General features: G+C 48.7%; 203 protein-coding genes and 1 tRNA gene (1 of these 204 cut by a window edge). 88 read left to right on the top strand and 116 right to left on the bottom strand.

Features of this window, described 5'->3' with window-relative positions:
• Positions 1–90, bottom strand: the 5' end (the start) of a protein-coding gene (locus I0P70_RS13045; protein ID WP_196118552.1) for a PIG-L family deacetylase. It extends 2,442 nt beyond the left edge of the window; only the first 90 of its 2,532 coding nucleotides appear in the window; the start codon lies at positions 88–90; its stop codon lies off the left edge, out of view.
• A gap of 506 nt (positions 91–596) precedes the next feature.
• Between I0P70_RS13045 and I0P70_RS13040 the strand changes: the two genes are divergently transcribed.
• The 4 genes from I0P70_RS13040 (at position 597) to I0P70_RS13025 (ending at position 2,623) form a co-directional block, all read left to right on the top strand.
• On the top strand, positions 597–1,184 hold the full coding sequence (locus tag I0P70_RS13040; protein WP_196118548.1) for a hypothetical protein: 588 nt from the start codon (positions 597–599) through the stop codon (positions 1,182–1,184).
• Between the two features lie 109 nt (positions 1,185–1,293).
• Positions 1,294–1,665, top strand: a complete 372-nt coding sequence (locus I0P70_RS13035) for a DUF3221 domain-containing protein (protein WP_196118545.1) — start codon at positions 1,294–1,296, stop codon at positions 1,663–1,665.
• Positions 1,666–1,673: 8 nt separating this feature from the next.
• Positions 1,674–2,036, top strand: a complete 363-nt coding sequence (locus tag I0P70_RS13030; protein ID WP_076422185.1) for a Rieske 2Fe-2S domain-containing protein — start codon at positions 1,674–1,676, stop codon at positions 2,034–2,036.
• Between the two features lie 113 nt (positions 2,037–2,149).
• Positions 2,150–2,623 (top strand): hypothetical protein, encoded by a 474-nt coding sequence (locus tag I0P70_RS13025; protein ID WP_230392173.1) that lies wholly within the window; start codon positions 2,150–2,152, stop codon positions 2,621–2,623.
• Here I0P70_RS13025 and I0P70_RS13020 read toward each other — a convergent pair.
• Positions 2,620–2,820 (bottom strand): hypothetical protein, encoded by a 201-nt coding sequence (locus I0P70_RS13020; RefSeq protein WP_196118542.1) that lies wholly within the window; start codon positions 2,818–2,820, stop codon positions 2,620–2,622. The two genes, I0P70_RS13025 and I0P70_RS13020, sit on opposite strands and share 4 nt — an antisense overlap.
• Positions 2,821–3,160: 340 nt before the next feature.
• Between I0P70_RS13020 and I0P70_RS13015 the strand changes: the two genes are divergently transcribed.
• The 6 genes from I0P70_RS13015 to I0P70_RS12990 all read left to right on the top strand — a co-directional run bounded on the left by I0P70_RS13015 (position 3,161) and on the right by I0P70_RS12990 (position 8,259).
• Entirely contained in the window at positions 3,161–4,648 is a 1,488-nt protein-coding gene (locus tag I0P70_RS13015; RefSeq protein ID WP_196118538.1) for an APC family permease, read from the top strand.
• 147 nt (positions 4,649–4,795) lie between these two features.
• Positions 4,796–5,743, top strand: a complete 948-nt coding sequence (locus I0P70_RS13010) for an alpha/beta fold hydrolase (RefSeq protein ID WP_196118535.1) — start codon at positions 4,796–4,798, stop codon at positions 5,741–5,743.
• 57 nt (positions 5,744–5,800) lie between these two features.
• Entirely contained in the window at positions 5,801–6,451 is a 651-nt protein-coding gene (locus I0P70_RS13005) for an alpha/beta hydrolase (protein ID WP_196118532.1), read from the top strand.
• Complete coding sequence (locus I0P70_RS13000) at positions 6,448–6,705, top strand: hypothetical protein (protein ID WP_007658959.1); 258 nt, start codon at positions 6,448–6,450, stop codon at positions 6,703–6,705. The genes I0P70_RS13005 and I0P70_RS13000 overlap by 4 nt, the downstream gene beginning before the upstream one ends.
• A 2-nt stretch (positions 6,706–6,707) precedes the next feature.
• A complete protein-coding gene (locus tag I0P70_RS12995; protein WP_196118528.1) occupies positions 6,708–7,847 on the top strand; it encodes an FAD-binding oxidoreductase in 1,140 nt (379 codons plus the stop codon).
• 19 nt (positions 7,848–7,866) lie between these two features.
• Positions 7,867–8,259, top strand: coding sequence for a hypothetical protein (locus I0P70_RS12990; RefSeq protein WP_230392172.1), 393 nt, complete (start codon positions 7,867–7,869; stop codon positions 8,257–8,259).
• A gap of 86 nt (positions 8,260–8,345) precedes the next feature.
• On the opposite strand, the gene I0P70_RS12985 is transcribed toward I0P70_RS12990, so the two are convergent.
• The 3 genes from I0P70_RS12985 to I0P70_RS12975 form a co-directional block, all read right to left on the bottom strand.
• On the bottom strand, positions 8,346–8,567 hold the full coding sequence (locus I0P70_RS12985) for a hypothetical protein (RefSeq protein ID WP_196118522.1): 222 nt from the start codon (positions 8,565–8,567) through the stop codon (positions 8,346–8,348).
• A 241-nt stretch (positions 8,568–8,808) separates the two neighbouring features.
• Positions 8,809–9,264 (bottom strand): hypothetical protein, encoded by a 456-nt coding sequence (locus I0P70_RS12980; protein WP_196118519.1) that lies wholly within the window; start codon positions 9,262–9,264, stop codon positions 8,809–8,811.
• Between the two features lie 5 nt (positions 9,265–9,269).
• Positions 9,270–10,937, bottom strand: coding sequence for a Zn-dependent hydrolase (locus I0P70_RS12975; RefSeq protein ID WP_196118516.1), 1,668 nt, complete (start codon positions 10,935–10,937; stop codon positions 9,270–9,272).
• A gap of 419 nt (positions 10,938–11,356) precedes the next feature.
• Between I0P70_RS12975 and I0P70_RS12970 the strand changes: the two genes are divergently transcribed.
• A complete protein-coding gene (locus I0P70_RS12970) occupies positions 11,357–11,578 on the top strand; it encodes a hypothetical protein (protein ID WP_196118514.1) in 222 nt (73 codons plus the stop codon).
• Positions 11,579–11,667: 89 nt separating this feature from the next.
• Here the strand turns inward: I0P70_RS12970 and I0P70_RS12965 are convergent, their stop codons facing one another.
• Both I0P70_RS12965 and I0P70_RS12960 read right to left on the bottom strand, forming a co-directional pair.
• A complete protein-coding gene (locus I0P70_RS12965) occupies positions 11,668–12,282 on the bottom strand; it encodes a deoxynucleoside kinase (RefSeq protein ID WP_007658965.1) in 615 nt (204 codons plus the stop codon).
• A gap of 239 nt (positions 12,283–12,521) precedes the next feature.
• Positions 12,522–13,202: an RNA polymerase sigma factor gene (locus tag I0P70_RS12960; protein ID WP_196118511.1), complete on the bottom strand. Its 681-nt coding sequence runs from the start codon at positions 13,200–13,202 to the stop codon at positions 12,522–12,524.
• 136 nt (positions 13,203–13,338) lie between these two features.
• On the opposite strand from I0P70_RS12960, the gene I0P70_RS12955 reads away from it, so the two are divergent.
• Both I0P70_RS12955 and I0P70_RS12950 read left to right on the top strand, forming a co-directional pair.
• Positions 13,339–13,764, top strand: coding sequence for a tRNA (5-methylaminomethyl-2-thiouridylate)-methyltransferase (locus I0P70_RS12955; RefSeq protein ID WP_196118508.1), 426 nt, complete (start codon positions 13,339–13,341; stop codon positions 13,762–13,764).
• A gap of 146 nt (positions 13,765–13,910) precedes the next feature.
• The gene (locus I0P70_RS12950; RefSeq protein ID WP_196118505.1) at positions 13,911–14,090 is read left to right on the top strand and encodes a hypothetical protein; all 180 of its coding nucleotides are present in this window, start codon (positions 13,911–13,913) and stop codon (positions 14,088–14,090) included.
• 91 nt (positions 14,091–14,181) lie between these two features.
• On the opposite strand, the gene I0P70_RS12945 is transcribed toward I0P70_RS12950, so the two are convergent.
• The gene (locus I0P70_RS12945; RefSeq protein WP_196118502.1) at positions 14,182–14,814 is read right to left on the bottom strand and encodes a hypothetical protein; all 633 of its coding nucleotides are present in this window, start codon (positions 14,812–14,814) and stop codon (positions 14,182–14,184) included.
• Between the two features lie 238 nt (positions 14,815–15,052).
• Between I0P70_RS12945 and I0P70_RS12940 the strand changes: the two genes are divergently transcribed.
• The 4 genes from I0P70_RS12940 (at position 15,053) to I0P70_RS12925 (ending at position 19,344) form a co-directional block, all read left to right on the top strand.
• Complete coding sequence (locus I0P70_RS12940) at positions 15,053–17,491, top strand: GAF domain-containing protein (RefSeq protein ID WP_196118499.1); 2,439 nt, start codon at positions 15,053–15,055, stop codon at positions 17,489–17,491.
• A gap of 234 nt (positions 17,492–17,725) precedes the next feature.
• The gene (locus I0P70_RS12935) at positions 17,726–18,529 is read left to right on the top strand and encodes a hypothetical protein (RefSeq protein ID WP_196118496.1); all 804 of its coding nucleotides are present in this window, start codon (positions 17,726–17,728) and stop codon (positions 18,527–18,529) included.
• 136 nt (positions 18,530–18,665) lie between these two features.
• A complete protein-coding gene (locus I0P70_RS12930; RefSeq protein WP_007653429.1) occupies positions 18,666–18,890 on the top strand; it encodes a CDGSH iron-sulfur domain-containing protein in 225 nt (74 codons plus the stop codon).
• Positions 18,891–18,921: 31 nt separating this feature from the next.
• The gene (locus tag I0P70_RS12925) at positions 18,922–19,344 is read left to right on the top strand and encodes a DUF2007 domain-containing protein (RefSeq protein WP_007653427.1); all 423 of its coding nucleotides are present in this window, start codon (positions 18,922–18,924) and stop codon (positions 19,342–19,344) included.
• A gap of 49 nt (positions 19,345–19,393) precedes the next feature.
• Here the strand turns inward: I0P70_RS12925 and I0P70_RS12920 are convergent, their stop codons facing one another.
• Positions 19,394–19,645, bottom strand: a complete 252-nt coding sequence (locus tag I0P70_RS12920) for an acyl-CoA-binding protein (protein ID WP_196118493.1) — start codon at positions 19,643–19,645, stop codon at positions 19,394–19,396.
• 127 nt (positions 19,646–19,772) lie between these two features.
• On the opposite strand from I0P70_RS12920, the gene I0P70_RS12915 reads away from it, so the two are divergent.
• Positions 19,773–21,971 (top strand): S9 family peptidase, encoded by a 2,199-nt coding sequence (locus I0P70_RS12915; RefSeq protein WP_196118490.1) that lies wholly within the window; start codon positions 19,773–19,775, stop codon positions 21,969–21,971.
• Between the two features lie 538 nt (positions 21,972–22,509).
• On the opposite strand, the gene I0P70_RS12910 is transcribed toward I0P70_RS12915, so the two are convergent.
• Positions 22,510–23,508 (bottom strand): zinc-binding dehydrogenase, encoded by a 999-nt coding sequence (locus I0P70_RS12910; RefSeq protein ID WP_196118487.1) that lies wholly within the window; start codon positions 23,506–23,508, stop codon positions 22,510–22,512.
• Between the two features lie 128 nt (positions 23,509–23,636).
• Between I0P70_RS12910 and I0P70_RS12905 the strand changes: the two genes are divergently transcribed.
• Positions 23,637–24,140 carry a GNAT family N-acetyltransferase gene (locus tag I0P70_RS12905; RefSeq protein WP_196118484.1) on the top strand — a complete coding sequence of 168 codons (504 nt, stop codon included), beginning with the start codon at positions 23,637–23,639 and terminating at the stop codon, positions 24,138–24,140.
• Positions 24,141–24,196: 56 nt separating this feature from the next.
• Here I0P70_RS12905 and I0P70_RS12900 read toward each other — a convergent pair whose 3' ends face one another.
• Entirely contained in the window at positions 24,197–25,429 is a 1,233-nt protein-coding gene (locus tag I0P70_RS12900; protein WP_196118481.1) for a S8 family serine peptidase, read from the bottom strand.
• Between the two features lie 418 nt (positions 25,430–25,847).
• Here I0P70_RS12900 and I0P70_RS12895 point away from each other — a divergent pair, with 418 nt between their 5' ends.
• Complete coding sequence (locus I0P70_RS12895; protein ID WP_196118478.1) at positions 25,848–26,615, top strand: peptidylprolyl isomerase; 768 nt, start codon at positions 25,848–25,850, stop codon at positions 26,613–26,615.
• An 84-nt stretch (positions 26,616–26,699) separates the two neighbouring features.
• On the opposite strand, the gene I0P70_RS12890 is transcribed toward I0P70_RS12895, so the two are convergent.
• Positions 26,700–29,171 carry a prolyl oligopeptidase family serine peptidase gene (locus I0P70_RS12890; RefSeq protein ID WP_196118475.1) on the bottom strand — a complete coding sequence of 824 codons (2,472 nt, stop codon included), beginning with the start codon at positions 29,169–29,171 and terminating at the stop codon, positions 26,700–26,702.
• 274 nt (positions 29,172–29,445) lie between these two features.
• Between I0P70_RS12890 and I0P70_RS12885 the strand changes: the two genes are divergently transcribed.
• Together I0P70_RS12885 and I0P70_RS12880 are read left to right on the top strand one after the other, a co-directional pair.
• Entirely contained in the window at positions 29,446–29,862 is a 417-nt protein-coding gene (locus I0P70_RS12885) for an STAS/SEC14 domain-containing protein (protein ID WP_196118472.1), read from the top strand.
• Between the two features lie 79 nt (positions 29,863–29,941).
• Positions 29,942–30,226, top strand: coding sequence for a ferredoxin (locus tag I0P70_RS12880; RefSeq protein ID WP_196118469.1), 285 nt, complete (start codon positions 29,942–29,944; stop codon positions 30,224–30,226).
• Positions 30,227–30,383: 157 nt separating this feature from the next.
• Here I0P70_RS12880 and I0P70_RS12875 read toward each other — a convergent pair whose 3' ends face one another.
• Together I0P70_RS12875 and I0P70_RS12870 are read right to left on the bottom strand one after the other, a co-directional pair.
• Complete coding sequence (locus tag I0P70_RS12875) at positions 30,384–30,920, bottom strand: ferritin (protein WP_196118466.1); 537 nt, start codon at positions 30,918–30,920, stop codon at positions 30,384–30,386.
• Between the two features lie 184 nt (positions 30,921–31,104).
• Entirely contained in the window at positions 31,105–31,488 is a 384-nt protein-coding gene (locus I0P70_RS12870) for a hypothetical protein (protein ID WP_007653405.1), read from the bottom strand.
• 111 nt (positions 31,489–31,599) lie between these two features.
• Between I0P70_RS12870 and I0P70_RS12865 the strand changes: the two genes are divergently transcribed.
• The gene (locus tag I0P70_RS12865; RefSeq protein WP_196118463.1) at positions 31,600–31,974 is read left to right on the top strand and encodes a cupin domain-containing protein; all 375 of its coding nucleotides are present in this window, start codon (positions 31,600–31,602) and stop codon (positions 31,972–31,974) included.
• A 15-nt stretch (positions 31,975–31,989) separates the two neighbouring features.
• On the opposite strand, the gene I0P70_RS12860 is transcribed toward I0P70_RS12865, so the two are convergent.
• The 3 genes from I0P70_RS12860 to I0P70_RS12850 form a co-directional block, all read right to left on the bottom strand.
• Positions 31,990–33,024, bottom strand: a complete 1,035-nt coding sequence (locus I0P70_RS12860; RefSeq protein ID WP_196118460.1) for a hypothetical protein — start codon at positions 33,022–33,024, stop codon at positions 31,990–31,992.
• Between the two features lie 177 nt (positions 33,025–33,201).
• Positions 33,202–33,939 (bottom strand): LytTR family DNA-binding domain-containing protein, encoded by a 738-nt coding sequence (locus I0P70_RS12855; protein ID WP_196118457.1) that lies wholly within the window; start codon positions 33,937–33,939, stop codon positions 33,202–33,204.
• 109 nt (positions 33,940–34,048) lie between these two features.
• Positions 34,049–35,158 carry a sensor histidine kinase gene (locus tag I0P70_RS12850; protein ID WP_196118454.1) on the bottom strand — a complete coding sequence of 370 codons (1,110 nt, stop codon included), beginning with the start codon at positions 35,156–35,158 and terminating at the stop codon, positions 34,049–34,051.
• Between the two features lie 574 nt (positions 35,159–35,732).
• Between I0P70_RS12850 and I0P70_RS12845 the strand changes: the two genes are divergently transcribed.
• The 4 genes from I0P70_RS12845 to I0P70_RS12830 all read left to right on the top strand — a co-directional run bounded on the left by I0P70_RS12845 (position 35,733) and on the right by I0P70_RS12830 (position 38,408).
• Entirely contained in the window at positions 35,733–36,206 is a 474-nt protein-coding gene (locus I0P70_RS12845) for a DUF2306 domain-containing protein (RefSeq protein WP_230392182.1), read from the top strand.
• Between the two features lie 104 nt (positions 36,207–36,310).
• Positions 36,311–37,378: a DUF5700 domain-containing putative Zn-dependent protease gene (locus I0P70_RS12840; RefSeq protein WP_196118446.1), complete on the top strand. Its 1,068-nt coding sequence runs from the start codon at positions 36,311–36,313 to the stop codon at positions 37,376–37,378.
• 8 nt (positions 37,379–37,386) lie between these two features.
• Positions 37,387–37,818, top strand: a complete 432-nt coding sequence (locus I0P70_RS12835) for a hypothetical protein (RefSeq protein WP_196118443.1) — start codon at positions 37,387–37,389, stop codon at positions 37,816–37,818.
• 17 nt (positions 37,819–37,835) lie between these two features.
• Positions 37,836–38,408, top strand: a complete 573-nt coding sequence (locus I0P70_RS12830; protein ID WP_196118441.1) for a hypothetical protein — start codon at positions 37,836–37,838, stop codon at positions 38,406–38,408.
• 25 nt (positions 38,409–38,433) lie between these two features.
• Here the strand turns inward: I0P70_RS12830 and I0P70_RS12825 are convergent, their stop codons facing one another.
• A complete protein-coding gene (locus I0P70_RS12825) occupies positions 38,434–38,769 on the bottom strand; it encodes an MGMT family protein (RefSeq protein ID WP_196118439.1) in 336 nt (111 codons plus the stop codon).
• 214 nt (positions 38,770–38,983) lie between these two features.
• Here I0P70_RS12825 and I0P70_RS12820 point away from each other — a divergent pair, with 214 nt between their 5' ends.
• The 4 genes from I0P70_RS12820 (at position 38,984) to I0P70_RS12805 (ending at position 46,031) form a co-directional block, all read left to right on the top strand.
• A complete protein-coding gene (locus tag I0P70_RS12820) occupies positions 38,984–40,072 on the top strand; it encodes an efflux RND transporter periplasmic adaptor subunit (protein ID WP_196118436.1) in 1,089 nt (362 codons plus the stop codon).
• A gap of 79 nt (positions 40,073–40,151) precedes the next feature.
• Positions 40,152–43,268 (top strand): efflux RND transporter permease subunit, encoded by a 3,117-nt coding sequence (locus I0P70_RS12815; protein ID WP_196118434.1) that lies wholly within the window; start codon positions 40,152–40,154, stop codon positions 43,266–43,268.
• Positions 43,269–43,321: 53 nt separating this feature from the next.
• On the top strand, positions 43,322–44,656 hold the full coding sequence (locus I0P70_RS12810) for a TolC family protein (RefSeq protein ID WP_196118432.1): 1,335 nt from the start codon (positions 43,322–43,324) through the stop codon (positions 44,654–44,656).
• 115 nt (positions 44,657–44,771) lie between these two features.
• The gene (locus I0P70_RS12805) at positions 44,772–46,031 is read left to right on the top strand and encodes an MgtC/SapB family protein (RefSeq protein WP_196118430.1); all 1,260 of its coding nucleotides are present in this window, start codon (positions 44,772–44,774) and stop codon (positions 46,029–46,031) included.
• On the opposite strand, the gene I0P70_RS12800 is transcribed toward I0P70_RS12805, so the two are convergent.
• Both I0P70_RS12800 and I0P70_RS12795 read right to left on the bottom strand, forming a co-directional pair.
• Positions 45,943–47,172, bottom strand: a complete 1,230-nt coding sequence (locus tag I0P70_RS12800; RefSeq protein WP_370583217.1) for a chorismate mutase — start codon at positions 47,170–47,172, stop codon at positions 45,943–45,945. The genes I0P70_RS12805 and I0P70_RS12800 overlap by 89 nt on opposite strands.
• 10 nt (positions 47,173–47,182) lie before the next feature.
• Positions 47,183–48,001: a prephenate dehydratase gene (locus I0P70_RS12795; protein ID WP_196118428.1), complete on the bottom strand. Its 819-nt coding sequence runs from the start codon at positions 47,999–48,001 to the stop codon at positions 47,183–47,185.
• Between the two features lie 589 nt (positions 48,002–48,590).
• On the opposite strand from I0P70_RS12795, the gene I0P70_RS12790 reads away from it, so the two are divergent.
• From I0P70_RS12790 to I0P70_RS12770, 5 genes are all read left to right on the top strand, one after another.
• Positions 48,591–48,782 (top strand): cold-shock protein, encoded by a 192-nt coding sequence (locus tag I0P70_RS12790; protein WP_076671102.1) that lies wholly within the window; start codon positions 48,591–48,593, stop codon positions 48,780–48,782.
• A 136-nt stretch (positions 48,783–48,918) separates the two neighbouring features.
• Entirely contained in the window at positions 48,919–49,146 is a 228-nt protein-coding gene (locus I0P70_RS12785; RefSeq protein WP_007653367.1) for a hypothetical protein, read from the top strand.
• Positions 49,147–49,198: 52 nt separating this feature from the next.
• Positions 49,199–49,654 carry a cold-shock protein gene (locus I0P70_RS12780; RefSeq protein ID WP_196118426.1) on the top strand — a complete coding sequence of 152 codons (456 nt, stop codon included), beginning with the start codon at positions 49,199–49,201 and terminating at the stop codon, positions 49,652–49,654.
• Positions 49,655–49,849: 195 nt separating this feature from the next.
• Complete coding sequence (locus I0P70_RS12775) at positions 49,850–50,461, top strand: TetR/AcrR family transcriptional regulator (RefSeq protein ID WP_196118424.1); 612 nt, start codon at positions 49,850–49,852, stop codon at positions 50,459–50,461.
• Positions 50,462–50,702: 241 nt separating this feature from the next.
• Positions 50,703–51,515, top strand: coding sequence for a hypothetical protein (locus I0P70_RS12770; protein ID WP_196118422.1), 813 nt, complete (start codon positions 50,703–50,705; stop codon positions 51,513–51,515).
• Positions 51,516–51,884: 369 nt separating this feature from the next.
• On the opposite strand, the gene I0P70_RS12765 is transcribed toward I0P70_RS12770, so the two are convergent.
• The 8 genes from I0P70_RS12765 to I0P70_RS21390 all read right to left on the bottom strand — a co-directional run bounded on the left by I0P70_RS12765 (position 51,885) and on the right by I0P70_RS21390 (position 68,436).
• A complete protein-coding gene (locus tag I0P70_RS12765) occupies positions 51,885–52,481 on the bottom strand; it encodes a mobile mystery protein B (protein WP_196118420.1) in 597 nt (198 codons plus the stop codon).
• On the bottom strand, positions 52,472–52,933 hold the full coding sequence (locus tag I0P70_RS12760) for a mobile mystery protein A (protein WP_196118417.1): 462 nt from the start codon (positions 52,931–52,933) through the stop codon (positions 52,472–52,474). Before I0P70_RS12760 ends, I0P70_RS12765 begins: the two co-directional genes overlap by 10 nt.
• 1,582 nt (positions 52,934–54,515) lie before the next feature.
• Positions 54,516–55,739: a hypothetical protein gene (locus I0P70_RS12750; protein WP_196118414.1), complete on the bottom strand. Its 1,224-nt coding sequence runs from the start codon at positions 55,737–55,739 to the stop codon at positions 54,516–54,518.
• A gap of 12 nt (positions 55,740–55,751) precedes the next feature.
• Positions 55,752–56,747, bottom strand: coding sequence for a PorP/SprF family type IX secretion system membrane protein (locus tag I0P70_RS12745; RefSeq protein ID WP_196118413.1), 996 nt, complete (start codon positions 56,745–56,747; stop codon positions 55,752–55,754).
• A gap of 27 nt (positions 56,748–56,774) precedes the next feature.
• Entirely contained in the window at positions 56,775–64,679 is a 7,905-nt protein-coding gene (locus I0P70_RS12740; protein ID WP_196118410.1) for an HYR domain-containing protein, read from the bottom strand.
• Between the two features lie 98 nt (positions 64,680–64,777).
• Positions 64,778–66,340, bottom strand: a complete 1,563-nt coding sequence (gene lnt / locus I0P70_RS12735) for an apolipoprotein N-acyltransferase (protein WP_196118408.1) — start codon at positions 66,338–66,340, stop codon at positions 64,778–64,780.
• An 855-nt stretch (positions 66,341–67,195) separates the two neighbouring features.
• On the bottom strand, positions 67,196–68,173 hold the full coding sequence (locus tag I0P70_RS12730; RefSeq protein WP_196118406.1) for a helix-turn-helix domain-containing protein: 978 nt from the start codon (positions 68,171–68,173) through the stop codon (positions 67,196–67,198).
• A gap of 119 nt (positions 68,174–68,292) precedes the next feature.
• Positions 68,293–68,436 carry a hypothetical protein gene (locus tag I0P70_RS21390; protein WP_230392171.1) on the bottom strand — a complete coding sequence of 48 codons (144 nt, stop codon included), beginning with the start codon at positions 68,434–68,436 and terminating at the stop codon, positions 68,293–68,295.
• An 80-nt stretch (positions 68,437–68,516) separates the two neighbouring features.
• Here I0P70_RS21390 and I0P70_RS21385 point away from each other — a divergent pair, with 80 nt between their 5' ends.
• From I0P70_RS21385 to I0P70_RS12715, 3 genes are all read left to right on the top strand, one after another.
• Positions 68,517–68,990 carry an ROK family protein gene (locus I0P70_RS21385; RefSeq protein WP_230392170.1) on the top strand — a complete coding sequence of 158 codons (474 nt, stop codon included), beginning with the start codon at positions 68,517–68,519 and terminating at the stop codon, positions 68,988–68,990.
• 420 nt (positions 68,991–69,410) lie between these two features.
• Positions 69,411–71,819: a T9SS type A sorting domain-containing protein gene (locus tag I0P70_RS12720; RefSeq protein WP_196118404.1), complete on the top strand. Its 2,409-nt coding sequence runs from the start codon at positions 69,411–69,413 to the stop codon at positions 71,817–71,819.
• Positions 71,791–73,401 (top strand): hypothetical protein, encoded by a 1,611-nt coding sequence (locus I0P70_RS12715; RefSeq protein ID WP_196118402.1) that lies wholly within the window; start codon positions 71,791–71,793, stop codon positions 73,399–73,401. Before I0P70_RS12720 ends, I0P70_RS12715 begins: the two co-directional genes overlap by 29 nt.
• A 550-nt stretch (positions 73,402–73,951) precedes the next feature.
• Here I0P70_RS12715 and I0P70_RS12710 read toward each other — a convergent pair.
• The 9 genes from I0P70_RS12710 to I0P70_RS12670 form a co-directional block, all read right to left on the bottom strand.
• Complete coding sequence (locus tag I0P70_RS12710) at positions 73,952–74,644, bottom strand: GDSL-type esterase/lipase family protein (RefSeq protein WP_196118400.1); 693 nt, start codon at positions 74,642–74,644, stop codon at positions 73,952–73,954.
• 60 nt (positions 74,645–74,704) lie between these two features.
• The gene (locus I0P70_RS12705) at positions 74,705–75,967 is read right to left on the bottom strand and encodes a sugar MFS transporter (RefSeq protein WP_196118398.1); all 1,263 of its coding nucleotides are present in this window, start codon (positions 75,965–75,967) and stop codon (positions 74,705–74,707) included.
• Between the two features lie 3 nt (positions 75,968–75,970).
• Complete coding sequence (locus I0P70_RS12700; RefSeq protein WP_196118396.1) at positions 75,971–77,158, bottom strand: AGE family epimerase/isomerase; 1,188 nt, start codon at positions 77,156–77,158, stop codon at positions 75,971–75,973.
• A 1-nt stretch (position 77,159) separates the two neighbouring features.
• Positions 77,160–78,788, bottom strand: a complete 1,629-nt coding sequence (pafA, locus tag I0P70_RS12695) for an alkaline phosphatase PafA (RefSeq protein WP_196118394.1) — start codon at positions 78,786–78,788, stop codon at positions 77,160–77,162.
• A gap of 12 nt (positions 78,789–78,800) precedes the next feature.
• The gene (locus I0P70_RS12690) at positions 78,801–79,619 is read right to left on the bottom strand and encodes an endonuclease/exonuclease/phosphatase family protein (RefSeq protein WP_196118392.1); all 819 of its coding nucleotides are present in this window, start codon (positions 79,617–79,619) and stop codon (positions 78,801–78,803) included.
• Between the two features lie 140 nt (positions 79,620–79,759).
• Positions 79,760–81,406, bottom strand: a complete 1,647-nt coding sequence (locus tag I0P70_RS12685) for a RagB/SusD family nutrient uptake outer membrane protein (RefSeq protein WP_370583216.1) — start codon at positions 81,404–81,406, stop codon at positions 79,760–79,762.
• A 127-nt stretch (positions 81,407–81,533) separates the two neighbouring features.
• Positions 81,534–84,776, bottom strand: a complete 3,243-nt coding sequence (locus I0P70_RS12680) for a TonB-dependent receptor (protein WP_196118381.1) — start codon at positions 84,774–84,776, stop codon at positions 81,534–81,536.
• A gap of 49 nt (positions 84,777–84,825) precedes the next feature.
• The gene (locus I0P70_RS12675) at positions 84,826–86,055 is read right to left on the bottom strand and encodes a DUF5689 domain-containing protein (RefSeq protein ID WP_196118379.1); all 1,230 of its coding nucleotides are present in this window, start codon (positions 86,053–86,055) and stop codon (positions 84,826–84,828) included.
• A 60-nt stretch (positions 86,056–86,115) separates the two neighbouring features.
• A complete protein-coding gene (locus I0P70_RS12670) occupies positions 86,116–88,203 on the bottom strand; it encodes a hypothetical protein (RefSeq protein WP_230392169.1) in 2,088 nt (695 codons plus the stop codon).
• 320 nt (positions 88,204–88,523) lie between these two features.
• Between I0P70_RS12670 and I0P70_RS12665 the strand changes: the two genes are divergently transcribed.
• The gene (locus tag I0P70_RS12665) at positions 88,524–89,768 is read left to right on the top strand and encodes an ROK family transcriptional regulator (RefSeq protein WP_196118375.1); all 1,245 of its coding nucleotides are present in this window, start codon (positions 88,524–88,526) and stop codon (positions 89,766–89,768) included.
• 125 nt (positions 89,769–89,893) lie between these two features.
• On the opposite strand, the gene I0P70_RS12660 is transcribed toward I0P70_RS12665, so the two are convergent.
• Positions 89,894–90,037 carry a hypothetical protein gene (locus I0P70_RS12660; protein ID WP_196118373.1) on the bottom strand — a complete coding sequence of 48 codons (144 nt, stop codon included), beginning with the start codon at positions 90,035–90,037 and terminating at the stop codon, positions 89,894–89,896.
• A 431-nt stretch (positions 90,038–90,468) separates the two neighbouring features.
• Positions 90,469–91,053 carry a hypothetical protein gene (locus I0P70_RS12655; RefSeq protein WP_196118371.1) on the bottom strand — a complete coding sequence of 195 codons (585 nt, stop codon included), beginning with the start codon at positions 91,051–91,053 and terminating at the stop codon, positions 90,469–90,471.
• A gap of 217 nt (positions 91,054–91,270) precedes the next feature.
• Here I0P70_RS12655 and I0P70_RS12650 point away from each other — a divergent pair, with 217 nt between their 5' ends.
• Positions 91,271–91,459: a hypothetical protein gene (locus I0P70_RS12650; RefSeq protein ID WP_196118369.1), complete on the top strand. Its 189-nt coding sequence runs from the start codon at positions 91,271–91,273 to the stop codon at positions 91,457–91,459.
• Positions 91,460–91,554: 95 nt separating this feature from the next.
• On the top strand, positions 91,555–92,571 hold the full coding sequence (locus I0P70_RS12645; RefSeq protein ID WP_196118367.1) for an LLM class flavin-dependent oxidoreductase: 1,017 nt from the start codon (positions 91,555–91,557) through the stop codon (positions 92,569–92,571).
• A 107-nt stretch (positions 92,572–92,678) separates the two neighbouring features.
• Here I0P70_RS12645 and I0P70_RS12640 read toward each other — a convergent pair whose 3' ends face one another.
• Together I0P70_RS12640 and I0P70_RS21380 are read right to left on the bottom strand one after the other, a co-directional pair.
• Positions 92,679–92,903, bottom strand: a complete 225-nt coding sequence (locus I0P70_RS12640) for a hypothetical protein (protein WP_196118365.1) — start codon at positions 92,901–92,903, stop codon at positions 92,679–92,681.
• A gap of 905 nt (positions 92,904–93,808) precedes the next feature.
• Positions 93,809–93,952, bottom strand: a complete 144-nt coding sequence (locus I0P70_RS21380) for a hypothetical protein (protein WP_230392168.1) — start codon at positions 93,950–93,952, stop codon at positions 93,809–93,811.
• 519 nt (positions 93,953–94,471) lie between these two features.
• On the opposite strand from I0P70_RS21380, the gene I0P70_RS12625 reads away from it, so the two are divergent.
• From I0P70_RS12625 to I0P70_RS12615, 3 genes are all read left to right on the top strand, one after another.
• Positions 94,472–94,942: a RadC family protein gene (locus I0P70_RS12625; protein WP_196118360.1), complete on the top strand. Its 471-nt coding sequence runs from the start codon at positions 94,472–94,474 to the stop codon at positions 94,940–94,942.
• 78 nt (positions 94,943–95,020) lie between these two features.
• Positions 95,021–95,965, top strand: coding sequence for an ArdC family protein (locus tag I0P70_RS12620; protein ID WP_196118358.1), 945 nt, complete (start codon positions 95,021–95,023; stop codon positions 95,963–95,965).
• Between the two features lie 727 nt (positions 95,966–96,692).
• Positions 96,693–96,908 carry a hypothetical protein gene (locus I0P70_RS12615; RefSeq protein WP_196118356.1) on the top strand — a complete coding sequence of 72 codons (216 nt, stop codon included), beginning with the start codon at positions 96,693–96,695 and terminating at the stop codon, positions 96,906–96,908.
• Here I0P70_RS12615 and I0P70_RS12610 read toward each other — a convergent pair.
• The 8 genes from I0P70_RS12610 to I0P70_RS12575 all read right to left on the bottom strand — a co-directional run bounded on the left by I0P70_RS12610 (position 96,905) and on the right by I0P70_RS12575 (position 101,705).
• On the bottom strand, positions 96,905–97,069 hold the full coding sequence (locus I0P70_RS12610) for a hypothetical protein (RefSeq protein ID WP_196118354.1): 165 nt from the start codon (positions 97,067–97,069) through the stop codon (positions 96,905–96,907). The two genes, I0P70_RS12615 and I0P70_RS12610, sit on opposite strands and share 4 nt — an antisense overlap.
• Positions 97,070–97,294: 225 nt before the next feature.
• Positions 97,295–97,642: a cupin domain-containing protein gene (locus I0P70_RS12605; RefSeq protein ID WP_196118352.1), complete on the bottom strand. Its 348-nt coding sequence runs from the start codon at positions 97,640–97,642 to the stop codon at positions 97,295–97,297.
• 93 nt (positions 97,643–97,735) lie between these two features.
• Positions 97,736–98,335: a DinB family protein gene (locus I0P70_RS12600; protein ID WP_230392167.1), complete on the bottom strand. Its 600-nt coding sequence runs from the start codon at positions 98,333–98,335 to the stop codon at positions 97,736–97,738.
• The gene (locus tag I0P70_RS12595) at positions 98,271–98,696 is read right to left on the bottom strand and encodes a nuclear transport factor 2 family protein (protein ID WP_196118350.1); all 426 of its coding nucleotides are present in this window, start codon (positions 98,694–98,696) and stop codon (positions 98,271–98,273) included. The genes I0P70_RS12600 and I0P70_RS12595 overlap by 65 nt, the downstream gene beginning before the upstream one ends.
• Positions 98,697–98,746: 50 nt before the next feature.
• Positions 98,747–99,301: a DUF1572 domain-containing protein gene (locus I0P70_RS12590; RefSeq protein ID WP_196118348.1), complete on the bottom strand. Its 555-nt coding sequence runs from the start codon at positions 99,299–99,301 to the stop codon at positions 98,747–98,749.
• A 63-nt stretch (positions 99,302–99,364) separates the two neighbouring features.
• Positions 99,365–99,754: a hypothetical protein gene (locus I0P70_RS12585; protein ID WP_196118346.1), complete on the bottom strand. Its 390-nt coding sequence runs from the start codon at positions 99,752–99,754 to the stop codon at positions 99,365–99,367.
• 221 nt (positions 99,755–99,975) lie between these two features.
• Complete coding sequence (locus I0P70_RS12580; protein ID WP_196118344.1) at positions 99,976–100,719, bottom strand: SDR family oxidoreductase; 744 nt, start codon at positions 100,717–100,719, stop codon at positions 99,976–99,978.
• Positions 100,720–100,781: 62 nt separating this feature from the next.
• Complete coding sequence (locus I0P70_RS12575; protein WP_196118342.1) at positions 100,782–101,705, bottom strand: ketopantoate reductase family protein; 924 nt, start codon at positions 101,703–101,705, stop codon at positions 100,782–100,784.
• A gap of 187 nt (positions 101,706–101,892) precedes the next feature.
• Here I0P70_RS12575 and I0P70_RS12570 point away from each other — a divergent pair, with 187 nt between their 5' ends.
• Positions 101,893–103,317 (top strand): PLP-dependent aminotransferase family protein, encoded by a 1,425-nt coding sequence (locus tag I0P70_RS12570; protein ID WP_196118340.1) that lies wholly within the window; start codon positions 101,893–101,895, stop codon positions 103,315–103,317.
• Between the two features lie 1,266 nt (positions 103,318–104,583).
• The gene (locus I0P70_RS12565; protein WP_196118338.1) at positions 104,584–105,786 is read left to right on the top strand and encodes a C45 family peptidase; all 1,203 of its coding nucleotides are present in this window, start codon (positions 104,584–104,586) and stop codon (positions 105,784–105,786) included.
• A 1,166-nt stretch (positions 105,787–106,952) separates the two neighbouring features.
• Here I0P70_RS12565 and I0P70_RS12560 read toward each other — a convergent pair.
• A complete protein-coding gene (locus I0P70_RS12560; protein WP_196118336.1) occupies positions 106,953–107,372 on the bottom strand; it encodes a response regulator in 420 nt (139 codons plus the stop codon).
• A 746-nt stretch (positions 107,373–108,118) separates the two neighbouring features.
• On the opposite strand from I0P70_RS12560, the gene I0P70_RS12555 reads away from it, so the two are divergent.
• Positions 108,119–108,658, top strand: coding sequence for a histidine phosphatase family protein (locus tag I0P70_RS12555; RefSeq protein WP_196118334.1), 540 nt, complete (start codon positions 108,119–108,121; stop codon positions 108,656–108,658).
• Between the two features lie 188 nt (positions 108,659–108,846).
• Complete coding sequence (locus I0P70_RS12550; RefSeq protein WP_196118332.1) at positions 108,847–110,850, top strand: amidohydrolase family protein; 2,004 nt, start codon at positions 108,847–108,849, stop codon at positions 110,848–110,850.
• 681 nt (positions 110,851–111,531) lie between these two features.
• On the opposite strand, the gene I0P70_RS12545 is transcribed toward I0P70_RS12550, so the two are convergent.
• From I0P70_RS12545 to I0P70_RS12525, 5 genes are all read right to left on the bottom strand, one after another.
• Positions 111,532–113,961 carry an outer membrane beta-barrel family protein gene (locus I0P70_RS12545; protein ID WP_230392166.1) on the bottom strand — a complete coding sequence of 810 codons (2,430 nt, stop codon included), beginning with the start codon at positions 113,959–113,961 and terminating at the stop codon, positions 111,532–111,534.
• Between the two features lie 313 nt (positions 113,962–114,274).
• A complete protein-coding gene (locus tag I0P70_RS12540) occupies positions 114,275–115,153 on the bottom strand; it encodes a hypothetical protein (protein WP_196118321.1) in 879 nt (292 codons plus the stop codon).
• A 337-nt stretch (positions 115,154–115,490) separates the two neighbouring features.
• On the bottom strand, positions 115,491–116,303 hold the full coding sequence (locus I0P70_RS12535) for an AraC family transcriptional regulator (RefSeq protein WP_196118319.1): 813 nt from the start codon (positions 116,301–116,303) through the stop codon (positions 115,491–115,493).
• A gap of 631 nt (positions 116,304–116,934) precedes the next feature.
• Entirely contained in the window at positions 116,935–118,350 is a 1,416-nt protein-coding gene (locus I0P70_RS12530; protein ID WP_196118317.1) for a RagB/SusD family nutrient uptake outer membrane protein, read from the bottom strand.
• Between the two features lie 14 nt (positions 118,351–118,364).
• A complete protein-coding gene (locus I0P70_RS12525) occupies positions 118,365–121,478 on the bottom strand; it encodes a TonB-dependent receptor (RefSeq protein WP_196118315.1) in 3,114 nt (1,037 codons plus the stop codon).
• An 837-nt stretch (positions 121,479–122,315) separates the two neighbouring features.
• On the opposite strand from I0P70_RS12525, the gene I0P70_RS12520 reads away from it, so the two are divergent.
• From I0P70_RS12520 to I0P70_RS12490, 7 genes are all read left to right on the top strand, one after another.
• Entirely contained in the window at positions 122,316–123,257 is a 942-nt protein-coding gene (locus tag I0P70_RS12520; protein ID WP_196118313.1) for an AraC family transcriptional regulator, read from the top strand.
• A 187-nt stretch (positions 123,258–123,444) separates the two neighbouring features.
• Positions 123,445–123,621 carry a hypothetical protein gene (locus tag I0P70_RS12515; RefSeq protein WP_196118311.1) on the top strand — a complete coding sequence of 59 codons (177 nt, stop codon included), beginning with the start codon at positions 123,445–123,447 and terminating at the stop codon, positions 123,619–123,621.
• Positions 123,622–123,682: 61 nt separating this feature from the next.
• Positions 123,683–124,846, top strand: a complete 1,164-nt coding sequence (locus I0P70_RS12510) for a serine hydrolase (protein WP_196118309.1) — start codon at positions 123,683–123,685, stop codon at positions 124,844–124,846.
• Positions 124,847–124,973: 127 nt separating this feature from the next.
• The gene (locus I0P70_RS12505) at positions 124,974–126,290 is read left to right on the top strand and encodes a hypothetical protein (protein WP_230392165.1); all 1,317 of its coding nucleotides are present in this window, start codon (positions 124,974–124,976) and stop codon (positions 126,288–126,290) included.
• A 94-nt stretch (positions 126,291–126,384) separates the two neighbouring features.
• The gene (locus I0P70_RS12500; protein ID WP_196118307.1) at positions 126,385–127,761 is read left to right on the top strand and encodes a PDZ domain-containing protein; all 1,377 of its coding nucleotides are present in this window, start codon (positions 126,385–126,387) and stop codon (positions 127,759–127,761) included.
• A 167-nt stretch (positions 127,762–127,928) separates the two neighbouring features.
• Positions 127,929–128,384 (top strand): DUF4440 domain-containing protein, encoded by a 456-nt coding sequence (locus I0P70_RS12495; RefSeq protein ID WP_196118304.1) that lies wholly within the window; start codon positions 127,929–127,931, stop codon positions 128,382–128,384.
• Between the two features lie 219 nt (positions 128,385–128,603).
• Positions 128,604–130,403 (top strand): peptidase, encoded by a 1,800-nt coding sequence (locus I0P70_RS12490; protein WP_196118302.1) that lies wholly within the window; start codon positions 128,604–128,606, stop codon positions 130,401–130,403.
• 363 nt (positions 130,404–130,766) lie between these two features.
• Here the strand turns inward: I0P70_RS12490 and I0P70_RS12485 are convergent, their stop codons facing one another.
• Positions 130,767–131,189: a beta-hydroxyacyl-ACP dehydratase gene (locus I0P70_RS12485; protein ID WP_196118299.1), complete on the bottom strand. Its 423-nt coding sequence runs from the start codon at positions 131,187–131,189 to the stop codon at positions 130,767–130,769.
• 240 nt (positions 131,190–131,429) lie between these two features.
• On the opposite strand from I0P70_RS12485, the gene I0P70_RS12480 reads away from it, so the two are divergent.
• From I0P70_RS12480 to I0P70_RS12470, 3 genes are all read left to right on the top strand, one after another.
• On the top strand, positions 131,430–131,873 hold the full coding sequence (locus I0P70_RS12480; RefSeq protein WP_196118766.1) for a zincin-like metallopeptidase domain-containing protein: 444 nt from the start codon (positions 131,430–131,432) through the stop codon (positions 131,871–131,873).
• A 246-nt stretch (positions 131,874–132,119) separates the two neighbouring features.
• On the top strand, positions 132,120–133,076 hold the full coding sequence (locus I0P70_RS12475) for a toprim domain-containing protein (protein ID WP_196118297.1): 957 nt from the start codon (positions 132,120–132,122) through the stop codon (positions 133,074–133,076).
• A gap of 345 nt (positions 133,077–133,421) precedes the next feature.
• Positions 133,422–134,015, top strand: a complete 594-nt coding sequence (locus I0P70_RS12470) for a sce7726 family protein (protein WP_196118295.1) — start codon at positions 133,422–133,424, stop codon at positions 134,013–134,015.
• Here the strand turns inward: I0P70_RS12470 and I0P70_RS12465 are convergent.
• From I0P70_RS12465 to I0P70_RS12430, 8 genes are all read right to left on the bottom strand, one after another.
• The gene (locus I0P70_RS12465; RefSeq protein WP_196118293.1) at positions 133,966–135,027 is read right to left on the bottom strand and encodes a beta family protein; all 1,062 of its coding nucleotides are present in this window, start codon (positions 135,025–135,027) and stop codon (positions 133,966–133,968) included. The two genes, I0P70_RS12470 and I0P70_RS12465, sit on opposite strands and share 50 nt — an antisense overlap.
• 32 nt (positions 135,028–135,059) lie before the next feature.
• The gene (locus tag I0P70_RS12460) at positions 135,060–136,160 is read right to left on the bottom strand and encodes a HigA family addiction module antitoxin (RefSeq protein WP_196118291.1); all 1,101 of its coding nucleotides are present in this window, start codon (positions 136,158–136,160) and stop codon (positions 135,060–135,062) included.
• Positions 136,161–136,172: 12 nt separating this feature from the next.
• The gene (locus tag I0P70_RS12455; protein WP_196118289.1) at positions 136,173–136,493 is read right to left on the bottom strand and encodes a type II toxin-antitoxin system RelE/ParE family toxin; all 321 of its coding nucleotides are present in this window, start codon (positions 136,491–136,493) and stop codon (positions 136,173–136,175) included.
• 103 nt (positions 136,494–136,596) lie between these two features.
• On the bottom strand, positions 136,597–139,824 hold the full coding sequence (locus I0P70_RS12450) for a type I restriction endonuclease subunit R (RefSeq protein WP_196118275.1): 3,228 nt from the start codon (positions 139,822–139,824) through the stop codon (positions 136,597–136,599).
• 44 nt (positions 139,825–139,868) lie between these two features.
• Positions 139,869–141,116, bottom strand: coding sequence for a restriction endonuclease subunit S (locus tag I0P70_RS12445; RefSeq protein WP_196118273.1), 1,248 nt, complete (start codon positions 141,114–141,116; stop codon positions 139,869–139,871).
• Positions 141,109–142,653, bottom strand: coding sequence for a class I SAM-dependent DNA methyltransferase (locus I0P70_RS12440; RefSeq protein WP_196118271.1), 1,545 nt, complete (start codon positions 142,651–142,653; stop codon positions 141,109–141,111). Before I0P70_RS12440 ends, I0P70_RS12445 begins: the two co-directional genes overlap by 8 nt.
• Positions 142,654–142,729: 76 nt before the next feature.
• On the bottom strand, positions 142,730–143,395 hold the full coding sequence (locus tag I0P70_RS12435) for a hypothetical protein (protein ID WP_196118268.1): 666 nt from the start codon (positions 143,393–143,395) through the stop codon (positions 142,730–142,732).
• Positions 143,392–144,285, bottom strand: a complete 894-nt coding sequence (locus tag I0P70_RS12430) for a nucleotidyltransferase (protein ID WP_196118266.1) — start codon at positions 144,283–144,285, stop codon at positions 143,392–143,394. The genes I0P70_RS12435 and I0P70_RS12430 overlap by 4 nt, the downstream gene beginning before the upstream one ends.
• 186 nt (positions 144,286–144,471) lie before the next feature.
• Here I0P70_RS12430 and I0P70_RS12425 point away from each other — a divergent pair, with 186 nt between their 5' ends.
• The gene (locus tag I0P70_RS12425; RefSeq protein WP_196118264.1) at positions 144,472–144,930 is read left to right on the top strand and encodes a hypothetical protein; all 459 of its coding nucleotides are present in this window, start codon (positions 144,472–144,474) and stop codon (positions 144,928–144,930) included.
• Positions 144,931–145,044: 114 nt separating this feature from the next.
• Here I0P70_RS12425 and I0P70_RS12420 read toward each other — a convergent pair whose 3' ends face one another.
• The 5 genes from I0P70_RS12420 to I0P70_RS12400 all read right to left on the bottom strand — a co-directional run bounded on the left by I0P70_RS12420 (position 145,045) and on the right by I0P70_RS12400 (position 149,949).
• Positions 145,045–147,192, bottom strand: coding sequence for a CHAT domain-containing protein (locus tag I0P70_RS12420; protein WP_196118262.1), 2,148 nt, complete (start codon positions 147,190–147,192; stop codon positions 145,045–145,047).
• 365 nt (positions 147,193–147,557) lie between these two features.
• Positions 147,558–147,983, bottom strand: coding sequence for a helix-turn-helix domain-containing protein (locus I0P70_RS12415; protein WP_196118260.1), 426 nt, complete (start codon positions 147,981–147,983; stop codon positions 147,558–147,560).
• A 302-nt stretch (positions 147,984–148,285) separates the two neighbouring features.
• Complete coding sequence (locus I0P70_RS12410; protein WP_196118258.1) at positions 148,286–148,633, bottom strand: hypothetical protein; 348 nt, start codon at positions 148,631–148,633, stop codon at positions 148,286–148,288.
• Entirely contained in the window at positions 148,624–148,902 is a 279-nt protein-coding gene (locus I0P70_RS12405; protein ID WP_196118256.1) for a helix-turn-helix domain-containing protein, read from the bottom strand. The genes I0P70_RS12410 and I0P70_RS12405 overlap by 10 nt, the downstream gene beginning before the upstream one ends.
• A 495-nt stretch (positions 148,903–149,397) precedes the next feature.
• Complete coding sequence (locus I0P70_RS12400) at positions 149,398–149,949, bottom strand: DDE-type integrase/transposase/recombinase (protein WP_196118254.1); 552 nt, start codon at positions 149,947–149,949, stop codon at positions 149,398–149,400.
• Between the two features lie 142 nt (positions 149,950–150,091).
• Between I0P70_RS12400 and I0P70_RS12395 the strand changes: the two genes are divergently transcribed.
• From I0P70_RS12395 to I0P70_RS12385, 3 genes are read left to right on the top strand one after another with little or no spacing between them, the layout of a single operon-like run.
• Positions 150,092–150,604: a hypothetical protein gene (locus I0P70_RS12395; RefSeq protein WP_196118252.1), complete on the top strand. Its 513-nt coding sequence runs from the start codon at positions 150,092–150,094 to the stop codon at positions 150,602–150,604.
• 1 nt (position 150,605) lies between these two features.
• Positions 150,606–151,355, top strand: a complete 750-nt coding sequence (locus I0P70_RS12390) for an LVIVD repeat-containing protein (protein ID WP_196118250.1) — start codon at positions 150,606–150,608, stop codon at positions 151,353–151,355.
• A gap of 16 nt (positions 151,356–151,371) precedes the next feature.
• Positions 151,372–152,061 (top strand): hypothetical protein, encoded by a 690-nt coding sequence (locus I0P70_RS12385; RefSeq protein WP_196118248.1) that lies wholly within the window; start codon positions 151,372–151,374, stop codon positions 152,059–152,061.
• Here the strand turns inward: I0P70_RS12385 and I0P70_RS21605 are convergent.
• From I0P70_RS21605 to mltG, 7 genes are all read right to left on the bottom strand, one after another.
• Positions 152,058–152,180 (bottom strand): Fic/DOC family N-terminal domain-containing protein, encoded by a 123-nt coding sequence (locus I0P70_RS21605; RefSeq protein WP_370583223.1) that lies wholly within the window; start codon positions 152,178–152,180, stop codon positions 152,058–152,060. The two genes, I0P70_RS12385 and I0P70_RS21605, sit on opposite strands and share 4 nt — an antisense overlap.
• Positions 152,181–152,309 carry a hypothetical protein gene (locus I0P70_RS21485; protein ID WP_255531018.1) on the bottom strand — a complete coding sequence of 43 codons (129 nt, stop codon included), beginning with the start codon at positions 152,307–152,309 and terminating at the stop codon, positions 152,181–152,183. It lies immediately after the preceding gene.
• Between the two features lie 248 nt (positions 152,310–152,557).
• Positions 152,558–153,814 carry a site-specific integrase gene (locus tag I0P70_RS12375; protein ID WP_230392164.1) on the bottom strand — a complete coding sequence of 419 codons (1,257 nt, stop codon included), beginning with the start codon at positions 153,812–153,814 and terminating at the stop codon, positions 152,558–152,560.
• Between the two features lie 215 nt (positions 153,815–154,029).
• Positions 154,030–154,114, bottom strand: a tRNA-Ser gene (locus I0P70_RS12370).
• 175 nt (positions 154,115–154,289) lie between these two features.
• Positions 154,290–155,264 carry a YihY/virulence factor BrkB family protein gene (locus tag I0P70_RS12365; protein WP_076422731.1) on the bottom strand — a complete coding sequence of 325 codons (975 nt, stop codon included), beginning with the start codon at positions 155,262–155,264 and terminating at the stop codon, positions 154,290–154,292.
• A complete protein-coding gene (locus I0P70_RS12360) occupies positions 155,261–155,674 on the bottom strand; it encodes a thioesterase family protein (protein ID WP_007653357.1) in 414 nt (137 codons plus the stop codon). Before I0P70_RS12360 ends, I0P70_RS12365 begins: the two co-directional genes overlap by 4 nt.
• Before the next feature lie 101 nt (positions 155,675–155,775).
• Positions 155,776–156,846 carry an endolytic transglycosylase MltG gene (mltG, locus tag I0P70_RS12355; protein WP_230392163.1) on the bottom strand — a complete coding sequence of 357 codons (1,071 nt, stop codon included), beginning with the start codon at positions 156,844–156,846 and terminating at the stop codon, positions 155,776–155,778.
• 209 nt (positions 156,847–157,055) lie between these two features.
• Here mltG and I0P70_RS12350 point away from each other — a divergent pair, with 209 nt between their 5' ends.
• Complete coding sequence (locus tag I0P70_RS12350; protein ID WP_196118245.1) at positions 157,056–157,682, top strand: L-threonylcarbamoyladenylate synthase; 627 nt, start codon at positions 157,056–157,058, stop codon at positions 157,680–157,682.
• Between the two features lie 150 nt (positions 157,683–157,832).
• On the opposite strand, the gene I0P70_RS12345 is transcribed toward I0P70_RS12350, so the two are convergent.
• The gene (locus I0P70_RS12345; RefSeq protein ID WP_370583213.1) at positions 157,833–158,723 is read right to left on the bottom strand and encodes a lysophospholipid acyltransferase family protein; all 891 of its coding nucleotides are present in this window, start codon (positions 158,721–158,723) and stop codon (positions 157,833–157,835) included.
• A 162-nt stretch (positions 158,724–158,885) separates the two neighbouring features.
• On the opposite strand from I0P70_RS12345, the gene I0P70_RS12340 reads away from it, so the two are divergent.
• From I0P70_RS12340 to I0P70_RS12320, 5 genes are all read left to right on the top strand, one after another.
• Positions 158,886–159,470 carry a WbqC family protein gene (locus I0P70_RS12340; protein WP_196118235.1) on the top strand — a complete coding sequence of 195 codons (585 nt, stop codon included), beginning with the start codon at positions 158,886–158,888 and terminating at the stop codon, positions 159,468–159,470.
• A 115-nt stretch (positions 159,471–159,585) separates the two neighbouring features.
• Complete coding sequence (locus I0P70_RS12335; protein WP_196118233.1) at positions 159,586–162,189, top strand: ATP-dependent Clp protease ATP-binding subunit; 2,604 nt, start codon at positions 159,586–159,588, stop codon at positions 162,187–162,189.
• Positions 162,190–162,373: 184 nt separating this feature from the next.
• Complete coding sequence (locus tag I0P70_RS12330; protein ID WP_196118231.1) at positions 162,374–163,933, top strand: acyl-CoA carboxylase subunit beta; 1,560 nt, start codon at positions 162,374–162,376, stop codon at positions 163,931–163,933.
• A 99-nt stretch (positions 163,934–164,032) separates the two neighbouring features.
• A complete protein-coding gene (locus I0P70_RS12325; RefSeq protein ID WP_076422737.1) occupies positions 164,033–165,103 on the top strand; it encodes a M42 family metallopeptidase in 1,071 nt (356 codons plus the stop codon).
• A gap of 93 nt (positions 165,104–165,196) precedes the next feature.
• Entirely contained in the window at positions 165,197–165,991 is a 795-nt protein-coding gene (locus I0P70_RS12320; RefSeq protein WP_230392161.1) for an ABC transporter substrate-binding protein, read from the top strand.
• Between the two features lie 177 nt (positions 165,992–166,168).
• On the opposite strand, the gene I0P70_RS12315 is transcribed toward I0P70_RS12320, so the two are convergent.
• From I0P70_RS12315 to I0P70_RS12300, 4 genes are all read right to left on the bottom strand, one after another.
• Complete coding sequence (locus tag I0P70_RS12315) at positions 166,169–166,690, bottom strand: hypothetical protein (protein WP_196118230.1); 522 nt, start codon at positions 166,688–166,690, stop codon at positions 166,169–166,171.
• Between the two features lie 20 nt (positions 166,691–166,710).
• The gene (locus I0P70_RS12310) at positions 166,711–167,940 is read right to left on the bottom strand and encodes a 3-phosphoshikimate 1-carboxyvinyltransferase (RefSeq protein ID WP_196118228.1); all 1,230 of its coding nucleotides are present in this window, start codon (positions 167,938–167,940) and stop codon (positions 166,711–166,713) included.
• Positions 167,937–168,974, bottom strand: coding sequence for a 3-dehydroquinate synthase (aroB, locus tag I0P70_RS12305; RefSeq protein WP_196118226.1), 1,038 nt, complete (start codon positions 168,972–168,974; stop codon positions 167,937–167,939). Before aroB ends, I0P70_RS12310 begins: the two co-directional genes overlap by 4 nt.
• A gap of 63 nt (positions 168,975–169,037) precedes the next feature.
• Positions 169,038–170,168, bottom strand: a complete 1,131-nt coding sequence (locus I0P70_RS12300; protein ID WP_196118224.1) for a bifunctional 3-deoxy-7-phosphoheptulonate synthase/chorismate mutase type II — start codon at positions 170,166–170,168, stop codon at positions 169,038–169,040.
• 173 nt (positions 170,169–170,341) lie between these two features.
• Here I0P70_RS12300 and I0P70_RS12295 point away from each other — a divergent pair, with 173 nt between their 5' ends.
• On the top strand, positions 170,342–171,532 hold the full coding sequence (locus tag I0P70_RS12295) for a proline dehydrogenase family protein (RefSeq protein ID WP_196118755.1): 1,191 nt from the start codon (positions 170,342–170,344) through the stop codon (positions 171,530–171,532).
• Between the two features lie 168 nt (positions 171,533–171,700).
• On the opposite strand, the gene I0P70_RS12290 is transcribed toward I0P70_RS12295, so the two are convergent.
• Positions 171,701–171,940 (bottom strand): hypothetical protein, encoded by a 240-nt coding sequence (locus tag I0P70_RS12290; RefSeq protein WP_051017693.1) that lies wholly within the window; start codon positions 171,938–171,940, stop codon positions 171,701–171,703.
• A gap of 99 nt (positions 171,941–172,039) precedes the next feature.
• Here I0P70_RS12290 and I0P70_RS12285 point away from each other — a divergent pair, with 99 nt between their 5' ends.
• From I0P70_RS12285 to I0P70_RS12265, 5 genes are all read left to right on the top strand, one after another.
• Positions 172,040–172,612, top strand: a complete 573-nt coding sequence (locus tag I0P70_RS12285) for an RNA polymerase sigma factor (RefSeq protein ID WP_040573537.1) — start codon at positions 172,040–172,042, stop codon at positions 172,610–172,612.
• Positions 172,613–172,664: 52 nt separating this feature from the next.
• Positions 172,665–173,762, top strand: coding sequence for a serine protease (locus I0P70_RS12280; protein ID WP_196118222.1), 1,098 nt, complete (start codon positions 172,665–172,667; stop codon positions 173,760–173,762).
• A gap of 174 nt (positions 173,763–173,936) precedes the next feature.
• Positions 173,937–174,608 carry a fasciclin domain-containing protein gene (locus I0P70_RS12275; protein WP_230392160.1) on the top strand — a complete coding sequence of 224 codons (672 nt, stop codon included), beginning with the start codon at positions 173,937–173,939 and terminating at the stop codon, positions 174,606–174,608.
• A 206-nt stretch (positions 174,609–174,814) separates the two neighbouring features.
• Complete coding sequence (locus tag I0P70_RS12270) at positions 174,815–175,351, top strand: hypothetical protein (RefSeq protein WP_007653261.1); 537 nt, start codon at positions 174,815–174,817, stop codon at positions 175,349–175,351.
• Between the two features lie 196 nt (positions 175,352–175,547).
• A complete protein-coding gene (locus I0P70_RS12265) occupies positions 175,548–176,132 on the top strand; it encodes a DUF4142 domain-containing protein (protein ID WP_196118221.1) in 585 nt (194 codons plus the stop codon).
• Between the two features lie 44 nt (positions 176,133–176,176).
• Here I0P70_RS12265 and I0P70_RS12260 read toward each other — a convergent pair whose 3' ends face one another.
• A complete protein-coding gene (locus I0P70_RS12260) occupies positions 176,177–176,740 on the bottom strand; it encodes an arylesterase (RefSeq protein WP_196118219.1) in 564 nt (187 codons plus the stop codon).
• A 329-nt stretch (positions 176,741–177,069) separates the two neighbouring features.
• Between I0P70_RS12260 and I0P70_RS12255 the strand changes: the two genes are divergently transcribed.
• Positions 177,070–179,181, top strand: coding sequence for a carboxy terminal-processing peptidase (locus tag I0P70_RS12255; protein ID WP_196118217.1), 2,112 nt, complete (start codon positions 177,070–177,072; stop codon positions 179,179–179,181).
• 91 nt (positions 179,182–179,272) lie between these two features.
• Positions 179,273–181,012 carry a gamma-glutamyltransferase gene (gene ggt / locus I0P70_RS12250; RefSeq protein ID WP_370583211.1) on the top strand — a complete coding sequence of 580 codons (1,740 nt, stop codon included), beginning with the start codon at positions 179,273–179,275 and terminating at the stop codon, positions 181,010–181,012.
• Positions 181,013–181,143: 131 nt separating this feature from the next.
• Here the strand turns inward: ggt and I0P70_RS12245 are convergent, their stop codons facing one another.
• The 3 genes from I0P70_RS12245 to I0P70_RS12235 all read right to left on the bottom strand — a co-directional run bounded on the left by I0P70_RS12245 (position 181,144) and on the right by I0P70_RS12235 (position 186,825).
• The gene (locus I0P70_RS12245) at positions 181,144–181,530 is read right to left on the bottom strand and encodes a hypothetical protein (RefSeq protein WP_196118215.1); all 387 of its coding nucleotides are present in this window, start codon (positions 181,528–181,530) and stop codon (positions 181,144–181,146) included.
• Between the two features lie 155 nt (positions 181,531–181,685).
• Positions 181,686–185,006, bottom strand: coding sequence for a T9SS-dependent choice-of-anchor J family protein (locus I0P70_RS12240; protein ID WP_196118213.1), 3,321 nt, complete (start codon positions 185,004–185,006; stop codon positions 181,686–181,688).
• A gap of 658 nt (positions 185,007–185,664) precedes the next feature.
• Entirely contained in the window at positions 185,665–186,825 is a 1,161-nt protein-coding gene (locus I0P70_RS12235; protein WP_196118210.1) for an aminotransferase class I/II-fold pyridoxal phosphate-dependent enzyme, read from the bottom strand.
• Positions 186,826–187,091: 266 nt separating this feature from the next.
• Between I0P70_RS12235 and I0P70_RS12230 the strand changes: the two genes are divergently transcribed.
• Both I0P70_RS12230 and lysS read left to right on the top strand, forming a co-directional pair.
• Complete coding sequence (locus I0P70_RS12230; RefSeq protein WP_196118208.1) at positions 187,092–188,120, top strand: hypothetical protein; 1,029 nt, start codon at positions 187,092–187,094, stop codon at positions 188,118–188,120.
• A gap of 213 nt (positions 188,121–188,333) precedes the next feature.
• A complete protein-coding gene (gene lysS, locus I0P70_RS12225) occupies positions 188,334–189,860 on the top strand; it encodes a lysine--tRNA ligase (protein WP_196118206.1) in 1,527 nt (508 codons plus the stop codon).
• Between the two features lie 75 nt (positions 189,861–189,935).
• Here the strand turns inward: lysS and I0P70_RS12220 are convergent, their stop codons facing one another.
• From I0P70_RS12220 to I0P70_RS12210, 3 genes are all read right to left on the bottom strand, one after another.
• A complete protein-coding gene (locus tag I0P70_RS12220) occupies positions 189,936–190,415 on the bottom strand; it encodes a YtxH domain-containing protein (protein ID WP_196118204.1) in 480 nt (159 codons plus the stop codon).
• Positions 190,416–190,653: 238 nt separating this feature from the next.
• Positions 190,654–191,001, bottom strand: a complete 348-nt coding sequence (locus tag I0P70_RS12215) for a YtxH domain-containing protein (RefSeq protein WP_196118202.1) — start codon at positions 190,999–191,001, stop codon at positions 190,654–190,656.
• Between the two features lie 180 nt (positions 191,002–191,181).
• Positions 191,182–191,571, bottom strand: coding sequence for a CsbD family protein (locus I0P70_RS12210; protein WP_230392159.1), 390 nt, complete (start codon positions 191,569–191,571; stop codon positions 191,182–191,184).
• 213 nt (positions 191,572–191,784) lie between these two features.
• Between I0P70_RS12210 and I0P70_RS12205 the strand changes: the two genes are divergently transcribed.
• Both I0P70_RS12205 and I0P70_RS12200 read left to right on the top strand, forming a co-directional pair.
• The gene (locus I0P70_RS12205; RefSeq protein WP_196118200.1) at positions 191,785–192,015 is read left to right on the top strand and encodes a Kazal-type serine protease inhibitor; all 231 of its coding nucleotides are present in this window, start codon (positions 191,785–191,787) and stop codon (positions 192,013–192,015) included.
• A gap of 17 nt (positions 192,016–192,032) precedes the next feature.
• Complete coding sequence (locus tag I0P70_RS12200; protein WP_196118197.1) at positions 192,033–192,404, top strand: cupin domain-containing protein; 372 nt, start codon at positions 192,033–192,035, stop codon at positions 192,402–192,404.
• A 200-nt stretch (positions 192,405–192,604) separates the two neighbouring features.
• Here the strand turns inward: I0P70_RS12200 and I0P70_RS12195 are convergent, their stop codons facing one another.
• From I0P70_RS12195 to I0P70_RS12160, 9 genes are all read right to left on the bottom strand, one after another.
• Positions 192,605–193,423 (bottom strand): enoyl-ACP reductase, encoded by an 819-nt coding sequence (locus tag I0P70_RS12195; RefSeq protein ID WP_196118195.1) that lies wholly within the window; start codon positions 193,421–193,423, stop codon positions 192,605–192,607.
• 200 nt (positions 193,424–193,623) lie between these two features.
• On the bottom strand, positions 193,624–195,303 hold the full coding sequence (gene recN, locus I0P70_RS12190; protein ID WP_196118193.1) for a DNA repair protein RecN: 1,680 nt from the start codon (positions 195,301–195,303) through the stop codon (positions 193,624–193,626).
• A gap of 75 nt (positions 195,304–195,378) precedes the next feature.
• On the bottom strand, positions 195,379–195,609 hold the full coding sequence (locus I0P70_RS12185) for a hypothetical protein (RefSeq protein ID WP_007653225.1): 231 nt from the start codon (positions 195,607–195,609) through the stop codon (positions 195,379–195,381).
• Between the two features lie 68 nt (positions 195,610–195,677).
• Entirely contained in the window at positions 195,678–196,583 is a 906-nt protein-coding gene (locus tag I0P70_RS12180) for a DUF4835 family protein (RefSeq protein ID WP_196118192.1), read from the bottom strand.
• On the bottom strand, positions 196,576–197,235 hold the full coding sequence (coaBC, locus tag I0P70_RS21370; protein WP_230392158.1) for a bifunctional phosphopantothenoylcysteine decarboxylase/phosphopantothenate--cysteine ligase CoaBC: 660 nt from the start codon (positions 197,233–197,235) through the stop codon (positions 196,576–196,578). Before coaBC ends, I0P70_RS12180 begins: the two co-directional genes overlap by 8 nt.
• Complete coding sequence (locus I0P70_RS21365) at positions 197,219–197,716, bottom strand: flavoprotein (RefSeq protein ID WP_230392157.1); 498 nt, start codon at positions 197,714–197,716, stop codon at positions 197,219–197,221. The genes coaBC and I0P70_RS21365 overlap by 17 nt, the downstream gene beginning before the upstream one ends.
• Before the next feature lie 68 nt (positions 197,717–197,784).
• On the bottom strand, positions 197,785–198,111 hold the full coding sequence (locus I0P70_RS12170; RefSeq protein ID WP_007653213.1) for a DNA-directed RNA polymerase subunit omega: 327 nt from the start codon (positions 198,109–198,111) through the stop codon (positions 197,785–197,787).
• Positions 198,112–198,122: 11 nt separating this feature from the next.
• On the bottom strand, positions 198,123–198,947 hold the full coding sequence (locus I0P70_RS12165; protein WP_230392156.1) for an outer membrane protein assembly factor BamD: 825 nt from the start codon (positions 198,945–198,947) through the stop codon (positions 198,123–198,125).
• Positions 198,948–199,002: 55 nt separating this feature from the next.
• Positions 199,003–200,850, bottom strand: a complete 1,848-nt coding sequence (locus I0P70_RS12160) for an OstA-like protein (protein WP_196118190.1) — start codon at positions 200,848–200,850, stop codon at positions 199,003–199,005.
• 121 nt (positions 200,851–200,971) lie between these two features.
• Here I0P70_RS12160 and tilS point away from each other — a divergent pair, with 121 nt between their 5' ends.
• A complete protein-coding gene (tilS, locus tag I0P70_RS12155) occupies positions 200,972–202,303 on the top strand; it encodes a tRNA lysidine(34) synthetase TilS (protein ID WP_196118188.1) in 1,332 nt (443 codons plus the stop codon).
• A 227-nt stretch (positions 202,304–202,530) separates the two neighbouring features.
• Entirely contained in the window at positions 202,531–203,472 is a 942-nt protein-coding gene (gene mdh / locus I0P70_RS12150) for a malate dehydrogenase (protein WP_196118179.1), read from the top strand.
• 80 nt (positions 203,473–203,552) lie between these two features.
• On the opposite strand, the gene I0P70_RS12145 is transcribed toward mdh, so the two are convergent.
• From I0P70_RS12145 to mutL, 3 genes are all read right to left on the bottom strand, one after another.
• A complete protein-coding gene (locus I0P70_RS12145) occupies positions 203,553–204,470 on the bottom strand; it encodes a rhomboid family intramembrane serine protease (RefSeq protein ID WP_196118177.1) in 918 nt (305 codons plus the stop codon).
• 69 nt (positions 204,471–204,539) lie between these two features.
• Positions 204,540–205,301 (bottom strand): rhomboid family intramembrane serine protease, encoded by a 762-nt coding sequence (locus I0P70_RS12140; RefSeq protein ID WP_230392155.1) that lies wholly within the window; start codon positions 205,299–205,301, stop codon positions 204,540–204,542.
• Positions 205,302–205,431: 130 nt separating this feature from the next.
• A complete protein-coding gene (mutL, locus tag I0P70_RS12135; protein WP_196118173.1) occupies positions 205,432–207,255 on the bottom strand; it encodes a DNA mismatch repair endonuclease MutL in 1,824 nt (607 codons plus the stop codon).
• 422 nt (positions 207,256–207,677) lie between these two features.
• Between mutL and I0P70_RS12130 the strand changes: the two genes are divergently transcribed.
• The 3 genes from I0P70_RS12130 (at position 207,678) to serA (ending at position 214,149) form a co-directional block, all read left to right on the top strand.
• Complete coding sequence (locus tag I0P70_RS12130; RefSeq protein WP_230392154.1) at positions 207,678–210,569, top strand: glycoside hydrolase family 3 N-terminal domain-containing protein; 2,892 nt, start codon at positions 207,678–207,680, stop codon at positions 210,567–210,569.
• Positions 210,570–210,639: 70 nt separating this feature from the next.
• Positions 210,640–211,788, top strand: a complete 1,149-nt coding sequence (bshA, locus tag I0P70_RS12125; protein ID WP_196118169.1) for an N-acetyl-alpha-D-glucosaminyl L-malate synthase BshA — start codon at positions 210,640–210,642, stop codon at positions 211,786–211,788.
• Between the two features lie 468 nt (positions 211,789–212,256).
• Complete coding sequence (gene serA, locus I0P70_RS12120) at positions 212,257–214,149, top strand: phosphoglycerate dehydrogenase (protein ID WP_196118167.1); 1,893 nt, start codon at positions 212,257–212,259, stop codon at positions 214,147–214,149.
• Here the strand turns inward: serA and I0P70_RS12115 are convergent.
• Positions 214,146–214,679, bottom strand: a complete 534-nt coding sequence (locus I0P70_RS12115) for a hypothetical protein (protein ID WP_196118166.1) — start codon at positions 214,677–214,679, stop codon at positions 214,146–214,148. The genes serA and I0P70_RS12115 overlap by 4 nt on opposite strands.
• Before the next feature lie 156 nt (positions 214,680–214,835).
• Between I0P70_RS12115 and I0P70_RS12110 the strand changes: the two genes are divergently transcribed.
• On the top strand, positions 214,836–215,183 hold the full coding sequence (locus tag I0P70_RS12110) for an iron-sulfur cluster assembly accessory protein (RefSeq protein ID WP_076422951.1): 348 nt from the start codon (positions 214,836–214,838) through the stop codon (positions 215,181–215,183).
• Positions 215,184–215,251: 68 nt separating this feature from the next.
• Here the strand turns inward: I0P70_RS12110 and I0P70_RS12105 are convergent, their stop codons facing one another.
• The 12 genes from I0P70_RS12105 to I0P70_RS12050 all read right to left on the bottom strand — a co-directional run bounded on the left by I0P70_RS12105 (position 215,252) and on the right by I0P70_RS12050 (position 227,893).
• Positions 215,252–215,731, bottom strand: a complete 480-nt coding sequence (locus tag I0P70_RS12105; protein ID WP_196118164.1) for a hypothetical protein — start codon at positions 215,729–215,731, stop codon at positions 215,252–215,254.
• Between the two features lie 10 nt (positions 215,732–215,741).
• Positions 215,742–216,635, bottom strand: coding sequence for a ChaN family lipoprotein (locus tag I0P70_RS12100; protein WP_196118162.1), 894 nt, complete (start codon positions 216,633–216,635; stop codon positions 215,742–215,744).
• 90 nt (positions 216,636–216,725) lie between these two features.
• On the bottom strand, positions 216,726–218,063 hold the full coding sequence (locus I0P70_RS12095) for an ABC transporter permease (RefSeq protein ID WP_196118159.1): 1,338 nt from the start codon (positions 218,061–218,063) through the stop codon (positions 216,726–216,728).
• Positions 218,056–218,967, bottom strand: coding sequence for an ABC transporter ATP-binding protein (locus tag I0P70_RS12090; protein ID WP_196118157.1), 912 nt, complete (start codon positions 218,965–218,967; stop codon positions 218,056–218,058). The genes I0P70_RS12095 and I0P70_RS12090 overlap by 8 nt, the downstream gene beginning before the upstream one ends.
• A gap of 196 nt (positions 218,968–219,163) precedes the next feature.
• Positions 219,164–220,312, bottom strand: a complete 1,149-nt coding sequence (gene dnaJ, locus I0P70_RS12085) for a molecular chaperone DnaJ (protein ID WP_196118145.1) — start codon at positions 220,310–220,312, stop codon at positions 219,164–219,166.
• A 3-nt stretch (positions 220,313–220,315) separates the two neighbouring features.
• Complete coding sequence (locus I0P70_RS12080) at positions 220,316–220,882, bottom strand: nucleotide exchange factor GrpE (protein ID WP_196118143.1); 567 nt, start codon at positions 220,880–220,882, stop codon at positions 220,316–220,318.
• Positions 220,883–221,048: 166 nt separating this feature from the next.
• Complete coding sequence (gene obgE, locus I0P70_RS12075; RefSeq protein WP_196118132.1) at positions 221,049–222,041, bottom strand: GTPase ObgE; 993 nt, start codon at positions 222,039–222,041, stop codon at positions 221,049–221,051.
• 113 nt (positions 222,042–222,154) lie between these two features.
• Positions 222,155–222,745, bottom strand: a complete 591-nt coding sequence (locus I0P70_RS12070) for an adenylate kinase (RefSeq protein WP_196118123.1) — start codon at positions 222,743–222,745, stop codon at positions 222,155–222,157.
• Positions 222,746–222,860: 115 nt separating this feature from the next.
• A complete protein-coding gene (hpt, locus tag I0P70_RS12065) occupies positions 222,861–223,403 on the bottom strand; it encodes a hypoxanthine phosphoribosyltransferase (RefSeq protein ID WP_196118121.1) in 543 nt (180 codons plus the stop codon).
• A gap of 98 nt (positions 223,404–223,501) precedes the next feature.
• Positions 223,502–225,748: a sodium-translocating pyrophosphatase gene (locus I0P70_RS12060; protein ID WP_196118120.1), complete on the bottom strand. Its 2,247-nt coding sequence runs from the start codon at positions 225,746–225,748 to the stop codon at positions 223,502–223,504.
• A 275-nt stretch (positions 225,749–226,023) separates the two neighbouring features.
• Entirely contained in the window at positions 226,024–226,947 is a 924-nt protein-coding gene (locus I0P70_RS12055; RefSeq protein ID WP_196118118.1) for a hypothetical protein, read from the bottom strand.
• A 31-nt stretch (positions 226,948–226,978) separates the two neighbouring features.
• Positions 226,979–227,893, bottom strand: a complete 915-nt coding sequence (locus tag I0P70_RS12050) for a M20/M25/M40 family metallo-hydrolase (protein ID WP_196118116.1) — start codon at positions 227,891–227,893, stop codon at positions 226,979–226,981.
• Positions 227,894–228,004: 111 nt separating this feature from the next.
• Between I0P70_RS12050 and I0P70_RS12045 the strand changes: the two genes are divergently transcribed.
• Complete coding sequence (locus I0P70_RS12045) at positions 228,005–229,249, top strand: lipopolysaccharide assembly protein LapB (protein WP_196118114.1); 1,245 nt, start codon at positions 228,005–228,007, stop codon at positions 229,247–229,249.
• A 79-nt stretch (positions 229,250–229,328) separates the two neighbouring features.
• On the opposite strand, the gene I0P70_RS12040 is transcribed toward I0P70_RS12045, so the two are convergent.
• Together I0P70_RS12040 and I0P70_RS12035 are read right to left on the bottom strand one after the other, a co-directional pair.
• Positions 229,329–230,294 (bottom strand): UDP-glucuronic acid decarboxylase family protein, encoded by a 966-nt coding sequence (locus I0P70_RS12040; protein ID WP_196118112.1) that lies wholly within the window; start codon positions 230,292–230,294, stop codon positions 229,329–229,331.
• A gap of 2 nt (positions 230,295–230,296) precedes the next feature.
• A partial coding sequence (locus I0P70_RS12035; protein ID WP_255531017.1) for a UDP-glucose/GDP-mannose dehydrogenase family protein occupies positions 230,297–230,686 on the bottom strand: 390 nt, incomplete at its 5' end.

The raw sequence follows: 230,686 nt of genomic DNA, 5'->3' as shown, positions 1-230,686 counted from the left end.
TGCGTGAGGTTTGGCAGGTGACTGCGCCTTAAGTGCCCCTGCAGATAGCAGCGAGAACAAGACAAAAAAGAGCGAAAAACTTTTTTTCATGGTTTTAGTTAAAGAAGCAGTGAAAGTGAACCTTCATCACCATGCTGTAAATCTAAAAAAATTGTGTCAGCCTAACCAGTTTTGTCTGTTTATACAAGACAGAAAGTCGTTCCAACCCGACATATAACAATTGGTACATTTTTTTTGCACTTAAAACAGCCTGTTACTTGATGGTTCTAATTCAGGCGATATAGTCTTGTAATATGACTAGTCAGGACTTAGCCAAGAACACTATAGGTTAAAGCAAATTTTACAAAAAAATAATCAAATTATTAGCTTTATATTTTACGCTTCCTATATTTGTAAAAAAGTGGAAGACACTTACCGCATCCTGCCTAAGGCTCGTCAGTATTACTGGGTAGCCCCAACTATGAAACAATATATCTGAAGGCTACAAACATCTGACGCATATGGCAGAAAACAGAATTGGAGACCAAGCTATTGAATTTCTTGGTTCCTACTATGCCAAACATGAAAAAAAATCTGGCTTACTTATAAACAGACTGGTGCCCACATACAAGGGCACTTTCGCCGATGCGCTGTTTGCCTATCAGAAACACGACAACTGCTTTTTTGCCGTATCACTTAATATTTCCGCCTCTAATAAACTGGCGCGCCTGCTGAGCACTTACAAGAAAAGAGGACTGGGCAGAAGTCGTTATTTGACTGCCGCTTCTATTTTTGGCGCAGCAGCCTACCTCTGCTACCTGACTGGCAATTGGCTGATGATGGCCCTCATACCTGCCATACTTGCAGTGACTGGTTTTATACTGCATTCCAATCTGCGCAGGCGCTACATGCAGCAGCAACTGAAAGCGGCAGTGGACCAGCTCAAGCAGCAGCCTGCCGACCACCAGTGGTTAGGACTACAGGTGAGCAGCCTGTGCTGGCGCGGCAATGCCATGGCAGACTACCTATCCAAACTATGTGAGCGAAAAGGTATAGGCCTGCTGACAATAGGCAAGCGTTCACGCCTCACCCTGCGCCAGGAACCACGCCTGGCCACCTGCCGCCGCACTGACTTCCTCTCTTACTATACACAGGGCGATAACCTGCGCAGAGAATTGTCAGACCAGTTTATGCGGGTAGCATAGGCCTTAAATAAATTGTGCCTGAGACATTACTAATCATCTCCCTCCTGCGTACAAATGTCCAAAGTATGCCCTGCCTGCAAGGTATAGGCATGAGACGACGCTTGAACCCATGAGAAGATACCTGAATATACTACCCTTGGCTGCTCTCCTACTGGCCGGATGCCAGACCCAGGACGGCTTTCAGATTCCCAACACGCAGCCCGACATACGGGGCAACATCACCAACATCAAAAAAACAAATTCCAAAAAGAAAGAAGGCGTGGCCGTCATACTGGTCGAGTCAGTGGAAGGTATGCAGACGAACCACACCAAGGCGACACTGCGCATAGATGCCAATACCCACATCGAGAATGTAGAAGGAGCCACACTACGCCTGGAGCATCTGCGTGAAGGACATTTAGTAGAGGCTTGGTTTGACGAGCAGGTCATGGAATCATTTCCGGTGCAGGCCCATGCCACTGCCATACGGGTAAGCCACTAACAGAACAGATGGAACAAAGCGAAGCAAGCTATACCTGGCACAAAGTATTTGATAGCGTGACTGAAGCCCGCGAGCAGGTGCCCCTCCGCAAACTCAAACAACTCGTGCTGGATGGACGGACTATTTGCTTTGCACATACTGCCTCCGGTTTTTTTGCGCTAGACGATGCCTGTCCGCACCTGGGATATGCGCTCAGTAAAGGTACTACGAACTATCTGGATGAAGTGGTATGCCCCTGGCACAGCTACAGGTATAATATGCAGAATGGGCGAGAGTGCGAGTTCCGCACCCGCAAAGCAGTTCTCCACCGGGTGGAGCTAAGGGAAGAAGGTGTGTTTGTGGGAATAGAGCAGACAGCCTCTACTGCCTGAAAAGATGCTTTTTACCCCTCTATAGGAGCACTCCACTCAAATTAAGCGCATTTTTGCCGGCGAGGCGGCCAATTTGTTTACATTGCGAGGTGCAACCACCTGATGTTACCTCTATGGCACCCAGAATAATTCGACCCGAGATCTCACCAACTGCACCGATAGAGTTGCGTCATGCGATGGGTGATGTGTATGTCACTATCCAACATAAGGAAGAGTACATCGAGGCTAAATGGCAAGGGCACATAACTGCTGATAATGTTGTAAGCGCTTCACTTGCCTTTTTGGAACTCCTGAAAAGCAAGCGCTGCTCCAAGCTACTCAACGACAAGTCAGCTGTAACCGGCGACTGGCAGGAAGCAAATGACTGGCTTCAGTTTGAATGGCTGCCCCGCGCTATGGAAGCCGGCCTGCGGTTTATGGCGCATGTATACTCCTTTAATATGTTCAGTCAACTCGCGGCCCGTGAACTCCAGGAGCGCATTACACCTGAAGTCAGCATGAAAAGCTTTTACGAACGCCCCCTTGCGGAGGAATGGCTGCGAGAGCAGGATGATACTGCTGCCGACCGGCGGGCTGCAACGGCTTAGCGCACGTTAGCAGCTACCGCACTTGGCGCAACAGGTGTGATCAATACTGTGTCAAGCAGCACAGTCATTACAGGCTCTTCTATTTCCATATCGACAGTGCTGGCAACAGCATCTACTGGTTGAGTGTTTTGAGTATTTGGTTGCAGTGCAAGACCGAAGCATGATACAGTGGCGGCGATTAAGAATAATACTTTCATGGCTTTAATATTTAGTGGTTATCAATTAATTACTGTGACAAAGTTATTCTATAGTACTTTGTTATGCAAGGTACTGTTGCTACAATTACTACTATTTTATACCAAGGGCCTTGAAATATCCGTGAAGGACCCAAAAAATCAGACGAACGGCCACAGTTTATAAAGGCCAAAAAGAGCAATAATTACAGGGTATCGTTATATATTATTTACTTGCTATTGGCTTTCCTGCAGATAATCACCTGTATTTATCCTTTCCCAAAAAATTAGCTTTAATTTTGCCTTCCGGCCTTTGCCACTTTGTTGGGCAGTCGGCTTTACAGGCAAGTATCAGACAGCTACAATGCAGGATTTAGAAGAAGTAGAGCAAATACAAAAAGAAGAAAAGGAAAGCGGATTCAAACGGGAGATCACCCTTTTCGACGCCATCATGATCGTAACCGGCGGTATGATCGGTTCCGGTATATTCATCGTGACAGCCGATATATCCAGGGCGGTCGTAAGTCCTGGCAACATGCTGCTGGTTTGGTTGCTTTCGGGCTTCCTGACCATGGTGGGTGCCATCAGCTATGGCGAACTGTCGTCTATGTTCCCCAAGGTAGGCGGGCAGTATGTATACCTGAAAGAGGCCTATAACAAGATGGTAGCCTTCCTCTATGGCTGGACGCTGTTTCTGGTAATTCAAACCGGTGTGATCGCAGCGGTGGCCGTGGCTTTCGCCCGTTTTACCGGGGTGCTCATCCCCTGGTTCAGCGAAGACAATGTCCTCTTCTCCCTGGCAGGATTTAACTTCACTTCCGTGCAGTTGCTGGCGATTGTGAGCATCCTATACCTGACGTATATCAACTCACGCGGCGTGAAGAGTGGCAAACTGATCCAGAACATCTTTGGCAGTACAAAACTGATCGCTTTGTTTGGTCTGATTCTGTTTGGTCTGCTGTTCGGCATCAACGACACGGCGGTGCAGGCCAACTTCTCTGATTTCTGGGGATCTGCTGCAGCGGCCACGGGGGCCAGCGAAGCGCCTCCGGTAGGTATGGCGCTGATCACGGCTATTGGCATTGCCATGGTAGGAGCCTTGTTCTCGGCTGACTCCTGGAATAACATCGGCTTTTCGGGCGATGAGATCGTGAACCCGAAGCGCACCATCGTGCTCAGCATGGTGATCGGCAGTGCCATTGTGATGGGCCTATACCTGATCATCAACCTGGTATACCTGCTCGTGCTCCCCCTCAACGGCGACCCTAACGCAACCGACGTGATAGGCCAGGGCATCAAGTACGCCTCCAACGACCGCGTAGCAACAGCAGTAGCCGAAGTGATCGGCGGGTACCCAGCTACGGTAGGCATCGCCATTCTGATCATGATCTCGACTTTTGGCTGTAACAACGGAGCCATCCTGTCAGGAGCGCGGGTATATTACGCCATTGCCAAAGACGGCCTGTTCTTTAAGAAGATGGGACATCTGAACAAAAACGGCGTACCGGCTGCGGCTCTGTGGCTACAGTGCATCTGGGCCTGCATGCTCTGCCTCTCCGGCACCTATAATGACCTGCTCGATTATGTGATCTTTGCAGTGATGCTCTTTTATATCATCACAGTGACTGGCGTGTTTGTGCTCCGCGTGCGCCGACCAGACCTGAAGCGTCCATACAAAGCATTCGGCTACCCAATTCTGCCAGCGCTTTATGTGCTGATTGCCTCGGGCATCTGTATCATCCTGCTTATTTACAAGCCGGTCTATACCTGGCCGGGCCTGATCATCGTGGCGCTAGGTATACCTGTTTATTATTTCTTCGGTAGTAAGTTTAAGAAGGAATCAGGTTTGTAGGGATAGCCATAAAGTAAAATCGAAAAGCAGTCTGTCAGGTATGGCAGGCTGCTTTTTTGTATTGCTCAAAAATTAATTCCGCATTTAAGAATTCGAAAGCAACAATTTCATACTTTAGTACAAGCAATCACGCTTTATATCCTACCTATGCGTTTTAAGCTAAAAAATATAGCGATAGCAGCTGCTTTGGTAATCCTGGTCGCTTTTGCGCTGATGATTAGAGCCGATATACCTGCGGAAGAGCTGAAAGCCAGGTATACGACTGCTTCTTCCCGCTTTGTGCATATAGACGGGGCCGACCTGCACTTCCGCGACGAGGGAAAGGGCACACCGATCATACTGTTGCACGGGACGGCGGCCTCGCTTCAGACCTGGGATGGCTGGTCAGCAGAACTTAGCAAGCAGTACCGTGTGCTGCGGCTCGACCTGCCAGGCTTCGGCTTAACAGGCCCCAATGCCACTGGCTCCTATTCTATCGACTATTACAGCAACCTTCTCCTGCACTTTATGGACAGCCTGGGTATAGACCAGGCGCACATCGGGGGCAGCTCTTTAGGCGGACAGATTGCCTATGATTTTGCCGCCACGCATCCGGAGCGGGTGCAAAAGCTGATTCTGGTCTCTCCCACCGGCGTCACCAATGCGAATGACAAAAGCATCACGTTGCCTTTCCGGATGGCCCAGACACCGCTGCTTAAGCACTCACTGAAACTTATGACGCCACGCTTTATTGTAGAGCAGAGCCTCAAGGAAGTTTACGGTGATGACAGCAAGCTAAAACCGGAAACGATCAGCCTGAGCCACGACCTGTTGCTGCGGGAGGGCAACCGGAGCGCTTTCGTGGACCGCCTTAATACGGTGGACAGTGACAACCTGCACAAACTGGCAAAAGTGCAGGCACCTACACTGATCTTGTGGGGTGAGGCCGATGCCTGGGTGCCGGTTGCCGATGCCAGTCGGTTTCAGCAAGGTATAAGCGGTGCTCAACTAAAGCTGTATGCGGGTGCGGGCCACATCCCCATGGAGGAGCAACCGCAGGAAACCGTACAGGACGTGCTGTCATTCCTTCGTCAGGAAGTCGCACTGCGCGATTAGTGGAAAAGCCGTAGCTTTGCTGCTGTAACAGGCCAACGGCCGAAGAAATACAGCTGTATGAGCACCGTTTATTTTATCAGCGGCCTTGGAGCGGACGAGCGCATGTTTCAGTTTCTGCACCTTAAATGCAGCAAGGTATACGTGCGCTGGATCCAGCCTTACGAAGACGAGCCACTACATGACTATGCCGTGCGGCTGGCAGAGCAGATCACCGAGCCCAACCCGGTGTTGGTGGGCATGTCCTTTGGCGGTGTGGTGGCTATTGAGCTTTCCAAATTTCTAAACCCGCGCAAAACCATCCTGATTTCCAGTATAGCCAGTAGCAAAATCCTGCCCTGGTACTACCGCCTGATGGGTTTCATGCGGCTGCACCGCATCATACCTGTCCCCTTGCTAAAACGCTTCCATTTTGTGGGACCGCTGCTGTTCGGAGCCAGCACCAAAGCCGAAAAAGCGCTGCTTAAACAGGTGATTCTCGAAACCGATCCGCACTTCCTGCGCTGGGCCGTTGGGCAACTGCTCAACTGGCACCAACCAGACCACTACGAAAACGCCGTGATGATCCACGGTACCGCCGACCGCATCCTGCCCATGGGCACTTACCCGGGTATTATCAAGGTAAAAAGAGCCGGTCACCTGATGGTTTTGAGCCACGCTTCGGAGATAAGTGCTATCTTGGATAAGATTTTAGAAGATTGCGAAACATGACAACAGATAAAAAGAAATTCATCATCAGAACACCGGACGGTCAAACGGCTGACCTCACCAATGCGACTACTCTCCGAAGCAATAACCTCTACCCTTTCGGACGTCACAACTACTCCATCTATGAAAGTCCGGAAGGCGTATTTGTGCGCGGCTATAACAGCGGCGAGCGCGAGATCATGCTGACCGGCTTTGAGATAATAGACGAGGCCACGGCTCGCAATTACAAACATACCTACACCCGCGAAGACGAGTAGCCATGGAGTTAAGCTTTTGGGAAAAGGAATCGTATTTCAGCCACGTGGATGTGCTGATAGTGGGCAGCGGCATCGTGGGCCTGAACGCGGCGCTCTACCTGAAAACACAGCAACCTGCCCAGAAAGTAATGGTGGTGGAGCGCGGATTGTTGCCGACCGGAGCCAGCACCCGCAACGCCGGCTTCGCCTGTTTCGGCAGTCCCTCCGAGCTGCTCGACGACCTGAGCCACCACAGCGAAGAAGAGGTGTTTGCGCTGGTGGAGCGCCGCTGGCGTGGACTGCAGCGCCTGCGCCAGAATCTTGGCGACCAGGCCATTGACTTCCACCGCTGGGGTGGCTACGAACTGTTCGAGGAAAGCCAAAAGCCGCTCTACGAGGCCTGTTCTGAACAACTACCTTACCTGAACAAGCAGCTGCAGCAGGTGATTGGTGAGCAGAATGTATACCGTCTGGCAGATCACAAGATCTGTGAGTTCGGATTTAAGCAAGTAGCACACCTCATCGAAAGCACGGCCGAAGGGCAGATTGACACGGGCAAAATGATATTGGCGCTCACCCAGAAAGTACAGTCCCTGGGTGTGATCGTGCTGAACGGACTGGAGATTGAAAGTCTGCAGGAAGAGAGCACAGGTATAACCGCCTTGACAAAACAAGGCATTGCTATACCTGCCCGTGCAGCACTGGTCGCGACAAACGGCTTTGCCCGCCAGTTGCTGCCTCAATTGCAGGTTGCACCAGCCCGTGCACAGGTGCTTATTACGAAGCCTATCCCTGAGCTGCGCTTCAGAGGCACTTTCCATTATGATCGTGGTTACTACTATTTCCGCAACATCGGCAATCGGGTGCTGTTTGGCGGTGGCCGCAACCTCGACTTCAAAACCGAAGAAACCACCGAGATGGGTCTGACAGAACTGGTGCAGAACAAACTTGACGAATTGTTGCGGGAAGTCATTCTGCCTAGCACGTCCTATGAAGTAGAGCAGCGCTGGAGCGGCATCATGGGAGTAGGATCTAGCAAAACCACTATTGTGCAGCCAGTATCGGAGCATGTGTGCTGCGCTGTGCGTATGGGCGGCATGGGTGTGGCGATTGGTTCGCTGGTGGGCGAAGAGGGGGCTAGGTTAGTACTGGAAAGGCTTTAAAAGATCAGCTCAAACCTGCATGAATATGTCCGTTATCACCAATACTACTTATAAGATAATCTTGTTAGTCTGGGTAACAATAAACTCACTAGCTGGGCTCATCATGCTGGCAATTGATTTTGACCTGATTACCTTAGCAAGCTTTCTTGTCAATGCCTACATTCTTTTCTGTTACTTTACCAAAAGCGTGCATCTGAAGCAAGCTGTAAAAGTAGGAACCATTGTGCTTCTAGCCGCTTCTCTCCTTGCGCTTTTCCCTGCTATTATGCTAGGGTTGCTTTATGGCATGGGAATGATCTGGGCGTTTATTCCGCTTTTGATTGTAATGCCTTTAGCTGGTTTCTACTTGTATAGAGGTTGCACTAAGTATATTCAGTTAGTAGAAATTGATGAAAAAACGCTCGAGGTATAGCAAGTAGTATTTTTCTGAAGAAAGCACAAACAAAAAAGGTAAACCATCACCGGTTTACCTTTTTCAATTATTATAGTCAGTACGAGTTACATTCGTATCCATTGATTCGAGGGGTTAGGGTTGGGAATCATCAGGTGTTTGTTGGCTTCTTTTTCTGCCTTAAAAAACTCCTGGTATTCTTCTTCGCTCATTTCTTCGCGAAGGGCAATATGAAACTTGGCCAGTTCAGGGTATAGCTGATTGCGTTCCTGGCGCTCCTGCGGACTGTCTCTGTTAAAATCGTAAAAGGATCTTACAAAATTTTTCATGATTAAATATTTGATTTAAAGTGAGTTGGAAAACAGTTTTACTCCCATGCTACTTCTAAAGTTGTCTATATTCAGAAGCAATTTTCCACAATTAGCCCTCAGTGTCAGCAAACCCATAAAAGCCTGCTACAGGAGCTAACAATAGAAAAGGCCCCACCAATCAGCAGGGCCTTTTATTCAGAATATCAAATACTTATATACTCAGATCTGATAATAATGTGCATCAGAAAGAGGGACTGCGCTACTGCCCCAGGTGCTTAAAGTAAAGCCCGGTTGCTACTAGCAACAGTTTGGTTAGCTCCGGAATGTCACGGGCAACGGAAATCTGACCTTTTGTTATGCTCAAGCTACCTTGCTCGAAATGCATCAGGATGTTGCCAGCTTCGTCCAATAGGTCTCTGCTGTTGTCTAATGACTTACCCTGAAAGGTAAACTGCTCCCCTGTGACCAAGGTAGTTGTCGTTTTGCCAAAGCCAGAGGTTTTGCTCATACCGATCACTTCATCTTTGAAATGAATCGTGACGTCATGCTCAAGCCAGCCTTGCCTTTGGAAGTAAAGGTTGATACGCTCCGAACTGAAGTCGGCGTCGTTGCTGGTCCAGCCTCTGAAGGCAAGCTCCCCAACTGGCCCGTCTTCTCCGCTCACGCTATACCTCCGTGAAGCTAAGTTCTCCTGTTTCCAATGCAGCAACTCCATACCTGTTATTTTAAGCCAAGCACATCCACGCCCTGCTCAAACACCACATCCACCGGAATGTTGTTGCGGCTGAGGCGGTCGAGGTCGGCCTGCAGTTCGGCACTTATCTGCCCCTGCTCGTTCAGTAGCTTGCCCACGCCTGCGTAGTCGCCGTTGCCTTGCAGCGTCAGGATCAGCTCGGACAATTTATCCATCGCCTCTCCCATCTTCACATAGTTCACTCGGTACTTACCTGTCTGGGCATCGCGCTCAAAGGCTCCGTTCTCTTTAAAGAAGTTGAAGCGCACCATGTTGGCTTTGCCGTGTGCACTGGCCGCTCCGAAGCGCACCGAACGGAAAATGCCAGCCATAAAGGTGGTATAGTAATCTTCCAGACTGCCACTCACTTCACCTTTTTTATGCAGCTGCGTGATCATGTAAAGGCCCAAGATGTCAGCTTTGCCTTCCTCCAACGCCGAGCCATGCTCCTTCAGGGCCTCACGTACGGTGCCTTTGCCGTTGATGGTGTTTTTGATACCCAGTCCGTGCGCCACCTCGTGGAACATCGTGTTGGCAAAGAAGGCATCGAAGGTGATATGCTGCTTCTGGTCATCGGCGATCAGCTCGTCGGCGATCGGGAGCATGATCTTGTCGAACTTGGCCTGCATCGCATTTTTGAGCTGCAGACGGCGCGTGCCTTTTTTCAACTGCACCTCCTCGTCGTTCGGCAGGTTGATGGCGATGGTCTTGCTGCCCGCGTTGCAGTCGCCGGCGTAGTACACTACATCATAGGCGTTCAGGTCAGAGTCGGTGCCGGGTGTTTCTTTCTTATAGTTGGCAGGCACTGGTAAACCGCGCTGCAGTTCTGGCAGGAAGGCCGCATACTTCTCGAGGCGCTTGCTCCAGTCCATGTCCTTGATGAGCACATAAGCCTCGTGCGCTGCTTTGTAACCGAACAACTTGTCTTCGTACGTCTCAATCGGACCGATCACCACGTCGATGCGGTTGTTTTTCATGTCCATCCAGGCCAGGTCGCTTGGCTGGTAGTTGTCGTTGAGCAGGGCGTCCGCACGCAGGGTCAGGTATTTTTTCAGGCCCGGCTCCTCGGCCAGACCAGCTGCTTGGCGCAGCAGGTCAGAAGCACGCTTCACCTGTTCTTTGAACTGCACATGGTAAGGCACCGTGATCAGATTACCATTGGCATCGCGACGGAGGAAGGTATACTGGCTGGATTTGTCTTTCAGGTTCGCTTTTTCAAACTCCTCCTTCGTCATATCCTGCGGGTAGAAATTCGCCGCATCCGGCTTCGGTCCCACGCCAGGTATAAAAGGCTCGTTATTGTTCAGGCGGTCCCAGGGGCCATAATTAATCATCACAAATTGGCGTGCGGCATCGTCTGTCAGCGCATTCATCAGAGAGTCCCTCTTACCATAAGCTTCGTACCAGAACAACTCGTCCATGATGTTACCGGCCTCGATCAGCAGGGGTATCATCTGGCGCTCATTTTCGCTCAGGCCAGTCAGGTCTGCTGTCAGGCGCACAGTGGTGTACATGCCCAGCTTCTGCTGCAGGTCAGTGGCTGCTGCATCGGTCTGAACCGTTTCGGCCGTCTGAGCCTCGTTAGTGGTACTGCCAGAACAGGCAGCCGTTATGGCGGCAACGGCTGAGGCTAGTAAGAGATGGCGTGATTTCATGTTTTATAAGGTTAGTTTTTTCAAGTTGAATAGTAAATATAGGAAAGCAGCTTATCAAAAATAAGCGGATCAATAACTTGCAGCAAAAAAGAATCAATGATATTGGTTTGCCGAGCACAAAACCTCTTCCTGTATTAAGTATAAAAATCAATCCGATAGCTCACAAAAAATTAAGGCTTAGGCCGAGGTTTATACTGCCATCCAGGACGCCACTCCAACTATACCTATCTCCATTTTGCAAAATGAATTTTAGATGTTTTCCGCTCTAAATTCAATTGATGCAACTACTTAAGTCCATCATAAATAATAATAAAAATAGCCTAAATTCAACAGTAAACACATTTATTGTTATTATTCCACATAAAAACATAACTTAATCACTTGTATATTAGTAGTCCATTATAAACTAATACTTGGATATGCTAACACTTACAAAACCCAAGAGTCCCCGAATCAAGTATAGGAAGAAAGCTAAAATCGCTGTCACGAAACAGCAAGATACTTCCCATTTTGAGCAGGAAGAGTTAACGTTCAGAAGGCACATTTCCTGGGGCGCAATTGGCATATCCGCCGCTCTTTGCCTGCTGATGCTGTATATGTTTGATGCGACAGGCTGGTTCTCGGGTTTGATTGAAAAATAATAGTTTATTCCGACTTCAAAAGGGTTTAAAAAAAAGCCGCTACCCTTATCAGAGCAGCGGCTATACCTATCTAATTTGTTTCTATTGGCCTAGAACAGACCGAACAGCTCGCTATTGATACGTTCAATGATGCTTCCCAAATCCTCGGGATTGGCTACAAAGTCCATGTTGTTCACATCGATCACCAGCAGTTTGCCCTGATCATAAGTGCTCATCCAGTTGTTGTAGTGCTCGTTGAGGTTGCGCAGGTAATTGATGCTGATGTTGTTCTCGTAGTCACGGTTACGCTTCTCAATCTGTCCGATTAGTTTAGGCAGATCAGCCTTCAGGTAAATCATCAGGTCAGGCGCCTTTACCATGCTGATCATCGACTGAAACAGGGCGAAGTAGTTATCGTAGTCACGCGTGCTCATCAAGCCTGACTGGTGCAGGTTCTTGGCAAAGATGTAAGCATCCTCATAAATGGTGCGATCCTGGATCACATGTCCGTCTTTGGACTGGATCTGCTGCACCTGACCAAAGCGGCTGTTCAAAAAGAACACCTGCAGGTGAAAGGACCAACGCTCCATGTCTTCATAAAAGTCCTTCAGGTAAGGATTGTTCTCTACTGCCTCCAGGTATAGCTCCCACTTAAAATGCTGGGAAAGTTTAGTGGCCAGGGTGGTTTTGCCGGCGCCAATATTGCCGACGATCGCAATGTGCATGGTAATGGTGTAATAGTTGAAAAAACCGACTGCAAATTACGGCTTTTTCGGTCATGCCCCAGCCTAATTCCTCCCCCCAGCTCCTGTTTTTTTTAATGCTTGTGCTTACCAACAATTCACTTCCACCTTATCTAATTAACCCATAACTACTTAGCTTCCGCACACTATAAATTTCGCCTACGATACGTCTACTGCTAACTAAACTATTACACGCCATCTCTATCACTGCTTAATAAACTTTATACTTCCCTGTCAGGAGGCAATACACGGAGCACACGCATCACTACTGCATCGCAGCGCTTGCTGCCGAACTCAAATACATCCCCAACGATCGACAGTTTGAAAAGACTTTCCTTGAGCATCGACTTTGCCCGGTGCAAACGCACCTTTACGTTGCTCTCAGAAAGATCAAGACATTGAGCGATGTCATGAATGGACATATCTTCCATTTCTCGGAGTGTGTACACGATCTTATACTTTTCAGGTATGCTATCAATGGCCCTTTCCACCAGTTGTTTAACTTCCTGCCGGATAGCGGCCTGCTCAGGGTTTGCAGCGTTCATCTGGCTTAAGAGGGAAGACAAACTTTCCGGCTGGTCAAGTAGGTACGTGGCAGAAGACAGCTTTTTCTTTTCCCGCAGCCTTGCCAGTGCCTTGTTAATCCCGATCCGGATGAGCCAGGTAGAGAACATGGCATCGCTGCGGAACTGTGCCAACTTTTCGAAAGCTTTCATGTAGGTCTCCTGCATTACGTCTTCCACCTCTTGTTCCTGCTTCAGGTAACTTCTGATCACCCGGTAGAGCTTCTGGTTGTGGCGGCGCATGAGGAGCTCATACAGTGATACATCCCCGTCGAGCACTCTCTCCACCACTGCTACATCACTGAGTGCCGCTTTTTCGGTTGCTGTTATCTGTTTCATGATCTTATAGGTATGATACATACAGTAGATGCATTCCAGACCAATTAGTTACATTCTTTTGTAACGATTTCAACTTATAATCATCTAACTATCAGAAACAAACAAAATAAAAAAAACTAAAACGGAGGAAATCATCATGGAAACATTTGCATCAACAACAACCGGTGCGCAGAGAGCTGAGCGCCCGGCGTATGACCGCATCGCTACGGTCACCGCTTTAACAAAGTACACTTATGCACTGGTACCTATCCTGGCTGGTCTAGACAAATTCCTGCACCTGCTCACTGACTGGAATAAATACCTTGCTCCGGTTGTCGCCGATATCCTGCCCTTCAGCACGGGCACTTTCATGAGTGTAGTGGGTATCATTGAGATTATAGCGGGCGTGCTTGTGCTCGTAAAACCAAAGATAGGAGCCTTGGTGGTCGGCCTGTGGCTGGTAGGCATCGCCATCAACTTATTGTTAACGGGCGAATACTACGATATTGCTGTCCGTGACCTGGTTATGGCTGTAGGTGCTTTCTCGCTATACTTGCTTATTCCTGAAGAGGGGAAAGCCTAGCCTGGCTTAAGTCCCGTTATACCTGGTCTGTCTAACCCTGGCGCTCTTATGGTCGTTTATTGATTAACGTGCGTGTATCAGTTGAAAAACAGCGTGGAGGTGTCACGCACACGTTTAATAAATTACCAACATCTTATTTAAAAGCTATGACAAAAGGACACAATCAAGACAGCAACAAGTCCGAGAACAAACCGGAAGCCAAGCACAAAGGCGGACAGGAAGGACACCGCAGCCTGAGCGATCAGCAAAAAGACAAAAGTCCTAACCAGGGCCGCAACGACAAAAAAGACCAGTCTGGCGGCACCAAAGGCCAGAATGCCATTTAGCAGCATGTATTAAATTAAAATAGCCGGGGCGTATAGTGATTACTGCACGCCCCGGCTATTTTTATGCTAGCCATTTTACTGGAGGCTATACCTACCGCTGCTCCCGCATCTGATTGTACCTGTCCTTGGCGTCACGGCTCTTGCGCAGGGTGTTGAATTCTAATTGCAAAGCAGCCACCTTCATTTTATCGCTGTTATTCATCTGACTGAGCACCTGCTGCTTGCGTTCGCTGAGTAGCAGGTATACGTGCTCGGCGTAGTCCCAGTCGCGGAGGCTCCAGTCGGTGCGCTGTGCCCGCACGTTTTCCATGAACCTGACAAAAGTGCCGCGCAGCTGGCTGGCTTTAAGCTGACCGATCTTGTTGGTGCCGGCCAGGCGGCGCTCCCAGGCAGCGGCTGTCTCACGGTTCAGGGGGTCGCCGTAGCGTTCTTCCTTCTCGGCCTCCCACTCGTTGTAACGGGTTTTGAGCTCCCCGTACTCCTGCTTCGAAGCTTCACTCATTTGGCCGCTATTCCGGTCCAGGCTTTGGGTGCGGGTTCTGAATTCCTGCTTGATCGTTGGCCATTCAGCCCTTGTTATACTGTCACCCTGGCTGACTCTCTTGTTCATCCAGGTACGGAAATCTTCCAGGTCCTGCTCCAGCTTTGACTTAGTTTGCGCCTGGGCACCCAGCGTGCTCAGCACTGTCATCAGCATCAGGGCTGCAACAAATAACTTCTTCATAGGTTGGTTTTACTTAATCAATCATTCTTCTAACACTTCTCTCCCAATAAATATTATGCCAGAATATTCTAAAGGGGCTATATTTTTAATCCATGCCGTATACCTGCACCAGGTATAACAGGCCGCCCACTATCTTTTTGCGGCCGCTTACGTTTAAAGCAATGACAGGTATTTCGCCTGCACTGCACCTGGGATTGTGCCACACACGTTCTTCCCCCTATTCATACAAAAAACTTATATGCGCAAAACAAGGGACAACTTCCACGAAACCGTTGTTTCTATACCTAACCGGGACGAGATCATTCTGAGCGCCGAGCAGTTTCCGTTCAAGACCACGCTCAGCCTGTCACCGCTTGTGACCTACTGGGAAAACAAGATCGAGACTGACCCGAACTGCAATGTGGCCCGTGTAAACGAGCTGGCCGGTCTGCTGCGCAAAAACCCCGAGCTGCTGGAGCCGATCGAGGACGTGTCTATTATTGATAAATACATTGATACCGTTGACATTCTGATGGAGGATATTTTCCCGAGCGCTCTCTGGGAGAATGACCTGCGAGCCACGGTATTGCCTTTTCACTTCGACAGTTTTTATGCCACTCCCCGCCTGGAGGAGCTTGACCTGCTGGGAGGCGGCAACTATACCCAAAAACTAAATGTCGATCTCAAGACCCTGCTTTTCCGCCAGACGCTATCGGCTTACACCCTGATTCTGGAGAAGTTCTACAATGCCAACTTCATGGTGGATGAGCCTTTTATCTTCAGCATCAAGGACAAGTTCACCAAACTGGACCGGCACTACAAGCTGATCATCGACCTGAAGTTTATGAAAGTGAAGGCCAAAGGTCCGATCAAAAAGCTAAGCACACAGGAAATCAACTTTCTGATAAACCGCTACAATGACCTGGACCTCTGGATGCAGAAGCTACCGCCTGAGAACTATGAGTTCAGCGGCTTTGCCATCTGTGACTTTACGGACGTAACCAATGAGGAAACTATTTCCTCGCTGCGCTACGACCTGCTCGATCAGGACTCTGTGACCACACAGGAGGGTTTTGAGAGCCTGCAGCAGAAGCTTCGCGTTCTTTTCGGACTGCCGGGCCTACGGCTGGGGCTGGCCTCCTTCCCTGCCCTGCAGGAGTTTGACACTAACTACGCCCGTAAAACCTGGAACGGCCTGGTGCTTACCAAGAGCTCTCCTATTAAGCTGGAAGACCTTATCGACTCGATTTATGCACCGGTACTGGCCAAAGGCAACACCATTGTAGTAGATGACCTGGAGCAGCTCGACGAGCCGGGTAGACTAGAGCAGGAGCTTATCAAAACCGGTATACGCAACCTGATCATTGCACCGCTGCATTACGAAGGCAAAACGATCGGGATGCTGGAACTGGCCTCTCCTATACCTGGCGAACTGAATGCGCTCTCTACGATCAAACTCAAAGAGATTCTGCCGCTTTTTGCACTGGCCCTGAACCGGATGCTGGAAGAACTGCGCAGCAGCATCCAGAATATTATTAAAGAGAAGTATACCGCTATCCACCCGATTGTGGAGTGGCGCTTTACGCAGGCAGCCATTAATCTGCTCGACAAGATGGAGCGCAACGTACCGGCTGAGATCGAGCCGATCGTGTTTCGGGAGATCTACCCGCTCTATGGCGCATCGGATATCCGCAGCTCGGCAACTGAGCGCAACAAAGCCATACAGGGCGATTTGCTTGACCAACTGGTGCTGGCCAAAGAAGTAATCCTGGCAGCCAAAGACAACCTGCCACTTTCTATCCTGGACGAGCTGGTATATAAGATAGACAAATACTCCCAGCACCTGGTACATGAACTGGGCTCCGGCGATGAGGCGACGGTACTGGAATTTTTGCGCACCGAGATTGAGCCACTTTTCAATCACTTTGGTCACAAATACCCCTCTACCCAAAAGGCCATCGAGGCCTACCGCAAGGCGACCAACAATCCCAACGGCGTCGTGTATAACAAGCGACGTGCGTATGAGGAGAGCCTGTACCTGATCAACGACACGATATCCAGCTTCCTGGACCGCGAGGAGGAAAAGGCGCAGCAGATCTTTCCGCACTACTTCGAGAAGTATAAGACGGATGGACTGGAGTATAACATCTACATTGGGGCATCGCTGTTGAACAGCGGCCACTTTGAGGAGCTATACCTGAAGAACATGCGCCTCTGGCAGCTGATGCTTACCTGCGAGATTGCCCGTCGCATACACAAGCTGCGCGCTAACCTGAAACTGCCGCTTGAGATCACACAGCTGATTCTGGTGCACAGCAGCCCGATCTGCATCCGCTTCCGGCTGGACGAGAAAAAGTTTGACGTGGAGGGCGCCGATAACATCCGTTACGAGATCATCAAGAAGCGGATTGACAAGGCCACCTTGCGCGGCACAGACGAGCGCCTTACCCAACCCGGCAAGGTCGCCATCGTGTATACACAACCCCGCGAAGCGCAGGAGTACCGCCGCTACATCGATTTCCTGCAGGCCGAGGGCTACATTGAGCCTGTGGTGGAAGACCTGGAAATTGAGGACCTACAGGGGGTGCAGGGACTGAAAGCGCTCCGCATTTCGATTAATTTCCAGGAGCAGCTGCGCCACGATATCGATGCCGGGGACGAGCTTTTGCAGATCGCCCAGACGGCTGCTCTCAACTAAAATTGCACTTTTATACAAAACGCAACTTTTTTACGAATTTTACAAGCCACACAAACAGCTAAATATCAGTGATTTAAACTTAAATCAGATTTGTAAAATTCTACCAATTACAGGCTCCTCTGTAATTTTCTCTACATCGGTGCAATTATTTTAAAGGAAAGGGCGTTTTACCTGAGACTGCCGGGGAAGCGCCCTGTGCTGTTTATTTATTTTCACTTTTCAACTTTTAGCCAAATGAAATTGAAAAACAGTTTTTTACCTGCCATGCTTGTATTTGGCGTGGTAGCACTATCATCTTGCGAAAAAAATGATCACGAAGAGTCTGCACAGCCTACTTTTGACCAGGGTGCACTATCTCATGTGATGCTGGACTCTGCTGAAGTTACTTCTTTTAAGGTAGCAGGTAAGCAGCTAAGTCAGGTAAACCACTACAACCAGGAAACCGGTGAAGTAGAGAGCTTCGACAAGTATGAGCGTGACAACAAGGGCCGCCTGATCAAGAGCACAACCTACGGTGGCAAAAGCCAGACTGTGCTGACAGAGCAGCATTTCACTTACAGTGACAAAGGCGAGTTGAGCAAATCGGTAGCGACTTACTTTGTGGGTGGCAAGCCGGAGTATCAGAACTACACCACGTATTCTTATGATGCTGCCAATAAGCTGAGCAAGAAGTCAATTTACGAAGGCACTGAGGAGAAAGGCAAACTGAAGTCTTTCACGACTTATCAGGCAATGCCAAACGGCAACTATGCGCAGGAGAAGCAGTTTGTAATTGACGGTACTGGAGAAGCTAAGCTATACGCTACTACTACCAACTCTTACGATTCTAATCCTAATCCACTGCACGCGTTTGCAGAGCCAGGTGCTGCCAGCAGCCCGAACAACCTGATGCGCTCTTCTATGGAGGTGCACAACAGCAAGAAGACTTTTACGCGTTCTTACTCTTACAAGTATGATGACAGCGGCATGCCGATCAGCCAGACGGTGACGCTGCCAAACGGTAAGTCTCAAACATTCAACTACGTGTACAGCAACTAATGCTGAAACGTAATTAGAGTCACAGCCCCCGGCCATCAATGTCCGGGGGCTGTGGTGTTTATAGCCCTGCTCCAACAGGACTGTGGTGAATGTGCCGCAAAAAAGCTATATTTGTTATTGTACTAAACACAAGACAATGGCGAAGACAAAAATAACGGTGAACAACAATGGCTCACTCAGAGTAGAGGGTGAGTTTGAGATCGTGGACAAGCACGGCAATGTATACGGACTCGGTGGCCGGGAACTCGTTTCGATCTGCCGTTGCGGCATGTCTAAGAACAAACCATTCTGCGACGGCTCCCACAAAGGACACTTTGAGCACGAAGCGGAAGCCTTTGACCTTCCACCTAAGAAGCAGTAAAGACAGCCTGACCTAACACCACCTGTATACCATGGCAGAGCGCCTGATTACCGTTGCCACCTTCAGCCAACCCACTGAAGCCCACATTCTGAAAGGCCGCCTTGAGGCGGAGGGTATCCTCTGTTTTTTGGGGGATGAGCAAATTATAGCAGCACAGCCTTTCTACTCACTGGCAGTGGGTGGCGTGAAACTGCAGGTGACGGAAGGTGACGTGGAAGAGGCGCTCGAACTGTTGGGCCGGATAGAACGCGGCACCAGCGAGTACATCATCGACGACAACATTGAACTGGCACCTCCTGCTCAGGTATACCTGGACACTGAATCCTGCCCGATATGTGAGTCAAAAAACATCTCTGCAAGGGGATTTTTCGGTGCGGTGCTAGGCATTACCCTGCCCTTCGTCAGTAAGCGCTATGGATGCCACGACTGCGGCTATACCTGGAAAGAAAAGTAAAAAGCGCCCCATAGGGCGCTTTTTTTATACCTGCCGGGCAAGCAATGTCTTACTTCAGGCTGTTTACTAACTGCACGTACTGTGCACGGGCATCCTCCTGGCTGGTACCTTCCAGGTTTTTCCAGGCATCCCATTTCGCTATGTTTTTGAAATCAAACCCTCCCGGACGCTCGGTATTCACATCGCCTTCAGTAGCCTGCTTGTACAGGCTGTAGAGTTGCAGCAGAACATTATTGGACGGACGCTCCGTGAGTTCCTTCGACTGGGCCACTGCCTGCTCAAATTCTTCTTGTGTTGCCATAGTATGTCAGATGATTGTTTTAAGTACTGACAAGGTATAAAAAAATACGCTGCATGCATAACTTTTATTTAAATTTATAGTGTCGTATTTTTTCTTATTTTTATACCCTGTACAACAGATACTCCCTATGAAAAAAGCACAACACAACACAGCAGCTCCGGCCCTTCTGCTTTCGGCCTGTCTGCTGGCAGGCACAGCCTGCAGCACGACGCAACAGAGCACCGCGACAGAGACAGCTACGACCGAGCAAACAGCTGAGAGCACGGTAACCGCCAATCAGCCGCAACCGCCTGTCGCAGCCCAAAAGCCAAAAGAGCTCACAGCACATGGCCACACCCGCATCGACAATTACTACTGGCTAAACGAGCGTGAAAACCCGGAAGTAATCGCCTACCTGAACGCAGAGAACGACTACACAAAGCAGGTGATGGCCGACACGGAAGCACTGCAGGAGAAACTCTTTAACGAGATTGTGGGGCGCATCAAGCAAACGGATGAGTCAGTGCCTTACAAAAAGAACGGCTACTTCTACTATACCCGATTCGAGGCTGGCAAAGAGTATCCGATTTACGCCCGCAAGAAGGGCAACCTCGACGCCAAAGAGGAGATCATGATCAATGCCAATGAGCGTGCCGAGGGCAAGAGCTACTACTCAGCTGCCGGTATGAATGTAAGCCCTGATAATAATCTGCTGGCTTTTGGCGAGGACACCGTGAGTCGTCGCCAGTACACTATCCGCTTCAAAAATCTGCAAACAGGTGAAATATTGCCCGACCGTATACCTAACACCACCGGTGGCGCTGTATGGTCCAACGATAACAAGACCGTGTTCTATACCATGAAAGATCCGGCACTCCGTTCTTTCAAAATCTTCCGCCATACCCTGGGCACACCTACCTCGCAGGACAAAGAGGTATACCACGAAGCCGACGAGACCTTCAGCACTTTTGTGTATAAAACCAAATCCGAGAAATACATCATCATCGGCTCGGGTAGCACCCTGTCGCAGGAGTACCGCTTTGTAGACGCCGCCAACCCAACTGCCAGTTTCAAGATCATTCAGCCACGGGAGCGCGGACTGGAGTACAGCGTAGACCACTTCGGCGACAGCTTCTACATCCGCACCAACAAGGATGGCGCAACCAACTTTAAACTGATGAAGACACCGGTTGGTAAAACGACCAAGCAGAACTGGACAGAGGTGATCCCGCATCGTGCTGACACGTACCTGGAAGGCACCGAGATCTTCAAGGACTACCTGGTACTGCAGGAACGTAAGAATGGCCTGACCCAACTGCGCATCAAAAAATGGAATGACCCCAAAACAGACTACTATGTGGACTTCGGGGAAGAAGCCTACACTGCTGGTATCAGCATCAACCCTGATTTCGACAGCAAGGTACTGCGCTACGGCTATAGCTCCCTCACCACGCCAAGCTCCACCTTCGATTACAACATGGAGACAAAGCAGAAGACACTGCTGAAAGAACAAGAAGTGGTGGGTGATTTTGATAAGAACAACTACGAAGCCAAGCGCATCTACGCCACTGCCAAAGACGGCACCAAAATTCCGGTGTCGCTGGTTTACCGCAAAGGTCTGCAGCTCGATGGCAACAACCCAACTCTGCAGTACGCTTACGGCTCCTATGGCATCAGCATGAATCCCGGCTTTAGTTCCGTGCGCCTCAGCCTGCTCGATCGTGGCTTTGTGTATGCCATTGCGCACATCCGGGGTGGTCAGGAAATGGGTCGCCAATGGTATGAAGACGGCAAGCTGATGAAAAAGAAAAACACTTTCACAGACTTTATTGATGTGTCAGAATACCTGATCGAGCAAGGTTATACCAACCCAGATAAGCTGTTTGCGCAGGGTGGTAGTGCCGGTGGTCTGCTGATGGGCGCTGTCGTGAACATGCGTCCGGATCTCTACAAAGGTGTGCACGCGGCCGTACCTTTTGTGGATGTAGTTACCACCATGCTCGACACCAGCATCCCGCTTACCACCGGCGAGTTTGACGAATGGGGAAATCCAGCCAATAAAGATGCCTATGACTACATGCTCTCTTACTCACCTTATGACAATGTGGAGGCTAAGGAGTATCCGAACATGCTCGTCACAACTGGTCTGCACGACTCGCAGGTACAGTATTTTGAGCCGGCCAAGTGGGTTGCCAAGCTCCGTGAAATGAAGACAGATAACAACCTGCTCCTCCTCCAAACAAACATGGAGGCTGGTCACGGCGGCGCATCCGGTCGCTTCCAGCCATACCGCGAAACAGCCCTGCAATACGCTTTCTTTTTGAAGCTGGCGGGGGTTAATGAGTAATGAATAGTGAGGAATAAGTAAAGAATTCAGATTTAAATAGAAAAGCCCGCTGCATTTAGTCTTGCAGCGGGCTTCTTGTTTTATGGCTGTCATTTCGACCTAGAGGTAGGGGCCACTACTGTTCGCAACCTGTGAAAGAAATGTTTTCTGGCTATCAAGGCCGAATACAGGAAGCAAAACTGTCCCCTTGAGGGGACCAAAGGGTGTAAAAGGCTGCTGTTTTGCTATTTGGTTTCTGCTCTGAATGGTCTTCGGCCTATAAAACACCCTCTTTTTACCTACGGTCGCAATCTTCGAACCCGCCTTCTCGTTTGCCCTCAAGGGGGCAGTTTTAATTGGCAGAATCTGGCTTTAAAGCTTTGCAGCCCCTTTTTAGCATGTTTCGGACAGTAGTGGGTAGAGGCCCTCTATTCGGGTGAAATCTGGAATAATACTCCTATCTGAAAAGATCCAGATCTCTCCTGTCGTCGAGATGACAGAAAAGTCGAGAGGATAGGTATAACTCAGCTGAAAGTGCGGTTGGTGATTGTGAAAAAAACTAACCCACCTTCACAACGATCTTGCCGAACTGCTTGCCAGCTTCCATGTAGCGCATGGCCTGTTCGGTTTCTTCCAGCGGGAACACGATATCCACGACAGGTTTCACTTTCTTCTCTTCCACAAAAGCGATCATTTCAGCGAAGTCCTGGTTGGTGCCCATCGTGCTGCCGTGTATGGAGAGTTGTTTCCAGAATATTTCAGCAGGGTTGATCTGCCCGATCATACCGGTTGTGCCACCGTAAATACCGATGCGGCCGCCTGGCTTGGCCAGCTTTACAAGTTGTACAAAGCCTTCGCCTGCAGCTCCGTCAATGCTCACGTCGAATCCACCCACTTCAGCTTTCAGCTCCTTGCCCCAATTCTCTTTTTTATAATTGATGCCGCCAGTCGCACCCAGCTCTTTGGCTTTTTCGATTTTCTCGTCGGATCCGGATGTCACCCATACCTCTGCTCCTGCCGCTACGGCAAACTGTACTGCAAACAGCGCCACACCGCCACCTGCACCCGTGATCAGTACCCGCTCACCGGCTTTGAGTCTGCACTTGGTAAACATAGCACGATAGGCCGTCACACCTGCCAGCGGCAGCGCTGCCGCTTCCTCAAAACTCAAATGTGCTGGCTTGCGGTGCAGGTTTGAAGCTTTCACTTTCACGTAATCGGCAAAAGCGCCATCCTGTGGCATACCCAGCACTTTGTACTCCTTGCTGTGGGCATGCGGGTTGTCGCCCCAGTCTGTTGAAGGATCGATCACAACCTCCTGCCCTATCCAGCTTTGGTCCACACCCTCCCCTACTTCCGTCACGATACCGGCACCGTCCGATCCTAAGATGGCTGGGTATTCTTTGGTGAAATAACGGCCGTACTGTATCCAGACGTCGCGGTGGTTCAGGGCGGCGGCTTTCACCTGCACGATGGCTTCACCGGGACCGGCAGTGGGTGTTTCTTTCTCTATCAGCACAAATGGACTGTTGATAGCTTCGAGGTAGATGGCTCTCATAGTATTTGGTTTAAGGTATATGTACAAAGTTAAAACTTCTGCTTTAAGCTGAAAACCTGCCGGGGCAGGCATTGGCTTTTTATACGGGAGCGCCTATCTTCGTTGTCCATACAGCAAAATCACAGCGCATGAAAAGCAAGTTTAGTATACAGGAAGCAGCCACTGCCGACATACCCACCATTCACCGTCTAGCCGAAGCCATCTGGGAGCCTACCTACCGGTCTATACTTTCGCGGGAGCAGATTGACTATATGTTTGGAGTGATCTATACCCATGAAGCTCTCGAGCGACAAATGAAGGAGAACCAGACCTTTATTATACTGTACGACGGTGCTGAACCTATAGGCTTTGCGGCATATTCCCTTAAGGAGTCCGATGGACCGGTTTACAAGCTCAACAAGATATACCTACTCCTATCCCGGCAGGGTGAGGGACTGGGCAAGCAGCTGCTTGATGCAGTAGAAGAGCGTGTCGGGAAAGCCGGCGCCCGCTACCTGGACCTGAATGTGAACAAATACAACAAAGCAAAAACTTTTTATGAGCGTTGCGGCTACCAGGTACACCTCGAAGAAGACATTCCGATCGGCCCTTACTGGATGAATGATTATGTGATGCGTAAACAATTGACATAAAAAAACGGGCAGCCTCGCAGCTGCCCGTTTCAATTCACCTTAATTAACGATTCGGATTATTTGATCGCGATTGGATCTGGATTTCCGTCTGGGTCGTTATTCACAGTGCCACTGGTTTTAAGTGGGCCGTGCAATAGCAGACCTGCTACGTGCGGAGATGCCATAGAAGTACCGCTGATCGTATTATAGCCACCATCTTTCCAGGTAGAGTTGATGCTCACACCAGGTGCGCATACGTCCACTGGTGGATTGCCATAGTTAGAGAAGCTCGCCCATGAGTCAGAAGAGTTCATGGCAGACACCGTATAGATGTTGGCATGGTTAGCACGGGCTGGAGATGAGTTGTTAGCGTGCGTAGACTCGTTACCGGCAGCAAGCGCAAACTTGATACCTGTGCTAGCCGCAGCTACTACTGCATCATCAAGCGCCTGAGAAACCGGGCCACCCAAGCTCATGTTGGCTACGTCGCCAGATTTACCAGCAGATGCTACATAGTCAACACCGCCAATTACGCCAGAGTAAGAACCGCTACCACGTGAGTCAAGTACTTTCACGGCAACAACAGTGGCGCCATGCGCTACACCGATCACACCAATTGAGTTGTCAAGAGCAGCAATAGTACCGGCTACGTGCGTACCGTGGCCGTTACCATCATCAGCAGAGCTGGCATCTTTACCTGAAGTAAAGAAAGTTCTGCTGCGGTTAACATCTACATTCAAGTCCGGGTGGTCTAAGTCGATACCAGAGTCAATCACCCAGGCAGTTTTACCAGTAGCATCACCATAGCCTACACGTGCAATACCGTATGGTACAGTCTGGCCAGTAGAGCCACCGCCACCACCTGGACCTTTACCTGAAGGAGGTGCCAGCATGACAATTCTGTCTGGCTCGATATAAGCTACACGGCTATCGCGGCGAAGCGCATCCACCTGGTCATCGGTTAGTCTTGCAGCCATACCCAGTATCGCCTGGCCGTAAGCCTGCTCAATAGTTGCGTTGGCAATACCATTAGACGCAAGCAGCTCCTGCCCCATTTCGCGCACCGCGCCTACACGCTCAGCATAGGTAGCAGTACCATCCAGACGCAGGTTGGCATCTTTCTTAAATACAACAATGTATTGCCCCTTGATAATAGCTCCATTCTGGGTAGAGGTCTGTAAATTCTCTGCTACTTCGGTGGCTTCAGGAGCCTCAGAGTCGCAAGAAGTGAATGAAACTGCGGCAGTAGAGAGAGCTGCCCCAAATAGTACAGAACGCAGTACGTTCTTAACGCGTAAGGTGTTTTTCATACGTGTAAAATAGTTAGGTTAGTTAAAGTTTTAAGGTTTATTATAAGGATAGTGAAAGCCAAACTATTAAATAGGATTTTTATATCCAAATAAAAGTATAATTTATTTTAGTGTTTTTTTCTAAAATGTACTTGACACTATCTCCAGGCCGCACGTTGTTGCAACATCTAAATTGCACTGAAATCAGGGGATAATTTCTTGTATACACAGCAATTTGAGCGCTTTCCAACAGATATAAGCGATTCGCTATTTTTGGAGGCGGCTTTATACGCAACTCTAAATTTAAGGTTTACATTCACAAAGCACTATCTTTAAAAAGTTTAATTTTAATAGATTTTTAACAACAATACAGTACAATTTTATTTGCACTTTATAACAGCGTTTCGCTATATTAACAGTAGCACTAACCCGATCCCTTATGAAATACTCAAAAAAAGCATTCATCTCCTCACCTCTCCTGTGGGTGATCGCACTTTTTATGGGAATGGCAGCTTGCCAACCCAAAACAGAAGAGCAGGCTACTGCTGAAGAACGTGAAACCACCACAGAGACAAAGCTCGAACCGCTCACATCAGAAAATGTGGTGGAGGTACTGACAGCTTATGAAAAAGAGCACCCTGACAGCCTGATTCTCATCAGCACCCGCCACGGTGATATTAAGCTGCGCCTATACCCTGAGACGCCACTGCACCGCGCCAACTTTGTGCGTCTCACCAAAGCGGGCTTCTATGACCAGGGAGAGTTCTACCGTGTCGTAAAAGGCTTTGCCGTGCAGGGCGGCGACTCCGACAACCGCACCATGAAACAGGGCGCCTACAAGATTCCACAGGAGTTCAACCCGAACTACATCCACAAGCGTGGCGCCTTAGCCATGGCACGTTACGGCGACGAACGCAACCCGGATAAGGAATCTTCCTCACACAACTTTTATATCACATTGGGAGAGCCCAGAACGCTACAGGAACTACGGGCCTATGAGGCGCAGCATAATATGAAGTATACGCCGGAGCAGGTGAAGCTCTACACTACCATCGGCGGTGAGCCGGCGCTGGACCAGGAGTATACAGTGTTCGGGGAAGTGGTAGAAGGGATGGATGTGATTGACAAAATAGCCGAAGAGCCGGTAGACGGACAAAAATGGCCACTCACCATTGTTCCGCACAAGATCAAGACAATAAACCAATAGGCTATACCTGCCCCAGGCATAAAGAAAATGCCCCGACCTGTATGGCCGGGGCATTTTCTTTTATAATACAGGTATGGCTATACCTTACTGTATCTGACGGTTCTTTACGTAAGTGTTCAGCCAGGTATCCATTTCCCACAGCATGTGCAGAATCGATTCACGGGCTGCGTAACCATGGCTTTCGTGCGGCAGGAACACCAGACGAGTGGTGGCGCCGTGGCCTTTGAGGGCATTGTAGAATCGCTCACTCTGGATCGGGAAGGTACCGGAGTTGTTGTCGGCCTCACCGTGGATCAACAGGATCGGGGTTTTTACTTTGTGCGCTGCAGAGAATGGCGACATACGGTTGTATACCTCCGGGGCCTGCCAGTAAGTACGTTCTTCCTGCTGGAAACCAAACGGCGTCAGGGTACGGTTGTAAGCGCCGCTTCTGGCTATACCTGCGGCAAACAGATCAGAGTGCGCTAGCAAATTACCGGTCATGAAGGCACCGTAGGAGTGACCACCTACGGCAATGCGCTTCGGATCAGCCACACCCATGCCCACCGTTTTATCAATAGCGGCTTTGGCGCTGGCTACCAGTTGCTCTACATAGGTGTCGTTTGGCTGGGCATCTCCTTCGCCCACAATCGGGAAGTCCGTGCGATCCAGTACGGCATAGCCTTGCGTTACCCAGAACAGCGGCGAACCAGAACTGATGCGGGTAAACTCGTAAGGAGAGCTCTTCACCTGACCGGCAGCCGCTGCGTTCTTAAACTCACGTGGGTAAGCCCACATCAGCATCGGCAGTGGGCCATCGCCCTTCTTGTAATCCTTCGGCAGGTATAGCACAGCTGTCAGCTTCACGCCGTCGTTGCGCTCGTACTGCAGCAATTCCTTCTGCACACCTTCCAGCTGAGGGTATGGGTGCGGAAATTTCGTCACTTGTGTCAGCTGCTTCTTGTTCAGGTCACGCACAAAGTAATTCGGCACCTCTTGCTCTGACTCGCGGCGGGTGATGATGCGCTTGCTGTTCAGGTCAATGATATCAACCGGACGCTCATAATAAGGAGCCTCTGAGCGGAACAGGATCTTCGCTTTTTTAGATTTCAGGTTGAACTCACTCAGGAACGGACGGTTGCCTTCCGGAGACCCACCTTCACTGATCATGTAAATGTTGTCACCTTTCTTGTCGGTCAGCAGCACACTGCGACCATACTGGTTCTTGGTATAAACCGGGCTGCCCGGATCACTGTAACCGTCCTCATAAGAACGCTCAATCAGCACCGTGCCAGTCTGCGAAGGCTTAGCTGGGTTCACACGCACGACACGCTCGGTACGGGTCTTCCAGAGGCGTTCGTTTACCAGGGCCAGGTCATTGTTGCCCCACTGCACGCCACGGTAGCGGTATTTGGTACCGGCTAGTTTAGCAGGCTTCCCGGAGAACGGTGCATCCAGCATGAATACAATGTCACGCTCTGCCACTTCTTTGGTAGCATCGCCACCGTCCTGCGCTTCTACCCAGTATAAGGTAGCAGCCTTGTCAGGTCGCCAGTTGTAGCTGCGCGGGCCTTTGGCTACATTATCAAAGCCGATTGGAATGTCTTCAGCCAGCGGCAGTTGGGACAGTTGCTTCACCACTTTCCCATCACGGCCCCATACCTCCACGTTGTAAGGGAAATAATAGTGCGGCACCAGGTATGAGTAGGGCTTCTGGATCGTTTCCACGAGCAGGTACTGTCCGTCTGGCGACACATCGGCGCTCTTGATGATACCGGCTTGTCCCACATTCTGCTGCTTGCCGTCCAGACTCACCAGTTTTAGTTGGGTCTGCATGTAGTAGTCGAACAGCTGCTCGTCATACTTGTTCTTTAGCAAGTCCTGGTACGTGCGCGAAGGGTTCGCCTTACCGATGTTCTCCTGGATGTTCGGCCCGCTTGGCACCAGGTTAGCTTTTGGCATTTCGCCACGCTTCTCGTCCACAAACTTCACAAGCAAGGACTTGCTATCCGGCATCCACGAAAACGGACGGCCGCTATACGCGTCGTTGAGCTGTGCTTCGGTTATTTTGCGTGCCTGCCGGTCGGCTATACCTGCCACCCACAGCTCGATGCCGTTGGCCTTGGTGATAGTGAAGGCAATCTGTTTTTCATCCGGCGACCAGGTCACATAGGAGATCTGAGCGTTTTGCGGAATCCCGCTTACCTCGAACTCCTGCCCGCCATCCACCTGCTTCAGCTTGATGTTGTTGATGAACGAGGCGCGGCTCTGCCCGTTTGTAGCGGGGTTGATGCGGAGGCCGGCCAGACGGCTTTCGGGCTGTGCCAGTTCTTCAATGCTAGGGTAGCCGGCCCGCTCGAGCAGCAGCATCCAGTCGCCTTTTGAGTTGATACTCACACCCGGCGTGGATGGTGCGTCGATGATGGAGGCGATGGCCTCAGGTGGTCGCTGATAGCCGGTGGTGGCTTGGTTGCCGCCCTGCGCCAAAGCGACAGGAGCCGGGGAGCCTGCCAATAGCAACAGGCTCAGCAACGAAGCAGCCAATCGCTTCGAGGTTCTCAGAGTCTTGATGTGCATGTTTCTTTTAAGGTTAAGATAGGTTAGATGTGCGATTAGACAATAAGTGTATCCGAAGGTTTAACTTACTACTGTTATCAGAGAAAAACTATTGTTTAATTATTTTTTGCTCAGGCGCATACTTTCCCTTCATCCATATCATAGCCTGAAGTACACCCGTATGAAAATAGCAGCCGTTCTGTATACTTTCTCGATTTCGGACTTCAGGAAAACTACTCCTTGAGTTGTTTTGGTTATATTGCATCTGGCTATACCTGGACAAAGCTATCTACCCATGAAATTACAGGAGCTTAAATCTTCTACAGGCAAGACTTATCTGACCATCCACTACGATGAGCAAAACAAGTGGGTCTACAATGATTGGATCGGCTACGTAACCCCTGAAAACGTGAAACAGGGTAGCCTTGCCGTGCTGGAAGCTATAAAGCAGCACAGCGCCGCCTGCGGACTGAATGATAACCGTCACCTGGTGGGGCGCTGGGATGATTCTGTAGAATGGATTGAGGACGTATGGATACCTGCCGCCGCAGAAGCTGGCCTGCAGTACTATGCGCACGTAGCAAATGAAGATGCTTTTGCAGCCGCCTCTTCGTCGAATATGCTAAGCCGGGTACAAGGCCGGTTTGAGATGCGTATATTTGGGGGTATCAAAGAGGCACGCGATTGGCTTACAGCCTGTCAACAAAAATGAACGGAAGGTATACAGCTTCACGTACATGAACTATTTCACAGCTATTCCTCTTTAAGAGGAAGACAATTCACACGTATACATGAGCAAAGGATTCAACGTACCAGACAAGGTGATTTACGTCTGCACGGGTAGTAAATGCAAGAAAAAGGGTGGCAAAGATATTGGCAAGACGCTGCGCAACATGATCAAGGAGATGGGACTCAAAGGACAGGTAGAAGTGGTGAAGACCGAATGCACTGACCGCTGCGACTTTGCCCCTGTTATGAGCTTCCAGCCTGACAACGTATGGCTGCACCACACCACGGAAGAGCAGGCTATTCAAACGTTCAAGGAGCATATTCTGAAGTCAGACAAACAGGTATAGGGAATTTTAAAACCTACAGAATACTCGACAAAAGATATTCGCAACAGGTATAGCTGCCGGTAATTGCGACTCTTGTTGACTTCTCAGGTATAGGGCATACCAACAAAAAAGCCTTTGGAGCGAATCCAAAGGCTTTTGCTTTTTATAGCGAAGTTAATTAATCCTCGTAAGTGTCTTCGTACGTGATCTTCGGCACACGCTTGTCGATTTCGTACTGCCCTGTTCCCTCCTCGCCTATCACATCGAAAAGCTCGAGCGCACGACGGGCCACATATTCTTCCTCGATCTGCTCTTTCAGGAACCACTGCAGGAACGTGAAGGTCACAAAGTCCTTTGACTTCATGCACTTGTCAGCCATGCGGTTGAATGACTGCGTTACAGCGATCTCCTGCTGCAGGGCTTGCTCAAACACGCTTCTGAAAGAGTCGAATTCGATCTGTATACCGGAGATGTCCGGAGATACGGCACGGCCGCCCATGTCAGACACGTACTTGAAGAGGCGCAGCATGTGCTCACGCTCTTCGTCAGACTGCTTCTTAAAGTAGCCTGCACTGAAGTCGAAGCCATTGCGGTCGCACCAGGCCGACATGGCCAGGTACATAGACGAAGCCTCAGCTTCCATTTTGATCTGTTCGTTGAGTACTCTCTCTATTTCTTCGGTCAGCGAAGTTCTTAGCCTTAGTAAATCCTTCATAGGTATAGGGGTGTTTTCGTTCTAAATCCAGGGCAAACTCATGTAGAGCTTGCGTCCTTTATTTCTACCATTAAGGTAAGTATAATGTTCTGAAAATGGATGTACGGAATGAAATATGGAAGAAGTCTAAATAAAAAAAGCACAGCTTGGGGCTGTGCTTACAGGTATAGCTCGTGTTGTGGTGCTAGGCTTCGAGCGGCGTGAGGCACTCGTGCAGCATGCGGTTCAGTTCCAGGCTAAACTTGGCACCTTCCAACAAGTCGCGCAGGGCGTACAGTTCGGTCAGCGACAGGATAAAGCAGCGCTCACAGCCGCACACCGCCACGATCTCGTAATCAGAGGAGCGAGAGGGGTTGGCGGCCATCTGCTCCAGGTCAATGCTGGCAACAGCTTGCTTCAAACGCAGAAAAGTGTCTACCTTGAGCACGTTTAGCGCACCGGCGAAGTACAGCATCAGGCGGTTTCTGCGATCGCACTGGAATACGGCTCCGGCTTCGTTTGCATAGATTTCGACCATTTCAGTGGCTGCTGTCATCATCTCCCCGGGCTTTGCTGTAGCTGCTATCATGGTAGTGGCGCTTGTTGTCTTATTTTGAATGACACAAAGGTAAGCCCTATTTAGAATCAGTCCAAATAAATTTAAATGATATTCGTCAACTCTATCTAAAACAGGTATAGCATGAACCAGAAAATAGAAAAAGTAAACCTGGCAGAGAAGTTCGCCCTGATACCCGACCATTGGAATCCGCGCATTGCCGGAGAGCTAAACGGACAGCAGGTGAAGCTGGCCAAGTTCAAGGGCGCTTTTGACTGGCACCACCACGAGCACGAAGACGAGCTGTTTCTGGTCATGAAAGGCAGTTTCGATATGGAGTTCCGGGACAGGACGGTTACAGTGCAGCCCGGCGAGTTTCTGATCGTGCCCCGTGGCGTAGAGCATCGGCCAGTAGCGCATGACGAAGCAGAAGTGCTGCTCTTTGAGCCCGCCTCCACAGTCAACACCGGCAACCTGACCGATAGCGAGCGCACCCGCACTGACCTGGAGCGACTATAGTGCCGGGTATAGCCCTTACCTGATCTTCGCCTTTTTCATGATGGTTTTGAGGTTGAGCCGCACCAGGTCGCCCATGCCCTCGCATTTAAGAAATTCGTCTGAGTTATGATGCTGGGCCAGTTCCTGCTTCAGCTGCACTATCTTTTCAGGTGTGGAAATAGTATCGCCGCGCATACAGTCGATCAGGTCTTTGAGGCGGTAGCGGGCCGTGCGCAGACGCCGGAAAATAAGCGTGCGCTCCTCGTTCTGGTACTGCTTGATCACATCCGGTTTCAGTAGCGTGAGTACCAGGTCCACGATCACATTATTGTCTTTAAAGAATTGGGGCAGGTACATCGACTTGCGCCCTTCGTAGGATTGCTGGTCAAAGTCGATGGGGCGCACGCGGTACTGCTCATCCTCAAAATCAGGCGTGATATCCACCACATAATTATAAGAGCGCATATCGCCGAGCAGGCGCACGAAGCAGCGCTCGTTAAACTTCACAAACTCCTTGGCAATCCGCACCTTGTTCGTGCCCTTCCTGTTCAAGTACTCCTTTATAAAGAGGTCGCCCGGTATACCTGCAATGTGCTCTTCAATCAGTGTATCGCCATCCACAAGGTAGTTGATGCGGTTTGGCGACAGAATATACTCCAGCTCCAGGCCATAAATGCGGGAGGCATCGGCACGCTTCACATAAAAGTAGTCGTAGTTGTCGTTGAGCTGGTTCATGATCTGCACCCGGAATGGATTGGAATTGCCAAAGGTGCAGTAATCGACCCGCGACACGTACAGGTGCTCCATCACCGACATATCGCCATCGGTTTTGAGCAGGGCGTAGATCTGCGTGAGTCCCTTGCTTAACTCCGCCTGCTCCTGCTGGTCAAACATGATCGTTTCCCAGAGCGTGTCGTGCCCCTTCTTGTCATAGTAAGGGAAAGAGTCGGTATAGTGGATCAGGTCTTCGTAACGCACCGGCAGTTTCGTTTCCCGGTCGTATTCGTGCAGGTAGTTGCGCAGGCAAGTAGCAATCGGATAAAACTGCTTCTTTTTGGAGATGGAGTTCAAGATGAATGAGTAATGAATGGTGAGTAATGAATAATTGGGGAAGAAGGCAGTTATACCTTGGAGACTTATACCTTAAACCTGCTATTCAAGTTTATGATGCAAAGCAGGAATAAATTTTCTTCTTCATCACCCCTTCTAATTATTCATTATTCATTCCTGATTATTCATCATCAGAATCTAGGATTCCAGCAGGTTGTTTTGTCCGAGCACCTGCAGCACTTCATTTTTGTAGAGGCGGCCGATCGGGATTTCGGCTTTACCTACATCGACGGTAGTGGCGGAGAAGGCCTGCACCTTGTCGAGGGAGATGATAAAAGAACGGTGGATGCGCAGGAACTTGTCAGTCGGCAGTTTCTCCTCCAGAAACGAGATCTTCTGGTACGAGATGATTTCTTTTGTGTCGGTCTTTACCCGGATGTAGTCTTTCAGGCTCTCGATGTAGAGTATGTCCGCCAGCATCACCTTCACCATTTTTTTGTCAGCCTTCAAATAGATAAAAGCGTCCCTGAAATCTGGCTCTGCGTGGCTTGCCGCTGCGGGTGGGCCTGCTATACCTTTGGGCTCAGCGGGCGTCACCTTGGCCACGGCTTTCAGGAAGCGGTCGAAGGCGATGGGCTTGAGCAGATAGTCCACGGCGTTGAGCTCATAGCTGTCGAGGGCGTAGTCGCGGTAGGCGGTCGTGAAGATCACCTTAGGCGGGTTAGGTATGGACTTCAGGAAATCTATACCTGTGAGCTTAGGCATTTGGATATCGAGGAATATTAGGTCGATGTGCTCGGTTTGAAGGCAATTGTAGGCTTCCACGGCATTGCTGCAGCGGCATACCAGCTCCAGGTTGTCGAGGCGTTCCACAAAAGTCTCCAGCACATCCAGCGCCAGGGGCTCGTCGTCTACTATCAGGCAGCGTAGTTTCATGTTCTATTCAGGTATGGCTATTCATTTTGTGTGTTAGACCGAGCTGATGCGTTGGTTTATACGTTAGACAGTCACTCCCACATGGGCAGGGCTGTTAAGTTCTAACTATTTACCCCTGTCTCAAGTCCAGCTCCAGGCGCACGGCATAGCTTTCTGGCTCGTCCTCTACTTCCAGGCTATACCTGTTTTCGTAAAGCAGTTCCAGTCTGCGTCGCACGTTTTTCAGACCTATACCTGATGCAAAATCCCGGTTACTCTCACTCGCTTTTTCACCGCATTTGCAGTTCTCAACCAGCACAGCCAGTGTATTCCCCTGCACTTTCACGTCTATCCGTATCCAGGCATTCTCTGTCTCGGTACTTACGCCGTGCTTAAATGCATTCTCCACAAAAGGCAGCAGCATCATAGGGGCAATCTGCTTGCCAGCTATACCTCCCGACTCGGAATAGGTGATATCTACACGGTCACCGTAGCGAATGCGCTCCAGGGCGATGTAGTTTTGGATGTAGTTCAGCTCCTTCTCCAGCGGCACCTTGGCAGCTGCGGCGTCATAAAGCATGTAATCCATCAGGCCCGACAGCTTCAGCACCACCTCCGGCGCATTTTCGGACTTACGGAGCGTGAGAGAGTACAGGCTGTTGAGGGTATTGAACAAGAAGTGCGGGTGGATCTGTCCTTTCAGGAACTTGAGTTCAGCCTCGAGCTTGTCCTGTGCCAGCGACTGCGTGGCCTGCTGATCGCGGTACCAATTTTTGAGCAGGTAAATCGTCGCCGAGATCGATACGAGGTAACCCAGGTTCACGGTATTGCGCACAAAACGGTAGAGCGTCAGGTTATCGTTGGTGCAGGTGGTAGGGCAGATGAGCGGGTGAATGAGCAGTGGCATCAGCACAAACTGCATCAGGATGCCGATGGCCCCCATCATCAGGAGCAGGTAAACAAAAAACTCCAGGTAGCGCTTCTGCAGCAGGTACTGCGGCATCAGGAAGTACATGTTGAAGTAAACCAGCAGCATCTTGAACGGCAGCTCAATGAGCTCGATCATGAAGGCATTGTAGTAGTCGTCGATATAGCTGCCATAGAGCAGGCCGAAAAAACAGACGTATACCGCCCAGAAAAGCAGGTGCAGCAGCAGCCTGTTTTGGGTAATGTTACGCACATCCGGCAGACTCCACTCCTTCACCTCCAGTTCACGCGCCGCGTTCATTTTTACTTCCATGCTGCAAAGTTACGTTTTCTGCGCATCAAGTCCCTAACCGACAGGCGCTTTTAGACGAGCGGCTATACCTGCCACCCGAAGTGCAGCCATCATACCGTGTACAGCCTGCGGGGTGCTATACCTGCTGTAAAGGCATCCGAAACGGTCGCTTGTCTAAAAGTCAGAATTGTGAGTGAAGCAGTGCCTATACTTGCATCACTATCGGGGAATACAGAAGCCCCTTAGTGCTGCATAGAGATTTCTGTAGGCTGTAATAAGGCCGTTGTCAGCAGTGTAGCCTTCGGGCTCTTGCCGACAGTGATTTGTTAGAGTAGTAAAAGGCGCTGCCGGTATGGTGGCGCCTTTTTCTTTTCCGAGGTATATAACACACCAGAATTATCCATATATTAGTGAAGTGGTATACAGTTTGAATCTGTGACGCTGTAAATATCACTGAAATACACGCTACATAGTGCAGATAGTAGGAGTAGGTATAGCTGCTAGCAGATAGTTGGCAGCAATGCTAATTAATAGTAACACAGAATTTTATTTTCCAGCCAAGCTTAAAATAGGTAATAACTAAAACTAATTGAAAATGTATGGCTTTGTAAATTCCAATTTAGGCTGGTTCCATTTGGCCACTGCCTTAGTGGCTATGATAGCTGGTGCTTTTGTCTTAGCTGCGAATAAAGGTACAGTACAGCATAAAAGAGTAGGCTATGTTTATGTTTTTGCCATGGTTTTGGTTTGTGGGTCTGCACTGGGTATCTACAATTTGACTGGAAGATTTGGGGTGTTTCATATAATGGCTATTGTTAGTTCACTTACTTTGGCATTGGGAATGGCACCCTTGTTTTTAAGGGGGCTACCAAGAAAGTATAAAGCTGTCCATATTTGGTTTATGTACTATTCAGTTCTAGGACTCTATGCGGCATTTGCATCAGAGTTAAGTGTGCGAATCCCAGATAAGCCTTTCTTTACCATGGTTGGAATTGCAACTGCCACAATCTTCGGAGTGGGAACTGCTTTTATCCTGAAAAAAAGAAAAGATCTGGACCAAATACTTTGAGCAGAAGCTCTACTGCCAACAAAGTGCATAATACAGACTTCGGCTAGGCCTTACCCACATTATAGCACGAGACGTTACCCAACATAATCACCTAATCCTTTCACATGAAAACACTCTTTACTCTACTACTCCTACTCACCTGCAGCTGTATCGCCAAGGCCCAAAAGATAGACGCTGAGGCGGCAACACGCTACTTCGAACTGACCGACAGCCTCCGTCAAGGCAGAGCTGTGAGCGACGAGCTTTGGAAAAACTTCCTGAGCTTAGAGGGAAACAATCAGTATATCCGGAACCAGGGCTATAACGAGAAATACCTCAACCGCTTCCGCAAGGACATGGAAGTGGTGTACATGCCACAGCACGACAGCCTGTTGCAGGAGCGGCTGAAAGATCCGCAGCAACACTACAACACGTACCTGATTCACTTTAACAAAGCCAACGAGCCGCAGTTGCAGGAGTACCTGCAAAAGATACTCCATGACCAGGATGCTTACCTTGCCTCGCTATATGCGAAGACCTACTCGATGCTGCCAAAGCGCATGCACCACACAAGACCGGAGCTTACGCTATACTTTAACGCATTGGGCAACGACGCAGTGGCCAATCATGGCAATGTAGTCCTGACCCTGTGGGGAACCTATGTGTATGATCGGGAGAATTACGGTATCCTGGGCGGCCATGAACTCCACCATGCAGTCAGAAGCCAGAAGAAATATGCCGTGGCAGAGAAAGACGAAAGCCTCCTCCTGATGCTACAATTGCTGCTGAACGAAGGTGCCCCCGACCTGATCGACAAACACTTTACCATGTCTGAAAACATGCCGGAAGACATGAGGTGGGGCAACTATCTGTTGCAGCTCGGCCAGACTCAACTGCCAAAGGTAGACGAAGCGATTCGTGAGATGGCGGCAGGCACCAAAGTCTATACCAGTCAGCAAATAAAACAGCAGGTGATCGGTATGAGCGGCCATATACCTGGCTTCTACATGGCCGATGTGATCGCACGCAATGGGTTGAAGAAGAAGCTTATCGCCAACATCGACAATCCCTTTCAGTTTATTTACCTGTACAACAGGGCTGCAAAAAAGGATAAGGCAAAGCCGGTGCAGTTCTCAAAGGAGTCGATTGCGTACCTGAAAGAAGTAGAATCAAGCGCAAAACAGCTTAACTAACGCTAACTATGAAACAGTTTAACTTATTTCTCCTCCTGCTCCTCCCCTTTCTGTTCGCCTGTAAAGATGAATGCGAAGGAATAGACTGCCTCTCAGATGAAGCTTTTGCCTTTACGATCAAGTCTGCTGAAAGTGGGGAGGATTTGCTGTTTGGCAGCAATGCGCAGCTTGGCTTGGATGATGTGGAGGTATACTATATGCAAAACGGCACCAGACAGCCTGTCCAGTTTAGAGCTGAGGCCAATTATGTGGTAGTGGCTTTGGCCCCGGAAGTGACAGAATACTACATCACCGCGCTAGACCAGACAGACACGATCAGACTCGCCATATCCAGCATTGGCCCGTCGGAGTGCTGCCCACGCACGCAAAAGGTAGAAGACCTCACTGTCAATAACCAGACCCCGAATCAGGACAGCTGGGTGATCACATTACAGCGGTAAGCTCTCCTTTTACGCCCATGCTTAAGTACCTGAGCACTTTCTTTATTTCTCTGTTTGCGGTCAGCACGATCGTGGTAGTCGCCTATCTGCTGGGCGTCACTTCCTTTTCATTTGCCTGGGTTTTGAATTTTATGCTCATGATGGCAGTCTCTTCTATCATGCAGACCTTAAAGCCCAAGCTCACGGCAAAGTATTTTGAGTGCAAGCAGTGGGAAGCAGATGGGAAGGTATACAGGTGGCTTGGCGTACACATTTTCCGGAAACTCTTGGTATGGATTGGCTGGGAGAAGCTTCATAAAGCAGCCAACCCAGTTAAAAAGGATCTTGGCGCACTAAAGCAGCTGGAATACAACACCCGGCAATCTGACTTCGGGCACCTTGTCATTTTCTTCATTGTGCTCGCCGTCACCTTTTTCGTCGCTTATCAATATGGGCTACAGCAGTCGTTGTGGCTTGTTTTTCTGAATGTGGTCCTGAACATTTACCCCATTATGGTGCAACGCTACAACCGGCCTCGTTTACAAAGAGCCATTCAGATATACAGCAATCTACCATTTGTTCCCTTCAGAGCCGAGCTCAACCACCAGTAGCAGAACCAACAAAACTTTCTTAAACTCACATCAGCTCCCTGGCCGGGTCCCAAAACAACTTTTCAAACTCCACCACCTGGTCATTCTCCACCTTCACCCCCTCCTGCTCCAGGCGCTCCTGCATGGCATTGGAAGCTTCGAAGTGCTGCTTGCCTGTGAGCATGCCTACCCTGTTGACTACCCGGTGCGCAGGTATGGCGGTGAAAGGCTGTGAGGCGATTAGCGCCCAGCCCACCATGCGGGCAGACCCTTTAGAGCCCAGGTAGCTGGCAATGGCCCCATAGGAGGTTACCCGCCCCTCAGGGATCAGCTTAACTACCTCATAGACATCCTCAAAAAAGTTTTTCTTGCTGTCACTCATACCTTTGTACAATTTCTTTTTTTCGTTTTTAAACCTCTGAAGCTGCCGTTTGTCTTACAATAGTGTCTGTTGGTAGAGTTCGTCTACCGCATGCTTTATTATACCATGATAAGCATGTAAATTTAGTCGTTTTTCGATATTGTCTATACGTTAAATACAAACCTTAATTTTATACCTTTGAGGTAAGATCACCTTAATCGAAGTTTAAACTTAAATGAACAAAACTGTCAAAACAATCCTACTCCTGGTAGTTGCCGCTGTTGTTGGTTACCTGCTGTACAATAAAGTATTTTCTGGTAGCGAACAAGCAAAGGCAAGTGGTCCTGGTGGAGGCCCTATGGCCCAGAAAGTAGCCGTGGATGTGTTTGTAGTCTCTCCTACAGCCTTCCAGAACAAAATCACCTCTACCGGCTCCGTTATACCTAACGAGGACGTGGAGCTGCGCAGCGAAATATCTGGCCGTGTTACCAATATTAATTTTAAAGAAGGTAGCCAGGTAAAGAAAGGACAGTTGCTCATGACAGTGAACGACGCAGACCTGCGCGCACAGCTGGCCAAGCTGCAATCTAACCAGAAGCTGTACCAGGATATGGAAGAGCGCCAGCGCACCCTGCTCGAAAAAGAGTACATCAGCCGCCAGGAGTATGACCAGGTAAGCAACCAGCTGGCGACTGCTACAGCCGATATTCAGGCACTGAAGGCAACACTGGACAAAGCCTATGTACGCGCTCCCTTTGACGGCGTGATTGGCCTGCGTCAGGTGAGTGAGGGCAGCTATGTGACCCCTACCTCTCCTGTTGCCCGCATCGTGGATATCAGCCCTGTTAAAATTGACTTTTCTATACCTGGCCGTTACAGCCAGTCCGTAAAGGTAGGTGACAAGATCACGTTCACCTCCGAAGGCAGCGCAGAACAGTACGAGGCCCGCGTTTATGCCATACAGCCTAATATCGACCCGGCTACACGCACCCTGCAGCTGCGTGCCCTCTACGAAAACAAGAACCAGGAAATCAAGCCTGGTGCTTTCGTAAAGGTGAGCCTTAGCCTGGAAGATATGGACGAGGCCATTCTTATCCCAACAGAGTCCATCATACCAGAAGCAACGGGCCACAAGATATTCCTGGCTAAGAACGGGAAGGCCCAGCCTAAAATGGTAAAGATTGGCCAACGCTCCGAAACGCTGATTCAGATCATTGAAGGAGTAGAGCCCGGCGACACCATCATCAGCTCGGGTATTTTGCAGACACGCCCCGGTTCTGATTTGAATATCAGAAGAGTAGTAACATCTGGAGATGCACAATAACGCCTTTCGCAGCGTTAGCATGAGTGAGGAGCGCATGAACATTTGTTCTGTCTCCCGGTCTGTTTAGTAAAAGAAATTTATGGCAAGTTTATCAAATATAAGTATTAAGCGCCCGGTACTCGCCATCGTGATGAGCATCACGATCATCGTATTCGGTATCATCGGTATCACCTACCTGGGCGTGCGCGAGTATCCAAGCGTGGACCCGCCGATCGTGAACGTATCGACCAGTTATGCCGGTGCCAATGCCGAAACCATTGAGTCGGAGATCACGGAGCCGCTTGAGGAATCCATCAACGGTATTGCCGGTATACGCACGCTTACATCTTCGAGTAGCGAGGGAAACAGTAACATCACCGTAGAGTTTGACCTGGGCATAGACCTGGAGGCAGCCGCAAACGACGTGCGCGACCGCGTATCGAGAGCGCAGCGCCGCCTGCCAGAGGATGCTGAGCCACCTACTGTATCCAAAGCGGATGCGGATGCCAACCCAATCATTTTCCTGGGTATACGCAGCGAGACACGCTCTTTGCTGGACCTTTCTGATATTGGTCAGAACGTGTTCAAAGAGCAGTTGCAGACAATACCGGGTGTGAGTGCCATCAACATCTGGGGTGACAAGCGCTACTCCATGCGCCTCTGGATGGACCCTGACAAGCTTTCTGCCCTGCAGGTTACCCCGCTGGAAGTACGCGATGCACTGGCCCGTCAGAATGTGGAGCTGCCATCAGGTAGTATCGAAGGCGCTACAACAGAGCTTTCGGTGAGAACCATGGGCCGTATCTCTACGCCTGAAGAATTCAACAACTTAGTAGTGCGTGAAGACGCCAACCGTCTGATCCGCTTCCGCGACATCGGCTACGCACAGCTGTCCCCTGAAAATGAGAAAACTGTACTGCGCTACAACGGCGTACCGATGATCGGTGTCGTGATCATTCCGCAGCCGGGTACAAACCAGGTAGAAATCGCTGACGAGTTCTACCGCCGACTGGAATTCATCAAAAAAGATATTCCGGAAGACCTGGAGCTGACCATTGGCTTTGACAACTCAAAATATGTAAGAGCTTCTATTGCGGAGGTGAAGGAAACCATTTTCATCGCCTTCGGTCTGGTAGTGGTGATCATCTTCCTCTTCCTGCGTGACTGGCGCTCTACCATCATTCCGGTAGTGGCTATACCTGTTTCGCTGATTGGTGCCTTCTTTATCATGTACCTGATGAACTTCTCCATCAACGTGCTCACTTTGCTGGGTATCGTACTGGCCATTGGTCTGGTAGTGGATGACGCCATCGTGATGCTCGAGAACATCTACTCCCGTATTGAGGACGGGCAGGAACCGATGAAGGCGGCCAAGAAAGGGGCTGGGGAGATATACTTTGCCATTATCTCAACAACCATTGCGCTGGCGGCGGTATTCATGCCGGTTGCATTCCTCGAAGACACGACCGGTCGTCTCTTCCGCGAGTTTGGTATCGTGGTGGCAGGTTCTGTTATCATTTCCTCCTTCGTCTCGCTCACGCTAACGCCGATGATGTCATCGCGCATGCTGAAGCGCCGCGATAGGCCAAACTGGTTCTACCGCAAAACGGAGCCTTTCTTTGCAGGATTGACGAATGCCTACAGAAGCAGTCTGAATAGCTTCCTGACCTACCGCTGGGTGGCCTTTGTGCTGGTCATCTTATCGGCTGGCATTATCTGGTGGCAGTTCTCCACCATGCGCTCAGAGTTGACGCCAGATGAAGACAGAAGTGGTCTTCGTATTCAAACCACTGGTCCTGAAGGAGCTTCCTTCGAGTTTATGGACAGGTATATGAACGAGCTTTCGGCCCTTGTAAACGACTCGGTACAGGGCATTAGCAGTATGACCACCATGACGCGTAACTCCAACTCAGGTTTCATACGCCTGCGCCTGGTAGACCCACAAGACCGTGATAAATCGCAGCAGCAGATTGTAGAGGAGCTTCCCGCCCTGCTCAACCAGATACCAGGTGCCCGTGCTTTCGCTGCTGGTGACAAAGGCCTTGGTGGTGGACGTGGTGCTGGACAGCCGGTATCGTATGTGGTGCAGGCCCAGAGTATGGCCAAGCTGCGTGAGATCATCCCTCCATTCCTGGAGGCAGCCCGCCAGAGTCCGGAGTTTAACTTTGTGGATGTAAACCTGAAGTTCAACAAGCCTGAACTGCGTGTAGAGATTGACCGCGAGAAAGCCCTGTCGATGGGTGTAAGCGTACGCGACGTGGCCCAAACCATGCAGCTTGGCCTGAGCGGTCAGCGCTTCGGCTATTTTGTGCGCGGCGGCAAGCAGTACCAGATCCTGGGACAGGTAGCCCGTGAGAACCGCAGTGAGCCGCTTGACCTGCGTAGCCTCTACGTGAAGAACAATGCAGGTGAACTAATCCAGCTAGACAACCTGATCGAGCTAAAAGAAGAAAGCTCTTCGCCTCAGATCTACCGCTTCAACCGTTTTGCCGCAGCCACCTTCAGTGCCACCCTTAATAAGGGCTATACCATTGGTGATGGTATAGAGGCCATGGACGTTATCGCCAAAGATGTGCTGGACGAGACATTCCAGACTTCCCTTACCGGGCAGTCCAGAGACTTCCAGGAAAGTTCGGGCAGCTTGATGTTCGCCTTCCTGCTCGCCCTCGGTCTGATATACCTGGCCCTGGCAGCACAGTTCGAAAGCTTCCGCGACCCGATCATTATCATGTTCACGGTGCCTCTGGCCCTGGCGGGTGCTATGCTGAGCTTGTGGTACTTCGACCAGACACTCAACATCTTCAGCCAGATTGGTATGATCATGCTGGTAGGTCTCGTAACCAAGAACGGTATCCTGCTGGTGGAATTTGCCAACCAGAAAAAGGAACAGGGACTGACCAAGCTGGAAGCAGCCCGTGAAGCCGCTGTATCCCGTTTCCGCCCTATCCTGATGACGAGTTTGTCCACGATCCTGGGTACTTTGCCAATCGCATTGGCCTTGGGTGCTGGTTCTGAGAGCCGTGTTTCGATGGGTATAGCCGTGGTGGGTGGTTTGATCTTCGCCACCGGTCTGACACTGTACATCATTCCAGCTATCTACTCGTTCTTCTCATCTGCTGAAGCAAACCTTGCCCTGATGTCAGACAAAGACGAGGAGGAAGAGCTGGAACGCAGAAAAGAGCGCAAGCAGGAAAGAGAGCCTGTTCTAAGCAAATAATATCTGAAATCTAATCTTTGACGCTAAGATTTAAACTTTTGCATTCTAATATAATGTCCCCACTTAGAGTTGCAGCACTGTTCCTACTCGGAGTAGTGCTGCTCTTCCCTAACAAACTTGCCGCGCAGGAGCAGCTTTCGCTGCAAGATGCCGTTCGCATTGGGCTTCAAAACAACTACGACATCCAGATTGCCACCCGACAGGAGGCCATTGCCGAAAACAACGTGACCCGTGGCAATGCTGGCTTTCTTCCGAATGTGGACGCTCGTGGAGGCCGTACCTTTAGTGAGAACAACTCCCGCCAGTCCTTTCAGACAGGCCCGGACCGTACACGTAACGGTGCCAGCTCCAACAACATCAACGGAAGCATCAACCTGAACTGGACCATCTTCGACGGTATGGGTATGTTTATCAACTATGAACGTCTGAAAGCACTCGAGAAGTCCGGCATCTTGTTTACCCGCGAGACAGTGCAAAACACACTTGCCGCTATTTCTGACAACTATTTTGAGGTGGTGCGCCAGTCAGAAAAGATGCAGGCCATTGAAGACGCTATTGCCATCTCGCAGGCGCGGGTGGACATAGCCCAGGCACAGTACGAAGTGGGCGTGAGCGCCAAGGTGGAGATCTTGCGCGCGCAGGTAGATTTTAACACAGACCGCTCAGAGCTACTGGTGCAGCAGGAAGCGCTGCAGAATGCAAAGATCAACCTGAACCAACTGCTCAGCCGTGACCCGGATATCGATTTTGTTGTGATAGACTCGATCGTAGTAGACCCGAACCTGAGCTATAAGAATACGGATGCAGGTATGCTGGCTAACAACCCACTTCTGGAGCGTCTGAAAATTAACCGGGAGATTGCCAACTTGGATATCAAAGCCGTTCGCGCCAGCCGCTTCCCTGTGATCGGTGTGGTAGGCGCCTATAACTTCAACCGCTCAGAGAACGAGCCCCTGAATGAATTCTCGCCCCTGTTTAACCAGAACCGTGGTTATAACTATGGCCTGAGTGTTAGCCTGCCTATCTTCAACGGGCTTAACATTAACCGGATGGCACAGAATGCCCGCATAAACCTGGAATCGGCCAACCTGGAGTACCAGCGTCAGCAGAACCTGCTGGATGCCGCATTGGCAAGGGCGTATAGCCAGTACAGCAACCGCCTGCAGCTGCTGCAACTAGAGGAAACAAACCTGAAATTGGCACAGGAGAATGCCGCCATTGCCCTGGAGCGCTATCGTCTGGGTCTTTTGACGGCTATTGAGCTACGGGAAGCGCAGCGTAACCAACTTGTAGCAGAAAACCGCCTGATCGATATCCAGTTCCAGGCAAAGGCTGCTGAAACAGAACTGAAACGCATCAGCAGCACACTGCTGCAGGACAGTAATTAACCACCATACCATTAGGTATATATTGTAACCATCAGATAAAAGTATAGCCCAGGCTATACTTTTATCATTTAGGGCAGTATCTTAGCACTACACCCACTGTCACCACACCGCCTGCATGGAACAGGAACTCTTCCAAGTACTTGCTATTTCACTGGGATTAGGCCTGTTGGTAGGCCTTCAGCGCCAGCATGATAATGCACAGATTGCCGGTATACGTACCTTCCCCCTCATTACACTTTTTGGTAGCCTTACAGCCTTAATGGCTCAGCAACTTGGTGGCTGGATCGTGGGGGCCGGACTATTGGCTACTGCGGCCATTGTGGTAGCGGCTAATCTGCTGAAAAAGAGGGAGCCTATACCTGATATAGGTCAGACAACAGAGGCTGCTCTCCTGCTGATGTATGTAATCGGCGCATACCTGGTGTTCGGCAGCAAAACAGTAGCCGTAGCCCTGGGTGCCACCGTAGCGGTATTGCTACACCTGAAAGCTACCCTGCACGGAATCGTGGCCCGCATCGGCCAGCAGGACCTGACAGCCATCATGCAGTTTGTCGTGATCTCCCTTGTCATCCTGCCGATACTCCCGAATACAGAATATGGACCTTACCAGGTACTGAACCCGCACAACATCTGGCTGATGGTAGTACTGATTGTTGGCATCGGTCTGCTGGGCTATTTTGTCTATAAAATATTCGGTAACAGAGCAGGCACCTTTCTGGGTGGTGTGCTCGGTGGACTTATTTCCAGCACAGCTACCACCGTAAGCTACGCCCGCCGAACCAAAAATGCGAAGGGCAGTGGGCAAATGGCTGCGATTGTTATTTTCATCGCCTCCACAGTTTCCTTCATCCGCATTCTGACGGAGGTTGTCATTGTAGCGCCAACTACCCTGCCTGCGGTAGCTCCTCCCCTACTAGCGGTTATTGCGCTCATGGTCGTGACAGGCCTGGTAGCTTACTTCGCTAACAAGGAGGAAAGCGACCAGATGCCTGAGCAGGAAAACCCGGCGCAGCTTAAGGCAGCCCTTGTCTTCGGCGCTGTCTACGGACTCGTAATCCTGGCGACTGCTGCCGCTGCAGACTACCTGGGGGACAGCGGTCTTTACATTGTCGCCATCATTTCGGGCCTGACCGATGTAGATGCCATTACTCTCTCTACTTCCAGACTGATGAACCTGGGCAACCTGTCCCCTGAAAGTGGGTGGCGCGTGATCCTGGTGGCCGGACTTTCCAACATTGCCTTCAAAGGTGCCCTGGTTGGCTTTTTAGGAAACAAAGGATTGCTCGCTAAAATATCGCTCTTGTTTGGCATTGTGCTGCTGGGCGGACTTCTGGTGCTGTGGTGGTGGCCTGAAGGCTATACCCTGCAGGTATAAGCGGCAGCACCCCATGCTGCCTCCTCACCGACTCCTGATGGATGCGGTCGAACAGCTGCGTGATAAACTCCTCATTGAGATTCTTGCTCGAGGCAAGGCTGGCGTGCTTTTCCAGGAGCTCTGCCCATCTTTCTTCCTGGAGCACAGCCATGCCATGCTGCATTTTATACAGGCCTATTTCAGCGGCAACCTGCATGCGGTAGCTCAGCAGGTCAATTAGTTGCTCATCAATGTAATCAATGGAGTGGCGCATGTCGCTCAGATCAGCAGCCGATCTGGTATTAGCGTCCAGTGGACGACCGCGCAGCTTCGCCAGTAGTTCTGTGAGCGCCTGTGGGCTTATCTGCTGAGCAGCATCACTCCAGGCAGCTTCCGGCTTTATGTGCGTTTCTATCATCAGGCCGTCCATGTGCAGCGCCAGTGCTGTTTCGGCTATACCTGCCAGCAATTGACGGTTACCGGCAATGTGGCTGGGGTCGTTGATCAGCATCAGGTCAGGGCGCAGCTCCTTCAGAGTCATGGGCATGTTCCACTCTGGATTGTTGCGGTACACGGATTTGCCCAGCGGCGAGATGCCCCGGTGTATGGCACCAATCTGACTTATACCTGCTTTCTCCAATCGTTCTATGGCTCCCAGCCACAGTTGCACATCCGGGTTAACAGGATTTTTGACCAACACTGGTATATCCACCCCTTTCAGGGCATCTGCAATTTCCTGCACGGCAAATGGATTGGCCGTGGTGCGTGCACCAACCCACAGCACATCAATGCCATGCTGCAGACACTGCTCTACATGCAAGGTATTGGCTACTTCTGTTGCTACACGCAAGCCCGTCTCCTGTTGCACCCGCTTCAGCCAGGCAAGCCCGGGCGTACCTACTCCCTCAAAAGAGCCCGGGCGTGTTCTTGGTTTCCAGATGCCAGCCCTGAAAATACTTACTCCTGCGTCCTTCAGCTGGTGGGCGGTGGCCAGCACCTGCTCTTCTGTTTCAGCGCTGCAAGGTCCCGCTATAATGAGCGGCTGTTCGTGGGTGTTTAGTTTACCTACAGATTTCATATTCATATTAGTTTGAGCGATCGTAATTCCGTCTTTCATAGCTTTCGTTCCGGAGCTTTGGATGCGTGTTGATGGATTGAACATAATCATTCAGTTATAGCGTATGCGCTGTGTATTTCCCCAGCAATTGAATGGATACAGCAAGTGCTTCGATGTCAGAGAGCAGTTTATCCAGCTGCCCTACTTCTTCAAAGCGCAGGTCCAGATAGTAGCGATAATGCCATGGCTGACCAGGTATAGTCACCGACTCGATTTTAGCAAGATGTATGTGCCGCTCGTGCAGCAGTGTCATGGCTTGTGTAAAAGCCTCTGGATCCGATTTCAACACCAGGCAGATAGAAGCCTTATTGCAGGCAGTGACCGTCTGCGGTAACCTGTCCAATATTAAAAAGCGGGTATAGTTTTGCTTGCTCGCTTCGATCTCTTTGCCGAGCACGATCAGGCCGTTTCGGGCGATGGCCAGCGCGCTGCCGATGGCCGCTATCTCTGTGGAGCCTGTTATGGCCACATCCCGTATGCTCAGCGCCGTGTCCTCCGACTCGATCAGCTCAACCTCGGGGTAAGCTTCGAAGAAGGGCCGACACTGGTTAAGGGCCATGTAGTGGGAGTATACCTTGCGGATGCTCTGAAGCGACGATCCGGGCACCCCGCCCAGATGCTGGCGAATACGCATGATCACTTCGTCGCTGATCCAAAGTTGCTGCTCCCTGATCAGTTCCAGGTTAGGTTGTATAGTGCCTGAGATGGTATTCTCTATTGCCATGATGCCTTTGTCAGCCAAGCCGGAGGCAACTGCTGCTGTCAGTTCCCGGAAAGTAAGGCAAGGCACTATCTCGATAGGTTCGTGGCTGAACCGAAGTCTGGCAGCCTCTTCATGAAATGCTCCCGCTATACCTTGAATTGCGATTTTCATATGAATCAAAAAAAAAAGCGCCCCGAAGAAATACTCCGAGGCGCTGGTGATAACTTACTTTAAAGTATAATCAATACAGCCCCGGGCGTTTACCAAAAAAGTAAAAGCTAAAACCAAAGCCGCTATAGAAATTTTGTTGTGTAAGATGCATCTCTCGTGCTAGTCTAAAATAAAAAAGGCCCCGCTTGCTGCGGGGCCTCTGTATGGTTACATATACCTTTTCCCGCTTCAGTCCTTTGGAGGAAAAAAGTAAAAAAAGAAGGTATAAGATTTCTGTTGCTTGTTCATTTCAACCGCCAATATAGAGACTTTTCACAGAACGCCAATTTATTTTCGCTTCTTTTTGGCGAATGCAGGTCTTCTTAAGTAATTATATTTCAGAATATTTCTTCAGCCACCGCATCATATATCTGCTTTTAAAGCTTGCAGACGCACTTTATCTGATTCACAAAGATCAACAGTGTCTACAGACCCGTCTATAAAACGGATACGGCCTCGCAATTGTAAAATTTTTATCGTACATTGTAAAAAAATAAATGAACCTATATGCCTTCCACTATGTAGTAGGTATATAATTAAACAACACAGAATGAATAACGGAACAGTAAAATTCTTTAATGACCTGAAAGGTTTTGGTTTTATTAAGGAAGACAACACAGATCAGGAGTACTTTGTACACGTGACTGGCCTGGTACATGAAATCCAGGAAAACGACAAAGTGACTTTTGACCTGCAAGAAGGAAGAAAAGGACTAAACGCGGTTAACGTTAAGCGTGCTTAGTTTTCAGATATAAGTCATTTCGAAAAAAGCCTTACCTGCGGGTGAGGCTTTTTTTCATTTCGTTGTGCATGTTTTGCACCACTCCCCCGTTATTATAATGCCGCCCTGGCAATGTTTCACCTAACCCCTCCTTACGATGAATAGAAGATACCTGGTAGACACTACCACTCGCGAGTACATCTGCGTAGCCCTCCAGAAAGGACAGGACTGGACCCCAAACAATCAGGATTCCCTCCCAAAGTTCATGAACTCTCGTACAAACAAAGACCAACCCGACTTCGAGCTTGTAACCGGCGAATATAACGACAATTCATTTTTTGAAAAGTGGATTCGCAACGGCACAAATTTCCTGTTCAGGTACTAAAAAAGCCTGCATACCAGCATACCATCATTTTATAGATCATTTAACAGCATATATGGGTAGATCACAAGAAACCTTCAGTAAAAAAGAAAAAGAGAAGAAGAGACTTAAGAAAAGACAAGACAAAGAGCAGAAGCGCGAGGAGCGCAAGGCTAATTCTGACAAGGGCAAAGACGTAGAGGAAATGTTCGCCTACGTGGATGAGTTCGGCAATATCACTGATACGCCGCCAGACCCTACAAAGAAGAAAAAAGACATCAAACAGGAAGACATCCAGATCGGTGTGGCCAAGCAGGCCGAGATCGACCCGGCTGACTTGATCCGTAAAGGCACCGTTTCTTTTTTCAACGAGTCGAAAGGCTATGGCTTTATACAGGACCACGTGACCCAAGAGCGTGTCTTTGTGCATCAGAATGGCTTGGTGAATACGATCAAGGAAAATGATCGTGTAACTTTTGAGGTTGAGAAAGGCCCGAAAGGATTGAATGCTGTTAACGTTAAACTGGCGTAATCCCCTCTGGCTCAAAAGCTTCAAAATGTAGCTTAAGCCATCCGGTTTAACTTAGGTGATTATAATCTGAAAATCTCCTGCTATTGTCAGCCATTATGCTGACTGCAGGAGATTTTTTTGTCGTATACAGTTTCCCGGCCTCTGCTCTTTATAACTTTGCAGCAAGACCGGCGAAAATAAAGCACACCCTAATAAATGGATACGATAAACACCCCGAAGGCCTTGATTTTACAGGAGGCTCAGCAACAGTTTTTCAACCAAGGCTACAGTAAAGTATTGATGGCTGACCTGGCAAAACAGCTGGGCATGAGCAAAAAAACACTGTACCAGTATTTCAGAGGAAAAGAAGAGTTGCTCCATGCCGTCATCAAAAACTATTTGGAAGAACTGCAGCGTGATGTAGAAAACCTGCTTCAACAGGAAGCGTCCAACTTTGTCAGTAAGGCTGAGCAGGTGTTTCGCACGGTCGGGCAGCGCTTCGCCCGTATCAATGGGCAGTTACTCACCGACATCCGGAAGCACACCCCAAAAACCTGGCAACTACTGCAGCAGTACCGCGCCGAAGCAGCTTTTAAAAGATTCAAAACTTTGTTGGATGAGGGCAACCAAAAAGGCTTTATCCGGAAGGACGCAAACATCTCACTAGCCGTGCTGCTCTACGCCAGTGCACTGGAGAAAATCCTGGATCCTGAGTTTATCAGCCAGGTACCGCCAGAACTGATGCAGGATATTAACTATACCCCTTCTGCCGTGTATGAGGGCCTGGCAAACCTCATTTTCCATGGTTTGCTGGAGAAAAACCAATGATAGTTTACACTCGTCAATAGCAGTTGTACTCACAGCTATACCTAAACAGATTGATAACCAGCTAAAAAACAGCCTGTTCTCTTGCCACTAATTAAAATATAACTATATTTAGTAAAGTTTTTTCATTTCTCTAAAACTGCAGACTATCAGATTTAAAGCTTTATTCCTGCTCCCCCTCCTAGCCGTACTGGCCTCCTGCTCTAAAAGCGAGGAAGAAATCAAGAAGTTATACCCGCAAAAGGTGGTGATCGGCAGCACGACCCACGACTTCTACTATGACCAAGGCAGGGTCTACAGCGTTACGACTAATCGTCCTAACTTTTATGAGGAGGTGACCTACACTTATTACGATGAATATTTCAAGAAACCGGACCATCGTTTTAAAGACGAGATAGTGCAGGTTACTACTCTGCCTGACGTTGGCCCAATTGGCTGGGACAGTAGTGACTCTATCGTAAGAAAGATGAATTACATGTGGTCCCGGTCAGAAGATGGCCTCATACCTAGAGAACTGCAGTCGGTGTACCTGCATGGACGTTCGCTGCGCGATAACATTGCACATCAATACAACTCTGATAAGAGATTGACCTCTTCTGTTTACCATTACAACAACGCAAACAAGAAACATACACAAATATATGACGCTGACCCAAGGTATATCCACAAAAAGATTGTCTATACCTATGATAAACAGGGCAAGCTGCAAAAAGCCTCTTTCCTTGCCCCTAGTTCAGAGACTCCCTATTTGACTATTGAACTGGAGTTTGACGACAAGCCAGGCTATCTGCGGACCCTTCCCCTCGAAGCCCGGTTCATGCCGCTGGAACTTCCCTACCGCAACCACAACATCACCAGGTATACGGTAAAAGACCGGGAGGGCAATATCCGGAAAGACCTCTCCTATACCTGCAGCTATAAATACAACCGGGACGGCTACCCTATCAAAATCAAAAGAACTATGCTGGACGGGCAGGAACTGGAAGGGTATATCGTGTATAAGGCTTCCATCGGAAAATCAGAGGTAGCAGAGGCCAGCTTGAACGCAGAGAATTAAACATACCTCAAGAAATGCATCCTGAAGCAAGTTAAAAGTCTTGAACAGGGCCTAAAACAAAAAGCCCATCAATCGATGATTGATGGGCTTTGCTCTTTGGTATCGCTACCAGCAGAGAGTGAGGGATTCGAACCTACTCCACAACACGTTTATTATCAATTACTTATTACTCCAAATTTCAGCGGTCACCCGAATTTTCCTCCTACTGAGGATTTGGTGTTTTCTTTAATCAAATCTACTGCTTTATTTCACAAACATCAAGCTGAGAAAGTAAAAGTTAATTACCCTACTTCCGATATACAATCTTAGGGAAGAAAGAACCTATGCCCAGTTACTATTTCCTGCTTCCAATACTTTCCCGCATAAGGCTCAGCTTTTCGCAAACTGAAGTAGCGGCGCTATATCGCCTTTATCGCCAGCTCGAATGGCGGCAATGTAAGCTTTGCGCGTAGCATCCGCCTTCACCATGTTGGATCTGTTCCATGTAAAGGCGTCTTTCCCAAAGATGGACTCCATGATGATGTCTGCCATGATGCGTGAATGCCGCCCGTTCCCGTTTGGGAAACAGTGGATGTTGACCAGCCGGTGCTTGAAGCGGATCGCTATCTCATCAGGCGGATAGGTGCCTTGCTCTACCCAGAAAGCCGTGTCATCCAGCAGGTACTTGAGCTCCATACCGATTCTGACCCAAGCCACCCCAATGTTTTTCTCAGATCTCCTGAACTCACCTGCCCACTTCCAGACCTCGCCAAACATACGCTTGTGCAGCGTTTTGATAAACTTCTCCGTCAGTATGGCATCCTTCTTAAACCTGGTGTTCATGGTCCAGGCGATTGCCTTTTCAATGTTTAGCTGTTCGAACTCGTCCAGTTCCCCGTGTGAGGTGATCGTTTTGAGTAGCAGCCCTTCTTTCTCTTCTTCATCCAAGGGAGTCTGGCCATCCAGGTAGGCATATTCTAATCCCATAGCGTGCCCTTCATTTCACGTTTAAGTTCTTCAGCCAGCTCTTCGATTGCCTGCCGAATCCGGTCATCGCTATTTCCCTGGTTCTCCAGCTTCATGTGCTGACTTGTTCTTAAGACGATCTTTCTAGCCAGCTGCTGTGCTCGTTGATCGACCAACTTCTCCATTGACCCTTGCTTCGGCACAAAGCCGTACACGAGCTGCATGTCAAGCGCTTCAGCTACCTGCTTCAACACGTTTAGGGAGACGGTACCTGTAGCTTCTCTTTCCTCTATTTTTTTGATGCCTTGCTTTGTCTTGCCCAGCTTATCACCTAACTGCTCTAAAGTCATGTTAAGTGCGACCCGAATAGCGTGGATCCAACCTTTTTCCGGGACCGGAGTCTTAGCCAAAACCTTTAAAGGAGCAATTTTCCGGTCCAATTGCTCCAGCAGTAGTTTCTTTTTATTTCGCATAAACATCTTAATTAATCAACATATTTGTTTACTGCTACTTGATAAATGTAAATATATTAGTTTACTTTTTTCAAATAAAGTAAATATATTAGTTGACAAGCGCATTGTTATAGTAAACATAAAAGTATACTATTATTTTGAATAAGTAAACATATTAGTTGATTTATCAACTATTTCAGTCAACCTACATGTTGATTATACAGAATAACGCTGCGAAATTGTGTGCAAATAAATATCAAGCATACGTGAAGACATATGGAGCTTGAGATTATTGCATGGTTAATGGTATAACATTATGAAAATTCAGCTTCTTACGGCTTAGAATTAAAAAAGTCAGGCATTTTCAATAATAGACGGCTGCATCAAAGCCTATCCTGTTGTCTGAGAATGAGACTACATGACTTCCATCTGTACCCAGCCAGTGTCGGATCTCAATGTTAAGGGGCTTTCAAGGGAGCAAAACTTAATGGCGTTGGTCAGCAGGTTATAGAAGACATTGAATAGGTATCCCTGCTGGCGTTCAGGATACGCTGCCGTAGCAAGTATGGCATCCCGTAATAATTCCTTGTTGCTGTGTAAGTTCAAGTTAATATATATACCATTTTGCTGCAGTTGGCAAAATTACTTCTTTGATTCCGAGTTTATAGAAGGTAAGCAGGTTCAGGTTGTTTCAAAATCTCGGCGCTGTTCCTTTCCCCGGAAAACTCAAGTATAGCACCCAGCAGTGCCTGTCTCTTGGCGGATAGTATAGAGCACGCCTGGCTGTCCCTGAGCGGCCACTATCCGTAAGCTTGCTGACTTCATTCTTTAGCAAAATGACAGCCGATTTTTTGTCCAGATCAGGTATGGTTTGAAAATCCTTGAGTGCATCTAATATTTCAAGCAGGTAGTAGTTCCCGTTGGTAACATCCACATAACTTTTTACCGGCTTTACCTGAATTTTTCCAATTTTGGTTGTTACCCGTTTTACTTTGCTGGCCACCTTGATGGTTTGGGGAACCTGCGTGGTCAGCCCCATACGATTGTATAATGAATGTAGGCAATGCGTTTTTCACCCTGGAATAGGTATGGCTTCAGTAATTCTTCCTCTCTTGGTCTCAGCTCAGCAAAAAAACAGATTGTTTGGGCTTGTAGAACACTCCGGTAGAGAGTCTCTTGACAACCCCTTTCTTGATACACCTCTCGGTGGCTTTGGCAGCGGCACTCTATATTGCCCGGTCAATACTCTGCTGCTGGTACTTAAATGATGTACCTTCCTGTATCCTATTGATCTTGTATCCTACTTTCGCTGTTACATTCACTGATTACTAATACAGCCAAGCCATTTGTCAAGTATTTTGCGCAAGATACTTGACATTACCGCTTTTATAGAATCTTCCATAGGGAGGTGTGTAGTGCTTTTCTGACTGCCGGCCGTATTTAAAAGTTGAACCGACAAACAATCCATACGCGCATTTCCTGCCTTACCCAAAGCAAATCAGATGCTGCCTCTGCCGCAACAAATGCGGGTCTGGTTCCCCACAACGCACACGAGCCACTCCTGGCGAAGTGGCTCGTGTCATTGGCTGAGGATCTTCCGTTGCTATTGTACCAGGTACAGCTCAGTTTTGCGGTGCGCTTTGCCTTTGTCAGGCAGCACCTCGCTCTCTACCTCCACTTTGAAACTCTTGGCGGCAAAGTAGCGCTGGATGTAGGCCTTCACGCTCTGTGCACGCTGGTCACTCACCCGCTGCTTTGCCGCGGGCGCCCCGTAGCCGTCTGAATAGCCTTTGATCACAAAGGTCGTTCCGTCTGGTTGCTGGCGCAGGAAGCGTGACAAGCCGGCAAGTTCATTCAGGTTCAGATGTACCCGGTTAAACTCGTTGAACAGCACCAGGGATGGGGAAACAGCCCGCTTCGGTGCTGTTTCTACTGGGCTGGCGTCGGCAACCTCATTCAGCCCGATTTGCTCCGTCACCTTCTCCGCTACAGGGGGTTCTGAAACAGCACCGGCAAGTGGCGCATCGGCAGCTGGTTCAGGTAATTTCCCTAGCATGTAGGCGATATAGCGCGGCTGCTCTTGCGAGGTGCCGCTCACCCACACCGTCCGGTCGCTGCTCTTTCTGAAATAGGCATTGTAGGCCTCTTTCTTGTTCACCACACTTTGAAGCCGCACAGCCTCCCCCATCTCTCCGTTTTTCAGGGATGCCCCATAAATGTAGGCTGTCTCTCCCTGCTGACGCGAGAAGAACAGGGAATCGTTGCTGACAAAAGGGGCAAACTCAGCACCTTTGGAATTTACCTGCTTGCCCATATTACGGGGTCTGGACCAGTTATTGCCATTCCACTCGCTCCGATACAGGTCATCGTACCCTTCTGAGCCGGCCAGCTCAGCGGCGATGAATAGCTGCCGCTTGTCCTCCGTCAGAAACAGCCCCAGGTTATGGGAGTGGTTGCGCAGGCGCGGTACGGGCAGTTCCTCTCCCTTCACAAACTCCCCGTTCGTCCACTTGTATATGCTGATCTTCCCTGTTCTTCTGCCCGACTTATGGTAGACAAACACTTCGCCCGCCGCCAGGTTGCCACCGACGATGGCGTTGATCTGCCCCGCGTTTAGGGCAGTGGCCCTCGCTGCCGTTTCCGGCTCGTCAAGGCTGGCAGTATACAGGTACTGGCCGCCTTCTGCTTTTTTGGTGATGAGCAGCATGTCCTCCCCCACCAGGGCCACACCGGCCATTTCATCATTCGTTTCCAGGAGTTTTGTCTGGGCCTGGCCAATTGTAATGGCCCCCAGCATCAATCCGATGGTGTATACGATCTTCTTCATGTTCTCTTCGCTTTACCAGATGGTCACTTGTTTTCCGTACTTGGGATACTTCACCGGAATCAGGTTATAGGTGAGGGAGATCTCGTTGGTGCTCCGGCTCACGTGGCGGGCGTTCTGCGCCGGGATCTCATAGGCATAACCGATGCGGAACTGATTCAGGCGCAACCCGGCAGTGGCGCTCCAGGCCAGATCCTGCCGGTAACTGCCCCCCAGCCAGAGCATGTTCTGGTACACCGTTTTGAGCTGAAGTTCTGCACTCTCTTTCAGCTGATCGTCGTACTGCAGCATGGCATTGGCCACAAGCCCGAACTCTTCCGTCAGGGCGGTGCGGTAGCCCGCCTGCACCAGGTGTTTGCGGGTGTAAAGGTCCTGCAGAAACTCGTCCCCGCCCGACACGATGCCGCCCCTGGTTATATCCTGCATGGCATAGCCAAAATAGAACTGATCGGCCGTCAGCGTCCAGCCCAGGTTCAGGTCCAGCTTGCCCTGGCGCAGGCGCTGTCCCAGCACCCCCTGAAACTCGGGATCGTTCTCATTGTCCACCGTAAGCCTGTTGCCGTCCAGGCGCTGGGCGCTGTACGTAAGCGCTCCGCCCCAACGCAGGCTCAGCTTTTCTGACAGTCGTACGCGGGAGCCATAGCCCAGGTGCACCTGGCTCTCGGAGAAGGGGCCGAATGCATCCTGTAGCACGGTCAAGCCAAAGGCATGGCGGGCGCCTCCCTGGCGGTCAAAGAAATCGTGCTGCTTGGTGCGCAGCACATCATTCTTCTGCCAGGCCGACAGGTCTGCCAGATCCAGCTCCGCCGAGGCGAAGTAGGTTTTGGGAGCCCCCTCAAAGCCTGTCCACTGGTTGCGGTGGAAGCCCTTGAGCATGGAGCCCTCGTAGCCTGTGAGGGATGGGTTGTAGTATTGCTGAAACAGCTGAAAGTTGGCGATGTGTTTCCTGTTCTGGGCCTTTGCGCCCAGAACAGAACCAACTACTAATAAGAATAGAATTAACTTTTTCATTTTAAAGAATCTCTAAGCGTTGCCGACTTATTTACCCAGGATGGTCACCACCCCGCGCTTCACCCAGTTGATGTCCCGCACTTCCACGGTGAAGAGGAAAGGACCTTTTAGTATCCTTCCGTTCGTGCCGCGTCCGTCCCAGCCCTTCTCCGGGTCCGTCGTCTCAAAGACGCGCACGCCGGAGCGGTCGAACACCTGGATGTAGACCTCGTTGTAGAACCTTAGCTCCGGTATGGTCCAGTTGTCGTTGACACCGTCGCCGTTCGGAGAGAAGGCGTTGACGATCTTGAGCTGGTCCACGGTGCGGTCATAGGCCTGCTTGGTCAGCGTGAAGGTGCGCTCAATCGTGTTCAGGTATGGATCTGTGCTGCGTACGCGGATGGAGAAGCTTGTCATACCTGACAGCCCTTTGTTTGACTTCAGGTATACCTGGTCACCGCGAACCCCGAACAGTGCGTTATGCGTGTCGCCCTCGCCGCTAGCCAGGGTATAGACAAACTCGGTATCGTCCGGATCGGTGGTAGTCAGGGTACCAATCACCTCGTCAGCCGTGGCCTCTGGTTTGAAGGTGGTAGCGCTGAAGGCAAGTGCAGTCGGCGCAATATTCGGCTCTACCTCCACGATCACCTGGGCGGTCAGGCCTCTCAGGTTTGTGGTACCATCAGCAAGTGTTAACTGGCCGGTTAATGGATAGATGCCTGCGATAAGGCCGTTGTAGGTCCCCTGCGCCCAAACCACACCGATCGCCTCGGTTGCACCGTCCGAGTAGGTGACCATGACGGTGCCCGGAAGCGGTACGCCTGGGTAGGTAGTTCGGATTGGCACGTTGATTTGCGCCGGGCTTGCCACTGACACGATATCGCGTCTTACCGTTACCGTCTGGGTGGCAGTAGTTGAGTTGCCTGAAGCGTCGGTCACTGTCCAGGTCACAGTAGTGGTACCGGTTGGGAATTCGACTGGTGCGTCGTTGGTGACAGATGCCACGCTGCAGTTGTCCGAAGCGGCTGGCTCACCAAGGGCTACGTTAGAGGCTGTCGTTTTGCCAGCGTCCACGTTCACCACAACGGCGACAGGCGCCGTGATCATTGGGGCTACCTTGTCTTCTACTGTCACCGTGGCTACTGCGGTGGCTTGGTTGCCGCTTGCGTCTGTCACGGTAAGCGTCACCTTGTTTTCGCCTGTGTCTTCGCAGCCGAAGGTGCTCTTATCAAGCGACAGAGATACGATGCCGCAGTTGTCCGCAGAGCCGTTGTCCAGCTCAGCCGCTGTGATCGTGGCGCTGCCTGCAGCGTCCAGCTGCACCGTGATGTCTTTTACCAGTACAATAGGAGCGGATAAATCCTCTACCGTCACGGTAGCCGTAGCAGTGGCGGTGTTACCGCTTCCGTCAGTTACGGTTAACGTCACCTCGTTAGCACCCACGTTACTGCAGTCAAACGAAGTCTTGGACAGCGTCATCGAAGCAATTCCGCAGTTGTCACTGGAGCCCTTGTTGATGTCAGCTGTTGTAATGGTTGCTGCACCCGAGGCATCCAGTTGGATGGTGATGTGCTGCACAATTACCACCGGCGCTACTTTGTCTTCTATTGTCACGGTAGCGGTTGCTGTTGACTGGTTGCCGCTCTTGTCCGTTACGGTCAAGGTCACAGTATTCTCTCCCAGGTCCTCACAGCTGAAGCTGGACTTATCCAGGCTTAGTGTTTCAATGCCGCAGTTATCAGACGAGCCATCGTTGAGCTGAGCCGCTGTGATGCTGGCCCTGCCGCTCGCATCCAGCTGCACGACCAGGTTACGGGCCATGGCTATTGGGGCAGTAGTGTCCTCAACTGTTATAGTTGCAGTGGCACTTGCCTTGTTTCCGCTCTTGTCAGTTACGGTCAGTGTTACTGTGTTCTCACCCAGGTTCTGGCAACCAAAGTCAGTTTTAGACAGCGCTATTGCAGCGATACCACAGTTGTCGGAAGAGCCATTGTTGATCTGGTCGGCTGTGACAGTAGCTTTGCCATCGGCATCCAGGGCAACGGTGATGTTGCGTGTCAGCACTGTCGGAGCAATGTTTTCCAGTACCGTGACAGTGGCAGGGGCGGAAGCCGAGTTACCATACTTGTCGGTTACAGTCAGGGTCACCGTGTTGGCTCCAGTCTGGCTGCAGTCAAAAGCAGTTTTATCGAGTGCAACCGTTGCGATACCGCAATTGTCAGAGGAGTTGTCATTGATCTGCGCAGCAGTGATTGTCGCCTTTCCTTCGGCATCCAGCTGCACCGATATAGGACGGGTGCGCACGATTGGCGCTACATTGTCCAGCACTGTCACCGTAGCCGTAGCTGTGGATCGGTTGCCGCTCGCATCAGTCACCAGCAATGTAACTGTGTTTTCACCAATGTTGGTGCAATTGAACGTTGCTTTGTCCAGAGCCAGTGTAACCTCGCTGCATACATCCTGGCTACCACCGTCTATGTCTGCCGCCGTGATAGAGGCAGCGCCTGAAGCGTTCAGGTATACGGTGATGTTCTTGGCTACAGCGTTTGGTTTAACCTTGTCTTCCACTGTTACTTGAGCCGTCGCGGTAGCTGCGTTGCCGTTTACGTCTGTCACGGTCAGCACGACATCATTTACACCTACATGGCTGCAGTCGAATACGGTTCTGGATACAGTCACAGAGGCAATGCCGCAGTTATCGGCAGAGCCGTTGTTGAGGTCAGCAGCAGCTATGGTAGCATTGCCGTTGGCATCCAGCTGCACGGTAATGTTTTTAGTCAATACCACAGGGGCCGCGTTGTCTGCCACCGTTACGACCGCCGTAGCTGTCGACACATTGTTGTTTACATCTGTCACAGTAAGTGTGACAGTGTTTTCACCAATGTCTGAGCAGTCAAACGCTGTCTTGTCAAGCGACATCGCTTTGATGCCACAAGTACCCGTACTGCCGTTGCTTACGTCTGCTGCCGAAATGGTAGCCTTGCCAGCAGCATCCAGCGTCACGGTAATGTTTTTTGCGATGGCTACAGGTGCCACGTTGCCCACCACAGTTACAACCGCTACTGCAGAGGAGCTATTCCCACTTCCATCGGTTACGGTCAGGGTCACTACATTTTCTCCCACATTGGAGCAACCGAATTCTGCTATGTCTACTTTATAGGAAGCAACGCCGCAGTTATCCGTAGAACCATCGTTTACATCAGATGCTACTATACTTGCTTTACCGTTTGCATCTAACTCAACGGTGATATTCCTGGTTCTGACAACAGGTGCGGTGTCATCTTTTACGATCACCTGCTGGGTCTGCGAACTAGTGTTTCCCGCCGCATCCGTATAGGTCCAGGTAATGGTATAAGTGCCCTGTTCTGTATAAGAAAGGAGATCAGTGGTTTTGCCCGGAACAGTACCTGACATATTATCATAAGCGCTTGGCACTGCTGTAACAGTTGCCGCACACTGGCCGGTTATAATTGGCAGCATGGCTACAGTTGGCACCGGCGCTTCTTTATCTGCCACCGTTATCACCTGCGTTGCAGTGGCTGTATTACCCGCCGCATCTGTCGCTGTCCAGGTGACAGTGGTGTTCCCCATTGGGAAAACTGCCGGTGCATTGTTTGATAAGGCAAGTCCACTACAGTTGTCGGCTGTTGCTGGTGTACCCAACACTACTCCTGAAGCTGTATTTTTACCAGGGTCCGTATTTACCGTAACAGCTGCCGGCGCGGTGATGGTAGGTCTGATCGGGTCAACGACTGTTACCGTGGCTGTTGCGGTTTCACTGTTGCCTTTCGCATCGGTCACCGTAAGTGTTACGGTATTAGCACCAAGGTCGGCACATGTAAATTCAGTCTGGCTTAAGCTATACCCACCTGCCGGAATGGAGCAGTTGTCAGTAGACCCGTCATCGATCATAGCTGGTGTTATCCTTGCTTTACCAGTAGCATCCAACTCCACCGTAATGTTTTGCGTGATCACCTGTGGTTTTTGTGTGTCTGTTACAACAACCTGCTGCGTCGAAGTGGAAATATTGCCATTCCCATCATCAAAGCTCCATCTAATGGAGTAGGTACCAAGTTCAGTATAGGACAGTGGATCAGTAGTTGTTCCAGCTATAGCTCCGCCACAGTTATCATTTGCTACAGGTATAGTAGTAACCGTAACCGAGCATTCCCCGGTTATGGCTGGTAATGTGGCAGCATGCGTTTTAACTTCGTAATGGATATTTAAAGTGCCACCCTCAAAATTAGCAACCCAACCTGGCCACGTATCAAAGTCCACCCGCATAAAGTTATTCCCACCATATACATAACCGGGAACATCACCGGTAAAATTGATGGTGAAATTCTGACTGTAGGCCAGGAATTGGTTAGAACCTATATTTGTATCTGATACAATTATTCTGGCCGAAGCTCCGGTTCCGCCCCAGCCCTGGTCCCTGCCGGAATAAGTAAGCGTTATACCTGTCACAACGGCACCAGCCGGCAGTGGATCTGCAAAATTAAACCTGTACATGTTCCAGTTAGCTGACTGACCTGCAGGTATGGCAATCGTCTTCGAGGCAATAGTTCCCACTCCCGGTGCCGTCACATCATCTACAACTACCTGCTGTGTTTGGGTAGAGCTGTTACCGTTGCCATCGGTATAGGTCCAGGTAATGGTATAGGTGCCCTGCTCGGTGTAAGTAGTCGGATCTGTCGTGGAGCCGGTAACAGGGCCTGCCACGTTATCGGTTGCTGTTGGTGCAGATACAGTAGCTGAACACTCGCCGGTTACAGCTGGCAGCATGGCTATAGCTGGAACAGGAGCTTCTTTGTCCTCAACTTTTACCACTTGTGTAGCCGTTGCTGTATTTCCTGCCGCATCTGTTACTGTCCAAATGACAGTGGTATTGCCGAGCGGGAAAAGGGTCGGTGCATTATTTGATACGCCGACACCCGAACAGTTATCGGCTATGGTTGGTGCTCCCAGGGCTACATTCGATGCCGTGTTCTTGCCTGCATCCGTATTCACTGTCACAGCCGCCGGAGCGGCGATAGTAGGTTTAATCGGGTCAACAACAGTTACTGTAGCCGTTGCACTCTCGCTATTGCCGTTCCCATCAGTTACGGTAAGCGTGACGGTGTTAGGGCCTACATCTTCACAAGTAAAGTTGGTTAGGTCTACACTGTACCCATCAGCCGGAATGGAGCAGTTGTCTATTGACCCATTGTTCACTTGGCTTGGGGCTATAGTTGCTTTACCGGAAGCATCTAACTCCACAGTAATGTTTTTGGTAAGTAGAGTTGGCTTCTGCGTATCTGAAATTGTTACATCAAAACTGATAGTCGACGTATTGCCAGCCGCATCTGTAGCTGTAAAAGTATTCGTAGTTTTACCTACCGGGAACAATACACCTGAAGGAAGGCCGGCTGTCTGCGTGATGGTAAGTGTACCATTACTCTGACTGAAATTTACGGCATTTATATAAAGCTTCTGGGCATTTGCGTCTGAAAGAATTGCTGAGCCTCCATAGTTTCCCGTATGTTGGAAACCAACAGCCTTGCCCCCATTTGGGAACTCCCTCACCGCCACGGCGGCACCATAGGGCGAAGTCATCAACACGATCGGCTGATTGGAATTGTAAGTTCTCACACCTCCAGAATTAGCGGCTCCGGGAGGAAGCGTAAACGTAGCCGGAATATTTTTTAAAATTGGATGTGCGGCTTGAGCGGCCACTACAGAGTAAGCAACCTGCTCACTACTGCCTGTTGCTGATTTCCTCTCAAGAACAACAATGTCTGCCATGGCAGCCATCGTCTTTGAGGCATCTACTTCATAAGCTGACCACTCGTTCGTAATGTAAGTTCCGCCCTTGTCCACCACAAAATCAACCAAGGCATTTTGACCGGCAGCAGGCATTGCTGTTGAATATGTTGATCCATTCAGGTGTATAACTGCACCAAAACCGGTTAGTAATGGATTTGTACCATCATATCCTGTTTCGCTGGTAGCACTTAAAACAACATCAAGACCTGCAGCTGTCAAAGCATTTTTAAGACTAGTCGTATTCGTATTTATTTCATCCCAAATCAACAATACTTTTTTGCCTTCACTACTACAATTATCAGTAGCCGCTGGCATCGGATAGGTCACCACTGCACCGCATTTATCCGGGTCGTTGTTCTTAGCGATTGATGCAACAGCTGCAAATACAGGCTTTGTAGTGTCTTTTATAATCACCTGCTGCGTCTGTGTGGAAGTCAGTCCCTCGCTATCGCTGTAGGTCCAGGTGATGGTATGAGAGCCTTGGGTGGCATAGTGTACAGGATCTGTCGTAACGCCCGTAATCACACCGTCGTTATCATCTTGGGCTGTCGGGGCAGTTACCGTAACAGCGCATTCCGCAGTGATAGTTGGCAATTCAGCTACTGCTGGGACCGGTGCTTTGTTAACGGCCACGATCCTTACAATGACAGTAGCGGTATTGGAGACGTCGGTTCCGTTGCTTACCCTGTAGGAGAACACATCTGTGCCAACTACATCAGCCGCAGGGGTATAGGTAAAGTTACCATTGGAATTGAGAACGATCGTACCTGTAGCCGGCGCGGTAACCAGGCTATAGCTTAAAGGCTTACCATCAGGGTCGCTACCAGCCAGTTTTCCGGAATACGCAACATTCTCGTATGTCTTTATATCGCCCGCTGTTGACGCAACCCTGGCAGTTGCCAGGTCCATGTTCTTGAGCGTACCATGGTTTGCATGGCTTGTGGCGTCATAGGCGATTGTGCCGGTCGTTTCATCAAAGCGCCAATAACCTGCCAAACCGGCTTCTTTGCCATTTAAGGTTGTAGCTCCAAGGGTTTTGATTTCTTCAACGGTTAGTGCCTTTTTCCAAAGCGACACATTATCAATCTGACCATTGGCAAAACCACCATCCGCACCCATATAGGTACCAATGCGAATAGGGGCGTTTGAGGCCGAAGAATTAAAATTCACAGTGCCAGATCCAACCAAAACCCCATCTGCATAGATTTCCATCTTGCGCTGGCCATTTACATTGCGCCGTACAGTGGTCACCTGTACCCACTCTCCTACTTTGTAGGCTTCTGGTGTACCAACCCAGGTCCAGCCATAACCATGTTTGTCAATTCCGTAAGTAAATTTTCCATCTGCAGCCGTTAGCCAGAACTGCATATCCCCGCCACCTGAAGGCCGGTTGAAAAGACCGGCAACTGCCATACTATTTGCCTTAAACCACAACGAGACAGTAAACTCCGTTTCAGAGTTGAACTGGTTCGAAGGCTGGGACGGAATTTCTACATAATCGTTTACGCCATCGAACTGCAGCCCATTCAGGTATCCTGCTATTGGTTTATTTTGCGGTGAAGTAGTGTAAAGCACAGAAGGCAACGTGCTTGGCTGCCCGATGGATTCATCACTTAGCTTAAAAAAATATTTTCCTTCCTGAGCAGATGCTGTCGGCTGAAGCACCCACTCAAATTCCTTCATAATGGATTCATTCTGGAAGACTAATGCACCCTGTGGAGTAGAACTAGCTATCACCTGTCCGGTCCTGAAGTTCCCGCCAGCGCCTGGCGTTAGTTGTTCGGTTGTTGCTTCCCCTCCCTGCACATGACCACTTGAAGCTAGTACAAAATGCTCTGCGTGATCGTTGGTAGCCAGTATCCTGGTAAAAGGGCCGTCAGCACTTCTGGAATACCCGATTTGATTCTCTATCTGACTAGTAAAAGTGCTCTCAAAGCCACTTGCTTGTGAGGCAATCTTGATCCGTAGCCGGAGCATTTCATCCGAAGAGGTGATTTTAACCTCTTGGTTCTCTGCCCCCTTCCAGGTGGCGTTGGTTTCGGAACCATCATCGTTCCTCCAACGCCAGTTGCCATGGCTTAACGAGGGCCCGGCAACTGCTTCGAAGAACAGGCAACTGAAGAAAAAAAACAGTAAAAGTTTTTTCATACTGACGTTAATTATATTGGTTGAAATTATAAATCCCTCGCATACAGCATCTTACAGTTTAACCCTGTAGATACGTTTGCTCCGGTTTGATTTAAAACTTAAGCTGAAAGGATCTCTGTCCTCCTGTAAAACCTGACAAGAAGCAGCAGTACCGTTGCTGAAAAAATGGTGTATAAAAAATAGTGATAATCAATCGGGGCGATCTGGTTAGGATAAATATCCACCCGCTGCACACTGCTCCGTTCAGAGTGATACCGGGCTCCAATATCACCACTTGCCCGTATCAATCCGGATACTCCCCTGTTGTTGTTAATTACCAGATCTTTTCTTGCTTCTATTGCTCTGAGTCTGCCGTTGTAAAAATGCTGCTTTGTAATAAAGAAGTCTGAAAACCAACCATCATTGCCTAGATTGATAAGGAAGGAAACCTGATCAGAAGCTAGCCTGTTTGTTAAAGCAGGTACAGCCGATTCGTTACAGAGCAATACACCAGCCTGACCCCATGGCGTTTTTATAGCCTGCTGCCTGGCCCCTTGCTGCACCACCAGCCCGTTGCCTGATAAGAAAGGAAGGATGATATTTCCATTATCGTTAAAAAGTGGCCTTTCGATAAGCGTGAGCAGTTCGTGCTTATCATGTCGGTCCAGTACCTCTCCTGTCGGGTTGAAGAAATAAGCGGAATTGAAGACTGCATTACTATTCTGATCAACAGCAGTGCTCATCCCAAGCAGAAAATGAGCATTTTTGCCAGAAGTGGCTTTGGAGACTTCCTTTAGAAAGTCGTCGTCCGCACTATAAGTCCAGGGAATGACGGTTTCAGACCATAGGATAAGGTCTGGGTTATCCACCACAGCCTCTTCATTGAGAGAGAGCAGACGCTCTACCAATGCATTTCCATTATGTTCATTCCACACAGTTTCTGGTGGCAAAGAAGCCAGGACAAGCGCTGTACTTATTTTAGGATGGCCAGTCGTAGCAGCCTGTTGTGAGATATTATAATAAAGCCATACGCCGGCTATAAACTGAGTCACAAGTATTAAGACTGGCAGCAGTAGCCACCTCCATGCTTCGGAATGAATGGCGTGACTGAAAGTATAGTTTACCAGAACCAGCAGAAAGGAGAGCATGTAAACACTACCTGCAGCTGCAGACTGCGCCATGAATAAGCTCCCGGCCTGAGAGATGCCGATACTATAGCTCAACCACGGCATCCCGGCGAAGAGTGCAGCACGCATCCACTCAAAAATCACCCAAAAAGAAGCCATTAAAAAGGCATTGAAGCATATAGCAACGAAAGAAGTGTTTGCAAACCTGGCTTTGGCAAATGCGGCAAACTGCAAAGCATACAAGCTACTGATAACTAACACCGAAAGCAGCCAGCAACCTATACCTAGTGTTAAGCTGCTTTGCGCATACCGGGCAATGGCAGGTATCATCCAGTAGTTTAGTATACCTGCGGACACAGCACCAAAAATTGCCCCTATATAAACTGCCTGGCGAACCTGAACTACGTTGCATAGTGGCAGAAATAGAAAGATGAGTGCAAAACAGGCAATGACATAGTTCACAAGTATCAAAGAGATGCTTGTCAGAATTGCAGAAATAATTACAGCGGTGTAACTATAATTAACAGTAAAGATGCGCAGCTGTTGTATGAGCATTGGCTTATATTGAAGAGCACAACATGCAGGAGCCCTGCCTCACATTTCTAACAAGGAGTAAGCTCCATAGGGGCATTGCTTCTGCAGGCAGCTTGTTCGTGTATTCCGCTTTGGAACCTGGTCTTATCAGGCAAAATGAATTAATATCCATAAATGCCAGAGACTGAACTAGTAGATGCTCCCCAGCAAAAAATGCAGCAAATCGTTTCACAAAATGGGTGTAAAGGTTCGGCTATAAGTTCTGTTTCTAGAAAATGTAGTTGAGTAAGTATAATTAGTTTTCTATAGCCAAGCAGGTGGTACCAGGTCGTAAATTCAGGTAACTACAGGTGGCATCGTTCTAACCGTGCTTCACTGCGCTCTCCTTCTGCATCACATAGCTAAAATCCCTTAAAGATCGGCTTAGCAAATGAATAGCAGAGGCTTATAATTTGGTGCAAAAATACAAGCTGTTATAACAACGATTCAACTATGCTGCCTACTCATTTGTCCTGTATTAAAAACGGAGACAAAATAGACAGTAATGACCCTTAATTGAAACATCGCTATTCTAACTCAAATCATGGTATAGTTTTATCCCGTATTCGACCTGAGCTACAGAAGACAATTTGATCGTCAAAAAATCAAAAACTACCCATAGAGTACTGTCTACTATTATTTAAGTATTCCAGAGACGTTGAAGAAGGGGACTAACCAATAGTATGCAGGATGAAAGGCGTATCTATGCCTTGTTATGTTGCACAGTGTTTGCAAGTGAGAAGTGCAAAACTAATAGTGGGATGCAATCAAAATAATACATGCTTCTTTATACTATAGCGAATATAAATGCAGCATTTAAGGGATTACTATTTGACACTAAACACCTTTTAAAGCGGCTAAATAGGCCTTCGGACTAAGGCCTTCCATTTTATTAAATGCTTTATAAAACGCACTTCTGGAGGCAAATCCTGCATTAAAAGCCAAAGATTCTATGGTGAAATTCTGCAGGGACTCCTCCTTCTCTAATTGAGTCTTCAGGTAAGTAATGCGGTAATGATTTAAAAACTCTGTAAAGCTTTTCTTATGGTACATGTTTAATGCCAAAGAAAGCTTGTAGGAGGGAATACCTAAACGTTTGGCCAGGCCCTGCACTTTCAATGTCTTTTCCCGGAAGCATTCCGTTTCCAGTAGAAACTGTTCTAATCTCTCGAGAATGCCTGCTGCCTCCTGCACCTGCATTTGTTTATTAGTCTGCTTGATAACGCGGGATAATGTTTCCGGCTTTATATCCAGAAAGGAGGCCACAATTTCGAGCGGAAGGCGGTCGATGTAGCCGGGCTTTGATTTGATGAAATGCAGGTAACGCTCTTCTGCGTTGCCAATACGAACGACATGTGACCGTTCCTGGGCTTCTCGATAATAGTTTTCGTATACCTGGCGAATGATAAAGTTCATCTCAAAATAGCGGGCATACCAGCCTTGGAGAATATCCGTGTGCACGCCCACCAGCAGGGTCGGTCCCACGGCCACAATGGCTTCCCGGGAGGGTTCTTGACCATAAAGCCCGGATAAAGAGCTGACAAACTCGTTTTCAACAGAAATATAGGTGGTTATTTTCTTATGCTTGTGCATAGAATAAGCCATCAGGGCGCCTTCCCGGATGAAATACATGTGAAGGCATCTCTCCCCCTGGTAAAGCAGATGTTCCCCCTCTTGAAGCCGCAAGGTGACGGTGTGCCTGTAAAACTCTTCCCGCAGGTTGTCGGAAATCGGATGCGAGGCCTCGAGCAGCTTCAGAACATGGGCAATGTCATCGGCTTTGGCGGGCAGGTATTCAGTGTAACTTTGACTCATAGGGTGACACCTCTGAATAGACTTTGGGAAAACATAAACAGTAAATGTGCTGTCACAAGTTATTTCCGGTCAGTAAAGTTAGCCTAAATTCCTACTTTCTATATAGAAAATTTGCACTATTAATCCATCCCTGCTGTGCCTCCCGCCATGCGGTGCCGGTGCATAAAGCGGACCCGCCGCTCCCTTGGCTTGTTTTGGCCACCTGCCGAGACGGGGATACGGTCGGTGATCAAGCCAGAATCAACCACCAACACATTATTCATGCTGCTCTGAATGATGACATGCTGGCTATTGAGATTATCTCCGAAACAGGTGAAAAATAGGACGCGGAATCGCAGCGATCATGAACCTGTTCAATCCTGAATTAATCATTCTGGGAGGAGCATTGGCAGCAACAGATGCCTATATTAGACTTCCAATCAAAGCCGCCATTAATAAGTATTCCTTAAGCCATGTCAGCACCGACACGGAACTCAAGATGTCCAGTCCCGGTAGAAAAGCAGGCGTCATGGGGGCCTGTCTTCTGGCAAGAGATAAAATATTGTCCATACACGGCCTCGTTCTTTCCCTTGTCCAGGAACGTCATGTGGTGGTACCAGGTGATTTGTGCAAGCGTTCCTCGTACAAATCTGTCTTCTATCGTTGCCGGAAGCGCCAAACCGATTTGTGCAGGTGGCTTTTGCACGAAGTCAGGCCATGCATCTGCCAAGGCGTGCATGTACTTGAATCCAGCACAAGGTCAAGGTATACTTCTTCCACATACTTTCTGATTTTAACATACTTTATCCCGGTTGCTTGTGCAAGCTTCTCCAGGTAAGGCATGCGAGCCTTTTCATCATAGAACAGATCCCTTTGCAGTATGTCCTTCAAAAAAACATGAGGGGCTTTCCCATTCTCTGTCAGCCTAATCACCTCACCCTTCATCGAACTGATATTCAGTAACATACCCTTGATTTACATACTGTTTTCATTCACGTACCTAAACTTTTACATTTAATTTGATTTTAAAGTAGTCCCGAGACTTTATAGCCTCCTATAGAAATTACAGTGACTGCGGGCACTGCTCCTTCTATATGCTTTTCAGATCAAATAGTGAAGATCTCCCAAGTCAGGGTGACCTTCTTTATAAGTCAAAGACTGCAACCGTTGTGAATACCCTCCGTACCAAACAAATATTTTGATATCTTTATATAAGAATTGCAGCAAATTTGCTCTTAATCCCCACTGTTCCTGAGCCATGCGCCTGATTTATACGTTTTTAATGCTTCTTCTACTGCTTTCATGCCCAGTCGTCGCCCAACAGGTGGAATGGGTCAAAGTATTTCCGAAGAACGGCTATGACAGCCAGGTTACCGTAAAGACGGATCTTGACGGAAACATCTATCTGGTCAACACGCATCCGTCAAACAGAAACTCCGGGTCTATTACCAAAATGAATTCCGATGGGGTCATCCTATGGGATATCAATTTTAGCTATCCTGCCGGGCAAAGTGATCAGGTCATAAATTTCACGCTGGACCCAGCCGGAAATCTTTACGGTACCCTCATTTTTGCGGGCACTAATGGCTTTGATCTAAAAGCAATGAACGGCACTTTCCCCATTGGAAAGAGTCCCGAGGGCACGCCCTCCAACAGTTATGCTACAAATGTACTGACCTTCAAAATAAGTAAGGATGGGGAATACAATTGGTCCACAGTGTATAATACCTATAACTATCACATACACACCGCTGAATTAAGATTCGACCCCCACACCAACACCCTTTACCACGTCGGCGCTTACGCCCTTTTTCTGAATTCTGACAAAACAACGTTGAACACCCTTGCCACCCGCGACAGGGACCTGGTGCCTACTGTTTTCTTCTGTGCTTTGAACGCAGAAACCGGTGAGGAGCAAGTACTAAAAAACTTATACATGGGCGGTGCTGGCACGCTTGTTCCGCTGAGTGACCGTCTTTCCTATTTTCAATCTGCCACCACAACCCCTTATTGGCAGCACCTGAATCACCAGGGAGAACCCCTCCAGCATAAATCCTTTGCGACTGATATGCACGGCTACACGCACCTGAGCGAACCCTTCCTGATCCAGGCGGGGCATTCAAGTTATCGTGATCCTGTCCGGGGATCTTATGACACCCACAATAAAATCAGGATAACGGATCTCTATGGAGATGTTGTTAGAGAGAAAGAATTCTTCTACTGGAATGAGCTGTACCAGCAAAAATACAGGGTGTTTGGAAACTTTGATGTACAGCGCATCCACGAAAATGCCCTATTGGCCCTGATTTCGGGGCCACCGGCCAATTTTGACACAGATAAAGCGCCCTTCGATGGGGAAATGCTCACGGCACGTAATTTTCGTTTCCTTTTGCTTGACAGGGAACTGAATATCACCAAAAAGCTTCCAGCCTCTTCAAGTAACAGCTTATCCAATTCCTCCCTGCTGTACAGCCAGAAGGACAAGGCGCTCTACTTATTTCTGGAATCACGGGTCAAAAACAGTTTTACGGTCGGCGGTACGATCATTGACATTCCCCCGAACAGGAATTATGTATTGGTAAAGCTCACTTTGGATGAGCTAATGGCAGCGCAGGATCACGCCAATGTGCTGAGCTTCCTTGTGGATGGGCAGATTTCATCAGCCGGTATCAATCATGAAAACAAGGTAGTGACTGCTTTTGTTGGCCCTGGATCGAACTTAACGCATCTCAATCCAAAACTATATGTGTCCGAAGGTGCCAGGCTTAAAGCGCCCTTGAGTCTATCTGCCAATTTTAATCACCCTCAGAAAGTGACAGTGGTCAGTCATTCAGGCAAGGAGCAGCAGTGGACACTACAGGTCAAAAAAACTTTGGGCACCGGAAACGCAATCGAGCTTGTTGAATTCCCGGGGCAGCTTCATGTGTTGATTGATAGCCTCCATAAAAGAGTAGATGTGCTTGTCGCAAATGACGTAGATCCGGATAATCTAAGGTTATCCGATTTCAAGGCATCAGCCTATGCTACCGTTTCGCCTGATCCATATCAGATGAGCGACTTTTCACAGACCCGGCAATTGCTCATTACAGCGGAGAACGGAGAAAAAAGCAACTGGAGCCTTCATGTCAGCAGAAAGCTGCGCGGTGAGAACAGCATTCTGGATATCAGCCTGAAGGACCAGCTCGGCCCCAGCAGGATAAACGATATTGACAGAGTCATTGCGGTGAGCTTAGCCCGGTCTGCAGACTGGTACCAAACGATAGAGCACCTTGTCCTGTCTCCTGGAGCGAATGTTCTCAGCCCTCCCGGTCATGTGCACGACTTCTCCACGGAGACAAAGCTAACGGTCGAGGCAGAGGATGGCAAGCAAGCCGTTTGGACAGTTAAAGCCGAGAAAGTTAACGCTTCCAGCCTGCGTGAAGCAGTACAGGTTTATCCGGTGCCAACTGACGATGCCTTAACAATCGATTTTCTGTTTTTAGAAAAATCCCCCGCCATCTTAGAGCTGATTGCAACTGATGGGCGCATGCTGTTTCGCACATCGATACCCCCCGGGAACAGCTCCAGGCATACATTCGATATAAGTTCTGTAAAACCCGGACTTTACATGTTACGACTGACTCATGCCAATCAGATGCATGCGCAAAAGATCATCATTCAACGCTGATACTCCGATGTACTACATCCGCAGAATTATACCTGTCTTGACTTGCTTGCTCCTGCTGGCTGGCTGCCAAAAGGAGGCAGACATACTCCCCGTCAAAACGCAGGTGTCCGTAACACTGGAAAAAGCAAAAATGCTGCACATCGCTGATGTAGCCCTGGAAGCCAGAATGGAGACCACGTCGGACCAAGAGGTCAGGTACGGCTTCATCATTTCAGAGTTCGAGACCCCATCACTGGAAAGAGGAAAGGTGATAGAGGTTGGCACTGCCAGAGAGTCTACCTCTTATTCCCATGTCTATTCCAGGACTGATACCGGCAAGACTTACCACATCAGGGCTTTTTCGCAGTTAAAGAACAACACAGTTTACTCCCAAACCCAAGTCTTCAAGCCCGTTGCGCCTGCGATTATGGGGGTATCTCCCGCAAAAATCAGCAACCTCTCTCCCTTAACTATCTCAACAAACCTAAAGGACCTAAACCCGGACCAGCACGTCGCCATTTACCTCGACCAGCACCCCCTTCAGGTAGGTGCTCGCTATAAAAGTCATGCCGGAAGCGTTTTCCAGGCAGAACTGCCCCAAGACCTGCTGGCTGGCAGCTACACGTTATCCATTCAGATTGATGATGTTCTGATAACCTATAAAGAGCAAATCACCGTGTTGCCAGGAAAGTGGGTCAGAGTGCTAGACCTTCCTTTCAATAATTGGCATTCCACTACAACTTTCGCGTATGGTGACTGGGTGTACGCCCTTCAGTTCAAATCCGGTAAAACTGAGTTTTTCAAACAAAACTACAAGACAGGTGATAAGGTTAATCTGACCCCATTCGGTCCCCAGTGGTTCTTGAAAAGCCCTGCTATCGTAGTGAAGCATCCATACGTTCACTTTCTGGGAGGGGAAGAATTCAATGGAGGTCTTTCGGGCGAAACGACCGCCAAGCACCTGGTTTATAACATCCTGAATGACAGCTGGAGCCAAGAAGGTGACATTCCTGCTGCGGCGAGAGTCAGTGCAGTGTCAGGGGTCTTTGAAGACAAGCTGTATTTTGGCCTGGGCCACGATCTTCCCCCAAGCTGGTCAATTGGTGCCCTGAAACTTAAGAACGACTTGTGGTCCTATGACCTGCGGACAAAACAGTGGAAGCAACTTGCTGATTTTCCGCAGTTCGGCAGAAGTGGCTGTGCAAGCTTTATGGTGGGACCACAGCTGCACATTGTCGGGGGAAATGAGCGGACCCGCACCAACAAAGAGAACTGGGCCTACGATGTCCGCTCAAACAGCTGGACAAGAAAAGCAGACTATCCCGGCAATGGCTACACCGGCTTCACAGGTTTTTCAGTAGATGGCGCAGGATACGTAGGACTCGGAGAAATCGGGGTTTTTGCGACGATAGATACCCGTGAGTTGTACAGAACTTTTTTCAGGTATGACCGACTGGCAGATAGCTGGAGCAGCGTGTCAGAGTTTAATGGGAATGTGCCTATCAATAAATACACAACTGCTGACAGAAACCTGGGCCTGCTAATAGGTACTGATGGATTATACTCGAGTAAGTCGCTCCCTGTTTACACTTTTATACCCTAGAACAGGGGCGCCTGACTCTGCAACCAGTTGAAGCTATAAGGGCATAAACTTGCTGATCTCCCTGAAAGACACCCTTATAACTTTTAGCAGCTGCTCCGATCAGAACTGAACTGCGGGGACCTCTCCTCCACCTACCAGAACTATGGTGATGTAAATGAACTGCTGGTGGCCAAGCTGCGGCAGACGACACGGCTATTGCAAGGACTTGGCGCCTGGAAAGGGGCTAAGAAGAAGAAACTTTAAGAACAGGGAGCAGGTTGATGTTTTTGATATGCAGGAACTCAATCACATAACTATTTATCCATTAATTACTTAACACCCCTTAATTCAGCAAGCACCCGACTTCCCCTTTCAGGGCTTTTAAGTGCTTTCTATATCCAAATTTGCTACTTTGTCCCATAAATATAAAGTTGAGAGAGTAAAAGCCTACCCTCCTACCTCCTAACAGTTTTATAACTGAGCAGCTGAGACGTTGTACAGTGGCCCTCCTAAGCTACTTTAAGGCCATGCTGCTCAAATTAAAACGCCTGTAATAGTACACAAAGCTTTATTAATCCGCTAAGTGAGGCTCAATAATGCTTCGCCAAATGTTGTAGCCCGTCGCTGTCATATGGAGCTTATCGGATAAAAACAGCTCTGCCTTAGGCATCCCGTCTGTCCCGATCATAGGGCTGCTTACATCCAGAAACTTTACCTTTCGGTGCCATAAAGCATACCGTTTGATTTTCTGATTAACCACCTGCATCGTCGGATACCGGTCCCATCGGGAAATGCTTGGCTTTATAGACAGATACACCAGTTCTGCTTTGGGGAGTTCTTTTTTCATCTTCCTTGCAAAGGCCTTAAACTCCTTAAAGGTCATTTCCGAAGTACTACCAGCCGCAATGTCATTTTCCCCGGAGTACAGGAAAACTTGCCTGGGCTGATATTTCTTCACTATACGTCCGAAATAAAAGGTCGCATCGCCCAGCCGGGATCCGCCAAAACCACGCATAATTATTGGATAGTCCGGATACTCCTGGGGGAGCGAAGTCCACCTCTTAATAGAGGAGCTACCCGTAAAAACGATACCTCCCTTAGCGGGCATATCCAGGCTGTCTTTCCGCTCAAAGGCGCGAATTTCTTTCTCCCACTTGGCTGGATGCAGAGAATCCTGAGCCAGCAGGGTGGAAGTTGCAAAACTCAGCAGTCCGAGCAAGGCAACAAAGAAGGAAGATAGCCGTGACCTTTGTCCTGTTTTCATTCAAATATCGAAGTGAAATGTTATTGAAATGCCCGATCAGCGTTAAAATCAGGTTCAAGCTTACAATGAATGCCTTTTGAGAGTATTAGATGGCTTGTATCCATTCAGACCATAAAATATAAGGTAGAAGTAGCAGCACAATGGAATGATGAAGGCTATTCCCCAGGAAAAATGATCTATCAACAAGCCTTGGGCATAAGTCACAAATGCTCCTCCTACTATTGCGGTAGAAAGTAGACCGGAAGCCCTGGTTGTGAATCCTCCCAGACCATTTACTGATAAAGAAAAAATAACGGCGAACATAATGGAATTGCACAATCCAACCAACACCATCGCCCAGACTGCCAGATAGCCTGTTGAAAGAATGGAGGTCATTATCAATGCTACAGACAAAGAAGCAACGATAACCAGTACTCTTGAAGGCTGTAACAGCTTTAACACATAGGCACCTATGAACCGGCCAACAAGCATGCCACCCCAGTAAAAAGACAAGTACAGATTGGCCGCATGCTCCTCGATCGAAAGTGTATCTGCAATATAGTTCGTCAGGAAGGAGCCGATGGCCACTTCCGCACCGACATACATGAACAGGGCGATGATGCCGTAATTCAGATGGCGGAAACTGAAAATGGATCGCTGTCCTGTCCCTTCTGCTTCTTCATCACCTGCTGAGGCGGAAATCTGAGGCAAAGCTAAACGAAACACAATAATTCCAATTAACAGCAGCCCGAGGCTGATCATCAGATAGGGTTTCACCAGGGCATCGCTTGATGCGTTTGATTCACTTAACCGCGAGAGGATGAACTGGGCTCCAAAAATAGGCGCCACTGTCGTACCGATGGATCCAACCCCCTGTATAAGCGTCAAGCGGGAGGCGGCAGTCTTTGGTGAACCCAACACGGTTATGTAAGGATTGGCAGCAACCTGCAACAAAACGATTCCCGAGGCAACAATAAACAGGGCTGCCAGGAATAACTCATACTGGTGGAACCAGGAAGCGGGCAGAAACAGAAAAGCGCCCAATCCGGCTATCAGGAAACCGGCTACCATTCCATTCTTATACCCAATCCTTTCCACTATTTTCCCTGAGGGGATGGACAGTAAACCATAGGTAAGGAAGAAGTAGAACTGCACCAACGAGGATTGGGAATAAGTAAGCGTGAAGCCCTCCTTAAAAAATGGGACCAGGGTATCGTTTAATACCGTAATGAACCCCATCATAAAATACAGTACCGCCAAAGCTATGAGCGCAGGCAGGTAATTCTTGCTAGGTGTGGTTTCCTGGGATACCTCCAGCTGGTTTTTAACCGGTAACATGGCCATATTCTACGATTTTGCTAATGAATACTTACTTTCCGCTACCCTTTCCATCGTCTTCCACAGCTGATATAAGCCTCTGGGCACGTGAAAACAACCTTTCCACTTCCCGCCCTTCAGGGGAAGCAATACCTCGCCCTGCCTGTTCAAGTAACCGAACCATTCGCCGTGTTCCTGATCCACAAAGTGATCCCAGGTGTATTGATGGAGCTTCTCAAACCACTCCCAGCACTGCTCGTTCCCTGTGTGCAGGTACCCTTTGAGCGCTGCGATCATGGCTTCGATATGCACCCACCACAGCTTCTGATCCCACTCCAATTGCTGAGGCGGATTGCCTTTGATGTCCATGAAATAAAACAGTCCCCCATGCTCCTTGTCCCAGCCAAACTCCAGGGTAGAAAGCACAATCTCCACACACTGCTTTATCAAGGCCGTGTCATTTGTCCGCTCGGCTATATCCATGATGAACCACATGGCTTCCAAGCCGTGGCCCGGATTTACGAGTCTGCCCTCAAAAGAATCAGAAAACTTCCCATCCATGTCCACATTCTCCAGGATAATTCCCAGCTCCGGCTGATAGAAAGTCTTCATCACGGTATCTACCCCTTCGGCAATGGTCTGCTCCACCAGCTGCGGATCAAGCAAATGCTCCACTTCCAACACCAGGTTACACATGATCATGGGGAGCGAGAACCCCTGCAGATCCCTGGTCCCGGGGAAGGCCTTCGAAAATTTCCCTTTTGGATGCTGTTTCCGCTCCAGGATCTTATGAAAGCTATCAATGGCAACTTTGGCATACACGGCATTGTCGGTTGCTTTGCTAAGCTGAGCAAATGCCATCGTGGCAAAGCAATCCGAGAATATATTGTAAGCCTGTGTGAGCGGTTTTCCCTCCCTCGTCAGGGAAAAATACCAGTCCTGCTGTTCATCCCGTCCGTTTTTCTTCAAAAACTCAGCCCCCTGCCGGGCTGCGTCTAACCAGGACTGCTCCCCCATCGCGTTGTAAAGCATCGAGAACGTCCATACCTGCCTGCATTGCAGCCACATGAACTTATCCGTGTCATAGACACGTCCATCTCTGTCAAGACATGTAAAAAAACCGCCATTGACCGTATCAACAGAATGCTTCATCCAGAAGGGCACCACGTTCTCTAAAAGATTGGACTTGTATAAGGCTGCGTAATCAATTTTAGTCATTTCAGTTTGATTTAAGTTCTACATGTAGGGCTTTTCCAATGCTTCCACTGGGCGCTTGAAGATTTAAGAGCGAAGAAAGGGTTGGGGCGATGTCCGTTATTTCAACGCGCTCGTTCGAATGCCCCGCTTTTATTTTCCATCCCATAAAAATCAGGGGGATTTGTGTATCAGCCGGATTCCAGGTGCCGTGTGTGGTTCCTTTCAAGGGACCATCGAACCAGCCAGGCTCCTGTATAATCATCAACTGACCGCTTCTTTTAAAATGATAGCCATTGACCATCATCGTTCGGATAGGCTCAGGTATGGCAAGCTGACTGGCGTTGTCCATGTCAGCCACAAACTGTACCCCTGGCTCTTGTCTCAAATACCTTATCGCATGTGATTTTATCGCTTGGAAGTCCAAACCAGCTGCCTCTATCTTCGCCACATCAAAATAAACCTGGTAATTATAGATGGCTTTGACTAAGTCATCCGTTTGGAATCTTTTGGCTAGCAATTCATTCAATGGCTTGACCTTCTCCTTTCCCCTCAGCCACCCTGTCGGAAAACGGAGCGATTCCAGATACCCAATGGACTGGGCGGCTCCATGATCTGCCGTCAGCACCACCAGGTAGTTATCGACTCCGATCTTCTTGTCGAGGTATTTGAAGAAAGACGCTAAGTCCTGATCGAGTCTTAGGTAGGCATCCTCCACCTCCATGGAATTGGGCCCGAACTGGTGGCCAATGTAATCCGTGGAGGCACAGTTGATGGCAATCACATCGGTCACGGTCCCGCTACCCAGCTGATAACTTTCGATGGCGCTTTTGGCGAATTCCAGAATTAAGGTATTCCCCATGGGCGTGTTGCGGATAACCCCTTTGTCAGTTTGATAGCGTTGCTTCACTAAGTGCGGAAAACCCGTTGTTTGTGCCCCCTTAAAAGGTCTTTCCCAGGCTTCCTGGTCGTTCGTGCTTTGCAGGTAAGTAGCAGCAGGGTATAGGGTTTCCCATTCATGCGCCAGTAATTGCTGTCCCAGATGCTGGCTGTTGAATTTTTCTACCCACGTGGGCAAATCCTGGAAATACCAACTGCTGGTCACAAACTTGCCACTTTTGTCGTCATACCAGAAGGCGCCTGTCGGCTTGTGACCAGCGGGCAGAATGGCGGCCCTGTCTTTCAGGGAAACACCGACCACCTTGGATCTGAAATTCGAAGCCAGCATCAGCTCATCTGTCCAGGTCGTGGCGAGCAGCTGTCGGGGAGACATGCTTTTAAGGGCTTCTTCTCCCCCTACAAGGTGGGTCGTACTGTCGTCGGTGCAGTATACCATGCGATTAGATTTCAAATCAAACCACTCATTGCCGGCTATGCCATGTATGGCTGGCACTGAGCCTGTATAAATGCTGGCATGTCCCACTGCTGTCATGGAAGGCACATAGTTGATGAAGGTATTGTTGAAGGAGTGGCCCTTGCGCAACAACCGGTTAAACCCATCTTCCCCGTACCTGTCCTGATACCGATGTAAATAGTCCCATCTCATCTGGTCTATCACGAGTCCAACGACCAGTTTAGGAGGGGAGCCTGCGTGTACAGTCATGCCTGCAATCACCAGGCACAGTGTCGCAAGCACTCTAAAAAAGCTTGTCATAGGGATAGGGGTTTAATCTTCAAATTCAAGCACCGCCACCAGTGGCAAGTGGTCCGAGGCATAGCGTTCCGACACAGTATAATAGTCTTTGACGGTGAATTTGGAAGAGGCTGCCCTGTTTAGCAGAATGTAGTCAATGGTCGTTATGGGCCTTCCGGCCGGAAAGGTGGGAGGGCAGGTATCGCCGCAGCCCATCTTGAACCCCTCCTCATACAGGCTCCAGTTTTTGTTTTGAGGATCCATGTTGAAATCCCCGCCAATGATGATGGGAGACTGAGCAAATGGAGCTAGCACCCGCATGAGCTCCCTGGATTGCAGTTCCCTGTTTTTATCTGTCAGATGATCTAAGTGCGTTGAGACAAATAGCATTTTCTGTCCCTCTGCAAATTCGACCTCAATAATGCCGGCAGCCCGCAGTTCAGCACCAGAACCGTCCTCTACAGGCAGTGCATGAACGGATGAAGAAAGAATCGGAAAGCGGGACAGCAGCGCGACGCCATAATCTCCACCGGACCTGTCAATTGCCTTTGCAAAAAAATAGTGCATACCCGTCAGCTTTGCCAATTCCTTTGCCTGATGCAGGGTGGTTCCGGAGCGCGCGGTGTGCACGTCTACTTCCTGCAGGGCTACTAAGTCAGGCTTTTCACTGTTGATTGCCTTGGCTGTGGCAATCAAATCTACTTCTCCGGCTGGTTTGGAGGGTGGGTTCCCAATATGAATATTGTAGGACATTACTTTGATGGTCTGCTTTTTAGGCTCGGGCGTGCCTTCAGAGGAAGTTTTGCACGAAAGCAGCAGGAACAGGGCAAAAAAGCCTGTCAGGTATTTCATATTCATAAGCTTAGCAGATACACTGTTGAAAAATAGCAAAGACTATCTCCCCCCTACCCCAATTAAAAACGCCACGTTAGTAGGGGTAGAGGAAGAGGATAGTTATTAAGCAGGTATAGAGGCACTGGCTGTGCTGTTTTCTACCACCCCGGGTTTTGGCCGAGTGCCGGGTTGAGTAAGCGCTCTGACTCAGGTATGGGGTACAGGTAAAATTTGTCTTCCCATATCCTCGGAATTGTGTGTAGCCAGATAATTTCCCCTTTGTCACCCTGAGATAGCACTAAGGGATTCGGCCTCCCGTTCGCATTGTCAGAGACGTTGATATAAGTGACTCCCGCAACCGGTGTGCTTGGCATGGATTTATAGAAGGCGACATCCAGGACGCCATCCTCATTCAGATCCAATGGAACATTCAACCCTGGGACATACATACCATTCCACGTCTTTTCTAACAGTTTACCTTTGTTCCATCGCACGAGATCATAGAATCTGAATCCTTCAAGCGCCAGTTCGATACCCCTTTCTCTGCGCACTTCAAGCAAGGCTGGATTACTGATCTCAGGGAAAAACTCGCGCTGCAAATAAGGGTCTACTGTTGTTGGCATAGTGGAATTCATGATGCCTGCCCTTTGCCTTAACGCTCCGATTGTCTGAGCCCAGTCAAGGTCAGTTAAAGCTCCAAGCTCCGCTTTTGCTTCCGCGTAGTTCAACAACACCTCCGCATAGCGGATGACAGGAATGATGTTGTCATTGCGGCTCCCACTATCGTAGAATGTGTCATCCAGTGTCCACTTGATGGGTTGATAGCCTGTGTAGGTGTAGGAAAACTCAGGAGGGGAAGCAACCACGGTGCCTCCGTTAATCCGGGAGTACCCTTTTGTCCTGATGGTCTGGCTGAGCCTTGCATCCCTGTTTTTAACTTCCTCGCTAAACACCATGGTTTCGTATTGGGGGTTGCTTGTGAAAGGAGTGCCGTCCAGGTTCAGGTAAGTATTGATAAAGCTTCTGGTGAAATTTGCTCTGTCTCCATAGGTGGCACTCGTCCAGTACCAGTTTGCATCATGGTAAAGCGCCAGCTCATCGTCATAAATGTTGGCGAGCAACACTTCATTCGCGATCGGTGATTTACTTGTAAAAAGCTGCCTGTAAGCTTGGGAGCTGCCCCCACCTGTATGAAGGGAATAGGAGAAACCGTCCATCACGGCCTTTGCCGCCTCTGCTGACTGGGTGAACCATTCATCGGCTGTACTGCCCAAGTTATAGGAAGTATGATATTTCCTGAAAGTACCCTCAAATAAACAGACCCTGGATTTAAAAGCATATGCAACAGGTTGGGTGATCATGGATCTCGTGCCATCGTTCGTCGTCCGGATATGCTTGATCGCAAAGTCAAGGTCACGCAGTACTGAGTCCATCACCACTACCCGGGAATCCCTGCCATTGAACAAGTCCGGATCGTTCACGTCGAATGATTTGCCGATCCACGGCACATCCCCAAACCGCTTTACCTTATCAAAATAAAACCATGCCCTAAAGAATCTGGCGATTCCCATATAATGGTTTCTAGTCTCCTCCGGAACGGAGCTGTTGTTGTTGTTTTCAATAAAGTAATTGATGTTCCTCAGTTCTGACCAGTTCCACCCGGTACTTTGCCGAGGTCCATAAGCCCCCGGTCTGATGAAGTCGGGCACCTCTTTTCTGGCGATGTAATCCGACATGGCATCCCCACGCAGAATGTCAGATGCCGTGGGTAGGATGTTGTAAAAAGAATTTGAGTAGAGCGCCAAGCCATTCTCACTTTCAAAAACCGCCTCTTTCCCAACCGTTGACCTTGGTGCCTGATCCAGCTTTTCGCAGGCAGATAAGCTAAAGGCTATTATGAATAATATGTAAATCCGCTTCATCATTCTTGCTTTAAAACGTTATTGACAACCCTAAAGAATAGCTTTTCAACATGGGGTAGTTGAAACCATCACCATGATTGGTGGAGTCCAGGTCCTGGTCCGAAGCGCCCGTATTCTCTACATCTATATCCTTGGTGATCTTGTGCATGGGGGAATAGGCAAACAGGTTTTCACCAGACACATAGACACGGGCGGTATGTGCCCATATTTTGGAAGCAATTGCTTGCGGAAGGTTATACCCGAACTGCAGGTTCTTCAAGCGAACATAGGCTATATTCTGCAAATACCTGGTCTGTGTTTCCCGCAAAGTACCCCCTCCCGTCCAGGCAAGATAACCCGTGTATCTAGGGAAGTAGGCCTCTGGATTATCTTCTGTCCATATGTTGCCTATCTGTGATTTGGGAGGGTGTCCGTAAGGTGCATTGTACTGCCCCCAGAAGGTGTTAGCCCCTCTGCTAGGATACCAGTCTTGTTTGCCTACCCCTTGAAAGAAGGCACTAAAGAAGAAATTACTCCAGTCAGCGCCCAGATTCAGTCCGAACCTGTATCTCGGCTCCGAGTTACCGATGATTTTTCTGTCACCTGGCGAATCGACCGTATTCTCGCCAAAGTCAATCACTCCATCGTTGTTCAGATCCGCGAATTTAATATCACCCGGACGCCAGACACCCGTGGCTGTCGTATTGAACAGACTTTGATCCGCCGACCGGTTTACGTCTTCATTGGATTCAAAGAAACCAGCGGTTTCAAAGCCCCATATTTCTCCGATGCGCTGCCCTTCATAAAAGTCTGTTAACCGTTTTTCAGGATTGTTGTATTTTAGAATGGTGGACGTATGGTCTGACACAATGGCCCTTACATCATAGCTGAATGGTTTAGCCCCCAGGCTGAATTCGTCTCTCCAGCTAACAGACAGTTCCCAACCCTTTGTCTCCAGATCAGCATAGTTTCCTCTGGGTGTGGCAGCTCCAAAAACAGCGGGCAGCCTCACCCCAGGCGTGAACATATCCGTCGTTTTGCGGATATAGGCGTCACCGACAATATTCAGTCTGTTCCGCAGTAATGACAGATCAAGCCCTATATTTTGTGTGGTTGCCGTTTCCCAGGTCAGCCCGAAAGGAATCACGGAAGGGTTATTGGTGTACTGTGGCCTTACCCCATTCAGAATGCGCCCTAACTGGCCAACTGCAAGCTGCTCCTGAAAGACATAGGATCTGATATTGCCATTTCCCAGGGAGCCGTAGGAAGCCCTCAGCTTGAAGTCGGAGACGAGGTCCTCTGACACATTCCAAAAAGGTTCTGAGGAGATTCTCCAACCGGCGGAAACTGACGGAAAGAAGGCAAACCGCTCATGCTCTGGAAACTTAGAGGAACCGTCGTACCGGCCATTGACTTCCAGCAGGTAGCGATCCTTGAAATCATAATTCAGTCGGTAAAAGCCACCCATGATGTTCCATTGCTCCCACCCACCTGTTGTGATGATGGACTGGCCTAAAGCCAAATTCAGATCATCGGCATTCTCATAGATCAACCCGTTTCGCTGCGCGCCCACTCGCCGGTGCGTATTTAATTCATAATTAAATCCTGCCATGGCCTTTATGCGATGGACATCCTTGAAAGTATGCTGATACTCCCCATACAGGTTAGAGGCTATGTATTGCGTCTCTCTGTAGATCTCACGCAGGTCGTTCGTGTTTAGGCCCACATATTGAATAACTCCCGGGACCCGGCTGTAGGGTACTGGTACCCGAATTCTTTTTTCATTATCATCCAGGCTTTGAAATGTAAGATCACCTTTCAACTGAAACTTGTCCTCAAAGAATCTGGAAGTGAAGCTTGTCGTATTCCGAAGTAGCCTGCGGTCCGAGTCCATCCCGTTTTTGCCATACCAGAAGTCGCCCACTGTATAGGCTGCTGAGTGCGTCAGCGTACCATCCGGATTGAACATAGGGGCCATAGGAGGTCCTTCTGCCACCATATTTCGCCAGATACCCCCACCCTCTCCAACATTCAGCGGGTTGTGGTATTGTACATTGGAGAAGTCTGTGTTGTTCTCCAGCGTCAGCCATGAGAATACGTCTATCGCCCCTTTGGCCCGGAAATTATACATTTTGTAATCGTCCGAATTATACCTGAAAAGTCCGGGTTGATTCAGGTACCTGCCTGTCACATAAAAGCTCGTCTTCTCGCCACTCCCTGAGAAAGCAATGTTGTGCTCCTGGGAGTAGGTATGCTTCTTGTACAGCTGGTCAAACCAGTCCGTATTCTCATAATAGACATATTCTCCTGTAACAGGATCTACCTCCACCCTGGGTAAGGAGGGGTCCTTGGACCTGCGCTCCAGCTCTGCCAGGTAAGCAGGCGAGAACCGAAGTGTCTTGTTGACATTCTGAGGTGTGCTGGCGTAGTTGTTCCAACTTGAAAAAGCCTCGTTAAACATCGTTGCCCATTGATAGCCATCTGTTACGAAATCAGGAACGACAGTGGGTTCTTTAATGGCGAAGTTCGTGGTATAGGTAACGCTTGTTCTGTCTTTGGCTGGTCTTTTCGTTGTGATCAACACCACACCAAATGCGCCTCTCGCCCCATATATGCTGGCAGAAGCAGCGTCCTTTAAGACAGAAACTGTTTCAATGTCATGGGGGTTCAGCAGGGCCGGATTGCCCTCTACGCCATCTATCAGCACCAACGCATTGCCACCCTGCCCGATGGAGGTTGCCCCCCTGATATTAAAGGAGGGGGACTGCGTTGGCTTTCCGTCCGCTGGCGTCAGGTTTAAGTTGGGTAGGACGCCCTGTAACCCTTGCGACAGATTCGTGATAGGCCGATTGGTGAACACCTCAGCGGTCACCTGGTCAACAGCCCCCGTCAGGTTCTCCTTTTTCTGGGTTCCGTAGCCGACCACAATCACTTCATCCAGTGACTGGGCTTTATCTGTCAAGGTCACATTGATCTCTCCAGGCCCCTGAAAAGAAACGGTCTGTGTATTTGTACCGATGAAGGAGAACACAAGCTCCCCGGGAGATGGTGGAACTGTCAGCGAAAACCTGCCTTCGGAATCGGTTGCGGTCGCTGTCTGAGTCCCCTTTACATGCACACTCACACCAGGAAGCGGTTCTCTGTCCTGCGAAACGACCAGGCCTGTGAGGCGCCATGTCTCTTGTGTCTGCACACTTCTGCCCAGGGATTCCTTTGCCAGGCCCAGACAGAGCAGCAGGAGAAGGGAAGTAAAAAGCTTTAAATATTGTTTCATGGTGCAATGCTAAATATCAGTGTGAATAATATGCCTGAGTACTCCATCACTAAAATTGGAAAACAACGTCGTCGATGTTGATGCGGGGCCTGTTGTTATTGGCAAAAGGGGTTGAGGAATTCACAAACCTGATTCTTACTTGCTCATTTGCGGCCGCATTAACAGCTATTTCATCTGTCTCCAAAACTTTAGATTGCACATCAATGGTTAGCTGCTGCAGCAGGGTGAAAGTGTTGCCGCCGTCTTTTGAGATCTCAACATCGATTGTAGTCGGGTTCATGTTGGCAACCTCCGCGCTAGCCGGATAAATACCGTGGGACACTTTCAAGCCCTTAACCCCCTGCAGATCGAAATTCATGCTCACCATGCCATTCCGCTTGTCGTTGCCAACCGTGCCCTGCATGCGCACGCTCTGCGCCCCGTTTTTCATATCTGCCGAGGTAGCCGCTGTGATGGCGCCATCCAGGGTCCAGACACCTGTCTTGAAACTCAACTCCTTCACGTCATAGCTGGTATTGCTGGCATCCTCAAAATCCTCGGTCGTTTCAATCACTCCGCCCACGATGTCCTCGATATTCCTGGGATTGATATAGAATTTGTCTCCGCTTATCCGGACGATGCCGGTATAGGAGTTGGCCATGGCCGGCATGGTCACATCCGTGAACGCGGTATTGGGCTGAAGCATGGAATAAACGGCTCCGATGCCGTCCCGCAGCACTACCTCTCCCTCAAATCTCCCCTGCGTTCCACCGCTCAGGTTGACCTCAGAAACCTTTACCAGGATCGGACCCCAGAATTCCGCGTTGACCACAATGTCAGAAAGCGTGGTTGATTTTGGGGTAACCTCCACAGATCTTCCCGTTTTTTCAACAGCACTTGCACCTAAATCGGAAATGACCAGCTCTCCCTCCCTGGATGAGAGCGAGGCTCCTTCCAGATTAAGCGTTACCTCGTCGCCCTTCGCAAAACCGGAATTCCCAGACAACTGCAAGAGGATGGCGGCATCCTTCCCCTCCTCCTGCACGGCCACCATTCCTGCTTCCATATTGCCCCCAGCCACATCGGAAATCACAATGCCCTTGATGGCAGTGGCGCCGAACTTCAGGTCTTCGGACTGCTGCACCTTTCTTAAACCTGTAATATTCTGAGGCTTGGACAACGGCACAGGAGTGGTATCCTCGCTTTTACTGCAGGCCCAAACCGATAATAGCAGAATAATCGCCAGGCTCCTTCTTAATGCTCTATTCATCATATTTTTAGAGGTGTAAAGTGTAGACATTTGGATTGATGGTTATGCTTGATTGCTATGGATAGTGAATTTGATGCTGTCTGGAGAATGCTATTGTTTCCCTACTGGTTGTCCTTCTTTGAGCATGGCATTGATTTTCTCCTTTGCCATTTGCCTGAATTGATCATTGCCTTTGTAGCGAGCGTTGGTATTATCCCAAAAATTTTGTTTTTCCTTCGTAAGGATAAGGCTGTTGATAATCCAGCTCTGTGTCCACCCTGTCAGGGTGCCCCAGGGTCCCCAGCCCGAGTCCGCATTGGAGGCCCAGTAATCCCAGCGCTCGTAATCGAATGCCCTGAACCAGGCCCCATCTAAATCTTCATGCACAGGGCTGCTCACCTGGATCCGCACCAGAAAATCGGTGATCCGATTGGAGGCTGCTCTATAGGAAGGGTTGTTTGTGGCGGCGGCAGCTTCATTCAGGGCAAATGAGGCAAAATTCAAGGTATAGAGCAGGTCGGTGACCGGATCGCCATATTCTGATATCAAAGGGGCCTCCTTAGAGCCATATTCTTCATTGGATGCGATACGGCCGTATCTTCCCAGTCCCTCTTTCCCCAGCTTCTCCCGTATGGCGCCACTCTCCTGCAAGTCCTCCAGTAGCTTGTCTGCCACCAGCGCGAGCCATTGTCGATGCGTCGGGGAATCCTCCACGCGCACAAGCCAGGCCAATGGCAGCAGCATTCGTGCGTATTCCTGCTGGATACCGTTTGTCCACTTCCAGTCTGGGTGACGGTTCATGGTGATGGCAATGGCATCCTTGGCTTTCTGCAACAAAGGAGCGTACCCCGTCTTATCATAGAGCCAGAGGTAACAAGCCCATAGCCAGGATTCATAATGAGGATGGACGTTTACGATTTCACGATTGCCCAGGGTCTGCCAGTCCGTCTTCTGCATGGCTGCGTCTCTGAACCAGGGGCCCCTGAAACCATTTGTGCCGGCCGTTCTGAAATTCCCTAAAATCCCATCTAATATATAAGCGTCCCAATCACTGGTCCCGAGGTTGGCTGAGGCGCCGATGGTGGCTAGGAGCGCACGCGCATTGTCATCTCCGTAATAGGCATCCGGATCCGTAGTGGCCCAGCCAATCAGACCATAAGATGGACTCTGTGGATCATTTCGTTCTCCAGCCCGCAGGTTCGACTCCTTATAAAGGTGATGTAGTAAGTTTTTCGCTGTCTCCTTGTATTCGTCCCTCTCCAGCATGTGCGCCGCAGCACTGAGTGAATACGCTACTTCCGCCTGGCAGTCTGCCCGAAGCCACCACCGGTAGGGCTGGGATCCATCTGCCTGAATGAAGGAGGCGTGCCCTTCTAATATGCCTAAACTCCCATCACCAACAGGTTGAGCAGGTCCTACCGGTGGGTGCACCACCTCGATCCCGTTTTTCGAAGTTCTCTTCTCAAACAGTTCCTGCCATTCTGGATGTATGAACAAGCGTGCCTTGTAAAACCAATCTGAACCTTTCAGGATGGATCGTTCGTAGGCATTCGCCGGAAGCGCCTGCTCTTTCGAGTATGAGGGCCTGACTTCCTGGGGCCAATGCCGCAGGGTAATCGCATCTGCCGAGAGAAGATTCCTTAAAATGTACTCCCATACCCGGGACCAGGAGGCTGCAGGCCCAAACCGGGATGTGATCGCATCACTTAACTTTGTTGTGCTTATTAACATCCCCTGATGTTTGAACAACAGCGGGAAAGCCTCTACATCCTGCAAGCCATAATCAGCTTTGTCGTATCCCGCTACTTTCCCCAACACAATGAGCGGGCTTTCTGCTGCCTGTGAAGGGATGAACTGATGGTCGTTTACCCCCAAAAGATCGAGCGAATCAAGCCCGGAGATCTTGGAGGTATTGATGACACCTCTCTCTAACTTTATGCGTTTGGTCTCTGGAGGAAGTTCCATACCAGGAAGATTGGCAGGAAACTCCAGGTACACCTTTAATTTCTTCTTTTTAATCCGCTCAAAGGACTTCTCACTTAAAAGCACACGGGTAGCCGGATAGGAATCTGCTAGCAGGAGTACAGCGTCATGCTCGCCTGCTCTACTTATCGCCTCTTCCGCACTCTCCAAACGCAGAAAATCAAGCTGATTCTTAAGCAGTAGCTTTACAATATCGTTGTCCGCCGAAGCTGACACAACCAACTGTTGCTCTTTTAGGCTACCCCTACTCTCTGAGGCTTGCTTACAACCAGTGATTAACAGCAATAAGAGGATCAGTGTAAATTTCGAATGCATACCTTCGCGTTAATGTTGGATCAATTAAAAAATTAATTCTATATATTCCAAATTGTTTTTAATTTTTTTTAATAATGATTGTCATTTATGTAAATTAATTTTTAAACAAAAATAGACTGGCTAAATTTATTTAAATACATTTCCGTATTATCTTTATGTTATGAATCAACAGCAGACTGTCTCTGCTGTACATATTTACCATTGTTTAGAAGTTTAAAGGAATGTCATACAGAAAAGGGTTAAAAGGTACGCTTATTCAGGAGTTGCAGCAGGATGAGATGAGTGGCGTTTCCTATAAAAACACCTTGTTGAAAAAGCAGGTACTGGAAATCCTATCCACTCAGGGAAACGCTACTTTAGCTGATTTGGGCAGACAACTCAATGTCAGCACCCCAAAGATCAATGAGCTCATCACAGAGCTGATGGCCGAAGGCTTGGTTCGTGATTTCGGGAAAAGCAACGCTGGGATTGGCAGAAAGCCTAACATCTATGGCTTGGAGGCCTCTTCGGCTCATTTTATAGGGGTAGAGGTTAAAAGAGAGTCCATTAACATCGGGTTAATGGACTTCTCTGAAAAGTTTCTGAAAATAGAGCTGGACATTCCCTTTCATCTGGAGAATTCAAATGAGTCTCTTGATCAACTGTGCTCTAAGATTGAGGAGTTCATCGACTCGACTACTGTCCCCAAGGATAAAATTTTAGCAGCATGTGTCAATATCTCTGGCAGAGTGAACCATAAAACCGGCTATAGCTATAGCTTCTTCCATTTACATCAGGAACCGCTCAGTCAGATAATCAGGAATAGAATAGGTATCCATACCTACCTTGAAAATGATACCCGGGGCATGGCTTTCGGTGAATTCTACAGTGGTGTCGTTACATCAGAAAAAAGTGTTCTCTTCGTCAACATAGATGAAGGCATCGGCATGGGTATCATGATAGACGGGAAACTGTATTATGGGAAATCAGGGTTCGCAGGGGAGTTTGGGCACATCCCGCTGCTAGCGAATGATATCATCTGCCATTGTGGTAAGAAGGGCTGTTTAGAAACAGAGGCTTCCGGCCTTGCCATCACAGAACAGTTTAAGGCAAGGCTGAAACAGGGAGCCACGAGTATCGTCACCAATACGGTCAGTGATATAGCCAAAATTAATCTCCAGCATATCATTCATGCTGCTTTGAACGACGACATGCTGGCTATCGAGATCATCTCCGAGGCAGGTGAAAAAATTGGCCGGGGCATTGCTGCCATTATGAACCTGTTTAATCCTGAGTTAATTATTTTGGGAGGAGCATTGGCAGAAACAGATGCCTATATCAGGCTTCCAATCAAAGCCGCGATTAATAAGTATTCCTTGAGCCTTGTCAGCACCGACACGGAACTCAAGATGTCCCGTCTCGGAAGAAAAGCAGGCATCATGGGGGCCTGTCTCCTGGCAAGGGATAAAGTATTGTCCATACAATAATAATTATGCGGCGTTTAGTGACATTTAAAGCAGCATGACACTAAACGCTGCTTTACAGAGGCATCGCGCTTGTAGAGAGCACAAGGTGTGATCATTCCGGTTTTTACAAACACCTGACAGTTCAACTAAATCTCCCGTAAATCCGTCCAGGGCCGTGTGGCCATTCCGCGGTTGTGATTCAGGATCGGCCTATCAAGCGCCTGTTTAAATCGCAGTGCACCTCCGTTCTCCAGCAGGTGTTGCTCCGTTCGGCCTTCTCTGCGAGACATTACCGCCTCGCGTCGGCGCTTCCGGCCCCTCCCCACCGGTCCAGAAATACACCAAAATTATTCTTCTTTTACTCTTGCCAGATACTGCGGACCTATCCCCAGCCATACGGAATTTTATTATCATCATGGAAAGCATCCGGTTCCTCAGCGTGCGCGAACTACCAGTTGTTGTTAACTGAGCTGTGAAAGCTGCACTACCTTCACTGCCAACACGATGTAAGCGAATGACCTTGTGAGACCCGTCTCCGACCGCATACCTGTGATACTTTCACCCGAAGTCGAGCAGCTGTGGCTAGATGAGAACGACCTGCAGGGTGAACTACGCTCGTTGCTGCACATTACAAGGCGGAACAAATGAAGTTTTTTATGTCTCACTTCTGGAGAAATATCTTTATAAAACGTACAAGAAGTGCTGAATTCGTTGCATAACGCTAAATGGTAAGCCTTATAATATCGAAGAAGACCCAAAAAAGAAATGTGCCAACTACCACCACAACGGCAGCCTTGACTAGCCGCTTCATTGGAACCAAGTAGTTCTTTGCCAACTCCATGCGCACCACAGAGTCTTGGTTTCTTAAAATGCGCCTTTTAACCAGCCAGTTGTTCAGAAAAAGGAAACTGATCGCCGAGTAAAGGAGCAGAATGAAAATAACGGTGTTAAATAAGCCTAAGTTTACACTTCGCACTGGCCCCAGCGTAGCTGCAGCAGGAGAAGCCGGGGTGGTTACAGCCTTGCTAATCACAAACAAGAAGTAAAGAGCAAAGTAGAACACTGGCAAAAAAGCGTTAAGAGTAGGCAAGCCGATCTTATTGAGAGTGGCTTTATCGAAGGAAGTGGTGAGGTAGGCCTGTACAGTCACAATCAAAAGCAGATTGATTACCCACAGCATATTTGCTATCGAGAAACTTTGGCGGTGATTGCCCGCATCAAAGAGCGAAAATTCTAGTATTACGATTCCCAGGATGCCTGGTATAAAGAGCAGGTAAACTCGCCAGTCTGTTAATACGCGCCGCATTGTCTGTTCTTAAATATTGTTTTAGTCTTTCCCAAACCCGTTTCCGCTTTCATTTCCGACACAATATCATAAATAAGCGGCAAATAATGAGCCCATGACCGAAGCGTACGGGCACAGTTTGCTATATAAACACGTACCCTTCCGGAAGAAATATCCAAAAGATGCACAGACACAAACTACTTCATATGAAAGTCGTAACGGGTAAAAAATAATTCACATGGTGTTACCCCCGCTTTTAAAAGCCGGAGACAAGGTTGGAGTTCTTAGCACTAGGGTGGGATTATATGGACTGGCAGCGTCCTGCTATGCCGGTGACGCCAGCGAGCGCATTGATTTTTATATCCAACAGGCGAAGCTCGCCGAAGAAGCAAAGTCTGACATGTTCTTTCTGGTTGACACCGTATAGAACCGGGAACATCTCGCATACTAGACAGAGCTAACCAGCTAATTGGTCATAATCAACTGTACCTGGTGAACAAAAACAAATACAAATTGAATACCATGAAACATAATACTGCTTATTCCATTTTAGAGCTTGCCATTGTATCGCAGGGGGAAACCATACAAAAGACACTGCATAATTCATTGGCATTGGCAAAAGAAGCGGAAGCACACAACTACAAACGCATTTGGTTTGCCGAGCACCACAACTCCGATAACATTGGCAGTAGCGCCACATCACTGCTCATGGGTTACGTGGCCGAAAACACCACCACCATCCGGCTAGGTTCAGGCGGTGTGATGCTTCCCAATCATTCCCCTTTGATTATAGCCGAGCAGTTTGGCACATTGGCCCATTTATACCCTGGCAGAATTGACCTGGGCCTTGGAAGGGCGCCTGGCACCGACCAGGCTACAGCTCGTGCTATCCGATCCGACTTCATGGAGGCTGCCCATTCCTTTCCCCGGGAAATAGAAAAGATTCAGCAGTATTTTTCCATAGACAATAAAGGGGCAAAAGTAAGGGCGCCTATCGCAGAAGGTACTAATGTCCCTATTTATGTGCTGGGCTCAACGACCGATAGTTCGCATATAGCGGCTGAAAAGGGACTGCCTTACGCGTTTGCCAGCCATTTTGCATCCACGCATTTACACAACGCCTTACGGATCTACGAGCAGGAATTCCAGCCTTCTGCTTCTTTAGAAAAACCCTATACCATGGCTGGGGTGAATGTGATCGTTGCCGATACTGATGAAGAAGCCCAAAAACTGTTCACTTCTCTGATACGCATGTTTGTGGGGGTACTAACCGGATCCAGAGCCCCCTTACACCCACCAACCGAGATGACTGACGAGTTGAAGGAAATACTACAGCATCCAACGCTGCAGCAAATGCTCCGATATTCCTTTGTCGGGAGTAAGCAAAAGGTAAAAACGCAGATCCAGGAATTTCTGGAAGAAACGGGCGTGGATGAATTGATCACTGTGTCGACGATGTACGATATAAATGACCGCCTGAAATCCACCAGACTCTTTGCAGAAATTATGGCGGAGCTAAACGAAAAGGGGCAAGAGTAAAGGCGTCGTCCTTCAACCTCGTAGAAGAAATAGACTGTTGTAATACTGAGTGAAAGCTATATTTAAAGCAATTTTCTCAATATCTTCTTTTAGCCGGTTTTAACGTATTATGTTGAACCTTCATGTGCTCTGGTTGCAGGCTCTTCTTCAGCCTGGTCGCTGCCGACTGAGCTATCCTCCAGGAAAGCTGGATGGCAGAAGATTTCTACCTCGAATAAAGACCGCTCATCATCTGTTTTAAAAGTAGGTGCATGAGAACCGTTGCTTTCCAGCACCCTCTTTATCGTAGAGATACCGGTGGCTCTGCCTTTTATCAACTCCAGCTCTTTCAATATGAAATGGCTGGAATTGGCCGCTAATTGGCCGAATTGGCCAGTAAAATGATTAAAACCATAGCTTAAAGCTAATCAGGAATTTTATTAATGGTACAAGGGCGGCGGGAACGAACCCTTGCGGCACTGCCTGCCCACAAAGGCAAAGCCAGCCCCTAGTTCCAGCAGGAACTAGGTAATCTGCTGTGTCAAACCACTCTTCGGGCCCTTTTCCTGGTAGTCCTGGGTCAGGCTCAGAAAGTTAAAGATACACGGGCATTTTAGTAATCCCCGGGCCAGGTCTGATTCAAGTGCCAGGAGCTTCAGATTAAAGTTGGTCAGGCTTTCCCCTTACCGCTGGTAAAGGCTGGACTTGATTTGCAGGCTCAACACATTTCTGGACCAGCTGTTCTCAATAGTTGGCGAATGTAGGAGAGCCGCTCTTGCACACCCTTTACCGCATCCAGCCCCCCCACATGGTGTGCCCAGGGCAATTACGCAACCGGTTGTTGTGTAAATTCAGAGCGGGGGGGGGTAAACAGAGGCAACCTGCGGTATAGACAGCACAGCAGGTTCCGGTAAGAGAAGTCCTGCAGGTCTGGAAATTCCTTGCCTATGGCATCAGAGAGCGTCTGAATCACTTTGGATCCCCACAACCTTTAGTTTGCTGCTGCGCCAGGGTGATGTTCCAACGCAACAGCACTTGCCAGTAGCACTTGTAAGCGGAACAGGTGCGGGAGACACAGGCGTCCGTTACCCCGCTTGCCCGTTAAAGCCCATCATTTGAGCGCTTACTTCCATGACCGCACCTCCTTCCCGTTCAAAAGCCTGGTAATATCTTCCTGGCGGTAGTAGTGGGTGCCCCCGACCTTGACCGAGGGCAGCGTGCCCTCCACCGGCAGCTTCTGCAGCGTGGAGGGGGAGACCTACAGCATGCGCCGCACATCGGCGGACTTGAGCACCTGCCTGGGTACCTCGGCCTGTTGCTTGCCGATCAGTTTTGCCAGGTCCTCCAGCAGCTGCCGGTGAGCTTGAAGCAGGTCTTGCTTGGTGATGATTTCTATAGGCATAGTTTTACTTGTTTGGGTTACAGGTGAAAGATACCCCACTATCTATCATCCTTCCTTTTCACAACGTGAACCTTACTGGTGAAAAACATTTTATACCAAAAGCCAGGAGAACACGCCCCATCGAAGTTGAAGATTTCATCATTTTATACTGAATCAAGCAGGATTCTGCTCTTTGCAGAAGCTTGTAACTCAACTTACGCCCCAAGGCAGATACATGTAAAACCTATCCTACATTGCTGAGAAGGCATAGCTACCAACAGAAGTCGAAAGAGCGATAGCTTTCTTCTAGATCCCACCCTCAAAGCCATTCAACAGGCAAGATCCTCTTCGTCTATGGTTTGGCGCAAAGGTAGCCTTGCGGCCCGGACACAGGTGCGCTGCGCCAAGGTCGTCCAAACAAAATGGGTATCCCTGAAGGGAGCCCTCCGCATTTTCTTTGGCTCCACCTTGCCTTTAGTCCGGCTCCGAAGGCGGCACGGGGCACCATAATCCATTTCCTCACACTAAAACATCAAGATTATGGAAAAGACCATTCAAACCTCCGCCTTTACCAGAGCAGCCGAGATCAGGCTCTCCTACCGCAACCGCGTCAATCCTGCTGAAAGACCGCAGGTCACCTCCTCTGCTGACTCCTACCGCGTACTCAAAGCCAGTTGGGATGCGGGCAGAATAGAGTTTGTCGAGCAGTTCAAGGTGCTGCTCCTCAACCGGGCAAACCGGGTGCTGGGCATTTACGAAGTTTCCACCGGCGGGGTGGCCGGCACCGTAGCCGACCCCAAGCTCATCTTCGCCGCCGCCCTCAAGGCCTGCGCCTCGGGCCTCATCCTCTCCCACAACCACCCCTCGGGCAACCTCAGCCCCAGCGCGGCCGACCTGCAGCTGACCAGGAAGATCAAACAGGGTGGGGAGCTCCTCGACATCACCGTCTTAGATCACATCATTCTCACCAGCGAGAGCTACTACTCCCTGGCAGACGAGGGGCTCCTGTAGCCCCTCTTTCTTTTGCAGGGGCCGTTCACAGCCCCTGCTTTCCTTCCATTCAATGTCATCACTTTAAACATCAAACTTATGAACGCCTATCAGAAATTCAACCACCTGGCCGAGCAGGTGACCAATGAAATCATTGCTGAACTGCAGCGGGGAAAAGCCATCTGGCAAAAGCCCTGGAGTACGTACGGGCTCCCCAAGAACTACGCCTCCGGCCGCTCCTACGAGGGCTTTAATGCCTTCTACCTACACCATGTCACCGAGAGAAACAATTACACGGCGCCCTACTTTATCACTTTCAGGCAGGCGCAGGAAATGGGTGGCCGCGTCCGAAAAGGCCAGAAAGGCACCCCCATCGTCTATTGGAAGATCTTTGAGGCAAAAGAGAAGGAGCAGCCAGTAGATGTAGCGGCCGACGGGAAAAATCGCCCCTGCAGCAGGTTCGTCCCCTTTGTCTGGACCGTGTTCAACATCGATCAAGTAGAGGGAGTGGACTTCCGGCTACCCACCATGCCCGAACGGTCCGGGCCACAAATACTCAAAGCCTGCCAGCACGTGGTGGACAGCTTCCCCCAGCCTGGCCCTAAGGTCCTGCACGGCGGCACGCAGGCTTACTACGCGCCAGTCAGGGACATTGTGCAGATGCCGGACCCTGGGCGCTTCCTCACTCCCGAGGCATATCATGCCACGCTCTTCCACGAGCTGATCCACGCCACCGGCCACGCCACCCGGCTCAACCGCTTTACCGAGGAAGAAAAGGTCAGCCGCTTCGGGGACGAGGCCTACAGCAAGGAGGAACTGGTGGCAGAGATGGGCGCCAGTTTCCTATGCGCCATCACCGGTATAAAGGAGGCCGTGTTCCAGAACTCGATAGCCTACCTGCAGGGCTGGATCAGCCGGCTCCGGGAGGACAAGACCATGATCATCTACGCCGGTACCAAGGCCTTCAAAGCAGCCAGTTATATCCTGGGCCTGAAGCATATGGCAAATGATGAAGCACGGTCTGCGGAGAAGGTAACTGCCTGAAGAAAAAACAAGGGCTGTCTGAAAAGCGGATGGCCCTTTAGTCCCCTTCCCTGAAACTAAGTCATTTGCCCCCTATTTACGCGGGCAATTGGAAGTTTATGGGTAAACAGGACTTGAGGTAGCACTGAAATGAGAGCTGCAAGCAGCGCGATAGGCGGTAGGTTTAAATAAAGTATGGGCTAGCTGACGCAACACTTGGCCTGTTACTAGAGGAACTTTACGCAGGGTTGTTCAGCTTCAGTCATCCCTCACAATATGGTTAGGGTGTTAAATGTTTAACACATAACGGGTACTCCGACCGCCACCTTCCTGATTAAACGCTCCCAGTTCCAGGAGCTGCTGCAAATCTCTTGTTGCCGTTGGATTGGCACCTGCTCAAATCCATACACCTTACTACTCATCTCCGACTTGAGGAAGAGTTTTTCTTCCCATTTCACAAGATGAACATGACTTGTGAAATACTTTTTCCCGCCCCTCCAAAACAGTGAATCCGACCCCTAGGGCTATACAGTTCTCCGAAAGGATGCCTGAACATGCTGGTTTATCCAAATAAGGCCTCCGCCAGGGCACCTTCCAGGCAACATCCTGAAATTTCCCATCTGTGCATTTCCTTGTGAAAAAGATTCATATTCCGCTCCCACCTTTGAAAAAAACCGGTACCTGGGCACCTTCCCCTCCCCTCTTACGGGGAGAATAGCTCTCCCTGCTCCAGCTTCGCTCCCGCCTGGTGCGTAAGACCAGCTTCCTGGTCCTCAATTCTCTTTCCCAGCTGGGCATGGGCCTGCAGGTGCTCTCCGTTCAGTTGCAGTCCCCCTCCGTGTCAGCGACCAAACCCGCCACTGCAAATCCGGAGAACAACCCGAAGGACGTAGGGCGAAATCACATCCGGTTCAGGTATTTTCTAACGGCCAGCAGGTCTTTGGATGACATAGCCTCCGGCTAAATGGAGCACTTCTCCAGTTCCTGGTAAAGGGAAGGTCTGGCCAGCTGAAGGGCCGCCCGGAAGTAAGGGGTCTTTATCGTAGCCGCCAGACTGGAATCATGGTAAGTAGGGTGCGGGTAGAACGGGGTGCGCAACAGCAGATCGGGGTAAAATTGTTTCATAGGCAGAATCATGGCACATGTGCTGGGAGGTACAACTTTTTGTAAAAAGAAACACTGCTGCCGGATTTTTCCACAAGGACCTGTTGTCGCAACAGTAAATGATGTCCTGTTGGACTCAATCCTTACTGCTAAGCGGACGCATTTAATAAAGCGTATGGTGTGACACAAACTAACCCCATTGACCAGTAGATTTCCCGAGGTGGCCGGTCATTTGGTCTGCCCCTGCTAACCCAGGAGGTTGCGCAGCGTCCCCCGCTCACCTTCCCGCGGTCCGTAAAACAGCACCCAGGTACTGAAGTCCGGGGTGAATTCTGTAAAACGGTGCGATGCACCGGCTGGCACGAATAAAAAGTCTCCGGCCTGGAAGCGCACCTCCGCCTCTTCCATTTGGAATGTTCCCGTTCCGCTGGCAACGATATATACTTCGTCTCTTTCATGCGGTGTCTGCCGGTCATCGCCAACCGGTCGGTAGAGCTCCAGGCTCAGGGTACCGTGTTCAAAGAGCGTGACTGCTTCCTCGGTTGAGCGCTCCAGTGCCTGCAGCGCCCGATTATAGGCTACTCTGAATTCCATTTTATTTTGTTTTTGATAGTTACAGCATGTTGGCCGGACAGGCCTGGATACTGCTTGTACAGCAATGCCTGCCCGTTGCCCAACCGGCTTTCCTCAGCGGAGGATCATTTCCTTTAATTGTTCTTCCGTCAGCCCGAACATGGGGGGCGTTCGCACCCCCAGCATATTCAGGTAAAGGTAGAGCTGCGCCCGGTGGTGAATTTCATGCTCGACCATTGCCCGCAGCCATTTCCAGACCCTGATCTCGCCTCCGCCCGGTGTGGCGCACTTCCGCTGCAGGTCCTCGTCGGTCAGTTCCCGGAGGATGGCCACGGTCTCCTCATGCATCTGCTGAAAATAGGCCAGCACGTCATCATAGCCCGCAGCCAGGTGTGCTCCGCATCCGTCATAGCAGCTGGGTTTGCCTTGCACGATTTCAGCGTACAGGAGGCGCTCAATGGCGGCGATGTGCCGGATACTGTCGGCGATGCTGAACTTACCCGGCAAATAGACCCACTCCATACGTTCAGGCGGCACAAGTTCCACGACCCAGAGCGTCCGCTCCCGGACCCGTTCATAATAAGACAGAAAAGAATCAATCGAATGTATTTCCATAGAGGTGAATTTTTGTAGCAAAAGGTTTTCTTTTTTAAAGCCCCTTCGGTTGAGCCCGAGCGGGCAACTGCCAGTCAGTTCCTGACTGCCGCTCCGCAAAAAGCCGGGACCTGTCAAACCAGACTTCATTGCGCTCGATGAGTTCATCCCGGAGGACCACCAGATCCAGCCCCGTTTCCCGGATGCCAGGATATCGCCAACCAAAGTCGGCCTGCCATTTCAGCGCAAAACCCTGCTCAGTAGGCCAGAGCTCCAGGACCTCCCAACGCCAGCCCGGAAAGCGGAAAAACAGCTTTCCCAGGTAGGCCGCCAAAGCGTCTTTTCCATTTAACCCCTGCCGTACGGCAGGGTCCGCATAAAAACAGGCTGGCTGGTAGAAGGCAAGCAAATGTCCCGTCTCCTGTCTGGTCCAGGCTCCCAGCCAGCGATTGGCAAAACCCGGCAACTCTTCTATCTCCATTTGGCAGAGGCTTAGTGTTTCGTTCTGTTTTGGAAAGGAACAGCGACCTCTTACAGATCTTCTGTGAAGTGGCGCCTGCCCCTGTGTTGCGTAAACTTCCGCTCATTGTAGGCTGTGGACCGGTTGCGTGGTATTGATAATGAGGCCCACTGCCCGTCCTGTACCATTTTGGCAAGGTAGACGATCTGCCCGATGTGGTAGGGGTAGTGCGCCAGCTGCCGGTTCAGGGCCTCAGTCACTGTATGCCCGTCGTTGCGGATGTAGACGATACGCTCCAGCTCCTCTTCCTGCAGCTGGCCGACAGCCTGCAGCAGGCACTGCCAGCCGCTTTCCCAGCAGGCCATCACTTCGGCCCGGTTGGTGAATTTGTTTTCAAACTCTGCGTCCCGGTTCCGCCAGGGCTTCTCCCCGTCCGTTGTCAGGAAATCAGTAAAGCGCGAGCGCATGTTGCCCGCCAGGTGGTTGACAATGACAGCGATGCTGTTGCTCTCGGCGTTGTACTGCCAGAACAGCATGTCGTCCGGCACCTGCGCCATCGCCTTTTCGCCGAGCATTTTGTAATATTCCAGCTGCTTGATCAGGCTGGAGAGGTACGTGGTCTTCATATGCATCCATTTTAGTTTTTTACACTTTTATCATGCGGGCGAAGCCATAAGGGCACCGCTCGGCTAGGCTTCCAGCACCGGATGGGTTCGGTTGCCGGCAAAGCCCAGGATGAGCTTCAAACCCAGCAACAGCAATAGCAGAAGCCCCAGTCGGGGAAGTCCTGGCACAGCCACCGCCGCCAGACTCAGTAGGGTAAACAGCAGCACGCCCAGCTGCCTGCGAAAACCGGTGCGCTGCAGCCGGATCACCAGGCTCGCAAAGCCCATCGCCAGGGCAGCCAGCACCGCTACCTCCCCCCACCACTCCCCGTAAATCCACGCCAGCACCGCGCCCTGCAGGCCATGCACCCAGACAAAGGCATGCGGCGAACGGGCCTCCGCACGGTAGTAGGCCACCGTGCCTCCGGTAAAGTTGCTCACCACACCGCCCCCGATGTCCAGGGAAAGTACCACCAGCAGCAGGCGCTCCCAGGGCGATTGGGAAGCCGAGAGCAGCAGGCTCACAGCCGCTACTGCCGCCGCCGCCGCATAGGTCAGGCACAGGTCCAGGCAGCGCGCGCGCCTGCCGTGTAGTTTCCAGAGCGGTCTGGGTATGTCCACTAAGCGATAGGCTGATTTTTCCATCTTCGATATGAGTTCATGCTATGTCACGCTCCACACTGCCTCCGGTCCCTTCATCGCCCACCCGCCACCTCCAGGAAGGTGCCGCTGGTGTACGAGGATTTTTCAGATGCCAGCCAGAGAATCGCCTCCGCCACCTCCCGGGCCGTGCCGCCCCGTCGCATGGGAATACGGTCCCGCAGGCGATCGACCCGCCCGGGTTCTCCGCCCGTCGCGTGGATGTCGGTGTAGATAAAACCGGGCCGGACCGCATTGACCCGAATGCCCTCCCCCGCCACTTCCCGGGCCAGGCCGACCGTCAGGGTATCGATTGCCCCCTTGGAGGCGGCATAGTCCACATATTCACCCGGAGCCCCGGTCCTGGCCGCCACGGAAGAAACATTAACAATCGTCCCGCCCAGGCCGCCATGCCGTACGGACATGCGGCGGACGGCTTCCCGGGCGCAGAGCATCTGCCCGATCACGTTGACCGTGAAGAGGCGCTGCAAACGGGCGGCATCCAGCTCCTCCAGGCGCATCTGCCGCTCCAGCACTCCGGCATTGTTTACCAGAGAGGTCAGCTTTCCCAGAAGCCGGTCCGTCTCTGAGAACAGCCGCACAATGTCGCTTTCCCTGGAAATGTCGGCCTGGATGGCAACAGCCCTTCCCCCTTTGCCGTGTATTGCCGAGACGACTTTTGCGGCAGCGGCTTCCTGCCGGTGGTAATGAACTGCGACGGCATAGCCCGCCTCAGCGGCCAGTAAGGCCGTCGCCGCTCCTATGCCGCGACTGGCCCCTGTGATGAGCATCGTTTTCATCTTTTCACACGATAAATTGAGTGTATGGCTATTGCTTCTCCCCCTGGAGGGCATCCGCTCTGCTACTGGTTTAGTTCGGCCTTTAGCTTGGTCAGCTCCCCCAAAACACCCGTCCTCCTGACGGTCGCCGCCTGGTCCTGGGCACTGGCTATGCGCACAATCTCCAGGTTCAGGGTTTCCAGTTCCGTCGGTCTGTTGTGGCGTATATCCTGCAAGGTGGAAATAAACTGTCCCTCGGAATCCCGGCTGATCCGCAGCAGACTCTCTTCCACTTCCAGCGGGTCCAGCATAATTCCCGCCCTGCCGGCAACACCAACACACTCGTCAATGACGCTGCGGGCGATGCCTCTGGCCGCCTCATGCCGGTGGAAGACGCCATTGTCTGTTTCCAGCAAGGGGCACACGGTATTGAACACACTGTTGATGATGGCCTTTTTCCAGACAACCGGCCGGAGGTTGTTTTCGGGGACAAAGGGGAAGTTCGTGGTGTGGAGCGCGCCGACTATGGATTCCAGCCGGTGCTGGTCGCCCCATACGACACCCACCGGGCAGGCTGCCACCGGTTTGAAGCGCACGCTTTGCTCGTCTATCCCCTGACTGCTTACAAAAAGAACACAGCGGAAGACCTGCTCGAAACCACCCTGCAGAAAGGCCCGCTCCACGCCTATGCCGTTTTGAAGCAGCACCAGCGGGGAGTCTGCCGTTCTCCCGCGAAGCCGTTCTGCCAGTTGCGCATTGCCATAGGACTTGTTGGCCAGCACGACAATCCCATCCAGCAGCGGCAATGCAGACAGCCCTGTGATCTCAACCTCTGTTTCCATGGTAGTCTCCTCATCGAGCCACACGCGGAGCCTTTCCCTTTTAGCGGCTATCGCCTCCACACTGCCGCGGATGAGCGTCACGCTGCGGCCGGCATTTTTGAGAAACACAGCCAGTGCTTTCCCGATCGCCCCGGCTCCGATGATGTAGATGTGCTTTGCTGCCATGTGCGTTCCGCTTTAAAAGGTTAGAAGCTGATCGGGCCCGTCCCTCAGGAATCCTTCTTGAGAAGCAAACCCTACTTACTGCTGCCAGGCTTGCCTTTTCCCGACAAAACAAAATTCATAAAAAGAAATACATGATAGCAGATGCAGTTTTATTAATTTTGATGGTAGCAATTAAAAAAAGAATGCCATGGCCCGTTCGGATTTCAGGTACCTGCGCATCGCCGGTATGCTCGAGCAACAGATTCTGAGTAATGTCTTATGCCTCGGGGACAGGCTGCCCTCCCTGCGCACGATCTGCCGGGAATACGGTGTCAGTCAGAATACCGCGCTCAACGCCTATTACCACCTGGAAAGCAAGCTCCTGATTGAGGCCCGGCCCCAGTCCGGCTATTATGTGCGGCATGCCTCCCACCGGGTTCCCGCCATCCCAACACCCAGCAGGCCCCATGCCACGGCTACCTTTGGAGACAGTGAGGCCCTGGTCAGCCGGGTGTATGACAACCTCGGCGAGGCCGGTTGTCTCCCGCTGTCATTGGGGGTCCCGGCAAATGAGCTCCTGCCGATCGCCAAACTCAACAAAGGCTTGCTGATGGCCACCCGCGAACTGCAGGGTAGCGGCGTGAGTTATGACAAGGCGCAGGGCAGTGAAAATCTGCGAAGGCAGATCGCCCGCTGGTCCTTTGCCATGGACTGTCAGCTGAGCCATGCAGACATCATCACCACCAGCGGCTGTCTCAGCGCGATTTCTTATTGCCTGATGGCACTGACAGAGAAAGGAGACACCATCGCCCTGGAGAGCCCCGTGTCTTTTGGCATGCTTCAGGTGGCGCAATCGCTGGGACTTAGAATCTTAGAGCTTCCTATGCACCCTCAGACCGGTGTCGACCTGAACGCCCTGGAAGATGCCCTCCGAAAAGACAAAATCACAATCTGCCTGCTGATCAGCAATTTCAGCAACCCCCTGGGAAGCTGCATGCCAGATGCCCACAAGGAGGCCACTGTGCGACTGATGGAAAAGTATAATGTCCCGCTTATTGAAAATGACCTGAACGGGGATGTATACTTCGGCGCACACCGCCCCAAATCCTGTAAAAGCTACGATGAAAGCGGCCTGGTCCTGTGGTGCGGCTCTGTTTCAAAGACCCTGGCACCGGGCTACCGCGTCGGGTGGGTTGCACCCGGCCAGTTCAAGGAAAAGGTGCTGCGCAAGAAACTCTTTCACAGCATCTCTTCCACCGCCATTACGCAGGAAGTCATTGCACGTTTCCTGGAGACGGGTCGGTATGAGAACCACTTGAAAAAACTCCGGCATACCTTAAAGACCAACTACCTGCACTTCGCCCGGGCGGTGGCCGAGCACTTTCCCGCAGGCACCCTGGCCAGCAGGCCCCAGGGTGGCTTTGTGCTGTGGGTGGAGCTGCCTCAGGATATAAACACTACTTCGCTCTATGCGAAGGCCATTAAACAGAAAGTCAGCTTTGCCCCCGGCAGCATCTTTACCCTGCAGCAGCAGTTTCACAACTGCATGCGCCTCAACTACGGACTGCTCTGGGATGAACGCGTTGACAGCGGCCTCCGGCTGTTAGGCAATCTGGCCAAAGCCGAGTTGTAATTTCCTTGGCTTCTATATCCCTCCAAATTAGCTGTCTTACATGGTTTTGAAGCCTGCACGCAACTGTCACACAATGTTCATACAGCGGAAAAGGCAGTATGGCACTCCCCTCCTCAGATCTGCGTTGGACTCCCCGGCTAACAAGCATGGCGCGTTAGTTTGTTACAGACAACCTGTAACGGCAGGGTCCGTCGGGGAAGCTGCCTCCCAAGAGGCAGTAGATGGTATTGGGCACCAAGCGCCCATTCGCTCGTGTATCCTGAAAATGAGTATCGCTATTGGCTAGCAGGCATTGGTCAACACTCTTCATATGCTCTCATTGCTATATGATATCCTGGGATTTTGAAAGTCGTACGGAAGGCGAGCCTGTACCTGTATTAGACCCGCCCATTTGAAGCATAAAAAATCCAGGACATATCATTATTATCCAACTAGTTACGCTGCAATTCGGGTACCCGAATTGCTGTCTCAGGAAGAAAAAAATTTAAAATTCAGATAAGGCTTGTAACAAAAACACTTTAAACACCTGATTTAAAGTGTTTGATGGGAATTGACATTTACTAAGTGGAGAGGCCGAAACGAAAGGATCAGTTACAAATTTAAAAGAGGAAAGGAGTTACTACCGTAGCGAGCTTGTAGCTGTAAAATACAACTACAAATTACTTAATCACTCAAATGGCGATTGGCACTCGCCACGGTAGTTTTCACCTAAAAAAACAGTTAATGAAGAAAGTGCTTACTCATAACGGCACTTCCTGTCTACTACTTTTACAAAGATCAGGAGACACGATGGACCATTGGTTGTACATTCCTGTTCTTTTTATTTGAGCACTTTATTAGTCAATGCCTAACTAGGCAGCTATCCAGTATTATTCCCTAAGTACCAGTGAAAATCACGAGATGGCTCAACCAATTTTACAAACTTAGGATTTTGGGCGCAACAGTTGCCTTCTTATAAGCTTGTGCTAGGTGCAACACAAGCTGGGTTTCTATAGCACCGGCATTACGACTTGAACTGGATAGTTAATGGGCTGTCCGACTTCCTACACACGTTACCACCAAACTAAAAACACCTACTAAATAGATAGCCTTAAAGCGAAACAGGCGCCTTTTGCTTGCCAGACTATGTCAGCATAAGTAGACAGGATGTTACAACTACATTTTTTAAGGCATGCTCTACTTTTGTCTTTTAAGGAGACATGTCATGATTTCTCCATCAAATATTTATATAAATCATAACTAAAAATTCAGTAATCACCTTCAAAAATGAAAAAAACAGCTTTATTCCTTCTGTTCGTCTGGATGCTGGTCTGTCAGGCCACCGCCATGCCAAAATCCAAACCTCAGGTGCCAATCATAATGCTCTCCGGCACCAGTTATGAGCGCGGCACTCAACATGGTTTTCAGCTCAAAAAACAAATTGACGAAGTTTACCGCAAATGGAAAGAAAGCATTCGGAAGGACACGGGTAAAAATCCTGATGCCGTTATTAGTGATTTCCTGGCTAGCTCCCAGTATCAAAAAGCCATCCAACAATCAACACCGCAGCTTTGGCAGGAAATACAAGGCATAGCTGTAGGCTCAGGACAGAAAATAGACGATGTACTGGCTTTTCAGCTGATTGACGAATACTGGGGCTATTTGGACCGACTAAAGAATGGCTCGGTAGACAAAAACCATTGCAGTGCCATTGGTATTGCTGCTTCTGATAATCAGCCGACTTTTGTAGCACAGAATATTGATATAGACACCTATATGCAAGGTTACCAGGTCTTACTTCATATCGTCTCCGCTGAAGAAGACATGGAGCAGTATGTGATGAGCTGCGCCGGTTTCATTGGCTTTGCTGGGATGAACAGTAAAGGTGTTGCAGTGGTTATCAATGCCCTTACAGACCTAAACAACTCAGTGGAGGGACTACCTGTGACGTTTGTAACACGCGGGATACTCCAGCAGCAATCTGGAGAGCAAGCACTTGCATTTGTCAAGTCAATCAAGCACGCAACCGGGCAAAACTACCTCATTGGTACAGAAACCGAGGTGATAAACTATGAGGCATCAGCCAACCAGGTGGTACCATTCTATCCGACAGGAAATAAGGGAATCGTCTATCACACGAACCATTCACTCGCCAACCACGATGTGAAACCATGGATGCAGGACTATCACCAGCGCATCCTGGCTGGTACTGGCACAACATCCAGCAGCCAGACACGGTACAAGGCGCTCCAAAAGCGGCTTTCTGCTTCTGTCCACCCCCTTACGCAAGACCTTATTAAAAGCACCCTGCGCTCCAAAGATGATGAACGGTTTCCCGTATGTGTAGCCTATGATCCCAAAGCTGCCGCTTTTACCTTCAGTTCAGTTATCTTCACGCTTGGCACAACCCCTTCGGTACAGGTAACCCATGGCTCTCCTGATCAGTCTGAGTACAAGCAACACTTCTTCTTGTCACAAGCCACTCAGTAGCTCCATTTGCTGAGCCTGGCAAGGCAGGCTGGGCCTACACTGTCTCCGGTTAACCCTAGCACAAAGAGTTGCCCCGTTCCACTATTTAGAACGGGGCAATTTTGATTTTGATAACCTCGGCAAACTATTGGCAGATCAATGTTAACAGGGCTTCTTCTATGAAAATACAGGAATATGATCTATCGCATACAATGGGGAATATGCATGGCCACAAAGGACTTGTAACGAGTTTGTGCGCCTGGTGATTACCTACTTCAAGACCTCTACTGCGACAGTGAATTGTTAAAAAAGAGGTAAAGAAGGTTTCCTGCGCGGGGGTTGTGATCCCGGGTTTTGACACTGAAATTAATGCCTGTATAAGGCGAGTGTTCTAATGCACATCCAGAGCCTTACAGCGTAAGTTGAGGTACCAGCCCCTAACAGCTTGGGGCATTCCTTCCCGTCGTATTTGATGAATGGCAGGTCATGCTGTGTCAGAAAGGAGAAGGCTTAGGAGGTTTTACGTGAACCCTGGCCCGACAAGTTAAATTTATCAGATTATGTCTACATCAAGCTGCGGGCCTGCCTCCAGACTTTCTTAGTTAGCCCAGTACCCAAGCTACTCCGTCCACCCATTTGCCATCCTATTACCGCTTCTGCCGCCTTTAAGGGCTTATTTCCAGAATTCATTGTTAAATCTGCACTTATTGGTACCCCAGCCCCTTCCACCACACCACTAACCAAGTTTTCGTTTTAACCTCTCAGTACATTTCTAAGCTCTGTTTCAATTAGCTTTATTTTTCTTGACAGTCGCTTCTTAATTGGAACTCACAGTTCGCTTTGCACCATTTTGCTAAATGCCAGTGATGTCGGCAGGCAGAACTTTCTTCTTCAGTTTATCGAAGGCTTACGAGCAGATTGGCTGCCTGCTCAAGCTTATCCGGATGGGCAATACCTGCTTTGTGAATCTGTCCCTTGATTTCCTTTTGCGCCTTTGCATGGAGCAATGCCTGGGATCTGTAGAAGAGGGGAGAAATAGAAGAGCAAAATACCGTCGCAGCGAGACTGAAAAAAAGCTGTTACTTCTAAACCTTTAGAATTATTTCAATTTAGATATACCAGTCAAGACGAAATACTTCTCTTTAAAGAACCTTCCACTTTGCTGGTAGCTTAAGTGATAGGCAACATCAAAGCGTCTCCTCCACTAATAAACTTATGTCTTCTTCAGTTAAGAATTTAGTAAAAAATCCCTGTACTGGATATTCTCCACAAACAACAACACTATTTTCCAGGCTAAGGGAACCAGTAAGAAAATAAATAGAGGGTAGATGAATTATATTTTTAGCTCTAAGCTTTGAAATCGTTCTTAAAAATTCAAACCCGTTTATAGCTGTCATGCTCATATCTGAAAAAACAAGAACTCCATCCCTCGGATGCTCAGCATTAAGTCTTTTATGACAATTCGAGTAAATCCAGTTAAGCCCTTCTTGTTCGCTGGTGGCTACATCTATTACATTGCAAATTCCAGACTTGTTAATAACACATTTGTTTAGATAGGTGCTCACCGGGTCATCATCAAGCAATAAAACTTTGTTTACCTTTTTCATAGTCAGGCTTATCGCAGCAGCATACAAATTTCAAAATAGTATCTTTTACAAATGGCTTGCATTGGCTCAGCTCTTCTAGTATGGATACCGGCATTTTAATACCTCTTGGAGTTAAACGTCCGCTGTCTTCCTTTCTCTTGCGCAGCCGATAGCAGATCCCTCCATAAAAAAATAAACACAGATCTAACCCACTTCATCATACCCTATAACCATGTAAATCCAAGCATTGTACAAGTAGTAAGCGGAAGTTCAAACAGACGTTTACTAACAATGCAAAGGAGGCACAGTCTGGCCTAATATTCATTGTAATTTCCTGACATTTAAACAAATATCAGGAAACCAACACCTTACAATTCAACTATACAGCAGGTCCGGATAAATACAAGGAGCCTTCCGGCTAAAAAAGCGACACAGAAACACCTGAAATGATTTACTACAACCGATTTGCCATCCTGTAATCCTAATTGCTCCGGTTGTTGCCTGTATTTGATGGGGTAGGTAAACAGGCTAAAGCGCCTGTTTACAATGACTTATAGTTAACCAAACCAGAAGCAAAGCTTTTGATGAAGACAAATAAAATAGGCAGGATTTTACAACTCAGGCACTTTATACTAAGTTGAAAATACGATATCTTTAGCCATCCTGCTAGCAGCGACTGGGGCCGAAAACTGCTTTCAGTGGTATCTCCTTAACCGTTTAAACACGATCCATGTGCCGAAGTAATTCATTTCACTATTATAATAACCATGAAAAAGCTGTTCCAAATTCCTCTGCTATTTCTTGTATTCTGCCTTGTTAACTTCAAAACCCTCGCCCAGAATACCATCATCTACGTAGTTCGTCATGCAGAAAAAGAGACGACCAATCCTGCTGATCGCGATCCGGGGCTAAGCTTAGTGGGCAAACAGCGGGCGGAGGCTCTAGGCAAGGCGTTGAAAAAAGAGAAGGTTGCTGCTGTGTTCAGCACAGCATTTCAGCGCACGCAGCAGACTGCAGCACCTGTATCACAGAAATTTAATTTAACGACTACCAGTTACGACCCGAGAAAACCTGCTCAACTGGCAGAAACTATAAAGAAAGAATACAGCGGTAAAACTGTGCTTATTGTTGGTCATTCTAACACGGTAACTGGTGTTGTGGAAGCATTAGGAGGTATAAGCCCTGTAGAGCAGATTTCTGAAAGCGAGTATGACTACCTCTTCAGAGTAATGATCAAAGAGAATGGAGAAGTCGAGACAAACGTAAAGAGGTATGGCAAAAGTGCAGGCCTCAGTAGTGAACGCTAGAAACGCTCCGTCCCCTTTTTCATGGAGCCAGTTGCAGCTAAATCAGTAAAGATCACCTCCATTTTCCTGGTTGCTGCTACCTGTCCTTGCCACATTGTTTAGCAGCTTCAGCATATAACCCATAGCACCTCCCCTCCTTCGCTTGACTTCATCACATGCTAAGGAGGCGTAATTAACTCCTTTATTCAATGGAAGAAAGACTATCAATTGCTTATAGACCAAAGCTGCTTTTGCTTTTCGTGATGTGGATATTCTCTGGCCAGGTAATGTCAACACCGATGCAGGGGGATACGGTTTCAGAGGGAGCGTTTATCCTTCACAAGTTCCAGCAACCCGTCGGTAAAGAAACTTACACCCTGATTCAAATGCAGGACGCATTACACCTGCATAGCAACTTTCGTTTTAACGACAGAGGCTCAGATGTTCCACTCCGGGCACGACTTGTACTTGATAAAACCGGCGCTCCAGTCATGTTCCGGGTACAGGGTAAAACCTCCAGATCATCCAGTATTGACACGGAGGTACAGGTACTAAAAAACCATGCGACCATTCGGGTTAATGACACAAAGAAAGAGGTAAAAGTTAACAGTCCTTACTTTACAATCAGTGGCTATGCCCCTGTCTCTATGCAGATGGCATTACTCCAGTATTGGAAACAACAAAATAAACCTGCCTCTCTGCAAGTACTGCCCACCGGCACCGTTGAAATCAAGCTGGATGGCCTCGATACTGTCATGGTTAACAGCAGAAGGCAAACCTTAGAGCGCTACCTCATTAAAGGGTTGGTGTGGGGGAATGAAGTGCTGTGGACTGATCAGTATGGAAATCTGGTAGCAGTCATTACAAACGATGCTGAAGGAGACAAATTTGAAGCAGTTCAGGAAACATACCTCAACCATCTTCCATTCCTTCTGGAAAAAGCGGCCCACCATAGCATGCAGGAAATGAAACAAGGCAATCCTGCACCTCATCCGCTAATGGCATTGAAAGGTGCCAATATCGTGGATGTAGTAAAAGGTAAAAAGCTCTTAAACCAGACCATTCTCATCAAAGATGGTACTATCTGGAAAATTGGGGCTACCGGCAAGGTTTCCATTCCTGCGGAAGCATACGTGATTGATATAGCCGGCAAAACGGTTCTACCCGGGCTTTGGGATATGCATGCTCACTTTCAGCAGGTAGAATGGGGGCCGGCTTATCTTGCTGCCGGAGTAACAACTATCCGCGATTGCGGAAACGAATTTGGCTTTATCACCTCAGTTCAGCACGCCATAGATCAAAACCAGGGTATTGGTCCCAAAATACTTAAAGCCGGGGTAATTGATGGTCAGGGGCCGCAGGCTTTAGGAATTATTCAGGCCAAAACGGCAGAGGAAGCTCAGCGTGCCGTAAGAATGTACAAAAAGAGCGGCTTTGAACAGATTAAGGTCTATAGCTCCCTAAAACCAGAAATATTAAAAGCTGTTTCTGAAGAGGCACATAAGCATGGTTTGTCTGTTACAGGGCATGTCCCGGATGGATTAACTGTACATGAGGCTATCGCGCTGGGCCTTGAACAGATCAATCACTACCATTTTCTGCTCCAGTCTATGCTCTCAGAACCAAAACAGGAGAGAGTAGATTTGAATGATCCGGCAGCACGTAAAACCCTACAGCTCCTAAAGGACAAGAACGTTGTTGTGGATCCTACTCTGGCAATCTATGAATGGATAACCCGCCCTTTGAGCCAGCCTCTGGATGCATTTGAGCCCGGAATTAATCATGTCCCCGAAGACTTTAAAGCTATTTTCAGGAACACAGGACTGCCTGATGAGCAAGCTCAACAAAGCAGAGCTCTCCTGGAAAATGGCAAAAGAATCGTTCTGGCGATGCATCAGATGGGGATTCCCATAGTAGCTGGCACTGACATGCTGGTTCCCGGCTATTCCCTCTTCCGTGAACTGGAGTTATACAACGAAGCAGGTCTGAGCCCACTCGACGCCATTAGAACTGCCACCATCGTACCAGCCAGCGTCATGAAAATGGAGAAGGTATCCGGATCCATTACGGAAGGCAAAATAGCGGACATTATTATACTTGATGCAGACCCGCTTGAATCAATTCGGAACATCAGAAAAGTTCATACGGTCATCAAAAGGGGCACAATTTATGAACCGGCAGAACTAAGAAAAATCATTGAATTCAAAGAATAGACAAACAGAGGAGTTTCTTTCAAAGGGTATATTTCTTCAAGTTACAACCTGCTCCATGCTCTCAGCAATAGAATTTACAATGTGGGCAGGGAGTCCTTTCCTTAGTTCATCTAAGCGTTAATAGCAGATTGCCTGCTTACACTTTTCAAGATGGTCAATAATTATTTGCGAATCAGTCCCATAATTCCATTTACGCTTTTCCATGGAGCGCTGCTGGAAATCTTTAGAAGAGGAAAGCAACTGAAAATAAAAATAACGCCGTAGTGAGGCTGAAAAAGCACTATTAACTATTCACTATTAACTATTCATTTTCAACTCTAATTCACAAGTTACGATGCACTTTGGGAATCGGAATTTCAGCTGATCCACTACGACGTTATTTTTACTAAATATATGGTTAAGCCCAGGCTTTCTACCTGTGCCTGAGCGATTTGGTATTACAAAGAAAGCCAGTTTAGCGATCAGAACTGTTGTACTTTCCTGTCTCTTTCTACGCTCACAGATATTTCATTTTAAGGGTTCTTTTACCCCGAAACAGACAGGATCCGGCTTAATGCATTTCCTCATACCAAACCCTCATTCTTAAGCTATTCATGCCTAAAAAATTACTGGTACGGATGGAGCCGCTTGCCTTAATCCGTCCCATCCGTACCAGTAGTTTTTCACTGGGCAGCCATGCTGCTACTGCCCGCCAGCCCGGTTAAGCTCGTCCAGCCTGACATTGCGGCTCTTAGATTTAAAGTTTTCACCACGCTGGAAGTTGTAGCGCAGGTTAAGCTTTATACTTCTAACCATAAAGTAGTTTACAAAAGAGAACACATTGCCGTTATAGCTCGCATCACCATGGATCTCCCTGGTTCGGAAGATGTCTGTGGCACCCAGCGTTACGTCCAGTCTGTCTTCCATAAATGATTTCTTGAGGCCGGCATCCAGCCACCACTGCCACTTAAAGCGATAAATGCCAAAGGTTGAAGGAGAGCTATAGGCAGCGGTAGCCTGCAGCTGCATACCCCATGGAAGCAATACATTGTGATTAGACTGTGCCGTAAAGACAAGCTGGTTGTTTTCCAGCTCTCTGTCTTGCAGGAAGATTGTGTTCTTCTGATAACCTGCCACCCAGTTGTTACTGATATCCCAGCCTGGTGTCACTCTGATCGGAAACACAAGGGTTGCGCTGATATTTTCGGCCTTGTCGATGTTCCGCTCGCGGTATACAGTGGTGTTGGTCTCTGAATTTTGCTCTGGGACCTCTGCAAAGGAATCTTTTGTAAGGGCATAGCCCAACATCAGACTATATGTGTTCTGTAACGTTTGCGTGACCTGGAATGAATTGGTATACTGTGGCCTCAGATCCGGATTTCCCTCAGCCCAGCTATAGGGGTCCTGGTACAGAATGAATGGATTCAGCGAGCGGTAATTAGGCCGGTCTACTCTTCGGCTGTAATTATAGGTCAGTTGGTATTGGTCTGACACCTTATGTGTCAGGAAGAAGCTAGGGAACAAATCAAAGTACTTCTTCGAAACCTGTCCTTTATTCTCATTTTCTCCTAAAGGCTTGCCATTACCCAAGGTTTGCTCGCCTCGGAGCCCCGCCTGCAGACTCAACTTTTCACCTATACGGGTGCTCATGTTAATGTAGCCCGCAAAGATCTTTTCACTATAGCGGTAATGATTGCTCCGCTCTTTGTCCAGTTCCTCTTTTTCAGGAGTTACCAGGTAAAAGTCTAGTGCGTTCCCCGAAATAACATAACTGGCCTTTGCTCCCAACTCTAATTTAGCTCCTCCAAATACTTTCTTCGTAAAATCTGCATTGGCAGAATAAATATCATAATAACCGGGATTATCTGATCTTAAAACTTCCGCCGACTCGATGTTGCTCCCTACTTTAGTATAGTTGTTCTCATAGCGGGCATCATTTTGATTATTTAACTGAATGTAATCGACATTGAGAGCCAGGCTGGTGCCTACTGTATCAAGAACGCCATGGTAGTGCAGGTTAAAAGCAGTGCTGTTGTTTTCAATAGCATTAAAGTTGCCGGCCTTGATGCGTACATGCTCCCCTTTTTGTTCGTCATTCAGATGGGTATCAGAATAAAAAGCCCGATCCATGTTGTTTTGGCTGAGGTTAACCATAGCTCCCAGGCTATGCCGGGCGTTCAGTTCATAGTCTGTGCCCAGGCGCAGCGATGGCGTCTTCATGATTACACTTTCATCGCGCAACTGGTGAAAACGCGCATTTGCCCCTTCTCCATGAAATTCTCTGATCATGACCCCTTCACGAAGACGTGGCCGTTCAGCCATATCAGCGTTCACATAAGAGTTCCAGTTACCTTTTTTATAGTTAAGGTTAGCCCCCACCGAATACCCGGTTGCATTGTTGTATTGGTAACCTCCGTATAGACTGCCATTCATACCCAAGGCGCTATTTTGCTTCAGCTGTATATTAATAATTCCAGCGCTTCCTGCAGCCTCATACCTTGCAGAGGGGTTCGTGATCACTTCTATGTTTTTCACATGCTCAGCTGAGACACCCTCCAGCATACTCTGCAGCTCTTTACCTGACAAGTAAGCAGGTCTGCCATTTATCATTATCCGTACGCCAGCTTTACCGTTGAGCTGGATATTCCCTTCCTGATCTACCCAAACTCCCGGAGACTTCTCCAGTACTTCATAGGCGGTGCTACCAGAAGCGAGCGCTGTTCCTTCCACACTCACTACCATTTTATCTGCCTCTATGGTGATTTTAGGCCGAAGCGCCTTTACCGTTACCTCTCCCAGTAAATTCACATTCTCCTGCAATACCAACGTACCGAAGTCCCTTCGAAAACTTTTAGAATTGACCTGGAATGGAGCTACATACTGAGTGACAAAACCAATCGCGCTTATCCTGAGCATGTACAAGCCTTCAGCAGGTGAAGGAATAGAAAAGCGTCCTTCGACATCGGTAATCGCACCCGTTACGCCAGAGGAGTCCCTTGCCTGTAATACGGCTACGTTAGCAAAGCCAAGGGCATTTCCTGTATCATCTTTTAGCTGGCCGCTTAATTGAGCCAAAACATTGCTGACAAAGAGAAGCAGCATTCCAGCTGCCAGTACCACAGTTTTCATCATATGGGTAATTGTAATTATGGAAGATTTGCCCTGATCAGTTATCTGAGACAATACTGGCGCCTAGCATAAGCTGCCTAATACAGCGCACCTGTTCCTTCTCCGATTCTACAGATGATAAAATAAGTGCATTATTGACTAGGATTGCTTGTACAATCCTGCCTTTTCACCTGAAAGGAAAATTCTGATAAGTCGGAAAAGCAGCGTGCCGCATCCTCCCTTGTGCCTCCTGTTCATAGGACTGTCGGAAGCGGAAAAGACCAAAAGCATGTAAGGCAGGCTGTACGTGAAGGTTCTCGCCTGCTATTGACCTAATTCATCTAAACTCACGGTGCATAAACTGAAACCCATTCGCCTTTAACAGCCTCTTTAAACTGGCTTCATCCATAGCTGTCTGGGGTCTATAGTGCCAGTGCGCACCGCTTTGCGAAAGGCCTGTCAGTACTTGTACCTGCTTTATCCCTGTAAAAATAATGGAGCGGCACAGCGCTTCTAGAAAGGAGGGACACTGTGCTGTGATCTTTAGCGTCTTGTGCTCGTCAAGTGTCAGGCGTAGGTGCTTTGTCGTAGCCTGGAGCGATACTTTAACAAAGCCATTTTCAAGTATATCGGATGTATACTTTTTTATAAACTCTAAAATGGACCCTTTATCTTTCAAGGCAGCACTTATCCAATGCTCAATTTTTCCGGCTGCATGCTGATAGCTCCTGATGGCGAGCTGTATTTCATCCATTGCTTCCATCTGCTCACTCAGAAGAAAAAACGCCTTCTTCAGATGTCGTTCTCCAAGCACCAGACTTAAAGTATAAAGCCCGTCTGCATCAGGGCCACAGGCAGTAAAATGCCCCTCTTCAGTACCCAATGCCAGCACGCCATCAGCGGCACACTTAATAATACCGGTTGGATAAATAAAACCCGGTTCCCTGATCGCAGTAAAGTAGGTATTCAGGCCCCTCCCAATAAAGACATCGCAGGCCAGTTGCTCTGTTGCTTCAGGCGCATGAAGGATGCCGGAGCGGCTTATAGGGAAAGCTTCTACTACATGACATGCACTTATACCAACAACACCGGCATATTTACTGGCTTTGAACAGGGCATTGCCCAAGTGATCGCCAAACACATAGAAGTCGCCCAATGCCCCTACACTCTCTCCTAGTTTCCCTTCCAGTAACAAATACCAAAGCTCTCGTTCCATGATGTGATCGGTTCTAGTATGGAGCTAAGGTAAGGAGAGCAGGAACTAAGGCAATTGTAGAATACTGCTAATTTGTCGGGAGCAGGCACAGCACGAGGAAACAGCCGGGCAGGTAATTTCACATAGCGTCCGGCAATGGAGCGTACTGGTCTTTCGGGGTGCACACCTTGTCTAGACATAGCAGGTGTATTATAGTGGTCTTCCACTGCACAGCAGCCTCATCTGCACGAAAGCAGAGAGGGAGAAGATATTTCAAGCTGCTCATTTCTTTTAAATCTAGATCAGAGTCCGCTAGCTTCAAAGCATCAGTACAACAATAAATTTATTTCCTGGGGACTTAAAGTATGGCTTTCGACGGAGACACGCCCATGACTTTTTTAAAACTCTTGCTGAATGCACTAAGATCCGTAAAATTCAAAAGCGTAGCGATTTCAACCCAACTCTGCCCTTGTTTTTTGAGCTCAATACTTTTATCAATCCTTTTTTTAAACAGATAGTTATAGGGACTGTCGCCGAAGCATTGTCGAAAGAGCCTGTAGAACCGGAACTCTGACATGCAGCACGCTTCGGCAACCTCTTTCATGCTCAGTTCCGTAAAGAGGCTGTCATCTAAAACTTCTTTGCCCACAAGCAGGCGGCGAAACACTTCCTTACGGGTTGACGACTTCGCAGTCTGCAACCTGTAGTAAGAATCAACAACCCCTTTGTTTTCCTCAATGACCAAGGAAGTCAACTCATAAATCAGCTCTATGGCTGATACCTGTAGAGTTTGTGAAGCAGATGAAGTAATAAGGTTTGTCAAAAGGCGCTGCAGGTGGTTAGAAGCTTCAGCCTCCCGTATAAACAGATCCGGTGTCAGTAAATAGCGACTGATGTGATGATGGCTGTCCAAGTCATTGGGATGAAGCCACTGCTGCAGCACATCATTAACCAGTTGGGCATCAATATCCACACAGACACTCCAGGTTGCCTTGTTTTTAATCGTTACGTCCAGCGATGGCACCGAGTCATTTACAAGAAAATACCTGCCCTGCGATACACTGTAACGCTTCCCCTGAAGCCAATAGTCTTCCTGTCCCTCAGCGGCAAATTTGATTCCCAGTCCCCGGGGCCGTACCTGGTCTTCGAAGGAAGTGAAAAAAGAACTCATGATTCTGTTCTCACTCGTTCTCGGTTTTAAGACATGGTAATTTTTATGATTGACATGCACAATGTCACAGCTACTATTGTACGTTTTGCTTTCGGGTATTAATACGCTTCTATCCAACATTTCCACTGAACACATTAATTTAACGCTTAAATATAAGATAGAGAAAAATTAAAAATTAGCCAATAACTCCTTAAAAATAAAATAAGCAGGAAATTACAAGTGAATTGATCGGATTATACTTTTTCTTTGAAAAGGAGATACTATGGTCTGGCGTGAAATCAGTCGACGATGCACATGTATCCGCTGCCCCCACCCCAGAGTTTAAAGCTATCCCCATCAGCATCCGGTAGCAATTTTAGTCGTAGCGGATCCTTAAGTGGCTGTTTGTTTAAGGTGAGATGTAAACTAACACGTCCTCCGCTACGGCTAAATTGTTATCATTGGAGCCTGGGCATATACAATCCCCTATTGACACAGCTTACGTTGACTCAGATAAGATGCCAAGACTTTCAATAGCTGATAAAAAAAGCGATGCAGGAACAAACCTGCATCGCTTTTTTTTTTAATCTGAAGAGTTGGTTCAAGCTATCTCATTATTCAATCTTTTGACCTTCACCTGAAACCCAGCCTTCTAGTAACCAGGGTTCTGCTGCAGCTTAGGATTAGCTTGGATATCTATCTGAGGGATAGGAAGAATCGTTTTATCTGACCCGTACGGCTGCAACTTGTTGTTTCCATTAGCCGGAATATCCTTTTTGTTTCTTAGCAAATCAAACATACCGTGACCCTCAAATGCTAACTCTCTCCTTCTCTCTAACAGAATCGTTTCCAACAGGTCTTGGCTGGAGGCAAAATCTGAAATTTGATAGGTAGTGCCGTTAGCGCGTGCGCTTACCGTATTTAACAAAGTCACAGCCTCCGGCTCTACGCTGTTAGACCCTTTAACCAGCGCCTCTGCTTTACTCAGCAGTACCTCCGGATACCGGATAACCGGGACCCAACTAAAGTTTCCGACGTACTTGGTTGTGTACACCTTTCCCACAGCTAGCTTCGTGAGTGTTGTTATACGGAGGTCTGTACTGTTCTCAGAAAACAAGCTTAAATATGGATTGACTGATACGTCCTTCCGATGATCAGCACCATAATGCTGCCCCAACGAACTGTTCGTATTAGGGTTGTCGTTGACATTATGCGCCACAGAGAAAATGGATTCCCATGTAGTGTAATCTGTAAATGCGGTGGCTGGAGCAACATTTAATCTGTACCCCATGCCAGCTACCTTGTCTGCCTGCGCAATGGCTTTAGCATAATCCCGCTTATACAAATACAAGCGCATCAGCAAAGCCTCCGCAGCCCCTTTAGTGGCACGTGCGACTTCCCCGAAAGCTACTCCCTTTCTGGAGGGCAAATGCTGAACGCCAAACTTTAAATCTTCTTCTATCTGGGCATATACCTGCGCTACAGTGCTCCTGGCTAATTGCGCCTCAGGTGAAAAAGCGTTTGTCGCATCAAATGCTTTTAAGGAAATCGGAATACCAAGATGTGAACCGTCGGCAGTGAAGCTGAAAGGTTGCGCAAATAAATTAACCAGGTACCAGTGGTTTAAAGCGCGTATAAACCTGGCCTCTGCTTCATACTGCATGGCCAATGCTGCTGTAGGAACTTTAGAACGGTTTTCCTCAAGCCCCTGTAAGAATAGGTTTGCGGTGTAGATAGCTCTGTAGCCACCAGTCCATGCCGCTGTTACGGTAGCATCGTTAGACAAAGGACTGAATAATCCGATACCACCAAAATAAGTGGCGGGGTCTGTATCTGCACCCCGTATATCCGCATACACTAAAACCCGGCCACCCAGGAAGTTCACATTCTGGTTATCGTCATATATGCCAATTACAGCTTTCTCGATTCTCTGTGGCGATGAGAAGACAGACTCCGGTGAAAGGTTTTCAATTGGCTCTTTTTCCAGCACATCACAGGCAACAGACATAAAAAGCAGTGTTCCCAGTAAAAAAGAAGATGCTATATTCCTTCTAATAATTTTTCTCATGATTTAAATAAAGCTTAAAATCCAACATTTACCCCTACTGTAAAGCTGCGAGCCTGCGGCACAGACCTGTTATCAAAGCCGTAGGCAATACTCACGTCTCTGTTTGTATTTACCTCCGGATCAGCTCCTTTGTATTTAGTCAGAACAAACAGGTTTTGGGCCTGTGCATACAGACGGATGCTGCTCAGTCCGACTTTCTGAGTAGTAGCGGAAGGCACATTGTAGCCTAGACTTAGCTGACGCAGCCGCAGGAAATCACCGTCCTCAAGCCAACGGGTAGAGATGCGGTTAGACTGTGGGTCCTGCAGGTATAGCCTCGGCACATCAGTCACATCGCCAGGTTTCTGCCACCTGTCCTTTATCTCTACAAGGTTGTTGTTCAGGTAGCCTGTCATCAGGCCTGCACGTGTTTGGTTAAGGATTTTATTTCCTCCGCTGTACTGGAAGAACACGCCCAGGTCAAACTGCTTATAGGTAAAGGTATTATCGAAGCCCCCAAACCACTTAGGATAAGGGTTTCCTGCATATACAGCGTCACTACCTGTGATAGGAGAGGTTTCGGTGCCATCAAGGAGATAGTACTTGTCTGTTGCAGGGTTGTATTGCTTCACCACGTCATCTTTTGTTAAGAACATGGCAAAACCATTGTCAGGATTCACACCAGCCCAACGAACAAGCTTGAACTCGCCTATACCGTGTCCAACTGCGGCTTCACTGTGGCCCGAACTATGGACGACCGGTACATCATTGAATAGGCTGGTCACCTCGTTTTTGATAGCGGTGAAGTTGACACTGGAAGACCATGTAAACCCATTCTTCTCCAGGTTCACAGTGTTTAGGGCCAGCTCAATGCCTTTGTTGTACATAGAGCCGATGTTTGTACTGACAGACGCATTGGGAATACCTGTTGTCCGGAGTACAGGGGCATTTAAAACTAGGTCGCTGATATCGGTGTAAAAGTAATCGAAGGTCAAACCGATCCGGTTATTTAGCACAGACAGATCAAAGCCTATATCCAGCTTGTTGGATGTTTCCCATTTCAGATTTTTATTACCGACCTGCACAGGGCTGAAACCGTTCTGCTCCACGTACAAACCACCACCATACAGTGTTCTTGAGGCAAAGTCGGCAATGTTGGAATTACCAACGATGCCATAGCTGGCCCGAAGCTTCAGGTCATCCAGGAATGTGAACTGCTTCATGAAGCTTTCCTGAGAGATTCTCCAGCCAATGGAGCCCGCAGGGAAATAACCCCGCTTGTTATTGATGCCAAAGCCGGAGAAAGCATCTGCGCGCAGTGCTAGTTCTGCGTAGTATTTGTTTCCATAGTCATAGGACAGGCGGCCAAAATAGGAATCAAACCCATTATGTGTTTTGCCCCCATCCGAACCAGGCTGATAGGCAAATGACCCTGTGATGATATCTCTAAAGAAAGGGTCCGCAAAATCGCCCGCATACGCCCCTATATCAAATTGTTCTACTTCCTGATACTCGATACCGGCAGTTGCCGACACATTATGCTGGTTTCCAATCAATACATTATAAGTAGCATAGTTAGACCAGTTCCACTGGTTCCTGCGCAGGTTGTTGGTCTGAACCAAGCCATTATAACTCCAGCCTAAGCCATAGATGCTTGGATCACTGTATTGATTTTCGAAATTATCAATGTAATCAATGCCATACTTAGAGGTTATCTTCAGGTCTTTGATAGGCTGAATCTCTACATAGGCATTTCCGAAGATCCGTTGAGACGTGTTATCATTTTGCTGGAGTTTTAAAGTACCGAGCGGGTGATAGAACCTGTTAAGGAAATACTGGGCATTCTTGTTGGCACCATCTCCCAGATACCCTCCATCATTCAGGTAATAGGACCCATCCCTATTATAAACAGGCAGATTTGGCGCGGCATTGTAACCAGCCACTGTTACACCTGCCAGGTAGCTATTGGAAAGTACGCCGTTGTTCAGTGTTTTGCTGTAGCTTGTGCTAATACCGGCCCTTAACCATTCTTTTGGCGTTATATCCAGATTAAGTCTTGCAGAACCTCTTCTCAAACGGTTGGACACGACTACGCCATGCTGATCTGTATAGGATACGGACCCGTAGTAAGAGGTTTTCTCACTGCCCCCCGACATGGAGAGCTGATGATTCTGTATATTTCCCCGTTGAAATACCTGGTCTAACCAATCAGTTCTGTCAGGTCGGCCATCTTCATCAAGATCCACATTGCCGGCAATAACACTTCTTGGGTCTTCCGGCCCAAAGCGGTTTGCTGCTTTTTCATTCTGAATGGTTATGAAGTCATCCCCGTCAAGGAGATTAGGTCTGTTCGCCACCTCACTGAAGCCAGAATAGAAGTCGTAACTTACTTTAGCTGTACCCGCTTTGCCTCTTTTGGTAGTGACCATCACGACCCCGTTTGCAGCTCTTGATCCATAAAGTGCAGCTGCTGCAGCATCCTTCAATACCTCTATCGATTCAATATCATTGGGATTTAGGTCGGCCAGTGGGTTGTACCGTGTACCATTTCCTCCATTGAAAGAATTCAGGTTACTCACCTGTGCCATCGGAATACCATCGATCACATACAGCGGCTGCGCGCTGTTGGAAATAGAGCCAACCCCACGAATACGTACGGTTACCCCGTCAGCAACAATCCCGGACGTATTTGTGATCTGCACACCTGCAGCACGACCGGAAAGAGCCTGATCGAAACTTTGAACCGGCTGGTTCTCAATCTTCGCAGCTGAAATACTGGTGATGGAACCTGTCACGTCTTTCACATCCTGAACGCCGTAGCCTACCACTACCACCTCCGCTAGCTGCTGCTGGTCAGCAGACAGGGCTACGTCGACAGTGTTACCGCTTCCTATGCTACGTTCGATAGTCGTGTAGCCCAGATAGCGGAATATCAGGGTAGTCCCATCAGTTGGAACACTTAGCGTGTAAGAGCCATCATGCCCTGTGAAGGTACCCGATGTTGTTCCCTTCACTGCAACGCCAACGCCCGGCAGTGGCTGTCCAGTGCCGGCATCGGTCACTTTTCCTGAAATAGGTCGTCCCTGTGCCCATGCTTCACTACAAAGCATAAGCAAGAGCGCCAAGCTCATAAATAGAGTTTTTCTCATAAAGGTTAGATTTAATAAAAATAATTAAGAAGTATAAAAAGTGCGTATAATGCTTATTGAATAGCGCCAAAGCTAGTTCCTACCCCTGCTGCAATACCACACAAGTCCTATTAACAGCAGGAAGAGGTAAAATCATAGCATAGAAAAAACACCCCTTGGCGAGGTTAAAAGACTAGCGTAAACAACACCAATCAATCATTTACTTTTCTCCCTGTCTGCACACAGGTTTCACCACACTGCAACTACACATTAGGAAAAGTACAACAATCCACTCCCTCTGCAGCTAACACCCTGGTTTGCTCATCTGATGTTTTATTCTTGCAAAGAAAGCTATCCTGTTAGCAGACGAGTTGTATTATCCTGTCTATTAGAAAATGAGTCACAAAATCCCAAAGGCTTTCGTACTGCCGAAATTGATTGTGATTGTGCCTGCCTCCCGGGTATCGAAGCCAAGCAGCAAAGAACGAGCGGTCCTGAATCTTGGCGGTTATAGAGACAAATCAATTTATTGTCTATAAATAATGCGGGTACATATAATAAATTTTGAAAAAACTGGAAATAAGACAACATTCACCTGAAAATACCTTTGGCAGGCGCTGTCCTAACAAGGAAACTCACACCGCATCAAGGAGTGAGAAATGTCTGCCTTCATTGATTCGGTCATGTGCTTATTTTGGAGCACGTCATCGGGATACTTCCTGTACATCTCTCGGAACTCAGGACATTGCATGCAAGAGCTGGGGGAAGAAAGAGCGGATCCTTTAAATTAAAGCTTCCTTTGGCGGTTCGCCAAATCTGGTAGACGAGCCTTCTGATGCATACTTATACTATAGAGTAATGGTCAATAAAATGGAATTGGGATCATCAGGAAAGCATGCTATAACCTATAGTGGCCAGTGTGAGATATTGCATGTGCATGACAACAACTGCGATATCCTGGAGCACATCAGGAGCGAGAACTGCATCATGAGCACGCTCTCTTCCTCATTAGAAGCAGAGTTACGCCCTAAAGGCCTTGCCTTAAAGTTTACCACGGATGGCTTGGAAACTTATTGGTTTCAGAACAGGCCGTTTAAAATCTCTACCGGGAAATACTTGTTGGTAAATGACTCTGTGCCAGTCATGGATGTTGTTATTAAAAATGTTTCTACGCTGGGTGTTTGTGTGGATATTGACACGCAGCTCGTAAACGACCTGTTATACCAGTTATTTTCCCCCAATGATTTAGAGAGTTATAACAACATAAACAGATACCTTCTATCACCAGAGCTATTTGTAAGAGAAGCTGTAGCGGGCAAACCCCTCAAAACCCTTTTAAATCAGTTTGCTGCTATCTCTGTTTCAGAAAACTATACAAGACCTGCCTTAGAGCTAATTTACGATCTCATCACAGTACTCGTGCAGGAAAACCTAAGCTTTGTCACCTCCTATTATAAGCTGCAGGCAACAAAGCTGTCTACACGAAAAGAACTGTACAGACGCGTACTGCTCGGCAAAGAAGCTTTGGACAACAGTATCTTCTCAGAGATGACCATAACGGAGGCTGCAGACATCAGCTGCCTTTCGGAATTCAGATTTTACAGGCTATTTAAACAATGCTTCGGTGTTAGCCCCTACCATTACCTGCTCAATAGAAGAATCGAAAGCAGTATCGAGTTGAAGAAACAGGGGCTCACATGGAACGAGATTGCGCACACACTTAACTTTACAGATTTGGCAGCATTCAGCAATTGCTTCAAAAAGATAAATGGAGTGCCCCCATCTAAATTTTCACTTTGATCACCCATGTATGCAAAAGGGCAGGATAATACAAGTTACCTTATTCGCAGAGTGGTAATTTTGATAAACCTGGAAAGAGGACTGCGTGTAATAGCTACTCCCCAAGCCGGTTTAAGCCGGGTATAGTAGCGCAGGTTATATTTATATAACAGCAGGCTGCATGCAGTAGACACCTAAACTAAGAATTATGAGAAGCGCGTTTCTTCTTATTATGCTGACCTCCATGACAGAGCAGCAGGCGGTTGCCGCCCGCAATTTAGCCCGCATAACGGATCAAACGATAGCCATTACCTTCAGCTCCGCCCTCATTACACCAGGAGACAAACCACCGGTGCAGGTTACTGACGGGTCTCCGGACCAATAGGACTTCCAGACACACTACTTGAAAAACAAATAACATTTTAAAATCAGATTCATCCTGTTTCATGAAAAGCATAATCTACAGTACACTTATTATTCTTTTGTGCTGCTTTACAGCCGCTGCACAAAATCCAACACAGCTAAAGGCGATCAAGGCTCAGATGCAGGCAAAGCTGGATTCGCTCCAAAGAGCAAACGGCTTCCCAGGCGCTACCTTCGCGGCAGTGCTTCCGAACGGGCATAAAATTACCATCGCCACCGGCATGGCAGACTCTGCCAGGGGCATTCCGATGCGCCCCGATAACCGGATGCTTTCGGGCAGCAACGGGAAAACACTATTTGCGGCCTCGGCTATGGTGCTTGCAGAGCAGGGTCTCTACAGCCTGGATGATAAGATCGAAAAATACATCGGGCAGGAACCCTGGTTCAGCAGAATTCCAAACGCGAAAAGCATTACCATGCGCATGCTGCTGAACCACACATCCGGCCTAGAGGAGTATTATCAGTTGGGGGACTTTATGCAGAAGCTGAAAGAGAACCCTGCCCGTAGCTGGGCTCCATCCGAGACCTTTGCCTATATCTTTGATCGGAAGCCATTGTTTGAAGCCGGCAAAGGCTGGGGCTATGCCGATACAAATTATATTCTCTTCGGCTATATACTGGAAAGGATCAGCGGGAAGAAGATGTATGAGCTGGCTAAAAAGCTCGTCATTGAACCTTACCACCTGAACGACACGGAGCCCTCGGTTAAGCGTAAGTATGCCCGCTTTGCAGTGGGCTACTCAAAAGCAAACGGGCCTTTTCCTTTTGAAGGCGCCATGATTAGAAACGGAGAGCTGGTATTTAACCCGCAGTTCGAGTGGATGGGAGGCGGCTTTGTATCCAGCGCCTCCGACCTGGCCACCTGGGCAAAAGCCATGTATCACTTTAAAGCAATTCCTGCAGCTAAACGGGAAGAAATGCGCCAGGGTGTACCGGCCTATACTGGCAAGAACCACCTCTATGGCTTGGGTATACAGATCAGGCCGGGAGGCTTCGCAGGAAACGGCTACGGACACAGCGGCTGGTTCCCTGGCTATATCTCGGACGGCCAGTACTTCCCCGACCTGGACGTGGCCATGGGCATCCAGTTCAACACGGACAATGGCCAGCTCCTGAAAAGATCCACACACGATTACATGCTGGACATGGCCAGGATTATTTCCGCTGTGACTAACGTGCCTAATTGATAGCGGGCGCTTCTACCAGTTTTAGCCATGTACAGGTAGCCGCTTCTGCAATGAACAGCGGCTACCTGCTTTTAACGCAGGCGGGCAACACACCGCCATAGACCCTATCATTTTTAGATATAAGAGTATGAAAAAAAATTACCTTCAGCACCTGCTCACTATAGCATCTTTTGCTTCTGCTATTGCCTGTACATCTGTTGCACAGGAAGAGGCACCGCAAATGGACGATCTGGCCGAGCGATATGTCAGCACAGTGTTGAAGATTGGGCAATACGACAGTGATGTTGTAGATGCCTACTATGGCCCGGAAGAGTGGAAACCGACGGGTGTGACAACAGATACCTTTCCAGGTGATGCCTTTATCGGGGACTTACGCCAGGTGCTTCAGGGGCTTGCTGCGCAGGACACAGTAGGTTTGTCTGCACTGGAAAAAAGAAGAATTGCCATGCTCCAGAAGCAGGTACAGGCAACCATAACTAAGGTAAGGATGATGCAGGGTGAAAAACTTCCCTTCGATGAAGAGGCACAACTCCTCTACGATGTAAAGCCTCCGCACCATAGCCTTGCTCACTTCGACTCGCTCCTAAGTACCCTGGATGGTATTCTTCCCGGAGAAGGCAGCCTGGCAGACAGGTGGTTTGCCTATCGTAACCGCTTCGTAATACCAAAAGAAAAACTTGACACAGTTTTTCAGGCTGCCATCGCAGAAGCCCGAAGAAGAACGAAAGCGCATTATACCCTTCCTGATAAGGAGAGCTTCCAGGTAGCGTATGTAACTAACAAACCCTGGTCAGGCTATAATTACTTCAAAGGCAACAGCTACAGCCTTATCCAAATTAACACAGACTTTCCTATCAATATTGAGCGTGCCATCGATCTGGCCTGCCATGAAGGCTATCCGGGGCACCATGTGTTCAATGTCCTGCTGGAGCAAGAGTTAGTAAAGAAACGAGGCTGGAAAGAGTACGCCATCTATCCCTTGTTCAGCCCGCAGTCGCTTATTGCTGAGGGCAGTGCCAATTATGGGATAGAGGTTGCCTTCCCGGCACGGGAGCGCATGCAGTTTGAGAAAGAGGTATTGTTCCCGTTAGCTGGCCTTAACCCTGCCGAGGCAGAGCGTTATTATGCCATACTTGCCCAGATAAACCGCTTAAACTTCGCAGGCAATGAAGCGGCGCGCTTATACCTAAATGGTAAAATAAGCCGTGAAGCGGCAGCAGAGCTACTGGTAAAGTATAGCTTCACTGAAATGGACAAAGCTTTGCAGCGCACCCGGTTCTTTGACAGGTATAGAAGCTACGTCATTAACTACAACCTGGGGCAGGAACTGGTCCGAAAGCATGTGGAGGTAAAAAGCAGAGATGAAAAAACTTCTGCAAAATCCTGGGAAGTATTTTACGAATTACTGTCGAATCCCTACAGCGCTTCCATGCTCCAGCAATAACACATATGTGGGAACAATGTAAATCCGAAAAAAACAGAAGCAGTGCTGAAATTGACTGGCTGACTATCAAACTCCAATACCCTATAATCAGAAAATGAAATTAATTTATTCCTCTATCCTCCTGTTTTGTATATGGTTCACCCCTGCGGCCAAGGCACAGGAGCTGAAGCGCAGGGCTTTTCTGGGACTCCATACCTCTCCCCTTCCTGATTCCCTGGCCAGGGCCCACAATTTAGAAAACGGGCTGCTCGTGGCAGCTGTTGCGCCTGGTTCTACTGCCAGTGCTTTGGGTATCGGTAAAAACGATATTCTGCTCTCGGTAAACAAAAAGCACTTAAGTAAACCAGACGACATAGCAGCACTGAATAAAACACTTTACCCGCATCAGGTAGTAACTGCGCAGCTTCTTCGCGGAGGAAAGAAAAAGAGTCTCAAGGGCAAAGCAGTAGGAAGAACAGCGGAGGCGCCTGCCAATGCAAACATCGTCTACAGCCAGGTGCCTTTCAGAGGTGGGCACTTACGCACCATTACCTACAAACCTAAAAATGGGACTAAAAGTCCCGCTATTCTCTTCATCCCTGGCTTTCCCTGCCGTTCTATAGAAGACTACACCAACACTGCCTACGGTCAGCTTATAAAAGGCTGGAGTGAACTTGGCTACCTGGTTATGCTGGTAGAGAAACCGGGCCTGGGCGATAACGAGCTTACCCAAGACTGCATGCAGATCGACCTTTATACCGAAATAGAAGCTTTTGAGCAAGGGCTACTGGAACTGAAGCGCCTTCCGGAAGTTGACCAGGAGAACATCTTCCTCTTTGGCCACTCCATGGGCGGCATTGTTGCACCTGTGATTAGTCAGAAACATCGCCTGAAAGGTGTTATGGTTTACGGCAGCCCTTACCGCCCTTGGTTTGAGTTTGCAGCCGATATGTTCCGGTTTCAAAAACCACTAACAGGTACTGACTATGTGGAAAGCGAAGAAACAATGCGACAGCTGCACCACGTGCTTTATCGCTACTTTGTTCTGGGGCAACACCCAAGTACTATTGCCGCTGCCGACCCTGCCTATAAAAAGATTCTACAAGAGGAGTTTCAGTACAATGGCGGCGATGAGTTCTGGTCGCGCGACTACCGCTATTGGCAGCAGATTGATGAAATCAACCTCACCAAGGCATGGGCCGAAACGGAGGAATACGTGCTTTCTATCTGGGGCGAATACGACTTCCAGGTAGTGAATGCAGAAGACCATAAGCGTATCGCCGAAATAGTAAATCACTACCACCCCGGAAATGCTACTTTCCTGACCATGCCCAAAACTAATCATTCCTTTGTTATAGTGCCTGGTATGGCGGAGGGCGTGGCGCAAATGAACAAACGCGATCCGGAGTACAACAGAACCCACTTCAACACCAAACTTATTCAAGATACAGACACCTGGATGAAGAAAGTGATGCATGGTACTCCAGAATAAGAGCTCCTGCCGCAACCTAGTTTTTCAGACAGAGACGCACCGGAAAACCTTAGCTTATGCCCCTTATCCAACAGAAACAGCTCTGAAGTTGCAAGAAACAGAACCACTGCACCTTCAGACAGCAAGAATCGAATATTGTTATAAACCCAAGCCCCCAAAATAAAACTATGAATAAAAATACTGCCTGTTTATCGCTTTGCCTATACTTCTGTTTTGTGGCCGCAGCCTTTGGCACGGGAGCAAATCCTAAGGTAGAGCAGGAACTTAACGTCTTCATTAAAAACTACGTGGATGCAACCAATACCCACGATTTTGCTAATGTGCAACCACTATTAATGCCTGATGCCATCTATTGGTTTAATAAAGAAGCAAGTGAGGGCATGGCGGCCGTTAAGGTTAATTTTGAGCGAACATGGAGTTACCTGCCTGACGAGGTTTACGGGATTGAAAATATTAAATGGCTTTCGGTCGAGAAGGGTAGCGCCACGTGTATTTACGAGTACACTTACCAGGGCACACATGCTGGAAAACCTGTGAGTGGCAGAGGACGCGGAACAAGTGTGCTGGTAAAGCAGGATGGCAAATGGCGCATTGCACATGAACACCTTTCTATACCGCACTAACCAAAGGCAGCATACAACTTTACTACTGCTGACTTCACCCGGTTGCGTATGCGTGATCACTTCAAGAGGGGAAAATTAACTTTCATGCCCCTTATCTGGGAGATAAATAGCTCCTGTCTTGAAGGGGGCCCTGATTGCAGAGGAGTTTCAGGCATTTATCTGATACATTTTAACAATAACAGCTATTCTATAATTTGCTGTAACCTAATAAAAACCAATATGAAAAAAATTGCGCTATCATTGGGGCTATTCGCGTTTTTAGCCTTTCAACAGCCTGTAACGGCTGGTAGCTCTCCATCGCTTACTTACCAGGTAAACCTGAACGATCGGGCCGATGATCGCTTTAAAGTAACACTGGATGTAAAAGGGCTCAAGGCCGAGAATAATGTTTACCAGTTTGCAGCAACCGCTCCCGGTACCTACCAGACGATGGACATTGGCCGCTTTGTTCACAACTTTAAAGCTTTTGATAAAAAAGGTCGTGAGCTGGAAGCAAAACAGATTAGCACCAATCAGTGGCAGCTGAGCAATCCGGCTAAAGTACGCAAGATTACCTACCAGATTTCCGAAACATGGGATACACCCGTTGAAGAAAACAGGATATACGCTATGTGCGGTACCTCGCTTGAAAGTGATCACGCCCTGATCAATGGACAGGGTGTGTTTGGCTACCTGAAAGGTATGCAATCGGCGCCAATGCGAATTAAGCTGGCGTACCCACAGGAGTGGCAGGTAGGAACAGCACTAACGATAGATAAAGACGGTTATTATACAGCAGATAATTATGATCATATAGTTGACTCACCCATACTGGCAGGTACACTCACGAAAGCTGAAACAAAGTTCAGGAATACAACGATTGACATTTATACCTACTCTAAAACAGGCTTAATTCAGTCGCAGGATCTCCTTAACAACATGACGGAAATGCTGGAGGCAGCCAATGCTTTTGTGGTTGACTTCCCCGTAGACCGCTACACTTTCCTCTATCACTTTGAAGATGAAACCTGGGGCGCCTGGGAGCACTCCTATTCTTCAGAATACGTTTACAAAGAAGCTCCGCTCACACCTGCCTATGCCAACCAGTTGACGGATGTGGCAGCCCATGAATTCTTCCACATCATTACCCCACTAAACATACACAGTGAGTTGATCGAACAGTTCAACTTTGTTACTCCTACTCCTTCTCAGCATTTGTGGCTCTATGAGGGGACCACGGAATGGGCCTCTGACATGATGCGGCTAAGAGGAAAAATGATTGACCTGCCAGCCTACCTGGAGGATATGACAGAGAAACTCATTTTCGATGACCGCATGGACAAGAACTACAGTTTGCATAAACTGAGTCTTACGTCCTATACACCGGAAGGCCAGAAGCAGTACGGTAATATTTACCACCGCGGGGCTGTAGTGGCAGCCCTTTTGGATATCCGCCTCCTGGAACTGTCCGAGGGGAAGCGTGGACTTCGGGAAGTGGTGAACGAGCTCTCAAAAGAGTACGGTCCTAAAAAGGCGTTTTCAGAGGCCGAATTCTTTAACCTTTTTGCATCCAGAACATACCCTGAAATCGAAGATTTCTTTAACCGTTATGTAAAAGGCGCAGAAACTCTACCCTTAAGTGATTACTTCGGTAAACTGGGTATCATCTATCAGGAATCAGTTAAAACAGGAAATATTAAGCCACACGTAGGGTATGCTTTCGCATTCGCAGACGGTAACATCGTTTTTACCAAGGTAGATGAAAAGCTTCAGAAAATGGGGCTGCAAAATGGCGATGTCCTGGTTGCATTCAACGGAGTAAACATAACGCTCGAAAACGCCCAGCAAGAGATTAAGAAACTATCCGCAGCCAGGCCGGGCGATGCCAATACTTACATCGTGCTTCGCAACGGTAATAAACAGGAAGTAAAGACCATCGTGCTGGAGAAAGAAGAGGAGCTAAGACACCAATTTAAGATAAACGAAGCTGCAAACCCAAAGCAGTCGGCACTCCGAAACCGCTGGATGACTAACCTATAGTAATGGACAGCGCTATCTAGTCTTATTGCCCTCCACAGTTTACCTATGGAGGGCTTTTCTTTTGCTTTAATTTTAATCTTTGTACTCGTAACTGCCACTAGTTGACCTGACACCACAGCCAACCTTCACAGCAGAAGGCTTGCAGGATCATTTTCCTTTCGCAACCCCTCCATGGTTTAGAGAGAGGGGCTTACGAAAGAAAAATGTTAAGTGGGGTTTGTCAGGTAACAGAGAATATCAGCCAACGCCCTGCCTACTACAGTTTAACCTCTGCCGACGCACTTCATATCCGCTTCAGCGTATCCTGCGATTTAAAAGCATCTTTCATTAGCAATGATGTATGGGCTATTCTCATTTTGCCTGTTAATTACCTCCATTCTGGAAACGTATACACGTCCAGGTGGCTTCTATGGCAGGTTCTCCGTCAAGGTAAGCAACACCGGATTGTTTCAGGATACGCTCACTCACCCTGAGGTTGCGGACTACCATTTCTATCTCGGCGCCGTGGGGAACAACTTTGTGGAAAACGGCAGACTCAATTGTAGCCAGGCCAAACAGCCCCTGTATGGCACTGAACTTTTTGATGCCTGCTCCACCGCATTGTGCCATAGCCTCAATCAGAATAGTGGCAGGTACAAAATCCAGATTTGGGAAGGTGGTACACAGCGTCAGGTTAGCTTTGTCGAAGGTAATAGTGCCAATGGTTTTTTCTTCGTTGCTCAGGAGAATAGTGTCGACAAATAGGAACGGTTCACGGTGTGGCAATAAATTCAGAACATCTTTCATAGTGGTGTGTATGGGGTTAGGCATATGGCCTAAGTTAACAGCCTGTTACAAGCCAAATCGATAGATCAAGATAGTTGGAAATATTTAAAAAATCTCTCTCAGGCCGTTTGTTTTATCCAGCTTTTCAAAGATTTCTACTTCCTGAAAGTCATACACGGCGTAGGCAGATAGGATATTGTTTTTTGCTGCTACCTCCTGGTGTGTCACCTGCAAAAACAGTAGTCTGCAGGTTGTTGCCCGCTGTCACTTCCCCCGTGTTGGCGGGTTCGCATCACAGGTCTGGTATGCGCCGGCCACAGACATCGTGCAGGTGCCGGATCCTATGCGCTTTGTCTCTTCCGAGGCATATCATGCCATGAGCTGATCCACGCCATCGGCCACCCCACAAGACTTAACCGCTTCTCAGAGGATGAAAAGGCCAGCCGCTTCGGCGAGGAGGCCTACAGCAAAGAGGAGCTCATTGCCACGATGGGCGCCAGCTTCCTCTGTGCCTTCACCAGAATCCGGGAGGCAGTTTTTCAGAACTCGGTAGCTTACCTGCAGGGCTGGATCAGCCGGCTCCGTGAAGATAAGGCCATGATTATCTACGCCGGCACCAAGGCCTTCAAAGCGGCCAGCAATATCTTGACCCTGAAGGCCGAATCAGATAAAGGAGCACCACTTGCCAATAAGCAGGCCGCTTAGGGAAACAGAAGGGCTTTCCGGTAAAACGGATGGCCTTATTCCATTATTCTTATTCGACTCAAATAAACGATATAGATAAGCCCAGTAACAAGTTTAATCAGCTCACTTAAACTCTATTGCACCGCATAAATTTTTTCCCAATTGTGTATCGCATTGTGAAAAAACTTAGTGCTGCCCCTCGACCTTTAAAAGGAGTCAACAACCTGAAACAATGTAGACATTCACAGGCTTCAAATACAAGAAAAGATGAACATTCAACAGATCAATAACGAAATCGCCATCACCGATTTCCTGGCCAGCCAAGGCATACAGCCAGCCTACAAAAGGGGCTGTGACTGGTGGTACATCTCCCCGGCCCGCATGGCCGAGCGCACCCCCTCCTTCAAGGTCAACACGAGACTGAACCGCTGGTACGACCACGGTAGTGGGGAGGGCGGCAAAATCTTCGACCTGGCCATGCGCCTGCACCGCACCGCCTCGATCCGGGAAGTCATCCAGCTTCTCTCCAGGCGGACTATTGCTTCAACAGCAACATCCACTCTAGAAATACAACTACTTAGGAAACAAACTAAGGGGGAAGCTCCGGCTGTCACATCAGCACCCTCCACTGGTATCAAAATACTAGAGGCAAAGCCCCTGGAGGACAATACCCAACTGACAAACTACCTACAGCAGCGCGGCATCAGCCTGCGAACGGCTGCTCCCTTTTGCCAAGCGGTCAGCTTCTCCATCGGTACCAAGCAGTATGAAGCAATCGGGTTTGCCAATCGCTCGGGCGGCTATGAGCTGCGTAACGCCTGGTTCAAGGGTTCCTCCTCCCCAAAGGACATCACCTATATCCATCAAGGCGCAAGCACGGTGTGCCTGCTGGAGGGCTTCATGGATTTCCTCACGCTCCTCGAGCTTCGGCCCCGCCTCCAAGCTAGCTCCAGCTTTCTCGTTCTCAACTCTCTTGCCCAGATAAGCAAGAGCCTGGACGTGCTTGGCCGGCACCGGCGAGTACTCCTTTTCCTGGATCATGATCAGGCGGGCAGAATGGCGAGTGAGCAACTTCTCCAGTCAGTGCCGAACTGCCGGGACCTCTCCCCCCTCTACCAGAACCACAAGGATGTAAACGAGCTGCTGGTGGCAAAGCCGCATCAGGCGAAGCGACTTTTGCAAGGAATCAGCGCTTGGAAAGTAGCTAAGAAGAAGGGACTTTAGAAGAAGAGAGCAATTCTATGTTTTTATGCAGGGATTCGAACTTCCCACATAGCCTATTCATTATCAATCTTATATTGCACTTAAATTTAGCGGCACCCGAATTTGCCTCCTACCGAGGATTTAATCCTTTCTATGAATAGAATTACAACTTTAAAATTCTAGTATCAAGCTGAGAATGTAAAAATTTAGACATTTTACTCTTTGTTAGTTACATGTAAGTTGAGTGGGAAAACATTGCATTTACTATCCAAGCGCTACTTATTGCTTGGACTTGTCAGCTTAAAAAAATTGTTTACCTTCGCTTATATACAATATTTGCTACATTAACAGTATTTAGCAACTGCTATGTTAGATCGGGATATACGCGCAGCTTTGAGGGAAGAGTACTTGCAAAAGTATTATCAAGATTCAGACGCAAAGGTGGTTGAAGAATGGCCTCTTTTTGCCAATAAAGCCAGGATTGATATCGCTGTTATCAACGGACACCTTGTAGGTTATGAAATAAAGAGTGATAGAGATACTATAGCGCGCTTACCAGATCAGCTAGCAATTTATAGCCAAATCTTTGACTACATAACAGTAATAACAGGCCCTAAGCACGTCGATAAGTTACTAAATTTCCTACCCCATCATTGTGGGTTGATCGTTGCAGAACCTACCGAGAGTAAGGATATTAGACTTTCTACCATAGTCGAACCATCAAGAAGCCCGGAACAGTCTAAATTCAAATTAGCCAGTTTACTTTGGCATGAAGAAGCGTGTCTCTTGCTAAAAGCTGCAGGATTAGGTAAAGGCGTTAGAAAGAAGCGAGTTAAACAGCTTTGGAAAGAAGTGGCTGAAGCCTTCACACTGGATGACTTAGGTTCACACGTTAGATCAATGCTTAAGGCTAGGGAAGCTTGGAAAGAGCATCAAGCACATGAACAATATGATGGTTAGTGCCTACAGCTCTCCATGTAGTATTGTTGCCTGTTTTGTTCAGAGATCCTTGGTAACAGTTAAAGATATGTTTGTCACCCCAACTAAAATCTGACCCTTGATAAAAACTTTCCTCTATTAATAGTTCGCTCAATTTTCTGTGCTGCTCTTTTGTTGATTCATCTTCTTCTTCAACATCCGGTTTGATCGCTTTTATTATAGCAAAATAGCCTTCCATTGAATACCTAATATTTGATGGGCCGCTAAACCCTGACCCCTCCTGTCGTTCAGCTGTATTTATGGCATAGTCCCCATACCTTATACCATCTACCACACTTACAACTTTTGTAAAGATTGTCCAGTCACGCCTTTGAATGTACTTAAATTGCCAAGGCTCCATGCCTGCCAGAGAACCTGGAAAAGCACCGGCAGCTAGTACTATGGTATCAAAGTTGAAAGCTGTTTTTATAGCTTGCAAGAAATCACAAATCGGCTTAACAACTTTATCAACTTCAGTAGCACTTACATCTTCTAAATCTACCAATAGTATTACTTGGGCTTCTGTTAAACCCATCGAATCCATAACCTGCTGAATCAACTGGACTGTATTGGGCCTACTAATGTTCATCCAAGTTAATTTTAGACAAACTTTCTTAGGTCTATAATCAATCTCTAAGAACGATTGATACAGCCTAGAATGATAATTAACATTGATAAGCGGATAGAACTCTGGAATCGAAAACAAGTTACTTACAGAGAGGGAGCGAATAAGTAGCTTTTCTAGCTCTGGATTCAGGTTAACGCTACTAGTATCAAGGATATATGGCATTCCATGTGTACTATCTTTAATTTTAGTTGCTGTATCTGAAATATATTTCTGATCAACAGCTCTTGGAGGCTTATTGCGTGGCTGGCTAGGGTTAGTCAATTGAAAAACTGGTGTTATTGAAGCGCGTTTTGTTGTGCCCAATCTTCCTAGAGCATTAAGTTCACCTTCCTTAGCTTTTAATATAGGGAAATAAGTGCGTTCCATGACAGTTGCTATATTCTCGTTAAATTAACATTCTACTTGATTTCCCTAGAAATAGAACTCTCCCAAGCGTATCGCTTAAACTCATGGCAGCGCATTCCCACTAAAACTGAGGGATGTATACCAAGTTGCTGTGCTCTTAATACAACAAAGTCATCTCTCATCCTATCAACAGATGACATGAATTCATCCCATGCAGCAGTAGAAACAAGCATAGCGCTTGCAGCCTTATTAGCTTGATCCTCTATGACATTGATTTCATCCCCGTCTTCATCTAAATCCAGATCTAAGAAATCTTTTTCAGGATGTTTAATGAGGTGTTCATAAACATGAGCTAACTCATGAAAAAGATTAAAAGCAAACTTATCTAGATGTCTATGTCTAAGTGTGAGGACAATCGCAGGATTTTTGCCACTCCAAAAGCACAATCCGTCAACTGGAGTTTTATCAGGTTTTGGTAATATTATGAATTTGATTCCTGCTCTTGCCAGTAGGCTTTTTACTGTCTCAAGTAAATTCTCATTATATTGGATAGCTCTTCTTAAATCCTCAACTAATTGATTTTTAACAACTGGATTGAAAGCACATACCTCTTGCTTTTCAGCTAAGAATTTAGCGGCATATACCCATCCTGTCAAGTTCTTCTTATCAACTTTGAGTTTTCTTGATTTTCTGAAATATGCGGGCTCATAGGCTTCTACTCTTTGTTCTATTATCTCTGGTGTTGAAGCATTGTAAATAGATAAAACTAAATCAATATCCTGTTGTGGGTCATTTTGAAGAATTCCTTGTGAAATAAAATACTTATAAGGAATAAAATTTTTAACTAACTGCCACTGAGCAACTTTCTCAGCCTTTTTCTCTTTTGATTCCTTTATCCTTGCAAGATCAAGCTCGTAATTCTTTTGCAGGTTCAGCCAGTATTCGGCATCTACTCCTAAAGCAGCTTCGAGCATTACAGCAAGATCAGCAGTAATATTGCGTTTCCCTTTGATTACTTCGTTCAGGAGTGAGGGTTGAATACCTATTTCAGCTGCAAGAGAACGTTGAGTAAAGCCCGCTGCTTCTAACTCATCCTGTACGATGGCACCTGGATGTACAGCTACTGCCGGAACTAGTTGTTTTATATTTCTCATTTTGGTGTGTCTTTACTCGTAATGTTTGCTAATTTCCTCTAATTCAAGAAGCTGAACTTCAAATGGGGGTTCTGTATTTCTAACTATATCAAAGATTAATCTGTACTGGTCGTTGATTCTCACTGAGAACAGCCCTTGAAGGTTTCCTGATAAAGCTTCAAAGTTGAGGCTCTTGAGTTGGTATATCTGCTCAAACACCGTAATACCCTCAAGCTTTTTAACCGTCTTGACGTACTGATTGACTAAAGACTGATTCGATTTAAATCGTTTCTCTTTGCTTTTTTTACCTTCATATAGGTCCTCCAAGTACTGCTGCCTAAACTTGATCTCCATAATGATAACGCCAATATAGCTCACTTTGTTCACAAATATGTGAACATAATTTTAACAAACCAAACTAGTCACACAAAAATTATATTAAATTACTCTAAAACTTCTAAGCTGCAGTCAACTCACTAGCGATCATCTCCGCCTGCTTTAGCACCGTCTCGGTAGCGAGCATCTGCATATCTGGTGGGTACCCAAACTGGCGTAGGGTTCTCTTCACGATCACCTTTAGCTTAGACTTTACACTCTCTTTGATAGTCCAATCTATAGAGGCATTCTGCTTTACTTTTTCAGTTAGCACTACAGCCAGCTCGCGTAGCTTGTCCTGCTGCATTAGCTCTTTGGCGCTTTCGTTATTGGCTACTGCTGTGTAAAAGGCATACTCAAAATCAGTTAGGCCGAGGGCTTTGGCTTCACCATCTATTTTGGTTATTTCTTTGCTGAGCTTTATCAGCTCGTCTATCACCTCAGCTGCTGTTAATACCTTGTTGTGGTATCGTTTGATAGAGTTTTCCAGCATTTCTATCAGTGTGCGGCTCTGGATCAGGTTCTTCTTTGACCTTGACTTGATCTCGTCGTTAAGCAGCTTTTTAAGCACTTCCAGCGCAATGTTTTTGTGCTGCATGCTCTTCAGCTCCATCAAAAACTCTTCTGAAAGAATGGAAATATCCGGCTTCTTAATACCAGCTGCGTCAAATACATCTATCACCCGCTCCGAAACCAAAGCCTTATCAATAACCTGCCTTATGGTTGTTTCTATCTCTTCATCGGTTCTGCCAGAGCCGGTACCATCAAACTTAGCCAACCGTGCTTTTACGGCTTGGAAAAAGGCAACCTCATCTTTGGCATCCATAGCCTGATCATGAGGTATGGCGATGGCAAAAGCTTTGGAGAGAGCTGTTACTTCGTTTATAAATCGCTTCTTGCCGTCTTCCAGACCGAGTATATGCTCTTCGGCAGCCAGTATCAGCGATAGCTTTTTAGATGTGTCTGCTTCAAAGAACTCTTCATAGGCAAAGCCATGGAACATCTGCGAAACTACTTCCATCTTCTCCAGCATCAGCTGAACTGCTTGCTCCTGCAAGATGGTAGGATCGCCTTTGCCACCGGCATCGGAGTAGAAAGAAAGTGCTTTCTTAAGGTCAGAGGCTATGCCTAGGTAATCTACTATCAAGCCGCCTGGCTTATCTTTGTACACGCGGTTTACACGGGCAATAGCCTGCATTAGGTTGTGGCCTTTCATCGGCTTGTCGATGTAGAGCGTGTGCATACTTGGCGCATCAAAACCTGTCAGCCACATATCACGCACGATTACCAGTTTTAGCTCGTCTTCCGGATCTTTCATGCGGTCGGCAAGCTTGCGGCGTTGCTCTTTGGTGCTGTGGTGTTTTGCGATTAAGGGACCATCAGAGGAGGAAGAAGTCATTACTACTTTGATCACACCTTTTTTCAGGTCATCAGAATGCCATTCAGGTTTTAGGGCGATGATGGCTTCGTAAAGCTCGGCGGCAATGCGGCGGCTCATGGCCACGATCATGCCTTTGCCTTTGAATACCTCCTGGCGTTGCTCAAAGTGCGTTACAATGTCTTTGGCGATGTTGTTAATGCGGTTCTTGCTGCCAATAAGTGCCTCCAACTGTGTCCACTTGGCTTTGGCTTTTTGGGTGGTGGTCAGGTCTTCCTGATCCAGTTCATCATCCAGATCATCTACCAGCTTTTTACCTTCTTCGGTAAGCGCCACTTTTGCCAAACGGCTTTCATAGAAGATACGAACGGTAGCACCATCTTCAACGGCCTGGGCGATGTCGTAAATATCTACATAGTTACCGAACACAGCAGGCGTGTTTACATCGGTGCTTTCTATGGGTGTTCCGGTAAAGCCTAAGTAAGTAGCGTTGGGTAAGGCATCGCGCATGTATTTAGCAAAGCCATACACGGTTTTGATGCCGATTACATTGCCTGCCTCGTCTTTGGCATCAACGGTTTTAGCCCGGAAGCCATACTGGGTGCGGTGCGCTTCGTCGGCTATGACAATGATGTTGCTGCGGTCTGTAAGCTGATCGTACACGTTGCCTTCTTCAGGTTGAAACTTCTGGATTGTGGAGAACACCACACCACCGGAAGCTACTTTCAGCAAGTCCTTTAAATGGTCGCGGCCTTCAGCTTGTACCGGCTCCTGACGAAGTAGTTGCTTGGAGGCGGCAAAGGTATCAAACAACTGGTCGTCCAGGTCGTTGCGGTCTGTGATGACCAGCAGGGTTGGGTTATCCAAGGCAAGTACGATTTTGCCGGTATAGAACACCATGGAGAGCGACTTACCACTGCCCTGCGTGTGCCATACCACACCGCCTTTACGGTCGCCAAGGGCTTGTTTCTTTACACCAGGCAAGCCGTAGCTTTCCGGTGATTCTTTGGCTATAGTTACAGGAGCTTTTGCAGTATAACCTGCAGCTCGCATGGTAGATTCTACGGCTCTGTTTACAGCATAATACTGATGGTAAGCTGCTAACTTCTTTACTGTAGAAATGGTGGTTATACCTGTGGCTGTGTCTTCTTTGGCAGATTTCTCAAAAACGATAAAATGCCTTACCAGGTCTAAGAGCGTTTCCTTGTTGAGCATGCCCTGGATCAGAGTTTCCAGCTGACTTACCAGGTGCGAGGCTTCTGCTTTGCCATCGGCTGACTTCCATGCCATGTAACGGCTGAAGCCTGCCGATAAAGAGCCCGCCTTCGCCTCCAGGCCATCAGAAATAACGGTAATGGCATTGTAGGTAAACAGGCCAGGTATAAGCGCCTTGTAGGTTTCTATTTGTTTGTAGGCAGACTTGATGGTTGCATTCTCGTCGGAAGGGTTTTTAAGCTCTATTACTACAAGCGGAATACCATTTACAAACAGGACCACATCGGGGCGTTTGTTGTGGTTGTTTTCTATAACCGTAAGCTGGTTGGCAACTACAAAATCGTTATTGAGCGGGTTTTTAAAATCTATGAGCCACACGCGGTCTCCGCGGTCTTCGCCATTTATGCGCTTGGTTACCGGAATGCCCTCGGTGAGCAATCGGTGAAAGTCTTCGTTGTTTACCAATAGCTCGGGTGAAGCAATGCGCTGTATCTCTTTTATGGCCTCTCGCTGCGCCTCTACCGGAATGCCCGAGTTAATTTTATACACCGCATTTTGTAACCTACTAAGCAATAGCACCTGCGCATAGCTCGCTCGCTCGGGCGTTTCACCATCGGAGGCTATATCAGGGGCATAGATATAATTGTAGCCCTGCTTTTCCAGCAGCTCAATAGCAAAAGTCTCTATGGTACTTTCAGTTATTTTAGTTGTGCTCATAGGCATAGCTTATAGGCGCCTTTTTGCAAATTCCGGGAAAACTCTTAAAAAAAGCTTGCTTCTTCCGGCTGTGGTTGCAGTTCAACGGTAGCCTGCCCGCTCATTAGTTTTGGCAATAAGGTGTCGCGTAGGTTTGTAAGAACTTGAATCTGAGATTGATTATTTAATAATTTAAAGAAGTATGCCGATACTTCATTTTCAAACCCTCGGATTTCGTCTTCTGATGGAATTGAAATTTTTATTCCTTTGAAAGTATTTGTTGTGATTGTATCAAACACGCTCCCATATGCTGCAGAGTTTAGCTCCTCTACCGAATGATTAACCAAAAGATATGTAAAGAAATAACAATCTTTCACTTTAGGCTTTATCCCATAATTTGATTGACTAAAAGCCATTGGTTCAGAGAGAATACAATATTTCCCAACAGTCCCTCTTGCTGAAATAACAGTTGCAAATTTTGGCAATAGTTTAGCAGAACTATTTCTCAGCCCCTCTTCTGTTATTGTCTTTTCTGATGTGATAACTATTGATTTGTGATTTGTAGAAATGTCCCCTCCCGAAAGCCACTTTATATTACCGTTCCAGTATTCTGCTACTGATGTTTTTGGCGTTCCTCCTCCAATCAACTCAATAGCGTCATAAAGAGTAATTCCCTCCCAATTCTCCTTAGCTTCTACCACAAACCACTTTCTAAAAAGGGTTTCAGCCATAGCTTCTAAGGCAGCATTTTGGCGGTGCAATAGGTTTATTTTGTCATCTAAGCTTTTGAGTACAGAGGTAATGGCCTTTCTTTCAGACTTCTCTGGCCATGGAATAAGTATTTGCTTAAGCTCTTTTAAATTTAGAGTAGCTTGAACAGTAGTATTACAGGATGATAATAAAAGGTGCTTTACTCCTGGACTCTGTATAGCATAGGATATATATCGTGCATCGCTTTTATCTTTTAGCTTAAGTACGCCAACTGCGCGAGCTACATTCCAGTTTTTCATTTGCTCTGGAACTACTACAGATAAACCTGGGGCTCCAACTAATACAACTAATAATTCTCCTCCCTGAAGTATGGTTCTCTTATATGTTGCATTTACTTCTTCAGTAATATTACAAATATTGGTAGTATCGATTTTACCATTTCTTATATCTCCAGCTCTGATCAGTGGTACACCATTAGCTACGAACTCACCTGGATACATTACTCCAACAGCAATGCCTTTATCTTCAATTAAGTTCTCAATACTTTGGGTATCCCAATGTAGTGGCAATTGCCCTATTTCTGTTTCTTTCCACTCACCCATTTATTCTCACTTTTGAAAGGTTAGCAGCAATTATTTCATTTAGTTGGGTCTCTTCCTGTATCTGCGTTTCTAGTTTAGCTCTTAAAGCAGCAAAACGCTCGTCAAAGTCAAAGTCATCTTCTTCGTCGGGTAGGCCAACGTAACGGCCTGGTGTTAGCACATAATCCAGTTCTGCTACTCTGCTTATAGGTGCAGCCGCACAGAAGCCAGGCATATCCTGGTAATTGCCGTTAGGGTTTCGCCAGTTGTGGTAGGTATCGGCAACCTGCTTTATGTCGTCAGCAGAAAGCTCTTTTGTACGGCGGTTAATTAAATATCCTAAGTTACGGGCATCAATAAAGAGTATCTCCTTGCTGCGGTCACGGAACTTACCATTAGTGCGGTTCCGACTCATAAACCAAAGGGCAGCCGGTATCTGCGTATTCAGGAACAGCTTGGCCGGCAGGTTTACAATACAGTCTATTAGGCCGTTTTCCACCAGTTCTCGGCGTATGTCGCCTTCGCCACCGCTTTTAGAGGTAAGCGCACCTTTTGCCAGCACCACACCAGCTTGTCCATTAGGAGCTAAGTGATAAATAAAGTGCTGCAACCAGCCAAAGTTGGCGTTTCCGGTTGGGGGCGTGCCATACTGCCAGCGGCCATCTTTGCGGAGCAGTTCACCGCCCCAATCGCTCACATTAAACGGAGGGTTGGCAATAATGTAATCAGCCTTTAAGTCTTTGTGGGCATCATTCAGGAAAGAGCCTTCGTTGTTCCATTTTACCTGACTGCTGTCTATGCCGCGTATGGCTAGGTTCATTTTAGCCAGTCGCCAGGTAGTCTGGTTGCTCTCCTGTCCATAAATAGAGATGTCGTTTATTTTGCCGCTGTGCTCCAGCACAAACTTTTCGCTCTGCACAAACATACCACCAGAGCCACAGCAAGGGTCAAACACACGGCCTTGGTACGGCTCCAGCATTTCTACCAGCAGCTCTACAACGCTACGTGGCGTATAGAACTGTCCGCCCTTTTTGCCTTCTGCCAGCGCAAATTCTCCCAAGAAGTACTCAAACACATGACCCAGCACATCGGCACTACGGGCTTTGGCTGTACCCAGCGCAATGTTACCTACCAAGTCTATCAGTTCACCTAAGCTGGTTGGGTCCAGGTTTTGGCGTGCGTATACCTTAGGTAGCACCCCTTTCAGCGATGGGTTTTCGTTTTCAATGGCATCCATGGCCTCATCTACCAGCGTACCAATATTTGGCTGCTTAGCATTTGCAAGTAACTTAGACCAACGAGCGTCTGACGGCACGAAGAACACGTTTTCAGCTTTGTATTCGTCACGGTCTTCCGGATCAGCACCAGCATATTCCCCCTCTCCTGCTTCCAGCTTTTGATAGTGGTCTTCAAAGGCATCAGATATATATTTCAGGAAGATCAGGCCAAGTGCTACGTGTTTATATTCAGCCGCATCAATATTCTTACGGAGTTTATCAGCTGCTTTCCAGAGCTGTTTTTCTAAAGGCTCTTCAGCAACTACTTTTTGTTTTGCCATTATTAGGTAAGTACTATTTAAAAATTCAATAGATGGTGTGGTGTCACAAAATTTTGCGGATTATATAATGGGAGTCTTAACTACCATTATTTCTTATGCTGCTTACAGGATGAGGGCCTAATTCAGATGGATATGAGTCTAGCTTTTCATCTTTCCAAAATTCTACTTCAATATGTCCAGTTGTTTTTCTACCAGTCCAGTATCCACCGACTAACTTCTTGTCATTTACTTCAATGATATCAAAGAGCATAGTGCCACAATGCTGTGGGCTACGTTGCTTTACTGTTTCTATTGGATTACTATCGTATGTGTAACATAGGCGCTTTACTTGATTTACCTTATCAAGTATAAAGTCACTACTAACACTTCTGCTTGTCATCTCTGCAGTTCTCATCACACAGCTTATGTTAATAAACGATTGATCAATTGTGAGTATAACCGGGATTGGAGCAGGGCGTCTTCCTGTTGCTGGGTCTTCCCAAGTAGACTGGATAAATCCTTTCCACGTACCATTAAGATTTGGAAATGGTACAAGCCAAGGATGTAGGCGCTTCCACTTCCAAACATACGTTGTAAATAAAAATATCAGAATAATATTTATCGTAACAACTCTAGGAAGTATTTTGACGATAGTAGATAAGTTAAAAACAGCAGTATCTGTAAATATAAACAGCAGGTAAAATACGATAAAAGAAATTCCTAATAAGATATAAAGGAAACTCTTAAGATTTAGGTTCTTCATTTTCCGAACTCTAAATAATTCCACATCTGAATCAGGTAAGTATTAACATCCTGCCGTGACCATTTTTTGCCTACAAAAAGATACAGAAGCTCTGACACTTCTCCCCATTCTTCACATGAAGCATCATCTTTTGTACTATTATAAAGGTGAATTATTGACTGTCTGAGTCTTTCTGTCCATGTTGGATAATCATTAAAAATGTTATTTGGTACATTCCATACTAAACACTCTAATAAAAATGATGTGATATTATCGCTCACGTCAATACCATCATCCATCATACTATATCTAACTCTTCTGTAAAGTCTAGTTAATCTCTTAAATCTTCTCTGAGTTTCGCTGTTTTTTAAAATACCATTTTCAATATGTTGTAGTGGATAATTTCTGATCTCTTTTCCAGAATCACTTATAAATTTTACCCCCTCAACAAAAGATCCATCTGCAGAATACCTTCTGAGTAAGAATGTTGGTACAACATCTGCTTCAACACGATAGGTGTTCGCCTCTATTGTTATACACTTATCATTTCTTGTTACAGACGATCTACCAAATTTATTAACTAGCGCTGTTTCTACAGCATCTTTAAATTCTGAGTAGGTGTAAGTTGCAGGACTATTGAGTGCAAAATCAGAATTGGTTTTACCTGTAGGCAAGTCATAGAAGAATGCATCTTCATACCTTACATTAATGTCTATATCACTATTAAGTTTAACATTAGTATCGTTTGCATAAGACCCTTGGCCAAACACACGAATGGACATATTCCTTAAGTTATCACAAGCATCTATTGCATCTTTCACCATTTTATGGGCGTTGACCAACTTCGTTTCTTCTGAATCACTAGGAGGCTTTCTCCAGTTATTGAGCTTCTCTTCTGAAAATTTAGGCATTACCCTACACACTTTATATTATATCTTGCTAATATAGCAATAAAACCTTGTTCAACTCTTCAAAACTTATAAAGTGAATCTTATGCACCGAAACTCCTAAATTTAGTAGTATCATTATATTACTTTACAGAGCCACATTTAAGGAAAACCCCATAAATTTGACTCTTATAAAAAATGTTATTTGCTATGAGTCTAATAAAACTACCCGCCATTGTTAAATTAAAAAGCTCTGAGCCTTATGATGAAGCTGCTTTGAAGTTAAAATATGAAAAATATATATTTAACAAGGGGGATGCTTTAGATTTAAATGCATTTCAAAACTTTATAGACTACATTTCTGCAAATGAGGAGCCAGATGGAAAACTCACGAAGGGGTTAATTAGAGTTGGATGGAACAGGATAATAGTGAGCATAAAGAGTTCAATTGAGCTAAACAGTAACTCGGCTTTAGATGAAAACCATCTGCCATATAGCGCTACCTTAGTTCAATATTCTATTGATTATCTTGTAATTGATAACCCAAGGGGGAGCGAATATTTAGTAACTGAGGGCTGGAATTTGAGCAAATATCAAGGTGGTGAAAATGTAGATGCATACTTAGTCGATATAAATGGGACAGAAGTAGTAGAATACAGGCCAATTTAGTAAAGAAACCCTATAGCTTTAGTCTGTTGATACGTTATGATAATATTGCACTCTATTGCAACAAATTACAACGAACCTATTTATATATTCTCTTTCAGAAGATCCAAGACAACATCAATTATAAAATACTCCTGAACCCCAGTAATAAATATTATCTCGGATATTTTTATCTAAGTTCACTAAAAGCCTTACAGCTTCACCTTCTGAATCGTACTTTTCGACTATTTCATCAATAATCCGAAACACATCTCCATTACCCTTCAATATAGTCTTTACTGTGAGTTCATAAGCCTCCCAGTAATTTTTACCTCCAGAGATAAAGTGTGCATATACAAGACCATATATCAAAGCCGATTCTATTTCAATCGGCCAAATATGCGATAGTACAGCTTGAGATGCGCCACATATACTAGCTCCAAAACCAATATCATATAAAGCGTTAAGAGTTGAGGCTGTAGCTCCGTCACAAATATTCAAAAATATCATTCTCTGCTTGTCTGAGCCTGAAATGGTATTCTGTAACTCTGATAATTCTATTGTATATTCTGGCAATATCTCTATAGTTGATTTGTGAGGCAGCTCATGATTGTACTCTCCATGCGTGGCTAACCATATCAAGTCATATTCGCTTGAATAATACTTCATCAGAAAGCTTTCCTTTGTTTCTGACAAGATATCTGCAACCTCCACTTCAATACCAGAAGCGGATAAGATACCTCGTACTAATTTAGCCTCAATATCACTAGACCTTGTTCCAAAACACCACAAAAGCACTTTATTACATTTTCGGGAGGGCAAAGATTTTTCTAATGACGCATTTATAGGTAGTGTTGTACCCATGTATTTCATCATGAGTGCTTGAATAGGATGTTGTAATCCAGGCAAAACAATCATTGATTCTACAGCATTCAAGCTATCACTAGTTAATTTATCAAATTGATAATGATTTATGAGCTTGCTTTCAAATTCCCTGCCGCGAGATTTTACAGGAACACCAAGGTTCTCTGGTTCTTCAAGATTAAAGCCCGGGAGATCATCCAGAATAACTTTGGCACTTAAAAACCTATTACTTTCAACAATCAAATCAACAAAGGTTTGAGAAAAGTTATTTTCTAACTTTTCAAGAGAAGTATCACTTGTTAATAAGACACCTCTGTCATAGTTAACTACTATAAAGAGTTGATGTTCTAATGCTTGTAGCTCCTCATCTACACCAGCGTAACTACAAAGTACTTCCGAGGCCAATTTCGCCTTTCCTTCTTCTAAACACTTTTTTATTAAGCCTCTTATAACTCCAAAGATTTTAGCTCTCTCATACTTTGCTTCGATAGGGCTAATGTGAGAAATACTGTCTTTATAGGTACTAATCGCACCTAACATTTCACTAAAATCTGTTTCTAGTTCATCTAGATGATTTGTATAGTAAATTGAATGAAGATGTAGTTTATCATGTTTTCCTAAAAGAGTAGCAAAGTGATCTAACCCAATTTTAGCCCATACATCAGATTTCTTTGTAGTGAACTTTGCTCCACCTGTTGCAAGCTGCATAGCAATTTTTTTTTGGTTAAGCTCCGAGACTTGTGGAAATATAAATTCTACACTTGTCGCCAAATCAGCAGCTGTGTCTTTCTTATTATTAATCGCCCATGCAAGCATATGGCAGACTGTATTTATAAATTGATCTTGCCCTAATTCAGGGGGTATTCCTTTTCTAAAATAAGACTTAACTAAAATGATAAACCTATTATAGTACTCATCTGCAAACTCCTTCAAACCTCCGCGATGCCAAGAGTAGTAGAATAAATTTCCCAACCAATAAAATATGACGCCAAGTGCATTCTGTGAAATAAACTCATTCTTTGAATTAAGAAAATCAGTTAACCTTTTATCATCAAATTTAACTTCATTACCATAATTAATCTCATCAGATAAAGTCCAAATAAGCCAATCGTGCGCATTTTGAAATAAGGATTGATGACAATTAAGTCCCGCAGCTGTTGCCGCATTTATAAATTGTAGGTAGTTAAGCTTTTCTTTTTCTACATCTGAATAGTGCCTTTTCGCTGCTATACAATCTTCTAAAAAGATTTTACTGACTCTATTAAAATCTTCGATTTCCACTTGAGCTATCTGCTGTAGCTCAGTAGCTACCATAATATCTATTGTTGCAAAATCTACATCAGCGAATTCAGTCTGCCATAAATTAAGTCCCTCTTTACTTGATTCATTGTAAAAATTGGGGAAAGTATCTTTTAAAATCATTATATATTGATGCTATTCAGACCGTGTTTAAAGTCAACAGTTTAGCTAGCAACTAGTCTTACTGTAGGTGCTTTATCTCAAGGTCAAAAACTAGTCAAACGATTTGAAGTTGTTAGGAAAAGTTGTGATAGAGAGTATGCTTATTCTAGTGTTAAGCTTAGTTCAAATTAAAATAATAAAGGACTTACAATAAACCATAAGTCCTTTATTATCAATAGCTTTATGTTAAAATAAGGGTCTCCAGCTCAAACATAGGAGACATATATAATTTTTTAGGCCAATTTTTCTATGTATAAATATAGTCTAGTATGGAATTAAATTTAGAACCTAGTAATTAGTAAGCTTATAGTTTACATATCGCATAGTTAATTTTCAAATCTCTGGCTCTTTAGCATCCTTTCCAACAGCTCATTTTTTTCCCGCTCAGCTTTCAGTAATGCATCATAAAGCTCCACCACTTTCTCAATAGGGTTAAATGTGCACTGATGGTAATCAAGTTTTTGGCTAAGTGTCCCTGAACCAGAGTTAGCTCCTTCATAGTTGTTCTGGATGTTATAGATAGCATCCTCTGGTGTAAAATTTACTATTGCTTCCGGTGTTACACCAAGTGCCTTGGCAACTTTCTCCAATGTCACCATATCCATATCTTCTTCCTGCTCGATACGGGAGATGTTCTGCTGCGTGGTGCCCAGCTCGCTGGCAAGAGAAGCCTGCTTTATACCCAAGGCTGTGCGCATTCTGCGGACGTGTTCGCCCAGGTGGATCGGTCGTTTTCTGGCTGCTGTTTCCATATAATTAATTTACGAATTTCTTCTTAAAATACCAATTAATGAATCCCTTGTTTTTCACAAGCCGAATATTGTCTTTTACAAGTGCTCCACCTTGCCATTTAGCGTCATTTAACTTGTGCCTTCGCTGATTGTATCTTCAGGCTGATAAACAACCGCTATAAAGATAGGAGGTATTCGGAGCAAATCAAAAACGGGTAAGCCCTGTCTGCTCTCCGGATTCTTTTCAGCTTTCCATGGCTGATAACGGGGAAGCCGGGAGGATGCGGCAGCGCAGTTAACTTACCGGCCGCTCCACTCACAGCTCAGTTCCAGGGAAAACCCAGCTTCATTAGCGTATCATCCGACACTATTCCGGTTGCCGCTCCCGCCTTTGCCAAGGGCCTGATGTACACCAGGCTTTTACAGGCGAGGTCGTAGGAGGGCAGGTAGTAGAGGTAGCCCCACTTGTCCAGCTCCCGGAGGCAGCGGTGGTAGGTGGGGCGGGATCTGATACGCGCCCACGCCATCACCTCTTTCCTTTTTACCCGGAAAGCCCCACCGCCCTGGCTTTGGACCAGCAGGGCCATGTAGAGGTTCAGGTGTGGGCGACGCAGGCGCCTGTCCCCTCCCGCTTTCCTGTAAAAGCCCATCATTTGAACGCTTACTTCCATGACCGCACCTCCTTCCCGTTCAGCAGCCTGGTAATATCTTCCTGACGGTAGTAGTGGGTGCCCCCGACCTTGACGGAGGGCAGCGTGCCCTCCACCCGCAGCTTCTGCAGCGTGGAGGGGGAGACCTGCAGCATGCGCCGAACCTCGGCGGACTTGAGCACCTTCCTGGGTACCTCGGCCTGTTGCTTGCCGATCAGTTTTGCCAGGTCCTCCAGCAGCTGCCGATGGGCCTGGAGCAGGTCCTGTTTGGTGATGATTTCTACAGCCATCGTCTTATCTTGTATGGTTACAGGGTGAAGATGCCCTCTTTTTCCTTCCCCTTTTCACAAGTTGAACCCAACTTGTGAAAAACAATTTTACCGAGTAGAATACAAGCAAGATACCATTCCTTCAGTGTTAAAAACCTCTATATTCACCTGAACCGGGTATTCCTACAGAAAAGCAGCCACATCATCAGCTTTCACCTCGCCCCGGCCGAGCTTGTGTTATTCTCTGCACCGTGTTCCCAGATTTATCATAAAACAGGAGTAGGTGACACGCTACAATCACTAACGCCTCAGAAGCTTGCCCCCTCCTGCGGCAGGGAAAACACGCTGCGGTCTGGTGCAGCGAGCAAGATGTATTTTTGTATACAAAAAGCGGTCCACGGGTGTCGGGCCCTGTGGAGCTTACCTCGGAACTCGGCGCTTCTCTTTTTAGGTTGGCAAAGGAGCAGCAGGATATGCAGCCTGCCAAAACAGCGACAAACCTTCTTGGCCTGCACCCTACTGCACGGGCACCTCCTTTCCATTCTTGTCAGGGTAATGGTTTTTCCAGTGCCTCTTCAGCTCGCCGGTCCTGCCGTGCGCCTCCACAGGCATGAGCATGTCCACGCTTGAGTGTGGGCGCTGATAATTGTAGATGCTCACTGCCGTGGCCACGGCTAGATGGGCCGCCGCGAAGCCGGGGTACACCGTCTCCAGGAGCTCCTGCTTGAGGACGCCATTCACCCGCTCGGCCAGCGCATTCTCCAGCGGGTCGCCGCTTTGGGTCATGGAGATGGCGATGCGCCGCTCCTGCAGCAGCCTAACATACCCTTGGCTGCAGTACTGGATACCCCTATCAGAGTGATGGGTCAGATAGCCTTGCATGGGGCAGTTGGCAAGGACCATCTCCAAAGCCCGGATGCATCCCCCGGCGGCAAGATCTCCGCTTAGGTAAAAACCGACGATCTTGCGGCTGTAAGCATCGGTGACCAGGCTCAGATAGGCAAAGCCTTCCTCCAAGTGAATATAGGTGATGTCACTCACCCAAAGCTGCCCGGCTGCCTTGGGCACAAATGGAATATCATTTTCTGCCTTAGCATGTAGAGGCGCGTGAGGATTATTAAATTATTATTAAATAAAGAACATAGTGAATTATAATAAGTAATCAATATATTTAATGGATAGTCTTCCCAGTTATAATCCTTTCACTAATATGAGAAAACAAGCAAAAAACTTTCTGCTGCTGCTCCTGATGCCGTTGCTCTGTTCCTGCCCGGGCAGCGTAGATCCTATGCCGGAATCAGCTTATGCTCCCATTCTGATGAGCCGGCAGCAGCTCGAGTCCTCCATTCTAAAGAAGGAGCCACGGACGATCTCGAACCCTGGTAAAATTTACCGCTACGGCAGCTATATACTTATAAACGAGCAGTACAAAGGCGTGCACATCATCAACAACCAAAATCCGAAGATGCCTGTGAATATGGCCTTTATTCAGGTGCCAGGCTGCGTGGATATGGCCGTGAAAGATAACGTGTTGTACGTGGATAATGCCGTAGACCTTGTTGCCATAAAATTAAGCGGGATGGAGGATATTCAGGTTGCCAAGCGTGTGCGCGATGCGCTGCCAAGCCTGTTGCCACCAGATAACCTGGAAGTATACTATAACAGGGCAGGCGCTCCGGAAGACGCCATTATTGTAGGTTGGGAACTTAAAAAGCCGGAATAACATGAAAAGACTTCTACATATCGCGTCTTCCGTTCTGGTTTGCATGGCAGCCATTTCCTGCACCAGCGATAACGCTGCCTCGCCCTCGGCGGATGGCGCACAGGGCCAGGGTGGTTCTATGGCCAGGTTTGCCATCAGCGGAAATCATTTGTATACGGTAGATCACTCAAGCCTGAACATTTTCGATATTAGCACACCCGAAGACCCACAGCAGGGGCAGTCGCTTCCGATAGGGTTTGGCATCGAAACGATCTTTCCTTTTGAGGATATGCTTTTCATTGGCACCCAAACAGGCATGCACATTTTTAGCGTCAAAAACCCGGCGTTTCCCCAGCATATCTCACAGTATCAGCACGTGGTGAGCTGCGACCCCGTGGTGACAGACGGGCGCTACGCCTACGTTACCCTTAGCACCGGCACTGCCTGCAGGTTGGCCATAAATGAGCTGCAGGTGATTGATCTGCAAAACATAAACGATCCGACACTCCTGAAGCAGTACAGCATGACGAACCCGAAAGGTTTAGGTATAGCCAACACTAGGCTATTTGTATGCGACGAAGGGCTGAAAGTATACAATGCTACCGATGTAATGAACCTGGAGCTGGAGCACCACTTCCGGATAAACGCTTTTGATGTGATACCGGATAACGGCAGACTGCTGGTTATAGGCAGTGATGGCCTTTACCAGTACCAGTATGAGGATGAGAAACTGGTGTTGCTGAGCACTATTTCAATCAAGCCGGCTATCTAGCCCAAAACAATCTCTTATGATGCTAAAAAGGGTTGCTGTTGTCCTTATACTTCTTTTTTTCTCTTCTCTGCTACAGGGCAACGCACAGGCTTTAGAGGCTTCTTCTGATAAAACCATAAGTATAAAATTCAGTCCGCAGCATTTGCTTATTAACGGCTTGCACCTGTACCTGGAGCGCATTCCGGAGCAAGGGAGCAGGCATGGCTTTGTTTTCTCACCACGGGCTTATAATGGTAAATCAAAAACCGTGGATCTTTTTGCGGGGCGTAATTGGGAAGACAGCGAGGAAGACCGTGTGTTAGGTTATGGTGCAGAGGTGCAGCACAAAATCTACATAAACAACTACACCAACCCAGATAAAAGCAGGGTGTACTTGGCCTATGGCGTTAATTACCACCATTTTAATTTAGAGTTCAAAAGAGAGGGCTGGGTTAAAGAAATGGACCCGGAGGGTTTGGAGGTATACAAATACCGCCTCCGGCCTTTTAACGAGAAGATCAACCGCATAGGAGGGGTAGCTTTGTTTGGCCTGCAGGTTCCTGCATTGGATGGCCACCTCCTGTTTGATTTTTACTCCGGGGCAGGCATCAAAAACAGCTCTATCCAAACTGATTATTCCCATGAGCGCTACAACAGAAATGCCATGGACTATGGCTATTCCGGCTTGCATTTGCTGCTCGGGATAATGATCGGGGCGGCTTTCTAAACTTTTTCGCGAAGCTTGTCATGCGTTGTGATGATATTCTCAACCTCCGAGCTGGCCTGCGCTTCCTTCAGCACAATGGCGTTGATGAGGCTGCCCTGGTTAGGGAGTGTCCGTGCCAGTCACTTGAGCTCGGCCAAAGCAACGGCCGCCTTGCTCTCTTGCTTGAGGACAGCGACAGACTCAATTTGATCCTGTAGCGGAGGGAGTGGTAGTAAACTGTTATAGGGTTTGCCGGTTCCTAATTTCATAGGCTTGATACAATATGAGACAAAAGCAGAATTTTTGGTACATGAATCATAGTATATGTACCACAATGGTACACGTTCTTCACTTCATGTCCCAACATAGTACATGAGCAGTGTACAGCCTGATGGCAAGTGCCGCTAAGTTTTACCTTTATAGTAAATTTAGTGCCTGCTCTCCATCTGGACAAGCCCCACCCGTGCCCAGAGGCTGAGGCGGTGCATCTCCAATGAACTAACAAAGTGACCTTATTTCACGCTTTCCTAGTGAGTCTGTCCCGAAGCTGCTGCATGTCCTCCCCCACCTTCCGGTCCAGGATCTTGGCGTAGTGCTGGGTGGTCTTGATGTTGGTGTGGCCCAGCATGCGGCTCACCGTCTCGATCGGTACTCCGTTGGAGAGGGTGACGGTGGTGGCGAAGGTGTGGCGGGCGATGTGGAAGGTGAGCGTTTTCTGTATACCGCACACGTCGGCGATCTCCTTGAGGTAGGCGTTCATCTTCTGGTTGCTGAGCACCGGCAGCACCCTGTCCTGGTACAGGCACTGCGGATGGTTTTCGTACCGCTCCAGAATAGCCAGGGCCACCGGCAGGAGCGGGATCCGGGAGAGCGTCTCGGTCTTCTGCCGCCTGGTGAAGATCCAACGTTCCCCGTCCATCCCCTCCCCTATTTCAGAGCGCTTGAGCTGCTGTACGTCGACATAAGCCAGGCCGGTGTAGCAGCTGAAGAGGAAGACGTCCCGCACCTGAGCGAGCCTGTCTGTGACGAACTCCTTTTCGGCCATCCGCTGCAGCTCGCCCTCGGTGAGGCACTCGCGCACCACCTCCCGCTTGCTCATCTTGTAGCCAAGGAAGGGGTCGCGCTCCAACCAGCCGTTTTTCAGGCACAGGTGGATGACCTTCTTGAAGTTGGCCAGGTACTTCATGGTGGTGTTGTGGGCGCAGCTGCGCACCGTCTTGAACCAGAATTCGTAGTCGGTGATGAAGCTGTAGGCGAGCTTCTTCACGTCCATATCCTCTAAGCCGAACTTCCACTGGATAAAGTCACGGGTGTGCTGCAGAGAGGTCGTGTAGCGCTCCAGGGTGCCCGGGGCATAGTCCTTGCCCACTAACTGGGCCATCTGCTCATTGTGCATGCGGAACACCTCCAGCAGCAGCACAGGCTTTTCCTCCACTCCCATCCACTTTTCTCTGAACGACTCCACTGTTACGGGCCTGCCCTCCTCCAGCAGCTCCCGGTGGTGGGCGTAGGCCTTGTTCCGGAGGGTATCCAGGTAGGCGTTGACGCTCCGGGCCTCGGCCGAGCTGCCCTTCATTTTGCCCGCCTCTATCGACCAACGGTCAGGCGAGACGTAGCGGTGGGTGCTGAGCTCCAGGCGTCTGCCCTGCAGTGTGACGCGCAGGTAGATCGGTACAAGGTTGTCTTTGGTGGTCTTGGCTTTCCTGCCGTAGAACAGGATACTGATTTTGGTGTCCATACAATTCCTCCTTTTATGCTTAAAATTAACATCCAAATGAAGGCTCCACAAGATGTAAAAAATCTGTACATCTTATTTATAGCCAGCTATTTAAGCATCAATTCGGGTACCCGGAATCGGAATAGCTTCGGGTACCCGAATTGGTTACCTCAGGAAGGAGAGAAAATGTAAAATTCAGGTGGGGCTAAAAACAAAAAAGCCCTTAAATCGCTGATTTAAGGGCTTTTTATGCTAACTGATAAGTTACTCCGCAGAGAGTGAGGGATTCGAACCCCCGGACCTGTTACAGTCAACGGTTTTCAAGACCGCCGCGTTCGACCACTCCGCCAACTCTCTGTAATTGAATCGAGCACAAAAGTATAGTGCTGCCGTGAATTTTCAAAACTATACGCAATTATTTTTCGCTTGTTAGGCCATTTCAGGTATAAGCGACTGATTTTGAAGCGGTAAATTTTTCACTGCTTTTGGCTTATACCTTGCTTTGAGTAATGCCTTACCCCGCCTGTACTATTTAAGCGGCTGCCGAAGTGGCTTTCTCAGCAGTTTGGGCTGTCTTGCGGGTAAGTCGCTTCGTTACCGTATCAATGCTTACATTGATCTCGAACCCGAGGATCAGGATCATAGACACAAAATCAAGCCAGATCATCAAACCAATGAGGGCCCCGATAGAGCCGTAAAATTTGTTGTAGGTATCGAACGCACTGATGTAAAGCGAGAAGATCATCGATACCACAAAAATAAGGATGGTTGCTACCACGGCGCCTGCCGAGAAGAAAGGCCACTTATCCTGTATGGCAGGCACATAGTAGTAGATGAGCGAGGTTGCCAATAGAAAGAGCAGTATAATTGCCACGTACTTCAGCATCACGATCAGGGTATAGGTATAGCTCTCCGTCACGACCTCGTAAAACACCAACACATCTAGGATCCACTGCCCAAAGAAGATCGCCGCCACTGCCAGAAACAGGATAGATGAAAGCGCTACGGTAAGTACGGTGGCAATCACCCGCTTTTTCAGGTATGGCCGCTTATAGAAGGTATGGTATTTTTTGTCGAAGGCATCCATTAGCGACATAATACCATTGGTGGACAGAATCAGGGCAAAGAGAAAACCGAAAGAGAGTAGTCCCCCACGTGGCTTGTTCACAATGTCGTCGATGGTGCCGTAGGCCACGGTATACATCTCTTCGGGCAGGAAGTCTGCCAGGAAGTTAAGGATGCTCTCGCCCAGGTCCAGCGACAATATACTGGGCATGTAAGGTATGAGCGTGAACAGAAAGATGATGGTCGGGAAGATGGCCAGTGTGAAGTTAAAGGCCATGTATGAGGCACGCTTGGTAATGGAATCCAGCCTGAGTTCGCCCAGCAACACATCGGCCACATCGTATACCGAAGACTGGCCATTGTTAAAGCGCCATCTCTTCAGGAACACGATGAATTTGCGATACGCTCTGCGGCGCTTCAGATATTGCTGGTTCAGCCTCATTCGCTATAGTATCCGTCCAACTTCTGGTGTATCAACGCAGGTATAGCCGTCGGGCGTCCTGACTTCATGTCCACAAACACCATAGTAGTCTCGCCCACGTTCAACAGCGTCTGTTCCTCGTTATACACCTCGTACTCAAACTTTATACGCGAGCCATGCGGCTTGTGCTTAAGAAAGAGCTTGATCGTGAGCAGATCGTCGTACTTGGCCGGGCGGATATACTTACACTTGAGCTCCAGCACGGGCATCATGGTGCCCGTCGCTTCCATCTCCTTATAGTGTATACCTAACCTTCTGAATACCTCCGTACGGGCCACCTCATAGTAGGCAGCGTAGTTGCCATAGTAGACATAGCCCATCTGGTCGGTCTCGGCGTAGCGCACGCGTATCTGTACTTCTGATTCGAACATTTATTTAATGGTTGAATGGCTAAATTGTTAAATGGTTGATCTTCTGTAGACATTTATTACACCTGCGAATCAACAATTTAACAATACAGCAATTAAACAATTTACTTTAAAATATTCCGCTGCGTCAGTGCTCGCTGATAGCGGCGGGCATTGGCGATGTGCTCGGCGTGGGTTACGGCAAAGCTGTGGTAGCCAGAGAAGTCTTCCTTGGCGCAGAAGTAAATGTACTTATGCTGTTCCGGGTTGAGCACCGCGTCGATGCTGGAGATATCCGGCACATTGATCGGGCCCGGAGGCAAACCGGCATAGCGGTATGTGTTGTATGGCGAGTCGTGCTGCAGGTGCACGTTGAGCACGCGGCGGATTGTGAAGTCGCGCACAGCATATACCACGGTTGGGTCGGCCTCGAGCTTCATGCCTTTCTGCAAGCGGTTCAGGTATACGCCAGCCACACGCGGCTTCTCATCGTTCTTGATCGTCTCTGCCTGCACAATAGAAGCCAGCGTGGATACCTCTTTCGGAGATAGTCCCATCTTCTCGGCCTTGGCCTTGCGCTCGTCTGTCCAAAAGCGATCGTACTCGGTCTTCATGCGCTGTATGAGTTCCGGTGCCGTGATGGTCCAGTATACCTCGTAGGTGTTGGGTATAAACATGCTCACCACCGTGGTTGTGTCGAAACCGAGTGTCTGCAGGTACTCCTGATCATTGAGCAGGCTGTCTATCTCGGCAGCCGATGGCTCTACTGCCGCGGCCAGTTTTTCGGCCAACTGACTGCGCAGCCGGATGTTGTTGAAGGTGAGCTTTAGCGGGGACTGCTCTCCCAGTCGCAATACGCCAATGAGTTGGCGGTTGCCCCAGCCGTTTTCGATCTTATACCTGCCTGGCTTCACCAGCTCGTCGTAGTCCATGAGCTTGGCCATAAAGCGCAGCGAAAGGCGGTCGATGATCACACCGGTAGCCTCTACAGAATCGAGGGCCTGTGTGTAGTCAGCGCCAGATGGGATGTATACATAGGTGTCTTGCCCTTTGGTGTCTACGTTGGCGGTATACACAATCTGGTAGGCATAGTAGGAAAAGCTCACAAACAGGAACAGCACCAGTACAATGATGCCGGGTATCCACATGCTTTTCTCTTTTTTGACGCGTCTGCGTGGAGTGACTTCGTTAGCCATAATGTAATTAAAAGTCCCGGATAAGGATGTAGGTTCCGGGCCCGTTTAGTTTAGGCTACAAAAATAACACTAATCTTGCTTATCTGACTAATTTTGAGCCGGCATCTGTCCTAAAGTCTCTATTTACCAACCTCAAGGGCTATACCTGCAACGCAGAGGGCTTTTATGCAGTATGCCTTACTTAATGCACCAACAAGCAAAATAAAACTATGGCCAACGCTGTTTTCCTCCAGATACACCCGGACAATCCACAGCCAAAAAAAATACAGGAAGCCGTCGAGATTCTTCGCAACGGCGGCATCATCATCTACCCGACCGACACTATTTACGGCCTCGGCTGCGACATCCACAATACCAGGGCGGTGGAGCGCGTCTGTCAACTGAAAGGGATAAAGCCAGACAAAGCGAACCTCTCCTTTATTTGCTCTGACCTGACCCATATCTCCGACTACGCCAAGATCGATACCCCTACTTACAAGGTGATGAAAAAGGCACTACCCGGACCATTTACCTTTGTGCTTGACGCCAGCAGCCGTGTGCCACGCTATGCCGGCAGCAAAAAGAAAACGGTAGGTATACGCGTGCCCGACAACAAAATTGCCCTGGCGCTGGTGCAGGAACTCGGCAACCCAATCCTCTCCACCTCCATCCGCGACGAAGACGAAGTGATCGAGTACAGCACCGATCCTGAGTTGATCTATGAGAAGTACCGCAACTTAGTAGATGGTGTGATAGACGGTGGCCCCGGCAACAACGTAGCCTCTACTGTGGTAGATGCTGCCAACAATTTCGAAGTGCTGCGGGAAGGCGCAGGGGATATTGAGGAATACCTTTAAGTTTAGGAGACTGGGAGTTTGGGAAGTGTGAATTTTGAGAGAACCGATTTCTCTACTTACCTATCTATCATAGATCCAGGCCTTTAGAGCCGCTTCCTAATACCTCCTAACTCTTGCTTTCCAAACTCTCTAACTTCTAAACTCCTAAACTTAAACTCTCTTATGTTTCCACCGCTTATGCGTCCAGAGGTAGTTGGCGGGGTTGCGACGGATGGCAGCTTCCAGTTTACGAGCGAAAGCTTCGGTGATGGGGAAGGTGCCTTCCTCAGGCTTGGTAGTGCCGTCGGATAGCACATCAAACGTAAGGCGATAATAGCCACGTTTTTCTCGCGCCACATCCAGGAACAGCACTGGGCAGCCAAAGGTATGCGCCAGCTTTTCGGCACCGACAAAGAAAGGAGTATCCTGGTTGAGGAAAGTTGTCCAGAACTGGATCTCTCCATAAGGGGGAGTTTGGTCTGAGAGCATAGCTACCACACGCGGAGTCTTTCTGTTTCGCACAAAGTCACGCATGGTGTCTTTCATTTCGATCAGGCGAGCACCGAGCCGCCCGCGCAGGTATAGCATAAACTCCTCGAAGAAGGGATTCTTGATTCGCTTGTATACCCCTTCAGCCGGAAAGCCAAACTGCACCGCTCCAGCAGAAAGAATCCATTCCCAGTTGCCGGAGTGAGAGCCCATGGTGATGACGGTCTTACCTTGCTGCACAAAATTATCGAGCACCTCCTGGTTAGAAAACACAATGCGGCGGCGCATCTCAGCTTCGTCCATCGAGGCCAGCTTTAGGATTTCCACGATCAGGTCCGGGAACTGCTGGTAAAAGGCCCTGGCTATACCTCGTATCTCGTGTTCAGATTTTTCAGGGAAAGAGTTGCGGAGGTTTTGGAGTACGACCTTTTTGCGGTATCCTACCACATAATACACCAACACAAACAAAAAGTCGGCTAACAGGTATAGTACAGGCAGCGGCAGCAAAGAAAGGCCTTTGAGCAACCACCACAGCGGGTAATAAAGCACAGGTATGTTTGGAGATTTTTTCACGAAGTATAATCGCCTGCAAAGGTACGACCTATACTTGCATTATGAAATTAAAGAAATCGTGCTTATTTCGCATCTTATCCCAGGTATAGGATACACCCCTACAAACTTCAAACTTTCTAACTCCCAAACTTTCTGACTGATTTGCTCCTCTTAACCGAAATAATGTACCACCCACCTATTCAGTTTTTTGCTGCACTGCTTAAGTCTGATGGTATGCTGCTAGAAAAACACGAGAACTATATAAAGCAGAGCTACCGCAACCGCTGCCACGTGCTCACCGCGCAGGGCATGGTGCCACTGAGCGTGCCAGTGCTGCGGGGCAACAGTAAAGATAAGATTTCGATTGCCGAGATCGAGATTGACTACAGCCAGAAATGGTACAACGTACATTGGCGTACGATACAAGCCGCCTACGGACGGGCGCCCTATTTTGAATTTTACAGTGACTACATTCGGGAGGTGTATGAACGGCAACCGAAATATTTATTTGACCTGAACGTTGATTTATTGCGGCTTTATCTTAAATTTCTGAAACTGGATCGGCGAATCGGGTTCACAGACAGCTATCAGACAGAGCAACCGGAGGGGGTGCTCGACCTCAGAAATAGGATACATCCTAAAATCATTCCTGACAACTTGTACGTACAACCCTATACACAAGTATTTGGCAAACAATTTGTACAAGACCTTAGTATAATTGACTTGTTGTTTACACAGGGTCCGAAGTCGCTTTCCTACTTACAATAATGCCCCGGCAAAACTAAACCTTTGTGGAGTTGGGCTTGTTTAAATCAGGGGCTTTTCCTGTTAGCCTCAACGAGTTACAACATTTTAGACCTTTACATTTTTTTATAGAGTATACATGGAAGCTAAATTCTCAAACAGAGTGAAAGAGGTTATCTCACTCAGCCGCGAGGAAGCTATCCGCCTTGGGCATGACTACATTGGCACCGAACACCTGGTGCTGGGCATGATCCGGGAAGGAGAAGGTACTGCCATCGCCTTACTGAAGAAGCTGGGCGTTTCGATAGATGAACTGAAGTACGCTTTAGAGCAGGCTACACGAAACACCGCATCTCAGAACAGCAACATCACTGGCAGCATCCCGCTTACCAAGCAAACTGAGAAGGTGCTTAAGATTACTTATCTGGAGGCCAAAATCTTCAAAAGTGATATAATAGGTACTGAACACCTCTTATTATCCATCCTCCGGGATGAAGACAACATTTCTTCTCAAATCTTAGCGAAATTCAACGTGAACTACGAAGCAATAAGAGACTCCCTGGATTATCATAGCAATAATCCACTGGCATCGTCTGACACGGACGATTCTGATGATTCTGACAAGTTATTCGGCTCTTCTTCACGCGCTGGCAGCAGCTCGAGCAAGAAGCCTGGCGAAAAATCACGCACTCCGGTGCTTGACAACTTTGGCCGCGACCTGACCAAACTGGCAGAAGACGACAAGCTCGACCCGATTGTGGGCCGTGAGAAAGAAATCGAGCGCGTAGCCCAGGTACTGAGCCGTCGTAAGAAGAACAACCCGATCCTGATTGGTGAGCCTGGCGTAGGTAAAACAGCTATTGCTGAAGGACTTGCACTGCGCATCGTGCAGAAAAAAGTAAGCCGCGTGCTCTTCAACAAGCGTGTGGTTACCCTTGATTTGGCATCACTTGTAGCTGGCACGAAGTATCGCGGTCAGTTTGAGGAGCGTATGAAAGCCGTAATGAACGAGCTCGAGAAGTCTCCTGACGTGATCCTGTTCATTGACGAGTTGCACACGATTGTGGGCGCTGGTGGCGCTTCCGGTTCGCTGGATGCCTCCAATATGTTCAAGCCAGCGCTTGCCCGTGGTGAGATCCAATGCATTGGCGCGACTACGCTTGATGAATACCGCCAGTACATTGAGAAAGATGGTGCTTTGGCCCGTCGTTTCCAGATCGTGATGGTAGACCCTACCACACCGGAGGAAACCATGGAAATCCTGCACAACATCAAAGACAAGTACCAGGATCACCACCACGTAAACTATACTGATAAAGCCATTGAGGCCTGCGTGAAGCTTTCGGACCGCTACATGAGCGACCGTTTCCTTCCAGACAAGGCTATCGACATCCTGGATGAAGCTGGTGCGCGTGTGCACATCAACAACATCATCGTGCCGGATGATATCCTGAAGCTTGAAGAGCAGATCGAGAACATCAAGGTAGAGAAAAACCGCGTAGTGAAGAGCCAGAAATATGAAGAGGCTGCCCAACTACGCGACAAAGAGAAAAAACTGATTGACCAACTCGAATCCGCTAAAAAGAGCTGGGAAGAGGAGACCAAGAAGAAGCGCTACACGGTAAAAGAGGAAAATGTGGCAGAGGTTATTGCCATGATGACAGGTATACCGGTGAAGCGTATCGCCCAGAACGAAGGCGTGAAACTTTTGAACATGGGCGAAGAGCTCAAGGGTAAAGTAATCGGCCAGGACAAAGCGATTGGTCAGTTAGTGAAAGCCATCCAGCGTACGCGCGTGGGTCTGAAAGATCCGAAGAAGCCAATCGGTTCATTTGTATTCCTGGGTCCGACTGGTGTAGGTAAAACGGAGCTTGCCAAAGTACTGGCGACATACCTGTTCGACAAAGACGACGCACTGGTGCGTATCGACATGAGTGAGTACATGGAGAAATTCAGCGTATCTCGCTTGGTGGGAGCGCCTCCGGGTTACGTGGGTTACGAAGAAGGTGGTCAGCTGACGGAGAAAATCCGCCGCAAGCCATACTCTGTGGTACTGCTCGACGAGATCGAGAAAGCGCACCCGGACGTGTACAACCTGCTCTTGCAGGTACTGGATGATGGTATCCTGACGGATGGTCTTGGCCGCAAGGTTGACTTCCGTAACACGATCATCATCATGACCTCCAACATCGGTGCACGTGATCTGCAGGACTTCGGTGCCGGTATCGGTTTCATGTCGAAGAGCAAGCAGGAGAACGTGGATGATATCATGAAGGGCACGATTGCCAGTGCGTTGAAGAAGACCTTCTCGCCTGAGTTCCTGAATCGTCTGGATGATGTGATCGTGTTCAACTCACTTGGTCGTGAAGACATGCACAAGATCATCGAACTGTCGCTTGGCAAGCTGTTCAAGCGCATTGAGGCCTTGGGTTACAAGATCGAGCTTACCGACAAAGCCAAGGATTTTGTGGCTGAGAAAGGCTACGATCCAAAGTATGGTGCCCGTCCGTTGAACCGTGCTATTCAGAAGTATATCGAAGACCCGATTGCGGAGGAGATACTGAAAGCCGAGATCGCACAAGGTGACACCATGATGGTAGACTTCAAGGAAGGCGAAGAGAAACTGACTTTCGCTTCTAAAAAGAGCAATGGCAAGAAGCCGAAAGGTATAGCCAATGACGGAGAAGAGGAAGAGACTGAGCCAACCAAGTCGTCTGGTGACGGTGAGAAATCTGACAAATAAGGTTTAAGACCTACTATTACAAGGGCTGTTCCTAACGGGGCAGCCCTTATTTTTTGACTTTATCGGAAAGATATACTCTGGTAAGGAGCCAAATTTTGCTTCTAGTATAGCTGATTTCGGCTGATAGTTTTTAAATTTGACAATTATTCAATCGATATTCCATAAAACAGATATACCCTATTTCATGGCAGGAGACATCAGACAGAGCCAGATAGAAACGCTGGAGCGCAAAAACGCCGAAGCCTTGCTAGGCGGCGGACAGGACAGAATAGAAGCACAGCACAAAAAAGGCAAACTGACAGCCCGTGAGCGCATTCACCTTTTGATGGATGAGAACTCTTTCGAGGAGATCGGCAAGTTTGTGATGCACCGCTCCAAAGACTTTGGTTTGGATAAGCAGTACTACCTCGGCGACGGCGTGGTAACCGGCTACGGCACCATCAATGGCCGTCTGGTGTACGTTTTCTCACAGGACTTCACGGTACTGGGTGGCTCCCTCTCTGAGACACACGCCGAGAAGATCGTGAAGATCATGGAACTGGCCATGAAGAACGGTGCGCCGGTGATCGGATTGAATGACTCCGGTGGTGCCCGTATCCAGGAGGGCGTAGTGTCATTGGGTGGTTATGCTGATATCTTCTACCGTAACACACTTGCCTCTGGCGTTATACCTCAGATCTCGGCCATTATGGGACCATGCGCGGGTGGCGCGGTGTATTCCCCTGCCATCACCGACTTCATCATGATGGTGGAAGACACGTCCTATATGTTCGTGACCGGCCCGAACGTGGTGAAAACGGTAACACACGAGAACGTAACGTCTGAAGAGCTTGGCGGTGCCAGCACGCACAGCACTAAGAGCGGTGTGACGCACTTCTCCTGCGCTAACGAAGTGGAGTGCATCAACTACATCAAAAACCTGTTGAGCTATATCCCGCAGAACTGTGAGGAATTGCCCCCGTCTGTACCTTACGAGGAAGCGGCGGACGAAACACGCACTGTACTCGACACCATTATACCTGAAAACCCGAACCAACCTTACGACATGCGTGAGGTGATCGAGGGCATTATCGATGCAGACTCTTTCTTTGAAGTGCACAAAAACTTCGGAGAGAACATCGTGGTTGGCTTTGCCCGTCTGGGTGGACGCAGCATCGGCATCGTAGGCAACCAGCCTGCCGTACTAGCCGGCGTACTCGACATTAATGCTAGTACCAAAGCTGCTCGCTTCGTGCGCTTCTGCGATAGTTTCAATGTGCCGTTGCTGGTACTCGAAGACGTACCAGGCTTCCTGCCGGGCACGGATCAGGAGTGGCGCGGCATCATCACCAACGGTGCCAAGTTGCTGTACGCCTTCTGCGAAGCGACTGTACCACGTATCACGGTGATTACCCGTAAGGCCTACGGCGGTGCTTACGACGTAATGAACTCCAAGCACATCGGTGCTGACATGAACTACGCCTGGCCAACTGCAGAGATCGCGGTAATGGGTGCGCAGGGTGCTGCCGAGATCATCTTCAAGCGTGAGATTGCAGAAGCTGAAGATCCGGCTGCAAAGCTTGCTGAAAAGGTACAGGAGTATAAAGATAAATTTGCAACGCCATACCGTGCCGCTCACCGTGGCTTCATTGATGAGGTGATCATGCCAGGCGAAACACGCGCTAAGCTGATCAAGGCCTTCAAGATGCTGGAAAACAAGGCCGTGAGCCTGCCTCGCAAGAAGCACGGTAACATCCCGCTTTAACTGCATTAAGTAACGAGCATGTACAGTCACAGAACATCTGGCTGTACATGCTCGTTATGTTTAACAACCATTGTCTATACACTACTGAAAACGACCCTGATGAGAAAAGAATCATTTGAGTTCCTTGAGAAATATCTGAACAACTCCTCTCCTACCGGCTTCGAGTCTGAAGGACAGAAACTGTGGCTGGAGTATGTGAAGCCATACATTGAAGATTACTTTGTGGATACGTACGGCACCGTGGTAGGTGTGATCAACCCGGAGGCGGAGTACAAAGTAGTGATCGAGGCGCATGCCGATGAGATATCCTGGTTTGTGAACTACATCACACCGGAAGGCTACATTTACCTGAAGCGCAATGGCGGTTCCGACGCACTGATCGCTCCATCAAAAAGAGTGAATATCTATACCTCCAAAGGTATCGTAAAGGCTGTTTTCGGTTGGCCGGCCATACATGTGCGCAAGGTTGAGAATGACAAAGCTCCTACCATCGAGACGGTGTTTTTGGACTGTGGGGCCAGCAACCGCGAGGAAGTAGAGAAAATGGGTATACACGTAGGTTGCGTGGCTACCTTTGAAGACGAGTTTACGGTGATGAACGACAAGTTCTACGTAGGGCGTGCGTTGGATAACCGCGTGGGTGGTTTTATGATCGCTGAAGTGGCCCGCATGATTCATGAGCGCAAGCACAAGTTGCCATTCGGTCTGTACATCGTGAATGCGGTGCAGGAAGAGATCGGCCTGCGCGGCGCTGAGATGATCGCACACCGCATTAAGCCGGACGTAGCCATCATCACCGACGTAACGCACGATACGCAGTCGCCGATGTATGACAAGAAGAACAGCGGTGACATCCACTGTGGCAAAGGTCCAGTGATTGCCTACGGTCCGGCCGTGCAGAACAACCTGCGTGATTTGATCATCAATACGGCTCAGGAAAAAGAGATCCCATTCCAGCGTTCTGCCGTTTCACGTGCAACCGGAACCGACACGGATGCGTTTGCATACTCTAATGCGGGTGTAGCCTCGGCTCTGATTTCACTACCGTTGAAGTACATGCACACAACAGTAGAGACCGTGCACAAAGACGACGTAGAGAACGTAACGAAACTGATATACGAAACACTGCTAAAAATCGAAGACAACCAGGACTTCCGTTACCTGAAATAGAAATCGCTTTTAGCCCAAGAGAAACCACACTGTGCCCGAGCGCCTGGTGTGGTTTTTTGTTTTACCGCCATCCCAAATTGCTTACTTTTGAACATGCGCTTCCCCTATACCTTCATCGACCAGATGGACCACACCGTTACGCTGCCACACTTACCGCAGCGTATCATTTCGCTCGTACCTTCCCAAACAGAGTTGCTTTTTGACTTAGGACTGGAAGACCGCATCGTGGGCCTGACCAAGTTCTGCATTCACCCAAAAGATAAAGTAAAACAGAAGACCATTATCGGCGGCACCAAGAACTTTAAGTTGGAAGTGATTGACGAACTGCAACCAGATTTGATTATTGGGAATAAAGAGGAGAACTACGAAGAAGGTATAGCGGCATTGCAGGAAAAGTACCCCGTCTGGATGAGCGATATCTATACCTTGGAAGACGCCTTGGAGATGATCATTCAAATTGGGAAACTGACAGGTACTGAAGTTAAAGCACAGGAACTAGTAAAAGGTATAGCCCTTGGTTTCGAGAAGCTAATACCGGCGCAGCCCGCTATATCTACGGCTTACTTTATCTGGCGCAAACCTTATATGGCGGTTGGCAGCGACAACTTCATCGACCACATGCTGCAGCGTTGCGGCTTTAGCAATATTTTCGCCGACCAGCCCCGCTATCCAGAAATATCGCCCGAGCAACTGCAAACAGCCAATCCACAACTGATTCTGCTGTCATCAGAGCCCTACCCTTTTCAGGAAAAACATTTCGCAGAGTTTAGGGAGCTGTGTCCACAAGCGAAGATAAAAGTAGTAGATGGGGAAATGTTCAGCTGGTATGGAAGCAGGTTGCTGAAAGCTCCAGAGTATTTGCAAGGTGTAATTGCAGAGGTCAAATAAGGTATAGCGTCAATGACGTCAACTTAAACATTTTTTGTCATTTCGACCTGGAGCCCTCGTTTTTGGAGAAATAAGAAATATTGCTACTCTTTTGAGACAAACCAGATGACTATATTCTCTCGAGATGACAACCGGGGGCAATAGCTCCTCGAATAACGGCATTGGGTATAGCGCCCCTTAAGCTCCTAATTGCTTTAACAAATGCTCTGCCCGTTCGGCTATACCTTGAAAATAAGCAGCGTCTTCTTGCACTTGCGTTGCCGTTCTACCTATGACTTCTCGCTTGTTTATCGGGTCAGTCAGATTGGAAAACTTGACGATCTTAAAAACCCGCTCTGCCTGTATGGCGGCTCCTTCCACCGCCTGTTCCAGTTTCCCGATTAGCAATTGCCTGAAATCCTTCTTTTCAATCGCCTCTTCATCGAGTAAGCGCAACACGGCAGCAACCGCTTCGTCTTCAAAATCGGAGTTGATGGCAATGTCGATCAGCTTATCGGTAGGTGGTGCGGGGAGGCGCAGCAGGGTGAGGTAACCACCGCCTTGCTTGGCTGCGGTGGCGTAATACTTCAACCAAAATGAATTGGTGAGCGGGTCTTTGTAAACGGCAGCAAACCCACCTTCGGCAGTTTCCATCAGTTCAAACTGCGGCAGCAACACCTCAATCAGGCCAGCATCCCCGTACAAATAGCGCTTCCCCATTAGTCATTACTCATTAATGACTATTCATTCACTGTTACTTCAAAGCCCATTTTCTCCAGATCTTCCCAAAACCGAGGGTAGGACTTGCGCACCACATGCGGTTCCTGAATCTGGATAGGCTGCAATAAGGCAATCGGGGCAAAAGCCATGGCCATGCGATGATCTTCGTAGGTCCTGAAATTCAACTCCCGATTGGTCAAAAGGGTTGGGTTCATCTGGAATACCCCAGGGGTTCTCTCTTCCAATGAGGCACCCATACTCAGCACCTCAATCTGCAATGCCTGAATGCGGTCTGTTTCTTTGATGCGAAGGCTCTCCAATCCAGTCATCTCTACGGCTATACCTAAGGCTGCACACAGCGCCACAACAGTCTGCGCCAGATCAGGGCAATTGCTAAAATCGAAGGTTACTCTTTTCTCGGCATGCTTTTTTGTGAGACGCACACCTTCTTGCTTGAACTCAGTATGAACGCCTAACCTGCGCATGATATCCACAATAGCTTTGTCGCCTTGGTGAGAATCTTCATGCAGACCCAGCAAGGTCACATCCGCCTCTTTGGCCAAGGCCACCATGCTATACCAGTAGCTGGCTGCTGACCAGTCTGATTCCACGGCGAAAGTAGCGGGATTATATTTTTGGTTCGGCACCCTGATCGTGTTTTCCTCAAAGCTGGCCTCTACTCCGAAGTGCTGCATCAGGGCCAGGGTCATTTCAATGTAAGGGCGTGAACTGATCTTCCCTTCCAGCTCCAGCTCCAGCCCATCGGGCAACAATGGCGCCACCATGATCAAAGCGGAAATGTACTGGCTGCTGATATCGCTGCGAACTTTCAACTGCTTTTTGCCGCTGCCTTTAAAGCCGCTGATCTGGAGGGGCGGATAACCTGCTTCGCCCAGGTAGGCTATACCTACTCCCAATTCCTGCAAGGCCTCTACCAACACTTTGATCGGCCGCTGGCACATGCGATCGGTTCCGGTAAGTGTTTTTTGCTGACCAGTCACGGCATAGTAGGCTGTCAGAAAGCGCATCACCGTACCCGCGTCTTCGGCGTCGATGGTTTCCGAGTCGCTATTCAGAAGTCTTTGCAGGAGTTGGGTATCATTGGCCTCGGAGAGGTTCTCCAATTTGGATTCTCCCCCAGCCAAGGCTGCGATAATCAGAGCACGGTTTGCCTCGCTTTTGGAGGCTGGTAATTGCACACGACCTTTCAGTATACCTGTAGGGTGCGAAAGAGTAACGGTTTTCGTCATAGTAGCTGGTAATAGCGCAATGCTTCCTGTATTTCTGCCACGGTCACAGGCTGGTCCCAAACGGCCTTGCCTATACCTTGCAACAGTGTACAGTTAATAGTGGAATGAGTATTTTTCTTGTCCTGTAAGGCCAGTTTGGCCATCGCCTGAACATCTTCTTCTGTGAGTTTCACCTTTTCGTAGATCGACACCAGAAACGTCTCGATTTGGTCCAGTTCCCGCTTTGTGAGCAAGTCTTTCTTCATGGACAGGTATGCCTCGCACAGCATCCCCACCGCAATGGCTTCGCCATGCAACAGTTCACGACCGGGTTGCTCCATCAGGTAGCTTTCTACGGCGTGGCCCACCGTATGGCCAAAGTTGAGCACTTTGCGATAGCCGCCTTCCAAAGGATCGTCCTCCACCACGGCTGACTTTATACCTACCGAGTGCCGGATCAGGTCATCCCAATTTTCAGTAAAAAGTCCAATGTGCTGCTGTTCCTCAAAGGCAGCTGCGTCGGCGATTAGCCAATGCTTGATGATCTCGGCATAACCTGACTTGAGCTGGCGCTGCGGAAGCGTGTTCAGAAAAGAGGGATCAATGATGACGGCTTTGGGCTCTTTGTATACCCCTATGTGATTTTTGAGTCCGTGAAAGTCTATACCTGTTTTGCCGCCCACGCTGGCATCCACTTGCGCCAACAGCGTGGTGGGCACCTGCACAAAATACATTCCGCGTTTGAACGTAGCCGCACAGAAACCACCCATGTCCCCGATCACACCACCACCTAGATTCACTAACACCGACCAGCGGTCCAGATGGAGCTCCGTCATGCGCTGCCAGATGTGCTCGCAGGTCTGCAGGGTTTTGTTTTCCTCACCGCTCTTTATCTGGATGATATCATGCTCGGGCAGGTAGGGCTTTACCTGCGGGTAGCAATGGTGCAGGGTGTTCTCGTCCACCAGCACGGCTACTTTCGAGAAGGCGAGGTTTTTCAGCACCTCTTTTAGCTGCGGCAGCACGTCTCGCCCAATGTATATGCTTTCAGTCACGCGGATTAGGTTTTGATAGGTATAGGATCAGAAAAAAAGTTGGCTCTATACCGACGTATACGCTTATGAGGCCTGTTCCGGCTTAGTGTCAGGCTTTACTTCCGGATTTCCAGCCTGCATGATCATGGTTTGCTTTCGGATAGACTCCACATGAATCAACTTATAGAGTTCTTCCACAAAAGCCGGGTTTATACCTGCTTCGGAGGCCCAGTCGGCACGGGTTTGGAAAATTTCTTTCCAGCGCTCGAGCTGCAGCACCTGCACGTTGTTCTGTTTTTTATACTCCCCAATCTGCTCTACTAAGGCCATGCGCCTCGCCAAAGCTCCGATTAAGTCGTGGTCGGCCGCATCAATCTTCAGGCGCAATTCCTCCGCCCGGTTCACCAGTTCGACGTCATCATAATTAGTTTTGCGCACCTGCAGATTGTCCAGAATTTCGGCCAGGGCTGCTGGCGTCACCTGCTGCTCCGGGTCGCTTAGGGCTACTGCCGGATTGGGGTGAGTTTCAATCATCACGCCGTCATAGCCCATGTCAAGTGCCCGTTGCGACAAAGGGTGAATCAGTTCGCGGGTACCACCAATGTGGCTCGGGTCTACGATCACAGGTAAACCCTGAAAACGCGCCTTCAGCTCGATCGGAATCTGCCATACCGGTGCGTTGCGGTACTTGGACTGTTGGTACGAGGAAAAACCACGGTGAATAGCGGCCAGATCTGTTATACCTGACTGGTAGATGCGCTCGATCGCTCCGATCCAAAGTGCCAAGTCCGGGTTCACAGGGTTTTTCACCATTACGGGCACGCTCACTCCGCTAAGGGCATCGGCTATCTCCTGCACGGCAAAGGGGTTCACGGTGGTGCGGGCACCAATCCACAGCACATCTATACCTTGCTTTAGGGCTTCTTCCACATGCCGACCGGTAGCCACCTCAGTCGTTACGCGCATACCCAGTTCACGCTTCACGCGGCCCAGCCACTCCAGTCCCTGCAGGCCTATGCCTTCAAATGTGTTAGGTCGGGAACGCGGCTTCCAGATACCGGCCCGGAACAGGTGCACATTCAGCTTTTTCAGAGCCTCCGCCGTCTCCATTACCTGCTGTTCGCTCTCAGCGCTGCAGGGCCCGGCGATGACCAGCGGCCTGCCTCTCTCAGCCAGCAAATCAGAGAAATATGTGTCTTTATTCTTGAAGTTCATGCGTGTCAATTGTCCATACAAAGGTACGACAATTACAACAGTTATGCAGCGGATCTAGTTTAAGGGTGTACTTGCACTGAAAAACAGTACAAAAATATACCTTAAGTACCAGGTGTCCATAGTGTATAACTATAACGCATACACTATCTTTGCGCCGATTAACACGCTATTACATGAACCCGGTTACCAACGTTTCTTTCGACGATACAGCTGTCGCTTTTTCATCCAAGTCTGACGCTGAGCTTTATAAAATGTACCTGCTTTTCAAGTCCATGAACAGCAACAAATTTGTTAAACTGGGTGGCAATCTGCTGAACACGGCTATTAAGCTACACTTGCCGGTTAAGTTTATCATCAAACCGACCATTTTCAATCACTTCTGCGGCGGCGAAACAATTGAGGAATCGGAGCGCGCCATCCGCGAACTGGCCAAATATAATATCGGTACCATCCTGGACTATTCAGTAGAGGGTGAAGGCGTAGACAGAAGTTTCGATGAAACACGCGATGAGATCCTGCGCACGGTAGAGCGGGCAAGAGGCAATAAGCACATCCCATTCTCGGTTTTCAAAGTAACCGGCCTGATGCGTACTGACCTATTAGAGAAAGTGCAGGCAGGCGAAAAGATGACGGCTGATGAGCAAGCCGCTTTTGAGCGTGGCCGCCAGCGTGTGAATGATATCTGCAAGCGCTGCTACGAAGCTGATGTGCGTGTGTTTGTGGACGCTGAGGAAAGCTGGTTCCAGGAAACGATCGACAACCTGGCCTATGAAATGATGGAACTCTACAACAAGAAGAAGGCTATCGTATACAACACATACCAACTTTACCGTCACGATCGCCTCGACGCACTGGTGCGCGATTACGAAAACGCCGTAGCCAAAGATTATGTACTGGGTGCAAAGCCTGTGCGTGGTGCCTACATGGAAAAAGAGCGTAAGCGTGCCGAAGAGCAAGGATACCGGAGTCCAATCAACCCGACCAAAGAGGCTTCTGACAAATTATACAACGACGGACTTCGCTTCTGCATCGACCACATCGACCGCATTTCGCTTTGCGCCGGTACGCATAACGAAGACAGCTGCTACCTGCTCATGGAAATGATGGATGAGAAAGGTATAGCCCCGAGTGACGAGCGTGTGTTCTTTGCTCAGCTTTACGGCATGAGCGATAACCTGTCTTACAACCTGGCGAATGCGGGTTACAATGTAGCGAAGTATGTGCCTTACGGTCCGGTGGAGTCGGTGATGCCTTACCTGCTGCGTCGTGCCAACGAGAACACAGCCATTGCCGGCCAGAGCAGCCGTGAGTTCGGCCTGATCAGCAAAGAGATGGAGCGCCGCAAAACGGTGAAGCGTTTCTAAGCTAGACCCGGTGCTTTTGCTCGAAGTGGTCTGCTTATAAATGGTATGTTGCCATACCCCGAACTGCGTTGAGTCTGAACAACCATAAAAATAAGAAGGCCCTGCATTGCTGCAGGGCCTTCTTATGTGTTTAGAACTATAAGGTATACTCTGTAGTTCTGCTATTAATTACTGTACAGTTACAGTAGTGTCAGCTTCAACTTCAACAGTAGTGTCAGCTTCAACTTCTTCAGTAACAACTTCTTCAGTCTCAACAACCTCAGTTTCTACAGCTTCAGTTTCAGTTGCAGTTTCTTCAGTGTTGCATGCTGTGAAAGCTACCAGGGCGAACGCTACGAAAGCGAATTTGAACAAATTTTTCATTTTGTGTTTGTGATTAAGTGTTTTGGTTTCGAATTTGAACTTCATACCGGAAACCCGGATAGGTAACCCGGTATTTTTTATTTTTTTAAAATATTTTTTTGTTGGGTTACAAAAAGCGGCCTGGCGTATTAAAAATAGAACGGCATGAGGAAGAGTTTGTATGAGACGGATGAGGCGATCATGGAGGGGATTCGGAATGACGATGACCGCGCACTCGCACATCTTTATAAGCTGCACTTCCCGATGATATCTCATTTCATTATCAGTAATAGTGGAACTGATGATGAGGCAAAAGACATTTACCAGGAAGGCGTAATTGTCTTCTACGAGAAGATAAAGGGAAACAGCCTGGAGCTTAGCTGCCAGATCAAGACCTACCTCTACTCTGTGTGCCGCAGGCTGTGGCTGAAGCGCCTGGCCGAAAAGGGCCGCTACGCCAACCGAATTGAGGACTCTGAGAATTACCTGAGTCTGGAAGAGGATGTGCCGCAGCACGAAGAGAATGAGCGTCAGTTCAGCATGATGGCGGAAGCTTTGGAGCAGCTTGGTGAACCTTGCCGCACTCTACTGGAGGACTTTTACATTCGGTCACAGGGCATGCAGGATATTGTAGAGAAGTTTGGCTATACAAACACCGACACTGCCAAAAACCAGAAGTATAAGTGCCTGCAACGCCTTAAAAAACTGTTTTTCACCTCTTATAAACCAGAGGCATAGGATAGACCAGAACGAATTTTAGCACCTTATAAGAAGGTATTTTTATAAAACCATGTTTGACTACCGCATATACGAGCAAATAGAGCGCTACTTGGCCGGCACCATGCCTGCTGAGGAGAAAGCCGCCTTTGAGGCGCTGTTGCTCTCCGACCTGCGGCTTGCCGACCAGGTACAGGAGCACCGACAAGTATTGCAGGCAATGCAGCAGTATGGCCAGCGCCAGCAGCTGCGCCATAAGCTCAGCAGCATCCACACAGAAATGGAAGCTGATTCGCACGGCATTAACAGTGAACTCACTGCTTGGAAAGTTTTCTTTAAGAAGCATGCCCAGACCATGGCGGTTGCCGCCAGCGTTTCTCTGTTGTCAGTATTTGGTACGCTTTGGAGTGTACAGCAAATAAAAGAGCCTGTACAGCAGCAGACAGCCCGCTACATTGAACTTCGCCGTGAAGTAGAGAAGATCAAAAAAGAACAGCGTGCCATCATCAACGGCATTGCCAGCGCGGACGCGACAACCCCAGCCCCACGTACAGCCCGCTTTAGCGGCACTGGTTTCGCCATCAGCCCGGATGGGTATATCGTTACCAGCTCACACGTTATCCAAGGTGCTGACTCTATCCTGATCGAAAACAAAGCTGGTCTTAAGTTTAAGGTAACCGAAGTGCACCGCAATACAGATTATGACCTGTCGATTTTGAAAGTAGAGGATCCGGCCTTCGCTGGTTTCAGCAAGCTACCTTATACCTTCAAAACAGCTTCTTCTGATCTGGGTGAGCGCGTCTATACGCTTGGTTTCCCGCGTGAGGACATTGTATTTGGCGAGGGTTCGCTCAGTTCCGCTTCCGGTTTCGAAGGCGATACTACATCTTATCAGATCTCTATACCGCTCAACCCGGGCAACAGTGGCGGACCGCTGCTTGATGACAAAGGCAACATCATTGGTGTGATCAATGGCAAGCAGGCAGGTCAGGAAGGTGCCGCTTTCGCTGTCAAGTCATCCTACCTGCTTCAGATGGTGAACGAAATGAAAGAGCGTGAAGCCGGCCTGGCAGTTAGCCTTCCACAGCAAAACAACCTGAATGGTACTTCCCGCACGCAGCAACTTAAGAAACTTCAGGACTATATCTTCGTTGTAAAAGTTTATAATTAAGACACATTAATATTGTTTTATTACAATACCAAAAAGGACTATCTGCAACTCAGACGCAGATAGTCCTTTTTTTTTATAACTTTTTTAAAAAGATACAGTTAAATAAACAATGTACATCCCGACCAAAGGGGTACAATTTGTTAAATCGTGAACTATAAAAAAATAACTATGAAAATGCGAATGCTAAAACCTTTTGCTGCTGTTTTTGCGACAGGCTTTTTATTTAGCTGCGCCAGCAGTAATGATACAATGGACACAACCGCCATGGACGAAACAACAACCATGAGCGAAACTACCACCATGGCCGGTAATGATGCCACCATGGATACAGAAGTAACTACAGATGCCACTACCGGTACTACAAACATGGAGGCTTCCGCTACTATGGATGCCAATGCCGAAACCAGCTCGATGGCTATACTTGATGCAGCCAGAACCAGAAGCGACATTTCTACTTTTATGGAACTGGTACAGTCTGCTAATATTTCAAGAGCTTTTGAGCAGGAAGGTGAGTTTACCATCTTCGCTCCGAACAACGAGGCCTTTGAGCAACTTCCTGCTGGTCAGTTAGATTACCTGAAGAAACCTGAGAACAGAAATGAGTTGATCCAGATTCTGCAAGCCCACATTATTGCGGGTAAGGTAACGACCGCTCAACTGGAATCAAACCAGCGTATTCAGGTAGGTCAGGATGACTACATCGAGATTGGTACTGCCGGTGCCAACCCGAATGCCTTTACCATTGGCGGAGCCAACATCGTAGAGTCTAACATTGAGGCTAACAACGGTGTAATTCACGTAGTTGACCGTGTACTTGTAACTGCTGACCGTGTATCAGAAGAATAATTAACACCATACTATACAAATAAGAAAGCCTTCCAACACGGAAGGCTTTCTTATTTGTAAGCACTTAAAATTATCTCAATTATACTTATCTACGTGATGCATGGCCCTATTCCGTAACCATAGAGTTGAGCAGCCGTTACTATAAACTAGTCTGCAAAAAGAGCAGGCATTCATTATCATACTAATATAAACTAAATAAATAAGCTATGAACAGACAAGACAACGCGAACATGATGACAGCTATGTTCCGGGACCGTGACAGCGCAGAACGCGCTTATGAAGAACTACGTGCACGCGGTTATGACAAGGATGATATCAATGTGGTGATGTCGGACGAGGGTCGTAAGCGTCACTTCAGTGATGACGTGGACCGTGATGGAGACACCGAACTGGGAAATAAATCACTGGAGGGCGCCGGAGCCGGTTCAGCAATCGGTGGTACACTTGGTGCCATCGTGGGTGCTGTGGCAGCCATTGGTACTTCAGTGGCTATACCTGGCCTGGGTCTGGTTGTGGCTGGTCCGTTGGCGGCTGGTCTGGCCGGTGCCGGAGCGGGTGGTCTGACGGGTGGCCTGCTGGGTGCGCTGGTAGGTGCCGGTATACCTGAAGAACGCGCTAAGGTATATGAAGAAGGCGTGAAGGAAGGTAATATCGTATTGGGCTTTAACCCACGTTCGCCAGAAGACGCACGCTACTTCGAGGATCACTTCCAGAAGAACCGCGGAGAGCATATTTATTACTAAGGTTTCATACCTTACATAAAACAAAGGCTTGGCTTTTCCCTTGTGGCGAAGTCGAGCCTTTGTCTTTTCTATACCTTTTCCTGCTGTGCACTTTCGCCTGCAAATGCCTTGCTGCGGAATAATCCGAACATACACTCACTGTTTTTCCGTATGCCCTTAAAAACATGTAGAAATAACAAAAAGCAAAAATAAGACTATGAAAAACCTATGGATGGCAGCCACCCTCACATTGGGCGCGCTCGCCTTTGCATCCTGTAGCTCTGACACACAGGAAACAGACACCACCGCAAACGTAGACACGGAACTGAATACAACTGCCGCAGCCGACACCACCCTGAATGAAGACAAGCGGGAGTTTATGAGCAAGGCGCACAGCATCAGCACACAACAGGTGGAGCTGGGCAAACTGGCAGCCGAAAGGGGTGTATCTACGCAGGTGCGTGAGTATGGGCAGCAAATGGTAGACCTTTATTCCAAGAAACTGGAAGAGCTACAGGATATGTCCAGGCAGTACAGCACAACACTGCCTCAGCAAATGGAAGAAGACCATGCAGGACGTGTGCAGGAGCTGCGTGACAAAAACACCGATGAGTTTGATCAGTCCTACTGGGATACCGTGGTGGACGCGCATAAAGATGCCCTCAGTGAATTTGAAGACAATGTGAAAGACATTGAGGAAACAGACAATACAACCTTCAACCTGTGGGCCCGCAATACCACAAAAGAGATCCGGGCACAGATGGAAAATGCCATGCGTTTCAGGCAGGATTACAGAAACTAAGTCAACAGAGAGACAGGCGGTGCATCATGCATCGCCTGTTTTGTTTATATACTTTGCTTAATAATACCCTCCAGCACTATCCAGGTATGGCGGGCCAGGATCTTTTGGCCCTCTGCATTGGGATGCACGCCATCCGGCAGATTAAGATGTCGCATACCGGCCACGCCTTCGAGTAAGAAAGGGACAAAGGTCACATTATTCCTGATAGCCAATTCTCTGAAAAGCTTTCTGAACTCTGCTGCGTAGCGCCCTGGCACAATGTCAGGAAACTCCATACCTGACAAAATAATCTGCGCCTCCGGGTGTTTGTGCTTTACCTTGTCGATGATCTGCTGCAAATTTTGAGAGGTTTCCCGGGCAGGTATACCCCGCAGTCCGTCATTGGCGCCAAGAGCCAGCACAAAGATATCGATTGGAGCAGCCAGCCAGCGATCGAGCCTGTAAAGGCCGCTGGAAGTGGTGTCGCCGCTGATGCCTGCATTGATCACTGTATAGTCGTCATACCCTTCTTCTTTCAGCTTATCCTGTATCAGCGACGGGTAGGCCTGTGCCGTGGGCAACCCATATCCCGCTGTCAGGCTGTCTCCGAAAAAAAGAATTGTCTTCATAGTCATTTAATCTTGGCTATACCTGCATCAGCACATGCTTTCCTGGTTATCAGGCCGTATGATGCGACTGCAACCGTTATGTTCCGGATACAATTTTCCGGGCCTGGGCATGCTCCGGAAACGAAAAAAAAGAGATAACAGTTATATAAAGAAGAGAGGCTTTCCGTAAAACAAGAAGGCGGTCTCCTTGTTTTATCATTAGCGGGAGCGCTGCTTTGCGATAAAGCTATATTTATACTACATTAGGACTCGCCTTAAAGAATTGCCCGTGGCCTCATCTACGGCACTACTTTTGCGTAGGGAATATGTGGTCCAACAAACTAAATTAGATGCTATCCTTGACAACCAGATTAAAAATATTTCTTTCTGTACTGGCCGTGATCTTACTTACGGGTTCTTTTATCCTGTACAGCAAAAACAGTACACCTGCCGGTAAAAACGAAATTCTGATCAAAGCTCTGATGCAGGGCTTGAGCACTATGCACTATAAGCCGGAGAAGGTAGACGATAACTTTTCTAAAAAAGCCTTTAAGCTATACTTGGATCGACTCGACTTCAACAAGAAGTTTTTGCTTGAGTCAGATGTGGCTATGCTGCGCCAGTACGAAACCCAGTTGGATGACCAGTTGCGTGCCGGTTCTTTTGAGTTCTTCGACCTTTCGGCTGACCTGATCGAGAAGCGTACCAAAGAGTCTGAGGCCTTCTACAAAGAGATTCTGGCCAAGCCATTTGATTTTTCGAAGGATGAGAACATTGAGCTGGACGGTAAGAAACTGAAATATGCCAAAGACAAAAACGAGCTGAAAGAAGCCTGGAGAAAGCAGCTGAAGTACCAGACACTAGTGCGTCTGGCTGAAATGCAGAAGCAGCAGGAAAAAGCCACAGCTAGCGCTGACAGCAAAGAAACCCGCAAAACGCCGGAGCAATTGGAAGCCGAAGCCCGAGACAAAGTGATGACAGCTTACAACGAGCTTTACAAGCGTTTGGCGCAGGTTACGCGCGACGATCGCCGTTCCACTTACATCAATGCGGTGGCCAACGTGTACGACCCACACACAGGCTATTTCCCTCCAAAAGCTAAGAAAGACTTTGATATTGAATTTACCGGCCGACTGGAAGGTATAGGCGCCTCTTTACAAGAGAAAGACGGTCAGATAAAAGTACTTGAAATCGTACCGGGAAGCCCATCTTACCTGCAAGGTGACTTGAAGCCGGGTGATGCGATCCAGAAAGTAGCACAGGGCAGCGGTGATCCGGTACTGATAGAAGGCATGCGCATCGACGATGCCATTCAGCTGATCCGTGGTAAGAAAGGAACTGAAGTACGTCTGACTGTGCGTAAGCCGGATGGCAGCACCCGTATTATCCCAATTGTGCGTGACGTGATCGTGTTTGAAGAGACTTATGCCCAGAGTGCTATGATCGATGACAAGCAGAAGATCGGTTATATCAAGCTCCCTGGCTTCTATGCAGACTTTGAGCGTAATGGTGGACGTAACAGTGGTGCCGACGTAAAGGCTGAGATCGAGAAATTGAAAGCAGCAGGTATGCAAGGTCTCGTACTGGACCTGCGCAACAACGGTGGTGGCTCTCTGGCCGATGCCGTTGAGATGGCTGGCTTGTTCATTGAGCAGGGTCCGATCGTACAGGTTCGTACCTCTTCTGGTAAGACTGTTGTGCTGGATGACCGTGACCCGGAAGTACAGTATACTGGTCCACTGGTGATCATGGTGAACTCTAACAGTGCTTCGGCTTCTGAAATTCTGGCTGCAGCTATGCAGGACTACAAGCGTGCTGTTATTGTAGGTACACCTACTTTTGGTAAAGGTACTGTGCAGCAGTTCGTGGAAATTGACGAAGCCTTGCCATCCCAGTTTGACCCGTACAAGCCTTTTGGTGCGCTGAAGCTGACGATCCAGAAGTTCTACCGTATCAACGGTGGTACTACGCAGTTGCGTGGTGTAACGCCTGACGTTATTCTGCCAGACGCTTACAGCTACCTCGAGTTTGGTGAGAAAGAGCAGGATTATGCCCTGCCGTTTGACGAAATTTCACCGGCTCGCTACAAGCCTTGGACCCGCACTAAGCTAAACATCCCGACCATACAGTCGAACAGCAAGAGCCGTATTGCAGGAAACGAGAGCTTCAAAGTAATTCAGCAGAGTGGCGAAAGACTCAAAAAACAGTCTGATATCACAACCCGCTCATTGAGCATGAAGAAGTACATGGAAGAAGAGAGAAAGAGCGAAGCTGCTAACAAACAGTTAGAAGAAGCTCAGAAGAATGTTCCGGTGCTGAACGTGTCACGTTTGAAAACAGATCTGCAGGCTATTTCAGGTGATACTGCCAAGATGGCCCGTAACAAAGACTTCCTGAAGTCGCTGCAGAAAGACGTGTATGTAGAAGAATCCGTGGCGATCATTAAAAATGATTTGAAGTAATTGCCTTCAATTGGTAATAAGGAGAAAGCCGGCTATGCAGATAGCCGGCTTTTTTTTATTTTGCATCTTCGCCTCAACTAGAACAATATTCATGAAACACCTCAACCTGCTTCAGGGCTTCCGATCGAAGCGTTATACCCTCACATGTTTTACAGCATTACTCCTCTCCTTCTCAGCTTGCGCACCCCGTCCTCAAACACAGCCAAAGGCCGCTAAGCGAGGCGTAGTTGCTGACAAAGCCATGGTGGTTTCCGCTCACCCGGATGCCTCTAACATCGGCTTGGAAATATTGCGCAAAGGCGGCAATGCCTACGACGCAGCCATCGCCACACAGTTTGCTCTGGCCGTTTGCTATCCGGTAGCCGGCAACATCGGTGGAGGTGGCTTTCTGGTATACCGCCATCATACTGGCGAAACCGGCGCACTTGACTTCAGAGAGAAAGCTCCCTCCGCTGCTCACCGCGATATGTACCTAGACTCACTGGGCAATGTGATACCTGACCTGAGCTTGATGGGCCACCTGGCAGCAGGCGTACCTGGTTCTGTCGATGGTATGATCAAGTTGCATGAAAAGCTTGGTTCGATGTCTTTTGCCGAACTGGTGCAGCCTGCTATTGACCTGGCTCGTCGCGGTGTGGTGCTCACTGAGCGTGAGGCACGCATGCTGAACAATGCCCGGGAGCGGATGATCAGGTATAACAAGCACACTCCCTACCTCACCCGTGCACAGGCCTGGCAAGCTGGTGACACCCTTTATCACCTCGACCTGGCCCGTACACTGGAGCGCATCCGCGACCGTGGCCGTGAGGGCTTCTACGCCGGTGAAACAGCTGACCTGATCGTAAAAGAAATGCAGCGCGGCGGCGGACTGGTTTCACACCAGGACCTGCGCGATTATAATGCCGTTTGGCGCACTCCCATCACAGGACAGTACAAGAACCTGAAAGTTACCTCCATGTCGCCTCCTTCGAGCGGAGGTATAGCCCTGATGCAGCTGCTGACCATGGTAGAGCCTTACGACCTGAAAGGTTACGGCTGGCAACAGCCCCAGACCATACAAGTAATGACCGAAGCAAAGCGCCGGGTATATGCAGACCGTGCCACTTACCTCGGCGATCCGGATTTTTATAAAGTACCCAGCAGCGGCCTGTTGGATCGCAGCTACCTGCAGGAGCGCATGCAGAACGTAAGTATGGAGCGTGCCACGCCTTCGTCAGAGGTAAAAGCTGGAGAGTTGCCAGTGTATGAATCTGATCAGACAACCCATTTCAGCATTGTCGATCAGTTTGGCAATGCCGCTTCCATTACCACGACGATTAACGGTGGCTATGGCTCCATGGTGGTGGTAGAAGGTGCTGGCTTTCTACTCAACAACGAAATGGACGACTTCAGTGCGAAACCTGGCGTACCGAACATGTTTGGCCTGATTGGTGGTGAAGCGAACTCTGTACAGCCTGGCAAACGCATGCTTAGCGCCATGACACCTACTATACTGGAAAAAGACGGCAAACTCTTCATGGTGGTAGGCACTCCGGGCGGCTCTACCATTATTACTTCTGTTTTCCAAACGATCCTGAACGTGGTAGAGCATGGCATGACCATGCAGGAAGCCGTAGCTGCTCCCCGTTTCCACCACCAGTGGCTGCCTGACGAGATACAGCACGAGCCGGATGCCATCTCTCCTGAGGTAAGAGTTGCGCTGGAGAGCAAGGGCTATAAGCTGAAGCAAAGAGGCAAGTACGGTGCCGTGGAAGGTATACTGGTACTACCAAATGGCAAACTGGAAGGTGGCGCCGACCCACGCGGTGATGACACAGCCGTTGGTTTTTAAACAGGTATAGCCAGGTGTTTTCTTGGAAAGGAAATCATTTGTATAACTCTTAACTTACACAAGTCACAAAAAAAGAAGAAGCCCGCAGGTATAGCACCTGCGGGCTTCTTCTTTTTCATACAAGGTAAACACTAGCCATTCCTGCGTTTCTCGATGAAGCCCCCAATATAGGTGGCCATCGCGGCTATACCTGTGGTACTCATCAGGCCAAAGATCAGTTTGCGGCGATTTAAGGTGGCAGGGTCAAATTTCGTTTCTGTCTCCACATCCGGCACGGCAGCTTGCAGGAACGAGCGCAGCGTTTGAACCAGCAAGAGACCGGTGATCCCCACTGCTACGTGCGCCATTTTTTGGTCGCCTTTCTCCAGGTTTTTACTCAGCAGCAGTAGTCCGCTTCCGGCTATGGCAGGTATAAGAGCTGTCTTCGGACGTTTCTCGTTCATAAAATAGCTACTCAGGCCAGAGCCAATGAGGGTAGCAGCATGCACATTGTTTATAATTTGCGGTTTGTCTGTCATAGTCATTTATTTTGGTTCGTCTACTTCATACCGATTGCTTCACAGCTTGGTTATACCTGTATGAACGACTTCGCCTGAAAAGCTGCTATACCTGTACACAAAAAAAGCGGCCTCTCACAATGCAGGAGGCCGCTCTCAAATGCTATACCTGAGGTTTAGTTCTTCACCAGGCGCGACTGGTATACCTTGTCGCGTACCTGAATCTGCACAAAGTACATGCCGTTGCGCAGGCCAGGCAGACGCTGGTTAAGTGCTGCTATTACACCATCCAGGCTTCCATCAAGCTTAACCACCTGAATACCTTCCGGTGAAATCACAGTCATTGTTGCTTTCTCTACAGAAGAGACATCTTCCGGCAGCACAATGGTAACAGCACCTTTTGTTGGATTCGGGTACATCCGGAACTCCTGGTTCTTGCGACGAGCCAGGCCAGTTGGCATATCGTTGTCGCGGATAGATAGTGTGAAAGAAGTATTCTCGCCTTCCATCATTTTAGCACTGAAAGCAGATAAGGCAAAAGTCACCGTTTCTACTTCTTCCACTGCTGCATCATCGTTTACAGTAACCGTAAAAGTAGCGCTGGTCGCACCTTCTGGGAACACCACGATGATCTTGCCATCAGATGTCACCGCAGGAACAGTCGTGTAGTCTCCGGCAGCGCCGTACGTTACATTAGCACCGTTGGTCACAGTAAGTGTTACTTCCTCACCCTGTACAGTCGCCTGGTCCAGGTTAAGGGTAATGGTCTTTGTGCCGGCATCCTCGTTTACTTCCAGCGTTGTTTCAGCGAAACTCACCGCCGACTTGTCATTGTCTTCAATTGTCAGCTCGAAGCTGCGCTCCGACGTCAGACCCAAACCTGTGCTGGCAGCCTGAATTGTGAAAAACACGCTTTCGGAAAGCTCTACCAGGTTATCATCCACAATTTCCACTTCAAAGGAAGCAGTAGTTGCGTTGGCAGGGATCGTTACAGTGATCTTACTATTATCAACGCCTGTTACAGTATAGTCAGCTGCAGAGGCAGTTGTTTCGTCAGCGATCATCACCGTTACGGTATGCTCTGTTGTCTGTGCTTCTGACAAAGTAAGACTCACATTAAACTTACCCGCATCTTCTGTTTTAGTAACTGAAGGCTCAGTAAAAGTAAGAACTGGTGTAGCGCTAAACGTGAACCGAGCCGAAACTGGCACGTGATCCGAAGTTGTTGTTCTAAAGCTTGAAATACTGTTCAGAAATTGATTCTCAATGGCAATTGACTCGTCGATGTATTCGTCCGTCAAAGACTTCGACACGATGATGTGATCGAGGAAACTCTGATACGAGCCACCTGCATAGGTGAAGGCGCCCGTAGTGCTCAGGTCGTAAGTCAGAGCCTTGAAATCTTCGTCGTTTACAAAAGTTTCCAGTGAAGATGGCAGGTTGTTTACAACTGATACGTCCACGTCATCGTTCATGTCGCCTAACAGTACCAGGTTCATGTTTGGATACTGCGCGTCAAGGCTGTCTTTCAGCACCTGCACGTCATACTTGCGCATGTTGTAACGGCTCACATCCGTACCAGAGTTGGCACGTGTGTGCAGGTTTACCAGATTGATACGCTGAGAAACACCATTCACCGTAGCCTCTACTTCTACCATGTAAGGGAGGCGGCCACTGGCCCAGAAACTGTCGCTAGTGCCCGGATAGTTCTCTAGTTGTCTTCCGTCAAGGATTTCCTTATACAGTGTATTTAAGAGCACTTTCTGGCTTTTGATCTGCACTGTTTCATTCTTATACACCAGGTATAGTTTCTGCGGATCCAAGGTAGAGCCGGAGCTTTCCTTTTGAGAGTAAGAATACACATCAGACTTCACGAAGCTGTAGCCTTCCAGTTCATTGATGAGCTGCTCCATCTTCTCGTCGTTAGAGATTTCCTGAAGCGCAATGATGTCAGCGTCTAAGGTTTCAAGTACTTTCTTTGTGTTGCTGTACTGCAGGTCCAGGTTGCTTGGGCCACCACTCGTGGAACCGAACCAGGCCACGTTCCAGGACACAATATCCAGTGTGCTGGTCTTCGGCAAAGAGCTACCAGTCAGCATACCTTTCTTGACAGAGAAGTCACCACTTGTGAAAGTAATGGCGCTTGTTGTGCGCAGCTTGGTGCTGGCAGGCTTAAAGCGAACATATACCTTGTTTGAAGCGGCAGCTTCTTCAGCAGAGTAAGTGATGGAAGAAGCAAAAGTTTCGTTGTCTTTTGAAAGCTCAAAGTCTTCTTCCACACTCAGTGTCATACCTTCGTAACCTGGTGCAGAGAAACTGAAGTTTTGCGCTTCAGAAGCATTTGGCGTTGCCACCATGCCGAAATCGTAGTTGAAGTCGCTGGCCAACAGGGCGCGATTCATGTTCTCTACCGCCACATCATCCACCGTCCAGCGAGCTGCACCGTCGGCTTTAGCTTCTGCTGTGTAAACAAAAGCCACGTACACGTTTTCGCCTTTGTAAGCGCTCAAATCAACAAAAGACTGTTTCCAGTAGTCAGAAGCAAGCTCAGGGAAGTTACCGTTCAATTCAGTCCAGGTAGCAGTGCTTGGGGCGCTAGTTCCATCGTAGTCAGTGGATACCATCAGTTTCAGGCCTGGCCCTTTGAAGGCAGTTCTGGTCCAGAAAGTAAGGGCAACGATATTGAAGTCGCTCAGATCCAGCGAAGGCGAGATCAACCAGTCTTCGTTTTCGCGGGCACTGCCACTAAAGCCGTTGATCTGCACACCGTTGTTACGTGGGTTTTCTGTCGTCTCTCTACCAAAAGTAGTACAGCCCCATACCTGATCACCAGTTACATTAACTGCAGTCCAGCCACCCGGCAACGTTGTAGCGCAGTTGTTGAAGTTCTGAACGTATGGGCTGAACACTTCAGCAGAAAGTGCCACAGTACCGTAGTCAACACCGTTGCTGCTGTGTGTGATCGTACTCGTGAAGTTACCAACAGCGCTGGTAGCTACTTTTATATATACTGTACGCGGCTCTTCTAGCTGACTAGGCGAGTAAACCAAACGCTGGCTATACTCACCATCTTCCGTCTTGGAAACACTGAAAACACCATCTACAGCTACTACAACCTCGTTGGTGAGTTCGTGGCCAGTCAAGGTATAAGTAAGAATGTCAGCAACCTGATTGATACCCACCGTACCGAAAGCCAGCGAAGAAGTGCTTACTTGTACTGGCTGCGGAGCCGCTTGACCAAAAGCTATTGATATATTATCTACTCCTAAACCTTGAGAAAAAGAGGTGGTTGTACCGCTGGTTACAGAGTAGTTCCATGCAAAATATATATCACCTCCAGCAGGAATAGCAATATCAAGTCTCTGTCCTGTTACACTAACTGTTTCACCAGGAGCAACATCGTATCCATCTGTTTCTAAATCAGCAGGGAAATTTACCTTAAAGTTTGTCCCTGCACTTGTCCATTCTGCTCCGTCAAGAGAATAATATAGTTCCATTGAAAAACCTTCAGCTCTGGTTCCCTTTCTATACTTTTCTATATCATAGGAAAGCTGCAATGACTCTATAGCCTCTGAACCAGAATTTTGAAAGTGGGCGAATAGGTTCCCGCTTTTAGTAGCTGATCCTGAAGCTAAAAATCCAATAGCTTGATCAGTAGTTTGTTCATTTGTAGCCGAGTAGTTATAAATTCCATTTCCTGCACTGCTATTAAGTTTAGAGGTGGCAGCTCTTTCAGTGGCATTTGATGCGGCGCTATAATTGGTTACATCCCGCACACTTGTGCTTTTAGACACACGCCAGCTATCTGGTAGAGTAGCAACAGCGGCATTGCCTATACCATCGAAATCTTGGGTGACTGTGCTCCCTTTACGAACTAGAATTTGCCCCTGCACTTCATTGCCAGCCCAAAGGCCACAGCAAAGCAGCACAAAAGCAGAAGCTTTGTGTAAATGTTTAAACATAAGTATAAGATTGATTTGAGATTGATTCTGACAGGAGATGATCATGCAATGTACTGATGCACATTGGCTTTAGGCTACAGCATGTAGAGTATAAAACCATCCTACAAATGTAAGCACTTGCATTTAATGTAAGGTTATGAAATCGTTATAAATAATGGCACATCCCTATATAGTTCTATGAAATATTGAGTCACTACAGTTGTTTCAGCGCCTGCTCTATATCCTTAATCAAATAGTCCGCATCTTCTAGCCCGATATAAAAACGCACTAGGTTAAAGTCGAGCTTGCCTTTGTAATTCGAGCTTTTATCATAATAAGCCGCTGCCGGATAAATCAGGGACTCGTGTCCGCCCCAGGAAGCAGCCATGAGGAAGTGCTGCAAGCTGTTGCAGAAGTTTTCTACCTTACCAATATCATTTGTTTTAAGCGCAATTGTAAACTGGCCTGTGTTATTGCGCAACTGCTTTTTGGCCAACTCATACTGCGGATTCGAAGGGTGGAAAGGATAATAGATCTTTTCTACCTGCTCCTGCTTTTCGATCCAGGCTATCACTTTTCGAGTAGTTTCGGCGACCCGCTCCATACGCACAGGAAGCGTCCGCAGCCCGCGCAGGAGCAGCCAGGCATCGTGCGGCGAAAGTATGGCTCCCAGCGTCATAAATTCCCGCTCAAATATCTTGTTGATCAGATCACGACTGCCACAGATCACACCACCCATTGTGTCGGAGTGACCTCCGATGTACTTGGTGCAGGAGTGTACGACCAGATCCACACCCATCAGCAGCGGATTTTGATTGAGCGGCGAGGCAAAGCTATTATCAATGATGGTACTACATGCATGTGCTTTGGCAAGTGCTGCGACGGCAGCTATATCCTGCTGTTCAAAGGTGAAGGAGTTGGGACTTTCCAGATACAGCAGCCTCGTGTTGGGACGCATGGCTTTTCGGTAGTTCTCTGTGTCTGTGCCATCCACCATGGTTACCTCTACCCCAAACCGTGGCAGGAAGCGGTTCATCAACACGTTGGTCCAGCCATAGGGTTTCTCGATACACACCACATGGTCACCTGCCTTGAGTTGGGAGAGCACCGCCGCTGAAACGGCTGCTATACCACTCCCAAACGCAATGGCATGCTCCGCTCCTTCCAGTGCCGCCATCTTTTTCTCGAACATGGTCACAGTGGGGTTGTTGCCGCGGGTATAGAGGTAAGACTCTGCCTCATTCAGGAGCATGCGCCGCATATCATCAACCGTTTTGCTGGCAAAATTGCTTGTCTGCAGGATGGGTGGCGCCACTGCATTGTAATACAATTCCCGGTCTTCCCCCAATTCGTTCAGGATATAAGATAGCTCCATGGTACAAAGATTTGGTCCCCCTCTTGTACTCTTATTTTGAGCTCCGGGTTATTGCTGTGATCTCTCACAAATCCTTGAATTTAAAAGGCTTACTTTAAGCCATTTTGCACCTGAAAATGAGGCTTTTACAGCAACTTATTAAGCGACGGAAAACTTTTTTACACCACCTAAATAAGTTACTGATAATCAATGAATTAAATTCACAAAAACCTTGAATTTATAGCTAAAAATTGCAACTGTTAGCAGGCCAGAAATGTTGTAAATACATGAAAGAGAAAGAAGAAGAAAACATCATATCCATGTATCCGGAAGAGCAGAAACAGCTCGACAAGGAATGGTATAAATCTATTCCGGCGCAGGTGTTTCTGAATTACTTTTTTGCGATCAATTACCACCTGAACCACTACGAAGGTATGGGTCTACAGCAGTTGGCTTTCTTTAGAGAAGTACCTGCCGAGCTCGCCGAAGAAGATGTGGAAGCAGTCAAAAAGCTTTTGCTGAACAGCTGGAATACAGAGTATGCTTTGCGTGCCACGGCAGAGTTGGGTGACGAGAGCTATATCCGAAATGCCCTGCACTGGACTTTCCCGCAAGCTTACTATACCGTGTTTGCGAGCTTGCAGGCATTCCTGCATACCCGTCAGATCAAGACCAGCAACGAGACCCTGGTAATGCGCGAAGCAGGTCGCCTGATCGTGAAGAATGCCTATCCGCAGGCGATGAGCTTCTACGCATCCGGGCACTACGATGACTTCCGCATCAACCGTTTGCCACTGGCACACTACAAGCCGGGCTTGCAGATTGCCGGCAAAGAGCTCGAAGCGCAGTCGCAGATCGGTCAGTTTCTGCGCACAACCCGCCGCATGAAGGCCAAAGCTGTGCGACAACAGGTACAGGGCAATGCAGCAACGGCTATTCGCAGCAATCGCACGGGCGAAGTGCTTCAGAAATTCGGTCCGCAGCATTGGCAGCAACTGACCTGGCGCATGGGTTATACCACACTGTTTGACCTGCTGGCCAGACTCCGCATCTCCAACTCACACCGCGAGATCGAACGTTTCGTGCAGGCCGAGATCGATTTCAGGCTGTTCCACGAGTCGCTGCTTGAGATAGTGAGCTACCTCAATGGCATACACGAATGCTATGTGGCGCAGGCCATGAGTCTGCAGCAGTATGAGGCCTTTGTGCAGGAACTGCCAGCCTATCTGCAAAACTCCTTTGTGGCAGCCAGGCTGCAGGACAAAGTAAAACCGCTTTTACAGGACGACGAGCAGCAACTCCGCACAGCTGCGTAAGTCCGACTTGTTCTACTACATATATGGGAGCCCCGGCAAGTTTTGCTTGCCGGGGCTTTTTTATCAGGATTTTCAGCGTTCAGAAGGATACACAGGATTGAGCTGTCTTTGGTAACTAACCTTTAACAATCAGTAATTAACCTTTTAAAAGCTGCCGATTATTTAGCAATTTTGCAGTTTATATATAATAGTCACATTTAGTACTAAAATCGCATGCAACTCAGCGAACAGGAACTACGCAGACGCCACGAGCGCGAAGAACTGGAGAAAATGGGCATCAACCCATATCCATCCGAAACATTTGAAGTGACGGCCACGGCCAAAGAGATAAAGGAGAATTTCGATAAGGAGAAGAACAACTACCAGGAAGTAACCCTGGCTGGTCGTTTGATGAGCCGCCGCGTGATGGGCAAAGCCTCGTTTGCTGAGCTGATGGACAGCACGGGCCGTATCCAGATCTATGTGTCGCGTGATGACATCGCACCTGGTGAGAACAAGGATATGTACAACACCGTGTTCAAGAAAATGCTCGACATCGGTGACTTCATCGGCATCAAAGGTTATGCTTTTGTGACGCAGGTGGGTGAGATCTCAGTGCACGTAACGGAGCTGAAGGTGCTGACCAAGTCCCTTCGTCCGCTGCCGATCGTGAAGCGTGAGATCGACGAGAACGGCAACGAGATCGTGCACGATGGCTTCACTGATCCAGAATTGCGTTACCGTCAGCGTTACGTAGACCTGATCGTGAATCCAGATGTGCGCGAGACTTTTAAGAAGCGTACGCAGCTGGTAAGCACTATGCGTAACTTCTTAGCAGAGAAAGGTTACCTCGAAGTAGAAACCCCTATTCTGCAGCCTATACATGGTGGCGCAGCAGCCCGTCCGTTCAAGACGCACCACAACACACTGGACATGACGCTATACCTGCGCATTGCCAACGAGCTATACCTGAAGCGCCTCATCGTGGGTGGTTTCGATGGCGTGTTTGAATTTGCCAAAGACTTCCGTAACGAAGGTATGAGCCGTTTCCACAACCCGGAGTTTACGGTGATGGAGCTGTACGTTACCTACAAGGACTACAATTGGATGATGGACCTGGTAGAGGAGATGGTAGAAAAAGTAGCCCTTGCTCTGCACGGTAAAACAGAAGTACAGGTTGGCGAGAACCTTATCAACTTTGCCCGCCCTTGGAAGCGCTATACCATGTACGAAGCCATTGAGCACTTCACCAAGATTGATATCTCGAACATGGAAGAGCCGGAGCTTCGCCAGGCGGCACAGCAACTGGGCATCCATGTAGACCCAACCATGGGCAAGGCCAAGATCATTGATGAGATATTCGGTGAAACGGCAGAGCCTAACCTGATACAGCCAACGTTCATCACAGATTACCCGGTAGAGATGAGCCCACTGGCCAAGAAGCATCGCGACAAGCCAGGTCTGGTAGAGCGTTTCGAGGCGATCTGTAATGGCAAAGAGATCTGTAATGCTTTCTCAGAACTGAACGACCCGGTTGACCAACGTGCCCGTTTCGAAGAGCAGCTGGAACTGGCAAAACGCGGTGATGTGGAGGCCATGGCCCTGGACGAAGACTTCCTGCGTGCTTTGGAGTACGGTATGCCGCCAACCGCTGGCTTGGGTGTAGGTATAGATCGCCTGACCATGATCATGACAAACTCTAACTCTATTCAGGACGTGCTCTTCTTCCCACAGATGAAGCCGGAGAGAAGAGAAGAATAAGGTTTAATTTTCTATAAAACAGAAATGGCCCGCTATACCTTAGCGGGCCATTTCTGTTTTATGCTTATTTTCTTCCTATAGCTTTTCCTCGCCTGAGATTCTATCCTTTATTTTGTCCGTGGCATCTTTCAGGCTTTCTTCTTTTCCGACCCAGGAGTCAATTTTGGTCTTACCAGCACCTAACTTCTCGTTGATGCCGCGGCCTACCCATGCGGCGGAGTCTGACAGGCGGCGACGGGTAATGCGGCCACTGTCGGGTGCCATGAGTATACCTGCCAGCACTCCTACGCTGGCGCCGGCGAGCAAGCCCATGGCGACCCCCAAGGTCCCGCTGCTCTCTTCATGCGAGCTGGATGACGATGACCTGCGACTGCCGCTGCTATACGCTGTACGTTGCTGCATATTCGGCTGGTGCTTCGGCTCCCGCACAGAGGAGTGCGTTACATTTCCGCTCGTTTCCCTACCCACATGACTATAGGTAGACGATGATCTTGGGTTGTTGCTGTATGTACTCTTTGCCTCTCCCAGGCTGCTGTAATCCATTTTCGTTCTCATAGTTTGCTTTGATTTTATTGTGAATTCGATTGCGCGAAATATTATACTCTCTAAAATAATAACGGGAGTAAAGTCCTAAGGTTAGCGCTGTTCAAATCAGTAACATACAAAAACAAAGGCCTGTTCCGGTATGGAACAGGCCTTTCGCCCTCACAAAGCTTGTTTCCACCTCAGCGGGCACACGTGCCCCAGGAACAAGCTAAGTTCGAGTATACATTTTGAATGGGCTATGCCCGGGCTATACGTTTGTTACGGTAGAGCCACCAGCATTTGTGCTGCCAGATGTACCAGTAGTAGAGCCAGTTGAACCGGTTGAGCCCGTTGATGAGGACGAACTGCCACCAGTGTTACCACCTTCTTTGTTAGCGTTGCCCATTTTGCTTATGGCTTCGTTGCTCATGTTTTTGATTTCATCAAGGCCAGTCTGCAGGTTCTTCTCAAGATCTTTGCTCAGTTTGTTAGCCCACTTCTTGATACCGGTTCTGGTGTGCTCACCTGTGTCTGGAGCCATCAATAAGCCTGCAATTACACCAGCGCTAGCGCCTGCCAACAGTGCAAGCATGATCTTTCCGCTATTATCTTTCATAGTTCTGTTTATTATAAATTGTTGGATTTGGTTTCTTTAATATTAGCTATTGCCCTAATAACGACGAAGCTATGTATTAAGTTATAACTATACTACAGTTTTGTGTTGTAGTGCATCTAAATAACGAAAAAAAGCTCAGCAAAACATTTTGCTGAGCTTTAAATTATGCTTCGTATTCTCTTACAAGTCTCTGATCACCTTCATGATCTCATTTTTGGTTTTGCCAAGCTTCTGCTGCAAACGTCCAAATAATTCGTCTTCCTGCCCTTCTACATAGGTCAGGTCATCATCGGTCAGGTCAGCGTAGTTCTTCTTCAACTGTCCCTTCACATCATCCCAGGATCCGCGCATTATCAGGCTGCTTCCATCGTCAGTCACCTTGTTGCGTTCTAGCTTATCCATAAAGTTCTTGACAGTGCGCTCCACATCATCGCTTACTTTGGTGAGCGTTTTTTTCAGGCTATCGCGCGTGTCCAGACCATTGTTTGGGGCAAGTAGTACACCGGCTACTACACCGGCTCCAATACCGGCTAGTGTGGCCAGCAGAATTTTTCCTTTTTCGTCGTTCATGTTGTTTATCATTTTCAGGTGCTGTTTATTTGATAAGGCGTAGCTCCTTCAAAATAGAAAGCATGGTCCTTATACCTGTATCTCGTTTAATTTACGTTCCAATACATACGGGTTGCTGCATACTTAGTTTGCAAGCCCTTATTTTTGCGTACCGGCGTTTCTATCCTCTTTCTATTCAGTAGCACGTATAAAACAACATTAAAATAAAACCTTATGAAAAAGACAGCCCTGGCATTAGCCTTCCTGGCTATGGGAACCCTTTACTCCTGCAAAAACAGCGAGATTCCTTGCATTGACCAATCCAAGATCAACCCTGACCAGATGTGCACCATGCAGTATGACCCCGTATGCGGCTGCGACGGCAAAACCTACGGCAATGCCTGTGAGGCTGATCGTGCCGGCGTGACTTCTTATACCAAAGGCGAGTGCCCTGACAAATCCTAAGCTATACCTACCAGCCTATGTCTGAGAAAAAATACTTCAAACAAACCAAGCCTTTCCGGGTACCTACCACCGATGGCAAGCTGATAGAAGAGCATTTCGGCAAAGCCTCTACCCATACCAGCGCTTTCAGCGTCGCGCACATGGTAGCCCCGCCACACTGGGGGGAGCCGCATCAGACGCCGGAGTTCGACGAGATCACAATTGTGCTGCGCGGCCGCAAGCTGATTGAGATTGACGGGGAGGAAGTGGTAGTGGAAGCTGGCGAGTCCATCCTGATCAAAGCGGGTGCCCGCATTCGTTACTCCAATCCTTACGATGAGGAGACTGAGTACTGGTCGGTGTGCGTACCTGCCTTTGACTTCACCAAAGTGAATCGCGAGGAAGCGTAATGTCGAGGTGTGGCGACGGCGCGCCTTAAGTGCTCCACAAGTATAACCCTGCCGCATGACGATATAAATTAACTCTTCAGATTCTTCAGAAATGTATATCAAAAAAGCCCCTGGCGCACTTAGCACCAGGGGCTTTTCATATTTCAGAGCATGTCAGATCCATCTTAAATCTTCACATCTCCAGATCTTCAAATTAAAAATTAAGACTGCTTATTGATCATCTCCACCACATCTTCAGAGATGCCCATGGTAGAGAAGCCGCCATCGTGCATCAGGTTCTGCATGGTCACCATACGGGTCAGGTCTGAGAACAGGCTGATGCAGTAGTCAGCGCATGACTCGGCTGAGGCGTTACCTAGTGGCGACATCTTGTCAGCATAGTCATAGAAGGCATCGAAGCCACCTACACCCGTACCTGCAGTTGTTTTAGTTGGCGACTGCGATACTGTGTTCACTCGTACTTTGTTCAATTTACCCAGGCGGTAGCCATAGTTACGGGCAATCGACTCGAGCACGGCCTTTGCCTGCGACATGTCTGTGTAGTCAGGGAATACGCGCTGCGCCGCGATATACGAAAGCGCTACAATAGAGCCCCACTCGTTCATGGCGTTCTGCTTCTCTGCCACATGCATTACTTTGTGGAAAGAAAGCGCCGAAATATCCAGCGTCTTCAGGAACCAGTCGTAGTTCAGGTCACCGTAAGACTTGCCTTTGCGGATGTTTGGGCTCATGCCGATAGAGTGCAGCACAAAGTCAATCTTGCCGCCCAGGATTTCCTGCGCTTTGGTGAAAAGGTTTTCAAGATCCTCTACAGAAGTGGCATCAGCAGGTATAACCTGTGCGTTGCAGGCTTCAGCCAGTTTGTTGATCTCACCCATACGCATAGCCAGTGGTGCGTTGGTCAACACGAACTCAGCGCCCTCTTCTTTGGCACGCATCGCAACTTTCCAGGCGATCGACTTCTCGTCAAGCGCTCCGAAAATGATTCCTTTCTTTCCTTTAAGCAGATTGTAAGACATGTATTTGTCAGGTTAATGTTTCACATTTTTAGGATTTCTACCAGCCAGGTATAGCCAGCGGAAATCAGGCAGCAATATAGCAATAACTAGGTATAACTCAAGTTAAGATCGGCCATCATTCACACAAGCCCGTTTCTCCATTAGCCACCTCTCCTTTTTAGGTATGCGGGCCTGAGGATAGGAGCGCTATTGAGTGTATTTTACAGCGAAAGCAACTCTTTGGCACTCTTGTAAGCGCTTGCACTTGGGTTGGCACCTGCTATCATGTGCGCTATTTCATCTACACGCTCTTTGTCACTCAGTTTTTTCACACGGCTGATCGTACGGTCCTCGGTATCGTGCTTGTACACGAAGTAATGGGAGTTACCCTGCGCCGCTATTTGCGGCAAGTGCGAAATGGCAATGATCTGGTGCTTCTGCGCCATCTGCTGCATCATCCTGCCCACTTTCACGGCTACCTCACCAGATATACCTGTATCAATTTCGTCAAATACGATTGTTGGCAAAGCCGTCTTGTCGGCCAGCATGTACTTGATGCTGAGCATCAGTCGGGAGAATTCACCACCTGAGGCGGCTTTTACCAATGACTGCGGCTGCGCTCCTTTGTTGGCACTGAAAAGAATGCTGATCTCGTCGGTACCGGTGGCGGTTGGTATGGCGGCTTTGTGCTGAATGACGATGCGGGCGTTTGGCATACCTAGTTCGGCCAGCAAGGTATAGAGTTCTTGCTCAAACTGCCCAAACGAAGCCTTGCGGCGCTCTGAAAGCACGGCAGCTTTCTCCAGCATTTCCTTCTCCGCATCTTTCATGGCTTTCTCGGTGGTGGAAAGGGCATTGTCGAGGTTCAATACGCTGCCTACTTTGCCTTCCAGTTCACGCTGTATCTCGAGCAGTTCCGCAATGGTCTGTACCTGGTGCTTACGCTGCAAGGTATAGATGGTGTTGAGTCGCTCCTGCACCTCCGTGGTACGGGCCGGATCGGCTTCGGTGCGGCGCTCAGCATCTTCGAGTTCGCCTGCCACGTCATTGAGCTCGATCATACAGCTCTCGGTACGAGTGCGTAGCTCATCATACTTTGGTGAGAAAGCCGCCAATTGACCGATCAGCTGCACCGTGTCTTTCAGGGCAGAGGTGATATTAAACTCCGACTCCGTCAGGTACTGCACAGCCTGTGTCAGCTTCAGCTTGATGTCTTCGGCATTCTCCAACTCCTTCAGCTCTGTCTCCAGCTGCTCCTGCTCGTCCTCCTGCAGGTTGATCTCTTCCAGTTCGTTGAGCAGGAAAGTATTGTAGTCCAGCTCCTTTTGCGCCTGTGCCAGTTGGTCGGTCAGTTTCTTATAATCGCTTTCGAGCTTCTTATACTTGCGGTACGTCTCGTTGTAGTCTTTCAGGTACGACAGGTTGCCAGCATAGATGTCCAGCGATGTGTTACCGGCATAAATGTCGAGGATGTTGAGTTGAAAGCTCGTATCGCCTAATTGCAGTGTGTCGTGCTGCGAGTGGATGTCCATCAGGTTCTCCCCTATCTTGCGCAGCACATCAAGCGTTACTGGCGTGTCGTTCACAAAGGCACGGGATTTTCCGCTCGGGCTAATTTCGCGACGTAGGATGCAGTGCTCGTCAAAGTCCAGGTCTTCAGCTACAAACACCTCTTTGAGGTTATACTGCGAGATATCAAACACCCCCTCGATTACGCACTTCTGCTCCTGGTTGAAGAGCAATTTAGAGTCGGCGCGGTTACCGAGCAGCAAGCCTATCGCGCCCAGCATAATGGACTTACCGGCACCGGTTTCGCCTGTTATAATATTGAGCACCGGCGATGGATTCATTTCCAACTGCTCTATCAGTGCGTAGTTTTTTATTTTAAGATCAATCAGCATATATAAGGATGCAAGATGCTAGTCACAAGGTATAAGATTTAATACCCGGACTTAGTTCGATAATTCGGGTGTATTTTAATAAGGTGCTTCGATGTCGTAAATCACTTCTTCTACCTCAGGCACAGGTATGGTATGTTTGTGCCTGCGACCGTCCAACAACTCCAGCTCTTGGACTGACACATGCTGCAGTACCCCCTGTACGACCACACGGTTTCTTAACACCACTTGCACCGTCTGCTGTTGTAGAAGATCGGGCAGGTGATCGGCCAATTGGTTTCGATAGATTCTGATTTGGCGTTTGCCCATAGGTGTTTGCGCAGGTATGGTCCTCCGTCCCGTGAAGATACGCGCTTTCTGTGAAATTTGGAAAAGGCTTAGCGCTGGAGCAGCACTTCGTATTTGGTATTGTTAGTAGGATCCACCTGCGTGAGCAAGGTATAGGCAGCCTGCTTATCAGCCGGAGCGGCCGTCTTGAAAATATTTACCAGCTCATCTGACTTGGCTTCAAAGAAAGAGCGGATCAGAGCCGCACCGGGCTTCTGCTGCGATATTTTCTGAATGTTTCGTAGCACTTCGAGCGTAGTCTTACGAGCCTTCTCCGGGTCCTGTACCATCAGGTCCATCCCTTGGCGGTGCATGGCGTAGATTCCTTCGCGGAAAGGTATAAACACCGGATCTTGCAGGTTATCGATCATCCAGTAGCGGTTGCGGTTCCCTTCAAACGGACGCCAGCCCGGGAAGATAGAGTTCTGTGAAGCAGCCAGGTTCAAAATGCCACGAGCCCGGTCAAAAGAGGGCGAGCCACCCAGCTTGGCAAAGCTGTCATTGTCCATCCCGATGATCATATAGGCATAGTAAGCCAGCATGGCAGACAGATTGCCGGTAAAATTGTTTTCGGCAAAGTCGAGCGGTTGGGCCTCATTAAACTGGAAAAGCCAGTCGCGGTCAATGAACGAGAAAAGCGTAGATTCGTAGCCAGTGCCATAGGCAGGACGCACAGATACGATCTGCACATTGGCGCGGAAAGTACCTACCTCCGGCATCTCGGTCAGGTTGATCAGCATGCGGCACTTGATGCGCTCATCTACTCTGTAAGACTGATTAGTCCAGCGGCGGTTGTTCATAAACTCAAAAATGCGGTTTTGCATTTCGGTGAACAGTTGCCGGTTAGCAAAAGCTACCTGTTCGCTGTTGACCACTACATCGCACTGCAGCTCCTGAGCACGGGCTCCCAAGGCTACTCCCATCACACACAGCAAAACAAACAGTCGCTTAAGCATAGAGTCTCTCCCAAATCAGGTTCACGATATCCTGTGCCACTTCGCTTTTGTGCTTCAACTCAAAAGCCGTGGTCGTATCTTTCTCAATAATAGTGATTTTATTTGTATCGTGCTTAAAACCAGCGCCCGGATCATTGAGGGAGTTCAGCACAATCATGTTCAGGTTCTTCTTCTGAAGCTTCTCGCGGGCATTGCTGTCTTCGTTATCCGTCTCCAGGGCGAATCCCACGGCAAACTGATCCTGCCGCTTTTCTTTGCCGAGCGCCGCTGCAATGTCAACGTTCTTGACGAGTTCAATCGTCAGTTCGGCACCGGCTTTTTTTATTTTGCGGTCAGCTACGACCTTGGGTTTGTAATCGGCTACGGCAGCGGCAAATACCCAGATATCAGCCGCAGGAGCCTGCTGCTTAACTGCCGCATACATTTCATCGGCAGTCGTGACAGGTATAACCGTGATGGCATCATGCTGCGCCTGCAGGTTGGTTGGCCCCGCCACCAGCTGCACCTGAGCACCGCGGCTGGCAAAGCACTCAGCTAATGCATAGCCCATTTTACCTGTTGAGTGGTTGCCTATAAAACGCACCGGATCAATTGGTTCGTATGTCGGGCCGGCAGTCAGGACGACGGTTTTGTCCTTAAACAGTTTTTCCAATGCCTGTGAAGTGATTTTCTAGTACGCGAATAATTTCCTCTGGCTCTGCCATACGCCCCTGTCCCACCAGTCCACTGGCCAGTTCGCCATACCCGGCCTCAATGATGAAGTTGCCATAGCCGCGCAGCTTCGTAAAGTTAGCCTGCACGGCTGGGTGCTGGTACATATCCAGGTCCATGGCCGGGGCTACAAACACCGGGCAGCGTGCCGACAGGTAGGTAGCGGAAAGCAGGTTATCGCAAAAGCCGTTGGCAAACTTGGCTACCGTGTTGGCACTGGCAGGTGCTACCACCATGGCATCGGCCCAAAGGCCCAGTTCCACGTGGTTATTCCACACACCCTGCTCGTTGAGCACAAACTCAGTGAGCACAGGCCGCTTGGAGAGGGTAGCTAATGTGAGCGGGGTTATAAAGGCAGAAGCAGAAGTGGTCAGGATGACCTGCACTTCTGCTTCTGCTTTCACGAGTAAGCGAACCAGCATGGCTGCCTTATACGCAGCGATACTTCCGCAAACCCCCAATACTATTTTCCGATTCCGGAGCATGCGCCTTACAGCGATATTTCGTCAGTCTCTTCGTCTGGTGTGCGCACGTATACTTTACCTTCCAGGAACTCCTCAATAGCAAGGCTGGTAGGCTTTGGCAGGCGCTCGTAGTATTTAGAAATTTCGATCTGCTCACGGTTCTCAAATACCTCCTCCAAGTTGTCCACTGTGGTGGCAAACTCGGCCAGCTTAGAGTTCAACTCTTCTTTCAGCTTCACAGAGATTTGGTTGGCTCTTTTAGAGATAACCGAAACAGACTTGTACACATTGCCGGTCTGCTCTGCAAAGTCGGCCATGTTACGGGTAACGATTGATGATGGAACGATTGCCATATATACTTGCTTTATGAATTGCTTGGGTTGTTTTTCTTTAATTTCTCGAGCTCCGATTGCGCGTTGGCGAATACTTGCTCAGCACTACGCAGGTAATTGCTGTCGGGATACTGGTCGATGAAGGCCTGGTAAAAATCAATAGCTTCCATGAAACGTTCCTGCTGCTTGTCCGGCACGCTTTCCAGCGCAAAGCGGTATTGTGCATCCACTCTCAGGTAAGCTGCCTGCTCACTATAGGGCGAAGACGGGTTCTCGCGCAAAAAGTTCGTAAATGCCACCACTGCAGACTTGTAATAGCGCAGCTTGTAATACAAGCGGGCACTTTCAAAAGCTTTCAGATCCAGCTTGGCGCTCAGATCATCGAACATCTTATTGGCCTCGGCGGAGAACTGGCTGCTTGGGTAGCGTACCAGGAATTCCTGGATCGACTCCATAGCCGTGATGGTGCTGGTCTGATCCTGCTCGAAGTCCGGTGAGTCGTTGTAAAGTGACTTAGCCTGCAGGAACATGGCCTCCTCTGCCATCTCACTACGCGGGTAGGTTTCGTAGAAGGTGCGGAACTGGAAGGCACTCAGCATGTACTCCCGCTGCTGGTAATGTGTGTTGGCGTAGTAGAAACGGGCTCTCTCAGCCTCTTCTCTACCTGTCATCAACGGCATCACCTGCTCGAGCAGTTGGTTTGCACGGTAGTAGTCCCCTTTCTCGTAGTACTCGAGTGCGGCTTTGTATTTCAGATCAACGTCGTTGCTTTTTAACAGCTTTTGAAAGTTGCTGCAGCTGGTTGCAAATACCAACAGGCACAACATTACGACGGTATGCAGGATTCCTCTGTTCATGAACGGGCAAAATTATACAATATCCCTGTGATTTACAAGCGTGAATATAGCGTGTTTACTTGCGGGCCGGCGACTGCTTGGCAGCTCCTGCAGCAGGCTTTTTAGCTGGCGTCTGGCCTGACTTGTTGCCAACTGCTTTGCCTTTGGCAGGAACAGCAGCTTTAGTAGGCACATCCGGCGCTTTCACCGGTTCGCGCGGAGCCAGTACCTCTTTTTTATCTGGTCTGAGTTCTTCGAGCCAGGCAAATCCTTCAAGCCTCCGGTCACTAGCCTGCAACTCGTGCGGCGGTATGAACTTTGCGTCCGGATTTACAAGAAACGAAATAGATTTCAGTTTATTTTCCGCAAAGTTCAAAACCATGTCGCTACACACAGCCCGGTTCATACCCGTTAGCACCGAATCACCTTCCAACGCAAAATAAATACTCTCGCCATTGCCGTTTACATTTACACGTCGCATACGCCCGTCCCGGAAGTGCGCCACCATGTTACGGCCCTTCACCTGGTTATAATTCTGGAGTGAGTCTTCAGAAGTAATAAAGGAGTTGCTGAAAATGTACATCTTATCGATGGTCTTGTTTCGCATGTGGATGCGGATGGTATCGCCCACGATCTGGCTCTGCTCGCTCCACAGTGTCGGGTTGCGGTGCATGTACATCAGCGAGTCGGTACGGTTGTAGCTCAGTGAGTCGCAGGTGCCCTGCAGGTCTGATTTGAAGATCTTGACGTTATTGAAAGCAAACAGCATACTTGGCTGTCCGTCTGCCTTGGCCTCCCTTGAAATGAGCGAGTCAGCAGCCATGTACAAGGTATCGCCGTCCATGATCGATTCCATCACCGGACTGCCCCATACCTTGGCTACCCCCTGATCGCGCCAGTAGCGGCCCACCTGGCCACGTATGGTCACGTCGTCTTTGAGCGAGCGCATGGTCATGTTTACCTTCGCCTCCCCATAGCCGCGGGCTTCGTCATAATACAGATCATCTCCCCCCAAACGGTATTCCGGCGTTACGATGTAGGCATTACGTCCGAAACGGGATACCTTGGTAATAGTATTATAAGTACCCTGCTCTGCGTATAAATCGCCATTCTGACCTTTGATGAAGGTTGGTCCCTGGAAGTACACCACCTTGCTCTCTGTGTTGTAGCGCATGTTCTGCGCCGTGATCTCGTAGTCGGCTGAGAACACTTTCACATTCTGCTGAAAGGTAAAGACTTTGGTATTGGTGTCGTAAGTACCTCGCTGGCTCTGCAGGCGGTTTTCGGGGTCTACAATGGTTCCGCCCTCGGTATAGACTGCCGTGCGGTTTTCCAGGTTATAATCAAGCGTAGGCGTGGTCAGTGTCATACGCGGATCCTGCATGGTCACACCACCGCTCATTCTGGCAGTGCGTTTTGCACCGTCGTAGATGGCCTTGGTACCGGTCATGGTAACAGTATCTGCCTGGTTGATGCGCACATTGCCGAATGCCTCCAGTATCTCACTGTCACGGTATTGGTACACGGAGTCGGCATACAGAAACGTCTCTTTTTGCTTAAAGATCACATTCCCAATCAGCTTATTCACGCGTCTCCCATTGATCGTAGTACCAATCAGGTCATCAGCACTCTCCAGTTGCACACGATCCTGCTGTTGAGGACCTTGCTGGGCCGGCGTCTGACCCGGACGCGCAGGCTCCTGCTGCTGGTTCATGCGGGGCTGTGCAGGGGCCTGCTGTGGCTGATTCATGCGTGGCTGCGGTGGCTGTTGCTGCGGCACAATTTTGGGCGGCTGTGGCGGCTTTACCTGCTGCGTAGCCTGCCGCACAGTCACCGGTGGTTTCTGCTGCTGTTGCTCCTGCGCCAAAACTGTCAGCGACAATAGCGTAAACAGAATAGAATAAACTAATTTTGTGATGTTCATGCTTTATGGACAAAAGACAATGACCTACCAGGTGTGACGTCTCGTTTCAACGTTTCTTATACCTGCGGCCTTTGCCTGTTCTTAACTTCAAAATTATAAAAAATATACCAGCCGCTGCCTTATGCTACAGAAAGTTTCCGGTTTCATACAATCACACAACCTTTGCGAGCCCGACAGCAAAATACTGGCGGCTGTCAGCAGCGGCATCGACTCCATCGTGCTTTGCGAAGTACTACACCAGCTCAAGTATACCTTTGCCATTGCGCACTGCAACTTCGGACTGCGTGCCGAAGACGCTGAGGCCGACCAACTCTTTGCCAAAAAGCTGGCCAAAAAGTACGACGTGCCCTTCTTTACCGAAAATTTCGACACCCGCGCCTTCGCCGCGCAGGAGAAACTTTCGATCCAGATGGCAGCCCGCACCCTGCGCTATACCTGGTTTGAACAGGTACGGCAACAGGAAGGTTACGACTACATCGCCACGGCCCACCATAGCAACGACCTGACAGAGACCATATTGCTCCACCTGACCAAGGGCACAGGTATAGCCGGCCTGCATGGTATACCAGCCAAAAACGGCCACATCATCCGACCAATGCTTACCGTTACCAAAGACGATATCTTCGATTTCGTAACGGAGCAACGGCTGATCTGGCGCGAAGACACCTCGAACGAGACGACCAAGTACCAGCGCAACAAAATCAGGCATGAGGTAATTCCGGTGCTAAAGGAAATCAACCCGAACCTCGAGGAAACCATGCAGCACACAGCCGAGCGGGTGAGCCAGGCCGAAGCCATCGTACACGCATACATCGACAACCTGCGCCAGCAAAGTATAAAAGAAGCCGACAACGCCGTATACCTGTCGCTGGTACCGCTGCAGAACGCGACAGGCCTGCCGGTGGTGCTGCACGAATTGTTGCGCCCCTTCAACTTCAGCTATACTGTGGTGCTGGAGCTGGTAGAAGCGCTGGAAGGTCTATCCGGCAAACAGTTCGACTCGCCTAGCCATACCCTGGTGAAAGACCGCGACCAGCTTGTGATCACCCCGCGTAACCTGGGCCGCTTTGGGAGTGTGACTATACAAGAAGGTCAGACCGAAGTGGACGAGGCGCACGTGCAACTAAGCCTACGCTACGTACCGGCTAGTGCATACAAGCTCAACACCAAACCGCATGTGGCTGCCCTGGATGCGGGCCTGCTTAAATTCCCGCTGAAACTGCGACCTTGGCAGGAAGGCGACTGGTTTGTGCCGCTGGGTATGAACGGCAAGAAAAAAATCAGTGATTTTCTGATTGATAAGAAGATTCCGGCCAACCTTAAAGCAAAAACGCTGGTATTGGTATCTGACCAGTCTATCGTCTGGATAGCCGGCCAACGACTTGACAACCGCTTTAAGGTGACAGAGAAGACGGAACAAGTGCTGGAAATTTCTTTGAGACGTACATCATAGCACGTATCAAGTAGCAGAATTTTGGTGTAGACGTTTAGAGTGAGGCGCCTCTTAGCAGGTCTCTGTTTCAGGAAGACAGTCACTTTATTTTTGTCTGAAGCCTTGAATATGAAAAATCGTGCCATGTGTGCCGTGATACTTGCTACTAAACACGCTTTTAATAATAGATTTTTCTAATTTTACGGAAGTAAACCGAATCTCAAACCATAATTAAAGTATATCCTACAATGAAAGTAACCGTAGTTGGAGCTGGTAACGTGGGTGCAACGTGCGCCGATGTATTGGCTTACCGCGAAATCGCGAACGAAGTAGTTTTAGTGGATATTAAAGAAGGTTTTGCTGAGGGCAAAGCGCTTGATATCTGGCAGAAAGCCCCCATCAACCTGTACGACACGCGCACTGTTGGCGTAACCAACGATTACAGCAAGACTGCTGGTTCTGACGTGGTAGTGATCACATCTGGTCTGCCGCGCAAGCCAGGTATGACGCGCGATGACCTTATCTCTACCAACGCCGGTATCGTGCAGTCGGTAACTGAGAACATCGTGAAGCACTCGCCTGACGCCATCATCATCGTGGTTTCTAACCCACTTGACGTGATGACTTACGCAGCGCACATCACTTCCAAACTGCCACGCACCCGCGTTATGGGTATGGCTGGTATCCTGGACACTGCCCGTTACCGTGCATTCCTGGCTGAGGCCCTGAACGTATCTCCAAAAGACATCCAGGCTGTGCTGATGGGTGGTCACGGCGACACGATGGTTCCACTTCCACGTTACACAACAGTTGGTGGTATCCCGGTAACTGAGTTGATCGACGAAGAAACTTTGAACGCTATTGTTGACCGCACCAAGAACGGTGGTGGTGAACTGGTTAAGCTGATGGGTACCTCTGCCTGGTATGCGCCAGGTTCAGCGGCTGCTCAGATGGTGGAGGCAATCGTGCGCGACCAGCGCCGTGTGTTCCCTGTTTGCGTGAAGCTCGAAGGTGAGTACGGCATTGATGGCGTATACCTGGGCGTTCCGGTAATCCTGGGCAAGAACGGTATCGAGAAGATCATCGAACTGCAACTGAACGACGACGAGAAGCAATTGCTGGAAACGTCACGCGGTCACGTGAAAGAAGTAATGGACGCGCTTGACAACATCAACGCCGCCAAAGCTTAATCGCTATACCTGCTTATTGATACGAAAAGCGCCGCTTCTGCAAAGGAGCGGCGCTTTTGGTTGTATATTTTGTGCGATAATCAATCTTTCTGACTAGCCTGAAACAGCTTCTGCTTCTCTTCTTTCGAAAGGCTCTCGTAACCCGAAACCGAAATCTTATCCAGGATCAGGTCGATCTCCATCTGGCTTGGCTTGCCGGCATAACCAGTGTGGTAACCGGAATTGTTACGGGCTCCATTATTCCCCACAGTCGCTTTCTGCCGGTGCGTTACTTTCAGTTTTGGTCGGCGCTTAAACAGACCGGTAAAGAAATCCATGGTGCTATGCAAGGGGCGTCCCATGTCTCGTCCACGCTGCAACTGCTTAATGAAAAGCCAGCCAAACAGGGCGCCACCCAAGTGGGCGATGTTACCACCGGCATTGTCGCCAATCGCTCCGGAAATAGAGAGGATCACCAGAAAGGCTGCGATGTACTTGATGCGCACTGGCCCAATGATGATCAGGTTGAAGGTATAGTTTGGAATGAGTGTGGCAGCTGCCACAACCACCGCCAGCACACTCGCTGAGGCACCGATCATAACAGCATAGGCAGCGCGATCGGCAAAGTATGGGATCAGGTTGTAGCTCAGAATGTAGAGCAAACCACCGGCTATACCCCCGAGTATGTAGAGACTCAGCAGTTTCTTTTCACCGAGGTACTCCCTGATCAATTGGCCGAACCAGTAAAGGTTGAGCATGTTGAAGATGATGTGCAGGAAACCTTCGTGCGTAAAGAAATATGAAATGATCGTCCAGGGGCGGGTGATGAAAACGAGCGGGTCAGAGGGCAGTGCGATAAAACGCATCAAGCCACTGTAAGCCCAGCTGCTACTGGTCAGGAACAACACCGTCCGGAGCGTGATCAGCACCACAAAAACAATGACGTTGATGAGGATAAGCTGCTTCAGGGTGTTGTTCGGCTGCCGGAAAGAGTCTTTTATGTCTTGGATAATACTCATTATACCTGTTAGCTGAAAAGAGCGGGAAGGCTTTTGTGCCTTACTATCTTATACTTATTGTTTTTACTATTACGTATCCTGATAATCGTTGCGTTGCCACATTTTTATAAGAATATACGCAAACAACATACCACCGAGGTGCGCAAAGTGCGCCACATTGTCGCCGGGTATACGGTTAAAGCCCGCATACAGCTCGTAGCCCCCATACAGGAGCACAAAATATTTGGCTTTTATAGGTATGGGCAGAAAGAGCAGGAAAAGCTCCAGGTTTGGGAATAGCATCCCAAACGCCATCAATATTCCAAACACTGCACCTGATGCTCCCAGCATAGGCATGTTAAAAGTTTGATTGAAGACGGCACGCACAGCTTTCTTACTTTCTGCGATATACCCTTCATTATCTGGATTGCGCTGGTACTCAATAGCAAATCGCTTCTCATAACCACCTGAGTAGTGAGACTCCATGAAGTTGTAAAAGCCTGTTGGTGTCGGGTTTTCGATGTATTGTACTGCCTCGGTTTCAATCGTATTCAATTCGTACGCCCGAACACCGGAGTAGAGCATGCTGGCTCCCAGACCTGTGATCAGGTAAAAGGCCAGGAAGCGCTGTGATCCCCAGAAACGCTCCAATAAGGGCCCGAATATGAACAAGCTGAACATGTTGCTGAACAAGTGTGCCCAGCCGCCATGCAGGAACATGTGAGTGAAAATCTGAACCGGCTGAAAATAATCAGAGGCAAAATGGTGCAGCGCAAACTGTCGGTAGTCGAACACACCATTTGCCTGCAGTATAAATACGACCACGTTGATGATCAGGAGATTCCTGACCATGGGGGTTATATTGAACATCTTATCTTCTCGTTTATCGTGCTGGCTGCTATGCTGTTGGCTGTACCTGAGCTTTCCAAGACCTCAAGACGAAAACAACAATTTAACAATCAACCATTTAACAATTCAAAACCTACCCCTTCAGGAAAAGCTCATGCAGCTGACCGAGCTCCATGATGACCAGCGTCTTCTGTCCGCCGGGGGTGTAGTTGGGCACTTCGCAGCCAAACAGCTTGTCTACGAGTGAGTTCATCTCAAGGTCTGACATGCGTGGCTGCAGTTTGGAGGCCAGTCGTTTGGCCATGGCCCGGGCCAGGTTCTCCCGCTTATCCAACTTGAGCGTAGCCAGATTGTTTTTGTACTGCTCAATCAGCTCTTCGAGTAGCTCTTTTTCGTTGGCCGCCTGCACATCGGCAGGTATGGCGTTCAGGATAATGGTGTTGCCACCGAAGTCCTCGAACTGGAAGCCCAGCTCCTGAAACTCAGCCCGTAGCTCCTTTACCAGTGCTGCATCAGCCGGTGACAGCTCGATTGTCTGCGGAAAAAGAAGCGCCTGTGAGGTCACCATCTTCTTCTGCAGTGAGGCCATGTACTTTTCGTATAGAATCCGCTCCTGTGCCGCCTGTTGGTCAATGATCATCACACCAGACTTTACCTGCACCAACAAGTACTTGTGATGTACCTGCAATGTTTTGCTAGAGGTAGTCATGGGCGCGGCAAAAGTATCATCCAGCAACCCCATACCGGATGGCGACGTAATTCGCTCCTCCTCTTGTGCAATTTTTGAATCGCGCAGTGGTTCATAGAGCTGCTCCCAGCCATTAACGCTTGCCTTTTTAGGTGAGGCCGGCACTTTAAAGCCCGGAAACGTGCCTTCTTTCTCAAAACCCTCTCCCCCATGTGGCATCCGGATCGGCTGCAGCGGCGCAAAGTTCACGTCACTCTGGAAATCGAGCGAAGGGGCAATATTGTGCGTCCCCAGCGATTTCTTCACAGCGGCATGCACTATAGCATATACCGTTTTCTCGTCTTCGAACTTGATCTCAGTTTTGGTCGGGTGTACATTTATGTCGATGCGCTCCGGCTCAATGTCTATGAAGAGCACATAGAACGGATGGCTGTCTTTCGGCAATAGCCCTTCGTAGGCCGTCATCACAGCATGGTTGAGGTAACCGCTCTTGATGAAACGGTTGTTCACGAAGAAGAATTGCTCACCACGGGTTTTCTTGGCAAACTCCGGCTTGCCGATGTAGCCACGCACGCTCATAAAGGGAGTTTCTTCTTCGCAGCTGGCCATTTGCTCTTTGTAGTTGTTACCAAACACGCCTACAATGCGCTGACTCAGCTTTCCGGCCGGCAGACTGAAAATCTCAACATCGTTGTGGTGCAGTGTAAAGGCTACTTCCGGGTAAGCCAGGGCCACTCGTTGAAACTCATCGAGTATATGCCGCATTTCCACCGCATTCGTTTTCAGAAAATTGCGACGGGCGGGTACGTTATAGAAAAGATTCTTGACGGCAATGGATGTTCCGGCTGATACCGCAGCTGGTTCCTGTGAGGCCACCGTCGAGCCTTCCACCAGCAAGCGGGTACCTGTTTCGGCGCCGTGCGGCTTGGTTTTGAGCTCTACCTGCGCCACCGCCCCGATCGAGGCCATGGCCTCACCCCGGAAGCCCATCGTTCGGATCCGGAAGAGGTCTTCAGTGGATTTAATCTTGGAAGTGGCGTGTCGCTCGAAGCACATGCGGGCGTCGGTTTCCGACATGCCGATACCGTTGTCCACTACCTGCACCAGCTGCTTGCCTGCTTCCTTCACGATCAGTTGCACGCTTGTGGCACGGGCGTCAATGGCGTTCTCCAGCAGTTCTTTAACCACCGATGAAGGCCGCTGCACCACTTCACCAGCGGCTATCTGGTTAGCTAGGTAATCGGGCAATAAGTGTATAATATCGGACATCCGCTATTTCTAATTCAATTTAGGGTATCTTCCAGGCAAAATCTTGCGTTTTTAATAAAAACGGTCGGATTTTTGAATATACTATTTTGTCAAAACAGAACTTATTCAGAACAAATTTTATTACTAATTTACAGACCAGTTGCGAAATGGGTCGAAAATTAGAAAAGAGTCTGGATTCTGATTTTAACAAGAGACCGACGTATGGCTTGTGGCTCTCGAGGCGTTAACACCTACAAAGGCCATCCGCTATACCGCCTGTCAGGGGCAGAAAGACTGGAAATAATTTTTCTCGTTTTTTGAACCGCCTTCTGCAAAAATAGGCTTAATTTCGACTTGTTCCAATATAATAATACCAGTACAGGATGTTGAAGAGTTTTAGCTTAGGATTACTTATACTTATCTTTCTCGGAATGGGACCGCTTATGTCACTGACACCGTCAGACAACATTATTGTGGCTTCAAAGGAGCAAAGTTGGGTAGACAGTGTCTTCACATCCATGACTCCGAATCAGCGTATCGGCCAGCTGTTTATGGTGGCCGCCTACTCCAACAAAGACGAAAAGCACTTCCGCCAGATCGACACCCTGGTAGCTCGCTATAATGTGGGTGGCATTATGTTCATGCAGGGTGGTCCGGTACGGCAGGCACAATTGACCAACCGCTTCCAAAGCAAGGCAAAAGTACCTGCCTTGATCGCCCTGGACGCTGAGTGGGGTCTGAACATGCGCCTTGACAGCAGCATGCACTTTGCCAAGCAAATGACGCTGGGCGCGCTCAACGACGACAAGTACATATACCTGATGGGCCGCGAGATTGCGCTCAAGATGAAGCGTATGGGCGTGCACGTGAGCTTTTCGCCTGTGCTGGACGTGAACGTAAACCCTGCCAACCCGGTGATCGGTAACCGTTCTTTCGGCGAGACCAAAGAGGAAGTGGCCCGTCGCGGTGTAGCTTACATCAAAGGTCTGCAGGACCATGGCGTAATTGCCGTTGCCAAGCACTTCCCCGGCCACGGCGACACCGACACCGACTCTCACCTGACCCTCCCCGTTGTTAATCATGACATGAAGCGCCTTTCGGAAGTGGAGCTATACCCTTTCCACAAGTCGTTTGAGGCTGGCGTGATGGGCGTGATGGTGGCGCACCTGCACATGCCGAAGATCGACTCCACTAAAAATCAGGCGGCTACGCTCTCCAAGCCGATCGTAACGGGCATTCTGAAAGAGAAAATGAAATACAAGGGTCTGGTATTTACCGATGCCCTGAACATGAAAGGCGTGAGTAGCTTCTACAAGCCCGGCGAAGTCGATTTGAAGGCTTTGATGGCTGGTAATGACGTGCTGTTATTCCCGGAAGATGTGCCAACCGCTGTCCGAAAGATCAATGAAGCCATCGCATCCAAGCAAATTAAACAGGAAGATATTGACCAGCGTGTACGCAAGATCCTGCACGCTAAATACTGGGCTGGTCTGAACAACTACAAGCCGGTATCGCTGACGAACCTACAGCAGGATGTGGATCGTCCGCTGAGCAATGTGGTGCAGGAGCAGCTGTATGAGCATGCTGTAACGGTAGCCCGCAACAAGGCCAACCTGATTCCTTTCCGCAACCTGGATACGCTGAGCATTGCATCGGTGGCCATCGGTACGGGTCCGAACAGTGTGTTCCAGCAGACATTGGGCAATTACGCTCCCGTGACCAAGTTTAACATCAAAGACCGCTTTGCACCGGACTCCGCCTTCACTAAGCTTATACCTAAGTTGCAGGACCATGATGTGGTGGTAGTAAGTGTGCACGGCATGAACAATACGCCTTTCAAGGATTTTGGAATTGGTTTGGGCACGCGTGCTTTTGTGCAGTACCTGCAGAAGAGTACCAATAAGAAAGTCGTGGTAGCTGTGTTCGGCAATGCCTACAGCCTCAAGTTCTTTGACCAGAGTGAGTGGCTGGTAGCCGGTTACGAAGACAACCCGACCTCGCAGTCGCTGGTGCCGCAGGTGCTGTTTGGTGCCCGCGCCGCCAAAGGCAAATTACCTGTAACGGCTTCTGCTACGCTGAAAGCGGGTACTGGTGTAGCAACTCCTGCCATCGGTCGCCTGAAGTACGGCACGCCTGAGAGTGTAGGAATGGACTCCAAGACCCTGGCACAGATCGACAACATTGCCACCGAAGCTATTGCCTATGCCGCAACGCCGGGTGCACAGGTGCTGGTAGTGAAGAATGGTACAGTCATCTTCAACAAATCATACGGCCACTATACCTACGACAAGAAAAAGCCGGTGACTAACACCACAGTATACGACATCGCCTCCATCACCAAAGTGGCGGCGACGCTGCAGGCCGTAATGTTCCTCAAAGACCAGGGTAAGATCAACCTGGACGAGAAAGTATCGACTTACCTGCCGGAGCTGAAAGGCACCAACAAGGCTAACCTGGTGATTCGCGATGTGCTGGCCCACCAGTCAGGATTACGGGCAGGTATACCGCACTGGCAGAAAACGCTGGACAAGCTGCAACTGAACCAAACCTTCTACGCCAGCGCTCAGAATGATGTGTTCCCGAACGAAGTGGTGCCAGGTATCTACTCCATCAAATCGATGGAAGATTCGCTGTGGGCCTGGACAGTGCGTTCGCCGCTGCTGGTGAAGCCAAAGGCTGCCAAGACGTACGACTACCAGTACAGCGACCTTGGGTTCTACATCCTCAAGCGGATGTCGGAGCGCATGCTGAACCAGCCGCTGAACGAGTTCATGGATCAGAACTTCTATGGTCCGCTTGGTTTGAGTACCATGACCTATAACCCGCTACTGAAGCACTCACGCGATGTGATTGTACCGACGGAGGATGACAATTACTTCCGAAAGAACCTGATCTGGGGAACGGTGCATGACCAGGGAGCAGCCATGATGGGCGGTGTGGGTGGCCACGCAGGTCTTTTCTCCAACGCTAACGATTTAGCCGTGCTGATGCAAATGAACCTGCAGAACGGTAACTACGGCGGGCACAAATTCTATAGCACTCCGGTGGTAACAGAGTTCTCTAAGCGCCAGTTCAGCAACAGCCGTCGCGGTTTGGGCTGGGACAAACCTGACCCGGATGGCAATGGACCTACTTCGAACCTGGCTTCAAAAGCTACTTTTGGCCACACGGGTTTCACTGGTACAGGCGCTTGGGTAGACCCGGAAAACCAACTGATCTACATCTTCCTGTCTAACAGGGTATACCCGGACGCGGGCAATTCTAAACTCGTGAAATACAACATCCGCACCCGTATACACGATGTGATCTATAAAGCGATAGTACCTAAAACTTAAATAAAAAAGGATAATTTTACGAGTGCAGCTCCGCATAGGGCTGCACTTGTTGTTTCCTCAGCATAAAACCATGAAAATCGGAATAGTTTGTTATCCTACCTTTGGGGGAAGTGGCGTGGTTGCCACAGAGCTCGGCAAGGAACTGGCACTAAAAGGCCACCAGGTGCACTTCATCACCTATAGCCAGCCAGCCCGACTGGATTTTTTTAACGAGAATGTTTCCTACCACGAGGTATACATCCCGAACTACCCACTCTTTCAGTACCCGCCATACGAACTGGCGCTGGCCAGCAAAATGGTAGACATCGCCCGTTTTGAAAAGCTTGACGTGCTGCATGTGCATTATGCCATACCTCATGCGTCGGCAGCCTATATGGCCAAACAGATCCTGCGCACCAAAGGCATTTACATACCTGTTATCACCACCCTGCACGGCACGGATATCACGCTGGTAGGCAAGGATGCATCGTTTGAGCCAGTGGTCACGTTCAGCATCAACCAGTCCGATGGCGTGACGGCTGTCTCGGAGAGTCTCCGCACTGAAACGTACGAGTTCTTCCAGATTGAGAAAGACATTGAGGTGATTCCAAACTTCATTGATTTGAAAAAATTCAAGCGCCAGAAGAAAGAGCACTTCCGGGCAGCGATCAGCCCAAACAACGAGAAGTTGTTGGTGCATACCTCCAACTTCCGGGGCGTGAAGCGTGTGGAAGACGTTATCCGGATTTTTGCTAAGGTGCGCGAGCAAATGCCATCAAAGCTCCTGCTAGTTGGTGATGGACCTGAACGGCCTAAAATGGAGAAGCTCTGCCGCGACCTGAAAATCTGCAATGACGTGCGTTTCCTTGGTAAACTGGAGGCAGTAGAAGAAGTGCTGTCCATTGCTGACTTGTTCCTGATGCCATCGGAGAAAGAGAGCTTTGGTTTGGCCGCACTCGAAGCGATGGCCTGCGAAGTGCCCGTTATCTCAACCAACGCCGGCGGTATACCTGAACTCAATGTACACGGCGTAACCGGTTTCGTAAGCGAAGTAGGCGATGTGGATGACATGGTGAAAAACGCCCTGCACATCCTCGACGACGCCAACCTGCCTACCTTCAAGGCAAATGCTTTGGCCCGTGCTCATCATTTTGATATCGATAAGATTGTGCCGCTCTATGAGCAATTCTACCAGCGCATCATCGACGCGCAACTGGCTGAAACAGGCAACCCCTTGTAGAGCAGAAATAAATTGTAGAAAAATCCGGCCGCTATTCCTGTTGCCGGATTTTTTTATGCCTTATATTTACTTTGGTGTGTCATCCTATCGCTGTCATCTCGAGGTAGGGAGAGATCTGGATTGTGAGATAAAAAACACTCGCCGCCCTCTTCTCTTAGAGGCCTCTACCCCGGAGAGGAGTTTCGGGTAAAAGCTCCCTTTGAATACAGGGCTCTTTAGTTCTAGATTTTATAGCGCGAGTCGAAGATCCCGGACACGATTCGGGGCGTCCTCGCTCGTACTGATTATAGAAGGGGCCTCCCCGAGACAGGCTGGCCGCTACTGATTAAAAAGGGCCAGAGGCCCCACCATAGCAAGTCACGAGCGAGGACGCTCGCGCCATATACATTACATTGCCCCCGCTCGGCTCTGGCAAGCTAAGGAAAATAGTGCTTCTTAACCGAATTAAACCCCATACCCGACCAAACTATGGCAAAAGACAAGTACTACATCATCGATTTCGACAGCACTTTTACACAGGTAGAGGCACTGGATGAACTGGGCGAAATAAGTTTGGCGGGTGAGGAGAATAAAGACGAGATTCTGCAGCAAATTAAGGACCTGACCAATGGCGCCATGGAGGGGAAGAGTTCGTTTACCGAAGGCTTGTCCAAACGGCTGGCTTTACTCAAAGCGAACCGCCGGCATCTGAAGCCACTAATCCAGCTTTTGCAAACCAAGGTTTCGGATTCCATCAAGCGCAACAAAGAGTTCTTCCAGGCCTACGCCGATAATATCCTGATCGTATCAAGTGGCTTCAAAGAGTTTATCACCCCGATCGTGACGGAGTATGGCATCAAGGAAGAAAACATTTACGCTAATACTTTCAGGTTTGATGAACAAGGCAATATCGTCGGTTTCGATGAAGAGAACCTGCTGTGTCTGGACCGGGGCAAGATAAAACTACTCGAAGAGCTGGCGCTGGAGGGTGATGTTTATGTGCTGGGCGATGGGTATACCGACTATGAAATAAAAGAAGCCGGACTGGCCAATAAGTTCTATGCCTTCACCGAAAACGTAGTGCGCGACAGTGTAGTAGCGAAAGCTGACGACGTGGCCCCGAGCTTGGACGAGTTCCTGTACCAACACAAACTGCCGATGGCTATCTCCTATCCCAAAAACCGCATCCGGGTGCTTTTGCTGGAGAACGTACACCCTAAAGCAGTAGAACTTTTCAAACGCGAAGGCTATCAGATCGAGACTGTATCGGGAGCTTTGAGTGAGGATGAGCTATGTGAGCGGATCAGGAATGTTTCGGTGCTGGGTATACGTTCTAAAACGCAGGTGACGAAGCGTGTGCTCGAGCATGCCAACAAACTGATGTGCATCGGTGCATTCTGCATCGGCACCAACCAGATCGACCTGAGCGCCTGCCTGGATGCCGGTGTGGCCGTGTTTAATGCGCCTTACAGCAATACCCGTAGCGTAGTGGAACTAGCCATCGGTGAAATTATCATGCTTTGCCGTAATGCCGTTGACAAAAGCACTAAAATGCACCAGGGCATATGGGATAAGTCTGCTACCGGCAGCGTAGAAGTACGTGACAAAAAACTGGGTATAATCGGCTACGGCAGCATTGGGGCGCAACTGTCGGTGCTGGCCGAGGCATTGGGCATGGTGGTATACTACTACGATGTGGTGGAGAGACTACAGCTTGGCAATGCCCGTAAATGTGAGACGCTGAAACAACTGCTTCAAACAGCTGACATTGTGAGCCTGCACGTAGACGGTCGCACCAGCAACCAGGGCATGTTCGGTGCAGAAGAATTTGCCGCCATGAAAGACGGGGCTATCTTTTTGAACCTCAGCCGTGGCCATATAGTGGATTTGCCTGCTCTGGTGGAATCCCTAAAATCAGGTAAGGTTCGTGGCGCGGCGGTGGATGTGTACCCTTACGAGCCGGCCACCAATGACGAGGAGTTTGTAAGCGAACTGCGTGGTCTGCCCAATGTCATCCTGACTCCGCACATCGGTGGCAGCACACAGGAAGCGCAGGAGAACATCGGCACTTTTGTACCAAGCCGCATTATGGAGTATATCAACACGGGCAACAGCTACCAGAGCGTGAACTTCCCGAACATCCAGCTGCCAGAGCTCAAGAATGCGCACCGCCTGATTCACATCCACCAAAACGTGCCAGGTGTACTCGCCAACATAAACAGTGTGCTGGCCGGCAACCAGGTGAACATCTTGGGTCAGTACCTGAAAACCAACGAGCAGATCGGCTACGTGATCACCGACATCGACAAGCTGTATGACAAGAAAGTAATTGAGGACATGAAGCGGGTTCCGGCCACTATCAAGTTCAGAATTTTATATTAAAACACCTGCCCTATCTCCTGCTTTAGATAGCTGATGGCTCTAGCAGTTGGGTCAATTTCGTTGTTGAGCACGTTTTCCAGAATGCGCTTGGCCAGTTCCGTGCCTTTTGCCTTTTCGTCAAGGCTTTGGAAAGATTTGTTGATCAGGTTCACAACTTCTTCGCGGGCGTGCCTTACCTGCTGCCAGGCCTGGTCAGTCATGTATACCTGCTGCGACATGTTGTGATTAAACTCGTTTCGGATTTCGGTGAGCAGGATACGGTGATATTCGGCGGCTGTGTGGCCTCCCCCACTCACCCGTAACAGGAGGTTGCTTGGGGTAATGCGCTCCAATAACAACACAATGCGCTCATAGGCTTGTAGCCGGATAGGCGTCAAGACCTCTGCATTTTTATGGCGTAGCTCCAGCAAACGCAGCTTATAGTCCCGCTCCAAAAACTTTTTCAGCATAGAGTAAGCTACTGCGGCCACCAGAATGGCAGGTATAGAGATTTTGAGTATATCGAGTATAATGTTGGTACCTTCTTCCATTTGCGATTGTTTTGAACCTTAAATATCGGAAAAAATTAATTTAGGTTGGCATGAATCATTTTCCAGGTATAGCTGTTTAGCTAATACACCGGAGAGCTGCAGCAAAATTGCGAGTAATTGCGTAAATTGCAGCTCCATTTCAAATTTGAACAGATTATGGCAACTGAAACAAAAACTGCACCGATAGCGCTTACTGAAAAAGCACTGGCTGAAGTTAAAAATATAATGCAAGAGAAAAACGTACCTGCTGAATACGGCCTGCGCATTGGCGTGCAAGGCGGTGGCTGCTCTGGTATGTCCTACCTGCTGGGCTTTGACAAGGCAAAAGACTCTGACGAGATTTACACCCTCGAAGGTTTGAACCTGATCATGGACAAGAAACATGCAATGTATGTGCTGGGTATGGAAGTTGATTTCCAGGACGGCCTGAATGCCCGTGGTTTCGTTTTCAACAACCCACAGGCTAAGAGCACCTGCGGTTGCGGTAGCTCATTTTCTGCATAAGCTAAAAAGTACCTTCTTTCTCTTTAGAAAGACAAAGCCCGGCCAATTGGCCGGGCTTTGTTGTTTTATCAGTGGCGATCATCATACTGCGTAACCCTCACTACGGTGCCTTCTTTAAACTCAATATCAATTACATGGGGTAATAAAGAGAAAGGACCTGGCAAACGCCCAGTATAATATTTCCACCTTTCATTCCTTTGATTTTCTCTTCCTATAGTACCCAGCCACTTTTCAACTTCCGCTCTGTTCTTCCCAATTAGCAGCTCACGAGCAATTAAGTCATCTGTCATCTTATACCTTGTATCCGGCTCTTCCCACCTCTCTGCCTGATCAAATTCTGTATCGGGATAATGTCGCCAGATAGCAAGGCTTGTGGAGTAGATGAACAGGAAGCTCAAAAGAATGAAAGATAATGCAGCAGCCCACACTGTGAATTTTCTGAGCCCATGCCTCTGCATAACAGGTTTAATCTTGATATAACTCACGACACAGATTCCTACAAAGGCTGCTATAAGGAAAGTCACCCAGGAGAATGTAGCTACCAGCATAAGCACACTCTTAGTAGGTTCGCGTCATAGTTGCCGGCACTACCAGAATAAAATCCGCCTTCTGTTTATGCTCCTCTGTCAGCTTGTCCAGGTCTTCCTGCAGTACGGTGGTGATGGTCATAGTCTTGAGCTGCGGATTGCCCTGCTTCAGATACCAGCCTATGCCTTCAAAATTGTCAGAGTGGTAAGCGCCGTTCAGATGCAGCATCTTTTTGCCGTTGTTTACCTGCTGCAGGATGAAATGAGCCATGGTGGCATCTTTCAAGGCCTGCGCCTGCACAATGTTTTCGCTCTTGGTATTGCCATGTGTGCCGTTACCAAACATCGCCAGCATATTCTTATACCCAGGCAGGTCCATATCGACCTGCACCGGTAGTGGCGCAATATAGCGTTTGGCATCTGCCGATACATGCTCCAACGCCTTCAGGCTACCTCCTGATACCATGGCAGCGTAACGGCGCGGCACATTGGTCGCGACAAAAGGTATCGACATTTTCTTCGCAAAGCGCACCACAGGTCGGTAGTCGGTTTTGTAATTGTTCCATGGCCGCGACTCCTGCTCAAAGTTGTTCTCCGCCACCTGCCCTGATAGATACTCGTTCAGCACCAGTTGCACATCGGCTTCAAACATCTCGGCTCCTATGGCGAAGGGCTGGTGGTGAGCCTTGTGCAGGTCTTTGGCCACTTCTAATTGCAGCCAGTGCGCAATCGGGTCGTTGTGCTGCTCACCAAACAGCACCACATCGGCCTTCTGCAGTTCGTCCAGCATTTTGCTATACTTTACCTGCTTGCCCTTTGCCGTGAAGAGTTGGTAGGCAGGCTTGTCTTTATCAGCTTCGGTGGCAGCGGCTATACCTGTGTTGAACATGAGAACCAGGAGTGTAAAGAGTGAAATTTTTATCATGTTTCTTAAGTGCTTCGCTCTATCAAGTTACAAAAAAATAGCTGGCCCCGAAGAACCAGCTATGCTAATTTTAAATCTATACCTGAGTAGCTATACCCTGTAGAATAACCACTTAGATAGTTCTTTGTAGTTGATCTTCTTGCCGTACATCAATATACCTACCCGATAAATTCTGGAGGCAATCCAGGTCGTAAAGATGAAGCCCAGAATAAGAAGTCCCATGGAAAGCAGGAGCTCGCTGGCAGGCACTCCGAAAGGTATGCGCACCATCATCACAATCGGGGATGTAAACGGAATGATCGACATCCAGAAAGCTACTGGGCCATCCGGATTCTGTATCACCACGGTGTAGGACATGATGAAGGAAATAATCAGCGGGATTGTGATCGGAAACATAAACTGCTGCGTATCTGTCTCGTTATCCACAGCCGCACCAATGGCCCCAAACAGGGAGCCGTACAGCAAGTAACCGCCCAGGAAGTAGAACAGGAAACTGCCTAACAAAAGCGGGAAGTTGAGGTTCGAGATGGCGCTGCTCACTTCGGATAAGGTATTTTGTTGGCTTGATTCTTCTGTCTCAGGAGATTCCTCTTCACCTGTTGCCATGGCACGTCCCGACTGCATCTGCTCAATTGGGGTAGGCGCCGGTTTAATGTCAAAGGCTGCCTGCACTCCACTCACGACAATGGCCGACAGTACCACCCAAAGTAAAAACTGCGTCAATCCCACACCGGCTATACCTACAATCTTGCCCATCATGAGCTGGAAAGGCTTCACCGATGAGATCATCACCTCCACAATACGGTTGGTCTTCTCCTCTATCACACCGCGCATAATCTGTACGCCATACAGGAAGATGAAGAAATAAATGATCACAGCCCCAATGATGCCAGCGCCAGATGTTACCCACACATTACTGTCACGCTCACCTCTTTCACTTAGGTTCACAGTGGTCATAGTAATGTTAGCCTTCATTTTGTTGAGCATGTCGCGATCTATACCTGAGGCCATGAAGCGCTGACTCTCAATCTCCTTTTCGAGCATATTCTCCAGCCTGAATTTCACCTGCAGACTGGTATTCTTCTTTGAATAGAGCCGTATACCTTCAGGTTTGTCCAGATCAAGTTGTGGGATGTGTAGCAGGGCTGTATAGTCCGTTTCCTGATAGGCAACTTTAGCCTGCTCCAGCGAGCCGGCAGCTATCGGGATAATCTTCAGGTCCTCGCGGCTTTCCAGCTTATCTGCAAAGAGCCCGCTTTCGTCCAGCACCATCACCACATCCTCACTGTCTGAAATAGTGGCGAGCCAGGCAGGTATCACCATGAAGGCGGCCAGCAGCAGCGGAGTCAGGAAGGTCATAATGATGAAGCTTTTCTTCCGCACGCGTGTCAGGTATTCGCGCTGTATAATGAGCCAGATCTTATGCATGGTAAGTTTCTTTTACTTTTCGGATAAATATGTCATTGATACTCGGCACCAGCTCCACAAAGGAGTGTACCTCTACACGCTGAATCAGGTAACGCAGCAGGTCGTTTGGCGAAGCGCCATCGAGCAGGCGGATGGAAGCCCGGAACACACCGTGGTTATCATGCTGCTCCAGCACTTCAAAGTCAGGTGACGTAATCAGCAATTGCCCGTTGCCGATCACCTGGTAGGTATCTGTCTTGTAAGTGTCTTTAATTTCGCGCACCGGTCCATCAAGCACCTTGCGGGAGCGGTTGATCAGGGCGATGTTATCGCAAAGCTCCTCCACTGACTCCATGCGGTGCGTCGAGAAGATGATAGTTGCCCCGTTGTCACGCAGGCGCAGTATCTCGTCTTTGATCAGGTTGGCATTGATCGGGTCGAAACCAGAGAAAGGCTCGTCCAAAATGATCAGGGAAGGCTGGTGCATGACGGTGGCCATGAACTGTACTTTTTGCTGCATCCCCTTGGAAAGGTCTTCGATGTGCTTATTCATCCATTCCTTTATCTCAAAGCGGGCCACCCATTCCTTAATGCGGGCAATGGCTTCGTCTTTCGTCAGGCCTTTGAGCTGGGCAAGGTATAGCAGCTGCTCCCCTACCTTCATTTTTTTATACAGACCGCGCTCTTCAGGCAAATAGCCCATGTCCTTGATGTGGGATGGTCGCAGTTTTTCGCCTTTGAAATATATCTCACCTGAGTCGGCTCCTGTAATTTGAGTGATGATGCGGATCAGGGACGTCTTACCGGCACCGTTTGGGCCCAGCAAGCCGAAAATGCAACCCTGCGGTATATCAAAGCTGACGTTGTCAAGGGCAGTGTGGTTAGCGTATCGCTTGGTTACGCCATCTATTTTAAGAATGCTCAATGCTGTTAACCTTTTGGTATGTTCAAAAATAGCCTTTTTAGGGCTGAGTGACAAGCAATATCAATAAAGCACTATACTTAATCGACTAACGCAGGTATAGGCTATACCAAATACGAGCGCCGCATTATAGTGGCAATAAAAAGCCTGCCTTCTCTACTGAAAAGGCAGGCTTTTGTTTATCTAGTCGCTGTGAGGCTTACTGAAAATAGTCTTTTACTTTCTCAAAGAAGCCCTTATCGCTCTTGCCCGGGTGCGGTGCGAAGTTGTTGGAGTCACGCAGGCGCTCCAAAGTGGCGCGCTCCTCGCTGCTCAGCGTCTTTGGCGTCCACACGTTGATGTGGATCAACTGATCGCCTTTGCCATACCCGTTGATATCTTTCACGCCTTTGCCGCGCAACCTGAAAATCTCGCCACTCTGTGTACCCGGCTTGATCGTGATCTTCACGCGGCCACCAATCGTTGGCACTTCGATATCAGCACCCAGCGCAGCATCGATAAAACTGATGTACTGGTCGAATATCACGTTATTGCCGTCACGCTTCAGGCTTGGATGTTCTTCTTCTTCAATCTGAATAAGCAGGTCACCCGGTACACCGCCACGCTCCGGCACGTTGCCTTTGCCGCTCATCGAGAGCTGCATGCCGTCCATTACGCCCGCCGGTACGTTGATCGTGATCACCTCTTCCTGTAGTTCGCGTCCACTACCGTGGCAGGCTTCGCAATTTTTGGTCACGATACGGCCTTCGCCATTACAGGTAGGGCAGGTTGCCGTGCTCACCATCTGGCCCAGCATCGTATTCACTACCTTGCGTACCTGACCTGAACCCTGACAAGAGCCGCAGGTCTGCATTTCAGTGCCGTTCTTGGCGCCGTTTCCGCCGCAGGTGCCGCAGGCCACATAGCGTTTTACTTTTATCTTTTTCTCAACGCCGTTGGCAATTTCCTCGAGGTTGAGTTTTAGCTTAATGCGCAGGTTGCTGCCTTTGCGGGTACGTCGGCCTCCCTGACGGCCAGCGCCGCCAAAGAAACTCTCGAAGCCGCCACCGCCGCCACCGAAGATGTCGCCGAACTGGGAGAAGATATCTTCCATGTTCATACCGCCACCTCCGCCGAAGCCGCCGTTCATGCCCTGATGACCGAACTGGTCATAGCGCTGGCGCTTCTGCTGGTCGCTCAGTACTTCGTAAGCCTCAGCCGCCTCCTTAAACTTTTCTTCCGCCGTGTGGTCGTCGGGGTTCTTGTCGGGGTGAAACTTGATGGCGAGCTTACGGTAAGCTTTCTTTATCTCCTCCTGACTTGCTCCCTTGCTTACTCCTAAAATCTCGTAATAATCTCTCTTAGCCATTGCTTAAGCTCCTATTATAACTTTCGCGAAGCGGATCACCTTCTCATTCAAGGTATAGCCCTTCTCGATTACGTCTACTATTTTGCCTTTCAGTTCCTCTGACGGCGCCGGAATTTGTGTTACCGCCTCGTGCAGGTCGCTGTCAAAATCATCGCCAGCGTTGATTACGATTGGCTTCAAACCTTTGAGCTGCGTCACGTGCTTCAGCTTATGGAACACCAGCTCCAGGCCCTGCAACATCGCGTCCACGTCTTTAGTTGCCTCCATCGATTGGCGGGCACGCTCCATATCATCCAGTACAGGCAACAGTTCGCTCATCAGGTCTTCGTTGGCTGTTTTGAGCAAGTCCATGCGCTCCTTGGCAGTTCTGCGTCTGAAGTTCTCAAACTCTGCCATCAAACGGATGTATTTGTCTTTCATCTCTGCCAATTCGGCTTCTGCTTTGGTTTCAGAGCCAGTTTCTTCTACTGTCTCCTCCGCCTGCTCCTGTCCGTTGTTTTCTTCTTTATTGGCAGTGTTATCCTCTAGTTCTGTGTTTTCCTGCTCTTTCTTGATATCTTTCTCTGACATAATGCCTTAAGAATTATAGGTTGATAGGTCTACTTTGTCTTTTCAATTGTCTTGCCAATTCTGTTTTTGTGTCAGATTGACATTTATTTAATTGTTGCACCTCAAAAAAAATCGGTAGCAAGCTCTGCAGCCCCTACCGATCTGTATATTTGAGAAGACTGGTGGACTACGAGTTAAGCGCCGACCAGATCATATCTTTCAATTGGGTGATATTCTTCTGCGTCATGCTCGAGATGAACACCGTTGGAATACCTTTCGGCAACGTTTCGCGCATTTCAGCTTCCAGCTCATCATCAATCATATCTGTTTTGGTAATGGCCAGAATGCGCTTCTTGTCGAGTAGCTCCGGGTTGTAGGTTTGCAGCTCGTTCACTAGCACCTTGTACTCCTCTGCGATATCCGGACTGTCACACGAAATCATGAAAAGTAGCATAGAGTTACGCTCGATGTGGCGCAGGAAGCGCAGGCCAAGACCTTTGCCTTCAGAAGCACCCTCGATAATACCCGGAATATCGGCCATTACAAAGGACCTGTAATCGCGGTAGGCCACTACTCCCAGGTTAGGCTCCAAGGTAGTAAAGGCATAGTTGGCGATCTTCGGCTTGGCAGCTGACACTACCGAAAGCAAAGTAGATTTGCCCGCGTTCGGGAAACCCACCAGACCAACATCAGCCAGAAGCTTCAGTTCCAGAATCACCCATTCCTCTATACCTGGCTCTCCTGGCTGTGCATAGCGCGGTGTCTGGTTAGTAGGCGACTTAAAGTGGGCATTGCCCAGTCCGCCACGGCCGCCTGGCGTCAGGATGATCTCCTGCCCGTCTTCGGTGATCTCGCACATGAACTCGCCGGTTTCAGCGTTGCGGGCGATTGTTCCAAGTGGAACCTCCAGCACATCGTCTTTACCCTGTGCACCGGTAGAGTGGCTTGGGCCTCCGTTCTGGCCGTTTTCGGCAATCACGTGTTTGCGGTACTGCAGGTGCAGCAAAGTCCAAAGCTGGGCGTTGCCACGCAGAATGATATGGCCTCCTCTGCCTCCATCGCCGCCGTCAGGGCCACCCATGGCAGTGCGTTTGTCGCGGTGCAGGTGCGCAGATCCAGCGCCACCGTGACCGGAGCGGGAACAGATTTTTACGTAATCAATAAAGTTGGATTGGGCCAATGTAGGTAATGCTAATAGGTATAAATTATAAGGTATAAGCAAGTCCGGAGCATCAAAGTTCCGGTTTGCTTATACCTTTCTGTATGAAGTTTAAAGAAAGCCGCTTTGGGCTGTTACTTCTGCTGCTTCTCTTTCAGCGAGTCGATCTGCTCGCAAAGATCTGCGAAGATTTCCTCAATTTCACCAATGCCATCTACTGCGCAGTACTTGTTCTGACCTGCATAGTAGTCTGCTACCGGCGTGGTTTTGGTGTTGTATTCCTGTATGCGCTTGCGGATCAGCTCTTCGTTCTGATCGTCCGGACGACCAGAAGTTTCACCGCGCAGCAACAGACGCTTGGTTAATTCTTCATCGTCTACTTTCAATGCGATCATGCACGAAATTTCGGTGCCATGGTCCATTAGAAGCTTATCCAGCCCCTGCGCCTGAGGCACAGTACGCGGGAAACCGTCAAAGATAAAACCGCCTGCCTGGCTGTGCTCTTTCACTTTGTTCTCGATCATGCCGATCACCACTTCGTCTGGAACCAGTATACCGTTGTCCATCAACGACTTGGCCTTCATGCCCAGTTCAGTACCAGCGGCAATTTCAGAACGGAGCAAATCACCAGTAGAAAGGTGGATCAGGTTATATTTATCTATCAGCTTTTGGCTTTGCGTACCTTTACCAGCACCAGGAGGGCCAAACAAAACGATGTTGAGCATATCTTTGATTTATGATAAAAAACAAATTTAAGTATAAAATCGATGTATTGTTCAATAATTTTTGAGTTGCGCCTAATCTGAGCCGGCCCTTTCTGCTTCGGGCACGCCTGACTCCCTAAGATACGATTTTGTAAATATCGCGCAGGTTGCGACCCAATCCATTATAGTCGAGCCCATAGCCAACTACAAAGTCATTTGGGATAGACTTGGCCACGTACTTCACATCCAGCTGGTGCTGCAGGCATTCAGGCTTCATCAGTAGTGTTATGATCTCGAGCGAAGCAGGATTCTTCTCACGAAGTTGTTGCAGCAGCGCATTCACGGTGTGTCCTGTGTCCACGATATCCTCGATGATCAGTACATCACGCCCTTCAATTTGCTCAGTCAACCCCAGAACTTCCTTCACCTGGCCAGTGCTATGCATATCCTGATAAGATGACATGCGAATGAAAGATATTTCGCAGGGTATGTTGATGCGCTTCATCAGATCAGCTGTAAACATGAACGACCCGTTCAGTACTGCCAGAAAAAGTGGGTTTTTACCAGCATAGTCCTGCTCAATTTGCTCTGCCAGCATCACTATGCGTGCAATGATTTCTTCTTCGTACATGTAGGTACTGAAGTCACAATCGTGAATCGTGATTGTACGGGGATCCATATAGCGTATCGGTCTTGTTGGTAAACAAAGGTAAGGATAATAAAAAATAAGCCCAACCGAATAGTTGGGCTTATTTATACTTAACAGAGCTGTGTTGGTTATCTGGCTGTCAGACCGGCAATAACAACTGTATTTTCAGGGTTGATGATTTGCCCGGTAGACGGTGCCTCCTGCTGTATCTGCATGTTCAGATTTGGCTCTTCAGGTATAGCCGGGGTACGTTCCGTGGCAATGTGAGGTGCAATTACCAATGACACGATCGACATCAGCTTGATCAGGATGTTCATAGACGGGCCAGATGTATCCTTGAAAGGGTCACCTACGGTATCGCCGGTCACAGAGGCTTTATGGGCATCGGAGCCTTTGTACTCCATCTTGCCATTGATCTCCACGCCTTTCTCAAACGATTTCTTGGCATTGTCCCAGGCGCCACCGGCGTTAGACTGGAACATCGCCATCAGTACGCCAGACACGGTTACACCCGCCAACAGGCCACCCAGAATTTCAGCTGAAGGAGTATCTGAGAATACGTCTCTGAAGCCAAAACCCACCACAACCGGCACGATCAGGGCAATGGCACCCGGCAGCATCATTTCACGGATAGCGGCTTTGGTAGAGATCGCTACGCACTTCTCGTACTCCGGCTGACCAGTACCTTCCATAATGCCCGGGATCTCGCGGAACTGACGGCGCACTTCATGCACCATGGCCATAGCCGCACGGCCAACAGCCGCAATCGCCAATGCCGAGAAAATGAATGGGATCATGGCACCAATAAAGAGGCCCGCCAGTACAGGGGCTTTGTAAAGGTCAATGGATTCGATACCGGCTATACCTACGAATGCCGCGAAAAGGGCCAGTGAGGTGAGAGCTGCCGAAGCGATCGCAAAGCCTTTGCCTGTCGCAGCTGTGGTGTTACCCACTGCATCCAGGATATCGGTACGGCCGCGCACTTCTTTTGGCAACTCGCTCATTTCGGCTATACCACCGGCGTTGTCGGCAATAGGGCCGAAGGCGTCAATGGCCAGCTGCATAGCTGTTGTCGCCATCATACCCGCCGCAGCGATAGCTACGCCATAAAGACCAGCCGAGGCGTAAGACAGTACGATACCCGCGGCCAGCACAATGATAGGCAGTACCGTGGAATGCATACCTACCGCCAGACCAGCGATGATGTTGGTAGCGTGCCCGGTAGAAGACTGCTGTACGATAGAATTAACAGGCTTTTTGCCCATGGCCGTGTAGTACTCTGTAATGATACTCATAAGCGTACCAACTACAAGACCCACGATCACGGCGATAAATACACCGTTTGAAGTAAACTCGAAGTTACGCAGGTTCATGTTCTCAGGCAGCATCCAGTGGATGGCGAAATAAGCACCCACCGCCGTCAGCGCTACCGAGATCCAGTTGCCGAGGTTAAGAGCAGCCTGCACATTGCCACCTTCTTTTACACGAATAAATAGCATACCGATTAGGGAGAAGACGATACCCAGACCAGCAATGAACATCGGAAGTATGATCGGGGCCATGCCACCAAAGTTGTCCTGTGAAACCACTTCACGACCTAGTACCATGGTTGCCAGGATAGTAGCCACGTAAGAACCGAAAAGGTCAGCGCCCATACCTGCTACGTCACCCACGTTATCGCCTACGTTATCGGCAATAGTAGCCGGGTTGCGTGGGTCATCTTCCGGGATACCTGCCTCTACTTTACCCACAAGGTCGGCGCCCACGTCGGCTGCTTTGGTATAAATACCACCGCCTACACGGGCAAAAAGGGCGATACTTTCAGCCCCCAGCGAGAAGCCAGTAAGCACTTCCAGTGCCACTTCCATCTCGTGGCCATTCACGTTACCGTTTACGCTGTATACAAAGAAGTAGTAGAGCACGATGAAAAGTGAGCCTAGCCCCAGCACCGCCAGACCAGCCACGCCCATACCCATTACCGAGCCACCTGCAAAAGACACGCTCAGCGCGCGCGACAAACTGGTACGGGCAGCTTCTGCCGTACGCACGTTGGCCTTCGTGGCAATGCGCATACCAATAAAGCCTGCAACGGCCGAAAAAAGAGCACCCATGATAAAGGCTAGGACGATCGTCCAGTGGGAATTTTCACCGGTATAGCCCAGGTAAAAGAGAAATATACTGGCGATGACCACAAAGTAGAAGAGCACTTTGTACTCTGCTTTCAAAAAAGCCATGGCTCCGTCGGCAATGTGACGGGCTATTTCCGTCATGCGTTCGTTACCCGCTGCTTGCTTCGTTACCCAAGCCGACCTGATAAAGGTATACAGGAGGGCCGCCAGACCAAATCCAGGAATTGCGTAGAGAATAGTTTCCATTCAATAAGAGTTAGTTTTGTTAATAAGGGTTGAGATTCTGAAATTGCTATATAGAGCTATTAAAGAAAGGCTATTCGTTTGACTTTTCCAAATATTTGCATTCAAAGCTTTATGCACTACCTAGCCAGTATTGCCCTATAGCTTAATCATTTGCACTGATTTCAGTTATCACTCTTTTTTTGCACCTCCCCTTCCATGGTTTATTAAATTTTGAAGCATAAAAAAGCCTCCTTTAGCAGGAGGCTTTCTCAATTTTGTAATCACCAAGTATACTTTCAAAAACTGACCCTCATTCTAATTTCATCTAGCCAAAACCTTACCTTTCGTTTTAGCCTCTGCATAAACCCAGCTTTCTCCAATAAAGTGTAGGACAGCTTTGGATTAAATAGCAATGCCGCATAAGAGATATTTGATTGAATAAGGATTGAATGTTTACAAAGTGATAGGCAATAACAGTCAATAAGTGCCTCCTGCCCTAGCTCATACCTGTTTGTAATTTTAAGATTAGAATGCACAGCTTCATCATTACTCGATCTTACAGCTTTATTGTAAATCAATTTGCTTCCATAACGCTGCGATAAAAGATCGATCACTTTATTATCGTCAGTAGCTACAAACAAATAGTCGAATTTACTCAGCTTGCGATCAATTAGCTTTAGAAATACGTTTAGTCCCACTTGCTCAACTTCTTGCCCATGATCAGTACGCCTTATCTGTACTCCAAGGATTTTATGCGATTCGTACAAAAGCCTTTTCTCATCAAAATGTTTCTCTAAGGTCTCGCTAAATTTTAATTGGCTGACTACAGAGTGGTACATTTTCAGGAAGTGACGTCTGCTCCATATTCTGAATGGGTACACTTCATATAAAGAATTCCTAACAAACTTTGCATTGTTTAAATTATAAGACTCAACTCCGGTTTTCTCAAAATAATAGTTCCAGAAGTTTTGCTCAGCTTTAGTAGGATCAGTATAGAGGTATTTATGATTTCCGAAATCCACATAGTATGGTGCATTGTAACGCTTTGCAAGTTCAATACCATTAACTGCCTGAATAAACAAAGAGAAAAAGCCGCGAGGGCAAGGGGATGTTTTCCTCTCACATGGACAGTCACTCACAAAGCAGCAAATTGTATAGATTCCGCCCTGACTGATATCTTTTAACTTGTCTTCCTGAAGTTCGCCTCTTTGTAGGGTCATATCATTTTTAATCCTCTGTTTAACACTTCCTCTACAACTTCTCCATCAGCTCCTTATACAGCGCAACCATGCTCTCTATATCTTTCTTATGAACAATTTCATTAGGCGTATGCACATTGTCTTCGGGAGCGCCTACAAAGCACCAGTCCCAGGGGTATGGGCCATGCTGAAGCTCCTTGGCATCACTGCCGCCTGAACCTTCTACTTCCAGCTGATAAGGTATACCAGATGCTTTGGCTATACCTATGATTTTCTCAACATAGGATCGACGAGGTATTAGGCTGTCACGCATAGAGATCACCACGCCCTCGCCTGGCTTTACGCCTTCCGTTACCCAGGTAATATCCGAAATCAGCGCCTGATGCACACCGTAGCGCTCCGCAGTATACTTGGCAAGGTAGGCTACCGAACCGCCGCCGTGCTCCTCCCAACTGCTGAACGCAATGATGCCATTCTCCAAAGTCTCAGCAACTTTTAAAGCGCTCCATACACCAAGTCTGTTATCAAGATAGCACGATTGTACTGTTTCATCTGTTTCCCGGAAATCGCATTTGAACACAAGCTCTGTCCCACGTTCTATCTCCCGCTCATAGCTGTAGCTGATCTCGTGCTCTTCCTCGTCAAACTCCAGCGTACACTCAATTTTACCCTGCGAGTCCTCCCCCACCAGCGTATAACCGGTTTCCAGGTCAGGCCCGCCTATTTTTACGAGCTGCTTTCCGTAGCGCACTGTAAAGCCAATGGAGTCTATATGGGCAAAAATGGCAGCCCGGGGCTTCCCAAATATTAACAAAATACAATCCTGAAAGCCCTCCCCATAAAGTATTACAGGTTGCTGTTTCCACTGAACTTTATGTCCTTCAATGTAGTTAAGCAAAAAATTGGTTAGTTTTTTCTCGTTGCCGGACGGTGCGTGTATGCTGCAGAGTTGTTTCAGAAGTTTCATGCAATATTTCTTTTGTATCAATTCAAAATTAATATAATTGTTGTACTTTTATTACCTGTTTACCAGATAAGGAGGCTACAAACACGATACGCCGGATTTTCCTTTTTACTTATGAAGAAGATTGTACTTGCATCTCTCAGTATCATCCTGTCACACTTTGCTTTGGGTCAAGGCTCTAAGGCGCAGTCTGACACAGCTATACGAGAAGTTACAATACAATCGGTAGAGGTTATACCTGCGGCTGGAAACATCAAAGGCATGCTGCTCATGGACAAAGAGATCCAGTACGAACTGGAGGGCGCCGTGGACAACATGTATAACTTCAAGTACGAACTGGCCGAAAAGCAATTCAAGTCTTTGCGTCGCCGCTACCCGCATCATCCCCTTCCTTACTTCCTGATGGGCCTCAGCCAATGGTGGAAGATCGTGCCTACCAACATACAGACTACGCAATACGACGACCTGTTCTTTGCTTACATGGATTCTACCATCCAGAAAGCGGAGACACTTTATGACCAGAATAACAAAGACTATGAAGCAGCCTTTTTTCTATCGGCTGCCAATGGATTTGCCGGTCGCCTGCACTCTGAGCGCAGCAACTGGCGCAAAGCCACTATTGCCAGCAAACGATCACTGGAATATTTAGAGAAAGCCAAGGCCGGCAACGGCTTGAGTCCTGAGTTTTTGTTTGGAGAGGCACTCTTCAACTACTACTCCATCTGGATTCATGAAAACTACAAGATGCTTCGTCCTGTGCTGGCTTTTTTCCCGAGTGGCGACAAGCGACTAGGTATAAAACAGCTGCGCTATGTGGCAAATAACGGTTTCTATACCGGCACAGAGGCTAAATTCTTCCTCATGAAGATATATGCCAATGAGGAAGGAAACATGGAGGCTGCATTGGATTTGGTAAAAGGGCTGGTTGAAAAATACCCGAACAATGCTTACTTCCAGCGTTTTTATGCACGGGCGCTCTTCGTTCAGGGCCATTTTACAATGGCAGAGCGGGTATGCCTTGACATTCTAAGTAAGCTCGACAGACGCATGCCGGGCTACGAAGCTGTAAGTGGACGTTACGCCTCTTATATCCTGGCTTATATCAATCAGAATAAGTATCGTGATTTCCAAAAGGCGAAGGCTTACTACCAGAACTCAATCACTTACGCTGAAATGAGTAATGAGCGTGATTCCGGTTATTTTGTCAATTCATACTTGAACCTTGCCCGCATTGCCAAACAGGAGCGCGAGCTAAAAACAGCGAAGCACTATTATGGGATTGTGCTGGAAACAACCGACAAAAAACATGCGGCTAATAAGGAAGCGAAAGACTTTATGAAGGCGCACAAAAAGATTTAAGCTCACCAAAGGATATAAACACAGAAGGGCCCTGACATCACAAAGTGTCAGGGCCCTTCTGTGTTTATTTGCAAAGCGCCTAATCTACTACACGTTCGACAGGCAATTTCACTTTCTCCTTAAAGTACTCTAGTGTTTTTTGCAGCCCCTCGGCACGGTCTACCTTCGGCTCCCAGCCCAGCACCTCTTTGGCTTTTGAGATGTCCGGCTGGCGCTTCTGCGGGTCGTCGGTCGGCAGCGGCTGGTACTCGATGTTGAGCTCCGCGCCCGTCAGCTTGCAGATTTCCTCGGCAAACTGCCTGATGGTGATCTCGGACGGGTTGCCCACGTTCACCGGGTACGGGTAGTCGCTCAGCAGCAAGCGATAGATGCCTTCCACCAAATCGTCTACGTAGCAGAAGGAGCGCGTCTGGCTGCCGTCGCCGAAGATGCTCAGCGGCTCGCCGCGAAGTGCCTGGCTCAGGAAAGCAGGCAATACACGGCCGTCGTCCAGTCGCATGCGCGGACCGTAGGTGTTGAAAATGCGCACAATGCGCGTCTCCAGCCCGTGGTGCATGTGGTAGGCCATGGTCATGGCCTCCTGGAAGCGCTTGGCCTCGTCGTAGCAGCCGCGCGGCCCCACCGGGTTCACATTGCCCCAGTAATCCTCGCTCTGCGGGTGCACTAGCGGATCGCCGTACACCTCCGAGGTGGAGGCGATGAGCATGCGCGCGCCTTTGGCCTTGGCCAGGCCCAGCAGGTTGTGCGTGCCCAGCGAGCCCACCTTCAGCGTCTGGATCGGAATCTTCAAATAGTCGATCGGACTGGCCGGCGAAGCGAAGTGCAGAATGTAGTCGAGCTCGCCCGGCACGTGCACGAACTTGGACACGTCGTGGTGGTAGAACTCAAACTGCTCGAGCTTGAAAAGATGCTCTATGTTCTCGAGGTTACCCGTGATCAGGTTGTCCATTGCGATCACATGGTAGCCCTCGGCTATGAATCTGTCGCACAGGTGGGAGCCCAGAAAACCGGCTCCGCCCGTTACTAATACTCTTTTTCTGGCCATACTTATACAGTTGCTTTAGTTTCCTGCTGCACCTTGGCCTGCTTGACGCCAATGCCGAAGTAGGTGAAGCCCTTCTCCTCCATCTCCTTGCAGTCGTAGATGTTGCGGCCGTCGAAGACCACCTTCTCCTTCATCAGCTTGCTCACCACGGCGAAGTTCGGGGAGCGGAACTCGGGCCACTCGGTCACTAGCAGGAGCGCGTCGGCGTCGATCAGGGTCTCGTACTCGTCCTTGCCGTACTCGATGCGCTCGCCGAGCGAGTGCTTGGCCTCCTTCATGGCCACCGGGTCGTAGGCCTTCACCCTGGCACCGCGCTCGAGCAGCTTCTCGATGATGACCAGCGAGGGCGCCTCGCGCATGTCGTCGGTCTTGGGCTTGAAGGAGAGGCCCCA

The organism is Pontibacter sp. FD36, from assembly GCF_015686655.1.
In the GTDB taxonomy this organism is placed as follows: Bacteria; Bacteroidota; Bacteroidia; order Cytophagales; family Hymenobacteraceae; genus Pontibacter.
This window is presented reverse-complemented; position numbering and strand designations above follow the sequence as displayed.

Excerpts from the sequence above, each read along its gene's own strand:
- I0P70_RS13035 (WP_196118545.1), top strand. The coding sequence starts at position 1,294 with ATGAGAAGATACCTGAATATACTACCCTTGGCTGCTCTCCTACTGGCC.
- I0P70_RS13030 (WP_076422185.1), top strand. The coding sequence starts at position 1,674 with ATGGAACAAAGCGAAGCAAGCTATACCTGGCACAAAGTATTTGATAGC.
- I0P70_RS13025 (WP_230392173.1), top strand. The coding sequence starts at position 2,150 with ATGGCACCCAGAATAATTCGACCCGAGATCTCACCAACTGCACCGATA.
- I0P70_RS13020 (WP_196118542.1), bottom strand. The coding sequence starts at position 2,820 with ATGAAAGTATTATTCTTAATCGCCGCCACTGTATCATGCTTCGGTCTT.
- I0P70_RS13015 (WP_196118538.1), top strand. The coding sequence starts at position 3,161 with ATGCAGGATTTAGAAGAAGTAGAGCAAATACAAAAAGAAGAAAAGGAA.
- I0P70_RS13010 (WP_196118535.1), top strand. The coding sequence starts at position 4,796 with ATGCGTTTTAAGCTAAAAAATATAGCGATAGCAGCTGCTTTGGTAATC.
- I0P70_RS13005 (WP_196118532.1), top strand. The coding sequence starts at position 5,801 with ATGAGCACCGTTTATTTTATCAGCGGCCTTGGAGCGGACGAGCGCATG.
- I0P70_RS13000 (WP_007658959.1), top strand. The coding sequence starts at position 6,448 with ATGACAACAGATAAAAAGAAATTCATCATCAGAACACCGGACGGTCAA.
- I0P70_RS12995 (WP_196118528.1), top strand. The coding sequence starts at position 6,708 with ATGGAGTTAAGCTTTTGGGAAAAGGAATCGTATTTCAGCCACGTGGAT.
- I0P70_RS12990 (WP_230392172.1), top strand. The coding sequence starts at position 7,867 with ATGAATATGTCCGTTATCACCAATACTACTTATAAGATAATCTTGTTA.
- I0P70_RS12985 (WP_196118522.1), bottom strand. The coding sequence starts at position 8,567 with ATGAAAAATTTTGTAAGATCCTTTTACGATTTTAACAGAGACAGTCCG.
- I0P70_RS12980 (WP_196118519.1), bottom strand. The coding sequence starts at position 9,264 with ATGGAGTTGCTGCATTGGAAACAGGAGAACTTAGCTTCACGGAGGTAT.
- I0P70_RS12975 (WP_196118516.1), bottom strand. The coding sequence starts at position 10,937 with ATGAAATCACGCCATCTCTTACTAGCCTCAGCCGTTGCCGCCATAACG.
- I0P70_RS12970 (WP_196118514.1), top strand. The coding sequence starts at position 11,357 with ATGCTAACACTTACAAAACCCAAGAGTCCCCGAATCAAGTATAGGAAG.
- I0P70_RS12965 (WP_007658965.1), bottom strand. The coding sequence starts at position 12,282 with ATGCACATTGCGATCGTCGGCAATATTGGCGCCGGCAAAACCACCCTG.
- I0P70_RS12960 (WP_196118511.1), bottom strand. The coding sequence starts at position 13,202 with ATGAAACAGATAACAGCAACCGAAAAAGCGGCACTCAGTGATGTAGCA.
- I0P70_RS12955 (WP_196118508.1), top strand. The coding sequence starts at position 13,339 with ATGGAAACATTTGCATCAACAACAACCGGTGCGCAGAGAGCTGAGCGC.
- I0P70_RS12950 (WP_196118505.1), top strand. The coding sequence starts at position 13,911 with ATGACAAAAGGACACAATCAAGACAGCAACAAGTCCGAGAACAAACCG.
- I0P70_RS12945 (WP_196118502.1), bottom strand. The coding sequence starts at position 14,814 with ATGAAGAAGTTATTTGTTGCAGCCCTGATGCTGATGACAGTGCTGAGC.
- I0P70_RS12940 (WP_196118499.1), top strand. The coding sequence starts at position 15,053 with ATGCGCAAAACAAGGGACAACTTCCACGAAACCGTTGTTTCTATACCT.
- I0P70_RS12935 (WP_196118496.1), top strand. The coding sequence starts at position 17,726 with ATGAAATTGAAAAACAGTTTTTTACCTGCCATGCTTGTATTTGGCGTG.
- I0P70_RS12930 (WP_007653429.1), top strand. The coding sequence starts at position 18,666 with ATGGCGAAGACAAAAATAACGGTGAACAACAATGGCTCACTCAGAGTA.
- I0P70_RS12925 (WP_007653427.1), top strand. The coding sequence starts at position 18,922 with ATGGCAGAGCGCCTGATTACCGTTGCCACCTTCAGCCAACCCACTGAA.
- I0P70_RS12920 (WP_196118493.1), bottom strand. The coding sequence starts at position 19,645 with ATGGCAACACAAGAAGAATTTGAGCAGGCAGTGGCCCAGTCGAAGGAA.
- I0P70_RS12915 (WP_196118490.1), top strand. The coding sequence starts at position 19,773 with ATGAAAAAAGCACAACACAACACAGCAGCTCCGGCCCTTCTGCTTTCG.
- I0P70_RS12910 (WP_196118487.1), bottom strand. The coding sequence starts at position 23,508 with ATGAGAGCCATCTACCTCGAAGCTATCAACAGTCCATTTGTGCTGATA.
- I0P70_RS12905 (WP_196118484.1), top strand. The coding sequence starts at position 23,637 with ATGAAAAGCAAGTTTAGTATACAGGAAGCAGCCACTGCCGACATACCC.
- I0P70_RS12900 (WP_196118481.1), bottom strand. The coding sequence starts at position 25,429 with ATGAAAAACACCTTACGCGTTAAGAACGTACTGCGTTCTGTACTATTT.
- I0P70_RS12895 (WP_196118478.1), top strand. The coding sequence starts at position 25,848 with ATGAAATACTCAAAAAAAGCATTCATCTCCTCACCTCTCCTGTGGGTG.
- I0P70_RS12890 (WP_196118475.1), bottom strand. The coding sequence starts at position 29,171 with ATGCACATCAAGACTCTGAGAACCTCGAAGCGATTGGCTGCTTCGTTG.
- I0P70_RS12885 (WP_196118472.1), top strand. The coding sequence starts at position 29,446 with ATGAAATTACAGGAGCTTAAATCTTCTACAGGCAAGACTTATCTGACC.
- I0P70_RS12880 (WP_196118469.1), top strand. The coding sequence starts at position 29,942 with ATGAGCAAAGGATTCAACGTACCAGACAAGGTGATTTACGTCTGCACG.
- I0P70_RS12875 (WP_196118466.1), bottom strand. The coding sequence starts at position 30,920 with ATGAAGGATTTACTAAGGCTAAGAACTTCGCTGACCGAAGAAATAGAG.
- I0P70_RS12870 (WP_007653405.1), bottom strand. The coding sequence starts at position 31,488 with ATGATAGCAGCTACAGCAAAGCCCGGGGAGATGATGACAGCAGCCACT.
- I0P70_RS12865 (WP_196118463.1), top strand. The coding sequence starts at position 31,600 with ATGAACCAGAAAATAGAAAAAGTAAACCTGGCAGAGAAGTTCGCCCTG.
- I0P70_RS12855 (WP_196118457.1), bottom strand. The coding sequence starts at position 33,939 with ATGAAACTACGCTGCCTGATAGTAGACGACGAGCCCCTGGCGCTGGAT.
- I0P70_RS12850 (WP_196118454.1), bottom strand. The coding sequence starts at position 35,158 with ATGGAAGTAAAAATGAACGCGGCGCGTGAACTGGAGGTGAAGGAGTGG.
- I0P70_RS12845 (WP_230392182.1), top strand. The coding sequence starts at position 35,733 with ATGTATGGCTTTGTAAATTCCAATTTAGGCTGGTTCCATTTGGCCACT.
- I0P70_RS12840 (WP_196118446.1), top strand. The coding sequence starts at position 36,311 with ATGAAAACACTCTTTACTCTACTACTCCTACTCACCTGCAGCTGTATC.
- I0P70_RS12835 (WP_196118443.1), top strand. The coding sequence starts at position 37,387 with ATGAAACAGTTTAACTTATTTCTCCTCCTGCTCCTCCCCTTTCTGTTC.
- I0P70_RS12830 (WP_196118441.1), top strand. The coding sequence starts at position 37,836 with ATGCTTAAGTACCTGAGCACTTTCTTTATTTCTCTGTTTGCGGTCAGC.
- I0P70_RS12825 (WP_196118439.1), bottom strand. The coding sequence starts at position 38,769 with ATGAGTGACAGCAAGAAAAACTTTTTTGAGGATGTCTATGAGGTAGTT.
- I0P70_RS12820 (WP_196118436.1), top strand. The coding sequence starts at position 38,984 with ATGAACAAAACTGTCAAAACAATCCTACTCCTGGTAGTTGCCGCTGTT.
- I0P70_RS12815 (WP_196118434.1), top strand. The coding sequence starts at position 40,152 with ATGGCAAGTTTATCAAATATAAGTATTAAGCGCCCGGTACTCGCCATC.
- I0P70_RS12810 (WP_196118432.1), top strand. The coding sequence starts at position 43,322 with ATGTCCCCACTTAGAGTTGCAGCACTGTTCCTACTCGGAGTAGTGCTG.
- I0P70_RS12805 (WP_196118430.1), top strand. The coding sequence starts at position 44,772 with ATGGAACAGGAACTCTTCCAAGTACTTGCTATTTCACTGGGATTAGGC.
- I0P70_RS12800 (WP_370583217.1), bottom strand. The coding sequence starts at position 47,172 with ATGTTCAATCCATCAACACGCATCCAAAGCTCCGGAACGAAAGCTATG.
- I0P70_RS12795 (WP_196118428.1), bottom strand. The coding sequence starts at position 48,001 with ATGAAAATCGCAATTCAAGGTATAGCGGGAGCATTTCATGAAGAGGCT.
- I0P70_RS12790 (WP_076671102.1), top strand. The coding sequence starts at position 48,591 with ATGAATAACGGAACAGTAAAATTCTTTAATGACCTGAAAGGTTTTGGT.
- I0P70_RS12785 (WP_007653367.1), top strand. The coding sequence starts at position 48,919 with ATGAATAGAAGATACCTGGTAGACACTACCACTCGCGAGTACATCTGC.
- I0P70_RS12780 (WP_196118426.1), top strand. The coding sequence starts at position 49,199 with ATGGGTAGATCACAAGAAACCTTCAGTAAAAAAGAAAAAGAGAAGAAG.
- I0P70_RS12775 (WP_196118424.1), top strand. The coding sequence starts at position 49,850 with ATGGATACGATAAACACCCCGAAGGCCTTGATTTTACAGGAGGCTCAG.
- I0P70_RS12765 (WP_196118420.1), bottom strand. The coding sequence starts at position 52,481 with ATGGGATTAGAATATGCCTACCTGGATGGCCAGACTCCCTTGGATGAA.
- I0P70_RS12760 (WP_196118417.1), bottom strand. The coding sequence starts at position 52,933 with ATGCGAAATAAAAAGAAACTACTGCTGGAGCAATTGGACCGGAAAATT.
- I0P70_RS12750 (WP_196118414.1), bottom strand. The coding sequence starts at position 55,739 with ATGAAGAAGATCGTATACACCATCGGATTGATGCTGGGGGCCATTACA.
- I0P70_RS12745 (WP_196118413.1), bottom strand. The coding sequence starts at position 56,747 with ATGAAAAAGTTAATTCTATTCTTATTAGTAGTTGGTTCTGTTCTGGGC.
- I0P70_RS12740 (WP_196118410.1), bottom strand. The coding sequence starts at position 64,679 with ATGAAAAAACTTTTACTGTTTTTTTTCTTCAGTTGCCTGTTCTTCGAA.
- lnt (WP_196118408.1), bottom strand. The coding sequence starts at position 66,340 with ATGCTCATACAACAGCTGCGCATCTTTACTGTTAATTATAGTTACACC.
- I0P70_RS12730 (WP_196118406.1), bottom strand. The coding sequence starts at position 68,173 with ATGAGTCAAAGTTACACTGAATACCTGCCCGCCAAAGCCGATGACATT.
- I0P70_RS21390 (WP_230392171.1), bottom strand. The coding sequence starts at position 68,436 with ATGAATAATGTGTTGGTGGTTGATTCTGGCTTGATCACCGACCGTATC.
- I0P70_RS21385 (WP_230392170.1), top strand. The coding sequence starts at position 68,517 with ATGAACCTGTTCAATCCTGAATTAATCATTCTGGGAGGAGCATTGGCA.
- I0P70_RS12720 (WP_196118404.1), top strand. The coding sequence starts at position 69,411 with ATGCGCCTGATTTATACGTTTTTAATGCTTCTTCTACTGCTTTCATGC.
- I0P70_RS12715 (WP_196118402.1), top strand. The coding sequence starts at position 71,791 with ATGCGCAAAAGATCATCATTCAACGCTGATACTCCGATGTACTACATC.
- I0P70_RS12710 (WP_196118400.1), bottom strand. The coding sequence starts at position 74,644 with ATGAAAACAGGACAAAGGTCACGGCTATCTTCCTTCTTTGTTGCCTTG.
- I0P70_RS12705 (WP_196118398.1), bottom strand. The coding sequence starts at position 75,967 with ATGGCCATGTTACCGGTTAAAAACCAGCTGGAGGTATCCCAGGAAACC.
- I0P70_RS12700 (WP_196118396.1), bottom strand. The coding sequence starts at position 77,158 with ATGACTAAAATTGATTACGCAGCCTTATACAAGTCCAATCTTTTAGAG.
- pafA (WP_196118394.1), bottom strand. The coding sequence starts at position 78,788 with ATGACAAGCTTTTTTAGAGTGCTTGCGACACTGTGCCTGGTGATTGCA.
- I0P70_RS12690 (WP_196118392.1), bottom strand. The coding sequence starts at position 79,619 with ATGAAATACCTGACAGGCTTTTTTGCCCTGTTCCTGCTGCTTTCGTGC.
- I0P70_RS12680 (WP_196118381.1), bottom strand. The coding sequence starts at position 84,776 with ATGAAACAATATTTAAAGCTTTTTACTTCCCTTCTCCTGCTGCTCTGT.
- I0P70_RS12675 (WP_196118379.1), bottom strand. The coding sequence starts at position 86,055 with ATGTCTACACTTTACACCTCTAAAAATATGATGAATAGAGCATTAAGA.
- I0P70_RS12665 (WP_196118375.1), top strand. The coding sequence starts at position 88,524 with ATGTCATACAGAAAAGGGTTAAAAGGTACGCTTATTCAGGAGTTGCAG.
- I0P70_RS12660 (WP_196118373.1), bottom strand. The coding sequence starts at position 90,037 with ATGTCTCGCAGAGAAGGCCGAACGGAGCAACACCTGCTGGAGAACGGA.
- I0P70_RS12655 (WP_196118371.1), bottom strand. The coding sequence starts at position 91,053 with ATGCGGCGCGTATTAACAGACTGGCGAGTTTACCTGCTCTTTATACCA.
- I0P70_RS12650 (WP_196118369.1), top strand. The coding sequence starts at position 91,271 with ATGGTGTTACCCCCGCTTTTAAAAGCCGGAGACAAGGTTGGAGTTCTT.
- I0P70_RS12645 (WP_196118367.1), top strand. The coding sequence starts at position 91,555 with ATGAAACATAATACTGCTTATTCCATTTTAGAGCTTGCCATTGTATCG.
- I0P70_RS21380 (WP_230392168.1), bottom strand. The coding sequence starts at position 93,952 with ATGCCTATAGAAATCATCACCAAGCAAGACCTGCTTCAAGCTCACCGG.
- I0P70_RS12625 (WP_196118360.1), top strand. The coding sequence starts at position 94,472 with ATGGAAAAGACCATTCAAACCTCCGCCTTTACCAGAGCAGCCGAGATC.
- I0P70_RS12620 (WP_196118358.1), top strand. The coding sequence starts at position 95,021 with ATGAACGCCTATCAGAAATTCAACCACCTGGCCGAGCAGGTGACCAAT.
- I0P70_RS12610 (WP_196118354.1), bottom strand. The coding sequence starts at position 97,069 with ATGAAACAATTTTACCCCGATCTGCTGTTGCGCACCCCGTTCTACCCG.
- I0P70_RS12605 (WP_196118352.1), bottom strand. The coding sequence starts at position 97,642 with ATGGAATTCAGAGTAGCCTATAATCGGGCGCTGCAGGCACTGGAGCGC.
- I0P70_RS12595 (WP_196118350.1), bottom strand. The coding sequence starts at position 98,696 with ATGGAGATAGAAGAGTTGCCGGGTTTTGCCAATCGCTGGCTGGGAGCC.
- I0P70_RS12590 (WP_196118348.1), bottom strand. The coding sequence starts at position 99,301 with ATGAAGACCACGTACCTCTCCAGCCTGATCAAGCAGCTGGAATATTAC.
- I0P70_RS12580 (WP_196118344.1), bottom strand. The coding sequence starts at position 100,719 with ATGAAAACGATGCTCATCACAGGGGCCAGTCGCGGCATAGGAGCGGCG.
- I0P70_RS12575 (WP_196118342.1), bottom strand. The coding sequence starts at position 101,705 with ATGGCAGCAAAGCACATCTACATCATCGGAGCCGGGGCGATCGGGAAA.
- I0P70_RS12570 (WP_196118340.1), top strand. The coding sequence starts at position 101,893 with ATGGCCCGTTCGGATTTCAGGTACCTGCGCATCGCCGGTATGCTCGAG.
- I0P70_RS12565 (WP_196118338.1), top strand. The coding sequence starts at position 104,584 with ATGAAAAAAACAGCTTTATTCCTTCTGTTCGTCTGGATGCTGGTCTGT.
- I0P70_RS12560 (WP_196118336.1), bottom strand. The coding sequence starts at position 107,372 with ATGAAAAAGGTAAACAAAGTTTTATTGCTTGATGATGACCCGGTGAGC.
- I0P70_RS12555 (WP_196118334.1), top strand. The coding sequence starts at position 108,119 with ATGAAAAAGCTGTTCCAAATTCCTCTGCTATTTCTTGTATTCTGCCTT.
- I0P70_RS12550 (WP_196118332.1), top strand. The coding sequence starts at position 108,847 with ATGGAAGAAAGACTATCAATTGCTTATAGACCAAAGCTGCTTTTGCTT.
- I0P70_RS12545 (WP_230392166.1), bottom strand. The coding sequence starts at position 113,961 with ATGATGAAAACTGTGGTACTGGCAGCTGGAATGCTGCTTCTCTTTGTC.
- I0P70_RS12540 (WP_196118321.1), bottom strand. The coding sequence starts at position 115,153 with ATGGAACGAGAGCTTTGGTATTTGTTACTGGAAGGGAAACTAGGAGAG.
- I0P70_RS12535 (WP_196118319.1), bottom strand. The coding sequence starts at position 116,303 with ATGAGTTCTTTTTTCACTTCCTTCGAAGACCAGGTACGGCCCCGGGGA.
- I0P70_RS12530 (WP_196118317.1), bottom strand. The coding sequence starts at position 118,350 with ATGAGAAAAATTATTAGAAGGAATATAGCATCTTCTTTTTTACTGGGA.
- I0P70_RS12525 (WP_196118315.1), bottom strand. The coding sequence starts at position 121,478 with ATGAGAAAAACTCTATTTATGAGCTTGGCGCTCTTGCTTATGCTTTGT.
- I0P70_RS12520 (WP_196118313.1), top strand. The coding sequence starts at position 122,316 with ATGGTCAATAAAATGGAATTGGGATCATCAGGAAAGCATGCTATAACC.
- I0P70_RS12515 (WP_196118311.1), top strand. The coding sequence starts at position 123,445 with ATGAGAAGCGCGTTTCTTCTTATTATGCTGACCTCCATGACAGAGCAG.
- I0P70_RS12510 (WP_196118309.1), top strand. The coding sequence starts at position 123,683 with ATGAAAAGCATAATCTACAGTACACTTATTATTCTTTTGTGCTGCTTT.
- I0P70_RS12505 (WP_230392165.1), top strand. The coding sequence starts at position 124,974 with ATGAAAAAAAATTACCTTCAGCACCTGCTCACTATAGCATCTTTTGCT.
- I0P70_RS12500 (WP_196118307.1), top strand. The coding sequence starts at position 126,385 with ATGAAATTAATTTATTCCTCTATCCTCCTGTTTTGTATATGGTTCACC.
- I0P70_RS12495 (WP_196118304.1), top strand. The coding sequence starts at position 127,929 with ATGAATAAAAATACTGCCTGTTTATCGCTTTGCCTATACTTCTGTTTT.
- I0P70_RS12490 (WP_196118302.1), top strand. The coding sequence starts at position 128,604 with ATGAAAAAAATTGCGCTATCATTGGGGCTATTCGCGTTTTTAGCCTTT.
- I0P70_RS12485 (WP_196118299.1), bottom strand. The coding sequence starts at position 131,189 with ATGAAAGATGTTCTGAATTTATTGCCACACCGTGAACCGTTCCTATTT.
- I0P70_RS12475 (WP_196118297.1), top strand. The coding sequence starts at position 132,120 with ATGAACATTCAACAGATCAATAACGAAATCGCCATCACCGATTTCCTG.
- I0P70_RS12470 (WP_196118295.1), top strand. The coding sequence starts at position 133,422 with ATGTTAGATCGGGATATACGCGCAGCTTTGAGGGAAGAGTACTTGCAA.
- I0P70_RS12465 (WP_196118293.1), bottom strand. The coding sequence starts at position 135,027 with ATGGAACGCACTTATTTCCCTATATTAAAAGCTAAGGAAGGTGAACTT.
- I0P70_RS12460 (WP_196118291.1), bottom strand. The coding sequence starts at position 136,160 with ATGAGAAATATAAAACAACTAGTTCCGGCAGTAGCTGTACATCCAGGT.
- I0P70_RS12455 (WP_196118289.1), bottom strand. The coding sequence starts at position 136,493 with ATGGAGATCAAGTTTAGGCAGCAGTACTTGGAGGACCTATATGAAGGT.
- I0P70_RS12450 (WP_196118275.1), bottom strand. The coding sequence starts at position 139,824 with ATGAGCACAACTAAAATAACTGAAAGTACCATAGAGACTTTTGCTATT.
- I0P70_RS12445 (WP_196118273.1), bottom strand. The coding sequence starts at position 141,116 with ATGGGTGAGTGGAAAGAAACAGAAATAGGGCAATTGCCACTACATTGG.
- I0P70_RS12440 (WP_196118271.1), bottom strand. The coding sequence starts at position 142,653 with ATGGCAAAACAAAAAGTAGTTGCTGAAGAGCCTTTAGAAAAACAGCTC.
- I0P70_RS12435 (WP_196118268.1), bottom strand. The coding sequence starts at position 143,395 with ATGAAGAACCTAAATCTTAAGAGTTTCCTTTATATCTTATTAGGAATT.
- I0P70_RS12430 (WP_196118266.1), bottom strand. The coding sequence starts at position 144,285 with ATGCCTAAATTTTCAGAAGAGAAGCTCAATAACTGGAGAAAGCCTCCT.
- I0P70_RS12425 (WP_196118264.1), top strand. The coding sequence starts at position 144,472 with ATGAGTCTAATAAAACTACCCGCCATTGTTAAATTAAAAAGCTCTGAG.
- I0P70_RS12420 (WP_196118262.1), bottom strand. The coding sequence starts at position 147,192 with ATGATTTTAAAAGATACTTTCCCCAATTTTTACAATGAATCAAGTAAA.
- I0P70_RS12415 (WP_196118260.1), bottom strand. The coding sequence starts at position 147,983 with ATGGAAACAGCAGCCAGAAAACGACCGATCCACCTGGGCGAACACGTC.
- I0P70_RS12410 (WP_196118258.1), bottom strand. The coding sequence starts at position 148,633 with ATGGAAGTAAGCGTTCAAATGATGGGCTTTTACAGGAAAGCGGGAGGG.
- I0P70_RS12405 (WP_196118256.1), bottom strand. The coding sequence starts at position 148,902 with ATGGCTGTAGAAATCATCACCAAACAGGACCTGCTCCAGGCCCATCGG.
- I0P70_RS12395 (WP_196118252.1), top strand. The coding sequence starts at position 150,092 with ATGAGAAAACAAGCAAAAAACTTTCTGCTGCTGCTCCTGATGCCGTTG.
- I0P70_RS12390 (WP_196118250.1), top strand. The coding sequence starts at position 150,606 with ATGAAAAGACTTCTACATATCGCGTCTTCCGTTCTGGTTTGCATGGCA.
- I0P70_RS12385 (WP_196118248.1), top strand. The coding sequence starts at position 151,372 with ATGATGCTAAAAAGGGTTGCTGTTGTCCTTATACTTCTTTTTTTCTCT.
- I0P70_RS21485 (WP_255531018.1), bottom strand. The coding sequence starts at position 152,309 with ATGAAATTAGGAACCGGCAAACCCTATAACAGTTTACTACCACTCCCT.
- I0P70_RS12365 (WP_076422731.1), bottom strand. The coding sequence starts at position 155,264 with ATGAGGCTGAACCAGCAATATCTGAAGCGCCGCAGAGCGTATCGCAAA.
- I0P70_RS12360 (WP_007653357.1), bottom strand. The coding sequence starts at position 155,674 with ATGTTCGAATCAGAAGTACAGATACGCGTGCGCTACGCCGAGACCGAC.
- mltG (WP_230392163.1), bottom strand. The coding sequence starts at position 156,846 with ATGGCTAACGAAGTCACTCCACGCAGACGCGTCAAAAAAGAGAAAAGC.
- I0P70_RS12350 (WP_196118245.1), top strand. The coding sequence starts at position 157,056 with ATGGCCAACGCTGTTTTCCTCCAGATACACCCGGACAATCCACAGCCA.
- I0P70_RS12340 (WP_196118235.1), top strand. The coding sequence starts at position 158,886 with ATGTACCACCCACCTATTCAGTTTTTTGCTGCACTGCTTAAGTCTGAT.
- I0P70_RS12335 (WP_196118233.1), top strand. The coding sequence starts at position 159,586 with ATGGAAGCTAAATTCTCAAACAGAGTGAAAGAGGTTATCTCACTCAGC.
- I0P70_RS12330 (WP_196118231.1), top strand. The coding sequence starts at position 162,374 with ATGGCAGGAGACATCAGACAGAGCCAGATAGAAACGCTGGAGCGCAAA.
- I0P70_RS12325 (WP_076422737.1), top strand. The coding sequence starts at position 164,033 with ATGAGAAAAGAATCATTTGAGTTCCTTGAGAAATATCTGAACAACTCC.
- I0P70_RS12320 (WP_230392161.1), top strand. The coding sequence starts at position 165,197 with ATGCGCTTCCCCTATACCTTCATCGACCAGATGGACCACACCGTTACG.
- I0P70_RS12315 (WP_196118230.1), bottom strand. The coding sequence starts at position 166,690 with ATGGGGAAGCGCTATTTGTACGGGGATGCTGGCCTGATTGAGGTGTTG.
- I0P70_RS12310 (WP_196118228.1), bottom strand. The coding sequence starts at position 167,940 with ATGACGAAAACCGTTACTCTTTCGCACCCTACAGGTATACTGAAAGGT.
- I0P70_RS12300 (WP_196118224.1), bottom strand. The coding sequence starts at position 170,168 with ATGAACTTCAAGAATAAAGACACATATTTCTCTGATTTGCTGGCTGAG.
- I0P70_RS12295 (WP_196118755.1), top strand. The coding sequence starts at position 170,342 with ATGAACCCGGTTACCAACGTTTCTTTCGACGATACAGCTGTCGCTTTT.
- I0P70_RS12290 (WP_051017693.1), bottom strand. The coding sequence starts at position 171,940 with ATGAAGTTCAAATTCGAAACCAAAACACTTAATCACAAACACAAAATG.
- I0P70_RS12285 (WP_040573537.1), top strand. The coding sequence starts at position 172,040 with ATGAGGAAGAGTTTGTATGAGACGGATGAGGCGATCATGGAGGGGATT.
- I0P70_RS12280 (WP_196118222.1), top strand. The coding sequence starts at position 172,665 with ATGTTTGACTACCGCATATACGAGCAAATAGAGCGCTACTTGGCCGGC.
- I0P70_RS12275 (WP_230392160.1), top strand. The coding sequence starts at position 173,937 with ATGCGAATGCTAAAACCTTTTGCTGCTGTTTTTGCGACAGGCTTTTTA.
- I0P70_RS12270 (WP_007653261.1), top strand. The coding sequence starts at position 174,815 with ATGAACAGACAAGACAACGCGAACATGATGACAGCTATGTTCCGGGAC.
- I0P70_RS12265 (WP_196118221.1), top strand. The coding sequence starts at position 175,548 with ATGAAAAACCTATGGATGGCAGCCACCCTCACATTGGGCGCGCTCGCC.
- I0P70_RS12260 (WP_196118219.1), bottom strand. The coding sequence starts at position 176,740 with ATGAAGACAATTCTTTTTTTCGGAGACAGCCTGACAGCGGGATATGGG.
- I0P70_RS12255 (WP_196118217.1), top strand. The coding sequence starts at position 177,070 with ATGCTATCCTTGACAACCAGATTAAAAATATTTCTTTCTGTACTGGCC.
- ggt (WP_370583211.1), top strand. The coding sequence starts at position 179,273 with ATGAAACACCTCAACCTGCTTCAGGGCTTCCGATCGAAGCGTTATACC.
- I0P70_RS12245 (WP_196118215.1), bottom strand. The coding sequence starts at position 181,530 with ATGACAGACAAACCGCAAATTATAAACAATGTGCATGCTGCTACCCTC.
- I0P70_RS12240 (WP_196118213.1), bottom strand. The coding sequence starts at position 185,006 with ATGGAACTATATTATTCTCTTGACGGAGCAGAATGGACAAGTGCAGGG.
- I0P70_RS12235 (WP_196118210.1), bottom strand. The coding sequence starts at position 186,825 with ATGGAGCTATCTTATATCCTGAACGAATTGGGGGAAGACCGGGAATTG.
- I0P70_RS12230 (WP_196118208.1), top strand. The coding sequence starts at position 187,092 with ATGAAAGAGAAAGAAGAAGAAAACATCATATCCATGTATCCGGAAGAG.
- lysS (WP_196118206.1), top strand. The coding sequence starts at position 188,334 with ATGCAACTCAGCGAACAGGAACTACGCAGACGCCACGAGCGCGAAGAA.
- I0P70_RS12220 (WP_196118204.1), bottom strand. The coding sequence starts at position 190,415 with ATGAGAACGAAAATGGATTACAGCAGCCTGGGAGAGGCAAAGAGTACA.
- I0P70_RS12215 (WP_196118202.1), bottom strand. The coding sequence starts at position 191,001 with ATGAAAGATAATAGCGGAAAGATCATGCTTGCACTGTTGGCAGGCGCT.
- I0P70_RS12210 (WP_230392159.1), bottom strand. The coding sequence starts at position 191,571 with ATGAACGACGAAAAAGGAAAAATTCTGCTGGCCACACTAGCCGGTATT.
- I0P70_RS12205 (WP_196118200.1), top strand. The coding sequence starts at position 191,785 with ATGAAAAAGACAGCCCTGGCATTAGCCTTCCTGGCTATGGGAACCCTT.
- I0P70_RS12200 (WP_196118197.1), top strand. The coding sequence starts at position 192,033 with ATGTCTGAGAAAAAATACTTCAAACAAACCAAGCCTTTCCGGGTACCT.
- I0P70_RS12195 (WP_196118195.1), bottom strand. The coding sequence starts at position 193,423 with ATGTCTTACAATCTGCTTAAAGGAAAGAAAGGAATCATTTTCGGAGCG.
- recN (WP_196118193.1), bottom strand. The coding sequence starts at position 195,303 with ATGCTGATTGATCTTAAAATAAAAAACTACGCACTGATAGAGCAGTTG.
- I0P70_RS12185 (WP_007653225.1), bottom strand. The coding sequence starts at position 195,609 with ATGGGCAAACGCCAAATCAGAATCTATCGAAACCAATTGGCCGATCAC.
- I0P70_RS12180 (WP_196118192.1), bottom strand. The coding sequence starts at position 196,583 with ATGCTTAAGCGACTGTTTGTTTTGCTGTGTGTGATGGGAGTAGCCTTG.
- I0P70_RS21365 (WP_230392157.1), bottom strand. The coding sequence starts at position 197,716 with ATGCTGGTTCGCTTACTCGTGAAAGCAGAAGCAGAAGTGCAGGTCATC.
- I0P70_RS12170 (WP_007653213.1), bottom strand. The coding sequence starts at position 198,111 with ATGGCAATCGTTCCATCATCAATCGTTACCCGTAACATGGCCGACTTT.
- I0P70_RS12165 (WP_230392156.1), bottom strand. The coding sequence starts at position 198,947 with ATGAACAGAGGAATCCTGCATACCGTCGTAATGTTGTGCCTGTTGGTA.
- I0P70_RS12160 (WP_196118190.1), bottom strand. The coding sequence starts at position 200,850 with ATGAACATCACAAAATTAGTTTATTCTATTCTGTTTACGCTATTGTCG.
- tilS (WP_196118188.1), top strand. The coding sequence starts at position 200,972 with ATGCTACAGAAAGTTTCCGGTTTCATACAATCACACAACCTTTGCGAG.
- mdh (WP_196118179.1), top strand. The coding sequence starts at position 202,531 with ATGAAAGTAACCGTAGTTGGAGCTGGTAACGTGGGTGCAACGTGCGCC.
- I0P70_RS12145 (WP_196118177.1), bottom strand. The coding sequence starts at position 204,470 with ATGAGTATTATCCAAGACATAAAAGACTCTTTCCGGCAGCCGAACAAC.
- I0P70_RS12140 (WP_230392155.1), bottom strand. The coding sequence starts at position 205,301 with ATGGTCAGGAATCTCCTGATCATCAACGTGGTCGTATTTATACTGCAG.
- mutL (WP_196118173.1), bottom strand. The coding sequence starts at position 207,255 with ATGTCCGATATTATACACTTATTGCCCGATTACCTAGCTAACCAGATA.
- I0P70_RS12130 (WP_230392154.1), top strand. The coding sequence starts at position 207,678 with ATGTCACTGACACCGTCAGACAACATTATTGTGGCTTCAAAGGAGCAA.
- bshA (WP_196118169.1), top strand. The coding sequence starts at position 210,640 with ATGAAAATCGGAATAGTTTGTTATCCTACCTTTGGGGGAAGTGGCGTG.
- serA (WP_196118167.1), top strand. The coding sequence starts at position 212,257 with ATGGCAAAAGACAAGTACTACATCATCGATTTCGACAGCACTTTTACA.
- I0P70_RS12115 (WP_196118166.1), bottom strand. The coding sequence starts at position 214,679 with ATGGAAGAAGGTACCAACATTATACTCGATATACTCAAAATCTCTATA.
- I0P70_RS12110 (WP_076422951.1), top strand. The coding sequence starts at position 214,836 with ATGGCAACTGAAACAAAAACTGCACCGATAGCGCTTACTGAAAAAGCA.
- I0P70_RS12105 (WP_196118164.1), bottom strand. The coding sequence starts at position 215,731 with ATGCTGGTAGCTACATTCTCCTGGGTGACTTTCCTTATAGCAGCCTTT.
- I0P70_RS12100 (WP_196118162.1), bottom strand. The coding sequence starts at position 216,635 with ATGATAAAAATTTCACTCTTTACACTCCTGGTTCTCATGTTCAACACA.
- I0P70_RS12095 (WP_196118159.1), bottom strand. The coding sequence starts at position 218,063 with ATGCATAAGATCTGGCTCATTATACAGCGCGAATACCTGACACGCGTG.
- dnaJ (WP_196118145.1), bottom strand. The coding sequence starts at position 220,312 with ATGGCTAAGAGAGATTATTACGAGATTTTAGGAGTAAGCAAGGGAGCA.
- I0P70_RS12080 (WP_196118143.1), bottom strand. The coding sequence starts at position 220,882 with ATGTCAGAGAAAGATATCAAGAAAGAGCAGGAAAACACAGAACTAGAG.
- I0P70_RS12070 (WP_196118123.1), bottom strand. The coding sequence starts at position 222,745 with ATGCTCAACATCGTTTTGTTTGGCCCTCCTGGTGCTGGTAAAGGTACG.
- hpt (WP_196118121.1), bottom strand. The coding sequence starts at position 223,403 with ATGGATCCCCGTACAATCACGATTCACGATTGTGACTTCAGTACCTAC.
- I0P70_RS12060 (WP_196118120.1), bottom strand. The coding sequence starts at position 225,748 with ATGGAAACTATTCTCTACGCAATTCCTGGATTTGGTCTGGCGGCCCTC.
- I0P70_RS12055 (WP_196118118.1), bottom strand. The coding sequence starts at position 226,947 with ATGACCCTACAAAGAGGCGAACTTCAGGAAGACAAGTTAAAAGATATC.
- I0P70_RS12050 (WP_196118116.1), bottom strand. The coding sequence starts at position 227,893 with ATGAAACTTCTGAAACAACTCTGCAGCATACACGCACCGTCCGGCAAC.
- I0P70_RS12045 (WP_196118114.1), top strand. The coding sequence starts at position 228,005 with ATGAAGAAGATTGTACTTGCATCTCTCAGTATCATCCTGTCACACTTT.
- I0P70_RS12040 (WP_196118112.1), bottom strand. The coding sequence starts at position 230,294 with ATGGCCAGAAAAAGAGTATTAGTAACGGGCGGAGCCGGTTTTCTGGGC.